Annotated in this window: 174 protein-coding genes and 2 pseudogenes (2 of these 176 only partly in view); 96 read left to right on the forward strand and 80 right to left on the reverse strand. The window is 62.0% G+C overall.

Translation table 11 applies throughout. The annotated features are described in order from the left end of the window. The 4 genes and pseudogenes from H8F01_RS19840 to H8F01_RS19850 form a co-directional block, all read right to left on the reverse strand. A protein-coding gene (locus H8F01_RS19840) for a YDG domain-containing protein (protein WP_238481067.1) crosses the window boundary here: on the reverse strand, window positions 1-1,259 show its 5' end (the start). 9,010 nt of this gene lie to the left of the window's left edge; 1,259 of the gene's 10,269 nt are visible here — the first part of the coding sequence; the start codon lies at window positions 1,257-1,259; the stop codon falls past the left edge of the window. A gap of 15 nt (window positions 1,260-1,274) precedes the next feature. Continuing rightward, window positions 1,275-1,397: pseudogene (locus H8F01_RS22020) on the reverse strand (ESPR domain-containing protein); the annotation flags it as partial. A gap of 253 nt (window positions 1,398-1,650) precedes the next feature. Beyond that, window positions 1,651-2,205 (reverse strand): hypothetical protein, encoded by a 555-nt coding sequence (locus H8F01_RS19845; protein WP_187056735.1) that lies wholly within the window; start codon window positions 2,203-2,205, stop codon window positions 1,651-1,653. Next, entirely contained in the window at window positions 2,202-3,002 is an 801-nt protein-coding gene (locus tag H8F01_RS19850) for a DUF2092 domain-containing protein (protein ID WP_187056736.1), read from the reverse strand. Before H8F01_RS19850 ends, H8F01_RS19845 begins: the two co-directional genes overlap by 4 nt. 606 nt (window positions 3,003-3,608) lie before the next feature. Here H8F01_RS19850 and H8F01_RS19855 point away from each other — a divergent pair. The 5 genes from H8F01_RS19855 to glsA all read left to right on the forward strand — a co-directional run bounded on the left by H8F01_RS19855 (window position 3,609) and on the right by glsA (window position 12,951). Next, entirely contained in the window at window positions 3,609-5,153 is a 1,545-nt protein-coding gene (locus tag H8F01_RS19855; protein WP_187056737.1) for an autotransporter family protein, read from the forward strand. 678 nt (window positions 5,154-5,831) lie between these two features. Beyond that, on the forward strand, window positions 5,832-8,609 hold the full coding sequence (locus tag H8F01_RS19860; protein ID WP_187056738.1) for an aminotransferase class I/II-fold pyridoxal phosphate-dependent enzyme: 2,778 nt from the start codon (window positions 5,832-5,834) through the stop codon (window positions 8,607-8,609). A gap of 79 nt (window positions 8,610-8,688) precedes the next feature. Continuing rightward, the gene (locus H8F01_RS19865; protein ID WP_187056739.1) at window positions 8,689-10,389 is read left to right on the forward strand and encodes an aspartate:alanine exchanger family transporter; all 1,701 of its coding nucleotides are present in this window, start codon (window positions 8,689-8,691) and stop codon (window positions 10,387-10,389) included. A 74-nt stretch (window positions 10,390-10,463) separates the two neighbouring features. Then, window positions 10,464-11,867 carry a DcaP family trimeric outer membrane transporter gene (locus H8F01_RS19870; RefSeq protein ID WP_222615689.1) on the forward strand — a complete coding sequence of 468 codons (1,404 nt, stop codon included), beginning with the start codon at window positions 10,464-10,466 and terminating at the stop codon, window positions 11,865-11,867. Between the two features lie 25 nt (window positions 11,868-11,892). After that, window positions 11,893-12,951, forward strand: coding sequence for a glutaminase A (glsA, locus tag H8F01_RS19875; protein WP_222615690.1), 1,059 nt, complete (start codon window positions 11,893-11,895; stop codon window positions 12,949-12,951). Window positions 12,952-13,122: 171 nt separating this feature from the next. On the opposite strand, the gene pyrC is transcribed toward glsA, so the two are convergent. The 9 genes from pyrC to H8F01_RS19920 all read right to left on the reverse strand — a co-directional run bounded on the left by pyrC (window position 13,123) and on the right by H8F01_RS19920 (window position 21,270). Further along, entirely contained in the window at window positions 13,123-14,193 is a 1,071-nt protein-coding gene (pyrC, locus tag H8F01_RS19880) for a dihydroorotase (protein ID WP_187056740.1), read from the reverse strand. Window positions 14,194-14,348: 155 nt separating this feature from the next. Next, window positions 14,349-15,302, reverse strand: a complete 954-nt coding sequence (folE2, locus tag H8F01_RS19885) for a GTP cyclohydrolase FolE2 (RefSeq protein ID WP_238481068.1) — start codon at window positions 15,300-15,302, stop codon at window positions 14,349-14,351. 21 nt (window positions 15,303-15,323) lie between these two features. Further along, on the reverse strand, window positions 15,324-16,616 hold the full coding sequence (locus H8F01_RS19890) for a S8 family serine peptidase (RefSeq protein WP_187056741.1): 1,293 nt from the start codon (window positions 16,614-16,616) through the stop codon (window positions 15,324-15,326). Continuing rightward, entirely contained in the window at window positions 16,613-17,251 is a 639-nt protein-coding gene (locus tag H8F01_RS19895) for an anti-sigma factor (protein WP_187056742.1), read from the reverse strand. The genes H8F01_RS19890 and H8F01_RS19895 overlap by 4 nt, the downstream gene beginning before the upstream one ends. Next, entirely contained in the window at window positions 17,248-17,835 is a 588-nt protein-coding gene (locus tag H8F01_RS19900) for an RNA polymerase sigma factor (protein ID WP_187056743.1), read from the reverse strand. Before H8F01_RS19900 ends, H8F01_RS19895 begins: the two co-directional genes overlap by 4 nt. Before the next feature lie 66 nt (window positions 17,836-17,901). Beyond that, a complete protein-coding gene (locus tag H8F01_RS19905) occupies window positions 17,902-18,612 on the reverse strand; it encodes a TorF family putative porin (RefSeq protein WP_187056744.1) in 711 nt (236 codons plus the stop codon). 247 nt (window positions 18,613-18,859) lie between these two features. Next, on the reverse strand, window positions 18,860-19,216 hold the full coding sequence (locus tag H8F01_RS19910) for a c-type cytochrome (protein ID WP_187059397.1): 357 nt from the start codon (window positions 19,214-19,216) through the stop codon (window positions 18,860-18,862). Window positions 19,217-19,277: 61 nt separating this feature from the next. Next, on the reverse strand, window positions 19,278-20,606 hold the full coding sequence (locus H8F01_RS19915; protein ID WP_187056745.1) for a cytochrome C: 1,329 nt from the start codon (window positions 20,604-20,606) through the stop codon (window positions 19,278-19,280). 49 nt (window positions 20,607-20,655) lie between these two features. Then, the gene (locus tag H8F01_RS19920; protein ID WP_187056746.1) at window positions 20,656-21,270 is read right to left on the reverse strand and encodes a cytochrome b; all 615 of its coding nucleotides are present in this window, start codon (window positions 21,268-21,270) and stop codon (window positions 20,656-20,658) included. Window positions 21,271-21,510: 240 nt separating this feature from the next. Between H8F01_RS19920 and H8F01_RS19925 the strand changes: the two genes are divergently transcribed. Genes H8F01_RS19925 through H8F01_RS19995 form a run of 15 tightly spaced genes read left to right on the forward strand, consistent with a single transcriptional unit; the run spans window position 21,511 to window position 36,454 of the window. Then, window positions 21,511-21,948, forward strand: a complete 438-nt coding sequence (locus H8F01_RS19925; RefSeq protein WP_187056747.1) for a sugar 3,4-ketoisomerase — start codon at window positions 21,511-21,513, stop codon at window positions 21,946-21,948. After that, on the forward strand, window positions 21,933-22,598 hold the full coding sequence (locus H8F01_RS19930) for an acetyltransferase (RefSeq protein ID WP_187056748.1): 666 nt from the start codon (window positions 21,933-21,935) through the stop codon (window positions 22,596-22,598). Before H8F01_RS19925 ends, H8F01_RS19930 begins: the two co-directional genes overlap by 16 nt. Window positions 22,599-22,604: 6 nt before the next feature. Next, window positions 22,605-23,552, forward strand: coding sequence for a glycoside hydrolase family protein (locus H8F01_RS19935; RefSeq protein WP_187059398.1), 948 nt, complete (start codon window positions 22,605-22,607; stop codon window positions 23,550-23,552). Then, complete coding sequence (locus H8F01_RS19940; RefSeq protein ID WP_187056749.1) at window positions 23,545-24,477, forward strand: GNAT family N-acetyltransferase; 933 nt, start codon at window positions 23,545-23,547, stop codon at window positions 24,475-24,477. Before H8F01_RS19935 ends, H8F01_RS19940 begins: the two co-directional genes overlap by 8 nt. Then, window positions 24,477-25,589: a DegT/DnrJ/EryC1/StrS family aminotransferase gene (locus tag H8F01_RS19945; RefSeq protein WP_187056750.1), complete on the forward strand. Its 1,113-nt coding sequence runs from the start codon at window positions 24,477-24,479 to the stop codon at window positions 25,587-25,589. The genes H8F01_RS19940 and H8F01_RS19945 overlap by 1 nt, the downstream gene beginning before the upstream one ends. Continuing rightward, entirely contained in the window at window positions 25,586-26,836 is a 1,251-nt protein-coding gene (locus H8F01_RS19950; protein ID WP_187056751.1) for an O-antigen translocase, read from the forward strand. Before H8F01_RS19945 ends, H8F01_RS19950 begins: the two co-directional genes overlap by 4 nt. A gap of 2 nt (window positions 26,837-26,838) precedes the next feature. Then, the gene (locus H8F01_RS19955; protein ID WP_187056752.1) at window positions 26,839-27,786 is read left to right on the forward strand and encodes a glycosyltransferase family 2 protein; all 948 of its coding nucleotides are present in this window, start codon (window positions 26,839-26,841) and stop codon (window positions 27,784-27,786) included. Continuing rightward, window positions 27,783-28,964 (forward strand): hypothetical protein, encoded by a 1,182-nt coding sequence (locus H8F01_RS19960; protein ID WP_187056753.1) that lies wholly within the window; start codon window positions 27,783-27,785, stop codon window positions 28,962-28,964. The genes H8F01_RS19955 and H8F01_RS19960 overlap by 4 nt, the downstream gene beginning before the upstream one ends. 11 nt (window positions 28,965-28,975) lie before the next feature. Beyond that, the gene (locus H8F01_RS19965) at window positions 28,976-29,905 is read left to right on the forward strand and encodes a GumC domain-containing protein (RefSeq protein WP_187056754.1); all 930 of its coding nucleotides are present in this window, start codon (window positions 28,976-28,978) and stop codon (window positions 29,903-29,905) included. Next, window positions 29,905-30,744, forward strand: coding sequence for a class I SAM-dependent methyltransferase (locus H8F01_RS19970; protein ID WP_187056755.1), 840 nt, complete (start codon window positions 29,905-29,907; stop codon window positions 30,742-30,744). Before H8F01_RS19965 ends, H8F01_RS19970 begins: the two co-directional genes overlap by 1 nt. Window positions 30,745-30,778: 34 nt before the next feature. After that, window positions 30,779-31,975 carry an amidohydrolase family protein gene (locus H8F01_RS19975; RefSeq protein WP_187056756.1) on the forward strand — a complete coding sequence of 399 codons (1,197 nt, stop codon included), beginning with the start codon at window positions 30,779-30,781 and terminating at the stop codon, window positions 31,973-31,975. A gap of 5 nt (window positions 31,976-31,980) precedes the next feature. Further along, on the forward strand, window positions 31,981-32,679 hold the full coding sequence (locus H8F01_RS19980) for a class I SAM-dependent methyltransferase (RefSeq protein ID WP_187056757.1): 699 nt from the start codon (window positions 31,981-31,983) through the stop codon (window positions 32,677-32,679). Further along, entirely contained in the window at window positions 32,676-34,214 is a 1,539-nt protein-coding gene (locus H8F01_RS19985; RefSeq protein ID WP_238481069.1) for a B12-binding domain-containing radical SAM protein, read from the forward strand. The genes H8F01_RS19980 and H8F01_RS19985 overlap by 4 nt, the downstream gene beginning before the upstream one ends. A 3-nt stretch (window positions 34,215-34,217) precedes the next feature. Next, a complete protein-coding gene (locus H8F01_RS19990; protein WP_187056758.1) occupies window positions 34,218-35,345 on the forward strand; it encodes a glycosyltransferase family 4 protein in 1,128 nt (375 codons plus the stop codon). Further along, a complete protein-coding gene (locus H8F01_RS19995) occupies window positions 35,342-36,454 on the forward strand; it encodes a glycosyltransferase family 4 protein (RefSeq protein ID WP_187056759.1) in 1,113 nt (370 codons plus the stop codon). Before H8F01_RS19990 ends, H8F01_RS19995 begins: the two co-directional genes overlap by 4 nt. Here the strand turns inward: H8F01_RS19995 and H8F01_RS20000 are convergent. Both H8F01_RS20000 and H8F01_RS20005 read right to left on the reverse strand, forming a co-directional pair. Continuing rightward, entirely contained in the window at window positions 36,418-37,698 is a 1,281-nt protein-coding gene (locus H8F01_RS20000; protein WP_187056760.1) for a nucleotidyltransferase family protein, read from the reverse strand. The genes H8F01_RS19995 and H8F01_RS20000 overlap by 37 nt on opposite strands. Beyond that, a complete protein-coding gene (locus tag H8F01_RS20005) occupies window positions 37,691-39,166 on the reverse strand; it encodes a B12-binding domain-containing radical SAM protein (RefSeq protein ID WP_187059400.1) in 1,476 nt (491 codons plus the stop codon). Before H8F01_RS20005 ends, H8F01_RS20000 begins: the two co-directional genes overlap by 8 nt. Window positions 39,167-39,371: 205 nt before the next feature. Here H8F01_RS20005 and H8F01_RS20010 point away from each other — a divergent pair, with 205 nt between their 5' ends. Together H8F01_RS20010 and H8F01_RS20015 are read left to right on the forward strand one after the other, a co-directional pair. Then, on the forward strand, window positions 39,372-40,394 hold the full coding sequence (locus H8F01_RS20010) for a phosphoenolpyruvate carboxykinase (ATP) (protein ID WP_187056761.1): 1,023 nt from the start codon (window positions 39,372-39,374) through the stop codon (window positions 40,392-40,394). A gap of 149 nt (window positions 40,395-40,543) precedes the next feature. Next, window positions 40,544-42,319 (forward strand): ATP-binding cassette domain-containing protein, encoded by a 1,776-nt coding sequence (locus H8F01_RS20015; protein ID WP_187056762.1) that lies wholly within the window; start codon window positions 40,544-40,546, stop codon window positions 42,317-42,319. Here the strand turns inward: H8F01_RS20015 and H8F01_RS20020 are convergent. Both H8F01_RS20020 and H8F01_RS20025 read right to left on the reverse strand, forming a co-directional pair. After that, window positions 42,316-43,146: a flavin reductase gene (locus H8F01_RS20020; protein WP_238481070.1), complete on the reverse strand. Its 831-nt coding sequence runs from the start codon at window positions 43,144-43,146 to the stop codon at window positions 42,316-42,318. The two genes, H8F01_RS20015 and H8F01_RS20020, sit on opposite strands and share 4 nt — an antisense overlap. A 94-nt stretch (window positions 43,147-43,240) precedes the next feature. Further along, a complete protein-coding gene (locus H8F01_RS20025; protein ID WP_238481071.1) occupies window positions 43,241-44,020 on the reverse strand; it encodes a class I SAM-dependent methyltransferase in 780 nt (259 codons plus the stop codon). Between the two features lie 189 nt (window positions 44,021-44,209). Here H8F01_RS20025 and H8F01_RS20030 point away from each other — a divergent pair, with 189 nt between their 5' ends. After that, window positions 44,210-44,698: a hypothetical protein gene (locus tag H8F01_RS20030; protein WP_187056763.1), complete on the forward strand. Its 489-nt coding sequence runs from the start codon at window positions 44,210-44,212 to the stop codon at window positions 44,696-44,698. 58 nt (window positions 44,699-44,756) lie between these two features. Here the strand turns inward: H8F01_RS20030 and H8F01_RS20035 are convergent, their stop codons facing one another. Further along, complete coding sequence (locus H8F01_RS20035; RefSeq protein WP_238481072.1) at window positions 44,757-45,113, reverse strand: hypothetical protein; 357 nt, start codon at window positions 45,111-45,113, stop codon at window positions 44,757-44,759. A 119-nt stretch (window positions 45,114-45,232) separates the two neighbouring features. Here H8F01_RS20035 and H8F01_RS20040 point away from each other — a divergent pair, with 119 nt between their 5' ends. Next, window positions 45,233-45,550, forward strand: a complete 318-nt coding sequence (locus tag H8F01_RS20040) for a helix-turn-helix domain-containing protein (protein ID WP_187056764.1) — start codon at window positions 45,233-45,235, stop codon at window positions 45,548-45,550. A gap of 902 nt (window positions 45,551-46,452) precedes the next feature. On the opposite strand, the gene H8F01_RS20045 is transcribed toward H8F01_RS20040, so the two are convergent. From H8F01_RS20045 to H8F01_RS20060, 4 genes are read right to left on the reverse strand one after another with little or no spacing between them, the layout of a single operon-like run. After that, window positions 46,453-48,441: a preprotein translocase subunit SecA gene (locus H8F01_RS20045; RefSeq protein ID WP_187056765.1), complete on the reverse strand. Its 1,989-nt coding sequence runs from the start codon at window positions 48,439-48,441 to the stop codon at window positions 46,453-46,455. Then, window positions 48,434-50,578, reverse strand: coding sequence for a peptidase M50 (locus tag H8F01_RS20050; RefSeq protein WP_187056766.1), 2,145 nt, complete (start codon window positions 50,576-50,578; stop codon window positions 48,434-48,436). The genes H8F01_RS20045 and H8F01_RS20050 overlap by 8 nt, the downstream gene beginning before the upstream one ends. A gap of 10 nt (window positions 50,579-50,588) precedes the next feature. Continuing rightward, window positions 50,589-52,433 (reverse strand): GAF domain-containing protein, encoded by a 1,845-nt coding sequence (locus tag H8F01_RS20055; RefSeq protein ID WP_187056767.1) that lies wholly within the window; start codon window positions 52,431-52,433, stop codon window positions 50,589-50,591. Beyond that, window positions 52,430-53,920: a TolC family outer membrane protein gene (locus H8F01_RS20060; RefSeq protein WP_187056768.1), complete on the reverse strand. Its 1,491-nt coding sequence runs from the start codon at window positions 53,918-53,920 to the stop codon at window positions 52,430-52,432. Before H8F01_RS20060 ends, H8F01_RS20055 begins: the two co-directional genes overlap by 4 nt. Window positions 53,921-54,201: 281 nt before the next feature. On the opposite strand from H8F01_RS20060, the gene bamE reads away from it, so the two are divergent. Beyond that, window positions 54,202-54,516 carry an outer membrane protein assembly factor BamE domain-containing protein gene (bamE, locus tag H8F01_RS20065; protein WP_187056769.1) on the forward strand — a complete coding sequence of 105 codons (315 nt, stop codon included), beginning with the start codon at window positions 54,202-54,204 and terminating at the stop codon, window positions 54,514-54,516. A gap of 90 nt (window positions 54,517-54,606) precedes the next feature. Here bamE and H8F01_RS20070 read toward each other — a convergent pair whose 3' ends face one another. From H8F01_RS20070 to H8F01_RS21915, 4 genes and pseudogenes are all read right to left on the reverse strand, one after another. Next, window positions 54,607-55,899, reverse strand: a complete 1,293-nt coding sequence (locus H8F01_RS20070) for an RCC1 domain-containing protein (RefSeq protein ID WP_187056770.1) — start codon at window positions 55,897-55,899, stop codon at window positions 54,607-54,609. Window positions 55,900-56,033: 134 nt separating this feature from the next. Next, window positions 56,034-94,307, reverse strand: a complete 38,274-nt coding sequence (locus tag H8F01_RS20075) for a tandem-95 repeat protein (protein ID WP_187056771.1) — start codon at window positions 94,305-94,307, stop codon at window positions 56,034-56,036. Window positions 94,308-94,441: 134 nt separating this feature from the next. Further along, window positions 94,442-95,311 (reverse strand): efflux RND transporter periplasmic adaptor subunit, encoded by an 870-nt coding sequence (locus H8F01_RS20080; RefSeq protein WP_187056772.1) that lies wholly within the window; start codon window positions 95,309-95,311, stop codon window positions 94,442-94,444. A 240-nt stretch (window positions 95,312-95,551) separates the two neighbouring features. Next, a pseudogene (locus H8F01_RS21915) lies at window positions 95,552-95,847 on the reverse strand (integrase core domain-containing protein); the annotation flags it as partial. A gap of 1,028 nt (window positions 95,848-96,875) precedes the next feature. Between H8F01_RS21915 and H8F01_RS20085 the strand changes: the two are divergent. Further along, window positions 96,876-97,793, forward strand: coding sequence for a helix-turn-helix domain-containing protein (locus H8F01_RS20085; protein WP_187056773.1), 918 nt, complete (start codon window positions 96,876-96,878; stop codon window positions 97,791-97,793). An 8-nt stretch (window positions 97,794-97,801) separates the two neighbouring features. Here H8F01_RS20085 and H8F01_RS20090 read toward each other — a convergent pair whose 3' ends face one another. Both H8F01_RS20090 and H8F01_RS20095 read right to left on the reverse strand, forming a co-directional pair. Then, complete coding sequence (locus tag H8F01_RS20090) at window positions 97,802-98,431, reverse strand: response regulator transcription factor (protein ID WP_187056774.1); 630 nt, start codon at window positions 98,429-98,431, stop codon at window positions 97,802-97,804. A gap of 476 nt (window positions 98,432-98,907) precedes the next feature. Beyond that, window positions 98,908-99,345 (reverse strand): carboxymuconolactone decarboxylase family protein, encoded by a 438-nt coding sequence (locus H8F01_RS20095; protein ID WP_187056775.1) that lies wholly within the window; start codon window positions 99,343-99,345, stop codon window positions 98,908-98,910. 351 nt (window positions 99,346-99,696) lie between these two features. On the opposite strand from H8F01_RS20095, the gene H8F01_RS22025 reads away from it, so the two are divergent. The 10 genes from H8F01_RS22025 (at window position 99,697) to H8F01_RS20145 (ending at window position 112,069) form a co-directional block, all read left to right on the forward strand. Further along, window positions 99,697-99,852 (forward strand): antitoxin Xre/MbcA/ParS toxin-binding domain-containing protein, encoded by a 156-nt coding sequence (locus H8F01_RS22025; RefSeq protein WP_425490122.1) that lies wholly within the window; start codon window positions 99,697-99,699, stop codon window positions 99,850-99,852. 139 nt (window positions 99,853-99,991) lie between these two features. Further along, window positions 99,992-100,732 carry a Crp/Fnr family transcriptional regulator gene (locus H8F01_RS20105; RefSeq protein WP_274380599.1) on the forward strand — a complete coding sequence of 247 codons (741 nt, stop codon included), beginning with the start codon at window positions 99,992-99,994 and terminating at the stop codon, window positions 100,730-100,732. Between the two features lie 605 nt (window positions 100,733-101,337). Next, the gene (locus tag H8F01_RS20110) at window positions 101,338-102,246 is read left to right on the forward strand and encodes a helix-turn-helix domain-containing protein (protein ID WP_187056778.1); all 909 of its coding nucleotides are present in this window, start codon (window positions 101,338-101,340) and stop codon (window positions 102,244-102,246) included. Window positions 102,247-102,439: 193 nt separating this feature from the next. Then, the gene (locus H8F01_RS20115) at window positions 102,440-103,003 is read left to right on the forward strand and encodes an RrF2 family transcriptional regulator (protein ID WP_187056779.1); all 564 of its coding nucleotides are present in this window, start codon (window positions 102,440-102,442) and stop codon (window positions 103,001-103,003) included. Between the two features lie 102 nt (window positions 103,004-103,105). Beyond that, window positions 103,106-104,317: an NAD(P)/FAD-dependent oxidoreductase gene (locus tag H8F01_RS20120; protein ID WP_187056780.1), complete on the forward strand. Its 1,212-nt coding sequence runs from the start codon at window positions 103,106-103,108 to the stop codon at window positions 104,315-104,317. A gap of 213 nt (window positions 104,318-104,530) precedes the next feature. Next, a complete protein-coding gene (locus tag H8F01_RS20125) occupies window positions 104,531-104,944 on the forward strand; it encodes a cupin domain-containing protein (RefSeq protein ID WP_238481074.1) in 414 nt (137 codons plus the stop codon). A gap of 13 nt (window positions 104,945-104,957) precedes the next feature. Continuing rightward, a complete protein-coding gene (aceE, locus tag H8F01_RS20130) occupies window positions 104,958-107,651 on the forward strand; it encodes a pyruvate dehydrogenase (acetyl-transferring), homodimeric type (protein ID WP_187056782.1) in 2,694 nt (897 codons plus the stop codon). A gap of 185 nt (window positions 107,652-107,836) precedes the next feature. Next, a complete protein-coding gene (locus tag H8F01_RS20135; protein WP_187056783.1) occupies window positions 107,837-109,303 on the forward strand; it encodes an efflux transporter outer membrane subunit in 1,467 nt (488 codons plus the stop codon). Next, on the forward strand, window positions 109,300-110,505 hold the full coding sequence (locus H8F01_RS20140; RefSeq protein ID WP_187056784.1) for an HlyD/EmrA/EmrK family protein: 1,206 nt from the start codon (window positions 109,300-109,302) through the stop codon (window positions 110,503-110,505). The genes H8F01_RS20135 and H8F01_RS20140 overlap by 4 nt, the downstream gene beginning before the upstream one ends. Before the next feature lie 40 nt (window positions 110,506-110,545). Then, window positions 110,546-112,069 carry a DHA2 family efflux MFS transporter permease subunit gene (locus H8F01_RS20145; RefSeq protein WP_187056785.1) on the forward strand — a complete coding sequence of 508 codons (1,524 nt, stop codon included), beginning with the start codon at window positions 110,546-110,548 and terminating at the stop codon, window positions 112,067-112,069. Window positions 112,070-112,143: 74 nt separating this feature from the next. Here the strand turns inward: H8F01_RS20145 and H8F01_RS20150 are convergent, their stop codons facing one another. The 3 genes from H8F01_RS20150 to H8F01_RS22030 all read right to left on the reverse strand — a co-directional run bounded on the left by H8F01_RS20150 (window position 112,144) and on the right by H8F01_RS22030 (window position 114,359). Then, the gene (locus tag H8F01_RS20150) at window positions 112,144-112,980 is read right to left on the reverse strand and encodes a helix-turn-helix transcriptional regulator (protein WP_187056786.1); all 837 of its coding nucleotides are present in this window, start codon (window positions 112,978-112,980) and stop codon (window positions 112,144-112,146) included. A 10-nt stretch (window positions 112,981-112,990) separates the two neighbouring features. Then, a complete protein-coding gene (locus H8F01_RS20155) occupies window positions 112,991-113,956 on the reverse strand; it encodes a helix-turn-helix transcriptional regulator (protein WP_187056787.1) in 966 nt (321 codons plus the stop codon). A gap of 88 nt (window positions 113,957-114,044) precedes the next feature. Continuing rightward, window positions 114,045-114,359, reverse strand: coding sequence for a helix-turn-helix domain-containing protein (locus tag H8F01_RS22030; RefSeq protein ID WP_425490123.1), 315 nt, complete (start codon window positions 114,357-114,359; stop codon window positions 114,045-114,047). Between the two features lie 270 nt (window positions 114,360-114,629). On the opposite strand from H8F01_RS22030, the gene H8F01_RS21920 reads away from it, so the two are divergent. Then, window positions 114,630-114,881 (forward strand): hypothetical protein, encoded by a 252-nt coding sequence (locus tag H8F01_RS21920; RefSeq protein ID WP_238481075.1) that lies wholly within the window; start codon window positions 114,630-114,632, stop codon window positions 114,879-114,881. Window positions 114,882-115,480: 599 nt separating this feature from the next. Beyond that, entirely contained in the window at window positions 115,481-115,672 is a 192-nt protein-coding gene (locus H8F01_RS20165; RefSeq protein WP_187056789.1) for a hypothetical protein, read from the forward strand. A 301-nt stretch (window positions 115,673-115,973) separates the two neighbouring features. Here the strand turns inward: H8F01_RS20165 and H8F01_RS20170 are convergent, their stop codons facing one another. The 9 genes from H8F01_RS20170 to H8F01_RS20210 form a co-directional block, all read right to left on the reverse strand. Next, complete coding sequence (locus H8F01_RS20170; RefSeq protein WP_187056790.1) at window positions 115,974-116,891, reverse strand: alpha/beta fold hydrolase; 918 nt, start codon at window positions 116,889-116,891, stop codon at window positions 115,974-115,976. 62 nt (window positions 116,892-116,953) lie between these two features. After that, complete coding sequence (locus H8F01_RS20175) at window positions 116,954-117,703, reverse strand: SDR family oxidoreductase (RefSeq protein WP_187056791.1); 750 nt, start codon at window positions 117,701-117,703, stop codon at window positions 116,954-116,956. A gap of 238 nt (window positions 117,704-117,941) precedes the next feature. Next, window positions 117,942-118,664 (reverse strand): SDR family oxidoreductase, encoded by a 723-nt coding sequence (locus H8F01_RS20180; protein WP_187056792.1) that lies wholly within the window; start codon window positions 118,662-118,664, stop codon window positions 117,942-117,944. A gap of 107 nt (window positions 118,665-118,771) precedes the next feature. After that, entirely contained in the window at window positions 118,772-119,011 is a 240-nt protein-coding gene (locus tag H8F01_RS20185) for a YgaP family membrane protein (RefSeq protein ID WP_187056793.1), read from the reverse strand. A 231-nt stretch (window positions 119,012-119,242) separates the two neighbouring features. After that, on the reverse strand, window positions 119,243-120,175 hold the full coding sequence (locus H8F01_RS20190) for an AEC family transporter (RefSeq protein ID WP_222615691.1): 933 nt from the start codon (window positions 120,173-120,175) through the stop codon (window positions 119,243-119,245). A 73-nt stretch (window positions 120,176-120,248) separates the two neighbouring features. Then, complete coding sequence (locus H8F01_RS20195; RefSeq protein ID WP_187056794.1) at window positions 120,249-121,112, reverse strand: alpha/beta fold hydrolase; 864 nt, start codon at window positions 121,110-121,112, stop codon at window positions 120,249-120,251. Between the two features lie 71 nt (window positions 121,113-121,183). Further along, window positions 121,184-121,780, reverse strand: a complete 597-nt coding sequence (locus tag H8F01_RS20200) for a TetR/AcrR family transcriptional regulator (RefSeq protein WP_187056795.1) — start codon at window positions 121,778-121,780, stop codon at window positions 121,184-121,186. Window positions 121,781-121,982: 202 nt separating this feature from the next. Next, window positions 121,983-124,256 (reverse strand): nitric-oxide reductase large subunit, encoded by a 2,274-nt coding sequence (locus H8F01_RS20205; RefSeq protein WP_187056796.1) that lies wholly within the window; start codon window positions 124,254-124,256, stop codon window positions 121,983-121,985. A 135-nt stretch (window positions 124,257-124,391) separates the two neighbouring features. After that, a complete protein-coding gene (locus tag H8F01_RS20210; RefSeq protein WP_187056797.1) occupies window positions 124,392-124,826 on the reverse strand; it encodes an Rrf2 family transcriptional regulator in 435 nt (144 codons plus the stop codon). Window positions 124,827-125,162: 336 nt separating this feature from the next. Between H8F01_RS20210 and fdxA the strand changes: the two genes are divergently transcribed. Next, window positions 125,163-125,486: a ferredoxin FdxA gene (gene fdxA, locus H8F01_RS20215; protein ID WP_187056798.1), complete on the forward strand. Its 324-nt coding sequence runs from the start codon at window positions 125,163-125,165 to the stop codon at window positions 125,484-125,486. 216 nt (window positions 125,487-125,702) lie between these two features. Here the strand turns inward: fdxA and H8F01_RS20220 are convergent, their stop codons facing one another. Then, window positions 125,703-126,497, reverse strand: a complete 795-nt coding sequence (locus H8F01_RS20220; RefSeq protein WP_187056799.1) for an SDR family NAD(P)-dependent oxidoreductase — start codon at window positions 126,495-126,497, stop codon at window positions 125,703-125,705. A gap of 376 nt (window positions 126,498-126,873) precedes the next feature. Continuing rightward, window positions 126,874-127,422, reverse strand: coding sequence for an acyloxyacyl hydrolase (locus tag H8F01_RS20225; protein ID WP_238481076.1), 549 nt, complete (start codon window positions 127,420-127,422; stop codon window positions 126,874-126,876). 595 nt (window positions 127,423-128,017) lie between these two features. Here H8F01_RS20225 and H8F01_RS20230 point away from each other — a divergent pair. After that, window positions 128,018-131,038 (forward strand): sensor histidine kinase, encoded by a 3,021-nt coding sequence (locus tag H8F01_RS20230; RefSeq protein ID WP_238481274.1) that lies wholly within the window; start codon window positions 128,018-128,020, stop codon window positions 131,036-131,038. A 588-nt stretch (window positions 131,039-131,626) separates the two neighbouring features. Here H8F01_RS20230 and H8F01_RS20235 read toward each other — a convergent pair. Then, window positions 131,627-132,172, reverse strand: coding sequence for a hypothetical protein (locus H8F01_RS20235; protein WP_187056801.1), 546 nt, complete (start codon window positions 132,170-132,172; stop codon window positions 131,627-131,629). Window positions 132,173-132,964: 792 nt separating this feature from the next. Then, window positions 132,965-133,624 (reverse strand): MipA/OmpV family protein, encoded by a 660-nt coding sequence (locus H8F01_RS20245; RefSeq protein WP_187056803.1) that lies wholly within the window; start codon window positions 133,622-133,624, stop codon window positions 132,965-132,967. Window positions 133,625-133,878: 254 nt separating this feature from the next. Here H8F01_RS20245 and H8F01_RS20250 point away from each other — a divergent pair, with 254 nt between their 5' ends. Beyond that, the gene (locus H8F01_RS20250) at window positions 133,879-134,559 is read left to right on the forward strand and encodes a response regulator (RefSeq protein ID WP_187056804.1); all 681 of its coding nucleotides are present in this window, start codon (window positions 133,879-133,881) and stop codon (window positions 134,557-134,559) included. Continuing rightward, window positions 134,552-135,916 (forward strand): sensor histidine kinase, encoded by a 1,365-nt coding sequence (locus tag H8F01_RS20255; RefSeq protein WP_187056805.1) that lies wholly within the window; start codon window positions 134,552-134,554, stop codon window positions 135,914-135,916. The genes H8F01_RS20250 and H8F01_RS20255 overlap by 8 nt, the downstream gene beginning before the upstream one ends. Window positions 135,917-136,076: 160 nt before the next feature. On the opposite strand, the gene H8F01_RS20260 is transcribed toward H8F01_RS20255, so the two are convergent. The 4 genes from H8F01_RS20260 to H8F01_RS20275 form a co-directional block, all read right to left on the reverse strand. Continuing rightward, a complete protein-coding gene (locus H8F01_RS20260) occupies window positions 136,077-136,307 on the reverse strand; it encodes a hypothetical protein (protein ID WP_187056806.1) in 231 nt (76 codons plus the stop codon). Window positions 136,308-136,555: 248 nt separating this feature from the next. Continuing rightward, a complete protein-coding gene (locus H8F01_RS20265; RefSeq protein ID WP_187056807.1) occupies window positions 136,556-137,674 on the reverse strand; it encodes an NADH:flavin oxidoreductase/NADH oxidase in 1,119 nt (372 codons plus the stop codon). A gap of 83 nt (window positions 137,675-137,757) precedes the next feature. Then, window positions 137,758-138,453: a type 1 glutamine amidotransferase domain-containing protein gene (locus tag H8F01_RS20270; protein WP_187056808.1), complete on the reverse strand. Its 696-nt coding sequence runs from the start codon at window positions 138,451-138,453 to the stop codon at window positions 137,758-137,760. A 26-nt stretch (window positions 138,454-138,479) separates the two neighbouring features. After that, window positions 138,480-138,989 (reverse strand): SRPBCC family protein, encoded by a 510-nt coding sequence (locus H8F01_RS20275; protein WP_187056809.1) that lies wholly within the window; start codon window positions 138,987-138,989, stop codon window positions 138,480-138,482. Between the two features lie 97 nt (window positions 138,990-139,086). On the opposite strand from H8F01_RS20275, the gene H8F01_RS20280 reads away from it, so the two are divergent. Next, entirely contained in the window at window positions 139,087-139,995 is a 909-nt protein-coding gene (locus tag H8F01_RS20280) for a LysR family transcriptional regulator (RefSeq protein ID WP_187056810.1), read from the forward strand. Window positions 139,996-140,161: 166 nt separating this feature from the next. Here the strand turns inward: H8F01_RS20280 and H8F01_RS20285 are convergent, their stop codons facing one another. Beyond that, window positions 140,162-142,342, reverse strand: a complete 2,181-nt coding sequence (locus H8F01_RS20285; protein ID WP_238481077.1) for a TonB-dependent siderophore receptor — start codon at window positions 142,340-142,342, stop codon at window positions 140,162-140,164. Between the two features lie 379 nt (window positions 142,343-142,721). Between H8F01_RS20285 and H8F01_RS20290 the strand changes: the two genes are divergently transcribed. The 10 genes from H8F01_RS20290 (at window position 142,722) to H8F01_RS20335 (ending at window position 148,359) form a co-directional block, all read left to right on the forward strand. Then, window positions 142,722-143,246 carry a hypothetical protein gene (locus H8F01_RS20290; RefSeq protein WP_187056811.1) on the forward strand — a complete coding sequence of 175 codons (525 nt, stop codon included), beginning with the start codon at window positions 142,722-142,724 and terminating at the stop codon, window positions 143,244-143,246. 224 nt (window positions 143,247-143,470) lie between these two features. Further along, window positions 143,471-143,902, forward strand: a complete 432-nt coding sequence (locus H8F01_RS20295) for a hypothetical protein (RefSeq protein ID WP_187056812.1) — start codon at window positions 143,471-143,473, stop codon at window positions 143,900-143,902. A gap of 87 nt (window positions 143,903-143,989) precedes the next feature. Then, window positions 143,990-144,274 (forward strand): hypothetical protein, encoded by a 285-nt coding sequence (locus H8F01_RS20300; RefSeq protein ID WP_187056813.1) that lies wholly within the window; start codon window positions 143,990-143,992, stop codon window positions 144,272-144,274. A gap of 93 nt (window positions 144,275-144,367) precedes the next feature. Beyond that, on the forward strand, window positions 144,368-144,727 hold the full coding sequence (locus tag H8F01_RS20305) for a hypothetical protein (protein WP_187056814.1): 360 nt from the start codon (window positions 144,368-144,370) through the stop codon (window positions 144,725-144,727). Window positions 144,728-144,822: 95 nt separating this feature from the next. Beyond that, window positions 144,823-145,170, forward strand: coding sequence for a hypothetical protein (locus H8F01_RS20310; RefSeq protein WP_187056815.1), 348 nt, complete (start codon window positions 144,823-144,825; stop codon window positions 145,168-145,170). 511 nt (window positions 145,171-145,681) lie between these two features. Continuing rightward, on the forward strand, window positions 145,682-145,966 hold the full coding sequence (locus H8F01_RS20315; protein WP_187056816.1) for a hypothetical protein: 285 nt from the start codon (window positions 145,682-145,684) through the stop codon (window positions 145,964-145,966). 53 nt (window positions 145,967-146,019) lie between these two features. After that, on the forward strand, window positions 146,020-146,325 hold the full coding sequence (locus tag H8F01_RS20320) for a hypothetical protein (RefSeq protein ID WP_187056817.1): 306 nt from the start codon (window positions 146,020-146,022) through the stop codon (window positions 146,323-146,325). Between the two features lie 220 nt (window positions 146,326-146,545). Next, complete coding sequence (locus H8F01_RS20325; protein WP_222615692.1) at window positions 146,546-147,445, forward strand: type 1 glutamine amidotransferase domain-containing protein; 900 nt, start codon at window positions 146,546-146,548, stop codon at window positions 147,443-147,445. 138 nt (window positions 147,446-147,583) lie between these two features. Beyond that, window positions 147,584-148,000 carry a GFA family protein gene (locus tag H8F01_RS20330; protein WP_222615693.1) on the forward strand — a complete coding sequence of 139 codons (417 nt, stop codon included), beginning with the start codon at window positions 147,584-147,586 and terminating at the stop codon, window positions 147,998-148,000. A gap of 29 nt (window positions 148,001-148,029) precedes the next feature. Further along, a complete protein-coding gene (locus H8F01_RS20335; protein ID WP_187056818.1) occupies window positions 148,030-148,359 on the forward strand; it encodes a putative quinol monooxygenase in 330 nt (109 codons plus the stop codon). A gap of 97 nt (window positions 148,360-148,456) precedes the next feature. Here H8F01_RS20335 and H8F01_RS20340 read toward each other — a convergent pair whose 3' ends face one another. After that, a complete protein-coding gene (locus H8F01_RS20340) occupies window positions 148,457-149,215 on the reverse strand; it encodes an alpha/beta hydrolase (RefSeq protein ID WP_187056819.1) in 759 nt (252 codons plus the stop codon). Between the two features lie 600 nt (window positions 149,216-149,815). Here H8F01_RS20340 and H8F01_RS20345 point away from each other — a divergent pair. From H8F01_RS20345 to H8F01_RS20375, 7 genes are all read left to right on the forward strand, one after another. Beyond that, the gene (locus H8F01_RS20345) at window positions 149,816-150,748 is read left to right on the forward strand and encodes a helix-turn-helix domain-containing protein (protein WP_187056820.1); all 933 of its coding nucleotides are present in this window, start codon (window positions 149,816-149,818) and stop codon (window positions 150,746-150,748) included. A gap of 61 nt (window positions 150,749-150,809) precedes the next feature. Beyond that, complete coding sequence (locus H8F01_RS20350; protein ID WP_187056821.1) at window positions 150,810-151,859, forward strand: AraC family transcriptional regulator; 1,050 nt, start codon at window positions 150,810-150,812, stop codon at window positions 151,857-151,859. Window positions 151,860-151,911: 52 nt separating this feature from the next. Continuing rightward, complete coding sequence (locus tag H8F01_RS20355) at window positions 151,912-152,925, forward strand: aldo/keto reductase (RefSeq protein ID WP_187056822.1); 1,014 nt, start codon at window positions 151,912-151,914, stop codon at window positions 152,923-152,925. A 12-nt stretch (window positions 152,926-152,937) separates the two neighbouring features. Continuing rightward, on the forward strand, window positions 152,938-154,536 hold the full coding sequence (locus H8F01_RS20360; protein WP_187056823.1) for an ATP-binding protein: 1,599 nt from the start codon (window positions 152,938-152,940) through the stop codon (window positions 154,534-154,536). Between the two features lie 24 nt (window positions 154,537-154,560). Beyond that, window positions 154,561-154,845 carry a putative quinol monooxygenase gene (locus tag H8F01_RS20365; protein WP_187056824.1) on the forward strand — a complete coding sequence of 95 codons (285 nt, stop codon included), beginning with the start codon at window positions 154,561-154,563 and terminating at the stop codon, window positions 154,843-154,845. A 104-nt stretch (window positions 154,846-154,949) separates the two neighbouring features. After that, window positions 154,950-156,038, forward strand: coding sequence for an alkene reductase (locus H8F01_RS20370; protein ID WP_187056825.1), 1,089 nt, complete (start codon window positions 154,950-154,952; stop codon window positions 156,036-156,038). Between the two features lie 347 nt (window positions 156,039-156,385). After that, entirely contained in the window at window positions 156,386-157,615 is a 1,230-nt protein-coding gene (locus tag H8F01_RS20375) for an MFS transporter (RefSeq protein ID WP_187056826.1), read from the forward strand. A 317-nt stretch (window positions 157,616-157,932) separates the two neighbouring features. On the opposite strand, the gene H8F01_RS20380 is transcribed toward H8F01_RS20375, so the two are convergent. Beyond that, complete coding sequence (locus tag H8F01_RS20380; RefSeq protein ID WP_187056827.1) at window positions 157,933-158,940, reverse strand: helix-turn-helix domain-containing protein; 1,008 nt, start codon at window positions 158,938-158,940, stop codon at window positions 157,933-157,935. A gap of 565 nt (window positions 158,941-159,505) precedes the next feature. Here H8F01_RS20380 and H8F01_RS20385 point away from each other — a divergent pair. Then, entirely contained in the window at window positions 159,506-160,108 is a 603-nt protein-coding gene (locus H8F01_RS20385; protein ID WP_274380571.1) for a response regulator, read from the forward strand. A gap of 708 nt (window positions 160,109-160,816) precedes the next feature. After that, the gene (locus H8F01_RS20390) at window positions 160,817-163,843 is read left to right on the forward strand and encodes a sensor histidine kinase (RefSeq protein ID WP_187056828.1); all 3,027 of its coding nucleotides are present in this window, start codon (window positions 160,817-160,819) and stop codon (window positions 163,841-163,843) included. A 32-nt stretch (window positions 163,844-163,875) separates the two neighbouring features. Here H8F01_RS20390 and H8F01_RS20395 read toward each other — a convergent pair whose 3' ends face one another. Next, on the reverse strand, window positions 163,876-164,289 hold the full coding sequence (locus H8F01_RS20395; RefSeq protein ID WP_187056829.1) for a 4-oxalocrotonate tautomerase: 414 nt from the start codon (window positions 164,287-164,289) through the stop codon (window positions 163,876-163,878). A 789-nt stretch (window positions 164,290-165,078) separates the two neighbouring features. Here H8F01_RS20395 and H8F01_RS20400 point away from each other — a divergent pair. Together H8F01_RS20400 and H8F01_RS22035 are read left to right on the forward strand one after the other, a co-directional pair. After that, complete coding sequence (locus H8F01_RS20400; RefSeq protein ID WP_187056830.1) at window positions 165,079-165,924, forward strand: PD-(D/E)XK nuclease domain-containing protein; 846 nt, start codon at window positions 165,079-165,081, stop codon at window positions 165,922-165,924. A 294-nt stretch (window positions 165,925-166,218) separates the two neighbouring features. Next, window positions 166,219-166,551: a DUF2441 domain-containing protein gene (locus H8F01_RS22035; RefSeq protein WP_425490125.1), complete on the forward strand. Its 333-nt coding sequence runs from the start codon at window positions 166,219-166,221 to the stop codon at window positions 166,549-166,551. A 255-nt stretch (window positions 166,552-166,806) separates the two neighbouring features. Here H8F01_RS22035 and H8F01_RS20410 read toward each other — a convergent pair whose 3' ends face one another. The 5 genes from H8F01_RS20410 to H8F01_RS20430 all read right to left on the reverse strand — a co-directional run bounded on the left by H8F01_RS20410 (window position 166,807) and on the right by H8F01_RS20430 (window position 173,054). Further along, window positions 166,807-168,051 (reverse strand): hypothetical protein, encoded by a 1,245-nt coding sequence (locus tag H8F01_RS20410; RefSeq protein WP_187056832.1) that lies wholly within the window; start codon window positions 168,049-168,051, stop codon window positions 166,807-166,809. A gap of 84 nt (window positions 168,052-168,135) precedes the next feature. Then, a complete protein-coding gene (locus H8F01_RS20415; RefSeq protein WP_187056833.1) occupies window positions 168,136-168,657 on the reverse strand; it encodes a GNAT family N-acetyltransferase in 522 nt (173 codons plus the stop codon). A 136-nt stretch (window positions 168,658-168,793) separates the two neighbouring features. Continuing rightward, on the reverse strand, window positions 168,794-170,404 hold the full coding sequence (locus tag H8F01_RS20420) for a helicase HerA-like domain-containing protein (RefSeq protein WP_222615694.1): 1,611 nt from the start codon (window positions 170,402-170,404) through the stop codon (window positions 168,794-168,796). Between the two features lie 104 nt (window positions 170,405-170,508). Next, a complete protein-coding gene (locus H8F01_RS20425) occupies window positions 170,509-171,759 on the reverse strand; it encodes an SIR2 family protein (RefSeq protein WP_187056835.1) in 1,251 nt (416 codons plus the stop codon). A gap of 206 nt (window positions 171,760-171,965) precedes the next feature. Then, entirely contained in the window at window positions 171,966-173,054 is a 1,089-nt protein-coding gene (locus H8F01_RS20430) for a site-specific integrase (RefSeq protein WP_187056836.1), read from the reverse strand. A gap of 104 nt (window positions 173,055-173,158) precedes the next feature. Between H8F01_RS20430 and H8F01_RS20435 the strand changes: the two genes are divergently transcribed. Beyond that, window positions 173,159-174,088, forward strand: a complete 930-nt coding sequence (locus H8F01_RS20435; RefSeq protein WP_187056837.1) for a DNA-binding protein — start codon at window positions 173,159-173,161, stop codon at window positions 174,086-174,088. A gap of 14 nt (window positions 174,089-174,102) precedes the next feature. Here the strand turns inward: H8F01_RS20435 and H8F01_RS20440 are convergent, their stop codons facing one another. Beyond that, window positions 174,103-174,303, reverse strand: coding sequence for a hypothetical protein (locus H8F01_RS20440; protein ID WP_187056838.1), 201 nt, complete (start codon window positions 174,301-174,303; stop codon window positions 174,103-174,105). 412 nt (window positions 174,304-174,715) lie between these two features. On the opposite strand from H8F01_RS20440, the gene H8F01_RS20445 reads away from it, so the two are divergent. The 3 genes from H8F01_RS20445 to H8F01_RS22040 all read left to right on the forward strand — a co-directional run bounded on the left by H8F01_RS20445 (window position 174,716) and on the right by H8F01_RS22040 (window position 176,289). Further along, window positions 174,716-175,168, forward strand: coding sequence for an aminoacyl-tRNA hydrolase (locus H8F01_RS20445; protein ID WP_187056839.1), 453 nt, complete (start codon window positions 174,716-174,718; stop codon window positions 175,166-175,168). A 54-nt stretch (window positions 175,169-175,222) separates the two neighbouring features. After that, window positions 175,223-175,723 carry a hypothetical protein gene (locus H8F01_RS20450; protein ID WP_187056840.1) on the forward strand — a complete coding sequence of 167 codons (501 nt, stop codon included), beginning with the start codon at window positions 175,223-175,225 and terminating at the stop codon, window positions 175,721-175,723. A 113-nt stretch (window positions 175,724-175,836) separates the two neighbouring features. Further along, window positions 175,837-176,289 (forward strand): HAD domain-containing protein, encoded by a 453-nt coding sequence (locus H8F01_RS22040; protein WP_187056841.1) that lies wholly within the window; start codon window positions 175,837-175,839, stop codon window positions 176,287-176,289. 357 nt (window positions 176,290-176,646) lie between these two features. Here H8F01_RS22040 and H8F01_RS20460 read toward each other — a convergent pair whose 3' ends face one another. The 4 genes from H8F01_RS20460 to H8F01_RS20475 form a co-directional block, all read right to left on the reverse strand. Further along, window positions 176,647-179,124 (reverse strand): efflux RND transporter permease subunit, encoded by a 2,478-nt coding sequence (locus tag H8F01_RS20460; RefSeq protein ID WP_187056842.1) that lies wholly within the window; start codon window positions 179,122-179,124, stop codon window positions 176,647-176,649. A gap of 18 nt (window positions 179,125-179,142) precedes the next feature. Continuing rightward, window positions 179,143-180,210, reverse strand: coding sequence for a WD40/YVTN/BNR-like repeat-containing protein (locus tag H8F01_RS20465; RefSeq protein ID WP_187056843.1), 1,068 nt, complete (start codon window positions 180,208-180,210; stop codon window positions 179,143-179,145). 303 nt (window positions 180,211-180,513) lie between these two features. Continuing rightward, a complete protein-coding gene (locus H8F01_RS20470; RefSeq protein ID WP_187056844.1) occupies window positions 180,514-181,863 on the reverse strand; it encodes a DUF1329 domain-containing protein in 1,350 nt (449 codons plus the stop codon). A gap of 277 nt (window positions 181,864-182,140) precedes the next feature. Further along, window positions 182,141-184,828, reverse strand: coding sequence for a LuxR C-terminal-related transcriptional regulator (locus tag H8F01_RS20475; RefSeq protein WP_187056845.1), 2,688 nt, complete (start codon window positions 184,826-184,828; stop codon window positions 182,141-182,143). Window positions 184,829-185,295: 467 nt separating this feature from the next. On the opposite strand from H8F01_RS20475, the gene H8F01_RS20480 reads away from it, so the two are divergent. The 9 genes from H8F01_RS20480 (at window position 185,296) to H8F01_RS20520 (ending at window position 196,034) form a co-directional block, all read left to right on the forward strand. Beyond that, window positions 185,296-186,288, forward strand: a complete 993-nt coding sequence (locus H8F01_RS20480) for a universal stress protein (RefSeq protein WP_187056846.1) — start codon at window positions 185,296-185,298, stop codon at window positions 186,286-186,288. Between the two features lie 68 nt (window positions 186,289-186,356). Next, complete coding sequence (locus H8F01_RS20485; RefSeq protein WP_187056847.1) at window positions 186,357-187,337, forward strand: quinone oxidoreductase family protein; 981 nt, start codon at window positions 186,357-186,359, stop codon at window positions 187,335-187,337. An 8-nt stretch (window positions 187,338-187,345) separates the two neighbouring features. Next, a complete protein-coding gene (locus tag H8F01_RS20490; protein ID WP_187056848.1) occupies window positions 187,346-188,194 on the forward strand; it encodes a TauD/TfdA dioxygenase family protein in 849 nt (282 codons plus the stop codon). A gap of 37 nt (window positions 188,195-188,231) precedes the next feature. After that, the gene (locus H8F01_RS20495; RefSeq protein ID WP_187056849.1) at window positions 188,232-189,290 is read left to right on the forward strand and encodes a beta-keto acid cleavage family enzyme; all 1,059 of its coding nucleotides are present in this window, start codon (window positions 188,232-188,234) and stop codon (window positions 189,288-189,290) included. Between the two features lie 112 nt (window positions 189,291-189,402). Beyond that, entirely contained in the window at window positions 189,403-190,722 is a 1,320-nt protein-coding gene (locus H8F01_RS20500) for an MFS transporter (protein ID WP_187059410.1), read from the forward strand. A gap of 34 nt (window positions 190,723-190,756) precedes the next feature. After that, window positions 190,757-191,308, forward strand: a complete 552-nt coding sequence (locus H8F01_RS20505) for an RBBP9/YdeN family alpha/beta hydrolase (RefSeq protein ID WP_187056850.1) — start codon at window positions 190,757-190,759, stop codon at window positions 191,306-191,308. A gap of 8 nt (window positions 191,309-191,316) precedes the next feature. Further along, window positions 191,317-191,997 carry a DsbA family oxidoreductase gene (locus H8F01_RS20510; RefSeq protein WP_187056851.1) on the forward strand — a complete coding sequence of 227 codons (681 nt, stop codon included), beginning with the start codon at window positions 191,317-191,319 and terminating at the stop codon, window positions 191,995-191,997. 400 nt (window positions 191,998-192,397) lie between these two features. Next, window positions 192,398-194,209, forward strand: coding sequence for a DUF1302 domain-containing protein (locus tag H8F01_RS20515; RefSeq protein WP_187056852.1), 1,812 nt, complete (start codon window positions 192,398-192,400; stop codon window positions 194,207-194,209). A 187-nt stretch (window positions 194,210-194,396) separates the two neighbouring features. Beyond that, window positions 194,397-196,034 carry a 3-(methylthio)propionyl-CoA ligase gene (locus H8F01_RS20520; RefSeq protein ID WP_187056853.1) on the forward strand — a complete coding sequence of 546 codons (1,638 nt, stop codon included), beginning with the start codon at window positions 194,397-194,399 and terminating at the stop codon, window positions 196,032-196,034. 45 nt (window positions 196,035-196,079) lie between these two features. Here H8F01_RS20520 and H8F01_RS20525 read toward each other — a convergent pair whose 3' ends face one another. Beyond that, complete coding sequence (locus H8F01_RS20525; RefSeq protein ID WP_187056854.1) at window positions 196,080-196,538, reverse strand: hypothetical protein; 459 nt, start codon at window positions 196,536-196,538, stop codon at window positions 196,080-196,082. Window positions 196,539-196,868: 330 nt separating this feature from the next. Between H8F01_RS20525 and H8F01_RS20530 the strand changes: the two genes are divergently transcribed. From H8F01_RS20530 to H8F01_RS20540, 3 genes are read left to right on the forward strand one after another with little or no spacing between them, the layout of a single operon-like run. Next, complete coding sequence (locus H8F01_RS20530; protein ID WP_222615696.1) at window positions 196,869-198,338, forward strand: efflux transporter outer membrane subunit; 1,470 nt, start codon at window positions 196,869-196,871, stop codon at window positions 198,336-198,338. Window positions 198,339-198,398: 60 nt separating this feature from the next. Further along, the gene (locus tag H8F01_RS20535) at window positions 198,399-199,544 is read left to right on the forward strand and encodes an HlyD family secretion protein (protein ID WP_187056856.1); all 1,146 of its coding nucleotides are present in this window, start codon (window positions 198,399-198,401) and stop codon (window positions 199,542-199,544) included. Window positions 199,545-199,579: 35 nt separating this feature from the next. Then, window positions 199,580-200,581: a DUF2955 domain-containing protein gene (locus H8F01_RS20540; protein WP_187056857.1), complete on the forward strand. Its 1,002-nt coding sequence runs from the start codon at window positions 199,580-199,582 to the stop codon at window positions 200,579-200,581. Between the two features lie 73 nt (window positions 200,582-200,654). Here the strand turns inward: H8F01_RS20540 and H8F01_RS20545 are convergent, their stop codons facing one another. Both H8F01_RS20545 and H8F01_RS20550 read right to left on the reverse strand, forming a co-directional pair. Continuing rightward, window positions 200,655-201,485, reverse strand: coding sequence for an alpha/beta fold hydrolase (locus H8F01_RS20545; protein ID WP_187056858.1), 831 nt, complete (start codon window positions 201,483-201,485; stop codon window positions 200,655-200,657). A gap of 380 nt (window positions 201,486-201,865) precedes the next feature. Beyond that, window positions 201,866-202,393 carry an SRPBCC family protein gene (locus tag H8F01_RS20550; protein WP_187056859.1) on the reverse strand — a complete coding sequence of 176 codons (528 nt, stop codon included), beginning with the start codon at window positions 202,391-202,393 and terminating at the stop codon, window positions 201,866-201,868. Between the two features lie 90 nt (window positions 202,394-202,483). Between H8F01_RS20550 and H8F01_RS20555 the strand changes: the two genes are divergently transcribed. Next, entirely contained in the window at window positions 202,484-202,759 is a 276-nt protein-coding gene (locus H8F01_RS20555; RefSeq protein WP_187056860.1) for a hypothetical protein, read from the forward strand. 373 nt (window positions 202,760-203,132) lie between these two features. On the opposite strand, the gene H8F01_RS20560 is transcribed toward H8F01_RS20555, so the two are convergent. The 12 genes from H8F01_RS20560 to H8F01_RS20610 form a co-directional block, all read right to left on the reverse strand. Then, on the reverse strand, window positions 203,133-203,705 hold the full coding sequence (locus H8F01_RS20560; RefSeq protein ID WP_187056861.1) for a hypothetical protein: 573 nt from the start codon (window positions 203,703-203,705) through the stop codon (window positions 203,133-203,135). Window positions 203,706-203,852: 147 nt separating this feature from the next. Then, a complete protein-coding gene (locus H8F01_RS20565; RefSeq protein ID WP_187056862.1) occupies window positions 203,853-205,595 on the reverse strand; it encodes a CocE/NonD family hydrolase in 1,743 nt (580 codons plus the stop codon). 80 nt (window positions 205,596-205,675) lie between these two features. Then, window positions 205,676-206,029 carry a VOC family protein gene (locus H8F01_RS20570; RefSeq protein WP_187056863.1) on the reverse strand — a complete coding sequence of 118 codons (354 nt, stop codon included), beginning with the start codon at window positions 206,027-206,029 and terminating at the stop codon, window positions 205,676-205,678. Between the two features lie 100 nt (window positions 206,030-206,129). After that, a complete protein-coding gene (locus tag H8F01_RS20575; RefSeq protein WP_187056864.1) occupies window positions 206,130-206,588 on the reverse strand; it encodes a VOC family protein in 459 nt (152 codons plus the stop codon). A 348-nt stretch (window positions 206,589-206,936) separates the two neighbouring features. Further along, window positions 206,937-209,279, reverse strand: coding sequence for a glycoside hydrolase family 31 protein (locus tag H8F01_RS20580; protein WP_238481079.1), 2,343 nt, complete (start codon window positions 209,277-209,279; stop codon window positions 206,937-206,939). A gap of 196 nt (window positions 209,280-209,475) precedes the next feature. Then, window positions 209,476-209,928 (reverse strand): thioesterase family protein, encoded by a 453-nt coding sequence (locus tag H8F01_RS20585; RefSeq protein WP_187056866.1) that lies wholly within the window; start codon window positions 209,926-209,928, stop codon window positions 209,476-209,478. Between the two features lie 173 nt (window positions 209,929-210,101). Further along, entirely contained in the window at window positions 210,102-210,752 is a 651-nt protein-coding gene (locus H8F01_RS20590; RefSeq protein ID WP_187056867.1) for a glutathione S-transferase family protein, read from the reverse strand. 173 nt (window positions 210,753-210,925) lie between these two features. Further along, window positions 210,926-211,447 (reverse strand): hypothetical protein, encoded by a 522-nt coding sequence (locus tag H8F01_RS20595; protein ID WP_187056868.1) that lies wholly within the window; start codon window positions 211,445-211,447, stop codon window positions 210,926-210,928. Between the two features lie 286 nt (window positions 211,448-211,733). Next, window positions 211,734-213,020, reverse strand: coding sequence for a M24 family metallopeptidase (locus tag H8F01_RS20600; RefSeq protein ID WP_187056869.1), 1,287 nt, complete (start codon window positions 213,018-213,020; stop codon window positions 211,734-211,736). 175 nt (window positions 213,021-213,195) lie between these two features. After that, the gene (locus H8F01_RS20605; protein WP_222615697.1) at window positions 213,196-213,507 is read right to left on the reverse strand and encodes a hypothetical protein; all 312 of its coding nucleotides are present in this window, start codon (window positions 213,505-213,507) and stop codon (window positions 213,196-213,198) included. Between the two features lie 12 nt (window positions 213,508-213,519). Beyond that, window positions 213,520-213,657: a GFA family protein gene (locus H8F01_RS22050; RefSeq protein WP_484489040.1), complete on the reverse strand. Its 138-nt coding sequence runs from the start codon at window positions 213,655-213,657 to the stop codon at window positions 213,520-213,522. A gap of 85 nt (window positions 213,658-213,742) precedes the next feature. Beyond that, on the reverse strand, window positions 213,743-214,441 hold the full coding sequence (locus tag H8F01_RS20610; RefSeq protein WP_187056870.1) for a CerR family C-terminal domain-containing protein: 699 nt from the start codon (window positions 214,439-214,441) through the stop codon (window positions 213,743-213,745). Between the two features lie 95 nt (window positions 214,442-214,536). Here H8F01_RS20610 and H8F01_RS20615 point away from each other — a divergent pair, with 95 nt between their 5' ends. The 5 genes from H8F01_RS20615 (at window position 214,537) to H8F01_RS20635 (ending at window position 220,690) form a co-directional block, all read left to right on the forward strand. Next, complete coding sequence (locus tag H8F01_RS20615; protein ID WP_187056871.1) at window positions 214,537-215,673, forward strand: HlyD family secretion protein; 1,137 nt, start codon at window positions 214,537-214,539, stop codon at window positions 215,671-215,673. Further along, the gene (locus H8F01_RS20620) at window positions 215,633-217,246 is read left to right on the forward strand and encodes an MDR family MFS transporter (protein ID WP_187056872.1); all 1,614 of its coding nucleotides are present in this window, start codon (window positions 215,633-215,635) and stop codon (window positions 217,244-217,246) included. Before H8F01_RS20615 ends, H8F01_RS20620 begins: the two co-directional genes overlap by 41 nt. A gap of 11 nt (window positions 217,247-217,257) precedes the next feature. Then, window positions 217,258-218,742: an efflux transporter outer membrane subunit gene (locus tag H8F01_RS20625; RefSeq protein ID WP_187056873.1), complete on the forward strand. Its 1,485-nt coding sequence runs from the start codon at window positions 217,258-217,260 to the stop codon at window positions 218,740-218,742. Window positions 218,743-218,810: 68 nt separating this feature from the next. Further along, window positions 218,811-220,253, forward strand: a complete 1,443-nt coding sequence (locus H8F01_RS20630) for an MFS transporter (RefSeq protein ID WP_187056874.1) — start codon at window positions 218,811-218,813, stop codon at window positions 220,251-220,253. Continuing rightward, window positions 220,250-220,690, forward strand: a complete 441-nt coding sequence (locus H8F01_RS20635; protein WP_187056875.1) for a MarR family winged helix-turn-helix transcriptional regulator — start codon at window positions 220,250-220,252, stop codon at window positions 220,688-220,690. Before H8F01_RS20630 ends, H8F01_RS20635 begins: the two co-directional genes overlap by 4 nt. A gap of 37 nt (window positions 220,691-220,727) precedes the next feature. Here the strand turns inward: H8F01_RS20635 and H8F01_RS20640 are convergent, their stop codons facing one another. The 3 genes from H8F01_RS20640 to H8F01_RS20650 all read right to left on the reverse strand — a co-directional run bounded on the left by H8F01_RS20640 (window position 220,728) and on the right by H8F01_RS20650 (window position 224,821). Continuing rightward, window positions 220,728-221,468, reverse strand: a complete 741-nt coding sequence (locus H8F01_RS20640) for an SDR family NAD(P)-dependent oxidoreductase (RefSeq protein WP_187056876.1) — start codon at window positions 221,466-221,468, stop codon at window positions 220,728-220,730. Between the two features lie 82 nt (window positions 221,469-221,550). Continuing rightward, window positions 221,551-222,132 (reverse strand): TetR/AcrR family transcriptional regulator, encoded by a 582-nt coding sequence (locus H8F01_RS20645; protein WP_187056877.1) that lies wholly within the window; start codon window positions 222,130-222,132, stop codon window positions 221,551-221,553. 55 nt (window positions 222,133-222,187) lie between these two features. Beyond that, the gene (locus H8F01_RS20650) at window positions 222,188-224,821 is read right to left on the reverse strand and encodes a M1 family metallopeptidase (RefSeq protein WP_187056878.1); all 2,634 of its coding nucleotides are present in this window, start codon (window positions 224,819-224,821) and stop codon (window positions 222,188-222,190) included. A 436-nt stretch (window positions 224,822-225,257) separates the two neighbouring features. Between H8F01_RS20650 and H8F01_RS20655 the strand changes: the two genes are divergently transcribed. The 10 genes from H8F01_RS20655 to H8F01_RS20700 all read left to right on the forward strand — a co-directional run. Further along, window positions 225,258-225,773: a sigma-70 family RNA polymerase sigma factor gene (locus tag H8F01_RS20655; RefSeq protein WP_187056879.1), complete on the forward strand. Its 516-nt coding sequence runs from the start codon at window positions 225,258-225,260 to the stop codon at window positions 225,771-225,773. Between the two features lie 84 nt (window positions 225,774-225,857). Then, window positions 225,858-226,274: an organic hydroperoxide resistance protein gene (locus H8F01_RS20660; protein WP_187056880.1), complete on the forward strand. Its 417-nt coding sequence runs from the start codon at window positions 225,858-225,860 to the stop codon at window positions 226,272-226,274. A 41-nt stretch (window positions 226,275-226,315) separates the two neighbouring features. After that, window positions 226,316-226,591, forward strand: a complete 276-nt coding sequence (locus tag H8F01_RS20665) for a BufA1 family periplasmic bufferin-type metallophore (RefSeq protein ID WP_187056881.1) — start codon at window positions 226,316-226,318, stop codon at window positions 226,589-226,591. Continuing rightward, entirely contained in the window at window positions 226,588-227,055 is a 468-nt protein-coding gene (locus H8F01_RS20670) for a DoxX family protein (protein WP_187056882.1), read from the forward strand. Before H8F01_RS20665 ends, H8F01_RS20670 begins: the two co-directional genes overlap by 4 nt. Window positions 227,056-227,119: 64 nt before the next feature. Beyond that, complete coding sequence (locus H8F01_RS20675) at window positions 227,120-227,881, forward strand: alpha/beta fold hydrolase (protein ID WP_187056883.1); 762 nt, start codon at window positions 227,120-227,122, stop codon at window positions 227,879-227,881. Window positions 227,882-227,939: 58 nt separating this feature from the next. Continuing rightward, window positions 227,940-228,206 carry a BufA2 family periplasmic bufferin-type metallophore gene (gene bufA2, locus H8F01_RS20680; protein WP_187056884.1) on the forward strand — a complete coding sequence of 89 codons (267 nt, stop codon included), beginning with the start codon at window positions 227,940-227,942 and terminating at the stop codon, window positions 228,204-228,206. A gap of 56 nt (window positions 228,207-228,262) precedes the next feature. Then, window positions 228,263-229,114, forward strand: coding sequence for an MNIO family bufferin maturase (bufB, locus tag H8F01_RS20685; protein ID WP_187056885.1), 852 nt, complete (start codon window positions 228,263-228,265; stop codon window positions 229,112-229,114). Continuing rightward, entirely contained in the window at window positions 229,111-229,851 is a 741-nt protein-coding gene (locus H8F01_RS20690; protein ID WP_187056886.1) for an HvfC/BufC N-terminal domain-containing protein, read from the forward strand. Before bufB ends, H8F01_RS20690 begins: the two co-directional genes overlap by 4 nt. Before the next feature lie 103 nt (window positions 229,852-229,954). Then, complete coding sequence (locus H8F01_RS20695; protein ID WP_222615698.1) at window positions 229,955-230,482, forward strand: cytochrome P460 family protein; 528 nt, start codon at window positions 229,955-229,957, stop codon at window positions 230,480-230,482. 106 nt (window positions 230,483-230,588) lie between these two features. Continuing rightward, window positions 230,589-230,686, forward strand: the 5' end (the start) of a protein-coding gene (locus H8F01_RS20700; protein WP_187056887.1) for a class I SAM-dependent methyltransferase. Its footprint extends 583 nt past the window's final position; only the first 98 of its 681 coding nucleotides appear in the window; the start codon lies at window positions 230,589-230,591; its stop codon lies off the right edge, out of view.

Here is a 230,686-nt window from a genome sequence, read left to right on the forward strand (position 1 = left end):
GTCGAGAGGGTTACGCCTGTACCGCCGACGATGGATGCGCCGGCGCCAATCGTCAGGGTGCCTGCAGGTGCGAGCATGGTGACCCCGCCCGCACCATTGATTGCCGCATTCACGTTGATGGCGTTGTACGCGTCCAGCGTCAGGCTGGCGGCCGAGTTGGTCCAGGTGATCGGTGCGGTGACCGTGATGTCACCGTTGCCGGGGGTCTGCGTACCCGCGCCCGAGGCACCCGTGGCCGTGGTTTGTTCGACCACGTTGGTGCCGCCGTTGAGCGTGGTAGAGATGGTGCTGGCTGCGGCGGTATCGATGGTCAGGTCGGTGGGGTCGACCAGCCAGGTGCCGGCACGCCCATGCGGTGCTGCGGCCGTGATCTGCGCGTCGGGCGCCAGCGCGAAATGCGCCGCCGACGTTTCGATGGCGCCGCCGTTGCCGCCGTTGGGTGCGCTCGCATCGAGCTGACCGCCGACATTGACCTGGCCTGCCGTCATGCCGCCGACCAGGGTGATGACGCCATCGTGATTCTCAACTGATTGCGCGCGCACCTTGCCGGTGTTGTTCACCACACTCGCCAGCAGCGAGTCCTTGGCGCCGGCAGTCATCAGTACCTGGCCACCGTCGGCCACGATCAGCTCACGGTTCTCGGCGAGGTTGTTCAGCGTGCTCTGATCCACCTGCACGCGCACGAGTTTCGTGTCGTTGAAGGTGAGGGTGACGGCGCTCCCGCCGGCCAGCGCCACCGTGCCCAGTCGTGCACTGATCACGCCCTGGTTGGATACCTGGTTGCCGAGCAGGGCGACATAGCCACCGTTGGCCGCGTTGATCACGCCCTGGTTGACCACTCGCCCGGCTCCCGGGCCACTGAACGAATGCTGGTTGCCGGTGACGCCATCGGACGTGGTGTCCAGCGTGGAAGCCACGATGCCGCCCACGTTGACTTGCGCGCTCTTGCCGAACAGCACGCCGTTGGGGTTGATCAGCCACACCTGGCCGTTGGCATTGAGGTGACCATAGATCTCGCTGGGGTTGTTGCTGTAGACGCGGTTGACGGCTACGGCGCTGCGGCCGGGCTGCACGAAGTTCACCGTCTGGTCGGCGCCCACGTTGAAGCTCTGCCAGTTGAGCTGAAGGCTCGGGCTGTTCTGCTGGATGGTGGTGGTCAGTCCGGACTGCTGGATGCTTCCGCTGCCGGCGATGATCTGGCCGCCGATGGGGCCATTGGCCGCCTGGGCCATGCCGGTCATGGCCAGCGCACACGCCATCAGGGAAAACGCCAGTCCTCGTCGACTTCCCGGTTGAGGCGATCTGGAAGGGGATCCGGACCGGTCACGGGCCAGTTCCGATGCAACCACCCACTGACGAAGGGCACGATTCCAGCACAGGCGGTAGATCTGATTCATGGCGTTGGCACCTCAGGGAAACCGGGGCAACAAGTAACGGGTTGCCGTATGACCGGTGAGGAAAGTCCATCGAAAGAGACGGACACTTCGAGCTCGAGCCATGGCCCGCGCGTCGAAAGTCGTTGTGATGAAGCAATGTGTCGAACAGGTTTTGGGCGGTTGGGCGTGCGCTGTCGTGGGGGAAGCGCGGCGGGGCGACCAGCGAGGCGTTCGTCGGCGCGCCCAACCGTTGTTCCGGTTGGGCGCGTCTGGATCAGTAGGGTGGATTGACGACCACGTACTGCACCTGGCTGCCCGCGTAACTGGGCTGGTACCAGGTACTGCCGCATTGCGAATAGGTGACGCCGTTGGACACGACGGTCTGGCAGCTGGGTGGAACGGAGTTGACGACCGAACCCACGACCGCTGCGGTCATCGCCACCGTGGCTGTTACGGCAGCGGCCGTTGCCACCGGGTGGTCATTCCAGCCGTGATGGTCCCAGTCGTTGTCCACGTCGACGTTCACGTTGCGATTGACGTTGACGTTCTGGTTGACGTTGGTGTTGCGATTGACGTTGCGGTTGGTGTTGTTGTTGACGTTGCGGTTGGCGTTGACGTCGCGGTTGTTGGCGACATTGCGATTGCCGGCGTTGTTGTGCGCGCCACTGTTGATGTTGGCGCGGGAGGAGGCGCGTGCCTGATGGGCGCCACCGCCACCACCGCCCCTGCCTTCGCGGGCAAACGCAGATGTTGAAAGGGTCAGGGCCATGACGCCAAGCAGGAGGGCGCAGGGCAGGGCACGTGCCAGGGTAGTGACTCGGTTCTTCATGGCGATGCCTCCGAGGCGGGCTTGCCCTGTCCGATCTTGATCGGGTGATCGTCCTGCGATGGAGTGAAGTTGAAGACGCTGTCGGCGAGCGGCGTGGTGGTATCCCAGTCGAACGTGGCGCGGTACTCGGGTTGCGTCGGGTCGTCGAGATTGGCGATGACCAGCCTGATCGGCAGCAGCGTCTGCCGGGAGATCCACACCTGCCAGTCCACGCCGGCCTGGCGCATCAGCAGGTGGTCGCATTCCATCTTGCCGATGCGCGAGGGGCCAATCACGGTGGCCGCCTGGATGTTCGACAGTGGCGCCTTGTCGGTACCCCAGTAGAAGAGGTCACCCAGCGGCAGGTCGATGTCGTACTTCTCCTGCGCCGCTTGCACCAGTTGTGCGACGGTACCCGTCACGGGCTTGCTTGCGTAGTAATGCATGCGCGGCGCGTAGATCGTGAACTGGCTGCCGTTGTAGTAGAAGCTGCGTTCCTTGCGATCGCTGTCGACGGCGGCGAAGAGCCGGTCCGGCGCACGAATCTTGTAGGTCACGGTGCCGCCGTAGGTCACCTTTTGGCCTGTCTCCAGCACCTCTTCGTCACTGATGTCTGCGGTGACCGAGAAGGTCTTGAGTGAGCGGAGCTTCTGCGCCATCGCTTCGATGGCGTGAATGGCCGAAGGCTCTACCGCCGGCGCCTGGTCTGCGGACTGTTGTGCCTCGGGCGGCTTTTTCGTCTCCGCCGCCCAGGCAGGCGCTGCGGTGCTGGTGGCTGCGATCGCCATCAGAAAGGCCCATTGCCATGATCGTTTCACGGTGCAACCTCCTGGACGCCAATCGATCCTGATGTCATCTCGCCAGATCTGCCTGGACGAGAAAGCCGGCCGCGGATCGCGTGGCCGGCTATTGATGGATTCGGGTTGAGACGGATGGTGGGTGGTTGTTTCTCGCCACCGATGAAACGTCGCTTTTTCGTGAAGCTCCATGCGCGGCAATTTCATCCGGCGCACCGGCTTGGGCGCAGGCCTGTCTGTCATGGAGGCATGCGCCCGCATGACCACGCAACGAAGTAGCTGCCAGGACATTCGGCGGCGTGGCAACGGTGCTTGAAAAGGGCCCCTCTTGCCGGTGGCGAGCGGATTTTCTTGTGACGAAGCGATGCGGCTTGGCCAGCCATGGCGGCGTGCAGGGCGCATTCGCGCGATGCAAGGGAGCATTTTCCATGCGTAAATTTCCATATTTCATCTCGTGATAGCTTGCGCTTTCGAGACGTATTTTCGAATCCGTAAAACTCCATCAATCCGTTGCGTAGTACTACGGAAAAATCTGACTGATCGCCTGGGCAATCCAGAGGCGACTCGCTCATGGCCAGATGAAAATGGCGTGTAGAACAGGCGGGTCACCGCCATGCCGCGTTCGATGTGCAGAGCGGCGCGACGCTGGATCTTGGTGGCTATTCGCAGCGCGTGGCCTCGCTGACCCATGCCGGCACGATCAACTTCGGCAGCACGCCGGGCACCACGCTGACCGTGCAGGGCGACTATGTCGGCCAGGGCGGCACGCTGAACTTCAACACGGCCTTGGGTGGCGACGATTCGGCCACCGACATGCTGGTGGTGGCGGGCAACACCTCGGGCGATGCGCTGGTGCACGTCACCAACGTCGGTGGCGCGGGTGCGGCCACCACGCAGGGCATCAAGCTGATCGACGTGCAGGGCACCTCCAACGCCACGTTCTCGCTCAAGGGCGACTACGTGTTCCAGGGCCAGCAGGCCGTGATTGCCGGCGCGTATGCGTATCGCCTCTACCAAGGCAGCGCGGATACGGCGGACGGCAACTGGTATCTGCGTTCGGCGCTTACCGATCCACCGACCTCGCCGGGCGGTGGCACCGATACGGGCGGCGACTCCAACGCCGGCGGCGGCTCGAACACGGGTGGTGGTTCCGATACGGGCAATGGCGGTGGCGATCCTTCCGGCAACAACACGGCGCCGCTGTATCAGCCGGGCGTGCCGCTGTATGAGGCGTACGCCGGCATCCTGCAGCAGGCCAATACGCTCGATACGCTGTTCCAGCGCACCGGCAATCGCCAGTGGGCGGGTGGCCAGTCCGGCGACGGCATGACACCGGGCGAGGGCGCGTGGGTGCGCGTGCGGGGCGGTGACCAGACCTTCAGGCCGGAAACGAGCACCAGTGGCACCAACTACGACATGTCGAACTGGAAGTCGGAAGTGGGCCTGGATGCGATGCTCTCCGACAGCGCCGCAGGCAAACTGGTGGCGAGCGGGTCGCTGCAGTACAACCACATCAACTCCGACGTGAGCTCGGCCTATGGCGACGGTCGCATCAACACCAGCGCCTATGGCGTAGGCGGCGCGCTGACCTGGTACGCCGACAACGGCTTCTACGCCGATGGCCAGGTGCGCTGGCTGCGCTTCAGTTCCGACCTGCACTCCAACTCGCTGGGCCAGGTGCTGCGCGACGACAACAAGGCCGATGGCTACGCCGCCGGCGTGGAAGTGGGTCAACGCTTCGCGCTGAATGACCGCTGGTCGCTGGTGCCGCAGGCGCAGGTCAGCTGGGGCAGGGCGGCGTTTGACAGCTTCGACGATACCTACGGTACGCATGTGTCCCAGCAGAAGGGCACCGCGGGCACGGCGCGCGTCGGCTCCACCTTCGACTACCTCACTGCACGACAGGGTGCGTCCGGGGCGGTGCTTACGCATCTGTACGCCATCGTCAACGTCTACGACAACTTCCAGCGCGGCACGCAGGTGGATGTGTCGGGTACCGATTTCAGCACCCGCAATGAACGCTGGTGGGGCGGATTCGGCCTGGGTGGTTCGCTGGACTGGGCGGGCGGCCGTTACTCGGTGTACGGCGAACTGCAGGCACAGACCGGCTTGTCGAACTTCGGCAACTCGCATGCGTTCAACGGCACCGTCGGGTTCCGCATGCGCTGGTAACGGGCAGGGCGCCAGTTCCATGCAATCCGCGTGGGGCTGGCGCCTTTCAGGTGCTCACTGAAGCTCAGTGCGTTGCTGTTTGCGGGGCTTGGAGCATGTACGACATTTGCCGGTGAGCGGCGATTATGCGGCCGGCCATCCTTGTCCCCAAAGCCACGGCAGCCGTTCCGTTGCATGTGGACCGGACTCCTTGCGCCATCCTTACGCGAGCGCGAATCAAGCCATTGAGGCCGGGTAATAAGCGGGTGGGCGAAACATGGCGTGCATGGGTCATGCGGCCCGACGCAAACCTGATGTTCAACGGGTAATGCCACCCGCGCAGCCGCAATTTTACGTGTGGATACGGGCGCGTCTTCCGCGCCGTTTGCTCTCGACATCCTCGGGTGCCGGAGGCCTTGGTAAGAGTGCCGTCCCATCGGAAATGGACGTCCATCGCGAGGTCGGACAATTCCGTAGATGTACGAGAAAGCGCCTAAGCATTTCCTCTCTTGTGGGTCATGGGGCGCCCTCGCATACTTTTTTGAAAGGGGCACACCAACGTTGAATACCCCTCGGGTAGAGGGAAAAACCCATGGCGGTCGGGTTACCGGCTAAACCGTGGGTTTCGCTGCGGGTGAGGTTACCCCTGAGCGGTCTGTTGCACTTCTGAAACATGTCACTTTCCACGGAGAAAGTCGTATGTCGCTCGGAGATATCACGGATCGGGAAGCCCGCCATATTTTCAACCCGCCGTCATTACGCGCGGATCTATGGATGGAACTGCTCGCGGCGGCAAGGCGCTGGAAGACAGGCAAGGGCAGCGGCAACCTTCGTGCCGAGCTCGCCCAGGCCATCGCCAGCATGGAGCCGGTCGAGTCACTCTTCGCCTATCCCGGCGCGAAGCTCCTGGAGGCCTTGAAGGCGCGCCTGCAGGAAGATGATCCAAAGGCTTTCTATTTCCTGGCGCGGCGCATCTCCACGGCGATCATTTCCGGAAGCTACCGGCACGATAGTGCCGAGTGGGATGTACACGAGGATGTGCTGGATCCGCCCACCGATCGACTTTCCAGCGTGCTGGGTGGACAGTCGTCGCAACGTCCGTATTTTGAAACGCTGGTCGTCACACCGTTCGAGGCATCCCGCTGGGGCTATCTGACCAGCCAGATGCGCCGCATACGCCGGCCTGAGGACGAGTTTGTCTACGAGCCCGTCGTCGTGGGCAGCTTTGAGGATGCTCTTTGCGCCATTTTCCTGAATCCTCAAATTCTCTCGGTCGTCCTGTACGAGGGCTTCGCGTTCCGATCTGCCACGGATGTCCCGCAACTTCGTGGCTTGCTGAATGCCTTTGGCCTGGACAAAGACGAATCAAATGAAGAAGCCATTTCGCTGCGCCTGGCCGAGCTGATAAAGCGCGTTCGCCCGGAAGTCGATGTATTCCTGCTGACGGACCGCTTCGTGGAGCGACTGGCAGGCGATCCGGTCGCGTCGTGCGTGCGGCGCATCTTTTACCAGGTCGAAGAGCCGCTCGAACTCCACCTGTCCATTCTCGAGGGCATCCGGGATCGCTACCAGACGCCTTTCTTCGACAATCTCAAGGAATACGCGCGAAAGCCCGTGGCTACCTTCCACGCGCTTCCGATTGCGCGAGGGAAGGCGGTTTTCAAGTCGGCATGGATCAGCGACATGGGCGAGTTCTATGGCCCAAATCTCTTTCTGGCCGAAAGCTCGGCAACGACGGGCGGCCTGGACAGCCTTCTGGAACCCACCGGCAACATCAAGAAGGCACAGGATCTGGCGGCAAGAGCCTTTGGCGCCGACAAGGTGTTCTTCGTTACCAATGGAACGTCCACCAGCAACAAGATGGTGATTCAGGCGCTCCTGGCGCCGGGCGATATTGCGGTGATCGATCGCAATTGCCACAAATCGCATCATTACGGCTGCGTTCTATCCGGTGCACAGCCTTATTACGTCGAAGCGTACCCGCTGGCCGAGTACTCGATGTACGGTGCCGTTCCCATCGCAACGATCAAGAAGGCGCTGCTGGACCTGAAGGCGGCCGGTCGACTTGACCGCGTGCGCATCGTGGATCTGACCAATTGCACCTTTGACGGCCATATCTACAACACGCGTCGCGTCATGGAAGAGTGCCTGGCGATAAAGCCCGACCTGATCTTCCTGTGGGATGAGGCGTGGTTTGGTTTTGCCCATTGGTCCCCCTTTCTGCGCCCGCGCACTGCCATGGGCGCGGCCGATGCGTTGGAGCGGTACCTTCAGAGCCCGGAGGCGATCAAAGCCTACGAAGCCCAGCAGGCCAAGCTTGGCGATAACCCTTCAGACGAGACCCTGCTTTCCACGCGTCTTGTTCCCGACCCGAGAAAGGTTCGCCTGCGCGTCTACCAGACCAACTCCACGCACAAGTCCATGTCGGCGATTCGCCAGGGCTCGATGATTCTGGTGCACGACGTGGATTTCCATTCGGTAGAGGAACAGTTCCACGAGGCCGTATTCACGCATGCATCGACCAGTCCCAATCAGCAGCTGATTGCCAGCCTGGATGTCGCACGGCGCCAGATGGAGCTGGAAGGCTACGGGCTGGTGATGAACGCCATCGAGATCGCGCTGGAGATTCGCCGGCAGATCAACACCCATCCCATCATCTCCAAATACTTCCGCGCCCTCGATCCGGGTGACCTCATTCCCGCTTCATTCCGGGAGTCGGGCTTCGCGCGTTACCTCGAGCCCGGCGCGTCGTGGTCTCACCAGATGCAGGGCATATCCAACGACGAGTTCTGCCTTGACCCCACCCGCATGACCGTGGTGTGTGGCACCGCGGGGTTCGACGGCACGAGCTTCAAGATGCTTCTGGCCGACAAGTACGGCATTCAGCTCAACAAGACCTCCCGAAACAGCGTGCTGCTGCAATCGAACATCAACAACACACGCAGTGACGTAGCCCTGCTGGTCCGCGTGCTTCTGGAGATCTGCGCGGGCCTGGAGAGCAAATTCAAGGATGGCTCCGGCGCTGAGCGCGCGTCATTCGATCGTCACGTCAACTCGTTGATGCATGACGTGCCGGACCTGCCTGACTTCAGTTGCTTCCATCCTCGCTATCGGAAGCAATCCGGCGAAGGCACGCTGGAAGGGGATATGCGTACGGCCTTTTTCGATGCCTATGACGCGGCCAAGTGTGAACACTTGCCCCTGTTCGACTGCCAGGTCGAAAAGCGGCTGGCTTCCGGCCCCGAAATGGTGTCGGCGAACTTCGTCATCCCTTATCCCCCGGGCTTTCCCATCATGGTGCCGGGGCAGGTGATCACGCAGGGGATCATCGACTTCATGCGCAAGCTCGATGTGAAAGAGATCCACGGATACAACCACGAGCAGGGCCTGAAGTTGATCAAGGTCGATGGCGAGCATCGGGAAGCGAGCAAGACGCCTCCCGTCTCCACCAAGCCGGCCGCAAAGAAGAAGCGTTGAAGGCGACGACATCCTGTGCGTCGGCACGCCTGCGTGGCATGCCGACGCTGTGGCTCATGCTCTGGAAAAGGATCGCGCAATGGCATCATTCTTCGAATTTCTTGCAAGAAATCCTTACCTCCTCCTGTTTCTTACCGTAGGGCTGTCCGTCGCTGTCGGACGCATCTCCGTGAAGGGCTACGGCCTGGGCATGGTGGCGGCGGCCATTGTGATCGGCACCGCGCTGGCCGTTTGGGCTTCTCTGTATCAGGTTACCCTGCAGCTGAATGATTTCACCAAGCTGCTCTTCTATTACTTGTTCATGTACGGCGTCGGGCTGCGGGTGGGGCCTTCATTCGTCAACAGTCTCGGCAAGGATGGTCTCCGCTTCACCGTTCTTTCGCTGATCAGCTGCGCGGTTGGCCTGCTTATCGTGGTGGCCGGTTGCCGGTGGCTTTCGCTGCCGCTTGGCGCCGCGGGTGGCATGCTTGCGGGGTCGCAGACGATGTCTGCCGCCATCGGAACGGCACAGCAGGCGGTTACGGCAGGCGCCGTGACACTGCCCGACGGGACATCCGTCGAGAAGGTTTCCGCGATGATCGCGCTGTCCTATGGCATCACCTACGTGTGGGGAACCATAGGTATCGTCCTGATCACCAAATACCTGCCCAAATGGTGGGGTATCGATGCCAGGGTGGCGGCGGCCGAGTACGAGAAGGAGCACGGGGTTACCAGCACCGACACGCAAACCTTGACGGGTTGGCGCATGGGTTCCTTGCGCGCTTACCGGCTGGAAAACACAGCCGTGATTGGAAAATCGATCCGCGAGTTTCTTGCGGACAATGACGAATACAAGATCATCAATGTGGTCCGACAGGGGCAATCGATAGGCGCGGACGACGATCTTCGCCTGATGGCCGGCGATTACATTGCACTGGGCGGAAAGCAGGAAGCCTTGACCCAGAAGATGGGTCTGCTGGGGCCGGAGATCTCCGATCGCATGACCCTTGATGTTCCGTTGGACCAGGGCGAGATCCTGGTGACCAACAAGGCGATCGTCGGCAAGACCCTGGGCGAACTACGCGCCGAGGTCGCCGCCAATCACCTGGGCCTGGTGAAACTGGAGCGCGGCTCGGCGCCACTGCCCATCGTGCCGGATATCAAATTGCAGCGGATGGATATCCTGACCGTGGTGGGCATGCCGTTCGCCGTCCAGCGCGCCGGCGAGCTGATTGGCCGAGTCGTTCGCGCCAGTGTCGCCACCGACCTGTTGACCCTTTCGCTAGGCATGATCCTCGGTCTCTTGATCGGCATGATCGAATTCCCCGCGTTCGGGGCGAAGGTTGGCCTTGGCGCGGCCGGGGGACTGCTGGTGTCAGGCGTGATCGTCTCTTCGCTGTCGTCCCGGTTGCGCTTTTTCGGTAACACGCCTAGCGCGGCCCGCAATGTACTGGAAGATCTTGGCCTGGTCGTCTTCGTGGCCATTGTTGGCATCAATGCGGGCTCGTCGCTTCTGTCGCAGCTGACGGGAATGCTCGCACTGAAGATTTTCCTCGTCGGTTTTGTCGCGTGCTCCGTCCCGCCGTTCGTTGTCTGGGCGATTGGCCTGCACCTGTTCAAGATCAATCCGGCCGTTCTGATGGGTGGCGTCGCCGGTGCGAGGAGCCATTCGGGACCCTGCCGCGAGGCAGCAGTGGAGATTGGCAGCAATGTGCCCTGGATTGGCTTTCCGGTCGGCTATGCAGTGTCCGGCGTTCTGCTGACGGTGATGGGCTATTTCGCCATGTTGCTATCGGGCTGAGTACTGATCGTCGGCCAGTTGCAGCGGAAGAGGTGATTTGAATCGTCGGGTGCTACTACTTCCCGGAGGAAGCCATGAATCGAACTGCCAGTGGTTGTGTGCCAGCGCTTGTGATGGGTGCTCTGCTCCTGACCACGCCTGAGCGTGGTCACGCGACGGATGCCCAGACACAGGCGCAATTGGATTCCATGAAGCGAACCATCGAAGCTCAACAGAGAGAGATCGACGAGCTCAAGGGCATGCTTCAGCAGAAAGCGACGCCTTCCGCGCCCGCCCAGGGAACGGTGGCGACGACACAACCGAAGAACGAAGCCGTTGCCACGCAGGCGGCTCCACCCGAATCCAAGGGTGGCGTTGCCGAGGCGGTCGAAAAGAGCAAGTTTGAAGTCTACGGCTTTGCCCAGCTTGACTACATCCAGGACTTCAAGCGGGTGGACCAGGCCTGGGACGCAACCCTGAGGCCGTCGAAGATCCCGACTGTCTCCGGCGCGGCCGGCGCCAACGGGCAATCGGTGCTCAGCGTTCGCCAGAGTCGCTTCGGCGTGAAGTCGAGCACTCCCCTGGGCGACGACGTGCTGCAGACACAGTTTGAATTCGACATGTTCGGCACGGGCGACAATGCGGGGCAGACCACCTTCAGGCTGCGCAAGGCCTATGGATCGTGGGGCGACTGGCTTGCCGGTCAAACCAACAGCGTCTTCATGGATGGCGACTCGTTCCCCAACGTGATCGACTACTGGGGCCCCAATGGCATGGTGTTCATCCGCAATCCCCAGTTGCGTTGGGGACATGCATGGGGCGGGCACAGCTTTGCCGTGGCCATCGAGCAGCCCGGGAACGATATCGACCCTGGCCAGATTCGACAGATCGATCCGGAACTCGCCAGCCAGATCACCTCAAGGGAAAAGGTTCCCGATCTGACTGCCCACTATCGATACGACGGCAACTGGGGGCACGTGCAGGTGGCGACCGTACTCCGGGATGTCGGCTATCAAGGGCTGGGTACGCCCGATAATCGGCCCAAAGGCGACGAAACAGGTTGGGGCGTCAACCTGACGGGCAACATCAAGTTTGGCAGTGCCAGCCAGCTGATCCTTGCGGGCGTTCACGGCAAAGGCATCGCCAGCTACATGAATGACGGCGGGACGGATCTGGCGCCCGGTGGCGTCCAGGACGCACCGATTGCCAAGACCGTCCCACTGACAGGCCTGGTTGCGTATTTCGACCACGGCTGGAACGACCAGTGGACCAGTTCCATCGGGTATAGCCAGACCAGCGTCACCAATACGCCTTTCCAGGAGGGAACTGCCTTCCGCAAGGGCCAGTACGCATCGGTCAACCTTTTGTACTCACCTTTCAAGGCCCTGTTGGTGGGTGGCGAATTCCTCTGGGGTTCGCTGGTCACGAAGAACGGCCAGTCCGGCAATGACAGTCGTTTGCAGATTTCCGTCAAGTACAGTTTCTCGAGCAATCCGTAACTCACGCTGACACGCGAGGTGGATTATGAAGAAAGTATCTTCGACGCTTGGCATGGCTTTGACGCTATTGCTCAGCGGTTCCTGGGTGACGGTCGACAATGTCGCTTTCGCCGACACATCGGCCAATCTACAAACCGAGAAATTCAGCCCGCAGCAGATCCAGGCGGCACTCAATGAGGCATACGCCAAGTTCAAGGATGATCGTACAGGCGCCAACGCCACCTACATTCCGATCCTGGGCAAGATGCCATCGGAATTGTTCGGCATCTCCCTGGTTACCGTGGACGGACATGTCTACACCGCTGGCGACGTGGATCAGAAGTTTTCGATGCAATCCATCTCCAAGGTGTTCACGCTCGCCCAGGTCATCAAGGAGTCCGGCCTGAAGGCGGTGGAGGACAACATCGGTGTCGATGCAACCGGCGACGTGTTCAATTCCATCGAGGCGATTGAAACGCACAAGGGCAAGGAGATGAATCCCTTCGTGAACCCCGGGGCCATTGCAACCACCTCGATGGTGCAAGGGAAAAATCGCGAAGAGATCTGGTCGAAGATCATCGGCATCTATAATGACTTCGCTGGCACCAAGTTGACGGTGCTGGATGAAGTCTATAAATCCGAGGCAGCCACGAACCAGCGCAACCAGGCCATCGGCAAGCTGATGTTTGCTTACGGCCGCATCAAGGAAGATCCCGATCGCGCAACCGATATCTATACGGAACAGTGTTCCGTGGGTGTCGATGCCAAGAACCTGGCAGCCATGGCCGCGACGCTGGCCAACGGTGGCACCAACCCGGTGACGCACAAGGCAGTGATCACCGCGGAGCAGGCAGAGAACGTCATGGCGGTCATGGCAACGGCCGGGCTGTACGACGACTCCGGCAAATGGCTGGTCAAGACGGGCTTGCCGGCGAAGAGTGGTGTAGGCGGTGGTGTCATCGCCATTTCACCTGGACGATTCGGCATTGGTGCGTTCTCGCCGCGGCTGGATGAGGCCGGGAACAGCGTTCGCGCGCAGCTTGCCATCGAGTACGTCACGAATGCACTGCATGCCAACCCTTACGACGTCACCCCCGTCAAGTAACGGGAATCAGGGCAGCCCCATGGCCAGGGATGGCTTTGCGGTAATCCAGAAGGTGCGTCCTGACGTTGCCCGCAGTGCAGATGTCCCTTGAGTTCAGGGTGCAGGGCAGGGGCGCTCATGGCGTGCGCAGTCTGCACCTATCGGTCAGTCGCCAGATGGCGCAAGAACGACTTAACGCTGCGAGACTTCAGGCGAGTGGTGAACCTGATTCGTGTCCAGGCGCCACGCCAGAGTTTCTCCAGCGAGGAAGGGCACCACGGGCTGTCCGCCGACTTCAATGACATCGGGAACCTGCCACGGACTGCGCGTCAACGTGACCCGGCCGGCATTGAGGGGAAGGCCATAGAATCGGGGCCCATGCTCCGAAGCAAAGGCTTCAAGGCGGTTAAGTGCGCCTTCCTCTTCGAATACCTGTGCGTAGACTTCCAGGGCAACGGGTGCATTGAATATCCCCGCGCAACCGCAGGCCGCTTCCTTCATGGCGCGCGGATGGGGCGCGGAGTCCGTGCCGAGGAAAAAACGCGGTGAGCCAGAGGTCGCCGCCTGGCGCAGCGCGACGCGGTGTTTTTCGCGCTTGGCCACTGGCAGACAGTAAGCGTGCGGGCGAAATCCGCCTTGAAACATCGCATTGCGATTGATCAGCAGGTGGTGCGGCGTAATGGTTGCGGCGACCTGGTCGCGAGACTCTCGGATAAAGTCAGCTGCCTCGGCGGTGGTGATGTGCTCCAGCACCACTTTAAGTCCCGGGAAGTCCCGCACGATAGGTGAGAGCACGCGTTCAATGAAGATCGCTTCGCGATCGAACACATCCACGGCGGCGTCGGTCACTTCGCCGTGAATAAGCAGCGGCATCCCGATACGTTCCATGGTGGCCAGTACGGGGTGGATCCGCCGGACGTCCGTCACGCCGTGGCTTGAGTTGGTCGTGGCATGCGCCGGGTAGAGCTTGCATGCGGCAAAGACACCGGAAGCGTAACCCGTCGCTACTTCGTCAGGATCGGTATCGTTCGTGAGATAGCAGGTCATGAGGGGCTCAAACGAGGCTCCCACCGGGGTCGCGGCACGAATTCGGTTCCGGTATTCGCGAGCAGCCTCCACCGTACAAACGGGAGGAACCAGGTTCGGCATCACGATGGCCCGCGCAAAGCTGCGGGCCGTAGCGGCGACGGTCTGCTCGAGCTGCGCGCCGTCGCGTAGATGGACATGCCAGTCATCAGGCGTTCGGATCGACATTGTCGTCATAAATCGCGACCTCCTACCGGGTCTGGAGCATCAAACGCTGTTTTCGTCATCCTAACGTAAACGGACATGCCGGCCATGGGCGACGCCCAGGCATCCAGTCAATAACGCGTTTTCGCGGACAGGAGCACAGCCGTCGTCAGGCCCCGCGCATGTCCTCAGGGCCCGGTTCGATCCCATGGGGCGTCTTCCGAGTCGATCCCCTTCCTGGCGTACGCCACCGCATTGTGCGGGTGCAGGCTTTCCTGGTGTTCGACGCGCACCCGATAGTCGGCGATCCCGCCTTCCGTATCCAGAACGCGCTGGATCCGGCGCGCGGCGTCTTCGCAGAACATCAGGTTGCGACCATTGGCCAGCGCGAATGCCTGTTCGTCTTCCCGCTTGACGATGGACTGCACAGGCGTGCCGAGCGCCGTTTCAATCCGGTCGACCAGATGGATGGCATCGAAGGCGGCACACCGGGCTAGCTGCGCCCAGATGTTGGCCACGCTGCGCTGGGCGTGTGGTGTGGCCGCCACGCCTTGCTCGCTGTTGAGCCAGGCGAGCGCGGTGTCGCGCGGCACGGGCGTGGGTGACGGAAAGCGACGGGCAAAGTGTTCGGTGATGACCTGTCGTGACAGCGCGGCTGAGGCAGGGCAAGTGGAGGAGTAGGTAACCTGGGTTTCCAGTGACATGTCCAGGCCGTCATGGCAGAGCGTTGCCTCGATGGCCATGGGGTAAACACGCCAGCCCTCATGCTGGCTACGCAACGCCCTGCGTCGCACGGGCTGGTCGAACTGAAGGCGCAGCCGCGCGCGGTCCGCCAGTTCGTGCTGCGAATCAAGGAATTCCTGCAGCAGTCGCTGCAGGGCCGTGGTTCCCAGCGTCTCCGCGCCTAGTCGCTCGTCGATCAGCCGATAGAGGCGAGACATGTGGATGCCACGCCGGTCTGTCCGGACCAGGTTGACGAAGGCGTCCACGCGGGCCATGACCTGCAAGGTGGATCCGCGCCCGGCATCGATACGTAGGGGCGTGATGATCCCCTCCATGCCGACCCATTCGAGCGGGCCGCCACGTTCGGGGTCGGCCGCGACATCGGGCATCAGGGTGAGTGGCTCGGCGATCTGCTTCACGTCGGTGTCGATGAAGGGATGTCAGCGATGAGAGGCGCTGCGGGCGTCGCGCAGCTCACGGATGGCCGCGGCCGCGTCGACCTGGGGCGCGCCGCCCACCATCTTGCTGCTGTCCAGCAGAAGATCATGAACGCTGCGCGCATCGAGGTCCGGTGCAAGCGACAGCAGCAGAGCAATGATGCCGCTCACGTGTGCGGCAGCCATGGAGGAACCGGACGTGAAGTCGTATCCGCCGCCGGGTTGCGTCGTGAGTATGTCTTTGCCGGGCGCGCTCAATACCCCGGCTGGCGCCGGCGCGGCGTTGCTGACCCGCACCACGATGACGCCGGGAACACTGTCGGGAAAGCCGGCACGACTTCCGTCGGGCGGCATGGCTGCAACGACGATCCGCTGTTGTTCCAGCAGTTGCCTGAGAAGCTTGTCCAGCAGGGGATCCGCTGGCCCGCCAAGGCTGAGATTGATGATGCGCGCGTCGGTGTCGAGGATGCCCGCCATGGCCTTGGCGAGCGTGAACGAATTGCAGCGCGCGCCATCCGGGCTGTTGGCCGGATACCAGCAGGCCTTGTAGAGGCTGATGCGGGAGCGGGGCGCCATGCCGACGATGCCCACGTGGTTGTCACCGATGGCGCCGATGATGCCGGCGACTTCCGTGCCGTGGGGGTCGCGGCTGAAGGCCGGCGCATTGTCGTCGACCTCATTGGTGGTGTCGTGGATGCGGCCTTGCAGGTCAGGGTGCGAGAGATCCGCGCCGGTATCGACAATGGCGATGTGTACGTGGTCGCCCTGGCTGATGGTGTGTGCCGCCGGCGCTTCGGTTTCCACGAAGCCGCGCTGCAGGTTGGCATAGGGGTCGTTGTACTCGTGGGCCTGTGGCGCGGGCGCCGAGTACACGTTGTAGTCCTGCAGTGGTTGCGCCAGTGCTACCCGGTCATCCTTGGACAAGGCGGCGAGCAGGTCGTCACGGGACATGCCCGGCGGCGGTTCCAGAACGATGCAGTACACGCTCAGCGCCTTGATGGGCCAGCCCGTCACTTCGCGCCAGCCGTAATGCTCGCGCATGGCCTTGAGCTCGGAGATGGCCCGCTGCCCGGCACCATAGTTGGCGCTGCTCACATAGCCGAGCATGGTGGAGCCGGCGTGGGAGGGCGGTGGATCCTGCGGGTTGGTAACGGCGAGCACGATGTCGCGTCCGCTGTCCATGGCGGCGACGGAGCGCTGGCTGGCTACGGTCTGCGTGGGCTGATCCTTGCGCAATGGCGTGCATGCGCCCAACAGGGCCACGCTCAGCAGTGCGAGCAGCACGGCGTGCTTCATGAGCCGGGCGCGACCTGTTCAGCCAGGCGGATGCCATGCGTGGCGCGCAGCTGCCGCAAGGCGTCCCCGGTCGTGGAGCCGTGTGTCGGCACCACGGTATACGCGCCCACGTCGTTGGGGCCGTTGACTACGTCGAGCTGCAATGAGTGCAGCAAGGCATTCCAGTCGGCGAGTTTCATGCTTGCGTCGGGCACGACGCGGATCGCGCCGGTCAAGGCAGCGGCTGGTGCGGGGTCGCTCAGTGTGCGGTAGGAGGCTCGCTCGCCGTGTTCCGACCACAGCTCCATGCCGAGGATGCCGATGCCCACGGCCTGTGCGAGCACGGCGGCCACCAGGGCGCGCGTCACCCAGCTGCCTGCGCGTACCGGAGCTGCCGGTGTTTCAGCCTCGATGGTGTCCAGCCGTGACAAGAGCCGCTTCAGGCCCGCGTCGGGGTTGAGCTGGATCGCGGTTGGCAACGCCAGTGCAAGCCGCAGCCGGCTCTGCTGCGCAAATTCCTCGCGACAGGCTTCGCAGCAGGCCAGGTGTTCGGTCAGCCACAGGCTCTGCTCTTCGGGCGCGGTGTCCTGCAGTACCCAGGGCATGGCTTCCCAGGCCTTGGCGCAGTCCTTGTCGGTGTCTTTGGTCAACTTCATGGCACGCGGTTCTCTTTCTGCGTGAGTTGGTCGCCAGCCAGGGCTGGCAGTACGTTGCGCAGCTTCACCCTTGCATGGAACAGTCGCGCCTTCACCGTGCCCACCGGGCACTGCATGATGGCGGCGACGTCTTCCAGCGTGTGGCCCACGCCATACACAAGTTCCACCACGATGCGCTGGTCCGCCGACAGGCGTTCCATGGCCTTGCCCAGCCAGTCGCGCAGTTCGCGGTCTTCGCTGGGGTCGAAAGCCGGGACGCGGTCTTCGGGCAGGCTTTCCTCATTCACTGGCTCATCGCCCCGCTGGCGCAAGGCCTTCAGGCCACACCGGTACGCAATGCCGATGATCCAGGTGGAGACGCGAGAGTCGCCATGGAACGAACCGGCCTTCTGCCAGACGATCCAGAAGCAGTCATTGATGACCTCCTCGATGATGTCCCCGCGGCGCGTCAGCCTCGAGAGGAACCGGCACAGCCGGCTGTGGTACGCGCGGTAGAGCGTTGCCAGCGCGGCGCGATCCTCCGCCGCCATGCGCTGAAGCAGCAGGCGGTCCGTTTCGTCAGCATCGATGTCGGCATCTTTCATGGCGGTGACGAAGGCAGGGTGTTATGCCGTTGGTGCCCGATCCGGGTCATAAGGTTGCGGCGGGGCTCAAAAGGACCAGGACATGGTCGCCACCCAGGGCGACGCAGCCAGGTTGGCCTGGCGGATGGCGGCATCGACAAAGACGCGATCCACCTCGATTCGCCACGCCCCTTGCCCCCAGATCAGGCCCAGGTGCCCGTATCCATAGGAGTTTATGCGGTCGCCGTGGCGGTAGCGGTGGCTGCCGTATTCGTCGGCATAGGTCCGGTAATAAGGCACCTGGGCCTGGGCATAGCCCGCGCCCGCGGAGAGGGCGAACTGCCCGGGCAGGGGCCAGTGGAAGTTCATGTCGGCTGCGCCCCGCACGCCGTGCTGGTCCCCTCCCGTGGGCGCGAGCGCAGCAACGGCCAGGGTCAGTACGTCGCGGTAGATCCAGCTTGCGCTGCCTTCGGCACGGTTGAAGGCGCCATTCCCGCGGCCCGGGTAGTCGTAATAGGCAAGGCCGGCCGCGAACCGCCAGTCGGGAGTGATCCGCCAGGTGCGGGAGGCCTCGGCGAAGGCCTCGGCCAGGGGCGCGGCGTCCCGAATCTCGGTACTGGCGGCGACACCGAAAGCCCACCCCGACGGAAGCGTCCAGGCAGCCGCGCCCTGGAGAATGGCGGTGTCGGGTGTGATCGCCAGGCCGCGGTCGACGAGTTGCGAGCTCAGCGCGACCGTGCCGCTGACATTTGCCGCCTGCGCATGCACCGTGGCCACCAGGCAGGTGCTGGTGAGCAACGTAACGAAGCCCGTGCTGCACCAGGATGCGCCAGTGCGACCGCTTCGAAGGAGGCCGCAACTCACCGGCATTGCCTCCTGAGCGCAAGCTCGCTGCGCTGGCCTGAAAGCGCAGCGGGCGGATGGGTCTTGCCGTCGCGAGCGGAGGTGTCGCCGTGCAATGTGAGTCCCCGCACTGGGTTGCGTCTGCGTAGCCTTAGGTTAATTGGCGCGGCAGACGCTGTACATGTAGCGCACAAGCCGGGCATCAATGATTCGATTGCAGGTAGGCAATGAGATCGTCCAGCTGCCTGGCGTCATCCAGTCCGGAGTACTTCATGCGGGTGCCCGGGTTCGCCTGCCTGGCTGGTTGTGAGAGGTACCAATGAAGCTTTTCGTCGGTCCATACCCAGTCGGCATTCTTGAGCGCGTCGGTGTACTTGTAATCAGTGAGGCTGCCCGCGTGGCGCCCCACGATGCCGAACAGGCTGGGTCCCTTCTTGTTGTGGCCCTCCCGCGTGGTATGGCACTCGGCGCACTCCTGGCGAAACACATCCGCCCCGGCGGCCGGGTCGCCTGCGCGTGCAAGAGGCGCGTGCAAGGCGCCGAAGGTCAGCATGGTCATCAGGGCGCAGCGCGCCGCTCTCTCCAGCAGGGGATGTGTCACGTCCAGGCTCCAGGGGGTGTCAGAACGCAACGCTTGCGCTCAAGGTGAAGGCATCGAGGTCGCTGGCGCGAAGCATCGGTGCACCCGGTGGCGCGCCGAAAATGTTGTTGCTTGTGCCATTGAAGCGCGTGAACCGGAACCAGGTGGCGGCAATCTTCAGGTTCGCCTTGGAGGTGAACGAGCCATCCTTGCCGAACGGTGTCCAGTACAGGCTGATCAGGTTGGCGGTGCTGTCCGGTTTGCCATAGGGCGGATAGCGCGCGGGGTCCTCGGTGCCGGTGCTTACCAGGTGGGCAAGCTGCAGGGCATAACTCTGCAGGAACGTGTAGGTCAGGCTGAGCGTGCGATCGCGTGCGCTGCCGTGCGGCTTGGCCACCACGCCATTGATGGTCGGCGTGCTGCCGTAGTCGCGTTGCTCAAGAATATTCACGTAACTGACCTGCACGATGTGATCGCGGTTGCCCAGGAACTGATAGGTCAGGTCATAACCGAGGTCGAAAATATCGTCGCCGGGCGCGTTGCGGGGCAGGCGACGCGTTGTGCTGAGCGCCACGACGCCCAGCGAGAAGAACTGCCGCTTCATGTCCTTCATGTAGGCAAAGCGGGCGTAGCCGGTGTCGCTCAGGTGTCCCGGGTCGCCGGCCTCGTTATAGCCAAGGTGGTCCTGCACGGAGGTCGGCATGCTGTTATAGGTGCCGAGCTCGCCGTACCAGTTGTCTGCATACAGCGCATAGACCCCGCCGCCGATCACACGGTTGTAGAGCGAGTTGGGGCTGGAGAGGTTCAGCAACGTGCCGGAGATCGCCGGAGGGCCGAGGGTCGATGCATTCGGCAACACGCCAATAGGGTCGTCGAACCCGGGGCTGTTGTTGATGCTCACCCCGACGATGGTGTCCTTGCCGGCGATCTTCAGGTCCTTGGCGACAAAACGCAGGTCAAGGTTGCTGAGCCGGGTGCTGAACTGGTCCTTGCCATTGTTGTCGGTCTCGACCTTTACGAAGCCGCCGAGATGATCATTGATGCGACCGGCGAGGTAGATGTCCGCCTCGGTCAGCTGGGTCGTGTTGTCGCCACGCTCCGGTACGGTATGGGTTCCGACCAGTTGGGCGGCCAGCGGGATCTTGACACCCTGGCCATCCGTATCGGTGTAGCCATTGAGCTTGAAGCGTATGCCGTAGGGGGTCAGCGCAGGCCCATAGGCGCCGGCGTGACAGTCCGCACAGGCGGAGCCGGTCTGCCGGGCATAGGCCGGCACCGCGCGTGCGCCTCCACTTGCAAGCACAAGCAACATCGCCATCACGGCATAAGGCGTGACGACGAGCCAATGGCGGTTCAGCGAAGCAAGCATGATGTCTCCTTGTTTTCCCGGGGCAGCCGAGCGGGAGTCGGCGTGCACATCACCGGCGGCGCCTGGCCAGCATCATGCGAAGCGTGCGGTCGCGCAGAATGAAGTGATGCCAAAGTGCCGCGCCCACATGCAGTGCAATCAGGGCAAGTAGCAGCCAGGCGACGCCCTCGTGCCACTCGGTGAGCCGGTCGGCGAGGTCCTCGTCACTGCCGACCAGCGCCGGCAAAGTGAGGCCAAAGAAATGCACAGGTTTGCCCTCGGCGCTGCTGAGCGTCCAGCCGAGCAGCGGTTGCACCAGCAGTAGGGCGTACAGGGCGAAGTGGGTGCTGCCCGCCGCAAACCTGACCAAGGCCGAGGTGTCCCCGGCCGGGGGCCACTTGCCCAGCCGGTAGCGCAGTCCTGCGCGTATGAAAAACAACAGCAGGATCAGCAACCCCAGGTGGCGATGACCCTCCAGCAGCCACAGCCGCCATGCGCGTCCATCCACCTGGTCGCGAATCAGGATGACGGCAACGGCCAGCGCAAGAAGCAATGCGGTCAGCCAATGCGTGATCACCAGCGCCCGCGGGCGCATCGGCAGGTTGTCGGCGGCGACATCGGCGGCCGTCCCACCCTTGGATGTATCGGTCGTGTTCGCTGGCGGGTTCTTGTTCTGCCAATCCATGTAAGCGCCTCTGCACCATGCCTGGAGATTCGTCCGGTCCGCATGCATCCGGCGGCAGTTCGCCGCGGGAAAGAGATCTGCAGAAGCCGGCCTGACCTATGCGCGTGAGTACCGGGGTCACGAAGAAAGGTTGCGCGGCGAGTGGCGGGCGCTGTGCGGACGTCATGCAACCTTCGGCGCGGCTGCCGGCACTCAGTGCAAAAGGTCCTTTGCGACCACTCCACATGCCGGGCCAAGAGCATGGAAATCGAACGCGTTCAACTGCAGATGCACGGCGACCACGGCGGAATGCTCATTGCGCTGGAACAAGACATCAATGTCCCTTTCGTGATCCGGCGGGTGTACTACATCTTCGCCACGGAGCGCGACGTGCACCGTGGCAAGCACGCGCACCGGCACCTGAGGCAGCTCGCCGTGGCGGTGCGCGGATCAGTGACCATCCTGCTGGACGACGGCTCCGGGCCGGTCCGGGTGGTGCTCGATGATCCATCCCAGGGCCTGTTGCTCGGCGACATGGTGTGGCGCGAGCTGTATGACTTCAGCGACGACTGCGTGCTCATGGTGCTCGCGGATCATCTGTACGACCCGGCGGACTACATCACCGATTACGACACCTTCTTGCGCGAGGTGAAGGGCGTCACCTATCCGACGGAGCTGGTGGCATGCCAAAGCGTCTAGTCCTGATCGGGGCAGGGGAGCTGGCGCAGATCGCCTGCGAGTATTTCGAGCATGACAGCGACTACGAGGTGGTCGCTTTCAGCGTCGAAAGCCAGTACCTGAGCCAGGCGGAGCTGGCCGGCAGGCCGGTGGTGTCCTACGAAACGCTGGAGTCGGCCTATCCACCGTCGGAGGTCGAGCTGTTCGTCGCCATTCCGGCGAGCGATCTCAACCGGCTGCGCACGCGCTTCTACCTGGACGCCAAGGCGCGCGGCTACCGGTTCGCGACCTACGTCAGCTCGCGGGCGTTCGTGTGGCGCAACGCCGAGATAGGTGAAAACAGCTTCATCTTCGAGAACAACGTGATCCAGCCCTTCGTTCGCATCGGCAACAACTGCATCCTGTGGAGCGGCAACCATGTCGGCCACCGCACGGTGATCTGCGACCACGTCTTTGTCGCCTCCCATGCCGTCATATCGGGTTACTGCGTCGTGGGCGAAAGCAGCTTCATCGGTGTCAATACCACGTTCAATGATCACGTGACCGTTGCTGCGGACAACGTGATCGGCTCCGGCGCGCTGGTCCATCGCGACACGGAGCCGGGGAAGGTCTATGTCGGTTCGCCCGCCAAAGCGGTGCCTGGCCGCTCCAGTTTCGACGTGAGGCTTTGAATGCCGGTGACTGCATGGCGCAAGCAGGGACTGGTTTTCGAGACCACGCGGCAAGGCGTGGGCGGATGGATGCGTCATTCGGCGCTGACGCCCACGCCGTGGCGGATCAGCGATGAGGTGATTCGTGTCTATGCCGGCTTCCGCGACGATGAGGGCATCAGCCGCATCGGCTACGTCGACGTGCTCGCGGATGATCCCTCCGTGGTGGTAAAGGTCAGTGCCCGGCCCGTGCTGGACGTGGGGCGCGGCGGCTGCTTCGACGACAACGGCGTGATCCTGGGCGATGTGGTGGAAGCGCACGGCCGCATCCACCTGTTCTACGTCGGCTTCCAGCGTGTGGCGCGCGCCAAGTTCCTCGCCTTTACCGGGCTGGCCGTCTCGACCGATGGCGGCGAGCGCTACGAACGGGTGCAGGAGACGCCGATTCTGGATCGTGCCCCGGGCCGGAGCACCATCGGCGCCGTGCATTCGGCGATGTTTGATGGTGACCGGTGGCACCTGTGGTATGCCGTCGGTGATGACTGGGAATTCATCGGCGGGCAGCCTTTTCCCAGGTATCACATCCGCCATGTCACCACTCGTGATCTGGCGGACATACCCCGCCATGATCGTGTCTGCCTGATGCCGCAGGGCAGCGAATATCGCATCGGTCGCCCGCGCGTTTACCGGATGAACGGGCGATACACCATGCTGTTCACGCGCGGCAACGTGACCGGCGAGTACTTCCCGGGAATGGCTTTCAGCGATGACGGCATGGACTGGGAGCGCCGCGACGACGCGCTGGGCCTGGCGCTCTCCGATTCGGGGTGGGATTCACGCACGCTCTGTTATCCCGCTCTGATACGTCGCGGCAGTGACGTGCTGATGTTCTACAACGGCAACGACATGGGCCGGGACGGCTTTGGCGTGGCAGTCGGGCAGATGCCACTCCCGGATGGTGACGGCTATGCTTGAGGTGCGCGGCTACCAAGCATCGGATGCCACGGCGTGGGATGCCGTGGTGGAGCAGTCCAGGAACGGGAACTTCCTGCATCGGCGCGCCTATATGGAGTATCACGCCGACCGCTTCACCGACTGTTCGGTGGTGGTGGAGCAGGGCGGAAAACTCGTCGCCGTGCTGCCTGCCAACCTGCTCGACGGGGTGGTCACCAGCCATGGTGGTCTCACCTATGGCGGTCTTATCGCTACGCACGACCTTCGCTCCGAATCCACCCTGGCGGCCTTTGCGCAGATAGGCAATCACTATCGGCGCGCGGGAGCCAGGCAGGTGGTGTACAAACCCGTACCGCACGTCTTTCATGCCTACCCCAGTGAGGAAGACCTGTACGCCTTGCAATGCGTGGGCGCCCGGCTGACACGGCGCGACATCTCTTCCGTATTGCCGTTGCGACACGGCGCCGGATTCTCGGAAGCGCGCCGCCGGGCCATCCGCAAGGCGACCCGCGCCGGGGTAGAAGTCAGCCCCGGCGATGACCTCGCTGTGTTTCATGCGCTGCTTTGCGAAGTGCTGCGCGGGCATGGCGCCGTGCCGGTGCACAGCGTGGCCGAGCTGAACCTGCTTCGCTCCCGGTTTCCCGGGCACATCGTGCTTCACGAGGCGCGCAAGGACGGGGTGCTTGTAGCTGGCGTGCTCGTATACGACTTCGGCCACACGGTGCACACGCAGTACATCGGCGCTTCGGAAGAGGGAAAACGCCTCGACGCACTGAGCCTGTTGTTGGGGACGCTGATTGGCTCCGTCTACGCCGATCGTACCTACTTCAGTTTCGGCGTATCCACGGAGCAGGAGGGCAGGGTACTCAATGGCGGGTTGATCGCGCAGAAGGAGTCGTTCGGCGCACGGGGCGTCGTCCACGATTTCTATGAGTGGACACTGTGATGAACGTGCCCTTTCTCTCGCTGCGGGACGTCAATGCCCCCTATTCCGATGAACTCAAGGCGGCGGCGGCGCGCGTGATCGACTCCGGCTGGTACGTGATGGGTGAGGAACTCGCGTCTTTCGAGCAGGAGTTTGCCGCGTACTGCGGCGTCACCCATGCCGTGGGTGTCGGCAACGGCCTGGACGCGCTCTCGCTCATCCTGCGCGGTTACAAGGAGATGGGCCGGCTGCGGGATGGCGATGAGATCATCGTTCCCGCCAACACGTTCATCGCCACCTTCCTGGCCATCACCTCCAACCGGCTGGTGCCGGTGCCGGTCGAGCCGGATCCATCGACTTACAACATCGACCCGGCCCGCGTGGCTGCGGCGCTCAGTGCGAAAACGCGGGCGATCATGCCGGTGCACCTTTACGGGCAACTGGCGGATATGGACGCGCTGGCGGAGATCGCGGTCCGGCATCGCCTGCTGCTGATCGAGGATGCCGCGCAGGCACATGGCGCGAGCCGTGGCGGCCTGCGCGCGGGCGCCCTGGGCGATGCCGCCGGCTTCAGCTTCTTCCCGGCCAAGAATCTCGGCGCACTCGGGGATGCCGGCGCTGTCGTGACGCGTGACAGGGAGCTGGCGCTGTTCGTCACCGCGCTGCGCAACTACGGGTCCGGGGTGAAGTACCAGCACATCTATCAAGGCTTCAATTCGCGCCTGGATGAGATGCAGGCGGCCATGCTGAGGGTCAAGCTGGCGCATCTTGATGACGACGTGACCCGCCGCCGGGAAGTGGCGCTCAGGTATCGCCAGGAGATCCGGCAGCCTTGCCTGAGGTTGCCCGCCGCACGTACCGAAGAAGGTCATGCCTGGCATCTGTTCGTGGTTCGCTCCGCGCAACGCGATGTGTTGAAGGAACATCTCGGCAAGCGTGGAGTGCAATGCCAGGTGCACTACCCGGTGCCCGTGCATCGGCAACCCGCTTACGCCGCATTGCGCGGCGCCCACCTGCCATTGACCGAGCAGATGCATCAGGAGGTGTTGAGCCTGCCCTTGAGCCCTGTCATGGATGAGGACGCCATCGCCCATGTCATCGACGCCTGCAACTCCTTCGGGGCCGCCGCATGAATATCGCGCGCGCCAGCATCTACGCCTCCGTCGCTACCGCCGCCAGGCTGCTGGCCGGCCTGGTGATCATCAAGCTGGTGGCCTGGGTGGCCGGCCCCGAGGGTGTGGGGCGGCTGGGCCAGTTCATGAGCCTGATGTCGGTGCTGGCCGTGCTTGCGGGCGGGGGGATCAGCGCGGGGGTGGTGAAGTACGTGGCCGAGTATCGGGACGATCCGGAACGGCTCTCTCGCCTGTTGGCCGCTGCGCTCTGGTACGCGTTCTTTGCGTCGTGCCTGATTGGCCTGGCTGGCTTGCTGTTCCGCCGGCAGCTCGCCGACTGGCTGCTGGGTGATGCCGGTTTTCAGGGCCTGATCGGCCTGCTTTCGGCGGTGCAGCTGGGTATCGCACTGGCCAACTACATGCTTGCCGTCATCAACGGCTTCATGGATGTGAAACGGCTTGCCTGCATCCAGGTGCTTGGTTCGCTGCTGAGCATCGTGACGGCGCTGGCCCTGGCACGCTGGCTGGGCCTCTACGGTGCCCTGCTTGCGCTGGTGATCGGGCAGCTGCTGGTGCTCGCCGTCGGGCTTCCCGTATGGCGGCTTAGCCCCTATTTCAACTGGCGGATGCTGCGCATGCGCTTCGACCGGGAGATGACGCGGCGGCTGGCCACCTTCTCGCTGATGACCGTGACATCGGCGCTGCTTCCGCCGTTCGTCAACGTGGCCGTGCGCGACCACCTCGCCGGGCACTTCGGCTGGGAGCAGGTGGGCTACTGGCAGGCCGTGAGCAAGGTGTCAGATGCCTACCTTTTGTTCCTGACCACGGCAATCAACGTCTACTACTTGCCCAAGCTCGCGTCGACGCACGCGCGTGACCTGCTGGTATCCGAGCTTCGGCTGGCGTACCGCCACGTGCTTCCCGCGGTGGTGCTTCTGGCCGCCGGTGTTTACCTGTGCCGCCACTGGGTGACCTCCTTGTTGTTCAGCGATGGCTTCGCGGCAGCCAATGCCTTGTACGCGCCGCAGCTGCTCGGTGACGTGCTGAAGATCGCCTCCTTCGTGCTGTCGTACGTGATGCTGGCCAAGGCCATGACGGGCCTGTTCGTGGCCTCCGAGGTGGTGTTCGCCGTGACCTATGTAGCGCTGGTGTTCCTGTTCACCGCGCGCTATGGCGTCGTGGGTGCGATGTATGCGTTTGCCGCGAATTATCTGCTTTACCTGGCCTTCAATGTCGTGGTCGTACGCCGCTATCTGGGAGGGCTGTGACGATGGACGGCGTCAATTCCGTCGCAGGTGCACCCATGCCGCTGGTATCCGTGCTGGTGCCTGCGTACAACCACGAGGCCTACGTGGAGCGCTGCCTGGACAGCGTGCTGGAAGAGCCTTACCCGTCCAAGGAGATCGTCATTATCGACGATGGCTCCACCGACGCCACCGGCCAGCGGATTGCCGACTGGATCGCACGCCACGGCGATGAGGTGCCGGTGGAGTATGTGCGGCGCGGCAACAAGGGCATCGCCGCCACACTCAATGAACTGGCGGCACGGGCGCGTGGCGATTTTCTGCGGCTGGGCGCCAGCGACGATTACCTGCTGCCCGGCGGGCTGCATGCGCAGGTCGACTACCTGATGACGCACCCGGGCAAATGGGCGGCCATCGGTGATACGGAAGTCGTGGACCGGCATGGTTGCCGCCTGCATGAGAGCGGCATGCGCGACCTGCACCACGCGGACAAGGGGCTCTATCGCACGGACGACGGTATCCGCCGGGCTGTGATCACCCAGTGGGCCATCGGCGGCCCGGTGACGCTCGTGCGCCGTCGCGCGCTTGAAACCGTGGCGGGATGGACCGAGGGCCTGCGGTTTGACGACTGGGATTTCTTCCTGCGCCTGGCCGCCCATGACGCCATCGGTTTCATTGATCGCAACGTGTGTGCCTACCGCATCCATGGTGCCAACGTCAGCCGCACCAGGGACGCACGCGCTCGCATTCACAACCTTGTGGAAGCCCGCGACGTAGCGATCCGGCGCCTGGGGATGTTCGACGAGCCGTATCGCACACTGCTGCTTGCCCAATCCCATTACCTCGGCGCCAAGGTTGCGTTCCTCCAGCGGTGCCTGTGGTCCGTGACCATGCACATGTCGGCCTATGGAGCGCTCAAGCTGGTTGCGCGGCTGCGGCGCGGACAATCCCAGCGACTGGCCGCGCAGGCATGAAACAGATGCTTCGCCTGCCTTCGTTCTATCTCGCCATGCCGTTGCTGGTGACCTGCGGCCTGACGTGGCTGACCTACGATTTGCCCGTTGATTACCTGGAGGGCTTGTTCCTGCTCGCAGCGTCCGCCATGGCGATACTGGCGCTGGACATCGTGGTCGGTATCCGGCTTCCGCCGGGGGATGCATTCGTCCAGCGCGACTATACCGGTACACGAGACGGCCTCGTCGCCCTGGTGTTTGCCGCGCTGATCGTGGTGTTCTGCGTGCTCGACCTGGTGCTGTTTCCCATTCCGCTGTTCGATGCCCCGTCGTCCTACGCCAACATGGAGGGCGGGCGCGACCATATTCGGCATATCTCGGACATGTGCTGGGTGCTGCCGCCCATCGGGCTGCTTTGCGCGCGCGATCGACGCCTGCGTGCCGCGCTGATCCTGATCGGCTTTGTCTTCCCCGTGCTGGTGATCGACCGCAACCGCATCTTTGCCGCACTGTTCTCCGTGGTGATGGTGCTGCTCCTGCGCCGGCGGGAAAGCAGGCCGCTGCCGTGGAAGCGCGTGCTGGTGCTGACGGTTGCCGGCACGACGGTGTTTTCGGTACTGGGTATCCTGCGCTCGGGTACGCTCGATTACGTGACGCTGCCCTTCAGTGATCTCTACCGTCACGCGCCCCAGGGGGTGAAGTGGCTGCTGCTGTATGCGAGTGCCGGCCCGTACAACTTCTCTTCCATCCTGGCCAAGCAGTACTCCGATAGCCATTTCCTGATCAACCAGGTCGTGCCCATGGCCGGCTCGATTGCCACCGCGGGCACCGGCATCCCGCTGGATGCGGGCAACATCAACGTGGGCACGGAATTCTTTCCCTTCCTGATGGCACTCGGTCCCATTGGTGCGGTGGCGTCCGTGGCTGCCCTTTACCTGATGCTGCTGTGGAGCGTGCGACGCGTGCAGCCCACGGTTCCGCTGTTCGGCCTGCTGATTTTCCTGCGGGTGTCGTACACGGCAGTCATGGCGCCATTTGCGCCGCAAGCCTTTACCTGGACGAGTTTCGGCTTTATCGCCCTTTGCCTGCTGCTGCAGTGGGTGGCGGCATGGCTGCCGGATCGTCGTGACATGGCAGTCCCATTGGCTGATCCATCTGCCCGCCACGGCGATGGCGCGTCCCAACCCTCCCTTTCATGAGCCAGACGACCATGCAACGAGATGAAGTCTACGTAGTCGATATCGGTCGGATCCTTGTCCGCGAGTGGCGCTGGTTCGCCGCAGGGCTGCTGAGCGTCATCGCGCTGGCGTTCCTGTTCCTGCATGAGGCACGCCCGCAGTGGGAGGCCACCGCTTACATCCAGATCGGGCAGGTGGCAGGCGTGCCACCCGGGCAGGATCCGAAAGTGGAACCACTGGCGCGCGTACTGGAGCGACTGAAGTGGGTTCCCTTCGAAAACGATGTGATGGCGAGCCTTGGCATCGCTCCCGATGCACCCGAAGCATCGCTCTACCGCAAGAGCCTGAAGCTGGAGCCGTTGCCGTATGCGGGGCCGCTGGTGAAGTTCACCGTGCGTGGCTGGTCGCCGCGGCAGGCACGGCAGTTCGCCGAGGCAACCGTGACGCAGTTGCAGGCGCTGCACCAGAAGCTGCTGGCCGCCCCCCTGGCCATGACGCAGGCACGGCTGAGCGAAGTGCAGGCCGACCTCGACAGCGCACAGAACCGGCGCAGCGAGCTGAGGCGCGGTGCGGGTTCGGCCGGTGGCGAGAATACCCAGGCCGCTGGCGTGGCATCCCTGTTGCTGACCACCACGGACACCGAAATTCTCAATCTTCGGCAGGCCAAGGGTGATCTCTCGGTGCGGCTCAGCCCCAACTACACCTATGAGACGTCGTTGATGTGGCCGGTCTTCGTGCCGCGCGGGCCTGCGTTTCCCAACCCTGCGTTGATCGGAGGCATTGCCGTGCTGTTCGGTCTGTCGCTGGGCGCGTTCGCCGCCATCGCACGACACGCGTTGCGCAGGGCGCGCGCGACGCCGTTGTCGTTCAACCAAACCGACGGCCTGGGGCACCTACCGTTGAACGACGCACAGCGAGGCAGGGTTGCGTCGACTCCTCAGACCAGCGTGGGAAGTCAGTGATGGCACAGGCAAGTCGACGCCCGCGCGAGGCGACCTTGAACGACGCGCAGTTGCTGGATACGCAACGCGCCTTTGACAGCGTTGCCGGCGACTACGACGGCCCGCGTGGCAATAACGAGCTGATCCAGCGCATGCGCGTCACGCTGTGGGACACCGTTTGTCGCGAAGTGCCGGCTGGCGCTCAGCTGCTGGACATCGGGTGCGGCACCGGGCTGGACGCCGTCGAGTTCGCGCGACGCGGCTATCAGGTGGTGGCGACGGATTGGTCGCCGGCGATGATCGGCCGCACGCGCTCGCGCGCCGCACGGGAAGGCCTGGAGTCCAGCGTGGTGGCCATGCATCTGGGCGTGCAGGAACTGGATGGCCTGCAGGAGGAGTTCGAAGGCATCTATTCCAACTTCGGGCCGCTGAACTGTGCGCCCGATCTGCATCAGGTGGCGGAGGAGTGTTCCCGCCTGCTCAAGCCGGGCGGCAAGCTGGTGTTCTCGGTCATCGGTCGCATCTGTCCGTGGGAGCTGGGGCATTACGCGCTGCGCGGACGCTTTCGCCGGGCGCTGGTGCGCGGCACGCACGGCCCGGCAGCGGTGGGCATGAACAAGCACACGATCTGGACTTATTACTACCTGCCGCGCGAGTTCTATCAGGCGTTCGCGCCATGGTTCTCGCTCAAGCACTTCCGGGCCCTCAGCCTGTTCATGCCGCCGCCGTATCTGGTGCAGTACTACCGCCGGCGCCGGCACTGGTATGAGCGGCTGGGTCGCCTTGATGACCGCCTCGGGGGCCTCCCGCTACTGCGCAGCATGGGCGATCACTTTCTTATCGTCATGCAAAGGCGGTAATGGCGTGAGCGCCCGGTCCGCCAGAACTCACGTCATGCTTTCCGGTGGCGCAACCGTGCAGCCGGAGGGCGCAGCGCGACGCAACCTCTGCGTGCGCCGGGGAAGGCTGGATACGTCCGTACCGGCGCGGGCCTATCGAGTCGAGCTGGACGGGCACCTGATCTTTCCCGGGCTGATCAACGCGCACGAACACCTGCAGGTGAATGCGGTACCCCCGTTGGAGAGTGCAGAGGTTTTTTCCAACAGTTACGCATGGATCCAGGCATTCCAGACGCATTTCAACGATGCGGCCGTGATCGAGGCGCTGCTTGTACCCAAGCCGGTGCGCCTGCGTCATGGTGGGCTGAAGAACCTGTTGGCCGGCACTACGGTCGTGGCCCATCACGATCCCTGGCACGCCGCACTGGATGCCGAGGACTTCCCGGTGTCGCTGCTGCGCGACTACGGCTGGAGCTATGCACTGGACTGGACGTCGTACGGACCGCCCGTGCAGCAGAGTTTTGCCCAGACAGCCCCCGGCAAGCCGTGGCTGATTCATCTGGCCGAGGGCACCGATGCATCGGCCCGGGCTGAGCTCTCGCGACTGGACGAACTTGGCTGCCTGGCGTCGCAGAGTGTGCTGGTGCATGGCGTGGGGCTGAGCGAACACGACATCGACCGGATCATTGCGGTGGGCGCCGGGGTGGTGTGGTGTCCCACCAGTAACGAGCGCCTGCTGGGTCGCACGTTGCGTCCACGTCGGCTGGCCGATGCCGGACGACTCGCGCTGGGAACCGACTCGCGGCTGAGCGGTTCGCGCGACCTGCTCGACGAACTGCGTCGAGTGGCGCAAGGCGACGAGCTGCCGCCGCAGCAGTGGCTTGGACTGGTGACACGCGATGCGGCACGCCTGCTGCGCCTGCCGTGGAGCGGCCACCTGGAGACCGGGGCGGCGGCGGACCTGGTGATCGTCGAGGACCGCGGTGGCGATCCACAGCGGAGCCTGATCGGCATCGCCCGCCATGAACTGCGCGCCGTGGTGCGCGATGGCTTGCCGCGTATGGCCGATCCGGATTTCGCGGACTGGTTTGACGCCGCCGGCGTGGAGGCCGTGCCGGTCATGCTGGATGGGCGTCCCAAGCTGCTGGCCCGGGCCTTGGCAGACCCTGCCGTGATGGCGCTTGAGCCTGGCCTGGAGTTGATGAGGGCGCAGGGAAATTCATCGGTGCGCACGATTTCCATCGAGGCATGAGGCAAATGTTGCACACACCCATACTTGACCCTGTCGAAGCCTACGCACTATGGGCGCCCAGCTATCCTGCGCATGCACACAACCCGGTGATGCAGGCGGAAGAGCGCGCCATGTTGAGCCTTTTGCCTCATGACCTGGGCGGGCGCAACGTGCTGGATGCCGGATGTGGCACCGGGCGCTACATGCGCCATGCCCTGAGGCGCGGCGCGGCGCGCGTGGCTGGCGTGGACCTGTCCCGCGACATGCTGCAACGCGCGGGGGGCGAGCTTCACGAAGAACACAGGCGTGCGCCGGTGGAACTGCTGCAGGGGAGCCTGGATGCACTGCCGGTGGCCGATGCCTGGGCGGATCTTGCGGTGTGCGGGCTGGCCGTTGGCCACGTTGAACAACTGGAGCCCGTGCTGGCCGAGTTGTGCCGGGTCACCCAGCCCGGCGGCATGGTGTTGTGCAGCGACGTACATCCCACCGGGCACGCGCTTGGCTGGCTGCGCGACTTCACGTCGGGCGGCCGGCGCTACGCCGTGCGGCATACCGCGCACCTCTACAGCCACTGGCACGCCGCGTGCGCCGCCATCGGGCTGGAGATCGGCTGTGTGCTGGAACCCATGCTGGATCTCGCCGATATTCCCGCCGGCGCGCATTTCGATCCAACGGCGCTGGAAGTACCCGTGGCCATCGTTTATCAGTTGTGGCGCAGGCCATGAGTGCACCCATGATCAATGTCACGGGCAACGCCCCGCATACGTTGCTGGTCAACCCGACCATGACGTCACGGGCCAGTGCACGGTTCCCGTTGTCGCTGCTGCACCTGGCTGCGTCGCTCGATCGCGAGGGAAACAGTCGGATCATCGATGGCAATCTGGATCGCGACGTAGTTGCGCGCACGTTGCAAGCGCTGGATGAGCGCGACTATACCGCCGTCGGCATCAGTGTCATGGGTGGTCCGCAGCTGGAGCCGGCCATTGCCGTCTCGCGCGCCGTGCGGGAACGGCGGCCCGGCCTGCCTATCGTATGGGGCGGCTATTTCCCGACGCTCTACACCGAAACGGCGCTCTCCGCACCCTACGTGGACTTTGCCATCCGCGGGCAGGGTGAAGAGAGCTTCCCCGAACTGGTGGCTGCATTACACCAGGGTGATGCAGCGCGTCTGCCGGCCATCCATGGGCTCTCGCGGAAACATGAAGAGGGCGTGGTGCATAACGCGAGCCGTCCGTTCTCGCGCCAGGGGCCGGTTGCGGTCTTGCCATACGAGAAGCTGGGTGATCCGCGCCGTTACCTGGCGCGTACGTTTCTCGGCCGGCGCACGGTCGCCCATCAGGCATCGGTGGGATGTCGTTTTCGCTGCACCTTCTGCGGCGTCGCGGCCATGTTCGGCGGTGCGACGGCCTTGCCGCCCCTGGCCCGCCTGGAACGGGATCTGCGTTACCTGAAGTACGAACTCGGCGCCGACTCCATCCAATACGTCGACCACAATTTCTTCGATCGCGAGCAGGACATGATTCCCCTGCTCGAGATCATGGCGCGCTACGAATTGCCCTGGTGGTGCTACGCACGCGCGGATGCGCTGCTCAACCTGTCCGAAAGCACATGGAAACTGGTGCGCAAGAGTCGATTGCGCATGGCGTACATCGGCGCGGAGTCGCCCAGCCCCGCCATGCTGAGGGACATCCGCAAGGGCACGCGCCCCGACCAGACCCTGGCCGTCGCCGAGCTGTGTCGGCGCCACGGCGTGATCCCCGAACTGTCCTTCATGGTGGCGCCCCCCGAGAACACCGAGGAGGAGACCGAGCACACCTTCGAGTTCATCCGGGAGATAAAGCGCATCAATCCCCAGAGTGAAATCATCGTCTACATCTACACACCGTTGCCTGAGAGCAGCCGGCACGAGAAAGACCGCCACCGTCGTTCGACCATGCCATTGCGTGACCTGCAGGGCGAGCCCGTGGTGTTTCCGGCCACGCCCGAGGAGTGGACGCAGAAGCGCTGGGTGGATTACGCCTGCCACGCTGACGCGCCATGGGTAAGCGAACGGCTGCGCCGACGCATCGACGATTTCGTGACGGTGCTGCGTTGCCGCTATCCCACCGTGCAGGATCTGCGCTCGCCCACGTGGGCCAAGCGCACGCTGGCCGCTGCCGCGTCGTGGCGTTATGGCCTGCGCCGTTACGACCGCCCCTGGGAGCTGAACCTTGCCAACCGACTGGTGCGCCTGCGGATGCCGCAGGTCTCGGGGCTTTGAGTGATGCGGCCACTTCGTGTCGCGCAGATCAGCTTTCATCCCGCGCCGAAAGACATGGGGCTGGCCGATACCCTGGCGCAATGGCCATCGCTGGCCGATATCGCCGAGGCGGCGGCAAGCGCGGGTGCACGGGTCACCGTGGTGCAGCGGGCCGGACATGCGGAGCGCCTGCAACGAAACGGTGTGGAATACCGCTTTGTGGCCGATCGCCGCGCCCGTGCGAATCCGGCGGGTGGCGAGGTGGCGCGCACGCTCGCGGAACTTCGCGTCGACGTGGCCCACGTCCATAGCCTTGCCGCTGCCGCCGAAGTCCACGCCCTGGCGCGCGTGTTGCCCGACGTGCCGATCCTGATGCAGGACCACGCCGACCCGTTGCCCGCCTGGTGGGGCCGCGCGCGCTGGCGGCGCTGGTACGCGTCCGCACGGGGTGCCGTATTCACCGCGCCGGAGCTCGCAAGTCCATACGTGTCCACGCGGCTGTTCGACTCCTCGATGCGCTTGTTTGCCATCCCCGAATCCTCCAGTCGCTTCACGCCAGGAGCGCGCTCGCAAGCGTGGTCCGAGACGGGCTTGTATGGCGACCCTTGTGTCGTGTGGGTCGGGCATTTCTCGTCGAACAAGGATCCGTTGACCGTGCTGAAGGGCATCGCGCTGGCTACGGAAAGCCTGCCCGGACTTCAGTTGTGGTGCGCCTTCGGCAGCGCGCCCTTGCTTGCCCGGGTGCATCAGTGCATTCAAGGCGAGCCGAGCCTTCAGGGTCGGGTGCACCTGCTGGGCAAGGTGCCGCACGCGAAGATTCAGTCGCTGATGCGCGCGGCCGACCTGTATGTTTCGGGCAGTCATGCGGAAAGCTGCGGCTACGCCTTGCTGGAGGCGATGGCCTGCGGCGTGACGCCGGTGGTCACCAACATACCGTCGTTCCGCGCGATTGCCGGCGAGCTCGGCTATCTGTGGGTACCGGGCGATGCCGCCTCGCTGGCGAAGGCGCTGGTGAATGCCGCGACACGTCGTGCGCCGCCAGGGGTGGTGCGCGACTACTTCGAGCGCCACCTGTCCCCGCAGGCGGTGGGGCGTCGCTGGATGGATGCCTATCTGCAGCTGGCTCGGGGCAACAGGGGTGCCGACGCATGAAGCTCGCCATGGTGGTACCCGGAGGGGTGGATCGCACCGGCGAATTCCGGGTGATTCCCGTATTGCTCGCCTTGATCCGCCGGCTTGCCTGCGAGCACGAGGTGCACGTGTATGCCCTGCGCCAGGAGGCCGCCGCCGACTGCTGGCAACTCGCCGGTGCCAGCGTTCACAACATTGGCGACGGCTGGTCGCGCCTGCGCGCCATCCGGGCCATACGCGACGAACATCGTCGCGCGCCGTTCGACCTGGTGCATGCCATCTTTTCCGGCTCGTGCAGCTTCGTGGGCGTTTGCGCTGCGATGTCGCTGGGCCTGCCAAGCCTGGTACATATCGCCGGCGGCGAACTGGTATCCATGCATGACATCGGCTACGGGGGACGACGCTTCCTCAAGGGGAGGTTACGTGAGGCGCTGGTGTTGCGCAGCGCCCATGCGGTGACGGCGGCGAGCGTACCCATCATCCAATCCCTGGAGGCGCTTGGCCTGCAGGCGCGCCGCGTGCCGCTTGGCGTGGATCTGCGCAGCTGGCCCGCCGCGCCGCCACGGTGCCGCCAGCACGGTCCGGCGCGACTAATCCATGTTGCCAGCCTCAATCGCGTGAAGGATCAAACCACCTTGCTTCGCGCACTGGCAGCACTCGTTGAGTCCGGCGTGGACTTTCGCATGGACGTGGTCGGGCAGGACACGCTCAACGGCGAAATACAGCGGATGGCCAGTGAGCTGGGTCTCAACGGGCGCGTGTGCTTCCATGGCTTCAAGACCCAGCGCGAGCTTCGTCCCATGATGGAGGAAGCCGATCTGCTGGTGATGTCTTCCCGCCATGAGGCCGGCCCGCTCGTGCTGCTGGAAGCGGCCGTAGCGGGTGTACCTGCGGTAGGTACGGCGGTAGGGCACATTGCGGAATGGTCGCCAACGGCGTCACTGGCGGTGCCGGTCGGGAACTGGGCGGCACTGGCCGAGGCCATCGCGCGCGTGTTGTCCGACGATACGCTGCGACTGCGCATGGCGGTCGCCGCGCAGCGTCGTGCGGTGACCGAAAATGCGGACCGTACCGCGCGAGACTTCCAGGCGCTCTATCTGCAACTGGTCGCCGAAGGCTCGGGCAGCTGAGCCTCGGCCATGGCCGCCTGACCCAGCGCCGCACGGACCACGTACATCGTGTCCGTTCGCGGTACCGGCTTGGTCAGCCAGGCGATGGCGCGCCTGAATTGGCCGGAACTTACCCAGCGTGAGTTCTGCAGCCAGAGCTGGGTCTTCAACATATCGGCACGCTGTTGCCTGGCCTCGGGCGACGGGCGTACGCGACTCAGCACGTATTGCCCGATCTCGCGCGACGAGCGCGCCCATTCGATACCCGACCACGCATGCAACCACAGTTCGGAACAGGACACCTGTGTGAGCGAAAGGCGCCTGGACGCGTATCGCAAGGTGGCGTGGCATTCTTGCTCCAGCTCATAGAGCAGGCTGGGTGGTACGGCACCGGTGTAGTAGCGCGACACCAGCAGCAGGGGAGGGATGGCCCACCAGGCCGGTTCCCTTGTGCCTTCTCCCCAGAGCACCAGCCATTCACTCCGCATCATGCGGGAGGCAAGCAGGGAGATATCGTGGAGATGGATCAGCCGCATCGAGCGGTTGCAGATGTTTCCCGCAGCATGCAGCAAGAGGTGACTCATCAGTGCGCCGAGTGAAGGGTAGGGGTTGAGGCCGGGCACGGGGTGGCGCGGATAGACCCAGTGCGTAATGTCCACCGTGGCAACTGGCAGGCGTTCCTGGATGCGGGTGTGCAGCTCGATGTTGACCGGTGTGTCGCGGTGCTCGCCAAAGCTCGGGACATCCGTGCTTCCCGCCGGTTTGTAGACCCGGTGTTTCCAGCTGGTGAATATCGCCTCGTAATGCATGCTTTGGAGCATCGCGTGGGCTTGCTCGCGATCATCGTCGCTCACGAGCAAGTCGATATCTGCCATCGGTCGCTCACCCGGTTCGTACAGGCCAAGCGCGTGCAGCGCCGCCCCCTTCATCGCCACGAGACTGATATTGAGCTCTTTCGCCCGCGCATCGATCTGGCGAAGCAAGTCATCGATGCGCGCATGGCGCTGCGCCACGTGCTCGTGCTGGCTTGCCAGGAAGTCGCTCCAATGGGGATTCTTCCAGAGCGAGTAAGCGTGCTGCAGTCCGGCGACGCCGTGCGCGACGGCCGCCGCTGCAGCCAGACGCCATTCCAGTTCGGTCCAGTCTGGCGTGTCACCCTCCGGCTGGGCCAGCTCCCTGGCCAGCGCCTCCGTGGTTCGCCGTAAACCTGTCTTGATCGTTCGCAGCGGGGGAAGTTGATCGGGTGGGGCGTGGCGATCAGACATGCGAGGTCCTTGCCAGCATGGGCGTTTCCACCACCGCGGTGCGGTGCTCCGCCTCGGTTTCCATCAGGGCGCGCCAGCGCGCATCGAGGGCACGGGAGGCTTGCCGCTGACTATCTACGCCATCGACCACTTTCCATTGCTGCACGAGGACCTGTTCGTGCAGAAGGTCCCGGACAGACCGGTAAAACTCCGAGTCATAAGCACCCTGGAACATCATGGCGAGGTCGCCGCTGTCCTGCCAATGCGTCTTGTCACCGAGCTGGGCTTTCACCTGCTCGTAGAACCGTGTGCCGGGAAGCGGATAGGAAACGCTGACGCCGATGTCATCCGGCGAGGCCTGCGCAATAAGCTCCCGGGTGGCAAGCAGGTCGTCGAGCTGCTCGCCAAGGTAACCCAGCTGGATGAAGAAGCCCACGCGGATACCGTGGGCACCCAGGCGTTCACGCGCGGTGATCAGGTCAGCCACCCGGGTGCCCTTGTTCATATGGTCGAGCACGTGCTGGCTGCCGCTTTCCGCGCCGATCCAGGCCTCGGCGCAACCGGCCAGGCTCAACGCGGTTGCCATGCGTTCACTCACCAGATCCGCGCGCGTCTGGATCGTGAAAGGGATGGCTCCGTTCATCTGACTTACATGCGCCGCGAAGGCTTCCACCCAGTCCACATGGAAGCCGAAAATGTCGTCCGCCAGCCAGATATGGTCGGCCTGGAACCTGTGCTTCAGATGCGCCATCTCGGTAGCCACATCTTCGGCGGAGCGACGGTTGTAGTGATTTCCCCAGATGGGTTTGGCGCACCAGTTGCAGCGGAAAGGACAACCTCGCGAGGCCGCCATATTGAGGCTGAAGTACCCGTGCCGCTCCATCCACAGCGCACGGTAGCGCTCGATATCGACAAGATCCCAGGCCGGGTGGCCGACGATGCGTGTGTCGGGCGGCGTCGCGCCAATGCGCGTGACCTGCAGCTCGCCCTGGTCCATCGCGGCTACGCCGGTGAGCCCGGCAACCCAGTCGCGTTTCGATATCGCGGGATCCTCGTCCAGGCGACGGATCAGCTCGACCAACGGGGCAATGCCTTCGCCGATCAATACCGCATCGGCGCCGGCAGCAAGAAAGGCATCCGGCTGGTCCGAGGCATCGGAACCGGCCACGATGACGCGGGCGCCCGACACGCGCGCCATGGCAATCATCTCGCAGGCCGCTTCGCGCATGCGGCCAAGACACATCTTGGTCAGGTAATTGAAGTTGTCTTCGTAGATGACCACGACGCCTGGCCGTGATGCCGACAGGCTTTGCGCATACTCGTCGACGCCGTCGGCGAGCATCGCGTCAAACAGCGAGACCTGGTGGCCCATTCGACGAAGCAACGCCGCCACGTGGATGGTCGCGAGCGGCGGATAGGGCTTGCCACGCTCCCATTGCTTGCGGTCAAACTTCAGGAAGTAGGAGTGACCGACCTGAATGGTTAGCATCTTGGACAGGCCTCTATGGCTGCGGGTGGGCGAGTAGCTCCGGCGCATCCGCGGTAGGTCGGCACGGAGCCAACAACCTTCTGCACTGGTTAGTGCGTGAGTGCCGGCGCGTGGCCGGCGGGTTGCTTGGGATGGTTGAAATATTTGGATGTCCATCCGCTTCGCCGTGTGCTATCACGGGGCCGCGTAAACCGGGCGCCGCGCCATGACCTCTGCATTACCAATCGACACAGGTGACATCCTGGCCGATCCCTTCGGGGAGAGGTCGGCGCGAGGGCGGTCCATCGAACGCTGGATTCTCGGGGCCCGATTTCGCTTTCACAGCGCGAGCGACGCGCTGCTGGCCCTGGTGGATGCCGCATACGCCGGGCTGCCGGACCACGTGCTGGGCATCACCTCATCCACGCTGGCGATCGAGCTTCGCCTTTCGCCGCATCGCAGCGGATGGGACGGGGCCGAACCGCCGCCCGTGCGCATGCAATCGGGCGCAGGCCTGCTTGGTGGCGTCGTGGACGCGTCGAACTACGTGGTGATGTCGCCTGACGATGGACGTGCGCTTATCGTGGTGTCGGAAGACATGCTCGCCTTCCCGTATAACCTGCGTTACGAGCTGATCGAGTTCGCCGTGTTCACGCTTGCCACGCGCGTGCAGCAGCTGATTCCACTGCATGGTGCCGGGTTGGGTCGGCATGGCCGCGGCGTTCTGATCATGGGTAACAGCGGCGCGGGAAAGTCCACGCTGGCCCTGCGGGGCGTGCTGGAGGGCCTGGAGTTCCTTGCTGAGGATGCGGTATTCGTCGACCCCCGAAGCCTTCGTGCCTCAGGCGTTGCCAATTATCTGCACGTTTGCGCCGACGGCCTGGCGTGGGTGGATGAAGAGCGGCATCGTCGCTGGCTCGGCGAATCGCCCACCATCCGGCGGCGCAGCGGCGTGGAAAAGCACGAGGTGGATGTTCGTCATGGCATGGCGTGCCTCGCGCCGGCCCCCGTTGAACTGGCCGGACTGGTGTTTCTTTCGGCGCCACCGGCCGGGGAGAATGGCGCGCGCCTGCGGATGCTGGACACCAGCGAGGCGGTGGCACGGCTGACAGTAGAGCAACCCTATGCCGCGGGCCAGGCGCAATGGGGGCATTTCACCGAGGGCGTGGCCAGCCTGAGGGCTTACGAACTGGTGCGTGGACACCACCCTGCGGAATCCATCAAGGCCCTCTTGTCGCTGCTCGGTTAATCCGCCTTCGGCCCTCCGGGACGCAACCCTTTCGCACTGGTTGCGCACTCATCAACGGTGAGGATTGATCCGGGTAGGGTCTTGCATAGTCATCAGGTGCCAACTCAACCGCGACAGGCGCGGCCACGCAGCATGAAGGAGTCCTGAGCATGCCGGGGACATGGTCCTGGTTGCAGCGTGGCTGCTCGGATGGCCTGTCGCGGTCCTTTTTTCTCACCTTGAAAGCGCTGGGTCTGTCGAAGATCGCGACCTATGTCGTCTTGTCGCTAGCCAGTGCTCTCGCGGGCGGCATGGCAGCCCTGTTCGCGGTTCCCCTGATCCAGCCAGGCGACGTGGCCTGGTTGGGCCGCCATGGGACGGCCGGTGCCGCGAGCCTGGAAATGTGCGTACTTCTTTTTCTCTGCGCGTCGGTGGCGTTTGCATTGGCGCGTTGGCAGGCCGCCAGGCTGGCTGCGTGGCTGGCAAGCCGCTATGGCATGCAGTTGCGCGCGCGGGTGCATGAAAGCCTGGTGGATGCACGCCTGTCCACGCTGGCCGATGCCACGTCGGCGGAGCTGGCCAACGTGCTTACCCATAATGTGGAAATCGTGACACAGGGCTTCAGCGCCTTGCTGCAGCTGCTGGTGGCGGGCATGACGACCGTGGTGAGCCTTGCGCTTGCCCTGTGGATTTCGCCGCCCCTGGTGATGGCCGTGCCAGTGATCGTTGTGTGCTCGTTGATATCTGCGCGCTTCCGCAGCCGGGAGCACGCGGCTGTCAGTCGTCAGTACATCACCGATATGACGCGGCTGTTCTGGATGAGCGAGGACTTTCCACGGCGCTGGCGGCATATCAAGTCGTTCGGCCAGGAAGACGCGGAGAAGCGAAGCCACGCGGATTCGTCGGCGCGACTGGGTCATGGCTACCGCCGGCAACTGGAGCTGATTGCGTCGGGCCGCCTGGTGCTGGAGTTGCTTGCAGCCATCGGGATCGCGGCCATTTTTCTGGTCGCGCATCACTGGAAGGGCGTCGACCAGGCATCGCTGATCGCCGTATGCCTGCTGCTGGGCCGGCTGCTTCCGTACATGGTTTCCACCCGGCAGAGCTTCCATCAGCTGGCGTCGGCCGTCCCTGCATTCGAGCTGTGGTACCGCTACGCCGATGCGGCCCCACAGGCGTCGCCGCGCGCTGCTTTCCATCGACCGGCGAATGGCATGCCACCGGTATGGATTGAAGAGCTGACGCTGTCCGAGCCGGTGCGTCTTCGCATCACCGACCTGTGGCTCCATCCGGGCGAACTGCTGCTGGTGTCCGGTGATTCGGGCATCGGCAAGACCAGCCTGGCCGATGTGCTGGCCGGCATGATTCGCCCGTCGACGTTTACCGCCTGGCTGGAAGGGCGCCGGCTGGATTTCGATGCATACGCTGCGTGGGTGCGTCATGGCGCCTACCTCAGCCAGAACGTACGACCTTGGCAGCAAACCGTGCGGGCGTGCCTGCGCTGGGCCGCGGAGGGTGTCTCCGACGAGACCATGCAGGAGGCACTGGCCGATGTCGGCCTCGACAAGCGTCTTGGGGCTGCCAAGTGCGGACTGGAGGCAACACTGGATGGCTCCTCGGGCCGTTTGTCCGGCGGCGAGCTTCAGCGCCTCTTGTTGGCGCAGGTACTGCTGCGCCAGCCCATGCTGGCCATCCTCGACGAAGCGACCAGCGCGCTTGATGCCGGAGCCGAGAGCAGGGTGCTTGCAAGGTTGAAGCAGAAGTTGCCGGGCTCCATCCTGATCGTGATCTCACATCGCAGCAGTGTCGCTGATCTTGCCGACCAGAATCTGGTGATCGGGGGTGACATGGTCGCCACGGTACGGAGGCAAGGTGCGTTAGACCTTGTCCGGCGGGACGCGGCACGCATGACTGAGTCCGGTCATTCGCGCACAACGTCGGGCTAGGCTTCGGCGAACGGCATGCGACGCTGGCGACGATACGCCTGATAGAAGCCCGGCGTGTGATGAAGCTGGCAACCTTCGGCAAGGCGCTCGTCGTTGGCAATGCGTCCGATAAAGAAGATATGCGACCCGATGTCCTGGCTGTGCAGTATCGTCAATTCCTGGACGCCTAACGCCTCGGCCACGATGGGGATGCCGCGCTCCTGTGATGGGCGGACAGGGAAGGGAAGGGCGTGCCAGTCGGGCAGTGGCTGCCTGTGGTGTTCGCTGAGCTTGTAAGCCTCCGGCTTCATGGCTGCCGGGATACAGGACAGGGCGACATGGCCAGTGTGGCGGATGACCTCCGCGGAAACATTGGTATTTCTTAGTGCCAGTGAATAGAAGCCACTGCGCTCCAGCGGGCCAATCAAGTCCATGGGGAACATATTTCGGTGTTCCGGCGTGCTGATGGATACGAGCACCACCGGACGAGGGCAGAGGTAAGCAACCATCAGCTGCTGGACTGCGCTCGGTGCCATCAAGGCATGCTGCGAAGAGGGCTGCTTGCGCATCAGTCGATTTTGCAGCCATCGATTCCAGTGGCGATGCGGCCAGCGAAGACAGTGGTGTCCTCCTGCCGTTACGCGATAGAGCGTAACGGGTGCGCCGTCGATGGACAGGGACGCCAGGCGACCCAGTCGAAGCGCGCCGACAAGCTCTCCTGTCATTCGGTCGCGATAGTCGATGACCGGATCCTGGCCCGCATCCAGGCTGGTCGCAATCACCAACGGCTTGAGAGAGGCAACCGTGTGATCCGCGGTGACATCGGCCTCGCCTCCTTCCCAATGCATGCACGCCGAGGTGGCGTGTTGCGGGGGAGCTACCGCCACTGGCGACCACTGCGGCAGCGGGCGAACGATAGGGCGGATCCAGTTCGTCAACATGTCAGATGCGCCGGAACAGCAGGAACATATAGAGCTGAGTGGCCATTCTGAATCCACCGGGAGACCGTTGCTCCAGTCGGAAGTAGGGCGCCGCTGCACGACTCAGGATGCGCGGTGCGAATCGATGGATGTTGCTCTCGCTTGGAATGGAGTACCGGCCTTCGCGAAGCAGTTTGAACACATTGCCACGCCACCAGCCGTAACGCGCATCACCGAGATAGAACGGATTGAGAAGGCTCGCCAGAACAAAGCCACCATCGGCAACAATGTGTGCCAGGTCGGCAAACAATTTGGCGTGGTCGGCGAAGTGATTGAGCACGGCGAAATTTGCGGTAACGGCAGTGACCTTGCAGGACTGCGGAGAATCGACCGCGACAATGGTGTTCTTTTCCAGTTCGTCACGGCAATGCACGAAGAGGTACTCCTGCATGCTCGCCGCCGGCTCGTATACAAACGTCCGATGCCCGTGAGCCGCGTATGTCCTTGCATCGATGCCCGTGCCCGCGCCGAAGTCGAGCACATCGCCGCCCGGCGGAAGCAGGCTCAGGGCCAATCTCTGAAACCTGCTTCGCGTCAGCAGATCGCGCCTCGATGCCTGGATCACCTCGTGGTAGGCCTCGCCCGTGTGCATGTCGCCTTCAACCTCGCTGATACCTTCCAGGCCAAGCCTCAGCCAGCAACAAGGGGCGAACGTGCCCAGTGGCCGGGTTTTGATTGCCCTTGCGGTGAGTGCCGGGAAGGGGACGGATGGTTGAATATGGTCGACGCATCGTCGAACCATCGATCGCACCCGGGGACCTGCATGGAGCCAGGCCGAATGGGTGATACCGACGTTGGAGCCTGTCTCGGCGCACCCATGCCGACCACCTGTCGTAGCACCTGCCCGCATAGCCATTGAAGTCGCAACCCAACGCGGGCATTTCGCGCATAGAATCGCCGGTGGTCCGGCCAATGGATCTAAGGAGGATTGGTGGGCCAATTGATGCGATTTGCTGTATTCGGCCTTGGGCTGGTCGTGACCACGATATCGTCGGTTTGCAACGCAACGTGCTGGGAGTCCGGTGAGGGATCGACTGCCGTCTATCGAAGCCCGTCGGTTCCCGCCGAGTTCAATGCCGCGGCTTTTGTGGTCACAGGGCGCGTCCTGAGTCAGCGCAATATCTCCACGCCGGATGACCCGGAGGGCTTCGAGTGGACGGTTTATACCGTCGAGGTGTTGGAGGCCTTCAAAGGGAGGCCGCAGCGGACGATCCGCCTGGCGTCCGAAAACAGTTCCGCCCGGTTTTACATGGATACCGGCGAGACCTATCTCGTGTTTGTCAGCCGGCTCCCGAAGGTCGTCATGGCCGGGAAAGAACGCCTCCCGGTCTATTTTGTGGACAACTGCGGGAACTCAGCTTCGGCCAGGGATGCTGGGGTTACGGTCAAGGCGGTAAGGGCGTTATCGAAAGTCCGGTAGTGTCCGCTTTCGACTGTGACTTCAGCCGGTCAACGCAACACCCCTAACGCTTGGGCGTCTACGGGGAGTCGCTCTTCAAATAGCTGCGGCGTCGTTGGCGCATCGCGTCAGCAAATCGATCGATGAATTCGGCCATTGGGCCGCGATAGCGCAGGGCCTCGGAGGGGAGGGATATACCCAGCTCCCGGGCTATGGCGGTGGCGTACTTGAGCTGGGCTTCTGTCGGGGGCTTGAGATCGGGATCGAGACATTCGATCAAGCTTATGGCAAAGCACTGGGCAAGCCTTTCTCTGAATCCATCTGCGGCGCCCGCATGAGTGGCCCGTTCCCGCTGAAGCAGCCAAGCTTCCTGGGTAATGCCATCCAGGGGCAGTGAGATGCCGCCGTCGTCGTCAAGAATGAGCTGCACTGGCATTCGGGGGAGCTCCTTGTGAGCCCATTGGGCCTGCTTGCCTTGGATACTACGAAACTCGTAGTATCCAAGGCAAGCGGAAGTTACGAGTCTCGTAGGCCTGTCCTGCACGGATTCGCGACATGCCCCGCCGTACCGACATTCGACTTGTGTTTCAGGGGCGGCTCAAGGAGACGCGCGTGCGCCACGAGTTGTCCCAAAGAGAGTTGGGCATCCAGGCAGGGTTGGATCTTTTCGTGGCCAGCACTCGCATCAACCGCTACGAGCAGGGCGTGCATGAACCGGACATGGCGACGGTGGCTCGCCTTGCCGCTGCGTTGCAGGTGCCGGTGGCCTATCTTTTTGCTGACGACGAGCGCCTGGCCCGCATGATCTTGGCGTTTGACCAGCTGCCTGCGGCTGAGAAGGACCGATTATTGAAGGTCGTTGAGTCGCCGTAACGACTGCAGCTGCGCGGGTTGGTTGTCAAAGAAGTACTTTCGAGCGATTACCTGCTTGCGTGCAGTGGGATGGCAGGTCCATGCCTTCGCCTCCCCCCCCCTGACGACGGCCACTCACATCTCTCCTGTGGGCGGACATCCCCTGAACCTTGGATCCGGCAACCGATCTCGCGGTCACGCAGATTTGCCGCTAGAAAAGGCGCCCAGAAGTTGGGCGGATGCCTTCTGGTCATCGTTGTAGATTAGCGGCTTACGCGGCCAGGAGGATGGAAGCGACCGAAGGCGGCCCGACGAGTGGCCTGATCGGAAACCGGTGTGTGACGATTAGGACGCGTTATCGCGGGTAGGGCGTTGGCCTCGACGCAATGGCACCGACTGGACTGACGGCGCTATCGACCGTCAAAGGCAATGGACCCAGCTCGGAATACGCAGCGCGACTTCGCCAAGGCGGTGGTTCCAGACCTCAAAGGGCGCCGGTATCCGCACGGTGCGCCGGGGCCGACGTCGGCTTAAAGCAGATTGACCGCACCACCGGTGATGGTGTATTTCGATCAAGGCACAGAATGCGGTAGTGATGACTGGCGACGGCTTTGCCGCTCGCTTGACTTGCATGCCTAGTAAGTGTCGGTGGCAACTGCTGGCATCATGCGGGGACCGATTCGTTCTTCCGTAGCCCGAGGATGAAGCGCATCCGCGAACGCATGTACAAAACCCAAGATATGGCCCGTACCGATTGTCTTTGGCTACATCGAAATTTTCCGCAATTGAACTCATCGCCACGGCGACCTTTGCGGCATCAGTCCCGAGGCCGTTGAGAAATCCTCACGGTGAGGCTGGTGAGCGTCGTGAATTTCTGGGCAGCCCAGATATGGGCACCTCAGGCGTACTTATGGTTCGAAACGCTACTTGCGCGTTTTACCCACAAAACCCAACGCCTTCACCCATTGGCTGTCTCTCTGCGTGGTATCGATACGCTGTCGACGGTAATGGCGTTCGGCGCGGCCTTGCACATGCGTCACCCAGCGTCTAAACCATCGGCTGCTTTGGTGTCCGCCCCGCACGATCGCCGCGACAATCCTGCGTTCGAATGACGGCACGAAGCGGCGAAACAGTTCGTCGTCGAGACAGACGATGGCCTCGGTCGTGCCGGGGTTGCCCTGGCGCGCGCACCGACCGAACAGCTGGCGATCCACGCGGGCGGATTCGTGGAATTCGGTGAGGATCACATGCAAGCCGCCTAGGGCTTCCACCTCTGCGGCGAGCTTGATGTCCGTGCCGCGCCCGGCCATGTTGGTGGCGACGGTGATGCGTCCCGGTTGTCCGGCCAGCGCAACCGTGTCGGCTTCGCCCTGGTCCTGACGAGCGTTGAGCACGGTATGTTCCACGCCATGCTGTTCGAACAGGCGGCTTAGTTGCTCGGACGCCTCGACCGAGCGCGTACCGACAAGCACGGAGCGCCCGGTGGTCGCCATCGTCGCCGCCCTGGTGGCGACAGACTCCCATCGGCGATCACTGTGGGCATAAACTTGATCGGCCATGCGGCGGCGCCGCGAGGGCTTGTGCGTCGGAATGCGCGTGACCGGCAGGTCGTAGGCGCGCTTCACCTCGGTAGCCACTTCCTGCGCGGTGCCGGTCATGCCGCACAACAGGAGGTAGCGTCCAAAGAATCGCTGATAGGTGATCTGTGCGAGCGTTCGGCGCTGCCCGGATATCTCGCAGCCTTCCTTGCATTCGATCATCTGGTGCAGGCCGCGCTCCCAGGTGCGATCGGGCATGACGCGACCGGTGGATTCGTCGACGATCTGCACCTTGCCGTCGGCAAGGATGTAGTGCTGATCGCGAACAAAGCCATGGACGGCGGAAAGCGCCTTCTGGACGAATTCCTCGCGCCACAACGTGGACTGCCACAATCCGCCAAGCGGGCGCATGGTTTCGCGCACGTGGCGTTTGCCTTGCGGGGTGAGCCAGATGTCGCGATGCGCACCGTGAGCGTAGTGAAGACCCGGTTGCAGCGCCTGCGCCAGATCGATCGATTGCCGATAGATCTGTGGATCGAGATCGTCCGGCAAGGTCTCGGAAATGATGAGCGGCGTGCTCGCTTCGTCGATCAGTACGCTGTCGGCTTCGTCGATGATGGCAATGTGCAGGCCGCGCAGGATGGGCGGCTCGCTGGTGCGACCGCCGCCCAGCGCGCGTACGCGTTGCTGCATCAGCGACATCTCGCCGATGGCGATGCAATCCTTGAGGTAATCGAACGTGAGTTCCTTGTTGCTGACATAAGTGATGTTGGCGCGATAGGCATCACGACGCTGCGCGGCCTGCATGTCCTGCAATACCACGCCCACATCGAGGCCGAGGAACTCGAACAGCTTCTGGTTGTGTTCGGCGTCGCGCTGGGCGAGGTAGTCGTTGACGGTCACTACATGTACCGCGGCGCCCGTCAGGGCGGCAGTACACGCCGCCAGTGTCGCCGCCAGCGTCTTGCCTTCGCCCGTGGACATTTCCGCCAGGCGACCCTGCAGCAGCGTGCGTCCGGCCAGAAGCTGCACGTCGTGATGGCGCATGCCCAGCGTGCGGCGCGAAGCTTCGCGAATGAGCGCGAAGGCGGTGGCAAGCATTGGATCGGTGAAGCCGGTAAGCCGCATGGCGCGCGTACTTTCGTGCAGCGCGGCGCGCAGGCCTTCGTCGTCCAGGGCGCGCGCAGCACCTTCCCGGGCGGCGGTGGCGGCGAGGAAGTGGCGTACTTTGCGCCGATCGAGGCGCGGCAGTTTTCCCAGCCAGCCGCGCAAGCGTTGTTCCCAGGGGGAGTGGCGCGCGTCGAGGCGTTCCAGGTAAGGACCGTCGCCCAGCAGCAGGCGCTTGCCGGCCAGCAGGGCGCGCACGTCAGACATTGAAGTGACTCAGGAACACCTGGCGAAGACGCCGCAAGCACTGCTGCGCCAACGATTCATAGCCGTGATCGAAGCGCACCTGCACGCGCTCGCCGAATACCGGCGTGGCACCCGGCGGCAAGCTGACGTCCACGATGAACACGCGTTGCAGCGTCTTGAGCCCGTTGGCGTCACTGGGTTGGGTGGGAATCTCGCCGCCGGCGTTCATACCCAGCGCCGCGGTGGGCAACTCTTCGACGGCGGCCGGAAAACTGCGGACGAGCGTGGCGTCGTGTGGCACGCCCGGCGAATCGGACAATCGTAGGCTGATGCCGCGCATCCTCGCATGGACGAGGTCGATGTCGTCCTGGCGCACGATCACCCTCACTATCCATTGGCCGTCGCCGAGTACGTAGCCGACCAGTTCGCCTTTCTTGTAGTAGCGCCCCGGCATGTCCTGCGATGTGGGCGCAACGAGGCGTCCGCTGGTGCGCGCCTCGCCGATCAATCGCGCCTGCTTCAACTCCGCGCGATGCACGACATCCTGGGCTTCCTGCAACTGCCGGCCGGAGACGCGTGCCTTAACGGGGTCGGTGAACTGTTCGGCGTCGTAACGCGCCTGCGCCTGGTCGCGCTTGGCGCGATCCACTTCCAGTTCGGAGCGAAGCTGTGGATTGTCCAGCAGGTAAAGCGGTTGACCCTGATGGACCATGCTGTCCGGTGCATGGATCCATTGATTGAAGAACCCGTTCTCGCCCGCGTGCAACATGGCCGTATCCGGCAACCACACCACACCTTGCGCGTGCGTATGCAAGGGCAGTGGAACAAGCACGGCGACGGCACATACCAACGCCAGCGTGGTGCCGGCACGGCGCATGGCGCTGCTGCGCACGCGGTGCAGGGCAGCGGACGTGCGCAGGTGCTTCCACGCCTTGCGCCAGGGTGTTACGAGCAGCGAGAACGCGCTCCAGCAGGCCATGATCACGCCCGCAATGAAGTACTTGGTCGCCACCAGAAAGATCACCGACACCGTGACAAACGTGCGATAGGCCCAGGCCAGCGGTGTATAGAAAAACAGCCAGCGTTGTTCCGCGGGCGTCTCGTCGGGTCGCGCGGCATCGTGGGAGCCGAAGGCTTGGCGATCGAGCAGATAGGCCCACCACGCCTGCCCACGTTGCGCCAGGTTGGGCATTTCGATGAGGTCGGCAAGGATGTAGTAACCGTCGTAGCGCAGCAACGGATTGCCGTTCACCAGCAGGGTGGACACGCCGCCAATCACCATGACGTTGAACGCCACCGCGCGCAGCACGCCGGGTTCGGCCAGCAGCCACACCTGCAACGCCATGGCGGCGAGAAACAGCTCGATCAGCATGCCTGCCGCTGCCACAAGCGCACGTCGGTACTTGGAAGGAAAGGCTGCCGATGCGGACGCTTCCACGTAGGGCACGGGAGCGAAGATGAGAAACATCAAGCCCAGTTCGCGCACCGCGCCACCCCAGCGCCTCACCGCAAACCCGTGTCCCAGTTCGTGCAGCAGCTTCACCACGGGATAGACGGCGAACATCACCATCAAGTTGCTGGACGACAACACGCGATCGGACAGATTGAGCGTCAATTCATGCCAGTGCTCGGCGGCCAGCACGGCGCCCGGAACGACCGCGAGCAGCCACAGAAGCAGGCCCCAACGACTGAAGCACCAACCAACCCATGGCATCAGACGGGTGAGCATGGCGTCCGGATTGAACAGCGGCACCTTGATGCTCATGGGATTGAGCAGCCATTGGCGAAGCGTTTCGTAGCGCTTGCGCCGGTGCCGTTCCATAGCGTCGCCCGAGTCAGGCGGTACATCGGTTTGCAGCAGGTCGGCCGCATGCAATTGCACCAGCAGATCGACCACTTCCGGTTGTGTGCAGGCGTCGCGCGCGTCGGAGGCGTTGGCGCGCTCCCACAGGGTCTGCACCGTATGCGTGCCGTCCATGCCGGCGATGAGGGCGTAGGCGGCGGTGGAAAGTCGATAGACGCGGCCGCCGGTCTGGTCCTGCACCACGTACCAGGGACGACCACGGAACACCACGCGCTGCACGACGGCATACGGCATCAGCCGCGGGCGCAGGGCGGCGACGCTATGCCAGGAAGGGCTGAAGGGTTGGCGCGACATGGCGGCTACCTCACAGGCCCCAGGTCCACAGAGTCATGCGTATCCAGTCGAACGTGGTATGCAGCAGCACCCAGCCAAGTTTGCGTTTGCCGATCTCGACCTTGCCCACGCCTTCCATGCCCGGCAGCAGCACGTTTGCGTCTTGCGCAAGGCGTGCTTCTACCCGATAGAAATTCCGGCCGTCCTGCGCAGTGGCTACGGGCATGATGCGACCCACCGTGAACGGCATGGACCGGCCCGACAGTCCATTCATTACCAGTCGGCCGTGCTGCCCCCGTTCCATTTGCGCGATGTCCCGCTCGTCCACCTGTAGGATGACGCGATAACTGTGCAGCGGCGCGACCTCGAACAGCTTCTTGCCCGCCTCCAGCGGTGTGCCGACCTGCTGGCTCAGATCGCCACTCACCACGACACCGTCGTATGGCGCCAGCACCTTGGCGCGCGCGAGTTTGTCGTCGAGCAGATCGAGCTGCGCCTGCGCCTCGCGCAGCTGCGCACTGACGACCTGGATGGCGGTGAGGTCATGGCCCGCCATGGCCTCACGCAGCTTGTTGTCGTATTGGTCGCGCTCGCTCGACCAGCGTGCCTGCTCGACACGCAGGTCGTGATCGTCCAACTGGGCCATGGTCTGGCCCTTGCTGACCGTATCGCCAGCGCGGACGTATCCCGCGGCGAGAAAGCCCTCGTAGGGCGCCGCCACCACGCGCTGAATCTCGCCCTCGGTGACCGTCTTGGCGGATACGCGATAGTCGACCGGAACCAGGATGAGCAACGCCAGGAGCAGGGCGACGGCGGCCGAAGCTGCTTTCCATACCAGATGGCGCGGCCCGACGATGGCGGCCAGCATGCGCTCGCCCTCGTCACGAAAGCGCTGCAACGAGCTGCGCTCGGCGTGCGTGCGTTGCGCAACGATGGGCGAAAGAAGGCCGCAAAAGGTATCCAGCCACTGGCGATCTTCCGCAGTGAAAGCCTCCGGCTGCGTTCGCTCGATGGTGAGCACGGCGATGCAGCGCGCCTGCGCCGTGACGGGAATGGAAACGACGCGTGCCGCGCCTGTGCGTTCGAGCAGAGCCGCATGAGCACGGAAATGCGCGGCGTCTTCCGTGTCGGTGCCGGTCTCCACCGTCTGTGCAAGATCGCATGCCTCGGCCATCGCCGCGGCATAGGCCTGCACCAAAGGCGAGGCCTTCTCGAACGTGGCTGCTTCTGACAATGCTGCCAGGTTCAACTCTCCGCGATCGACCAGCGCCAAGGCCGCGCGGGAGCCGTCGAAGCGCTGCCGCAGGTCGTTGCATGCGTCGAACAGCGCTTGTTGAAAATGCTCATGACGCAGGGCGACGGCGACGGCTTCCAGCACGCCGAGGCTGCGGCGATGCGCGCTCACCGCCATGTCGTGATCGCGCTTGCCCAAGAGGTTGCTGAGCCACGCACTCGACCAGTGCAACTCGCGCAGCAGCAGCGCCAGCGGCGCGCCAGAGGCGGGCATGGCCAGCACGACTGCTCCGCGAATCTGATCGTGTGCGGTGATGGGCGTGGCAACGTGCAGTGTTTCCTCGTCATCGGGGGATGGCTGCGCCACTACGCGGCGCTCCGTCAATGCACGCTGCACTGCCGTTCCGAGACTTGCCATCTGCGCATCCGCGGATGGCCACACGGCGATCGGAACGTAGTTCTGGCCGTCGTTGGATTCCACCAGCACCGCAGCCTGCTGCACGGACGGAAATTTTTCGCACAACAAGATCAGCCACGCTTCGGAGAACTCGCCCGCATGACGTGCGGTGATGAAGCGTGTCCACGCATCGGCGATGGGCAGGGGCGTCGAGGTGGATTCGGGAAGGGAAGGCAGGGCGCTCATGGCTTTGCCACTCCTGGCGAGTCGACGTGGGCCACCGCCGCGTCGCGCGTCGCCACGAAACAGTGATCAAGTTCGTCGATGTCGGTGATGCTGAGGTCGCCGAGCGTCGACTTGAGCTTGATGTACGAGGTCAGCTGCTGGTATCGCGCGTGGCGCAGGTCGCGTCGCGAGGCGGCCATTTCCTGTTTCGCCGCCAATACATCGGCTTCGGTCTTGAGGCCACGCGAGGTGCCGTGCTCGGCGACGGATAGCGCGCGCCTTGCCGAGGCCAGCGCTGTGCGCGAAGCCTTGGCCTTGGCGAGTCCGGCGCGCCACGCAAGAAAAGCGGTCTTCACATTGAGGAAGGCCTGTCGTCGCGCGGCCTCCAGATCTTCGTTCGCCTTGTCGCGCAGCGCGATGGCTTCGGCCACCTTGGCGGACTGCGTGCCGCCGGAATAGATCGGCACGTTCAATTGCAGTCCCAACGTGAGCGTGCGAATGCGATAGCCGGACTGCCCCGGAAAGTTGCCCACGTTCTGGTCGTTGTTGCCATAGGAGGCCACGACATCCAGCGTGGGCTTGTGGCCGGCACGCTGCTTGTCCACTTCATCGTTCGCCGCGGCGACCGCACGCACGGCGGCGCTCAAGGCGGGGCTGTGGGAGTCGACGAGATTCAGCCAGGCATCCATGTCGTTACCGACCAGATCGGGCAACTCGATGCCATCGTCCAGATAGGGCTGCTGCAGGTCGTCGGCGGTGCCGATCCATTGCTCCAGCGCTGCGAGCTTGGAAGCATGTTCAAGTTCGGCAGATGCGGCGTCTGCCGCCGCCTGCTCGTATTTGGCGCGCGCATCATCGGCCTGTGGCTCGCCATGCGAACCCAACTCAACACCGCGGCGCGCGATGTCCCATTGCGCCTGCAGCGCATCGCGCTGCGCAGCGGTGAACTCCATGCCGTCGCGCGATTCCATCAGGTCGAACCAGGCTTGCGACAGCTTTTGATAGAGCTGCTGTTCGGTGTCCTTGAGCTGGTATTCCGCCTGACCGGTCGACTCTTCGGCCTGGTGGAGCGCGGCGACATTCGCGGCACGCCACAGCGGTTGGGTGAGGCTGATCTGGTCGGTGTTGGCGTGATAGCGGTCGTGCATCGTGCGCGTGAGATTGTCCAGCGTGTCGTAGCGACGCCGGTTGCCGTTGGTGTTCGCGGTCAGGCTGATCTGCGGAAGCATGGCGCCATAGGCCTGGCGCGTGCGTGCGCGCGACGCATCGAGATTGGCCTTGGCGGCGCGGAAGCCCGGTTCGCTGTCGTGAGCGATGTCGAACAGTTCGCCAAGCGACGTGACCGGCTCGGTGGCGCGCGCGGGCACAAGAACCAGCAGCAGAAGAAACGCCAGCCACACGCGCAACGCGCCGACCTGACGCCACTTGGAATAGCCGTCCAAATGCAATAGCCGGAACGGCCCGCCGAGCGACCTATCGGCATTGACGTAATAACCTTCGCGCAGCACCTCAAATCCCTTCGCTGTGCCCGGAGGGAGAGGTGGGTCCATCATGGACCCAAGGCGAACCGCACCGCGATTTGTCGCGATGCCAGCACTCGTCTAATCCGGCTTTTCCCCCTGTAGCAAAGCCATTCTGGCACCGTCTTGGGCATGCGCCAAGGGGGTGCGGCGTTCATTTTCCGCAAGAAATTGCGCGCTAGCGAGATTGCCGCAACCGGCCGATCCGCCTACCATGAACCTACGAAAGGCCAGCGCATGGCGAGCAGTCGCCAGATTCAGGGGGAGTCATGAAGCGCATACTTGGAACGGCCGCCTTGGTGGTCGCGTTAGCCGGTTGCCACGCCACCGGACAGAAGATCACCCGCCTCGATCCCGGCAGCAGCAGGGACACCGTATTGGCGACGCTGGGGCGTCCCGACGCGGTGCGCACGTTCGGCGATTTCGAGGTCTACACATACCTCGCGCGCCATCGCAAACGTACCTCGCTCTCGCACACCGACTACACCGTGGTGCTGAAGGAGGGGCAGGTGGTGCAGTTCGGGCCTGGGCTGGCGCAGCGTGAAGGCTTGCACGGCGTCACGATTGTGCCGCCGCAGGGTTGATGGCTGCGCGAGCGCAGCAAGCACCTTTGAAAGCAAGCTTCGTGTCGGTCGGCGAATGATGTGTCGACGAGTGCGCTGAGCGGTGCACGCTCAGTGCCTTCCCCACACCCACACCTTTCCTTGATCGTCGATGGCGGCGCTGCTGTTGTGTCCGGCGGCGATGCGCGTGATGTGCCCGATGCCCGGCACCTGGCGCGGCCAGGGCGTATAGCCTGCGTACTCGCCTCCCGGGCCTTCGGCCGTGCACGTCGCCTGCAGTCCGTCTAGCGCGCGGAAGCGCGGGCCGATTTCCGTATCCTGGTTTTCACCCCATGCCCAGACTTGGCCTTCGGCATCAAGCGCCAGCACATGGCGCCTGCCTGCAGCGATCTGCCTGATGGAAGGAAGCCCTTGGACGCGTAACGGCTTTTCACTGTAGGTCATCTGCACAGGGCTCAGTTGCGGTGGCACACCGAGCTGCCCGCAGCTGTTGTAACCCCAGCCCCATACGACACCGTGGATGTCGAGTGCGAAGTCGCTGGCGTAGTTGGCGGACACCTGCGTGATGGCCGGAAGCCCCTCGACTTTGCGCGGCATGCCATCTACCTTGCCGGAAAGATGCTGCGCCTCGTCATCGTGGTCGGGGAAGGGGCAGTAGCTCCAACCGGGTACAGGCTGCGTGCCCCAGGTGGAATCGAAATTGGGGTGGGACAGATTGCCCCATGTCCACACCTGCCCGTTTTTGTCCAGCGCCATGCTGCCGCGCATTCCCGCGGCGACGGATGCTACGGGCCTGAAATCGGGTACTCGCTTGGCATAGGGTGTATTCGTCTGCGTCGTTTGGCGTGCCAGCTGCCCGCAGTCGTTGAGGCCTTGCGACCACAGCAAGCCCTCGGTGCCCACCAACAGCAAGTGCTGATCGCCCGCGGCCAGGCTAGCGGTCTCGGGCACGTCCACGCTCTCCAGACTGGGGCATGGACGTGGGCCGGTGCTGCAGGAGATCGGAACGCTCCAGCCGGTGGCGAGGAAAGTGCGGCCATGTTCGGTCAGTACCGCCCTTCCGGTGACCTGGACGATCTTTCCGGCATCGGGAAACGCCTTGGCAAACACGGTTGCATCCACGAGGCGGACAGGGGCAGGGTCATCGCACTGGGTATCGGCGCGGGTATAGGTCCATACGTTGCCGTCTTCGTCCACGATCAGCACGCCACTGCCGAGGAATCCCACCGATGTCGCTCGCCCAGGCAGTGGCAGCGCTTTCGGCGGATTTTCGCCAAAGCGAGGGCAGAATGCCGGGGTTTTGGCTGTCTGCGGTCCAACAAGCGTGGGTGCCTTCAGCAGACCAAGGCCCACTGTGCACAGCAGTGCAAGCAGTAGGGTCATGAACAACGCTTTGCGGACCATGGAATCCATGCCTTGGAAAGTCAGGGAATAAGGTACGTCACGGGGCCGGCAAGATTGCACCGGCCCATCACACAACGGCTATCGGACGATCGAAAGGGCAGGCTCCGCATGCATCGGAGCCTGCCTTCGTCACGTCAGTTTAGCAGGCGCACGCTCAGCCCGGTCTTGGTCGCCAGATCGTCGTCGCTTCCGTTGGCCGGGGACACCAGCGTGTTCCACCAGACGCCTCCCACATTGGACGAGTTGCCGATAGATGCCGTGTCAGTACCGTCCCAGTCGACGCTTGCCTGCGTGCCGCTTTCGGCGCCGGCGCGCATCACCACGATGTACTGCGCGTAATCCGCCACAGCGTTGCTGGCGGCACCCGCCACCACGGACAAGCTCGTCAAGCCGTAGCACCCCGCACCACTGCGCACCACATTCAACGTCACCGTGCCCGCGGCGCTCAACTTGCCGTCGCTGACGGTGTAGGTGAACGCATCGGTGCCCAGGAAACCGGACTTGGGACGATAGGTATAGGTTCCGTCCCAATTGCGGCTCAAGGTGCCCTGGCCTGGTTTGCCGACGGAGATCGTCAGGCAGTCGTCGTCGATGTCGTCCACCAGGCAGCCGAAGTCGATGCATACGCTGCCGTCCTTCTGCACCTGGAAGCTCGCGTTGCGTGCTGTGGGTGCGTGGTTCACCGGCGCCACCGTGATACACACCGTGGCAACGCCCGAGTCCACGGTGCCGTCGTTCACGCGGTAGCTGAAGGCATCCGTGCCATACCAGCCCTTGGCGGGCGTGTAGGTGAAGGTGCCATCGGCGTTGAGCTTCAGCGTGCCGTGCGAGGTGCCGCACACCAGCTTGGGCGAGAGTGCATCGCCGTCTGCATCGGTGTCGTTGACCAGCACGTTGATGTTCACGGCGGTGTTCACCGTGGTGGTGGCCTGGTCATCGCGGGCGATCGGTGCGTGGTTGGGTGCGAGCACCGTCACCGTTACCGTGGCCGGTGCGGAATTCAACCTGCCGTCGTTGGCGACGTAGGTGAACGTGTCCGTGCCTACGAAGCCTGCGCGCGGCGTGTAGCTGAAGGTGCCGTCCCAGTTGCGCACCAGCGTGCCGTTGGTCGGGTTTGCGGTGATCTTTGCGCTCAGCGAATCGCCGTCGACGTCGATGTCATTGGCGAGCACGTCGATGCGCACCGACTGTCCCGTGTGCGTCGTGGCTGCATCGCTGTTCGCCACTGGCGCCTGGTTCACGTGGGCCACGTTGATCCACACCACGGCCGGGTTCGAGTGGAACTGTCCGTCGAACGCCGCGTAGGTGAACGCGTCCACGCCGTACCAGTTGGTATCGGGCGTATAGGTGAAGGTGCCGTCCGCATTCATCGCCAGCGTGCCGTGGGCCGGGCCGCACAGTACGTCCGCGGAAAGCTTGTCGCCATCCAGGTCCCAATCGTTGGAGGCCGGATTGATCTTCACCGCGCCGTTCTCGTTGGCATAGGCCACATCATCGAACGCGATTGGCGGCAGGTTCGGCCCAAGCACCGAGATGGTCACCGTCGCCACATTCGAATCGCTGTGACCATCGTTGGCGACATAGGTGAACGTGTCGGTGCCGGTGTAGCCGCCGTTGGCGGTGTAACTGAAGCTGCCGTCCGCGTTGCGCGTCACCGTGCCGTGCTTCGCTCCTGTCACCAGGCGCGAGGTAAGTGCATCGCCATCGGCATCGGTGTCGTTGGCAAGTACGTTGATGGTGGCGGTCTGATTGTTGTGAATCGACGCGCGATCGTCCTTCGCCACCGGTGCCTGGTTGGTGGGCGTGATCACCAGGCGCACCGTGGCGACGTTCGACACCGTCTTGCCATCGCTGGCTTCGTAGGTGATCTCGTCGGTGCCACTCCAGCCGTTGGTGGGCGTGTAGGTGAGGCTGCCATCGGCATTGCGCGTAAGCACGCCGTGCTGCGGGCCGTTGACGATCACGGTCGACAAGGCATCGCCGTCCGCATCGCTGTCGTTGAACAGCGGGTTGAAGCGGATGGCCTGGCCCTGTGCGCCCGTGAACACATCGTCGTTGGCCACCGGTGCGTGGTTGGTGGCGCGAACGGTGATGGTCACCGAGGCCAGTGCGGAATCGACCTGGCCATCGTTGGCGACGTAGCTGAAGCTGTCCACGCCGCTGAACGCCGCATCCGGGATGTAGGTCAGCGTGCCATCGGCATTGATGCTCACCGACCCGTGCGCCGGCTGCGACACCACGCGTGCGGTGAGTCCAGCGTTCGGTGCGCGACCCGAACCGGCGTTGAGACCGGTGCTGTTGTCGATGTCCGAATCGTTGGCGAGCACGTTGATGATCACCGGCTGACCCTGGTCGGTGGCAGCGGTATCGTTCACGGCAGTCGCGGCATGGTTCACCGGTGTAACGGTGAGCACCATGGTCGCCACCGTCGAATCCGCCACGCCATCGTTCACCTTGTACGAGAAGCTGTCGCCGCCGGCGTACAGGGCAGATGGCGTGTACGTGAAGCTGCCATCTGCGTTGCGCACCAGGGTGCCGTGTGCCGGGCCGCTGACGATCACGACCGAGAGCGGATCGCCATCCACATCGCTGGCTAGCGAGCGCGGATCGATGGCAGCACTGCCATCTTCCGATACCGTGGCCGTGCCGTCGTGCGCCACTGGCGCATGGTTCACCGGCGTCACCGTCAGGGTGATGGTGGCTACACCCGATTCGGCCGTGCCATCGCTCACCTTGTAGCTGAAGCTATCGCTGCCGCGGTAGAGCGCATCCGGCACGTAGGTGAAGCTGCCGTCCGCGTTCTGCTGCAACTGGCCATGGGCCGGACCGCTCACGATGACCGTGGTGAGTGCATCGCCGTCCACATCGTCCGCATCGGTGCGCGGATCGATGACGAGCGAGCCGTCCTCCGCCACGCTGGCCGAGGCATTGGCCGCCGTCGGCGCATGATTCACCGGCGTTACCGTCAGCGTGAAGGTGGCGGCGTTCGATTCCAGCGTGCCGTCGCTCACCTTGTAGGTGAAGCTGTCCGTGCCGTGGAAGAGGGCATCGGGCACGTAGCGGAAGCTGCCATCGGCGTTGCGCGTGAGTACGCCATGCTGCGGGCCGCTGACGATCACCGTTTCCAATGCATCGCCATCGATGTCGCTGGTCTGCGTGCGCGGATCGAGCAACAGCGTGGTTTCCTCGGCCAGCATCGCGCTGGCGTCGCTTGCGGTCGGCGCATGATTTACCGCCGCCACATGGATGGTGACCGTTGCGATGCCCGACAGTGTCTGCCCGTCGGTTACCTGATAGCTGAAGCTGTCGTCGCCGTGGAACAGGGCACTTGGCGTGTAAGTGAAGCTGCCGTCGGCGTTGAACACCAGCGTGCCGTGCTGCGGCGATGCCACCAAGGCGGATTGCAACGCATCGCCATCCACGTCCGTGCTGAACTGGTCGAGCCTGCCCGTGACGGACTGGTCTTCCTGTGTCTGCAGCGTGGCGTCGTGTGCTTCCGGCGCATGATTGACGTGGATGACCACCAGGCTGACGGTGGCGACCGGCGAATCGGCGGTGCCATCGTTGGCGACATAGGTGAACGTGTCGTCGCCATAGAACAGCGGGCCCGGCACATAGGTGTAGGTGCCATCGCCGTTGTCGGTCAGCGTGCCGTGTTGCGGCTGGTCCACGATGCGGAAGGCGAGGGCATCGCCGTCCACGTCGGACGCCAGTGGACGCAGATCCACCAGCGCAGTGCCGTCTTCCTGCAATTGCACGGTCAGGTTCTGCGCATCCGGTGCGTGATTCACGTGCGTCACCGCCAGGTGCACCGTGGCCACGTTCGACTGCGCCTTGCCGTTGTCGAGCGCGTAACTGAACACGTCGTCGCCGTAGAACAACGCGTCCGGCACATAGGTGAAGCTGCCGTCCGCATTGAGCGTAAGCGTGCCGTGCGCCGGGCCCTGCACCACGGTGGGCGTCGAGCCGATGGCGTTCACGTCGTTGCCCAACACATTGACGTTGAGCGTGCTGTCTTCCTTGCCGATGGCGATGTCGTCGTTGGCCTGCGGCAAGCCCATCATGGCGACGTCACTGATCGTGACGTGGCTGCCCGCAGGACCAAAGCCGATCAGATCGAACGACAGGTTCACCGCCGTACCGGCCGCAATGCCGCGCAGGTCCACCAGATACGTGCGACTGCCGTCGGCGTTGGTCACGAAGCTGACGCCTTGCGCGATGTACGAACGGCCATCGCCCTGCAGGTTGAGCAGCGAATCGGTGTGGCTCAGATTGATCGCGCCGCCCAGCGATGCACCCGTGACAGCGTCGAGCAGGGCTGCCTCGAAAGCGTCTTCCGGCATGTCGCCGGGGTTTTGCAGGCTCGCACTATGGATGGTGAAGCGCAGGAAGCGATCGTTCGCGCCGACCATGAAGGCCTGGCTCAAGCGGGTTTGCGTATTGGCGGACTCGTCCAGTTCGGCAGTGCCCTGGCCGATGAGGACCGTGCCCGTGGTGGACCATCCACTGCCATCCTGCAGAGAGCCGGACTCCAGCGTGGAATGAGGTGCTGCCACGCCGTTGCTGGCGCCACCGGGCGCGTTGCCGGCTTCCATGATCGGCGTGGTGACCACAGTCTGGCCATCGGCGATGGCCTGCGCCACCTGGGCCAGGCGCGCTGCGATGACCTGACGCACGGCCTGGAGCAGTTCGGGCGACGGCAGCCGGCGCACGCCAGGTGCCAGGTCGAGCGCCATCAGGTTATCGGTGCCGCTGTCTTTCAGGCCAAGCAGATGGCCGTATTCGTGCAGTACCACGGTAAGCAGGTCGATCTTTCCGTCAGCGGCGCTCCCTGGTTTAGCCGTCCAGACGTTCGGATCGGACGTGGGCAGGAAGTCGTCGTTGGAGAGCGGGTCGGCATTGGTATACCAGCCGTATCCCGCGCCGTCGTCGTCGAGCGAAATCGAGCCATCCTGGGTCAGGCCCAGCGAGTTGCCCGTCATGGCCGAGATCGTTGCGGACGGCGTTCCGGTGATGCCGAGGGTGGCGAGATCGGCGGCTGTCAGGCCCCATTCCGTGGCGGCCTGCGCGAGTACGGTCGCTGCCTGCGTTGCGCTGGCGGTGCTGGCGGCCGTGCCCGGTGCGGGCGTACCGCCCGTCACCAGTGCGTCCTGGTGTTCCGGCAGGGTTTTGGGCTTGAGCTTGATATGAATCATGCCCGCGTAGCCGGCCATCGGATTGATGTCATGGATGCCGTAGGCGGCGCTGTGTGGATCACTGTCGGCAACGCCGGCGATGTTCAGGCGAATCATGCCCAGCACGGCGACGACATAGCTGTTGCGATAGCCCGGCCTGTTGTCGCCGAGATAGGCACCGTTCCACTGCGTCCCGGCCGCCAGTCGCAGACAAATGACGTCGACGATGGCGACCTTTTCCGCCTGGCTGAGATTCGAGATGCCCATGATGTAGTTGATCTGCGGCGCCAGGTCGTTGCCGGTGGCAAGCTGGATGGCGCGAAGGCCATTGCCCACTGCATTCATGTCTGGCGCACCCAGCCAGTTATAGGTGCGATAGTCGTAACTCTGCAGGGAGCTGTCGAACAGGATGTCGAACTCTCTGCCGTCCGTGTATTCCAGCGTGTGGTCGGTAATGGTGGTTGGCAACGTGCCCTGCGGCTGCGCCGGCTTCGTGTAGCTCCAGCCATCGTCCGATGCCTGCAGGACGGACATCTTTGAGCTGTTGCCGAGATAGGACTGCGCAGCCTTGGCAGCGTTCTCGATGGTGTCGGCGACCCAGCCACTGGCAAAGCGCGAATCGTTGCCCGAGCCGCCAACCACCGTGTAGTAGTCATCGTTGGTCAGCTCGCGCCAACGCGATACCAGGCCGCTGTTGAGCCATTGCAGTGTCGGATCGTTCGGTTTGGCACTGATGTAACCGGTACGGTCGCTCGCCTTGGATGGATCGAGGGTGGGCTCCACCTTGTTGGTGTAAATGGGATCGCTTCCCGGAGTCCGCGCATCTGTGGCGAGCTGGTGATCGGCACCAACGAATTGGTCAATCATCGCGCGCGCCCACAGGATGATGTTGGGCGCCTGCGGTGCCTCGGGATGAACAGCCGAAGCATATGCCGCTGCCCACGCCGCGTACGTGTCTTCGTAGCTCCGTCCGGTAAGCCCCTTGACCAGTATCTTGAGGTCATCCATGTAGCTCCCCTCGATGATGGTCGGATTGGTGTCGGGGCCGTCCTTGAGCATCACGGAATACTCGTGATCCTCAGACACGTCATTGGTCAACTCGTCCTTGATCTGGGCGACGGGCGTGAGAGGCGCTTCGTTCATGGCGCCATTGGGAACATAGGCGGGCAAGTCGGGCCTGTTGTCGAAGAACAACACGATCTTGCCGGTGTCTTTCTGGACCACCGTAACGAAACGGGAGGGCTTGCCCGATGCATCAGTGTCGTAGACGGCGTAACGCGGATCGTTACGGTATTCAGCAGGTCGATGGCCGAGCAGCACGTAGGCAAAATTGACGCCCACCTGGAACGAATCGAAAGCGCCCGTCGACAACCATGCACTGAACAGATTGGTCCAGCCCGGGACATCACTGAAGTTCAGCGTAGGCATGCCGCTGGCGAAGGTGGCAAACAATGCGTTGCCAGGGAAGTACTGGCCCAGCCCCTTGTCCTCCCAGACGCCGCGATCTGCGTCGAGCAACTGGCCATCGGTGAGGCGGCCGTTGCCGCCGTTGCGCAGATTCTCTCGGATCGCGCGCAGGTTGCCTGCGTCGATGTCCATGGAGAACTGGTCCAGGTTGAGGTTGTACGCGCCCGCACCCACGGCAGCCTTGCCCAGAGCGTTGCCGATCAGGCCGCCTGCGCCAAAGAAGCCGGAATACGTGGTGATCTGTGCCTGCACCAGCAACAACGGTGCGCCAACGCAACTGTATAGAACCATGTAGGCGCCGGCACGGTTGCCGGCGGCAAGCATGGCCTCGGCGCGTTGCAGCAGTTCTTCGGTGACTGGCTTTAGTTCGCTTTCGCTGAGCGGCCTGAAAATCATGTCATCAGGCTCGGTGCGCACATCGTAGTTCGTGGTCGGCGGTGGCGTGGCGCCGGTGACGGTCTGGAACAGGTCCAGTGCCGCCTCGGTGCGGCCCACTGTCGGGTTGTTGTTGCCAGTCGGCATGGCTTGCCCGTCCCAGCGGCCATCCACGTAAACCATATTCACCGACTGGCCGTCCGCTGGCGTACCCGCGGCCGTGTTGTAGGACGGATAACCCAGATACTTCAACCGCTGCTGCACGCGTGCCACGTCCAGCGGGTTGTTGGTCTGGCCGTTGCCCACGCCGTTGCCCGCGGAGAACGTGATGTCGGTGAAACCAGGATCGGACGTGTTCTTGAAGTCGTTGGGCTTGTAGTGGATGAGCAGCTTGAACGTGCGGTACTCGTCCACCGTTTGCCCGTTCACGCTCTTCACCTTGACGGTGAAATAGCCCATCGAGGTTTGCGCGGGCAGGTTGCCCTGCTGCAGGTCGGTGAAATCGAAGTCGGAGGCGAAATAGAACACACCCGAATCGCCGAAGCTGCTGGAGCCGATCGAATTCTGTGTCGAGTCGGACTGTACGATCTGCCAGCCGTTGGCGTATTGGTAGGCAAGCACGTGGCCGTCGTTGAACCAACCGTAGGTCATCGTGTCTTCGGTGGCGGCATTGGCGCCGGTGCCGCCGGAGAGTTGGCCCTGCACGCCGTCCATCGAGAACGCCGGATTGCCATCGACGACGATGCCCTGTGCCTGCAGCAGCGACTTCAGATCCACCTTGGTGATGTCGCCGTAGAGCTGGTTGTCCATCTCCACGGTCTGGAACGCGGGTTGCTGCGTTGGCGCCGCGCCGATGCCGTAGATCCAGCCGAACATCGATGCCGCGGTCGGGCCGTCGTAACGCGATGGCTGGATCGCTGCATTGCCCAGGTCGATGGGCGTGCTAAGGCCTGCGCCCGCGCGGTAATTGGACACGGCCGCGTTGATCAGGTCGTCCACGTTGTTCCAGACCAGCAGCGCCTTGAAGTCGCGCGAGTAGACGCCGGGCTCCGGATTCAGTTCGTCGACGAACACATCAGCGTACAGCGTGCCGTCGTCACCCAGTACCAGATGGTCGAAGGCGCCGCCGACGAACGGCGTGGTGGCGCCCAGGTAGCGTGGGCCACCCTGTTTACCGAACGGATCCTGGATGATGCCGATCTTGCCGCCGATCTGCTTGCCCAGGATGTCGTCGTTGCCGTAGTGCGCGTCGTTGAAGATGAAGTTGTAGTCGGCAACCAGGGCGTAATCCACTCCCAGGTAGGTCACGATGACCACGCCGTCGGCGCGCTGGATGTTCTGCTGGAATTGCTTGTTAAGCCAGTTCGGATCGCCCGCCGCCGGCGTGAGGCTCGGTTGCGTGACCGTTGGTGTCTGGCCCAGCTTGCCATTGGCGTCCACTGGCCAGTTGATCATGATCAAGCCGTTGCTGTGGTCGAACGAATCGGCCACCACGAACTCACCGGGACGATCGCCTGCCGCAATGTACTGCGGCCCCTTGCCGGCGAACGACGACGGCATGGAACTCAGCGGCAGCATGCGGACGGCGCCATCGGCCAGCTTGCCGTTGGCGTCGATCATGCTCAGGTCGAGCACATAGACGCTGCCGGGAGAGGCGGCGGTATTCTGGCTCACGCCGATCGGGTTAAGCGGCACGGTGATACCCAGATAGCGGCCCGCGTTCACCGCCATGCCCAGATAGCCATCTGGCGCTTGCGCGATGTCGAGGTTGAGCACCTGCTGCGTGCGCAAGAAGCCGCTGGACGAAGGGTCGATGTCGATGCGCGACAGGCGGCCCGTGCCACCGAAGCGATTGCCCTCCGCCACGTACAGCCAGTTACCGTTGACGATGAGACTGGCGATGTTGCCGGTCGGATTGGCCAGCTGGAAGGTGTATCCGATGGTCAGCGTGGTCGTATCGATCACGTAGATGCGGCCGCTGCCACCGGCCACGAATGCGAGCGACTGGTTCGCGTTGTAGACGATCTGGTTGACCTGGCTGCCCAGTAGCTGAAGTGCGCGACCTTGCTCATCCACGGTGGTCTGACGGATCAGCTCCAGCTGCGATTCGTTCTGGAAGTAGTTGATGCTGGTGGCGTTGGTTACCATCGCAGCATTGACCACCTGGGTCGGATCGAAGGGATTGACCGCATCGCTGCGCAGGCCGGTGGCCGGAATCACGAGTTGGCCTTGGTTATCGACCGTTTTGACAATGCGCTCTACGTAAAGCTGGAGTTGCGAAAGCAGGATGCCGCTCGGCAAAGTCACGGTGAGCGTGCCATCGGACGCCACCGTCGCGGTGAGCGCCATCCACACGAGGCCGTGATCCGGCGTGCTGGTGGGTGCAGCCAGCTCGCTGCCGCGCGGAGCCAGCCACACCTTCACCACGACATTGCCGATCGGCGTGTCATCGGAAGGCAGGAAGTTCTGGCCCTGGATGGTCATCGTGCCGGTCTTGGTGTCGAGCGTATAACCCGTCACCGCTGGCTTGTCCCATGTAATGGACGGCGGGTCGGGGAACTGCACGCTCATCACGCCGGTGCTGTCGGTGGTAATGGCCGTCGCGCGCTGATAAGAACCCGCCAGCGTGTAGTGCATGACGGTGAGCGGGCCCGCTTGCGCAAAGATATCGAGCGCCGCATTCGCCATCGTCGTGCCCGGTGCCATGGCAATCGATGCCGATGGCGCCCACAGGGCATCCCAGTTCACCGAGACCGCAGTGACCGTGGTCTGGCCCGTGCTCAGGTCGGTCTTGCTGGTAGTGACGAGGATGTCGCCACCGGCGGTGAAGCCGGAGTACGGTGGGCTGGACGTGTGCGCGAGGCCGTCTGCGCCAATCACACCGTTGTCCACCAGCCACCAGGTGTCATGCGCGACGCCGTCCGCGTCGAGCACGATGCCCTTGCGCCAGAAATACACCTGCGTGCCGGCATTCAGCTGGGTCGGCAGGCCGGTCTGCGGATCGGTCGGGCCGGTGACGTGCAGCGCCATCTGCAAGGGCAGGGCGCTTCCATCCGGGCCGACGTCCACATGGAACGCGCCAACCACGTTGAGCAGGTCGGGCACCGGCATCGGCATGTTCAGCGACTGCGGGTCGATCGCGTTGATGGACACCGAAGTGTCCTTCGCCAGGGCACCTGGCGGCACCATCAGCAGGTTGCCCTGCGTGTCCTGCACGGAAGCTCCCGTGGCTGCGCTCACCACGGTCGGTCCGGTCGTGGGGGCTTGCACGTAGAGCAGGATGTTGCGCTGCTGGCCGCCGTGAATCACGGTGACTGTGGCGTAACCCGATGCCTTGGCGATGATCAGGCCGTCTGGCGTGATGCTGGCGATGTTGGGGTTGCTAATGAAATAGAGCGTGCCGCTGGTGGCGCTGCTGATGGCGTTGCCGCTGCTGTCGGTGACCTTGAGCTGACGCTCCCCCACCATTTCGGGCAAGTCGATAGCCTGCGGATAGACGTCCACTTCAAAGCCGTTGCCCAGGCCCGGAGGCGTGTCGTAGGTGCTGTTGCCCACCGTCACCGCGTCGACGGCACTGATGCCGTGCGAGGACACCTCGATCACCGCGGTACCAGCCGTGTTGCCATGGATGGTGCCGTCGCCCAGCACGCTGGCCACCGTCGAATTGCTCGATACGATCCGCACGTAGTCGGCGTCGAGTTCCACGTTGGCCTGATCGGCGAACGTGCCGATGATGTTCAGGCCCTGCGTGTCGCCATAGGCGAGGCCCGCCAGGCGCTGGATGTCGATCGCCAGCAGTTGCGCGTCGCTGACCGTCACGGTGAGCTGCACGGTCTGTCCTGCGTTGAAGCCGTCGTCGGCCTTCACGAAGATCGCCGCCGTACCGCTGAAACCCGGCTCCGGGTGGAAGACGAGCGTCTTGCCGTCCGGGCTCAGCGTGGCCGTGCCATGCGTTGCGCCAATGACGCGCCAGAACAACTCGTCGCCCTCCAGATCTTGCGCAACCGAAGACAGGCCCAGCTTCGCCGAGAGATCCTCGTGAGTGAACACGCCCGGCAGCGTCTGGGCTTGTACAGGCGCAAGGTTGGCGTGCCAGCCATAATTGGCATAGAGCAACTGTCGATCGGCGGCATCGATCTGCCCGTCGCCATCGATGTCGCCCGCGAGGCTACCCGTCGCCTGGTCCTGAGCCCACAGCGCACTGTCGGCGCCGTCGATCACGCCGTCGCGGTTGAGATCGCCGGCGATGGACGCCGTGATGGTCGCCGTTCCGGTACCACGCACGCGCAGCAGCTTGAGGCCTGCCTCGGTGATACGGACCAGGACGGTGTGTACGCCGTTGTGCACGGTTTCGCCGAGTACTTCTCCGCCCACGATGTCCAGGCGGGACGCGGCATCGCTGAAGCTGGCCTGGATGGCGACGATGATGGCGCCGTCGGCTCCCGCCGCATGCACGGTGGAGGCAAGCTCGCTGTCGCGCACGAGGAAGCCCAGCGACACCGGTTGGTCGCCCGTCAGTGCACCGGTCCACTGATTCGATGTGCTGTTGCCGAGCCAGCCGGCGGCGGTGCCGAGGTTTGTGGTCAGCGTGTCGGCATAGGGCTGGCCGTCCTCGCCGTAGCCGTAGGGCGTGCCGAGGTCGGATCCGTCGAGAGCGCGGACAAGCAGCAGGCGGCCTTGAGCGTCGTAGCGATAGGCCATCGTGCGCGCGGTACCGCTGGCATCGACGCCGCCGCTGATGCTGCTGATACGTCCCTGCGTGTCGCGCAGGAAGTCGATGCGTTCGGACGGGGTGCCGCCAACCAGCGCAATGCCCGCATCGGATACCAGCCAGCGCACGCCGTCGCCGAAGGTCACGCCGGTCAGCTTGCCGCTCACGTCCATTGCGTATTGCGTGCCATCGGGACCGGTCAACACATAGCCGGTCGGCTGCCAGGGCAGGCCGCTGACCTGGTCAAACAGGCGGCCACCGAGCAACTGCAGATGGTCGCCGCCCAATGCCTGCAACTGCCAGCCCTGTTCGCTGGCGAACGTCGGGCTGTAGATGGTCGGTGCGCCGTTGCCCCCGGCCAGCGTCGTGGCCTGCACGCCCAGTGTGAAGCGCAGGTTCGCGACATCCGCAGCCACAGCCAGATTGGAAGGCATGCTCAACCAGACGCGTGCGCCCACTGTCCAGGCGACGGTACCGCCGGTGGCGGTCGTGGTGAGTTGATCCGAGGTCAGGCCAGTATCGAAACCGCGCAACGTCCAGTTGCCGAAATCGCCGCTTCCAGAGGCGTCGAAGTCGCGATTCACCGCAAAGGCGTGGCCGCCCAATTGATACGTTGCATCGGTGGCGTGTGCGTCGGTGTTGGATTTCTGCGCACTATCGATGATTACGCGCGTGTCGATCTCGCTGGTGCGACCGCTGAGATCCCACGCCGTGAGCCGCAGCTGATAGACGCCGTTGGCGAACAGTGTCGGATCGAGCACGCCCAGCGCGAGCGCGCCATCGACCGGCGTGGCATCCAGCGCCGTGTCTGTCAGTGTCTGCCAGGCGTCGGTGCCTGCGGCGGCGATCTCAAGGCGATAGCCCATCGTTTGCGCCTCGGTGAGCAAGGCGCTGAGCGAGGCAGGTGTGCTGATGGTGGGTGGTGCGGTGTTGGTCGTGCTGTTGGCCAGCGATCCGGCCCATTGCAATTGCGGCGCGCTGGCATCAGCCGGGTCGCGTACGCGGAGAATCGCATCCTTGGTGCTGGTGAACCCGTCTGCATCCGTGGCGACGACGCGCACGTCAATGAGGCCTGGCTGCGTGGGCAGCAGGCGGAAACGCCCGCTGCTGTCCATCGCCACGGTCTGCCAGTCGTCCGCGCCGATGCCGATGCCGCGCACCTGCACCACCGTGGAGCCGATCGGACTGAAACTGCTGGCGCGCACAGTGACCAGAACGCTTTGTCCGGGCACGACCGGCGTGCCGGGCACGGCATCGATCACCACGGACGGCGCGTTACCTTGTGCATCGGCAGCAACGCGCAGTGTGAAGGTTGCCTGCGTGGAGGCCAGTCCGTCGCTGACGATGGCGGTCACGACGTAGTCGCCGGTCTGGCCAGGGCCTGGTACCCAGTTCAATCGACCGTGTTGCGCATCGTAGGTCGCCCCTTCGGGCAAGCCCAGGAAACTGACCGCGAGCGACTGTGTCTGGCTTGCGCCATCCGGATCAAAGGCCGAGATCTCGCCTTGCGCGGCATTGGCCGCCAACACCACCGGCAGGCTGAAGTCCTGGCCCACCGTGAGGGCGTGGCTGCTCACCATCAGCTGTGGTGCGCGATTGGTGTCAAATACGCGCACCTGCACGGTCTGCGTTGTCGTCAGCACTCCATCGGTGGCTTTGAACGTAAACGTAAAGTTGCGCGACGAACTGACGGCGTTGTCTACCGTGCCGTATCCGGGCGTCCACTCGAAGTAGCCAGTGGCGCTGTTGAAGGAAATTCCCGTGGGCGTGTTGTCGTCATAGACCAGACTCACATGGACCGGATCGCCATCGCCGTCCAGCGTGCGCATGGTGAAGCCCAGCGTGCCGCCCTCGTTCACCAGTTGCAGCGGCATGGGAAGGATCACCGGCGCCTGGTCGACGTTGGCAACGTGCACTTCGATCACGCGCGTGAAGCTGTCCGAGCCGTCGCTGCCGGTGACCTGCACGCGATAGGTGCCCGGTGCAGTCGCGCCCAGGTTGCCGCCTTGAGCCGCGAACAGGCCCGGCGTCCAGCGCAGCGTCGCATGGCCGCCACCGCTGGGTACGTCCAGCACCATGCCGGTGGGCAGGCCGGTAGCGCTCCAGCTGATGAGGTCGGCGTCCGCATCGCGGGCAAACAGGTCCACGTTCAGCGCCTGACCTTCCGCGGTGCTGACCACTACTGGCGTGGTCGCGCTGCCGGGATCGGCGACATCTGCGCCGTTCACTTGCAAGCCCAGCAATTGCGGGGCGCTGTTGGCCGCGCGTACGATGACGCGCAAGGTGTGGCTGGTGTGGTTCGGAACAGGGTTGGCGGGATCGCTGTAACCCTGGTCGCGCGGCGGCAGGCCGCTGTCCGTCGCCGTGATGATGATGTCGTGCGGTCCTATGTCGTCCGCACCGGGTGTCCAGGTGAGGATCGCCTGCCCGTATTGCGCGAGCATGGTGAGTTGCGCACCGAGCGGCAGGTTCGACGCGAGGATCTGCAGCGCGTCCTGGTCGGCATCGGTGATATTGATCGGCAGGCTGATCGGCTGACCGGCAACGGCCACGATCTGGTCCGGCAGGCTGAACACGGGTGGCTCGGTCACGCTGCGTGCGGTGACGACAAAACTCACGGAAGTGGCGAGCACGCGCGAAGGGTCGCCATCGCCGTTGTCTCGCGCGGTGAGCGTGATGGTGTAGTCGCCGCGATCGTTATCGCCAGGTGCAAAGTGGATCGTGCCGGTCACATGGCCGCTGGCGTCCGGCGGGTTCTGCGTGAACGTTGCAAAGCGCGGCAGGCCGTCGATGGTCAGCGCGATGGGGTTGCCATCGACATCGCTGATGTCCACCGGAATATCCAGGGTCGCCCCCTTGTCGACGAAGGCATTGGTGATCGGAGCGACGACGGGCGCCCGGTTCGTGTCCGCCACGACGATCGGAATGATGACCTGCGTGCTGGCGGGTACACCCGTGCCGTCACCGTCATCGGTGGCGATGACGGTGACGTGGTACGTGCCGGCCTGCACGTAGGTCGGCGTCCAGATGATCTCCAGCGTTTCCGGATCGAACACGGCGCCGTCCGGCAAGCCCAGCACCTGATACGTGACGCTGGGTGCGGCGGCGCTGCCCTGGTTGGTTGCCGCGCCAGCGGGATCGAGGCGTACGCTGGGTGCGAAGTTGGGATTGTCGGGATCGAAGGCAAACACGCTGATGCGCAGCGGCTGGCCTTCCATCGTGCTCCACTGGTTGCCGAGATTGGCATCGAAGTGCGGCGCGCCATTGGCGTTCAATACGTTGAGACGCACGATCTGCTGCGTGCTCATCACGGACTGTTTGCCGCCCGGCAACGTGTAGGTTGCGGTCAGCGTGATGGGTAGTTCATAGAGGCCGTGCTGATCGAAGCCGGGCGTCCAGCTGATCCAGCCGGTTTCGCTGTTGAGCTGCATGCCAGGAGGTAGCAGGGTAGTGGAATAAGCCAGCGTTACCGAGGTGCCGTCCGCTTGCTGCGATCCGCCAGGCACGCTTCCGCCGAGCTGGAAGCCAAAGGCATCGCCTTCGCGCAGTGTCTGCTCCGGCGTCGGCGTCAGTACTGGCGCCGCACACACTTGCCGCACCACCAGATCGAAGCGTTCGCTGACCACGGTCTTGCCGTCGCTCACCGTTATGGTGACGTCACGGTAGATGCCTGCCTGGTCATAGCCCGGTGCCCAGTTGAGCACGCCGGTGCGCGCATCGAAGGATGCGCCGGCAGGCAGATTGGACATCGTCACGGTAAGCAGGTCGCCGTCGGCGTCCACCGCGCGCAGCGGCAGCGACAGCGACTCGCCCTCGCCCAGAGTGATGGTGCCCGGGCTCGCCACCGTTGGCGCGTGATTGCCGTTGGCGACGCTGATGTGCAGGGTATGAAGCATCGATCCGCCCCGGCCATCCTGAATGCGAACGACCACAACGGTGTCCGCCATGGCGTCGCTGCCAGGCGTCCAGTTCAGCGTCGCTACGGCGTGGTAGCGGCCAAACGGGTCAAGCGTGTAAGTGTCGGGCGGAGTGATGCTGAGGCCGGCCGGGCCCTGCACGATCTGCCAATAGAACACGGTGCCATCAACATCGGTCGCATCCAGCTGGCCTGACCACGATTGGCCGACGGTGGCGGCGTTCGGGAACGTGTCAGGCACATTGACATCGCGATCGACGACGGTGAAGTCAGGGATGAGGTTTGCCTGCGGCGCGGCATAGACGCCGTGGCCCAGGTCCGCCTTGGCCAGATCGGCCAGGCCACCTGAGCCGCCGCCCGCCGGAAGAATGGTGACGGTCTGGTCGGCGATGGTGGCGCCCACCACGAGCTTGCCACCCATGGATTGCAGCACGGATGTGAGATCGATGATCCACAGACCGGCCTGGTTTCCGCTGCCCTGAAGCGCAGCCGCAATGGCGCCGCCAAAGTACTGGCCCGGATCGAGCACGAGCATCAGCGGGCCATTGAGATCGTCGGAACCCACGTTGGTGATGCTTACGTCGTAGCTGATTGCACCGGTGGTGTGATCGGCGCGCGTGTTGCTGAAGGTGATCTTCAGCTGACTGCTCATGTTGAGCAGCGCAGTGAAGCTGGTGACAGCGTCCTGGCCCATGCGCAATTGCGTGGCGCTGCGCAGGTTGCCGCTGATCACCAACTGGTAATACGCCGCACCCAGCCCACTTACGTCCAGGTAGGCCGTGTGCGTGGCGGCATCCCAGCGCACGCTCCTGGGCGTGAAGCCAGTGGCCCCGCCCAACAGTTTGTAGTTGTTCGGGTTGAGTACGCTCGACGGATCGCTCAGGGCCGCGGCAGCATTGACTCCCAGCCACATGTCCTGGTCGAACTGCACGGCGATCTCGCCCAGCGGCAGCGGCACCAGTGCACCATCGGGCACGCTGGTTGCCAGCACCTTCGGCGCACGCGCCGGTGACAACTCGTCCACATGCTGGCTGCCGGCCACAAGGATGCGACCGTCGCTGGTGGCGAGGATGGCTTCGCCTTGCGTGCCGCCTCCTGCCACCTGCAACACGCGGCGCGAGGCCAGTTCGATCATCCACACCGAGGAGCTGTGCGACACCGTGGTGTTGCCGGCAACGTGCACCTGCTGATTGAGGCCGCCGGATGCCACGAGCAAGCCATCGAGCGGCGTACCCGCTGCACCGAAGGCGATGCTGTTGACCACGCCCTTGATGCGGTATTCGAGTTCTGCACGACCCACCGTGATGCCGCTCATCGGGAAGCTGATGATGTCGGTGGTGCCGTTGGGGTCGGCGGCGGTGATGTTGCTGCCGGTCCAGCGGATGCCCCACAGGCGGCCGTCGGGACCGAAGGCGAGGTCGCCAACGCGCGTGTTGCTGAAGTGCGTCCAGGCCTTGTTGGGGTTGGTTTCGTTCGGATGGAAAATCTCGACACCGTCGCCGTCGGAGACATAGATGTCGCCGGTGCCGGGCTGGATGGCGAGCGCGTGCGTCAGCGGTTGCTGGCCCGGGCCCTGCATGCGGCGCAGCACGGTGCCGCTGTCGATGTCGACCTGCATCAATTCGTTGCCGGTCATCACCCACAGCTGGCCGTACGCATCGACAGCCATGTCGAGCACGGGCTGGTCGAGTGTGAACAGCGGCGTGGTGCTGTGGCCGCCGTCCTTGCCGTAGCGATACACCTCGTTGCGCGATGCGCCCGCGCTCACCAGTACGCTGCCGTCGGCCAGTTGCACCATGGCCATGGCGCCGATGTCGGCGTTGCCCGTGGCAAATCCGTCGGCGAAGCCGCGCGCGGCGAACGGCGCGAGCACGTTCTGCAGGTCGCCCGCGCCGACGCTGGATACCGCACCCGGCAGCATCTGCGTGGCTTGCTGGAACAGATCGTTGCTGTCGTACGAACGGTCCTCGGGTGCCTGTGGCACTTCGGCCGTGGTGTCGACGCCCGGCGTCACGCCCAGACCATCGAGCACCTGCTGCCGTCCGCCGTCGTCGGGCAGCACGGCATTGGCAATCACCGCGGCTTCGCGGTTGCCGGCGTTGTCGGTGGCTGCAGCGAGGAACTCGTAGGTGTGGCCGGCTTCGCCGGTGAACACCGCCTCGTTGGTGGAGGGATCCACCTGACGCTGCCAGATCTTGAAGTCGCCGCCGTCGGTGGCGACATAAACCGTGACGAAGCGGATACCGCTTGCATCGTCCTGGGCATTCCACTTCACATCGAACGTCGGCGCGCCCTGGGCGTTGTTGCCCAGCGAGGTGACGGTGAGCGTGGTGGTCGGCGCCTTCGCGTCCAGCGTCACCTTGACCGTTTCGCTGTCGATCGGCGGCGTCTGGTCGAAGAAGATGCGTGCCTGCGCACTGATGGACGCGCCCGATGCTGCACCTGCGGCAGCGGCCACGGTGAAGCTGACGAAGCCGCCTTGCGGTGTGTTCTGCCCGGTCACCGGCGCAAGCAGGGCGCGTGTGACGTCCTGCATCACTTCGCCGGTGGCCGGATCGATCGCCTGGATCAGCCAGATGGCCGTGCGCGTTTCCACGTCGATACCCGCGCTCACGCGCAGGATGTAACCCTTGCTGCCCGTGAAGTCGAAATCGCCTTGGAAGCTGGCGCGATCGGCCGGCACATGGATGTTGATGTCGCCGATCTTGAGATCGCCCAGACGCAGCGAGCGCGGATCGAGGTTGCTATCCAGTTGCGACACGATGCGGATCTGGCCCACGCCCTGGCCGGTCGGGTTGCTGAAGGCGAATGTGTAGGGCAGGGGTGTGGCGGCCGGCACGTAGACACTGCCATCAGCGGCAGCGCTGGTGCCTTGCGGCCCCTGCACGCTGATGGCGGCGTTTTCCACGCCAGCCTGCTGCGCGACCAGTTGCAGATACTGCGTGAGGTTCAGGGCCTTGCCCGGCAGCGGGTTGAACTTGTCGTCCAGCAGACCCTGCGCACGCAGGTATTCCAGTTCCGACTGACTGCCGACGAAAATCTGGAAGTTCTCGAACTGCAGCGTGCGGCCCACATGCTGGTCGTAGTCGGCAGGATTGGCCAGCGCAGGCACCGGCACTTCCACGTAGTCGCCCTGATCGTCCTGGCGCGTCTCGTAGTGGTCGATGGCACCGGTGGCAGCCTTCGGATCGCCCGCATAGGTGGCGGTGTCGCCGTACCACTGCTGCACCTTGGCGAAGAAGCTGAGGATGTCCGCCTGCGTGCGATAGCTGTCGCCCGCTTTGGACATCAGGATGCCTGCGGCGAGTGTCGCGTTGAGGCTCACCACTTGCGGATTGGTGCTGATCGGCGGCGCCTGGTCGGCCGGCAGCAGCAGGCTCGCACTTTCCAGTGCAGCCAGCCAGCCGTTCACCCACTGCGAGGCATCGGCGGCGAGTGCAATGAGGTTGCTCGGCGCGCTGGCATCGGCCAGCACGGCGTCGCGCAGGCGTAGCGCATAGGCAGTCTGCTCGGCGACGAATTCATCGCGCGTCAGTGCCGTGGCCGCGGCCACCACGTTCATCTGGAACGATTCGGACAACGACTCCAGCTTGGTGAGGATGTCGTCCGGCTCGGTGGAGCGGAAGCGCGCGGCCAGGCCTTGCTGAATCTTGTCCAGGTCGGACACGCCATTGGCCAGCAGGCCCTCGGCCTGCCAATCCGGATGGACCATGTACAGCGCGTCACGCAGACCTTCGAAGTCGCGGTTGATCCACGCGGTCAGGCCGGGATACGTCTGCAGACGGAACGTCATGCCCACGAAGCCGTGCGCTGCCACGTCGAACGCGTAGCCCGGCGCCAGGTTGTAGCCATTGGTGTTGAGCGTGCCGTCCAGCGATGCCCACGGAATATCCGTGCGCGACAGCGACGCGTCGGTCTGGCCGTACGCCTGGTTATTCGCCGGCGAACCGGTGATGTCGCCGAACGGCGAACCGCCGACGTTGCTGCCGAACAGGGCGTAGGGCAGGTTGAGGCCGTCGAGGAGGTACTGGTTGTAGCCCATCTCTACGGCGCCGATGTCGAAGCGCACATACGGCGTGTCGACATTGGTAAGGCTTTGCAGCGAGACGCTGTACGTGGCCGAATCGCCCGGCTCCAGATTGCGCGGGCCGCCGATGCCGATGGTCACGTCATCTTCGATGCCGCGTTCGACCAGATAGCGATCCGCTTCGGTCACGCTCTGGCCGTTGGGATTGATGACGGTGATGTCGTACAGGCCCAGCGGGAAATTGCGCGTGTCGAAAATGGCGCGAATATGCGTGGCGTCCAGCACCTGCCAGCGATCCGGTTCCGCCTCGAACACGCCAGGACGACTCAGCTTGACCAGCGCGCCGGCCTGGAAGGCCGAACCGTAGATGTCAATCGTGACCCAGCGATGATCGTCGTCGCTCACGCCACCGTTGTCCGGCGTGACCTGCGTGATCGACAGCGGCAACAGGTCGGCGCGAATCGTGGCCGGCACGTTCTTGCCGCTGCGCGAACGCACGAGGATGTAGTAATCGCCTGCCTGCGTGCTGGGGATCACTACCTGTTGGTCGGCAGACGACGCATCGCTGTACGAAGCGTCATAGGCATACGTGGTCGGGATGTCACCGTAGCGGATGTACAGCTCGTTGTCGCCGCTGGCGGCGAGTGCATCGAGCATCACGCGCAGCGTCTGGCCAGCCGCAACGCTTATCTTGTACAGCTGCACGTCGCCACTGGAGAGCGTGGTCTGCAACGGACTCGCCATGGCAAGCGTGGGCACCTGCGTCTGGATGGTGGCGGCCGACGCGGTGAGGTTGTTCGCCTCGCCCGGCGCCATCACCAAGCCGGTGGGTCCGTAGCTGATGGTGCCTTCGAACACTTCGTTGTAAAGGTCCGGACGCACGATGATGCGCCAGTTGCCGTCCTTCAGTGGCGGCAGGTTGGCGGTGAGCGTACCGTTATAGCTCGCGCCACCGGCAATGTCGCCGTTGTGCGTGACCTTGCCGAGCAGAATGTCGTCCACGCCCCAGACGTTGTCCATCGACAGGTAGATGGCGTCGGTCCACTGGCCATAGGCGGGGTTGGTGGAGTCGTTGACAACGGAGTACGTCACCGTGACCGACTGGCCGACCGTGGCCTGCGGCGGCACCGTGACGTCGGTGACCTTCAGGTCGGCCGGCGGCGGCGTCTGCACCAGCATGGGCTGCGTCGATGCCAGCGAATTGTTCTGGTCGTTGCCGAACTCCATCACTTTGCCATAGGCGCCCGTGCCGAACGCGCGCGCCGGATCGGTGATGACGAAGACGTAGTACGGGCCATCGAGATCGCGCGGCGCGGTAACCGTAAAGCTGCCGTCGTAGCTGCCGTCCGCGGCGAGGCCGCCGCTGTGTGCGACGTAGCCCAGGTAGCGATCCTGGTTGACGTCGAGGAAACGATCGCGCGAGAGATAGATCAGGTCGTTCCACTGACCCTGGTCGCTCGGCGTGCCGCCACCGGCGTTGGTGACGCTGTAGCCGACGGTGAAGCTCTGTCCGGCGAGCACCGAATCGGGTGCATTCACCTGGCTCACCTGCAGATCCGGCGGCGTCGCCAGGGTAATCGGCAGGGCGATCGAGGCAACGTTGTTGCCTTCGTTCTGGAACTCGAGCACGGCGCCGGGGCCGTCGCCCGTGACCACGTCCAGGCCGTCGCGGATGGAGCTGGGTTCGCTGTACTGCCAATCCTTGACGGTGGAAGTATCGGCCTTGACGATGATGTTGTAGTTGCCGCTGATGGATTGCGGCAGATGGAACGTCGCCGTCATGGTGTACGACTCGCCCGGCTGCAGGAAGTGCGGCTTGCCGTTGGCATCCACCAGCGATACCGACGCCACGCGACCGGGGTTGTTGTACAGCGAGCCTTCGATCAGCGGATCGTCCGTCACGTCGAGCGAGCTATCGTTGGACAGGTACACGCCGTCGTTCCACGACGACACGCGCGTGGCTCGATCGCCACGATTGGTCACCGTCCACGTCACCGTGATCAGGTCGCCCGACTTGGGCGCCGGATTGGAGACTGACACGCTGTCGATCTGCAGGTCCGCTTCGCGATAGGTGATGTCCAGCGGGCCGCCACCCACGTTATTGGTATTGAGCGTGCCTTCGTAGACGGACGTGCCATAGAAACCGAGCGCGGAGTCGTTGAAGCCGCCGCTGTTGATCTCGTCGGCGGCCGCGGCCGGGCGCTGGTCGCTGCGCGTGGCGTCGGTGATCACGTAGATGTAGTACCGCCCATTGGTGCCTGGCGGCAGCTGGACGTTGGCCGTGGTGCTGTAGCTTGCGCCGGCAGCCAGGCCATTGGTGTTCTGATGCTCGAAGCGGCCCAGCAAGGTGGCGCGACTGGCGATGAAGGTGGGGTCGGTGCTGATGAACACCGAATCCAGCCAGCTGGTGGTGGACGGCCATACGGCCGAACCATTGTTCACCACGGTCCAGGTAATGGGCGTAAGTTCGCCCGAATAGTTCTGCGGCTGCGTCACCACCGAACTGACCTGCAGGTCAGCAGGGTGTGCGACGACGGCGGACGCACTGCTGCCGACGTTGTTGGCCTCGTTGACCTCGTTCACCTGGTTGTTGGCGTCGCTCTTGACGATGAGGTACATGCCGGCGACGGACGGCGCCAGCGTCACCGTCTGGTTCACCGTGTACTTCTCGCCGTTGTTGAGCGTGTGGTTCTGCGTGTAGCTGCCGATGGTCCAGATGTGCGTGGCCTTGCTCAGGTCCGCGTTGTCGGCCACGTACACCGTGTCGGTCCACGTGCCGGTGAACAGGTCACCCTGGTTCTGCACCGTATAGCTGAAGCTGACCGGGCCGCCTGCATCCACTGTCACCGGCGCGTTCACCTGCGTCACCGCCAGATCCGGCGGCGTGATGCCGAGGATGGCGATGGGGCGGCCCTGGTAGTTGTTGTTGTCGAACTGGTTCGTATCGCCACCGGCATTGGAGGCGAGCGTGTCCTCGAGAATGGTGCCGTAGGTGTTGGTCCAGACGGTGATGTAGTACTGGCCGCTGAGCATGCTGTCCGGAATGGTGACGTGCGTTTCGCCGAGATAGCTGTCGCCCACGTCGAGGTTGCCGGTGTGCACCACGGTGCCCAGTAGCACGTCGCCCTTGTTGGTGCCGGGGCGCTTGGGATCCTTGGCAAGCCACACGCTGTCGGTCCAGCTGTTGACGTCGGCAGTGGCGCCGCGCGTGGTGGCGCTGCCAAGGTTGGTCACCTGATAGCGCACGTCGATGCTGCTGCCGTGCACAGCCTGGTCGGGCGCGGTCACGTTGCTGGTGACCAGGTCGGCGAACGGCACCGAGTCCACATAGAAGTGGACGGCCTTGGTGTTGTTGGTGTCGTTGGGGTATTCGTCGACGGCGTTGTCCGCATCGGCGACCACGATCAGGTAGGCGTTGCCGCGGAACTGGATCGGGATGTTGATCGTGCCGGTGATGTTGGAGTAGCTCTCCGTGGGCGCCAGCGCGCTGCCGTTGTCGAAGATGCCGAGCAACTGGTCATCGCCGCTCAGCGTGCCGTCCAGCGACAAATACACCTTGTCGCGCCAGTGGCCGCTGGCCGGCACCGAGCCCATATTGGTCACGGTGTACTGGATGCCCACGCTGGTGCCGGCCGTGACGTGGTCGGGCACGGTCACTGCGCCCACCTGGAGGTCCGGGCGACTCTGCAGGCTGATCTGCGTGGCGTCGCTGGCGATCAGGATATTGTTGCTGCCCGCTGCGCCGAACTCGTATACCTGTGCTGCGCCGGCGCTGCCGAGGTTGGCGTTGGTGATTACTTCCAGGCGATACAGGCCCTCGATCTTCGAGGGCAGGCGGAGCTGCTCCGTGCGGGTGTAGCTGATGCCAGGCGGCAGCGTGCGGTCATAGGTGAAGCTGCCCAGCACGATCGCATCGCCCGTGCCGCTCACCGGCACCAGCTTGACCGTGTCGACCCACGGGCCGACCGCATCGGCCTGGCCCTGATTGCTCACCGTCCATGCCACGTCGACCACGCTGCCTTCGACGGCGGCGGCCGGCATGCTAACCGATTGCACCACCAGGTCGGGCGACTTCGCGAGCGTCACGGGAATGGACGCGCTGTGGCCGGTGTCGTCGTTGCCGTAGAGGAATTCGAACGGGCCGCCCGTGCGCACGTTGACGTAGTAGTTGCCCTGGATGCCGTTGGGCAAGGTCACGTCGATGCTGCGCGTATAGGTGTCGCCCACCGCCAGCTGCCCGATGTGGTTGGCCGAGCCGAACTGCGCGATGACGCCGCTGCCGTCCGGGTTGGCGCTCAGCCACACCTGGTCGGACCACTCCGAAGTGTCGGTGATGCCGATGCCGTTGTTGGCGACCGTCCAGCTGATGTGCAAGGGCTGGCCGCTTACAGCGGCGCCCTGAGTGGAGACGGATTGAACCTGCAGATCGGCGTACGGCTTGGGCATCACATCGATGCTGTGATCCAGCTCGACGGTGTCGTTGGCCGTGCTGCCGTTCTGGAATACCTGCTTGGCGGCATCGCTCACCACGAACAGCTTGTATCGGCCGGTGGTACCCGGCGGCAGCATCACGCTCAGTTGGCCGTTGTAGCTCGCACCGGCGCCGAGCGCGCCGTTGTGCAGCACGTCGCCAAGCACGCGGTCGTCGCTGTTGCCGATGATGTCATCGGTGGAAAGGATCACGCGATCCGTCCACTGCGATGTCGTGCCTGCGCCGGTGCCGTTATTGGTGACCGTCCAGCTCACGTTGAGGGTGGCCGGGTCGGCGATCAGCGTGGCGGGCGCCTGCACGGCGCTCACCGCAAGATCGGCATAGGGCGACAGTTGCACCGCAAAGTCCTGCTGCGCGGTGTTGTTGGTGCGCGAGTGATCGTCGATCACGTGGGCGCCGTCGGTGACGACCACGAACTCGTAGTCGCCCTGGGCCGCCAGCGGAATCAATACGTCGGCCGATGCCACATAGCTTCCTCCCGTAGCCAGCGGGCCGTTGTGCGTTATCTCCGCCACCTTCTGCAGCGTGCCGTTGTGCGACAGGAACAGCTGATCGACCCAGCTGCCAGTGGCGACGCCACCGGTGTTGTTCACCGTCCACTGCACGTGCACGGTATTGCCCGACTGCACGAGCGTGGGGCCGGTGACCTGGCTCACCGAGAGATCCGGCTTGGCGACGATCACCGGGGCCGCGCTGCGCGTGTCGTTGTCGGTCTCGCCGTTGCGCTCATACACCGTGTCGTCGGCGTCGGTGCGCACCACCCACGTATACGTGCCCTCGGCAAAGCCGGCCGGCAGGGTGACATTGATCGTGCGGTTGATGCTGCCGCCGGCAATCAGGCCGTCGGTGAAGAACTGGCTCGCGACCTCGATCAGGTTGCCGTTGCCCGCGTCCAGATAGACGCGGTCGCGCCACGCGGATGTCACGTCCGCGTTGCCGGTGTTGTGGGCCACGTAGCTGATGCTGACCGTGTCGCCCGGACGCACGGCCGTCGGTGCGTTGATGTCGGACACGCCGAGATTCGCCGAAGGTGCCAGCGTAATGTGCAGCGGCGCCGCGGTAGCACCCGCGTTGTTGGCGATGTGGCCGTTCTCGTAGACCGTGTTGTTGAGGTTGCTGACGACCAGGATGTAGTAATCGCCCACCAGGTCGCGCGGCAGTGTGAGCGTGGCGCTGGCGGTGTAGGAGTCGCCGTTGGCCAGGATGCCGGCGTGCGTCACCGAACCGGCGAGCACGATGTCATCGGCGGAAGGCACGCCAGTGCGCGACAGCACCACGCGATCGTTCCACAGCGCAAGGTTGGTCGGTGCGTTGCCGGTGTTGTTCACCGTCCAGGTGACAAGCACGTTCTCGCCGCTTTGCGCGGATTGCGGCGCGGTGACGGACACCACGCCAAGATCGGCATAAGCCGCCGCCACGTCGATGGCCTTGCCTGCGCTGGCGTTGTTGCCGCGCGTATCGGGCTCAAGCACTTCGCCATCGGCATCGCTGCGCACGGCGATGTAGTAACGACCGTCGGGCAGGGTGGGCAGGTTCACTGTGGCGGTCTGGCTGTAACTGCCATTGACAGCCAATGCGCCGGAGTGACGAACCATGCCGATCACGATGTCATCGCCGTTGCCGATGATGTTGTCGGTGCTGAGGATGATGTCGTCGTTCCAGGCGTCGCCGGTAGCCGCCTGGCCGTGATTGGCGACGGTCCACGTCACGGTCACCGGCTGGCCGCCGATACCGGTGGCGGGCACGGTGGTGCTGTCCACGCGCAAGTCGGCATACGGCACGGCCGCGGACACCGTGGTGGTGTTGGCGGTGTTGTTGGTTTCCGCGTCGTGCGTAAGGTTGGTTTCGAACAGCACGCCCATGCCGGCCGCGTTCTGGTCGGCGGCGACGGTAATGACCAGGTTGCCCGCGCCGGCCAAGCCGTCGGGCAGGCGGAACGTGATGGTGCGCGAGCGATGATCGCCCGCACCGATGGCGCCGTTCAGTGCACCGTTGGTGATGGCTGCCGGATCGTAGAGCAGCGTGGTGTCGACCAGCGTCTGGCCGTTGTCGGCACGCTTGACCGTGATGCGATCGCTGAAGGCGGCGCCCGTGGCGCTGGCACCGAGGTTCCAGTCTTCCCAGGTGATGGTGACGAGACCGCCGGCCTGCACATTGCTGCTGGCCACCTGCAGGTTCTGCACGAGCAGGTCAGGGCCCACGGCGACGTCGATTTCCGCCGTGTTGTTGCTTTCGCCGGTGCCTTGGCTGTTTGCCTCGGGAATTTCGCCGAGGCTGTCGGCAATCACGCGTATGGCGAAGTTGCCCGAGGCGTCGATGCCCGTGGGCCAGGTGAAGCTCGCCGTGCGCTGGCGCGTGCCACCGGCGGCAAAGGCGCCGCTCTCGAGCAGGTCGCGCAGCGCAACCGTGGCGACCACCTTGCCAGTGGACAGGTTGCGGATTTCCAGCGTTTCGGTCCACGGCGTGTCGAGGTCGATGTTGCCCTCGTTGGCAACGGTCCAGCTGGCCTGCACGGTCTGGCCCGGCTGATACGAGCCGGCCGGTTGCAACGCGAAGTTGGAGACGACCAGATCGGCATAGGGCGACAGCGTCACCGTCGCGTTGATGCTTCCGCTGTTGTTGCTTTCGCCATTGCCGGCGGTATTGCTTTCCTTGATGACGTTGTCCGAATCGGTGAGCACCGTGATGGTGATGTCACCCGCGGCATAGGCACCATCCGGCAGACGGATCTGCACGTGACGCGTGCGCGAATCGCCCACGGCGATGCTGCCATTGGCTGCGTCGGCAGCGTTGTAGGGCACGGTGACATCGGCCAGGATCACGCCGGTGGCACTGTTGCGGATGACGATGCGGTCGTTCCAGTTGCCGCTGGTGGGCAGCAGGCCCTGGTTGGCTACCGTCCACTGCACATCGACGGTCTGGCCCGTCTGCAGGGTGCCTGCGGGCGACACCGCCACGCCGCTGACGGTGAGGTCCGGCGAGGGATTCACCACCAGCGTGTCGAGCACCACCGTCGGCGGCTGCGGCACCTTGGTGACGTTGAAGGTGACGTTGGCCGGCGTGTTGCTGCTGGCGTAGGCATCGGGAAAGCCGAAGATCAGCGTGTAGCGACCGCCTACCAGCAGCGTGCCGAGGTCAAGCCCGGTGCCGTTGTACGTGTAGTCATACGACGAGCCGTTCCAGTTGGCGTTCACGCCACCCACGGACGTGTTGTAGATCATTCGTCCTGACGGATCGAGCACCATCCACAGCGGCGTGGTCGTGGCGCCATTCGGTTCGGGCGTGGACAGGGCGTCGATGTAGTAATGACTGCCTGCCTGCACGTCGAAGGTGAACACCTGCTCGGTGCGCATCGAATCCAGTGCGGTGGTGACGGGCGTGCCTACCGTGACGGGCGTGGCCGCTCCCGGCGATATGACGCGGAAGCTGTACGGCGGCGCCGTGGTGCCGTTGGTGTAGACGGTGAGTCGATAGTCGCCGGCCGCGAGAAATACCGCACCGTCATAGGTGTAATTGCCGGTGTTCATGGCCCGGTCGAACACCGTGCCGTTGCTGCCTACCAGGCGCCAGCTCGCGCCATTGGCGGCCCCCAGATTGTCGAACGCATACATGCCGTCACTGTCGACGTGCAGCCAGTAGTTCACTGGGATCAGCGACGTCGGAAGCGCGCCGTTCACCGTGCTGTTGATCGGCAACGCGGCGGGGTTGGTGTCCACCGCGAAATTGCAGGTGACCACATTGGTCGGCACGTAGCCTCGGTCAGTCACTACCAGATGGTAAATGCCGGCATCGAGCGTCAGTGAGCCCGACGGGCTGCTCATTAAACCGGAGCCCAGCACGCGCCCGTAGGCGTCCACCAGATTCCAGTTGAGATACGAGGAGTAGCTCGTGTTGGTAACCGGTGAGAACGTGAAGTGGCCCGGCTGCGCCAGCGTGAACGTATAGGCTTGCGCGCCGCGCTGTACGTTGTAGGCAAGCGTGGTGGGTGTATCCGCCTGCAGCGTCTGCGCGCTCGAGAGATCCAGCAGACTGAAGGAGAGCGTGCGGCCATCCGAGCCGTACAGGTCCACCAACTTCAAGCGATAGCTGCCCGGTTGCGACAGCGTCATGCCGAATGACGAATTGCCCGGCGTCATGCTGTAGACCAGCGCGCCCTGTGCGTCGTAGAGCTCCACGCGGGCGTACGGGTTGCTGTTGGCGATGGCGTCGAACCACAGCGTGGTCGGTGCGCTCACATCCACCAGATAGCTCGCGCTGCCGCTATGGAACGTGGCGACGGTGGGCGTGTTGAGAGCCAGCGACGGCAGTTCGCTGCTTACCGTTACGCTGAAACGGTAGTTGAGCGTGCTGCCCTGGGCATCGCCATTGGTGTCGCGGACAAGGTAGTACACGCCGGTGCGCGGCAGGTTCGCGATCGTGTTGGCGCCCTGGAACTGGTTCAACAGGTGTCCGAACTGATCGTAGAGCGCCCAGCCGAAACTCGCGTCGGTGCTGTTGAGCGAGAGGTTGTCACCCGCGGCGGCGACGAAGCGGTAGACCTCGTTCGTTCCCGATGTATCGGTACCCGAAACCACTGAGCCGTCCAGCGGCAGTTCCGGTGCATCGTCCAAGGTGAGCAGGCGCAGGCGAGCATCGGCGAATCCATACGGGATGGAGTCGATGCGCAGTTCGTAGTCACCGGCGGCCAGTGCGATCGCATCGTTGAATTGATTGCCGCTGGCCGAGCCGCTGGCCACGACTTGCCCGTTCTGCACGATGCTCCAGTTGGCCCAGGTGCTATACGCGATGTAGCCGGCGTCCAGCATCACGTGCGTGTTCTGGTCCAGATGGAAGGCGTAGCTCGTCGGCTGGTTGGGATTGATCCAGTCGCCCAGCTCAATGGATGGGCTGCGCAGTTCGAGCTGGAATGGCACCGGCTCGTTGGAGTCGTTTCCGGTGACTTCCAGCACCAGCAGATAAGGACCGCCTTCGGCGCTGGTCGACGTCGTCGTCCGGTCAGCCAGTGAGCCAAAAGCGATGCGGTTGCCGTTGTTGTCGTACAGGCTCCACTGGCCGACGAGGCCGGTGGAACTGCTTGTTCCAAATACAATCTGCTGACCGGTTTCGCCACTGAACTGGTAGACCCTAGTGTCGCCCGGCACCAGCGTGTCCTCAAGCGGCTGGTTGAGCACCAGGGTGGAGGACGCGGTCGCGTCCCTTACGGTCAGCGAGATTTCACCGGTGTCGTCCGTCTCGGGACGCAGGCTGAAGGTGTACGTTCCCGGATCAAGCCAGATCATCGTTGGCGTGTTGTCGCCCGGGTACACCGTACCCCAGCCCATGTACACGTCGTCCTGGTTGATCTGCCACACATAGCTGGTGCCGTTGACCGACTGCGCGTCGATCAGCACGGCGGTGCGTTCGGTCACGGTGAGGCTGTACAGGTGAGACGTCGACGGGCCGGACGTATCCAGTGTCATCGTCTGGTTGAGCTGCACCGCGCCGTCGAGCGGCTGTGGTGTGGTGCGCAACCTGAGGCCGAAGCTTTGCGTGTCATGCGCATCGCCCGTGCGGACCATCACCAGGTAATAGTCGCCATCGGCCGGGAACGCCGGCAGGTATTCGCTCACCGGTTCCCAGTCGCTGTAGAGCGAATTGCCGTTGGCGTCGTAGACGTTCCACCACGCGTCTTCGCCGGTGCCGTCCTGACCCACGTAATACAGGCGATCGCCCGCTTGCCCGTGGAAGTGGTAGGCCACCATGCCATCGGGCGCCAGCTGTGCGGACACCGGCGTGTCGGGTGCCAGTTCCGTTGCGTTCTCCATGCTCATGGTTTGCAGCGAGTACGCCGCACCGGGCGCCGTGCCATCATCGACTTCGCCACTCTCCACGTTGTCGCCGGTGATGACGATGCGATACGCACCGGTGCCCAGGTACTCCACGAAGCTGTTGCTGTCGTCCAGCGAGATGCTGTTGTTGGCATCGAGCCACAGCACGGCGTGCGCATGCTGGTCCAGCGAACGGAAATTCAGCGTCACCAGCTGATCGTGGTCAACGCTGAGCACGTAGGTGCGCGTGCCGCCCGCGGAAAGGAAACTATCGCTGACGTACTGGCCCACGGGCAGTGGTGTCGGCGCGGCGAGATGCAGCGCCGGCTGGCCGTCGGGCGTGTTGCCGCTCTGGCGGATGGCGATGTACCAGATGCCATCGCTATCGACGTGCAGCGCATCGTTCCAGTCGTTGCTGCCGATCCAGGTGCTTTCTAGTTGCTGGAAGCTGGCGTCGTAGATGGCGAAGTTGACGCCCGCCCAGCCGCTGAGCAGGTAATCCTGCCCGGCCTTGACGTGGATGGCGTAAACACCAGGATTTGCGGGAATGTCGTTCTGTGCCTGCGCCGTATCGTCAAGCGACACCGGGCCACCCGCCGTGAAATTCAGTGTGACCGGCGACGCGTAGGACGTTTCGAAATCCAGCGTGTAGTCGCCCGGCGTGAGGAAGATGTAATCACCCTCGACGTCGCTGTAGACATAACCGTTGCCCAATTCGCCACTCGCGTCGCGCAGCGTCCAGTTCACGCCGTTGTCCGCGCTTGCCGCCACGCTGAAGAGCGTTGGCTGATCCAGGTGGAATGTGTAGCGCAGCGGCGTATCTGAGGAGAGCGTCACCGTCGTGGACGGCCCCACGGGCAGTGGCGCCACGGTGGGCTGCGCACTGGCGTTGTGGTTCACCAGGGTCGTGCCGAATGTGAAGGTCGCCGCCGTGCTGGCTTCAGTCAGCACCAGGGTGTAATTGCCCGCCAGGGACAGGGAGATCTGCACCGAGCCCTGGCCGCTGTAAATGCTGCCGCTGTAAGCGCGGTAGCCATCCGGATCGACGATGTACCACCATGCGTTGGCGACCGACGGATTCGTATACGTCAGCGTAAGTACGTCGCCGGGCTGCGCGTCGATGTGACGAACCTGGTGGTCGTCGTAGTCGGTGAGTGACAGGTCCACATCGGTGCCGTAGCTGATGGCCGCGGCTTGGTTAAGGTCGATCAGTCGCAGGCTGCCGGTGAGTGCGTCGCTGCTCGCCGCCACCATCGCCGCTGCTACGGATTCGCCACCGGAGGAGACAGGGTTGCTGGTCAGGCGCAGCGTGTAATGCCCAGCCTGCAGGCGCAGCACGTTGTCGCCAAGGTTGTTCAGCCACGCGTTGTTGATCACCGCATTGCCGTAATCATCCACCATGGTGGCGTAGATGTTCTCGCCATCGATGCCCGCGGAGGTCAGCAGGAACTGGCCTGCCGAGGCAAGGTTGATGTCGTAGTCCGTGCAATACGCGGTGGACGCGTCCAGGTTGAAGGCGGTGTCCTGGTCGGCACTGAGCGTCTGGCGCGGCACGGCCACCGGCGAGGCGTGCAAAGTAAAGCTGGCGTCCGCGCTGTTGCTGCTCGTGCGGTAGACGATCAACACGTAGTTGTCGTTCTGGAGCAACAAGGGATCGATGTCGCCGTCGGCGGACGACGCCACCATGCCACCCCACTGCGAGTAGAGCGCCCAGCCCAGGCTTTCGCTGGCGTCGCTGATGCCCAGGTTAAGCGGCGTGTTGCCATCGGGATAGAACGACCACGCCATCGAGCTCTGGCCGGCCGGCAGCGTTATGGGGCCATCCGCGTTGGGCAGTTCATTGGACGCGTCCGCCACGGCATAGCTGTATGCCACGTCCGTGTCGTTGCTGTAGATGCGGATCTCGTAATTGCCCGGTGGCACGCTGAGCGCGCGGCCGTCGTTGCCCGAGCTGTACTGGCTGCCATCCCGGTAGATCTCGAACCAGGTATTGCGATTCGTCCCCAGGTCGGCGATGGCGAACGTGCCGCCCTGCGGAAGGTTAAGCGCGTATACCTGCGGTCGAGACGTGTCCTCGCCGCTGTTACCTTGGATGACGTCGCCCAGCTGCACCGTAGGCCACTGGTAGGGCGTGACCGTGACGTGGACATTCGCCGCCACATCGTCCGGGAACTGGCCCGTCAACAGCAGGGTGTAAGTGCCGGCGGGCACCGTGTCGACGTCGTAGTCGTCCGCGCTCTCATTGCTGTAGACCGTATCGCCATTGCTGTCCATCAAGGCCCAGCGAAGGTTCGAGGTGTCGTCGATGCCGAACGTTACGTGCAACGGGCCGCCCTGGTTAAGTTGCACCTGATACGCCGCCATGCCATTGCCGACCGGGAGCGTGACATCGGCGCCACCGGCAGAAAGCACCGATGCCTGGTTCAATGCGAGCCACTGCAGTGCAAATTGACTGCCCTCATCGCCGTTGAACCACACGACGTAGGAGCCCGCATGCAGCAGTTCGCGGAACGGCGAACCGCTTTCGTAGTTCTCCTGCGAAATTTCACTCGGCGTCACGCGCGAGAAATCGGGTGTTTCGCCCACCGGGGCAATGCCCCAATTCACCCAGTTGTCGCTGCCGATGTCATGGAACTGGACGTACGTATCCTGTGTAAGGTCGATACGCCAGGCGATCAGGTCATCGGTGCTGTCGAACGTGCCGCTCAGCGTGTCGCCGGGCTGCGTGTTCGGCATGGCCTGCGGAATCAGCGTCATGGTGGCGTTGGCCGCTGCGCTCGCGTTCGTGCGCGAGATCAGCAGGAAGTTGCCCGAGGGCCACAGCGTGTGCGTCACCCGCGGATCGTCATGCGAGGTGCCTGCATCGATCACGTTGCCGTTGGCGTCGTACAACGTCCAGGACAAGTCGTCGCCGCTCAGTTGCGCTTGGAGTGCCGTCGGCTGGCCGGGATCGACCCGGAACAGCTCCGCATACTGGCCGATGGCCATGGGTATGCCGTAGCTGCCGTTGGTGGAAAGGGGCGTGGCGGTGGTGGTGTCGATCGTCTGGTAGGCGTAGGTGGCGTCGTCCTGCGTTGCCTCGATAGTGAGAACGTAGTCGCCCGCCGAAGGCAGATATCCGTATGGCGCGCCACCTTCCGTGACGTCGTTCCACGGGGCGCTGCCATCGCTATTGGCGGGGCTCAAGCTCCAGTGCACGCCGTGCGATCCGAGATCGGTCAGCAAGGTCGCCACGCTCAGCGCCTGGTCGAAGCCGATGGTGAGCTGATAGCTCACGCTGTCGCCCGCATGAGCGAGGCTGCCGCTGAACGCAGCGCCCCAGGCCAGCGGCGCCGTCGCCGAGGCGTACGACTGCGTGGCGACCAGCGTGTAGGTCTCGGCGGAGCCGCCATCGATCACCACGAAGCAGGCGTTGCCGCTGCGCAGCCCTTGTTCCAGTGTGGTCTGTGCAAGGCTGCCGTTGCTGCTGGCGAGCAAGTTGCCATTGGCATCGTAGACGCGGATGGCAGCACCACCGGCACCGGCGGCAGACACCTGCAGCGCCAGCGCCGCGTTGTCCTGCGTTGCCGAAATGGCCCACGTTTGCGCGTGTGCGTCGTTGATCTGCGAAGTCGTCGCCTGACCCAGCGGCATCGAAGCGGATTGAGCAAGGTCGATCACGCGCAAGCCATAGCCGCCCAGCGCAGCCGCCGAGCCGGCGCTGATTTCCAGCGTGTAGATGCCCGCGCCCACTCGCACGGGCGAAAGCGCATCGAGCGAACCGGTCTTCACGACCGTCCCGTCTGCGGCACGCAGGGTCCAGTTGAGGCCGCTGCCGGCCAGCTGATCGAACATCAGCAACGCAGGGCCGTTGCACACCACTTGGTACTGGTCCGGCACGCCGGTCGTGGTGAGTTGACCGCTGATGTCAGTGCCCAGGGAAACCGTGCTGTGCACGGGCGTGATCACCGCGGTGTCGCAACCGATGGACATCGTGCTGGTGTTCGCCTGGTCGCCATCGATCACCACGCGGTAGCTGCCCGCATGCGGCAAGGCCAGTGCGATATCGTCACCCGCGTGCAGCGGAGTCGATGCCAGCACTTGCACGCCATGGGCGTCGTAGACGCGAATGCGCGCCAGGCCACCATCGACGGTGGAAGCATGCAAGCGCAGATAGTCGCCTGCCTGTGCGTCCACGGCGTAGGCGGCGCTGCTGCCGCCCGGGCTCAGGCTGATGGATTGCGCGTTGCCCAGGGGCAGGGCGGGTACGCTCGCGAAATCGATCAACTGGAACGCGAAGTCACCCAGTGCGCCAGCGTCCGGGCTGATGGTGAGGTGGTACTTCCCGATGGCGGCCAGCGCGATCGGCTCGCCTTGCGGGCGGCCGAATGTACTAGCCAGCGTGCGGCGGGAGATGATGCTGCCGTTGGGGCCGGTCAGTTCCCACTCGATGTCGCTGCGCGAGGTGATGGCGTCGAACAGCACCTGCGTGGATGCGCCGATATCGAAATCGTAGGTGTAGCGCTGCCCCGGCGACGCAATGGTGTCGGTAGTCACCGCTCCGGCGACCAGCGTGCGCGACACAGTGACGATGTGGCGCAAGGTGTAGGTCAGCGTGCCATCGGGATAGCCCGAGTATGTCGGCGTCCACACCACCGCGTAGTCGCCCGCGACCAGGTGAAGTGAGGGTGCTGGGTTGAAGGTGTTGCCTTGCGCAATCAACTTGCCTTGCGCACTGACGATGCGCCAGGTGCCGTAGACGCTGCCGGAGGGAACGTCGAGGGTGTAGTCGCCGTCGGCGGGTACGCTGAAATGATTCGTGGATGCGCTGAAGTCCTGATGGATCACGACTTGCGTCGGCTGATCCACCGCCAGCGGCGCCATGTTCGCAAGACTCTGCAGCGCGAAAGAGAACGCGCCGGTCTGCAGGTCGGTGCGCGACACCGTCAGCACGTAGTTTCCGGCCGGCAGCGCCAGCATGTTGGCGTTGTTGCCGAAGCCCGACTGGGTGACTTCCGCACCGCGCGGACCGACCAGTGTCCAATAAAGGCCGCTCACCGTCGGGCTGTTCATCATCACGGACGTGGGCGCATCCAGTGTGAAGCTGTAACTGACGGTCTGGCCTGGCTGGCTGATATTGCCGCTGATGGCACTATCCAGCGCGAGAGCCGAGGCGGTAGTGCCACGCTTGCCCAGCGTGAAATGCACCGACTCCGTGATGGCTGGCGTGATGGAATTGCCGGCCGGCGAGAGAATCAGCAGGTATTCGCCGGTCAGGTTGGCCGGGATGTCGATGGTGTCGTAGTAGTAGGCGTAGCCGGAGGACACCGACGTGCCGTGCGGATCCACGATTTGCCAGTAAGCGTTGAAGCTGGGGTTGCTCTTGTCACCCGAGAAATAGAAGTGATCGCCGGCCGTGGCATTGAAACGGAAGATGGTGGTCTGGTCGGAGGTCAACGTGGCCTGCGTGGTCGTGCCGAGCACCACGTCCTGCGCTGCATTGCGATCGAGCAGGCGAAACTGCACGTTCGCCGGCGTGTCGTTGGTATTGCGCAGGATCAGCGTGTACTGGCCAGCCGCCAGGTACTGATTTTCGCCTTGATCGTTGCCGAACGAATTCCAGCCGTAGCTGACGCCATTGCTGTTGCGGAACTGCCACTGCAGGTTGCTGTTGACGCCGTTGGCGCTGATCAGCGAATCGAAACTGACGACCTGCGCCGCATCCAGCGTAAAGGTGTATTGAGCGATGCTCTGGCGGCCCACAAGGCTTGCCGAAGCCAGATCGTTGATGGCGATGGATGCCTTGCTGACGCTCACCTGGCTGAGCGTGAAAGTATCCGTACCCGAGGCGTAGCTGGAGTACGCGTAGCCCATGTCGAGCAGGGTGTAGACGCCATCGACGGGTAGCGTGAATACCGTACCTGGCGTATCGCCGGACACGCCATTGATCACCTGGCCCTGCGGGCCGACCAGCTGCCAGGTGGGCGAATAGCCGCCCGACGTGCGATCCACGTTGAGCACCAGTTGCGTGCCGGCGCTGCCTTGCACGCGATAACCCACGGTGGATCGATCGGGCGTGCGCGTGGCGACCGTGGACTGGCTAAGCTGCAAAGTGGGAAGCGTGGTGGCATCGGTGACGCGGAAAGCGTACGCGCCGTTGCCGTTGTAATTGCCTGAGGAACTTGCACCCTGCAGCGTCAGCGCGTACGTGCCAGGCGGCAACGAGAGCAGGCTGTGCGTGATGTACATGGTGCTCGCGCTGAACTCGGTGCCACGAGGGCCGACGAGCGTCCAGACGACGTTGCTCGAATTCTCGCCATCGAACAGCAACTGCGTCGTGCTGTTCAACGTGAAGTTGTAGGTCTTGGTGGCGTTCCACGCGGCCAGCGTGCCCGCGGTAACGCTGCCCAGTGCGAGCGTATCGCCGGAGGGCACGGCGGTTGGTGGCGTATTGCCCAGGTTGTCCATGCGACCCTGATAGGTCACGGGTGTGCCGTTGCTGATCGCGCCTTCAACAATCAGCGTGTAGTTGCCGGTGATCGACAAGGTCACTGCGCCACTGTCGCTGGACAACGACGAAGGACCGGCCACGCTGCGACCGTACATGTCCACCAAACGCCACGTGCCCGAGCCGCCAGTGACGCCCAGCGCCTTGAACTTCACGCTGTCGCCCGCGTTTGCGCTGAACTGGTAAACCGCGCTGCTGTTGCCGGGCGTCAACGTGCCGCCGAAGGCGGTGCCCTGCGTGGTGGTGGAGGCGGTAGACAAATCAACGATATTGAAACCGAACGCGCCCGTGGCCGCGCCCGAACCTTGCACGACGATCGTGTAGTCGCCAGCGGGCAATGCTTGCACGCTATACGTGCTGCCATCGGAATTGCTGAAGCTGCGACGATTCACTTCGACGCCGCGCGGACCCGTCAACGTCCACAGCATGTCGCTGCGGTTGCTCAGCGAATCGAACGCCAGCTGCGTACTGGCGGCCAGATGGAAGGTGTAAACGAGCGACTGGCCGGCCTGGTTGATCGAACCGTTGACGGGTGCGCCCAGCGTCAGTGCACTGGTGATGTCAGGCACGGCGTTGAGCTGGAATTTGTAGCTCACGGTAGCGGTGGACGTGTTGGAGTCCGAGCCGTCCATCACCAGCCAGTAATCACCGGTGACCGGAGCGGTAAATGGATCGCTGCTGGAACCCAGCGTGTTGCCGGTGATGCGATTGCCATACGGATCCAGCAACCGCCAGCTTACCGAGCCGCCCGTGGCGGTCTGGCCACTCATGTACAGCTTCTGGCCCTGCGTGAGCGATACCTTGTACAAGCGCGAGCCGTTGGCGGCATCGAGCGTGTCCGATATGGCGCTGCCTGTTTGCAGCGGCGTTGACGAGGCATCGGTGAGCAGGCGGAAGGCATAGTTGCCGGTGACGCCGCTATCGACGTTCACCGCCAACGTATAGTCGCCAGCCACCAGCGCCATCGCGTTGGTGTAGTCGGACGAGTTGGTCTGATGCTGGCTCACCACCTGCCCAAGCGGGCCGGTGAGCGACCAATTGAAGTTGCCGCCAGTGAGCTTGTCGAACAACACCGACGTGTTGTCGTCCAGGCTGAAATGGTAGTAAGCCGTCTGGCCCGACTGCGTGATGCCAACATTGGTCGTCTGGTCCAGCGTCAACGACTGTTGGGAGTTGTTCACCGGCTGCAAGGTGAAGTTGTAAGTCACCGGTGCGGTGTTGCTCTGCGCGCCTTCCACCAGCAGCAGATATTGGCCGCTGTATTTCAGCGCGAACGTGTTCGCGTCGTAATTGAGGTTGCTCGCGCTGGTTTCCTGGCGACCGTACGGATCGATCAGGCGCCAGTACACGGAGTTTCCGGCGGTGGACTGCGTGCCTCCCGCCTTGAAGTAGAACTGCTGTCCGGCCGTGCCATCGAAGCGATAGACGCTGGTCTCGTTGCCCTGCACCAGCGTGTCGGTGACCTTGGTGTCCGGCGTGAGATCGGCCGCCGTGCTGGCATCGACAATGCGCATGCCATAGCTGCCGGTGGAGTCGTTGCTGCCGCTCACCGTCAGCGTATAGGTGCCGGCGGTCAAGTCGTAGGCAGAGCTGTTGTAGCCGCCGGCATCGTCGGAAAAGCTGCGATTGACCACCGTGCCGTTGGGGCCGCTGAGCTGCCAGCTCAGGTCGCTGCGATTGGTCAGGCTGTCGAAGACAACGCGCTTGTCGTCCTGCACCGTGAATTGATAGTGGTTCTGTTGCCCAGGCGCGTCGAGGCTGCCATTGATGGAAATGGCAGCGGGATTGACGTCGCCCGAAAGCAGCACGCGCGGTTCCAGCGCCTCGAAGCGGATGGCAGGCAACTCGTGCGATGACGATTCCGCTGCCTGGGCGTCCAGCTGTTCGTCGCGATCCGTCGCGTGCTGGGCGGGGGAGACCTTGCCGTTGGCGTTGCCGTGCGACTGTTCCATGGTGTCCTCGATTTTGGGTTGGCGCGCGTGCGGGACGCGGTATCGCCATCAGTGAAAATGGTGGTGGCCTGCGAATGGGTGTGACGCGTCGGACAGGGTGCGGCGCGAACGCCGATGCAGCCCTTGGCCGGGTATTACTTGTTCAATGCGGCTTTGCACTTCACGCCCGACGGAATGTCGAGCTTGGGATTGGGAAGATCCATGAACACAACGAAGGTGCCGCTCGCCGCATCGATGATGCGGTCCACGCTGGTGATCTTTGCGGTGTAGGCCTTGCTGGAGAGAATTTCCGGCGTCACCGTGGCGGACATGCCATTCACCGGTTCGCCGAATGCGCGCATGGGCATCACGACGCGTACGCGCAATGGATCGAGCTGGGCAAGCTTCAACACGGCGTGTCGCGTGGCGCCTGGCTCGAAAATCTCGCCGGCCCACATCATCTGGTCGACGACGACGCCGTCAAAGGGACTGCGGATCGTGCGCAAGCTCAGCTGGCTCGATTGCTGGACGTATTCCAGCCGCGCCACCTCGCGGTTTTCCTTCGCCTCTACCAATTCGGCCTGCGCCTGCTTGAGTTCGGCTTCGGCATCGTCGCTGTCCTGGCGCGACATCAATTTCTCGTCGGCCATATCGCGACGACGGCCGAATTTGCGTTGGGAGAATTCGATCTTGCTTTGCGCGAGTTGAGCGGGGCCTGCGAGTTGCGACTTGTAGTGGGCCAGATCGGTCGCCGCCTGTTCAGCATGGGAGTCCAGGGACGCCAGCACCTGGTTGCGGGCAATGCGATCGCCGCGCTTGACCATCACTTTGTCGATCAGTCCGCTCGCCGGCATGCCCAACTCGACGGTCTGCATAGGCTCGATCAGGCAGTCGTAACTCTCAGCCGCTGCAAGCGCGGTTGATGAGGATGTGAGCAGGCCGAAGATGGCAACCCCAAACAGGTGTCGCCTGGCGCCCTTCCGTGCGCGTGCCGTGCCCAGAACATTTCTGGGTAAGAGAGTCATTCCTTTGCCCCCCGAGTCACCATCGCTTGAGCGGCCCCCTGGCGCGTCTTAATGCGATGGCAGCGCAGAAACTAGCGAGTCCCGTGAGGACTCACAAGAGTGCCTTGATCGCAAGTGATTGCGACAGTAGAAAAAACAATCATTTACTGATGGAAATTCACGCGCCTTGAGCAAAAAACCTTGCGCTTTGCATCGAGACAAATCGAAGGTTTCTGCTGAAAGTATCGCCCCCCCCGCAGATCAATGACAGGAATAACTAGAGGTAGCGGGGTCACTCTGGACACGAATCTCGGCAGGCGTTAGCCCGCAGAGGCTGTTATGGGGCATCTCGCAGTTGTATGCGGCTGGTCGTTGCTTCGCGTGCTCGCGCACCTGGTGAAGCGTGGGGAATATGGGCACGTCCAGGACACTACGTCGATAGCCGCCGTTTGCAGCGTTCGATGAAGTCGTTCCGCATCGGGCGACCTGAGTTAGATGAAGTCGAGGGCAATGCTCTTGCGCTCGGCTAATTCGGCCAGCGCCAAGGCGACGAAATCGGATGTGCAAGATGGCTGTTGCAGTCGAGTCGGAAGTTGGGGCAAGAAAATGTCCCGCAAAAGAGCACGTCCAGGCATAGCTCGAATCCGCACAGCTCACCGTGTGGTTCGCGACATGGCAGAGTGATTAGGGTCGGTTATCGGGGGTATGCATTGGTGCACCCCATGAGATCACCAGCTGGTCTCCGTGGATCAGTCCACTTTCGATTGGTGTCGATATCATCTGCTGAGACTCGATATCCCTAGACTGGCCTTATGGACGACGCCCGCCCAATCCTTCTCGCCGTAGCCTCTAGTCTTGGCCGCTTGCAGGTCAGGATGCTCCGCCTGTCGAGCCAACAACTTGTTGTATCCCAGGGCCGCCTTGCACGCGTTACAGGAAGCCATTGGACAGTTGGAGACTTGTCGCCAGCATCCGAGTGGCTGGAAGCGACACCCCCGAGAACCGCCCTGAGCGGAGCCATTGCTGCGGTCGCTCTGGTACAAGTTCATTTGCTATCGATGATTGAAGCTGAGGGTCCGATCGATCGGAGGCAAGCTTGCCTGGTTGTGTGGCATATCAGCTGCGGAGGAGGGTGGAGCGCCATCCTGCTGCGCCTGGCTGCCCACCTGGGTGTGTCGTTGGCAGAATCGCCTTTGGAAGAGACGCATGGGGCAACACTGCATCAAGCGCCGATCCTTCGCCGGTTAACGCCTCTGGAAGCTTAAGTGCAGTCGTCTTTGAGCGGGGAAGGGCGTATCCCGCATTCCTCGGGACGACCATCGCAGCCACTGGTGGCTCATGACTCGACATCACTAGGGGGCCGGCTTCCGACCCATGGTAGGCGTTGCCATCCCTAAGTCGCTGCCTCCCCTCTGCGCCCATCACACATACGGAGGGAAGCGTGCTTGGTGCATCAATGCCGACGTAAATGTCCTTCGTCTCAGGACCTTCGGAAAATTGTACCCATAAGGGTGCCGCGCATTTCAACGGCCGTCCATACAGTGTCGCTTCGAGCAAGGCTCATCCACTCGCGACGAGAGCTGCCATGTGTAGTGCCTACGGTACACGTCTTGGTCAATCATTTGGGGTTTCAAGCCTGGCGACGCTGCTGGCCACCCCAGTTCGCAAGGCCGTTTTCGCCATGACGGACGTGCGGCTGAATACTCCCATGGAACGTCCGACCGCTCCGTTGCCTCGTGATCGCGCTTACGTGATTGCCGTTAATTTGCTGCCGCTGCAAGATCATGAAATGTGGATTGAGGGCCGTAGTGTAAGTCGAGGCCCCTTGCAGGAGGGCGCAGTAATGGTCGCGGACTTGCAGCAGAACCCTACGTTCTACGCCGTCGGCCCATTTCATTCGATCTGGCTTCAGGTGCCAATGGATGGCTTGGCGATAAACGATGGCGCAATGGACGGTGTGCTTAGCTGCGCCACGGGTGAGGCAATCGCTGACCCATTTGTTGTGGTGCTGGCCCGTACGATGCTGGCCATGGTCAATTGCGGTCATCGACCTAGTCAGACGCTAGTAGATCACCTATTCCTAGCCTTGCGCGGGCATCTGCTGGATACCTACGGGGCGATGCCGGCGAGCCAGCCACGGAACGCCAATCGCGGACTTCTACCCTGGCAGCATCGGCGCGCCACTGCGTTGATCACAGAGCATCTTGCCAGCGGCATTTCACTACAGTCGATGGCGGATGCCTGCCAGCTGGCCCCGAGTACGTTCCTGCGCGCCTTTCGCAATACATTTGGTGAAACGCCGCATCAGTGGCTGATTGGCAAGCGCATCGATAAGGCACTGGACCTGATGGTGGACCGTTGCATTTCACTTGCAGATATTGCGCTGTCCGTTGGCTTTGCGGACCAAAGTCATTTCACTCGCGTGTTCGTGGGGCGGATGGGAGTCAGTCCCGGAGCCTGGCGCAGCGCGAGTCGCGGCAAGGCTCTTGCTGCGGCGGAGTAGCTTTTCACTTAGTCCATGAAGCCTCGCCGCAGTGCGATGGTGACGGCGTGCGTACGATCCTCAGCATCGAGTTTATCCAGAATGGTCTTCATTCTGGCCTTCACGGTGTCTTCGGAAATACACAGCTTCTGCGCAATATCGCGATTGCCGTTTCCTTCTGCAACCAAGCGAAGGACACTGAGCTCCCGAGGGGTGAGCAGCTCGTAGCCTTCATGGGCATGAAGGTCGTCGGCCGCCTCTTTAGCCAAGACTCGGCGCCCAGCCGCTGCTGCACGTATGGCCGCGAGCATGTCCTGCCGGTCTGCCGTTTTGAGCAAATAGGCGATCGCGCCGGACTCGAGTGCACGTCGAACACGCGCGTCACCAGGGTAGGTGGTCAATACAACTAAGCACGCATCCGGATACAAGGCGCGGATGGCCTGGATGGCCTGCAAACCGTCAGCATTAGGCATTTGGAGGTCAATCAATGCCACATCGGGGAGCAACTCCCTGTACCGATCCAGAGCTTCCTGGCCATCCGATGCCTCGCCAACCACTGACATGTCCGGTTCGAAGTCAATAGATGAGCGCAAACCGTCCCGCATAATCGGATGATCGTCTGCGAGTAGTACGCGGATGGTCTTTTGTGACGTGTCCAAGCGAGGTCTCACCCAACATGCGTTGACAGTTTGCCGTGGCGATGATCAGCCCAGTCGATTATGGGCGCAACGCTCAAAAGGGTATCAATCGGCCTGAAGGCGGGCGAGCCAGGAGCGCATCACAGGGCCAATGCTATGCAGACTGGGGGCGGGCTGCGGCCACGGCCCGCCGATCCCTGGAAGCAGTTCATGTTCACGGGTGCGCCAGCGGGCTTCGCCGTTTGCCGAAGAGCGTTTCGGAGCGGCTGAGTTGGTGGGCAAGGTCCACGGAGGCGCGACTTCGGCGGGCTAGGGGTGGCAACCGAGGCCTTCGTTTGAGCTCATTCGAGTTGTCGAGGCGTCACTTGAAGGGCGCATCGCCCGACCCGGGACTGACTTAGAGCGCCAAAGGAGCTTGCCTGCGCAAGCCCTTTGGTAGATAGGTCATGCAGTGGCCGGAATGGGCAACGCCGGGACCGCCTGTGGCTTTTTTCCTCTCAAGCCGGCAGCTTGCGGAAAGAGATCGCAAAACGATTCCATCCGTTAATGGCCACGATGAGAAGAGTCAGGTCAGCAAGCTCCTCGTCCGAAAAGTGGGGGCGCACCATCTCCCAGACTTCGTCGGTCACGTGGTCACGACTGACCAGGGTAAGCGACTCAGTCCAGGCTAGCGCCGCCCGCTCACGCTCGTTGAAGAACGGGGTTTCTCGCCAACCCGAAAGCGTCGCAAGCCGACGAGCATCTTCGCCAGCCTTAAGCGCATCAGCGGCGTGCGTGTCCATGCAGTAAGCGCAGCCATTGATCTGTGATGCGCGAAGGCGCACCAGCTCGACCAAGGGCTTTTCGAGAGAGCTTTGCCCGATGCGTTGCTCCAGGCCAACCATGGCCTTAATCGCGCCGGGGCTGGCCTTGTAGAAATCAAGACGTTGGCTCATGGATGGTCCTCCGGATGGCTGGGTGAGCCGGTGTGGGTATTCTGGCTGCAGAGATGCTCGATGAATTGCATGTTATCGCTCCGCTTGGAGCTTTCCTTTACGGGATCGTCACAAGCAGGTTCCTTGGCGAGAAAGAAAAGACAACGCCCAGTAAGAACCAACAAGCCAGGCCAGAAGCGCAAGGCTAGGCTGCGAATCTCTGGCCATCACTGAGATGTCGTCACTATGCGCACGGCTCAATGCAGATTCGAAGATATTGCCAATGAGATGTCCCAAGTTGAGGCGTTGCGCGATCAGGCCCGGATGAAGGCATTCGGGCAGTTGGAGAGGCGAGCGTCCACCATTGCCGGCATGCTTCTACAGCTTCTTGGATCAAGAGATCGCGCGGCGCGTTGGATGTGCATGCGACAGCGCTCTTTGGGTGGACGAACCGCGTATGAGGCTTTAGCCGAGGGTGACTTCGATCTCGTCTGGGACCAGATGCTCGGTGTTCCCGGCGTCGACTAGCAGTCGATCGATCGGTGGGACAAGAAATCACATAATGAATCTGAGAGCTGTTATGCACGCATCATCGAGTAGGCGGGAGCGTCCGAAAGAAGTCACGCTGGAGGGTTCACCAAACAATGCCATGAAGGCATTGGCTCCAATGAGTCACGGGATACGTGACCGGAGGAGGTGGCCACGGACCATAGGGCCAGTACGCTGTGAAGAGTGTCCGTTTTCGCACTCATGTGTGGGGCGCGGCGGCATACGCAGTCAGCTCAGCGAACATTGTGTAGATGGGCGGCCGAGTGCGTGCGGTGCTGGAAACTATCTGGTTTCACGAGGCGATCGCTTAACTGATGTATTCATGATCCGCAAGGGCGTGGTGAAGTCACGGTCAATTACCAGTGACGGACGCGAGAGAATCAATGGCTTTCATTTTCCTGGTGAACTTGCTGGCCTCGAAGCCATTCACTCCGGTCGACACTCGAGCGATATTGTTGCGCTTGAGTATTCGGAGTGCTGTCGTCTTTCATTTGAACAGGTTCAATTTCTCGGTGATCGCGTTCCGGCGGTCCAGCGCCAGTTGCTCGCATTGATGAGCGAGCAACTGAGCAGGTCTATCTCGATAATGGGCGACCTCACGGCAGAAGAGCGTGTTGCGATATTTCTTCTGGATATCAGGCGGCGCCTGCCAGCAAGTCGATCTCATGAAGATGGCTTTCATTTGGTAATGTCCCGTACGGACATGGCGAGCTATCTGCGCCTTGCAGCGGAAACCGTCAGTCGCATCCTGGGGCGCTTTCGAGAGCGAGGGTGGGTTGATATCGCTGGACGGAATTTACGCTCCATCAATACTCAGTCACTGGAGCGATTGAGTCGGGATGCCTCAGTCGGCGATTGACTCAATAACGGGATCTCGGCAAGCGGCGGAGGAAGGCGACGACAGCTTCTCCGCGCCCCATGCCTACCAGTTGTTCCGCAGTAAAACTTCCCAGTTCGGCAATGGCATCGTTCTGATACCAATCTAGTAGGCGCGAAGGGACGGGCTCAATCTCTGCTGCCGTTCGGAGCACGGCGAGAGCCGTGGGTATGATGCCAAAGATCGTGCTATAGGCATCGCAACCTACGGCGCAGATGATCTGATCGTGAGGATCGGTTGAATACGCCCTGGGAAGCAGGGATGCAGCCAGTGAGTCGTGTTGGTTCCGTTTTGACCGGATCATGGACGATCCCCACATCTCGTGTGGGAAAAGCTTATTGATAATGTCGCGACGGCGATTGCCTATAGTTGCCGAGCGTTGCATCTTCTTGACCCGACGTGGGGCGCCCGCCGGACAGGAGGCCGGGATCAAGGGTGGTTGCAACTGTAATCTTCCAAAACCCTGTGATCGTTCTGTCCGGCGTCGTGTGCGGTCGGCACAAAGACATATAGCGTCAGGCTGGATAATGGCCGAGGATATTGACGCTGTCGCACCGGAAGTTTGCGCGGGCGTGGAGGAGGCTGTCATGGCTCATGAGGCTTACGGAAGTCGATTGGGGCGGTCGTTCCAAATGGACGATCCGCCAACCCTGGTCTCGCTGACTGCCAATGATCACCGACTCGCGGTGACCGAGCTTCGGTGTGAAGAGTACGACTATGGGTTCACCGCACCGATCGTGCGCGAGGAAGCTTTCCTCATCGGCTTACAGTTGCGCGGCCTTTCTCAGCACGAGCTCTGGGTGGACGGGAAATCAGTTCCCGTGCAGCCGATCGTGGCCGGACACTCCAGTTTTTTTGACCTCACTCGCGATCCCATCGCCTACATCGCCGAGCCCTATCACCCACTGTTCTTCTACCTGACCCAGGCGGCGCTGGACGAGGTCACCACGGAGTTAGGTATCAGGGCGGGAGCACTAGTTTGCCGGCATGGCCAGCTAGTAGCCGATGGTGTTATTGAGGCTTTGGGTCACGCGTTGCTACCCGCCTTGCATGCCGCCAAAAACAGCAATGCCCTGTTCGTCGACCATGCGCTACTGGCACTTCGTAGTCACCTGGTACAGAACTACATTGGAGTTCGCCAACACGTCGCGCCCCTGATCCGTGGCCTTGCACCGTGGCAGGAGCGAACAGCCAAGGAAATTATGCGGGAGCATCTAGCCGATGGCATCGCTCTTGCCACCGTTGCTACCGCGTGCGGATTGTCGGTTTGCGCTTTCATCAACGCCTTCAAGCGAAGCACGGGAATGTCGCCGCACCAGTGGCTCATCCAGCGCAGGATCGAGCTCGCGATGGACCTCATGCGTAATGGGGAGAGCCCGCTTTCTGATATCGCGCTGGCGGCCGGGTTCGCAGATCAAAGTCACTTCACCAGGGCGTTTTCGGCCCGACTGGGCGTCACCCCGGGCATTTGGCGTCGCAACATCGACAAGCGCTAAGCGGGCAGCCGCCGCTTTCGTTGACCGGGCTCCAGGAGAGGACAGATCGTTTCCCCGGCCGGAACAATTCTGCCGTACGCCAACTATTTACCTTTGATTCAATGGTTTGCCGCTGTCTTTGCTCGCCGCGCTCTTTTGTGCGCCAGCCTAGGGCACTTGCCGATATAAACGCCGACCAATAGAGTCCGTGTTTATGGCACACCTTGGAAATGGGGTCGAATACGGGCTGCATTGCCTCCTCTGGCTAACCGGCTCGCATGCCGAGCCGGCAAGCAGCCGCGACCTTGCGGACCTTCAAGGGATTTCTGCGTCGTTTGTCGCGAAACTGTTTCCCAGGCTGGAGAAGGCCGGCCTTGTCGAAGCCACCGGTGGCGTACGGGGTGGCTATCGACTCGCGCGTCCGGCTGACTGCATTTCGGTACTCGATGTAGTCGATGCAATCGAAGGTTCCAAACCTTTATTTGAGTGCCAAGAGATTCGAGGCCGCTGTGCCGTGTTCGGCGGCAAGCCACCTGCGTGGTCGATCGACGGCGTTTGCGGTGTACACGCGGTAATGCTTCGCGCCGAACAGGCTATGCGTCGGGAGTTGGCACGAACCACGATTGCTGATCTTGCGGCATCGACAGGCAAGAAGGCCCCCGACGGTTTTACACAGGACATCAGGTCTTGGTTCAACGCGCGCTGGAGCGCTCGCACGGATACGAAGGCGCCTACGGACAGCGATAGGACGGCAGGGCGCCGCCGACGTAAGACGTAACCTTTCTAACTCAATTCCTACCTTTGTTCGGGCTACCTCGGGGTGTGCCTGCTAGGCACCCGTATGCCCGGATTTCCCATGAGACTGACGAGTAGTGACGTGATGAAGAATCGAATTTTGATTGTCGGATCCGGCTTTGCTGGAATGTGGAGTGCTCTCTCGGCGGCGCGTGCTGTCGACGCGGCCGGCAGTGCCGGCCAGGCGCTAGAGGTCGTAGTGCTCGCGCCGGAGCCTCGCTTGCATGTTCGGCCGCGACTCTACGAGCACGACCTTTCGGACGTAGCGCCATCGTTGGAGCGTCTCTTCAAGATTGTCGGCGTCCGCTTCGTTCAAGGGCACGTCGAGCGTATTCGAGATGCAGATCACGCGGTCGACTACATTGATGAGACTGGCTCACCTGCGATCATGCCGTTTGATCGCCTGGTCCTTGCAACTGGAAGCAGACTGCACTTGCCCCCTGTACCAGGCTTGCGGGAGCACGCATTCAATGTCGACCAACTGGCAGGAGCCGTGCGGCTTGACTCCCACATGCGTGGCCTAGTGAATCGACCGTTTTCGGCTGCGCGTAACACAGTTATCGTGGTTGGTGGTGGCTTCACTGGTATCGAGACAGCGGCGGAAATGCCCGCACGTCTCCGCTCGATTCTCGGCCCCCAGACTGCGGTAAACGTGATTGTCATCGAGCAAGCGGACGCCATCGGACCGGATTTAGGGCCTGGGCCGCGTCCCGTCATCGAGCAGGCGTTCCGTGAGATGGGCATTGCCATGCGCTTGGGAACCACGGTGGCGTCCATTGATTCGGATGGCGTCATCACATCGGGCGGGGAGCACATTCCCAGTGAGACGGTCATCTGGACTGCCGGCGTACGTGCAAGTGGGCTTACGGATCACATTTCCTCAGATCGCGATCGCTTCGGCCGGCTCCATGTGACGCCCGAATTGCGAGTACGTGGATCCGATGTCGTCTATGCGACGGGCGATGTTGCAATGGCCGCGACGGACCATCTAGGCAACGTGACCATGATGTCGTGTCAGCATGCGATGAACATGGGGCGCTCTGCCGGCCACAATGCCGCCGCCGAGCTACTGAACCTGCCTTCCATGCCGTATAGCCAGCCAAAGTATGTGACGTGCCTGGACCTTGGCCCATGGGGCGCGGTCTACACGGAAGGCTGGGAGCGCGAGGTGGTACTCGTGGGCCCGGAAGCTAAGGCGCTCAAGCAGAAGATTAATACTGAATGGATCTACCCTCCGAGCGACGATCGGGCCGGAGCCCTTGCAGCGGCCGATCCGGCCCGCATCGTCGTGGCCTGAGCGATCTGGCACCCCGGCGAGCCAGATCGCTGGGGTGCCAGGGCCAGCTATAGAAATTTTCGTCAATCTCGTCGCCAAACGTTCAATGAAGGCGGCCATAAGTTACTTATGCTCATAACTCAGGCGCGGCGGGTCACCCGGCCGGTCTGCTGAACTGGCGCCACCATTCGTCCGACTTACACTTTGCTGGAGTCGATTATGAGTATCAGAGCTATGCTGCTGGCCCTTTTTTGGGTCGCACCACTCGTTGGCCACGCCGATGGAATCTCCGGACTAAACGTTGGCACGCCACACGAATCGGTCCAGCCGGCCTTTTCGCACCCACTGCCAAATGCCCCGGGGAAGAAGATGGTAGGCCTCCTCGTGACGTACGCACCCGGCATGACATCAGCCTCCCATCGCCACGGCGATGCTTTCGTCGTGGGCTATGTACTAAGCGGAGAGATACGTAGCCAGCTTGAGGATGGCAGCTCTCGTGTGTATCAGGCCGGCGAGAGCTGGAGCGAGCCGCCTGGTGCGCACCACGTGGTCAGCGAGAACGCAAGCAAGACTCAGCCAGCAAGTCTGCTCGCAATTTTTGTGGTGGATGAAAATCAGAAAGACCTGGTGACGTACGACAAGCCTTGAAAGTGGTGAGACCATGGACAACTCCAGCGAGAAGCCGTCAAACGATATTGATCCTTCAGAAACCGATGAATGGATCGAGTCACTCGACGCGGTTATCCAGAATGACGGTGCGGGCCGAGCGCGCTTTCTGCTCGACAGGATGATCAACTCGGCACGGCGAACAGGGACTCTGTTGCCACTTCAGACGGTGAGCGACTACGTCAATACCATTCCGGCGCGACGCGAAGCGCACAATCCCGGTGATCCTGCCATGGAGTGGCGGATACGTTCCATTATTCGCTGGAACGCGATGGCCATGGTGGTGCGAGCCAATCGGAAGCCTGGCGACTTGGGTGGCCATATCTCAAGCTTTGCCTCCTCCGCAACGCTCTACGACGTTGGGTTCAACCATTTCTTTCGGGCCCCGTCCCTCGATCATCCGGGTGATCTCATCTTCACCCAAGGCCACTCCAGCCCCGGGATGTACGCGCGGTCCTTCCTTGAGGGACGCTTTAGTGCTGAGCAGTTGGATCTCTTCCGCATGGAGGTCGAGGGTGCAGGGCAGGGGCTATCCTCGTACCCCCACCCGTGGCTGATGCCGGACTATTGGCAAGTTGCCACGGTATCGATGGGACTTGGGCCGATACAAGCGATCTATCAAGCACACTTCTGGCGGTACCTGGAGCACCGCGGTTTGATTGCGCCGAGCGATCGAAAAGTGTGGTGTTTCCTTGGCGATGGCGAACTGGATGAACCCGAATCACTGGGCGCAATTTCGCTTGCAGGTCGTGAAAAGCTCGACAATCTGATCTTTGTCGTCAATTGCAATTTGCAGCGACTCGACGGTCCCGTTCGTGGCAACGGCAAGATTATCCAGGAGGCCGAAGGCGCCTTCGTCGGGGCTGGTTGGAACGCCATCAAAGTGATCTGGGGTGGTCGATGGGACGCCCTGCTTGAACGCGATAGTAGCGGTCGACTGCGTCAGCTGATGATGGAAACCGTGGATGGTGACTATCAGACGTTCAAGGCTCTTGGAGGCGCATACGCGCGCGAGCACTTCTTTGGGCGGTACCCCGAGACCGCGGCACTGGTCGCTGATTTTTCGGATGAGGACATAGAGCATCTCAATCGCGGGGGGCATGACCCACAAAAGGTCTATGCGGCCTATCACGATGCCTTTCATGCCGTGGGACAGCCAACGGTTGTCCTTGCAAAGACCGTGAAGGGCTATGGCATGGGTGAGGCCCTGCAGGCACAGAATCCTACCCATAACAAGAAGAAGATGGACGACGAGGCTATCCGCGCATTGCGGGACCGCCTGCGAATTCCTATCCAGGATAGCGAGCTACCCGATATCCCGTATTTCCATCCGGGTCAAGACTCGCCTGAAGTGCGCTACTTGAAGGAAAGGAGGCAGGCACTGGGTGGCTTCCTTCCTCAACGGCGTAGGCGAGCAGACGAACTGTTCCAAGCGCCTGATCTGGCGGTGTTCGAGCAAGTCACAAAGGGTACTGGGGACCGAGAGATCTCTACTACGATGGCCTTTGTGCGCGGCCTGAATCTACTGCTTCGCGACCAGGAAATCGGTCCTCGGGTCGTACCGGTGATAGCCGATGAAGCGCGTACTTTTGGGATGGAGGGCTTGTTCCGCCAGATAGGCATCTATGCGCCTTTCGGCCAGCAGTATCAGCCACAGGACGCTGGTCAACTCATGTATTACCGTGAGGACCGGCAAGGGCAAGTCCTGCAGGAGGGAATATCCGAAGCGGGTGGCATGTCCGCCTGGATTGCTGCGGGTATCAGCTACAGCGTCAGCAACGTTGCGATGCTTCCATTCTTCTTCTACTACGCCATGTTCGGGTTCCAGCGCGTGGGGGATCTTTGTTGGGCGGCGGCGGACATGCGGGCTCGCGGTTTTCTTGTCGGTGGCACCTCCGGTCGAACAACCATTAATGGCGAAGGTCTACAGCATGAGGATGGGCATTCCCATCTCATGTCGGGATCTATTCCCAATGTGGTTTCCTATGATCCGACGTTCTCTTATGAGGTAGCGGTGATCATGCAAGACGGCGTCCGCCGAATGCTGCAAGAGCAGGAGGACGTCTATTACTACGTCACGGTACTTAATGAGAACTACGCGCACCCTGATATGCCAGAAGGGACTGCCGAAGGCATTCGCAAAGGCATGTACCTCTTCAAGGATGCCGGCGTGTCGCAAGCCGACGAGAAGCGAGTTCAGCTCCTGGGTTCGGGCGCCATACTCCGCGAGGTCATTGCAGCCGCGCAACTTCTTGAGGATGACTTCAACGTACGTGCCGATATCTGGTCGGTTCCGAGTTACAGCGAGGTTAGGCGTAACGGTTACGAGGTTGAGCGCTGGAATCGCCTCCACCGGAGCCAGTCGCCGAGAGTGGCGTATGTCACGGAGCTTCTGCAGAACAGAGTCGGCCCACTTATCGCGGCGTCCGATTACGTACGCGCGTTGCCTGAGCAAATTCGACCATTTCTTCCGACGGGCAGGGACTACACCGTGCTTGGCACAGATGGATTTGGCCGAAGCGACACTCGAGCAAACCTGCGAGCCTTCTTTGAAGTGGATAGGTTTTGGATAGCTCATGCCGCCATTGATGCGCTTGTCGCCAACGGAAAAATGGATGCCAGCGACTTGCAACTAGCCGCCGAGCGATATGCAATCGATCCTGAAAAGGCGGAGCCGTGGCGGCACTGAATGCTGCCGCGATTGTCTATCCAGGTTCGCTTTGGAAGCGCACTACGCTAACGACGGAAGGACAACGTGCTAAGCGGAATCAGAACGTACAAGTCGGCTAGGTCGTGACTCGATAATGTTGTTACTAAGACGGAGTGAAGCCGAAATCCGGCGACCCTGGTCACCCGTAACAATGGCGACGACGCATGTTCAAGTACAAGCCCCTTGTCGCAATGGTGTTGGTTGTCCCTCTGCTTGCCTGTGTCAACAGTCGTGGACTTCATCCGCAGCTGACCCCTACGCAACCATCCGACCTTGGCCTCGCGCGGCAACTTGACGAACTGCACGCCGCGCCTGGCCCTTGGCCAGCACAGGATTGGTGGACTGGCTTGGGCGATCCCCAGCTTGATGACCTAATCCATCGAGCGCTGGTGACTAATCCGGATATCGCGCTCGCCGAGGCGCGCCTGCGAGAAGCGCAGGCCCGGGTTCAGGAAGCCAATGCCGCGCGCGGTCCGGATATCTCGACGACCGCGCAAGCAGCAGGCATGTACCTTCCGACGACCCTGCCACCACCGGTCGGGGTGGGTCACTACGTATTGGAAAAACATGTGGACGCCGGCCTCCACTGGGACCTTGATCTGTGGGGCGGCCGGCGAGCTGCGTGGCAAGCCGAACTCGGACGAGTGCAAGTGGCGTCAGCGGAGCGGCAAGCGACACGAATCGCCCTTTCAGTCAACGTGACGCGCCTCTACGCTCAGCTCGGGCACGCGTTCGTTACACGCGACATCGCAGGGATCGAGCTTGAACGCGCGCAACAAAGCCAGACTCTGACGCGGCAGCGTGTTGAGGCCGGCATCGACAGCAATACGCAGTTGCGCCAGATTGACGCCGAAGTAGCTAGCGATCGGGAGCGGGTGACAGCGGCTGACCGGGATATTGTCGCCAAACGGTTGGCATTGGGCGCGTTGATCGGCGAGGGACCAGATCATAGTCTGGAAATGGTGCGTCCTCGAAAGATAGCTCCCCTTGATGTTGCCATTCCGGCCTCCCTCACACTCGAGATCATCAGCCACCGGGCGGATCTTACAGCGGCCCGCTGGAGCGTTGAGGCGTCGCGTCAAGGTATCGAAGAGAGTCGCGCTTCATTCATGCCCAACGTGAGCCTCGGCGTTCTCGCTGGCTTTGTGAGCGTGGGCGGTAGCAACGTGCTGCAACTACCCGCAAGGTTCTACCAGGTTGCCCCTTCCATCAGCCTGCCGATCTACGATGGCGGGCGTCGGCGTGCGGAGCTTTCGGGCCGAAACGCGCAGTACGATGCAGCGGTCGCGCAGTACGACGCCACCCTAGTCCGCTCAATCAGCGAGGTGGCAGATCAGCTGTCCGCCCTACGGTCCCTTGGGAGCCAGGCCGATGACCAGCAACAGGCTTATCTAGCGGCTAGTGACGCTTGGCAACTTGCGGAACAACGCTATCGATCTGGTGTCGGTAGCTTTCTCGAAACCCTTGTGGTCCGTCAGCAACTTCTGGTTGCCGAACGGCATCGTGCTGACCTTCGTTTTGAAGAAGTGGACAGTTCAATCCTTCTTATCCAGGCTCTGGGCGGTGGGTATCGACCCGTGTCCGACGCAGCGCCACCGACCGCCACCGCGGACCTTCGAGAACACCCATGAGCAGCAAAGCAGAATCCCTGGACGCCCCCGGCGCGTCGACACCAACTTCGCCACGCCGCCGCTGGCTTTTGCGCACGTTGGCATTGACCTTGATGATCGGCGCAATCAGCGTGGTTGTCTGGTACCTGATGTTCGGTCGATGGTCCGAGGGCACAGACGATGCCTACGTGGGCGGCAATGTTGTCCAGATAACATCGCAAGTCAGCGGCACCGTAATGCTGATCGGGGCGGATGACGGCGATCTTGTGCATAAGGGTGACATACTCGTCCGACTGGATAAATCTGAGCTTGACGTCGCGCTTGACAGGGCAAAGGCCGATCTGGCGAGCACGGTGCGTCGCGTACGCGGCCTGTATACAAGCGCCTCAGGTGCGGCCTCCGAAGTTGCACTAAGCAACGTCGCACTTGATCGGGCCAAGAAGGATTACGAACGTCGGCGCGATCTTGCCCGATCAGGCGCCATCTCGAGTGAGGAGCTTGCTCATGCGCTCGACGGACTACTGTCGGCGCAGAGCGCCCAGACCAATGCAGCCCAGCGCTATAACACGAGCCAGGTGCTCGTGGACGACACCGTCGTTTCCTCCCATCCAGATGTGCTGGCCTCAGTCGCTCGTCTTCGGGCGGCCTATCTGGATGACGTCCGTACAGACATTCTCGCACCGGTGACCGGCTACGTGGCCAAACGTAGTGTGCAGCTCGGGCAGCGTGCGCAGCCGGGCTACGCCTTGATGGCCGTCGTCCCGCTCCGGGAAGTATGGGTAGACGCAAACTTCAAGGAAACGCAGCTACTCCACATGCGCATCGGGCAGCCGGTTGCGGTTGAGGCGGATGTATATGGTGGTGACGTGCGATACAAGGCCGTGATTGAAAGCCTGGGGGTCGGCACGGGAAGCGCGTTCTCGCTCCTTCCTGCCCAGAATGCTACGGGCAACTGGATCAAGATTGTGCAGCGCATTCCGGTTCGATTGCGCTTCACTGAGCCTGCGGAGCTAGATGCGCATCCGTTGCGGATTGGTATGTCGACTGTAGTTGACGTCAACCTTCATGACCAATCAGGCCCATTGCTCCCTCCGCAGAGCCCGAAGTTGCCAATCCTTGCAACGGATGTCTATGCGCACCAACTAGCGGACGCCCAAGCTCTGATTGATCGCATCGTGCATGCCAACAACCCCACTGCCTTTGCCACGGCTGGCAAGCGTTGAGGCGCAGTACCACCATGACCCACGTACTGCGAGAAACGCCATGAGTGAAACCTTTCGTCCCCCTAATCTTGCGTTGGCTACGCTTAGCTTGTCGTTGGCAACCTTCATGCAAGTTCTCGACACAACCATCGCGAATGTGTCGCTGCCGACCATTGCCGGCAATCTCGGTGTCAGCGCCAACCAGAGCACTTGGGTTATCACCTCGTTTGCGGTGAGCAATGCCATTGCACTCCCGCTGACAGGATTTATGACGCGACGTTTTGGTGAAACTCGCCTGTTCGTATGGTCAACCCTGCTGTTCTCGTTGGCATCGTTTCTCTGCGGAACGGCGCAAACGATGAGCATGCTCATTCTCTTTCGTGCGTTGCAGGGCGCCGTCGCGGGTCCGATGTACCCGATTACCCAAAGTCTCTTGATATCGATCTATCCACCGCATAAACGTGGCATGGCCCTGGCCCTTTTTGCGATGGTCACGGTGGTCGCCCCCATCGCGGGACCCATCCTCGGGGGATGGATAACTGACGACTACACTTGGCCGTGGATCTTCTTCATTAACGTGCCTATCGGAATTTTCGCGAGCTTGACGGTGGCTGCGCAGATGAAGGGGAGGACGGAACCCACAAGTCGTCCCAAGGTGGATTACGTTGGCCTCGTGACTCTTGTTATTGGCGTGGGTACTTTGCAGGTGGTTCTGGATAAGGGGAACGACGAGGATTGGTTCAACTCGACGTTCATCGTTGCCATGGCGGTGGTTTCGGCCATTGCCATAGCAGTCTTTCTAATTTGGGAGCTGACCGACAAGGAGCCTATCGTCAACTTGAAGCTGTTTAGGCACCGCAATTTCAGCATGGGCACTCTCGCCCTAGTACTGGGCTATGCGGCTTTTTTTGCCATTAACGTGCTTGTCCCGCAGTGGTTACAGCGTAACCTTGGATACACCGCGACGTGGGCTGGATTTGCGACAGCGCCGCTGGGCGTGCTTCCAGTCATCCTTACGCCGGTAGTGGGGCGCTATGCGCCGCGATTCGACCTCCGTGTGTTGGCCGGATTCGCCTTTCTTGTGCTCGGCGCCACATGCCTGATGCGGTCATATTTCTATATCGGCATTGACTTCCGGCACGTGGCGATGGTGCAGCTACTCCAGGGTCTTGGGGTCGCATTCTTCTTCGCCCCTGTGCTGACGATTTTGTTGTCGGATCTGGCGCCCCATGAGATTGCCGATGGTGCCGGTCTAGCCACGTTTCTGCGTACGTTGGGGGCGAGTTTTGCGGCGTCGCTCACCAACTTCCTATGGGACCATAGAGCTATCGTCCATCACGAACGACTTGGGGAGCACGTCACTATTTACGACCCCACGACAACCGCTGCTCTCGGAGAGCTTGGGGGACAGCAGGATGCCGTTGCCATGATCAACCAGACCTTGACACAACAAGCGTATCAGCTGTCCTTCAACGACGTCTTCCACGTTCTAGGGTGGATATTCCTCACACTCATCGCGGTGGTGTGGCTAGCGAAGCCCCCCTTCGAGCCTAAAGCAGGCATGGCATCGGGTGGTGGCCACTAGAAAACCGCCTGCCACCTCTTGGCGAGTAGCGCTGGTGACTGGCCGTCTTCTCTGAGGGAGCGGGACCGCTCGGTTCAACCGCTGCCCTCTCCGGCCAGGCGCTGCGCCTCGGCCGGCGACACGCTGCGTAGGCGTCGGAAGACTTTGGTGAAATGCGAAGGATCCTTGAAGCCTGCGCGCTTTCCAATCTCCGCGACGGAAACATGTCGGAAATTTGGAGATCCGAGCATACGCTCGGCAAGATGGATTCGCGACTCCATCAAGAGGCCGCCGAAAGTATCTTCGCTTTTTGCAAGCGCTCGATGCATCGTTCTCGCCGAAATGCCCAGCGAGCTGGCAATAGCGGGGGCCGTGATCCCCGGGTCAGAGCATCGCTCGAGAATGCTGGCTTTGACTCGGTCACCTAGGTCGGCGGCCAATGGAGTCGGTGATACGTCACGGTGGTTGGCTTCGGCCACCAGCGCCAATAGGGTTCCGATCTGAGCAGCCAAAATAGCGGGAGCCACTGGGCCGGAGTGAATCACCTCGCCGGACAGCTGCGCTAGGAAGGCATTCAGGGCGGCCGCCCATCTGGATTGATCGCGCATGGGTTCGCCGAGCAGCTGACGCGGAGACGCCACTCGTTCGTGAAGCCACTCGTTGGGAAGAAGCCAATGCATGATTCCTGCCGACTGGCCTAATGCAAAGTGAGCGAACATCTGCTCATCAAGTACCACTGCCTCGCCCGTATTGAGCGTGCGCTGAGCCGGACCAGGAAGCAGTCTCGGGATGCCGTGATTGAATAGCAGGTGATAGACGTCACCGCTTAGCCTGTCGGCCGTATCCCCTATGCCACCCCAAAAGGCTGTGTCGCACTCGAGCGTGAGTGGTCCCAGGGCGATAGAGGCAAGGTGCGCGTCCGTCGTGCTCATAATCCGATGTCTATGGGGCAGGAGAAGGGCGAAGCTCAGAGGGTAGATGACCCGTGCGCTTACGGATCGCTCGGGCAAAATACGCTGGGTCAGAGAATCCGCAACGATGGCCAATCTCGGCTACGGAAATGCGGCGTAGCAAGGGCGAGGTCAGCAATTGTCGGGCTTGCTCGACTCTCGCATCCATGAGGACCTGAGCGAATGTTGTTCCGCACGCCCCGAGGGCACCGTGCATGGCACGTTCCGACACATCCAGGGCCCCGGCGACCGCATCGGAGGCCAAGCCATGTTCCGTGCAACGCTGAAAAATCATTGACTGGGCTTTGATTCTAAGTGCACGCTGGGCAAGGCTTGGCCGAGCGGCGCGCCCGTTAAGCTCGTGCGCGACCTGCGCTAACAATCCACCGACTTGGTCAACGAACAAGCGGCCAGGCAACGTCGAGTTGCAAACCATTTCCGGTGACAACCCACTGACAAACGTAGATAGCGCACGCCCCCATCCCAAGTCCCGCGGGATGACCCGTCCAACCAAGAGGTTCGGACTGGGAATCCATTGCCGCAGCCAGGATTCAGAGATCTGCAAATTGACGATGTCGTAGGCGTCGTGATCCAGCTCAAAGGGCAGCAGAGTGTCGGCAAGGACCGCATCGCCTGTCCTAAGAAGCATTCGATTGCGTTGGATGAAGCGCCATCCCGAGGCCAAGTTGATAACTAGATGAATGCTTCTCGCAGTGCTTTGGGCGAGCTGACGCTTTCTGCGCAGGCTGCGATGTTTCGTTCCCTGCATGCGAAACATGGTGATGGGACCAAGATTGGTCGATATGAATCCGGCATTGAGCGGTCCGGGTTCGTCGCAGACGACTTCCATAGGCGTCAGGTTGTTCGACAGCGTGGCGGCATAGTAATCCCGCCGTTCGTTCTCCGGCACATCCAGGGTGGACCATCGTTGAATTTGCCCGGAGACATCGACGGACATGTGTAATTCCCAAGCTATGGTGTCAGAGGGTGTTGAAGCACGCAGAATTGACGAAGCTCTTTCGGATTTCGATCAACCGCGTGTAATGTCACCGAAAGATTCGGCGATAGTTCCCCGGGGTCATCCGCAATACCTGGGCGAAGCTTCGGCACAGGTGGCTTTGGTCGGAGAATCCAGTTTCCTGGGCGATCTGGGTCAGCGTACGGTTGGTCTCCCGGATAAGAACGGCGGCAGCGGCCACACGACGCTGCACAAGATAACGGTAAGGTGGGGTGCCGGTGCTACACCGGAACGCACTGATGAATCGGCTCACGGAGAGCTTGGTGATCGCTGCGAGGTCGGCCAGTTGGAGGCGTTCCGCCAGGTGCTGCTCGATGTAACCCTTTACCCTAGCCAGGGTCATTGGGGGTAGCGCACCGGGCGCGGGGCGATCGAACACTGAGAGCTGTGACTCCTGTGGCGAGTCCTGATCCGCCGTCAGGTGCTGGAGGGCATCCAGGAGGGCATCAGTTACGGCGCTTCGGCAGGCCTGTCCGTTCGGCGAAATAGTTAGACCCGGGTCGCCGTCAGGTATCCGCACGGTGATGAGGAGGCGGACCAGCGTTGAGGCGCTCGTGGGTAGGTCATGATGAGGACTTGGCGCGTCGCCATCGCCGACAGCGATGACGCTCGCATGATCGATATCAATATCCAGATTGTGCTCGGCTGGCCACTTCCCCGGTGGATACGCTCCATAGATGGCCAGCCGCCCGAGATGGGCCAGGACATCAGCAACATGTTGATTCCGCTGGCGAGCCTGGTCCATTGGTCCAGTCTGGAAGGGCCGGCGGGCGGGCGAATCGCAAGCACGCCGGCCAAGGGGGCGTGCCATATGGGCCAATCGTGCTGGATCGGTCATGGCGATGTGCGCTACGAGTTGGGGTGACTGTAGCTTCGATGAAGGAGACCCGTGCGAATGGACTGAAATCGGCATGATCTCGAGGAAATCTGGTCTCTGCGTGCCACTGGACTGATAACCCAACGTTACCTCGCCGTGGAGAGGGAGCGCTGGGTCGTTGCCTCCTGAAACCAGGCTAGCCTTGATGGAACCAGATGCCGATCCAGCATTTCTTGAACATTTTTATATGAAACGTGCCCTGCCGCGGACGAGGAACAGTAGGCTCGGCCAGCCGTGACCCGTCCGGGGACGCACTAGGAGGGGAGGGGCGCCATTGGCGCCGTTGTGGTCGAGATGGGGAGGCCAATCCTTCCCATTCCTGGCGAATCAGGGGCGTCGCTTTCGAGCGTTACCACGGTCGTCACTACGTCGATGCCATTGGATACTTTTGCGTAGAACCTCCAACGGTTCGTGCTATTGGACAAGCCATAGGCCCATTGCTGGGCCTATGGTTGAGGTGCCAGCTCTGAGCCAATTCGCCAATGCGCCCCACGTCCATTCAGACCGACCAGATTTACGACACCCGTCTTGCAGAGGTCCAGGAGGGCGATACGTCCACCATGCCTTGCATGAGGCGTCCTCCATCGATGGCCGCAATGCTCGCTGTGCTCGAGTCCGCGCGAAAGGTCGAGACATCGTTCCTCGCCGTGATTGCCTGGTATCGCGACGTTGCCATCGCCGAGCTCGATGGATGCACCGCGCGCGAACTGGTAGCCAACGGGCGCGCGGCCGACGTCATCGACTTTCTAAGCGACATCCAGCAGGGGGGGAGGGACTAGTTTTCGCCTGGCTGTGATGTTGCGGACAAAGACCGATCGCATTGTCGTCGGTGTCGCGCGTGGCCAGCTGTATCGTGGCATAACATCGGCGCACTTGGCTTGACTGGTAGCAAGCGGTTGATCCCTAGCCATCCGCGAGGGATCAGTTGCCTCGGGCCGCGGTATCGCGCTTTTGCGCGATCCGCCGTTCAAGCCTCAACCTGGCCCAAATAACCCTAGTGCTGGCTGCGCGGGGGCCAATGGGTGCCCTCTGCCCGATTGCTTTGGGCACCACGGGTGAGAGGATCGTTGCCCTCTCCGATCAAGGCTCGCGCACAAATTGGTCGATCAGCGCCGTGGTTCTCGCGGGTTGCTCCTCCATGACCCAGTGGCCGGAGCCAGCAATGACCCCTGCCGTAACGTCAGTCGCAACGTTGCGAAGGTTCTCAGCCATGCGCGTGCCATACGACTTCTCGGCGCCAAGGGCGAGCACTGGTATAGCCAGCTTACCGTGGCTCGAAAGTAGCGCTTGATTGTCGATGGCGTCTTGCGGAAATGCCGCGAACTGCGCAAAAGCATCATGGATGGCATGAGGTCGGGCGTAGAGCGTCGCGTAGTGCTTGCGAGTTGCTTCGTCGATATTTGCAGGGTTGGCTGACAACTCGTTCCAGAAGCGGTCGAGATAGATACGTTCGCGGCCGGCGACTAAACGCTCTTCGTCCGGTCCGTGAAAATTGAAATGCCAAGTGCGAGGGGAGCGCAATTGCGCGTCCCAATCCCCAATGCCAGGCAGAGGGGCGTCAATAGCTACCCAGCGCGTTACTCGGCTGGGGTGCTGAACAACGAATGCGTAGGCAACCATGTTGCCGATGTCGTGGCTGACCAACGCCACTTGGTCGACGTGCAGCTGGTCAAGCAAGTCGGCGATGTCTTGACCCTGATTCTTCTTCGTGTAGCCATCAGGAGCAGGGTCGGACAGCCCCAGACCGCGAAGGTCGGGAACGATAACGGTGTGATCTTTCATCAGGGCGACAGCTGCTGGCTGCCACATGTCGCCGGTATCGCCGAAGCCGTGAAGCATTAGTACTGCCGGGCCATGGCCACCCACGCGAACATAAAGATGTGTGCCATTGGTTTGGATCAGCTGATCGTGAAAAGCCTTGGGGTAGGAGGGCACGCCGGCGTGTACCAACCCACTGATGCCAAGCAGCCCAGCTGCGAGAATAAGGTAACGACGCATAGCGGTTCTCTCTTTGCGCATATAAGTTTGCCTGGAGAGTGTGGACTCTCCAGGCAAACAGGTCAGAGCTGGCTCATACCGCCGTCGACGACGATTTCGGTGCCGACAATGAACGCGGACTCCGGCGCGGTGAGGTGCAGCACGGTGGCTGCAATCTCCTCCGGACTCCCGAATCGGCCAAGTGGGATCTGGGACTGAATCTGGGCTGCCACGGTTTCCAGCGTTGCTGCATCCACGCCAAGCTTGCCGTAGATGGGGGTGCTAACCGGCCCGGGACTCAGCACGTTCACGCGTGCGCCGCGCGGCAGCAGTTCGGCCGACAGCGTGCGTGCCAGGCTGATCAGTGCCGCCTTGCTGGCCGCATAGATTGACGTGTCTGGCATGCCGATGCGGGCATTGATCGATCCATTGATGACTACCGCCGCCCCTTTGTTAAGGAGGGATTGCAGAGCTTGCAGCTGAAAGTACGGCCCTTTGGCGTTGGTATCGAAAATCTGATCCCACAGCGACTCGGTGGCATTGTCGAGCGAGGCGAACTTTGCGACCCCGGCGTTGACGAAGATTGCATCGAGACGAAGGCCACGACCCGACAGATCGTCGGCCAGCGTCTTGGCAGCAGGGAGCGATCCTGCGTCGTTGACGATTCCAATAGCACTTGTGCCAATGGATTTCGAGGCCTGATCAAGGGCCGCTTTGTCACGGCCTGTGATGACGACGCGGGCGCCTTCTTCGGCGTATGCCTTGGCCGCAGCCAGGCCGATACCGCTGCTGCCGCCGGTGACGAGTACGGTCTTGTCGGAGAAACGTTTCATTTGATGATCCTTGTTGGGGGAGGGAAGGGACAAGGAGATGGTGCGCTCGGGAACATCCATAGTCGTTCCACTAGAACGATGCACATGTTCGAAGATATCGAACATGTCTTCAGGCCGACAGCCCTGCCGCCAAGACTCAATTCGTTATTGGCTGGCGACGCACACGGGGTGATCAAATGGCCTGTCGCTCTGCGGTTTGCCTAGCCACGATGGGGGTAGGCAAACCACGCCGACGTCTTCACGTGGCGGCGCGCCCAACCGAGGCACCGCCATCGACATACAGCGTCTGCCCGGTAATGAACGAAGCATCGTCCGAAAGCAGGAACTCAACCGCGGCGGCGAGTTCGTCAGGTTTTCCTAGCCGCCGCATCGGGACAAACGAGAGGAAACGCTGCTCAGCCTCGCTTCCCCGAGGCGTGTTGGAGCGAAAGAGCTCAGTTTCAACCGGTCCAGGTGCCACGGCATTGACCGTGATCCCAGACTCCGCCAACTCCAAGCCCCAGGTGCGAGTAAAGCTGTTTACTGCAGCTTTGGCCGCGCCGTACGCGGTTCGCTGTGCGAATCCTAGCGCGACAAGACTCGTAATATTCACAACGCGTCCCCAGCCCTTGGCACGCATCTGTGGCAAAAGAGCTTGCACAGTTTGTAAGGTTGGGACGAGATTGACCCGGAGAATGTCATCGAGATCATCGAGGTCGACGTCACCGACTGGCGCCAGCTTCACGTAGCCGACGTTGTTGACAACCCCATCAAACGAGTACATGCCCAGAAGGCGCGTCAGGGCCTCGTCGGTGGCACGGCGATCGCCGAGGTCGGCGGATACCAGCGTTCCAGGAAAGCTGGGGTCATCCGCGTTACGGGCAAGGCCGATGATTTGATGCCCCGCATCGGCCAGCCGGGAAGAGATTGCTCTTCCAATGCCCTTAGTTGCGCCTGTTACGAGGAATGTGCGACGAGACATGGTTTCTACTCCGGATTCACTTCACTAGGTTGGGTCGGGCTCTCGAGCCGCAGGCCCCTCTGGATGGCGATCCGATTCGTATCGGATGCCATAATTTCAGCGGCACGTCACAGATCGTTGGCATGCACATTTCGAGCGAGCTTCCTGCCCGCCAGCGCGCAAGCGGGGCAAAAGCCGAGAATTCCGGTTATGCCGAAGCCTGCGCCGGCAATCGCCACAAGCCAGCTCCATGGCGATGCGAGGAATGCCAATCCCGAAATGATGATCAACGCCGCGATGAGCATGCGGACCATTCGCTCCCACGCCGGGAGATTCTTGACGAAGAAGGCTGTTCTGACGAATGACATAAACTGACTCCCGTGTGGTGTGGCGATACCTGAAAGGGAAGGCGCCGGGCAGCTTCCCATCACGTTGATGCTTTGACGCCGTCAGGCGCTCGAATCTCGGGCACCTCGTGAGAAAGCATGGTCCGTGGCACGTAGTGCGGATTGAACAAAAGTCGCATCACTTTTCGATTCAAACGAGTTAGCGCGGAAATTTTTGATGGCTCATAGCAAGCAGCAACGCGCATCAATCCATTAGCCTGAACCCAGGAGGGCAATAAGGCCTGTAATGGTGATCAGTGAGAGCAGAGTGGACATTAAGATGCTTCCCGCGACCGCCTGTGCATCCCTTCCGTACATGTTTGCGAGCATGTATGGACCTGTGCCTGTTGGTAGTGCGGCGATGACCACAGCCACTCCGGTCAATGCCGGTGAAAGGTGAAACACCATGTGAGCGAAAACCCAAGTCACGGACGGCTGACCGAAGAGCTTGAGAGCCACTAGCGGTGACACCTTCGACCATCGGGTAGGTTGGCGCTCCTCACCGATGAAGGCGCCCAGCGACACGAGTGCACAGGGGCTGGCTGCATCGGAAAGGTACTTGAGAAAATGATCCGCCCCCGTGGGGACAGTCGAAACAGTTGCGCCATAGATCACCCCGACAACCGGGGCCATCACCATAGGATTACGCACGACGGACACCAACGATTTTCGAAGGATATGCAAGCCGCTCCCTTGGTTCTGACTCCATTCCATCAACGCGACCGATACCCCAAACAGTGCGCACACCGTCACGATCGCGCTGATGGTGACTGAGGTCAGGCTGGATGGACCAAATGCAGCGAGGCACAAGGGGAATCCAATGAAACCCACATTGGCGTAGGACGCGTTGAGTCCGCCTAGACTTGCGTCTGCCAAATCGTGACCCCGCCGTCGCCCCTGAGCGATGGCCGCCACAAAGATGACGCCGCAGCCGATCCCAAAAGCAGCAGTGAAACCTGGTTGCGCTAGATCGGACCAACTAGCCGTCGCCATGATGCGAAAGAGCAGTGCGGGCATGGCGACGTACACGACAAACCGGTTGAGCTCTGCGGCCGCCGTTGGGCCCAGCCACTGCTTGCGCCGAGCGAGCCAGCCCGCACCAATCAGAGCAAAGACGGGCAAAACGATATTGAGAAGGACGTTCATGATGAGTTGGTCAGCCGGGACTGCCGCGATGCCTGGTCGGCGCTACGCGCCTTCGAAGCTTTGGATCAGACGATCAGCCGTTCCAGCCCTTCAAGAAGTCCAGCAGCAGCTCGTTTACGATCTCAGGCTGCTCTTCCTGGACAAGGTGACCCGCACCCGGGACAGCGTAGGTGCGCAGGTCGTCCGCCATCTCCGCCCACACTGCCGGCATATCAAACATCTTGCCGACGCCATCGAACTCCGCCCCCCACAATGAAAGCGTAGGGACGCGGATCTTTGTATCTGCATCCGCCATGTCCTGGGTGACGTCCACGCTATTGGCGCGGTAGTCGGCTAGCGCCCCACGGACCGCTCCTGGCTGGCGATAGGCATCAACGTAGGTGGCGATGTCTTCCTTAGTAAAGGCAGCCTTGTTGTGGCTCCACGCTGAGAAGAAGTAGCGAAGCCATGCCTCTTCCCGGCCCTCGATAAGCGCCTCGGGCAGATCCGGGACGAGATGAAACATGAAGAACCAGTACACCTTGGCCATCTTGGCGTTGAATTCACGCGCCACAATGCGGGTGGGCACATTGTCCATGACCACCAGTCGATCCAGTGCCTCAGGGTGGTCCTTGGCAAAACGAGTGGCGACGCGAGCGCCCCGGTCATGACCCACAAGGGCGACCTTCTCAAGGCTGAGTGCACGCATAAGCTCGCGCAGATCCAGTGCCATGTTTCGCTTGTCGTAGCCATCCACCGGCTTGTCCGTTTTGCCATATCCGCGCAAGTCTGGGGCGATCACGCGGTATTGACGCGACAGCGCTGCGATCTGGTGTCGCCAGCCATAGTTGGTTTCAGGAAAGCCATGCAGAAGCACGACGGGCGCGCCTTCTCCTGCCTCAATGAAGTACTGATTGATGCCGTTGGCCTGTATGTTTTTCGACTGGATCTTTGACATGATTTTTCTCCGCAGAACACCGCGCCCGTATCCACGATACGTGCCAACAATGATCTGAGCTTGAGAGAGGTTTAGTTGGGCGACGTGGTGCCCAGCATGGTGATGGCGGGTCCGACCAGGCCTTCAATGAGGCCCTTTTCAGGCCGCACGCGAGCGAGCACGCGCATGCCCATTAGGATGGCGAGGAAAGCACGCGCCAGATCTTTGGGTTCTTTGGTGCGGTCGATTGCCCCAGACGCCTGGCCGGCCTGCAGGCAACGAAGGAAAAAGGTTTCGATGAGCCTCATTTCTTCGGCGACAAGTTCCTGAAGATCCGCGTCTTCGGCGGTGGCCTCGATGGCGCTGTTCACCAGCATGCAGCCGCGATGTTCCGCGTCGCCGAGGGATACTCGGGCCATTTCTTTCAGGAAAGCCACGATCGCCTCCCGAGGCGGATGCCGGGCCTCGATGCGGGTGATGCGTTCGTGTAGCGTTCGAGCCAAGTAGCGGTTGAGCACCGTGAGGAACATCGTTCGCTTGTCGCCAAACGCGTGATACATGCTGGTCGCTGTGATACCAGCCTCACGGGACAAGTCTCGCGTGGACGTGGCACCGTAGCCTTTAGCCCAGAAGAGTCCTTCTGCGATATCCAGCACGTCGTCTTCGCTGAATTGTTTGTGCCGGCCCATGTGTTGCGCGTCCAGGATCTGTTCTGGGAATACTGTATCAGTCGGTACATTAATATAGTGTATCGATCGATATAATATTTTTTCATAAGCGAGGGCAACGGACGACGGAAGAGGCGCCAGCTTCGTCGGCCGGGCACTGGCATGGAACAAAAAAACCTCCAGCCGGTGACGCGCTGGAGGTTTTTGGGTGAGGATTTCCTTGTCAGGTTATCCGCTCAGTCACCGAAGACAGCGATCTGCGAGTCGCCGCGGGCGATAGCAGTCGCACAGCAAACGCCGCAAGGCATAGAACGCCGAGGGTGAAGACAATGTCGCCCGGCACGCGCAACCAGACCAGCGTCTGCATCAGCGACGAGTGCACGATGGCCGGGGAACGGGCATACCAAAGGCCATGTTCCACGCTCGCCCATGCCTGGTAAATGCCGGACGGTAGCAGTGACATGAAGACCATCATGCCGAGACCAATGTTCAGCAACCAGAACATCGGCTTCAGCCACTCGTCGGGCCAATGCCCCTTGGGGGCCAGACCACGCAAACAGAACAACGTCAGGCCAATGCCGAGCATGCCGTACACCCCAAACAGCGCCGCGTGGCCATGCGCGGGGGTGAGGTTGAGACCTTGCACGTAGTAAAGCGAGATAGGCGGGTTGATGGTGAAGCCAAGGAGGCCCGCGCCCACGGTATTCCAGAAGCCCACTGCGACAAAGCACAGGATGGTCCACCGATAGGAAGCGACCCATGGTGCAGCCTTACTACGTTGATAGTTACGCCACCCCTCAAAGCCGATCAGGGCCAGCGGCACCACCTCCAGCGCAGAGAACATCGCGCCAAAAGCAATCACCGCGGTGGGTGTTCCTGTGAAGTAGAGGTGGTGAAGCGTGCCCAGAATGCCGCCGAACAGGAACACGATGGTTTCCAACACGATCGCGGTGTTAGCCGTGGTGGCGCGGATCAGGCCGAGGCGAGAGAAGATCAGAGCGATCACCGCCGTGGCAAAGACCTCGAAGAAGCCTTCGACCCACAGATGCACCAGCCACCAGCGCCAGTACTCGATCATGGAGTAATGAGTGCGTTCCCCCCAGGCCAACGAAGTGGCATAGAACAAGCCGATGCATGTCGCCGCCACGAACACCATGGCGATGAGTCCACGACTTTCGGAGGGTCGCTTCAGCGCTGGCCAGAGGCCACGAGCCATAAGTAACAACCAGAACATGAGCCCGATGAACAGCAGGATCTGCCACACGCGTCCCATGCTGGTGTAAGCCAGGCCCTGGTTGCCTAGCCAGAACGCGTAATGGAAGCCCAGCTTTTCGAGGGTTCCCACCCATCCGCACAGTAACGAACCAACAACAACGAACACCAGGGCGCCGAACAGGGCATTCACCCCCAAGCGTTGATGCCTCGGTTCATGGCCAGAGAGCGCTGGTGCAATATACAGGCCAGTAGCCAACCACGCCGTTGCTATCCACAGCACGGCGAGCTGGGTGTGGATGGTTCGACTGGCGACAAAGGGAAGTATCGACGCGAGTGGCAAGCCGAAGAAACTACGCCCCTCCACGGCATAGTGCGCTGTGATCACCCCCATGGATATCTGAAGCAGCATCAGGGCGATCACCACGTAGAAATATTTCTTGGTGGCGCGCATGGATGGCGTCGGCTTGAGGTCAAAGAGCGGATCGGACTTGGGCGGTGAAGGGTCGCCTTCTTCATGTTGGGAGACGTGATACCAGACCATGCCAGCGATACAGGCAATCAGTCCGATGATGCTGGCAATGGACCACATGCCATTGGCGGTGGTTGGCACGTTGTCGACCAAGGGTTCATGGGGCCAGTTGCTGGTGTAGGACAGATGCGTTTCACCCGGCCGGTTCGTTGACGCCGCCCAGGCGGACCAGAAAAAGAAGGCGGGGAGCGCCTTCAGGTCCTCCGCTGACGTCAGCGACGCTGGCATCATGGCGTACTGTTTTCGCAACTCATCGAGTGTTGGGTCGTTACCAAATAGTCCTGAGTAGTGCTCAGCAACCGCGGCTATGGCAGCCGCCCGGTCCGTTGAGACGGTCAAGGTACCGGTTGCGGGGTTGTATGTATTCGTGCGCAGGGCTTCTTTGAGTCGCGCAGCAAGTGCGCCTTGAGCGTCGGCCGGGAGTGTGTCGAATGATCCGTGGTAGTCCCGCTTAGCCCAGGCATCACGCAGGGTTAGCGCTTCCCGATGCAGCCAGTCGGCGGACCAGTCAGGTGCGATGTAACTGCCGTGGCCCCATACGGTGCCCATCTGCTGGCCGCCAGCCAGAAGCCAGGCTTGTTGCCCGCGCTGAATCTGTTCCGCGGTGAAAAGTGTCCGACCATCGCTTGTAGCCACGCGCTGTGGGATAGGGGGGGCTGCGAGATAGATCTCGCGGCCTAGCCAGCCCAGCACCGCAAATGAAGCGAAGAACATTATGGCGAGCCATCGCCATAGCTTTCGCGTTGATTGCATGAAACGTCTCCTACCAAAAATTAGGATGTCTACAAAGATATATTTAGAATGCAACTTATAAGGTAGTGATACTCGATATCCATGAGGATTCCTGGGGTGGGGGGGGGCAGGGCCCGCGAGCGCGGGCCGGGAGGGTCAGGCGATCTGTAGCAGTGCGGCTAATGGACGGGGTTTGCTGAGGAGATCAGCTAAGGTGTACTTGTCGAGGACCTGGTACATGGCCTCGACCGCTTCGCCGAAAATTCCCTTGAGCCGGCAAGCCGGCGCGATGCGACAGCACGATGTCGCTGGATCGAAGCACTCGACTAAGGCGCTCGATGACTCGGAGGCGCGTACCAACTCGCCAATGGAAATCGCTGCGGGATCCCGGGCAAGCTGCATGCCGCCGCCCTTGCCGCGGACAGTAGTCAAGTACCCCTGGTGAGAAAGCCAGTTAATGACCTTCATGAGGTGGCTGTCTGAGATGCCGTAAGCGGCCGCGATGTTGCCGCGCGTGGTCAGCGTTCTATCGTTGAGCCCGACGTACATCAACGTCCGCAAGCAATAGTCGGTAAACGTGTTGAGTCGCATGACATTCACTAAAGTAGCATTTAAGATGCATCTTAATCTTGTCGAAGCGGAAAGAAAAGGATGCCTCTCGTCGCAACCAGCTTATGGGTCTACGGAGACGTCTTGCCCAGGATCAAATTACTGTGGACGTTACCCTCGGTGCCGTGTCCTGCGGCGACGCAAGTAGGCGCTTCGATCGGACCGCCGGTGGAGGTTCGATGGTGGCCGAGGACGAAGCCTCGATGGCGCGTAAAGCGCAATGAGAACCTGTTGTGGCAGCCCCGATTCTGATGTGAATCAATGCCCCCAGTGACTCGATAAAGAAAGCTGGCCAGAGAACTTCACGAGAGCGACAACATGACTCACGTTGTGACCGATAACTGCATAAACTGTAAGCACACGGATTGCGTTGAGGTATGCCCTGTTGACTGTTTCCATGAAGGTGCGAACTTCCTCGTGATCGACCCCGACGAGTGCATCGATTGCACGCTCTGTGTGGATGAGTGTCCCGTCGATGCAATCTATGCTGATCACGAAGTTCCAGCTGGGCAAGAGCACTATCTTTCGATCAACGGTGAGTTAGCAAAGCAGTGGCCCGTCATCAGCGCAAAGATTCCGGAGCTGCCTGAGGCGGCTGAGTGGGATGGTCGCCCCAACAAATTGGTGCTGTTGATCCGTTGACGCATCTAGAGCCGGGTTGGTTGCGACTGATCCACTCCGGTCAAGTAATTGGCCATGGATTCGTCAAGGACCATGGAATTCGTGTGGCAAAGAACCGGCAAACCAGCGCCCTTCGTCGGCATAAAGCGTGCTCGCAAAGTCTCGCCACCGACTAGGTCGCTGACGGTCGCTCCTGTGCTCGAGGTCGCCTGATCTGTACCGGTTCGACACGAACCTTTAAGCAATTGAGCGAACCACGCCACCATCGACGCGAATGGATGCACCCGTTGTAGCTGAGGCCTGCGTGGATGCGAGGTAGACGCACATATTCGCCACCTCCTCCGGAGTTGCTAGTCGCTGGATCAGCGAGGTCGGGCGGTGCGTTAGGATGAAGTCGCGCTCCACATCGTGCACGGAAGCGCCCTCAGTGGCTGCAATCTTTTCAAAAAACTGGCTAACTCCCTCGGAACGCGTTGGGCCAGGAAGCACTGCATTCACAGTAACGCCGGTGCCGGCAAGTGTTTCGGCAAGACCGCGAGCCACTGCCAATTGAGCGGTCTTCGTCGTTCCATAGTGGACCATTTCAGAAGGGATCTGCAGAGCGGATTCACTGGAAATGAACTGGATTCGTCCCCATCCCTTTTGAATCATCCCTTGCGCATAGTGACGTGATAGGCGTACGCCCGATAGAACATTGACCTCAAAGAAGTGCACCCAGTCATCATCGGGGATATCGAAGAACGGCTTAGGCTCGAAGATGCCGAGGTTATTCACAAGAATGTCCGCTGCTGGCTCACGTTCGATGAGGTTCCGGATACCGTCTGCTGTACCCAGGTCGCCGGCGACCCCCGCAACGTCCGCATGAGGTGACTGGTCGAGAATCGTCTTGATGGCCTGGTCCACGCGACTTTGGGTTCGCCCCGTAATGATCACGCGCGACCCGGCATTCGAAAGTCCAACGGCTATGGCCAAGCCGATACCTCCCGTTGAGCCAGTGATCAAGGCATTACAGCCGGTCAGGTCGATGTCCATGTTTGGCTCCAAAGGGAGATTCGGTTTGGCATGTCTCGCCAAGTGACTGACTATTAAGCTTGTATAGCAGGCTGAGATATGTGAGTCCGTGATGATCAGGTGAGATGGAGTGGCTGGATGGCTCCGCAGGTGTGGTAACTAGCGTGTGCGGACAGGAACAATCGACTCGAGCGACTTTGGCGTTATCGCTGACCATGTGGTGTGCATCCGTTTAGGATCCCCAGAGCACGCGGCGGTTGCTAGAACAAAAGTAGCGCGACTGACATCTTATTTCCCATGCGTCAGCTACAGAACCGAAACAGAAGTGTCCAGAGGTTACGCCGGACGGCGCCCGACTCTGTCGCGCCGAGCACAGCGATGCTCGCCGACCCACCCGTTAGAGTGTGAAGCCGAGACCGGCTAACGCCATCGTTTCTCCGCGATTGGGATCGTGAAGGCCTCCGTTGGAGATATGGCGAAGCTGGAAGCTGAAACGCCGCCCCTGCCATCCGAGCGTGCTTACAAACTCGTAAGGGCTGCTTAACGCTTGAGTCGGCTGGTGGTTGTAGGCCAGCTCAAAGCCAAAGAACAGCGGCTGATACCACGTTTGCTGGCTTCCTATGTGTAAGCGCCCCCCTCCGGCGAGCAGCTCCGCATTGTGTGAGGTCCGATAGCAGCTTGGCTCGTACCGGGGAATGTTCCGACGTTCAATCCAACCCAGCGATAGCACAGGCTGCCAGGTGATTGCTGCGGTGCCGATGGCACGTTGCATTCCCATGATTTCAGTGAAGATGGCGGTAGCATTACGGCCATCCATGTAGCTTGGTCCTGCCTGCAATTCAATGCGAGGTTCGTAGGCGGTGGCGATCATGGTTGGCATGGCCAGAAAACAAGCGGACAAAGCACGCGAGGCTATGGACCAGCCCTTGGAAAAGGTATCCGACATAGTTTCCTACAATTATTGTAGATAAGTTCGTGGCATATTCATTCCGCCGTTGACGATGATCATCGGTGTCAGATTTGCATTCGTCGTCGAGCGTTGCCGAATACTGATGCGCCTTGAATTCCACGGCTTGGATGTTCTGCCTTGGTGTTGGACTTTTCGGACGTGATGTGAATTATCACCGGGCGATCGCCATTCGCCGGTTCGCGCCGGGGCCGGTGCGTTCGGCACCTGCATCTAAGTCGATCGGTCTGCTTTTCGCTGGACGCTGGCGTATTGCGGGACCAACGCGGGGCGTCGTCAGTCTTGTGTCAGGGGTGCGATGCACGTCCGAAATCGCCCTCACCGAACGCCAGTGTCCGAAGTGCGCATCGGATCAACGTGCGCCGTGCTGCCAGCGAGAAGGACAGGACCTGCGCCGGATTCTGTTTGTGAAGCGTTCCGATTACGATTGCGCGCGCCTTGTCAGCAGTGCGCCGTCTGCTTTTACATGTAGCTACTGCTGGGAGGCGGTATGGGGTTGGTCGGTACTCAATCTCGTTGGGAACGGATATCACGGACGGTTCTCAGAGCGAAGCGGGGCGCTGTATTGACTGCAGTGCTGCTGCGCCAAATCAATCCGGTGGCGCGACCGGCGCGCTATGTTGCCTCGTTTGGCCGGACAGCCCTCGGGACAATCTGGGCGGCAGCGATGTTATTGGGTGGGTCGCTCACAGCCTGTGCCCAGGAGGCGTCGCCTCCAATCTGGCGAATCGACCACTTCAAGCACACTGGATTCTCGGAGGACCAGGGTGCGCCCACGGATGTCTCTTCAATGGCCCAGACGAGAGATGGCTATCTCTGGGTGGGTAGCGCGGGCCAAGGTTTGGTCCGATTCGATGGGCTGAGATTTGTTCCATTTAGCCCAGCGCATGGGGAACACCTGCTATCCCCTCAGGTGGCGGCCCTCTTCGCAGCCGCGGACGGCGGCCTCTGGATGGGATATGAGTTCCAAGGGGCGAGCCTTCTGAAGGGAGGGCATCTGACGCATTACACCGTTTCCGACGGTTACACAGTGACAATCACGAGCAATATTTTTGAAGGCTATCGCGGTCGGATCTACGCAATAGGTAATGATCGATTCATCGCCATGAGCCAAGGAAGATGGTCTCCAGTCGTACGCGACGAGCCTCAGAGGCGTGTGCATGCCGCTGTTGTCGATGGCAAAGGGGGAATATGGCTGGCTGGGGAGGATCGTCTTTACTGGTGTAGTGAGGACGATTGCCATATCGAAGATGTTCACGTTGAAACACCGCATCGCATCATCAGCATGGCAATATCACCCGAGCATGTGCTCTATGCGAGCGAAGCACTGGGTGTTATCCGCCGCTTCCGGATCGAAGGCGTTCACCTAACCGAACTTGCGGCGGTCCCCGTGTTCTCTGTATCACCGTCATTCGACCGACACGGAGGAGTGTGGCTGCCTTCACTCGGGCACGGAGTGTTACGGCTTGCCGGCCAAGCTATAACCCATGATGACATTCAAAAGTCGCCGCCGGCGGACACGTACGGAAAAGCGGATGGGCTTACTGGCGACTATGTTTGGCCATCACTCGTGGATTCTGAGGGGGACATCTGGGTTGGTACGCAGTATGGGGTTGATCGATTTCGACAGGTCTCGCTCGTTAAAGTCGTCGCGCCATCTGGGCTTCAATCACCGAAAGTTGTGCCCGGAGCGCGGAGTGAGGCCTGGGTGGGCAGTGGCCTACCGCTTATGCGATGGGATGGCTCCACGCTGAAGCCCACGACTGTGGGTGCGTACGCTTTCGGCATGTGCACCGACGCCACTACTGGCAAGAGTTGGTTGGCATATTCGGACGGGTTGTGGGAGTTGACGGATCTAGGCCCCAAGCATGTTGCGCCGGCACCGTCCTCCCTTAAGGTAACCGCCACACAAATGGCTTGCGGGAATAATGGCCAGATCTTCGCCTTCTATCAGCTGCCTGTCGGTAGTTTTGAGTGGTCGGATGGACGATGGAAGCGACGCCCTGAACTTGATATTCCCAGCATGATTGTTGCAGCGCCCGATGGCCGATTCTTTGTGGGACGCAAGCCGGGCCGCCTTGTAGTCATCAATGGAGCCGAACGACGCGAGTACGGTCGAGCCGATGGCTTGAACATCGGGAATCCCAAGGCAATGGCGACGTTCCAAGGCGCGTTGGTTCTGGGCGGCGACGAAGGGCTGGCCTTCTTCAAAGACGACCACTTCCACGCACTCGTGCTGGCTGGACCAAGACCACTCAAAGACGTTACCGGACTGGCGTTCGACGATTCGGGGGCACTTTGGGTTCATATGCCCGATGGCGTTGCGCAGATAGCAGGCCGGGATATTACCGCTGCGGTGAGCGACCCCAGTCACAAATTAAGCTTTCGCTGGCTCTCATCCATCGACGGCATGCCTGGTGTGCCGGCTCAGGATGTTCCCATGCCTTCCCTGTCCCAAGGGGGCGATGGCCGCCTTTGGTTTACGTCGCAATCCGGTATCGCGTGGCTGGACCCTAGAGATCTGGTCACAAATACGGTGCCACCAAGACCGCGAATTGAGGCGCTCGTTGTCGATGGCGTCCGGTATCCCGTGGAACAGACCGTGAAGGTCCTGCCTCCGCGCCCTCGATCCGTCGAGATTGATTTCAACGCACCACTGTTGAGAGCCGCCGAAAGTGGGCGATTTCTCTATCGCCTCGAGGGTGTGGATAGGGATTGGCAGGAGGCCGGCAGCAGACGCGAGGCGTTCTACTCAAATCTCGGCCCGGGCGATCACCGGTTCCATCTTCGGGTGGCAAATGAGAACGGCGTCTGGAATGACGCTGACTCGAGTCTAACGTTTCATATTCAACCCGCTTTCTATGAAACCTGGTGGTTTCGAGTCTTCTGCGGCCTAATGCTGGTCGGCGCAGCATGCATTGGCTACGTGCTGCACATTCGACAAGTCACGGCCAGGCTGCGGATCCGAGAAGACGAACGTATGCGCATTGCGCGCGATCTCCATGACACCTTGCTTCAGAGCGTTCAGGCCATGCTCGTCAGGGTCGAAACGATTAAAGATCGAACAAGTGACCTTTGGGCGAGGACGGAAGCTGAGCGAGTTGCGGACTGGGGGCGGCAAGCGGTCTCGGATGGCCGAACAAAGGTGGCCCGACTGCGATCCGATGATGACGAGGCCTATTCACCGATTGCCGAGGTGCTTGAGATTGTCCGCGACCTGAGTGAGTCCGCGGGGATCGTTCTACACACCCACCTTACGGGTGGCGAGCCGTCGTTGAACTCCTTGGCTGCGCATGAGGTTGCCAATGTGATTCGGGAGATATCGAACAATGCGCTGCGTCACTCCGGCGGCAAGAATTTGTGGATTTCGATCAACCATGGAAACCGCGATTTCGTAGTCTCAATCAAAGATGACGGCCACGGAATCGACGAATCGATTCGTGCAAGCGGCGAGAAGAGCGGGCACTGGGGGTTAAAGGGCGCCCGTGAGCGCATTTGCAGCTTAGGTGGCACGCTGTCCATCCAGACCACCGGTTCATTGGGCACGGAAATCACCGTTCGCGTGCCGACCCGTCGACTGCATCAGCGGGCCTAGGGAGCTCGTGGCGTCGCGTGAAATGGCAGTGAGGGATCGTGTGACCCCTCGTGTATGACGCTCGCCCGATCCCTCGTGCCATAGCCTCCAAAGTTGAATGCCGGCGATCTGCCGCCGAATGGCCATTACTGTTGACAGCGACTTCCCATGGCTCGGGCATCCCGTCTGCTTGTGTCGGAAGTAACTCCGCATCAAGCGCCGGCCCGGCGTCGGTTGACGACTCCGGCGGCGTAAGTACGATCTTTCTGGGAGGCTCCATCTGGCGCCCCGGCCACGGGTCGACGTGCGCATTTTCGACCCAAAACTACCCCGGGGCCTGACTAGGGAAGGGTGCCTGCCGCGCCCATGGCCGCTAACCGACAATCCTGCTTTCGACCCAAGGCAGGCATTGGTGTCGCTACGGCCTCGACGGCTACGCCCCTTGCGCTGATCGTGGCTCGGCCGGACCATGCATGCAAGGCAGTTGGAGGGTTGATCCGTGTCTCTAGCAGCACCAGAAGAGTTCGTCTTTGGGGCGTGCATGGTCCAGGTTTACACCTCGCCCATGGCTCCGCCTGGTTCCGTAGGGTGGGTGGGGGCGTGGGAGGTTTACACTCTCCCGTGGTACAGGGCGAAGAAACCTATCCATCTTGGACAGACAGATGTCGAGTCCAGCTCTGAACTGGCCCTAGCGTCCGCTTCCAGCCCGGAGCCGGCAATTGGTTTACTCTGGGCAAGTGAAGCTCGGTACATCTTCCCCTCGGTTTGGTTCCGGGCACGGTTGATGGGCCGAGCTTCCATCGCCTCGGGGTGCAGTCTGCTTTTGACCCACGACGGACATACTGAAAGCTGAAGGCGTGGTGACAAGGCGTAGGGGCGAGTCGTGCGAGCAGGGATAAACGTTTCATGTGCCTGGTGCGAGCGAAAGACCTTGATGTCGATCTGGAACCTTATGCCTTCACCTTCGACGGCGCGTGTTTCAGTGAGATGCGAGCATTGCCGGCTCAGTTCGACAATACCTTGGCCAGTGTCCGTGACGCTGTCCTTGTCAGCACTGTTCTTCAGTCTTGTCGCGCTCGTTTGTGCTTCGAAGTGGCTGAGTGATCTGCCGGCATTGGCTTTCATCATTCTGCTGGTATCGCCTTCGGTAACCATCCCGGCTCTGGTAGGTGCATACGTTTTTTTGGTCAGGAGCCATATGGGTCGGTATCGCCTATGACGGTAATGTCCGCTTCCGACCCAAAGCGGACCTTGCGGTGGTGGGCTATCGTAGGTGGGAGCCAGGCGAACAGGGGGGAGGGTGATGCGCCAATACAGGACGTGGTTTGCTCTGTCTTTCTTTTGGGTTCCTCTGATCGTGGCGCTGCTTTTGAATCCCGGGCGCAACGGAAGTCATCTCCCGTCCCTCGGTAGTCCTCAATTAGCACTGCTCGGGTTTTGCGGCCTTTTGATGGTGGTCTATTTTCTGGCCAATGTCAGCGCGGAGAGATTTCGGGCGGTCTGCTGCAAGCGTGACGTAGCCTCCTGGTCCACCGTGGGACAAGCATGGTTCTCGTTGGCCCTCGGGCTAATGGCCGTGTGGTGGTCAGCAACTAGTCTGCTGAACCGCTAAGGTCCGCTTTCGACCCAAAGCGGACCTTGCGAACTGGGCACGGGAAGGCCAGTCGCCATGAAAACCCGGAACTAAAGCGACAGCCACGAGGATTGGTTCCCATCAAATCGGAAGAGTATCGGCCCTGGGAAGGCGGCGTCTTCTTCGGATAGCAAAACCGTCTCGAGCCAAGCTTCAACTCGCCAACCCTCACCCGCGGTCATTAGTTCGAGCGCTGTCTGGCCATCGAACACTCGAATTGGCGTGCAATGAAACCACTGCCAGACCGCCGCGCGGTCTGGCTCAAGGCGATCAGCGAGCAAAAAAATTCGACGGGTTAGGCTATTGGCCACGACTTAGAACGTATAGCCCAAGGCAACAAAGTAGCTCTCAGCACGCTTACCGTTGACCATCGGGCTGTCCTGCACCGCGCTGGGCAGTGCTGTGTAGCGTGCACCACCCGAGACGCTCCACTTCGACGTGAATTTGTAGGACGCCACAATACCTACGTAGGGAAGTGTGCCGCCGCCTGGCCGGTAAGAAGGTAGCCCGCTGCGCAGCGCCTCGCTATCACTTACGCCGTAGTAGTAGTTGTTGAGCTCGCCCGTCATGTACGTGGCGCCTACGGTGGGTACAAAACGCCAGTTGCCATGCACCCACGGATAGCTGTAGTTAGCATCGAAGGAGTCGCCACCACCATGGCCGGTGATTTCCTTCTGGGCAGTGACTTGCACTATGCCCCAGCTATCGTGATGCCGCCATGCAACACCACCCAATCCCGATAGCTTACGGTCGGAAAGCAATCGCAGCTGAGGGTTGGTGGTATCCGTGTGGTCGAACTGATTTCCGAGAAGAGAAACGACGGCCGACAGTTCATCATGATCGCTATTGAGAAACTTGTAGCCGAAGCTGATGCCGCGAAAGTAGATCGACTTTCCTTCGTAGCTGACAAGCGGGAGCGGCCACGGAGTCTTGTCGTAATTGCGGTAGGGGCTCGGGCTCCATGCCGCGCCCATGCCGACCGTCCAGCTAGGTTCGCCGTCAGGCTTGGTCTGGGCTAGGACCGGAAAGCAAAGAAGTAGTGCGGAGACTGCTGCCACATAGGGGGCTGAACGACGGACGCAATTGAGCATGACGAATGAGGACCACGAGTGGGGGGGGCGGCGCTAGATCCTGCAAACGCTACATTGCCTGAACATTACCGCTTGATTTTCAATGCGGTGGTAAAGTTTTTGCTGCCACCGATGGCAGGTTAAATTTCTGAAAATCCATGCGAATTCTTCTGGTCGAAGACGACCCGGACATGGCCCAGGCATTGTGCTTGGCCTTGCAAAAGCACGGCATGCTTGCCGACTCGGTTGCGACCTTGGCGCTTGCCACCGCAGCGCTGCGCCAAGACGTACACGATCTGGTACTTCTCGATCGGCAGTTGCCCGATGGCGATGGCGTGCAGCTCATCAGCACGGCTCGCAAGATTCGTAGCGATATGCCCGTGATTCTGCTGACCGCCCGCAGTGCATTGGCTGACCGTGTGGGTGGGCTCGACCTCGGTGCCGACGACTACCTGGTCAAGCCTTTCGCTATCGAGGAGCTGCTTGCCCGCTTGCGGGCCGTGTCGCGTCGGCCGGCCCGATCATCGTTGCCGGCCGCTGTCGTGGCAAACGTCCAGTTCGACTTCCAAACACACGAAGCCTTCGTTGACGGAGAAGTACTGCCGCTGCCCCGCCGGCAACTGCTACTGCTTGAGGCGTTGTTCCTTCGTCATGGTCGTACCGTGCGCCGCGAGGTCATACAGGAGGCGATCTACGACTTTAATGACGAGATTCAGTCCAATGCTTTGGATGCGCACGTTTCCAAGTTGCGTCGTTCGCTTGCAGAAGCAGGCGGCCGTGTGGACATCCACGCCATTCGTGGCATTGGCTACATGCTAAAGGAGCGCCTAAATGGCTAAGAAAGGACGGTCGCTCGCCACTCAGCTCGTTTGGCGGGTGATCCTTGTGCAGATCGCCATCGTGGCTAGCGCGATCGTGACATTTACTTACCTGATGTACCGAGACGACGTTTCGTACATGGACGATCAGATCACGTCCATTATCGCGGATTCGCTGCATACCGGTGATCATGGGCAGCTGAAACTCGTACCGACAAACAAATTTGAAGAAACCGCGAAGTCGTTCCCCGCGCTTTGGTTTGTTGTCGAAGACGAAAAAGGCCAGCGTTTGGTCTACGGAGATATGCCGGACGCCTATCGGTCGCTGGTGGCCGCTCTTCCCCACCTGCAGCATGCTGATATTCACGACAGATCGGCACCCTATGCGTTGACCATGCGAACGGAGCGAGTTAGAGCGACGGTGGGTCCCGTTCTCGTTATGGCCGGTGGCGCAGCGACGGGAAGCCTGGGCGCGATGCTTCTCTTTATCGCGCACTACATACTTTGGCCGATCCTACTGCCGCTGGTCGTCGTCACGTTTGTCGTGTTGCCGTGGCTTGTAAGGCGAGCTATTTCGGGCGTGCAGGATGTAGCGAACCAATCGCAGATGATCGACATCGACGAACGTGGCATGCGGTTGGAGGACAAGGCGGTTCCTTTGGAGCTTCGGCCACTAGTTCAGTCTTTCAATGCTGCGCTAGAGCGCCTGCAAGAGGGCTACGATGCCCGGGATCGGTTCCTAGCTAGCGCAGCGCACGAGCTTCGCATGCCCATCGCTGTACTCGACGCCAGGATCGAGACACTGACTACGGGTGTTACTCGCCTTCGCTTGCGGGGTGATGTTGCTCGCTTGGCTAATCTCGGTGAACAGTTGCTCGATCTCCAGCGGCTAGGTAAACAGCACAGCGCTTTCATCGCTATCGATCTCGCCGCGTTGGCCCGCGAAGTAACGAGTGATGTAGCACCGTTGGTGGTTGATGCTGGTTATGAGATCGCATTGAATGCGCCAGAGAAGCCGGTGATGATTGCCGGCGACAGCTTGGCCCTCAGTCGCGTTCTAACTAACTTGATTCAGAATGCTGTCGCCCATGGTGGCGGAAAGGGCTTGATATCGGTCGACGTCGAAACGTCCGGAACTCTCGGTGTTCGCGACGAAGGCCCTGGGATCCCTCCAGAGGATCGGTCGCGAATTTTTGAGCCATTCCATCGGTTGCGCCAAAGCGCAATTGGCGCGGGTCTAGGCCTGCATCTGGTGCGCGAGATTGTGACTCTTCATGGCGGACGCATCGATGTGACCGAAGCTGCGGGCGGCGGTGCATGGTTTCGCGTTCGATTTCGACAAAGTCCTTTGCCACTGGTTGGAAGCGGAACCCGTTAAGTTTTCCGTCGAGGGGCAGGTCAGCGCGTCGCTACTCAGCCATAACGTTAGTCAGCCAGCGAGCGCGTATTTTTGCGATCGCAACTATGGTGCGTGGCGTTGGCGATACGCCATCGGGCCGGCGCCGCCTGGCGACGATACGGTTAAGGGTCGATTCTTATCAAGGTGAGACGCCGCGTCGAACAAGTACCAGGTCACCGTCGTCCTCCGGATAGTGCACGAGGCCGCCGAAATCCGTTTTGATCATCGCTCCCCTCCCTAGGTACTCCCAATCCTCGCCGCCCGGCAGATAGCTCTTGTCATCGATGGCTGCGATCACCGTACCTCGGTACTTTCCGGCAATCTGAACCACGTCCCCTGCCAGAACGAGTTGCTCGTCGCTGTACTTCATGGCCCCTCCCAGATTCAGCGATCATCGCCTGCCGCGACGTCCGCTATCGGTCGAGAGCGGGCGTCACAGTAGCGACCCCAATGCCTTCACCCTTGATTCCACAAAGTTCTTTGCTGCCGGTTGGAAAAGCACCCGCTGACTTCGTCTTGGACAATCTGGCTGGAGCGTCCTTGCTCAGCCAAAAGATAGGCGACCTAAGGGGCGCCTCCTCTTCGAATGCGACATTTGCGCCTGGCGCCGGCCGTGCGTCACTGGGCCGATGCGGTGCCCGGGCCTTTGTAACGGGATAGCCAGTACGCGTACGGAGTAGGCAGTACCTTGACGGGCTCTGCCTGAGCGAGCGCTTGAGCGATTTGATAGGGGTAGTGAGGATCGGCCAGGTGGGCACGTCCCATCATCACCACATCCATCTGCTGATTGGAGATGACGCGCTCGGCGACGTGCGGACCGTCAATGCACCAGCCCGAGGCCACCGGCAACTTTGCTTCGCGTCGGACACGTTCGGCAATGGGCGCAAGGAAGGCTTCGGTACCCCAGGGCACTTTTACGCCCGGAATGACAAAGTTCATGCTGACGTTGAGTAAGTCGATTCCCAAGGCGTGCATACGTCGCACTAACGCAATCGACTCGGTGAGCGTCGCCTCGTCGTTGCCGTCGTATTCGATCACCCCAAAACGAGCGGTGAGCGGCAGATTTTCTGGCCACACCTCGCGGACGGCGGCCAGCGTTTCGAGCAGGAACCTTCCACGATTGTCGAAGCTACCGCCGTACTCGTCGGTGCGCTGGTTGCTGTACGGCGAGAAGAAGCTTTGCGCCAGGTAGCCATGCGCGAAGTGGAGCTCCAGCCACTGGAAGCCAGCGTCGCGGGCACGGCGCGCGGCGGCGACGAAGTCGGTCTTGACCTTGGCGATATCGTCGAGCGTCATCGCCTTGGGCACGCGACCGAGGCCGCCACCAAAGGCAATAGCGGAAGGCGCCAACGGCTGCCATGCGCGCGGGTCGCCCTCGGGAATATGATCATCCCCTTCCCATGGGAGATTGGCGCTTGCCTTGCGGCCGGCATGGCCGATCTGGATACCGGGCACGGCACCGGCAGCAGCAATTCCGGCAGCGATGCGCGCCATGCCTTCGGCTTGGGTGTCATTCCATAGACCGGTGCAGCCCGGGGTGATGCGACCCTCGGGGGACACGCCGGTGGCTTCCACGATCACCAGACCGGCGCCGCCGCGTGCAATAGAGGGGTAGTGCACTTGGTGCCAGTTCGTCGTGACGCCATCCTCGGCGCTGTATTGGCACATAGGCGGCACCGCGATGCGATTGCGCAGGGTGACGTCTTTGAGTTTGAACGGTGTGAACAAAGCCGACATCGGGATTCTCTTGACTGAAGTAACACGTACGGCCCCGGCGCCGCACGTGGCGGCACCGGGGCGCGAAAGGATGGTTTCGGTTGCTATTCGGCGGCCGCCTGCAGCACCAGACGAGCTACTTCCTCGGACGAGGCAGGGTTCTGGCCGGAGACCAACTTGCCGTCGCGCACGGCGAACGGCTGGAAATCGTCGCCGCGCTCGTAGTGGGCCCCGAGTTGCCGCAGGCGGGTTTCCAGCAAGAAAGGCACCGTGGCACTGAGGCCCGCAGCATCTTCTTCGGTGTTGGTGAAGGCGCTGACGCGGCGACCGGCCACCAATGGCTGACCGTTGATGTCGCGCACGTTGATGAGGCCTGCCGGTCCGTGGCACACCGCCGATACCACCTTGCCCTTGGCCCAAGCGCTGGAAAGGAGGCTGGCCAGGGTAGTGCTCTGCGGGAGGTCCCACATGGTGCCGTGCCCGCCAGGCAGGAAGATCGCCGTATAGCCATCTGCACTCACGTGGTCGATCTTCAGCGAGCTTTGCAGCTTGGCCATGGCCGCCGGGTCCTTGAGAAAGCGCTCCACGCTGGCCGGGTTCTTGCCCTCCGCCTGCTGCGAGTGCGGATCCACCGGGATCTGACCACCAGTGATGGAGGCGATGTCTACGTGGGCGCCGGCATCGATAAAGGCGTAATACGGCGTGGAGACTTCCTCGAACCACACGCCAGTTGGACGCGGGTCGGCGCCCCTGGTGGCCTGCGAGGTAAGGATCATCAGGATCTTGATGGCATGCGTCATGGTTGCGCTCTGTCTCTTGGGGGCAGTTACGATGTGGCCTTGCGGGCGGCGTCGACGAGGCCGTCCAGCCAGTCCTGATGACCGTTGATCATGGGGTTGGGGACGGTGCGCGCCAGCTCCTGCGCGGGGCGACCGTTCTGCGTCTCCTGGGTAAGGATGCGCACGCGACCACCGTCGAGGTTCTCCACCAGCCAGGCGTGGTGCACGTCCAGACGGGTGTCGCCTTCGCCGGCCCAGCCATGCCACGCGACGCGACCCGGCTGACCATTCGTAGGCGGGACGAATTCGGTGCACTGCGATTCCACCGGAAAGCCAAAGGTTTCGAAGTAGAAGCGCACCCCGTCGGCGAGTTCGGGGCCGGCCTGATCGTAAAAGCGCACGTTGGCGGAGTTGCCGTAATAGGTGGACCAGGCCGACGGAACGCTCAGTAGCGGCCACACGTCAGACGCGGTCAGCCCGGCCACAATCACTTCGTTGGAGCAGAAGTTGTCGGTGAAGCCCGGCACGTAACCCTCGGGCCAGCGAATCTCATTCATGAAAGCACCTGCTTAAGAGGCCTGTCGGCCCTGGAAGACAGTCACTTTCAGCGTTAGGATGAAATAAGTCCAATCGTATTAGGCAATTCTTGTCATCATGTCTTCTGATATCAGAACGATTGATCTGAATTTACTGAAAGCACTCGATGCGTTGCTGGACGAACGCAATGTCACGCGTGCGGCGGAACGCCTGTCGCTCACGCAGCCTGCCGTCAGCGGCATGCTGACGCGATTGCGTGAAAGTCTCGACGACCCGCTATTTATACGAACGCAACGAGGGATAGCACCGACCCTCCGAGCGCTCGAGTTGGCCGGCCCAGTCAAGCAAATTCTTGGCGACATCGAGACGCTTCTCCGGCCGGCCGCCTTCGATCCGGCACGCGCCGACATGGTCTTGAACATCGCAGCGACCGACTATGCACTACAGGTGGTGGTGACGCCGTTTCTTGCAGAACTTCGCCGGAGGGCGCCAGGTATCCGCGTCGCCGTGGTGCCGGTCCAGGATCCACGGCTCCACACCCAACTAGAGCGCGGCGATATTCATTTGGCGCTCGTTACGCCTGAAAGTACGCCGCCGGATTTGCATGCGAGGCACCTCTTTGACGAACGCTACGTGTGCGTGATGCGCCAGAACCATCCTGGCGCAACAAGCAAGCGGCTCTCGATAAAGAAATTCTGCGCGCTCGATCATGCGTTGGTGTCTTACGCCGGTGGAAGTTTTCGAGGCGTCACGGACGAAGCGCTTGCAGCCATAGGGCTCAAACGGCGGGTCACAGTGTCCGTGACCAGCTTTCTTGTACTTCCAAAGATTTTGAGAGAAAGCGATCTAATGGCGGTCGTCCCTGAGCGCCTGGTCAAAGGCAGAAAAGGACTGGCGGTGTTCGATCCGCCACTGGAGATACCTGGTTTCACCAAGACAGTGGCTTGGCACGAACGAACACATCGCGATCAGGGGCATCGCTGGGTGCGCGAATTGCTATTCGAGGTTTGCCGAGACCTTGCATGATCGGCTGGCCGCCGATAAGCAGGCGGCTCATCGCGCGACTGCATCGCTGACACCAGCCTGGCAAGGCGATGTGCTGCCTGCAAGCGCTGCCGGCTCGCGGAGTTCATATTTCACTCCGCGAGCCGTCGTGAGCCATCAGAAAGCCTGTTTGCTCATTGTTGAACGCTCAGAACTTCCAGTTGAGGCTCACCGAGGCGTTGCGCGGCGCGCCGTAGTATCCGATCTCGTAGAGGCTGCCGATGTATTTCTTGTCGGCGACGTTGTTAATGTTTGCGCGCAGGGTGACGTTCTTGACCACGTCCCACGCGGCAAAGACGTTGTATACCGCGTAGGCGCCCTGGCGAACCGCAAAACCCGTATAGCTGTCCAGATTGGCGGTCTTGTCGCGCCAGTTGCCGCCGGCACCGAATGAGAGTGCTTCGTAGCCAGGCATGTGGGCGCTCAACAGGAAGTTGGCGGTGTTGCGCGGAATCCACGGATTGACGCGGCCATCGACGGTGGTCAGCAGGGTCTTGTCGCCGTCCAGCGTCAGATGCGTGTAGCCCAGCACGAGGTCGACGTAATCGTTGATCTTGCCAGTGGCCTCAAATTCCCAACCCTTCGATTCCACATCTTCGCCGACGTAGTAGTACTGGAACGTGTCCAGGTCCATGCCGGCATAGGTGCCCAGGTTCTTCTGCTTGGCGTCGAACACAGCCAGCGTGGTCAACAGGCGCTTGTCAAACCAGTCGGCTTTCACGCCGGCTTCGTAGTTCTCGCCCTTGGTCGGCTTGAGATAGACGTGATTGACGTCGTAGTAATCCTGCGGCTGGAAAATATCCGAATAGCTGACGTAGCCGAGCACATGGTCGGTGAAGTCGTAGGTCAAGCCTCCGTAAGGGCTGAGCTTGGTCTGGCTCTGCGAGCCCGAGGTGGTGTCGTTACGACTGAAATCGGCGTAGTTGAAACCGATAACGGCTTTCAACTTATCGGTGAAGGTCAGACGCGTCGCGCCGAAGACGCGCTGGAGATGCTGGCTGAGCGTGTCGTCCAAGGTCCGGTCGCCCCACGTCGGCTTGGGAATGGCGTCACCGGCATAGGGAAAGCCCGGCAGTTCACCGAATGCCGGCTCGCTGGAATCGATCGGGTACTCGTATTGAGGATAGTTGCTATAGGCGCTGCTGACGCCAAACATCACTTCCTGATCGTGGCCGAGCCAATCGAAATGGCCGTTGACGCTGACGTTACCCATCTGCTCGGTGGTGGTGTCGTAACCGCGGTACGCCCAACCGACGAGACCCTGGTGGGTCCGCGGATCAAGGCCCGTCGTGGTGTACGCGTCAAGCAGCAGATCGTCTTCTTCGACGCGCTGGTAGTTGTACGTGGCCTTTACTTGCCAGTTGTCGGAGAGCGCGTAGCTGTATTCGATGAAGGCGTCGTTGTTCTGCGTGTTCCAGAACGTCCAGTCCTGCCCCGTCGACGCGCTGCGGTTCCAGCCGATCTGGCTGCCGTCGACCAGGTTGTAGGTCAACGCGCCCCACATGTTGCCGTTGGTCTTGGCCTTCTGATAGCTGTAGCCGAGGGTCAGCGTACCTTTGTCGCCAACCTGGCCATCGACGACGCCGTAGAGGTAGTCGCGCTTGTTGTCGAGGCCGCGCAGGTATGAACCATCGTCCTCGTGCACCGCGATGATTCGCCCGGCCCAGCTGCCGCTGGCGGTGAACGGCGTGGAGTAGTCCAGCTGTTCGCGCGTGCTGCCCCACGAACCGTAGGTGATCCCTACTTCGCCCTGCGCCTCATTGGTCGGACGCTTGCGTACGTAGTTGATCGTGCCCGACGCATTGCCGACGCCGGTCAGCAGGCCGTTCGCGCCACGGATGACTTCGATCTTGTCGTAGCCGTAGGAATCGAGCGCGCCGGTCACGATGCCCCAGCCGTTCGGCATGCCGACGCCGTCGATCTGGGTGTTCTCGATGTCGAAACCACGCGCCGTGTAGTTGCTGCGGTCGGTTTCCCACTGCTCGACGTTGATGCCAGTGGTCAGACGCAACGCATCATTGACGTTGTTGGCACCGAAATCGCGCATCTGCACGCTGTCCACCACGCTGATCGACTGCGGCGTGTCCTTGATGTCCAGATCAAGGTTGGTGGCGCCATTGCTGACGCGGTCGGCGCGCTGGGCGACGACCCGCACCACACCAAGATCGGCGACCTTAGCTTTGGTCTTGTCGGCCGTCGCGGTCGTGCTCTTGGTAGAAGCGTCGTCCGTGGACTGAGCATAGACCTGCATTGCAAGCATCAAGCTGATGGCGAGCACAGACAGACGCGAGGCACGCATGGCTTGCGCGCGACGGAAAGCTTGGGACATGAGGAGATTTTCCAAGAAAGACGAGTAGGGGCCTGCGCTGGGCAAGCTCTTAGTGCGGCGCATCATAAATGCGAATAGATCTCATTTGCAATGCTTTCGTTAAATGTGTGCCGCGGACCGCCGGGCGGCGGCCAGCCCTAGATTTCTTGTAACCGGGCCATTGGGGGAAACGAGCTCAAGTGGGCGAGGTGCTCTCTGGAGGGGCATTCGCAGGGTTCACCCGTGGCCGGCAGGCACTTGGAGGTGGCCCCCAGGCCTTCATTTGTCTTGCACAAAACTGACGATAACCTGCCGCAGCACCTATTGCCACGTCTATTGGATTGGCGAAGTGGCGACCCGGTGTGCGTGTTTGACCCACCCAACTTGTAAAGGGAATTGCATGAAACCGACACACAACGTTTTGGCTGTCGCCGTTCTGGCCACGCTCGTTCCCATGGCCGCCTTGGCGGGAACCGCGATCCGCGACCAAGTCCTCAATAGCTCCTCAGTAAGTACGGTGCAGCTCACGCCTGGCTCGACCTCCTACAACGGTTGGGCCGCGTGGATCCAACAGCAGCAGACTAGACCGGACATTGCCCAGGTAGTGCATGGCATTGGCACCATCACCGTGACGACGTCCTCGGGCAGCTCGAGCGCACAGGCCGCGCCCACTATGTCCGGTATCACCGCCCTATCTGCCCCGGCCGCGACGACCGATCCATCGCCAGTGGTGTTGCCGCAGACGGGTACACCGGGGCAGACGATCACCATTACCAACAAGATTCCCAATGGGGGCGAGCAGGTCTGGACCTACACATGGACGATAACGACTACCAGCGGTGAGAGCAGCGGTGGCTGGGTGCTGACGAGCTCCGGAGGCTGTGGCAACCCGAACTGCGGCATTGTGATCACCAATCCCGGCTGACCCCTGGCTCTCTGTGGTCGTAATGGAGCCCCGCTGCGGCGGGGCCTTCTACTGGTTTCCACGTTTGTTTGATCTGGGCTAGAGGATGTCCGCTTTCGACCCGAAGCGGACAGTTGACGTGCGACAAATATTGGCAATTTGGCGAACCAACGAGGTGGCAAGTGCGGACACCCAAATACGCAATTGGGCTTAACAACTCAGCCCTGCTCTCGCTGGGCGTAGCTATGTTCCTGGCCCTGTCTTTTTCCGGCATCGCTCAGTCAACCGAGTTGTCATGCGAGGGAAGTGCGAAAGGGCCGAATTACGCGCTTCACCTGTACCTGGTTGGCCCAACGGTCACGGGATTTCGGTTCGAGAGCGCTGACCAAACCGGCTCCGGGGACTGCCAGTTGCAGGCCTTTCGGGACGGGCGTGATGCTTCGCGGTTCTTGAAGGCGGAATGGGCTTCAAGCCTTGCGGTCACGACGATTTCCATCAAGGATGCCGACGGCTTTCATGACCCCAAGGACTACGCTACGGTCGCGATTCGAAGGGGTCGAGACGGCTACTCCTTGGCATATCACATGGATGGCGCCGCGAGCGCATGCGGCGTCCGTGGCTACCTGCCAAATGAGGTGGCGGTCGCAGCAGGGCATAAGCGTTGCGTCGAAAGTTGAGCTAGTCGGAGATATACGGCGGTAATGGAATGTCCGCTTTCGACCCATAGCAGACACTTCGGATCCGAGGTCTAAAAGGTCATTTCTATGCAGAAGCTGCTCGATATCGGATATGCCATTGAGATCCCCGGGCAAGGCGCTGTGCTCGTCGGTCGCACCGAGCAAACAGATGCGGTTCTTTGTAAGGGTGACGTGTTTGACCTCATTCTGACGACGGGCGAGCGGCGCACGTTAACCGCCCTAGGCGTGTCGCCGTTCACTAAGTGCTTCACGGAAGCGACGACGTTGGGCGTCCTGGTTGGTGACCAACTGGACACGTTGGATGCAGTGGATGGTTCCGAGCTATGGATCAATTGGCCGCCGGGGCAATAATCGAGTCGCTTCGAAACGTCCGCTTTCGACCCAAAGCGGACATGGCGAATCGGATGTCTATATCTCTTCATCAGGGGCCGGGGCGTCGTCATCATGAGTGCAAAATTTCCATTTGCCGTTCGCCGCCGTTTCATGGAACTTCCCGAAGCGAAAGCAGACGAGATGATCGAGGCTTCGCAACGGAGCTGGAAGCCTTGCGTATACGTCTTGCTCGCTTCTCTATACGTGACGCCTGTCTTGCTATTTTTGGTTGGCGTCGCAGTGGGCTGGATGCTGGCACCATTACCTTGGCTTTCGGCTGGTCTCTATCTGGCTGGACTGATGCTCTTGATCTGGCTCACGCCAAAAGTTGTGTCCAGGGTCGTCAAGCCCAAGGCCTTCAAGCGCATCAGGGCAGCAGGGTTCAACTATTTCTGCGGAATAACCGGTTATTCCATCAATAGGAAGCGCTGAAGAGCACATCTCAGTGAAGTGATGAATGTCCGCTTCCGACCCGAAGCGGACATAACCCTGGCTAGTAGTTTTTTGCTTCTTTGACCGGAATGGCCGTGACTCGACCTATATCAAGCATTGAAGCAACGGTTCTGGAAAATGCCGTCCGGATTGGGGCCGTCGGCAACTTGTCGCCAGAAACGGTCGCCTCGATAAGGCAACTCAGCGTGACCGCAACATGCAAATGTGGCTGCGCGACGGTCTGGTTCGGTCCAAAGGGCGATGCCGCCAAAGGGAGCATTGCCGCCGAGGCATGTGGCACATGGAATGGCGTGACCATCGATATCATCGTCTGGTGTACTGATGGGCAAATCGTTGGGCTTGAAGTGGTCGGAGCAGGCAAGGTTGGCCTGCCCGATCCCACGTCGGTGCGATCCATGGAGCAGTGGTTTCAGGCACCGTGAGTCTGGCTATAAGGTCCGCTTTCGACCCGAAGCGGACAGTTCCATGTGAGGAGAAATGGCGAATCGATTGCCGGCCAGACGGATTGCATACGAAAGGCCCCTGACCGGGTCGGCCATACACCGCACCATGTCGGACCTGTTTCCCCGTAGGAACGACTACGGGAGCGGCTCATTCGATGAATTGGTCCCAGAACTGAGGGCGCTCGGAATTAGCTGCGCTGGGGATTTCAAGCGCCTGATGACCCGCTATAGGCGTGCGCTGCTCAGGTTTGATCGAGCCCCGTTGTCAGAGTTCGAACGCCGACTTGCTATCGACGATTACGGTGCGGATTTCGTGTCGGATGCCACGAGACGCCAATATTGGTTCGCCTACCCTGGCCTGGTACGCACAGCTATAGAGATGCATTTCGGCGAAGATGCGGTGCCATCTAAGCGTGAGGAATAGGTGGCCACCGGAAGGTCCGCTTCCGACCCATAGCGGACCTAATGGGTGACTGGAAAAGGGGGCGATATGGATAGCGATGAGATGCTGACTGCGGTGCATGCCATAGTCGATAGGAATCGAACGGACAACGTTCGCGAGGCGGCATTCCGCTGGGCGGCTTCAGAGTGTCGGCTTGATCTCGGCTACTACACACAGTCTGCACCTACGCCGGATGACGCGGAGCTATGTGAGCTTTCCTTGGCAGAGATCCTTGGGGAATTCCCAGGAATCAAGGCTGCCAGTACCGAGCAGAAGGAGGGGTTGGCGCCTGCGGACATGCAAGTCGTCTATCGGAAGAAAGAGGTCCGCTAAGGTCCGCTTTCGACCCATAGTGGGCACAGAGCAGAACAAGGGGAAGGGGAAGGATGGAAGTCTATTACCGCGGCCACGCCTTCATTTTTGAACCATCTACTGAGTCTCCGTGGAAAGGACGTCTCCGCCTAGATGATCAGTCGCACGCACTCCTCGCGAGGCTCATCGATTCGGAAGACGACGATTGGTGCTTGGATGGCGACGGCGAGCGGCTTCCGGCCGAAAAGCTCTTTCTGAGCACGCCTTGGAGCGTGAAATCGCCGCAGGGTCGGGTGGGCCTCATCTGCCGGTTCATTGACCACAGAGATGGCTCTGTTGTGTTCAGCACGCCGGATACATACCTTGGCGATTCGATTTGAATCGTAGAGCTCTAAGGTCCGCTTTCGACCCAAAGCGGACGTTAGCAAGGCCGGGCGTTTCCTACCCGACGGCGGCTTAGGGCAGGGCGATTAGGTCAAGTTATCGCGGCTAGATCATCAATCGATGCAATCTGGTGGCCGTTTGGGCATATCACCCATTTTTCTGCGGAATGACGTGCGAATCCCATCTGGTGATGCGTCCAGCAGGATCAGGCTATGGTTGCGCAAGATCCGCCAATACGATGCGAGGCATCGCTTTCTAGCCTGTGCGGTGCAGGGACATGTGATCCATTCACCGCATCAGAGCCGGGAGGCAAATATGTCAAAGGGAAAAGTGCTTGTAGTCGGCTCCAACGCTACGCGCATCGAAATTCAAGGCGGTAAAACGGGGCCGACAGGACAATATCTCAACGAAACCGTGGTGCCTGTCATGGCGCTGATCGACGGCGGCTATGAAGTAATCTTGGCGACACCCGACGGAACCAAGCCGCATATCGACGAAGCATCACTGTCCGCCCAGCACTTTGGCGGAGATGCGAAAGCCTTCGAACGCGCCAAGGCTTTTTATGCGGGCGACCCGTCAATGAATCGCGTGCGCACTATACGCCAGGTCATAGATGATGGCCTGGATTCGTATGCGGCAGTGTTCGTGCCCGGCGGCCAAGCTCCGGTCGTTGACCTCATGCAAGACCCGGAGCTGGGCGAGGTGCTTCGGCACTTCCACACTCAGAAGAAGCCGACCGCGCTGTTATGCCATGGCCCCGTCGCGGTGGTTGCCGCGCTCCCCATGGCTCGTGAGTTTCGTGCCGCCCTGGTGGCCGGTGACCACGCAAAGGCGGAGGCATTGGCCAAGGGGTGGCAGTACGCCGGCTACAAGATGACAGTTTTCAACGCGTCTGAAGAGAAGTACGTCGAAGACCAGATCCTGCATGGAAAGATGTATTTCACCATGCCGGAAGCATTGACGGCAGCGGGCGGAATGGTTGTCAGCGGCACAGTCGATTTCGCACCGCATGTCATTGAGGACCGCGAGCTCATCACAGGCCAGAACCCACGTTCGGATCAACTGCTTGGCGCAACATTGCTGAAGGCGTTGGAACGGGAGGTGGTGGCGATTTGATTTGCTCCATCGTCACCTGCAAGAACCCGCAAGTGGGCTGGTGGCGCCATATCTGTCTGGTTGCGGGTGATGGTGGCGACTGATTCTTTTCAGTCGCAGCATGGCCAACGACAAACTATCCATAAGACAGGAAACACGATGATGGAAAAGAAACATACGGGACAGTGCGCGTGCGGAAACGTGCAATTTGGGTTTGACGGCGATCCCGATTTTATCGCCGACTGCTATTGCAAGGATTGCCAGAAGGCCGGTGGCGGCGCCATGGCCACGTTCTTTGCCATACCTGCCGACGATTTCACGGTTACCAGCGGCAAGCCACGGGCTTTCCACTATACGGCCAATTCCGGCAATGGTCTTGATCGAAACTTTTGTCCAGAGTGCGGAGCTCGACTGTTCACGAGCAACCTGGAAGGGTTTCCGGGCATGGTATTCGTGACGATCGGAAGCCTCGACAACGCCGCAGGTATCGCCCCGAAGCTGGAAATGTTCACGTCGCGGCGCTTGCCTTGGTTGCATGCACTGGATCTTCCGCAATTTCCCCAGATGCCATCCTGAGCTTCCCGAACATATCAAGGAGATGCGTCATGGCTGCCAGCGTAAAGGCGATCGCAGTGCTCACGGCCAAGGCAGGGTGCGAAGACGAACTCAAGGCGCTGTTGCATGGCATGGTTCAGCCTTCGCGGGCTGAGCCAGGCAACCTGCAATATGAACTATGGCGGGATGCTGAACACCCGGGCCGCTATGTGCTCGAAGAAAGCTATCGCGATTCTGACGCTGTTATCGAACACCGAGCGAGCGACCACTACAAGGCATATCTATCCCGGATCGGGGGCATGGCCGATCGATCGGTTATCGTGCTTGCTCCCGAGGATGTAGTGAATAACCAGGTGCAAAGCGGCCGGCCTGGCCGATAAATACTTCGCGAGTAGATCGAAGCGCCAGAAAGGAATCCGCCCTCCTGCAGGAGGGCGGTGAGCTAAGCATCAGCGATGGCTGCCTTCGTGTTCGGTATTACTGATGGGGGCCCTTCGCCGCCCGCTCGATGACCTGCACCACGACGTCCGGGTGAGACATATAGACCGCGTGGCTACTGCCTTTGACCTCCGTTACCTGGCTGTTGGCGCGCTTGTACATCCAGCGCTCCAGATCGGGATTGATCGCACGGTCACTGCCGGAGACGATGCCCCAGCTCGGTTTGCTCCGCCATGCAGGCGTTGAAATGGCCGCGCCGAACGCCGTGGCCGCAGTCAGTACTTGCGACTGCGACATGAATTTCGCCTTGTCTTTGGGAAGGTCGGCGCAGAAGTCGGCGGCAAATACGGCCGGATCCAGGTAGAGGTAGCCATCCGGGGTCTGCTTGATACCCTTGGATGCCGGCGGCATCTTGTTGATCAGGCTAAGCGTCGTCTCGCCCTTGTCGGGAAGGAACGCAGAAACATAGACCAGCGCAACCACCTTCGGGTCGTTGCCTGCCTCGGTGATGATTGAGCCTCCGTAGCTGTGGCCAACGAGCACGATGGGGCCGTCAAGGCTGGCCAGCGTGCGCTGCGTGGCCTTTACATCGTCCTCGAATGAAGTCTCAGGCTGCTGCACCACGGCGACCGTAAAGCCATCCTTTTCCAGTAGCTTGGTTACAGCTTCCCAGCCCGAACCGTCCGCAAACGCACCATGCACAAGCACAACGTTCTTGACTGGAGCGGGCGGGTTGGCCGAAGCACCGCCAGCGGATGCGGCGAGTGCAAGCGAAAGCAACGTCATGGGCAACTTCATGATCAGGTCCTTTATCCACGTGGTTGGAAGGTAGTGACTACAATTCGCCCGACCATGGCACGATGTGCGGCGGCCACAGGGGAGGCAAGTGTGGGCATCACACCGCCATGGGGCGAGTGCTCTTGGCGCTAGCCACATCACGTCGACGCAGGCGCCTGCCAGCTCGGTCATGTGCCAGTATTGATCGTGGCGTGGCGATACTGCGGGAGCCTTGATAAGGCATTGGCAGTCCGTCCGTTGCGATCAACACGCGGCCCACACAGAGGTATTGTCTCGGGTCGCATTCAAGATCTATTGCATGGGCAGTGCGTTTTTGCAGGATTCGCACGCGCCCAATCGTCGCCGATTGGAAAAAAATCGTCTCTGGCGTCGCGCGCCATTGCAGTTTCCGCGTGGGAACGTGCGTGAATAACGGAAGCGCGCTTGCGCAATATTGAGCAGCCATCAAGCAAGATTTGCGCACGATGGGGCGGCACCAGGCCTTTAAGATCAAGACCTGGCCGTCGCATCACGCTGGATGTTCCCGTAAACCATTGCGGGCAACTTGCGCTTAACGTGACGAAAATCCGTTCCATGACGGAGTGTTAACTGTGAGGTGCCATGCAGTCGGCGTATTACACCAAGCAGATCGCGAAGCGCTTTCATTTGCCCGATGCAACCACGCTGGTATCGGGCGTGGCGGGCGTGTCTCCCATTCTGGCGTCGAGATTGTGTTGCGGGTCGATCGATCACGGTACCGTCGAATCACCGCCTTGCATTGATGCCTACACCATCCAGGTTGCGATGAAACCCGTTGCATCCCTCGAACTTCGACTACAGGGAAGGAAGGTGTCAATGGATGGATTGCCGGAGGGCGGCATCGTTCTCTTGAGCCTTGAATGCAGCCCGGTCAAGACGTTTTACTCAGCATTCGACCTGGTACGTTTCGAAATGTCAAAAAGCGCCATCGACTCGCTTTCCTTGGCATCGGGTGAAAAGGTAATCGAAGGCCTGAGGCGCCCGCCGCCGGGCCATAAGGACCTCATTCTTTTTCGTTTGGCGCGGATGCTCTTGCCAAGCTTTTGCAGGACGGACGAGGTCGATTCACTTTTCATGGACCAGGTTTCACTTGCGTTGCACTCGCACGTGGTGCGCACCTACGCTGGACCGCGTGACGATCCTCGTCCGCTCAAAAGCGGTCTGACATCCTTGCAGATACGACGGGCATCCGAGTTCATCGAGGCCCATATGGCGAGCCGCCTTTTCATTACGGATCTGGCGCGCGAGTGCTGTGTTTCCACGAAGTATTTCGCGCGCGCGTTTCGGCGTACCTTCGGTATGCCTCCTTACCAGTGGCTTCAGGAGAGGCGAGTCGATCGAGCGCAACATTTTCTGCGAGTTCGCACCATGGATCTGCAGCAGATTGCTGTCGCGTGTGGATTCACAAGTCAGAGTCACTTTACGCGTGTCTTTGCGTCGATTACCGGATCGTCACCGGGCGCATGGCGACGATACATGCATCATCATTCTCCTTTGCCACTGCGATGGCAGTAGCGGGCGTTCCGCAACGACGCGACGCGATCGCGAATCAGATGCGCTGATGGATGATTGCCAAATGCCCTACTGGTCGCACCAGATATATGACGTGCCGAGCCACCGTGGCGACCGTGTGATCGACAGCGGGGTGGGCCTTCAACTTGTAAGGATGTCCGGGAGTGATCTCGCGCGGCATCCTCTGCGCTATCGCGGGGATATGGCCATATTGGTGGTCATTCCCTACGACGGGTGCTTGACGCTTAGGCTGGGTGCCGAAAAAACGGTCTGCATCGATGGTGACCGATCCGTGTGGCTGCTCGGTCTCGAGCGGGGCGTCGTGATTGATGGCAGTCACGATGCAGCGTTCATTGCCATGAAGGTCACCTTGATTGCCCTGGAACGCCTGACTTTGAAGCGCGGCGTTAGGTTCGGCGGCTCTTCGGCGCCGACACGGTACCCTGCCGATTGTGCTCTTGAAAGCGCGATCGATGCACTGTGTGAGTACGCCTTCAGCGGTAACGAGGATGGCAAGGATAATCCCGTATTTTCCAGCGCTGTCGGAACAGCCATTCAGTATCACCTGTTACGTGGGTACGGGGGAATGGCATCGCAACATAACGACGCCGGAGGCGCGCTCGCGCCCTGGCAACTGAAGCTCGTCAAGGAGTGGGTCCTTGGCCATCTCGGGGTCAAGCCCAATGCGGCGACCCTGGCCCGAATGTGCGGAATATCCGTTTCGCATTTTCGCCGGGCGTTCCTGGTGAGCACAGGTACGACCTTGCAGCGGTGGATTGTCCAGCAGCGTGTGAAGCAGGTTTGTCGAGATCTGGTGGGGACGTGCCTGACAACGGCAGACGTTGCCCAGCGCTGGGGTTTCTCGGACCAGAGCCATTTGACACGCAGTTTCGCGGCTGTGCTTGGTACGACACCCGCGCGTTGGCGTCGCGCACATCTTGCCGATGCCACGCGATTGACGACCGGCAGTTTGATTTCCGAGCCTTTGGCTCCGCATGAGAGCGCCTCATTCACCAAAGTACCCATGCCCTTCGCCTGGCTCCATGGCAGGGGGCCTTCACCATCGCGCATGGCTGAAGCACATGAACTCCCGTTTCAATTGCCGGGCGAATGATTGCACCAGGCAGCCATCCATTCATCCACATACTTGACGACAGGAGATCGTGATGAAGCTACGCAATGCACTGGTCAGCGGCCCACTTGGATTTGGCGCTGCTCCGCTTGGAAATATGTTCCGGAACATTTCCGATGAGGAAGCTCAGGCCACCCTTGACGCCGCATGGGATGCCGGCACCCGTTTCTACGATACGGCGCCTTTCTACGGCGCAGGCCTTTCGGAGGTCCGCCTTGGCGCTATGCTTTCGCAGCATCGGCGGGACGACTACATACTGAGCACCAAGGTCGGTCGATTGGTGCTGGATGAACTAGAGAGCAGCCCTCCCGAATTTGGTGAAAAGGGAGACATCTTCCGGTACGGTCGTCGAAACCGAGTGGTGCACGATTACAGTGGGGATGGCACGTTACGGTCCATTGAGGACAGCTTGGAGCGGCTGCGGCTCGATCGCATCGATTTTGTGTGGGTGCACGATATCGCGCAGGACTTCTACGGGGACGATTGGCTGGCCCGCTTCGAGGAGGCGCGCAAAGGCGCCTTCGTGGTATTGAGTAGGCTGCGTGACGAGGGCGTAATCAAGGGCTGGGGATTGGGCGTCAACAAGGTCCAGCCTGTCGAGATTCTGCTCGATCTTTCCGAAGCACGACCGGATGCGACGCTGCTGGCGGGCCGGTATTCGTTACTGGATCACGAGCTGGCACTGCAACGCCTGATGCCTGCCGCTGCTGCACAAGGCGTGGATATCGTGGTGGGCGGACCTTATAGCTCGGGTGTGTTGGTGGGCGGCGAGCATTTTGAATATGGTGCCGTGCCGCCGCACGTCGCCGCGAAAGTGGAAACGATCCGCACCTTATGTGCCAGCTTTGGCGTGCCCGTTAAAGCGGCAGCACTCCAGTTTTCGCTTGCGCATCCGGCGTCCGCAGCAGTGATTCCAGGCGCCAGCAAACCTGAGCGCATCCGGGAAGACCACGCGGCGCTTAGAACCCTCATTCCAGCGGACTTCTGGCATGAGCTTCGCCGTCAGGGCGTCGTTTCTCCCGACGCACCGTTACCCGTCGATCGATAGTAGAGGACAGCCATGGCTAGCTCGGCATCCCGCATTCAACAGGGCGTTGCGGACGTTCGCGATGAGGGCGCCGGGGCCGTAAACAACGTCACTCCCCTCGTTAACCCGCACGTGTCGATGCCTCGTCCGCCATCCACTGGACGGAAATTTGAATTTGGTCCGTTCGTCTATCTTCCCGAGCAACAAAGGTTGCTGCGTGGCGAAGCGACGGTGGCGCTGGGCAATCGCGCCATGGACGTGCTGAGCGCCCTGGTGGAGCGACCCGGGGAAGTACTGTCCAAGGACGAGCTCATGGCGCGCGTCTGGCCAACCACCATCGTTGAGGAAGGCAATCTCAAGGTGCATGTCGCTGCCTTGAGGCGCGCGTTGCACGATGGACTACAAGACCAGAACTATATCGCGACGGTGGTAGGGCGCGGCTACCGATTCGTGGCGCCAGTGCTGTGTAGTCGCGCCAGCCACGATGCCGGCACGACTACGACACCTACGGATGCCTCAAGCACTGCGCAATCGTTGCGTCCAGCGTCCGCCTCCGTCATCGGTCGTGCGGATTTGATTGAAGATGTCATTGGCCAGCTGCCATCCAAAAGACTGATTTCGCTGGTCGGCCCGGGCGGCGTCGGCAAAACGGTGGTGGCGCGCGCGATATCCGAGGAGTTGACGAGCCGGCAGCGCATGGACGCGGCATTTGTCGATCTGTCTTCCATCACCGACGAGCGACTTGCCATAAGTGCCATTGTGCAGTCGGCCGGACTTCTGCTGCACCCTGTCCACGCCCGATTGTCGCTCTTGAACCAGATTCGCGACCGGTCCATGCTGCTGGTGCTGGATGGGTGCGAGGGGCTACTGCACACAGTCGCCTCGTTCGTGGAAAAAGTCGTCGCTCTGGCTGCCGGCGTCATGGTGCTGGTCACCAGTCGCGAGCCGTTGTTGGTTCGTGGCGAGCACGTGCTACGCATGCGACCGTTGTCGCTACCCAGCGCTGGCGGGGATTTCACGCTGGCGGATATCTTGCGTCATCCTGCTGCAGAGCTTTTTGTGGTGCGGGCGCGGGCTGCGCGTCTGGACCTTCCTCTGCGCGACAGCGAAGCACAAGCCATTTCGCGTATCTGCCGACGCCTGGATGGTTTGCCGCTGGCCATTGAACTGGCAGCCGGTCGAGTTGATGCCTTCGGTATCCATGAACTGGAGCGGATTCTTGATGACGGCTTGGAGCTGCTGAACCAGGGGTGGCGCACGGCACCGGGGCGTCACCAGACCCTTGAGGCCATCACAGACTGGAGCTACCAATTCCTCAGCCCGCCGGAGCAGGCGTTGTTAGGTCGCCTGTCGGTGTTTCCATGGACATTCACGCTTGCCGCAGCAGAGAGTATCGCGGGCGGGCAGGGTGTGGATGCCGTAGCCACTGCGGGCTTGTTGGCCAACCTGGTTGCAAAGTCACTTGTGATGGCTGAAACAAGTTCTCGCCCCGCGGTCTATCGCCTGCTGGAGACCACGCGTTGCTACGCGCTCAAGCGGCTCGAGGACGAGCATGAAAGTGGCCTCTATCAGGCGCGCTACGCCGACTATTGCCGGCAGGACCGGGTTGGCGTTGCCAGCGACGAGAGTTGAAACATGAGGCCTGAGGACACCAGCGTGAAGATCATTAGCATCCTGGCGGCCAAACCAGGCAAGCGGAAAGAGTTGGAGAGGCTATTGCGCTGCGTGGCGAAGATGGGACGCTCTGAGCCGGGGAATTTCCACTACAACGTCTGGCAGGACCCTGCAGACCCCAACGTGTTCCTGCTCGACGAGCTGTACCTGGACGACGAAGCCAAGGCGGCGCACCAGTGCTCGGCGCACGCGGCATCGCTGATGTCGCGTATCGCCGACGTGTCCGCCTTTACTACGATGGTGGTTCAGGCAGTCGATGTCACCTAGACCACATCGCGGTCTTCTGGGGCCGGCGGTTGCTGGCAGCCCACCTGTAAAAACTTGCTAACACATGGTTCGTCCATGCCCCATCATCCTTCGGAGTTGTGATCATGAGCAAGACAACCTTGTTTTCCAAAGGAAAAGTCGGTGCCATCGACGTTGCCAACCGCATCGCCATGGCTCCGCTCACGCGCTCAAGGTCGGGCATGGATGGCGTGCAGTCTCCGCTGGCCATCGAGTACTACCGGCAGCGCGCCTCCGCCGGACTGATTGTCACCGAGGCCACGAATATCTCGCAGCAGGCACGCGGGTACGCTTACACGCCTGGTATCTACACCGGCGCCCAGGTCGAGGCATGGGCGCCCGTGACCAGGGCGGTGCATGACGCTGGCGGACGCATCGTGGTGCAGCTTTGGCACGTCGGGCGCATGTCCCACACCAGTCTGCAAGCAGGTGGCGGCAGTCCGGTGGCGCCTTCGGCGATTCAGGGTGGTGACGAAATTTTCACCGAATCGGGGCCCGCGAGGCCTTCCATGCCAAGGGCACTGCGTATCGACGAAATCCCGGGCATCATCCAGGATTACCGGCATGCGGGCCAGCTCGCCAAGGACGCCGGCTTTGACGGCGTCGAAATCCACTCTGCCAATTGTTACCTGCTTGAGCAATTCATCCGCGACAGCACCAACCAGCGTACCGATGCCTATGGTGGTTCGGTGCAGAACCGCACACGACTGGTTGTGGAGGTTGCCAACGCCATCTGCGAAGCCTGGGAAAGTGATCGCGTCGGTATTCGACTTTCGCCGATCACTCATGCCGTGGGTGATACGCCGCTCGACAGCGACCCGCAGTCAACCTACGGCTACCTGGCGGAACAGCTCGGCAAAATGAAGCTAGCCTACCTTCATTGCGTCGAAGGGCAGACACGCGGGGAGAACGCCTCCGATGCGTTCGATTTCAAGGCGTTGCATGCGGCTTTTGGTGGAACTTACATGGCCAACAACAGCTACAACCGCGAACTGGCGTCGCGGGCCATCGAGAGCGGACATGCGGATATCATTGCTTTTGGTCGTCCGTTTATCGGCAATCCGGATCTCGTATCGCGCCTGCAGCACGACTATCAATGCGTCGATGCCCCGACGGACACCTACTACGGCGGTGGCGCCAAGGGGTACGTCGATTTCCCACCCTACACCACCTAGTGCAACGGGCTGGTCTCGCGATCCGATGCAGCAGAAGCCGATCCAGTTGCGCCAAGACACCATCTCCTGGTGGCTATTCAGCAGATGATCGGTCTGCGCAAGGGCGACGACCGCCTGCAGCAGTTGCGTCAGATACGCCGCTTCAGCGCCTAGTTGGCGTGCGAGGCTGATGCCAGCGAGCAGGCGGGTAAAGAAGGAGCAAGGGTCGTCCACGCGCATGCCTGTGGGCATCACAGCCACATGTGATTTCACCACGTTTAACCTGTGTCGAAGCTCATGCGCAGCCAAAATCACATGACGGTCTGAGCTGATCGCCAGACAGGCAGGCAGCAAACGGAGCGATGCGCATGTATGAGAAGGCCTTTGAACATCAATGCGAATGTGTAACAGCCCACTGTTTCGAAGCTGATCGAGAGCGGGAACGCACGAAGGCTCTCTTTGCCTTGGCCCTCGGCAGTTTTTGCATTGGCACGTCCGAGTTTGCCAGCATGGGAATCCTCCAGCTGTTCGCAGCTGACATGCATCTCAGCATCAGCTCGGCCACGGAAGCCATTACGGCTTACGCCTTGGGCGTCGTCATCGGAGCGCCGGTCGTCACGCTGACCGCCGCGAGGCTCAATAGGCGCACGCTACTGCTGTGTCTCATGGCGCTGTTCATCGCGGGCAATGCGCTGTCATCTGTAGCTCGGAACCTGGAGATGCTCGCTGTCGCGCGCTTCATCAGTGGTTTGCCGCAGGGCGCGTACTTTGGCGCAGGCGCGGTGGTGGCGTCGAGCATGGTCGGGCAGGGTGCCGGCGGCAAGGCGTTTGCCCTGGTGATGACTGGCCTGACTGTCGCCACCATTGTGGGGTCGCCCCTGGCGACGTTTCTTGGGCAGAACCTGGGCTGGCGTAACACGTATGTTGCCGTGGCCCTGCTGGCCTTCGTGGCCTTTCTGGCACTTTGGGCATGGACGCCACGCTCCGATGCGCTCCGGGGTGGGCCGCTCATCCAGGAGTTGGCATCCCTGCGCAAGGGCAGCGTGTGGGGCATGATGCTGGTAGCGGCGCTGGGTATTGCGAGCATTTTTGCCGTGTATACGTTCATTGGTCCCTTCGTGACGGATGTTGCGCTACTCGATCGCCGCTGGATTCCCATTGCGCTTGCGTTGTTCGGCATTGGCATGACCGTGGGCAACCTGGTGGGTGGTCATCTCGCTGATATGCATGCCGCGCGCGGGTTGGTGTGGGGGTTTGCCGGTGCTCTGGCCGTGCTGGCCGTGCTGGCACTGTCTGGTGAGCATGCGCTTGTGCTCATGCTTACCCTCATTGGCGTCGGTGCCACCATGATGATGGCCATACCCACCATCCAGGTGCGGTTGACTCAGTTTGCGCCAGAGGCGCCTACGTTGATGGGGGCCATGAATCTGGCCTCGCTCAATGTGGCCAACGCCATTGGCGCGTGGTCCGGCGCGCGCGCCATCGAAGCCGGCCACGGGTTGCTATCGGCGGCGTGGGCGGGCCTCGCCCTTACCGCCGCCGGCTTGATGGCCTTTGCGCTCACCTTGAGAAAGAACCCGCAGCTGGCCACGGCTTAGGCGGGCGCATGACTGTATATCGCTCCCCAGGTGCGTCGAACATTGGTGTAAATGTGGTACTCCCAACGCACGGACGGCATTCATCGAAGTGTGTCAGCGCGCGGTAGCCCGATATCAGTAATCGACTTGTATGACTGCCGGGATCGCCGCCACTCATCGTCCTTGAAAAAACCAGGGCGCAGGGGTGTGCACTCATGACCGCGTCCGGGCGTCAGGTGGCTCGTACCGTCGCAACGGCGATCGGCTGGGAATGTCGGCGATGGGTGCCCGGCGTCGATGATTCGCACCCGGACGGGCACTACCGGATTGGCAGGGGTCTAGGACCCGGTTTTCACATCGCGTCGCTGCGCCCGGAACTGGCCGGGTGTCATGCCAGTCAGCTTGCGAAAGACCCGAATGAAATTGGCCTGCGAGCCAAAGCCTGTTTCCAGGGCAATCTCCAGCTGCGGAGCTTGCGTATTCGCAAGCAATTGCTCCGCTGCCTCCACGCGCCGGTGGGTTACATAGCGGTACGGCGACAGTCCGGTGGCGGCGCGAAATAGCCGCGAGAAGTGAAATTCGCTGAGGCATGCCTGCGCCGCGAGTTCACTAAGCGAAAGGGTTTCGGCAAAGCGTAACTCGATCAGGTCGAGAACGCGCTTGAGTCGTCGCGGATCCAGGTCCGGGGTGTTCGTTTGAGGGCGCCAGCGCTCCACTGTGTAATTGCCCAAGAGATGGCCGGCCAGTGCCGAGTGCATGCCATCGAGAAATAGGCGATGCGAAGGATCGGGACCCCGCTGCATCGCGCCCAGCATGGCCATGCCGATCCGGTGCAGCGTCGGGTCGGCCAGGCTGTTGATATGAGCCAGTTCGATACCGGACGGGTCCAACCCACAGTTGATCAGTACCTCTTCCTCGACCAGCTGTCGGGGCAGATAGATCAACAAGACATCGATGGCATTGGCGATAGCACCACCATCCTCCTTGAGGCCCAAGGGAGAGACGCTTGCGGTGCCCGGCTGGACATAGTCCGAATACGTCGCCCCGTTGGCACGCCTCGATACCCTGGACCGCCCGGAGGTGACCAGGGCCACGACGTTGCTGTCGAAGGTCGCTGATTCGAGATTCCCGGCCGCAATCGACCAGTGCTCTGCCCGGAAGTGGGGGAGGTTGGCATCGTTCAGCAATCGAGATCCCGCGGGATATCTGCCCGTCGTACCTACTGGTGCGTTCATGCTTACCCCAAAATCGGGGCCGCTCCGTCTGGCGTCGTCCCACAGCGCGAGGGCGCGGCCATCATTGACCACCGGCACGGGGCCGGGCGCCGCTTTGCCAACGCCGTTCATGCGGCGGTGCGATACGGCGCTTCGCGATAGTCATGCCAACGACGGTCAAGACTGAATCACCCGAAAGTGGCTTTTTGCCTTGAGAAGCGCCGGGGTAAGCGAATTTCACTCCAAAGGGTGATCTGCGCGACATCAGTCCGTTTGAAGCAGTGCCTCACAACGTCGGCCACATCAAGGCCGCGGGGCAGTCGGCCGTCGCCGCGGCTTTTGTCCGTTTGTGCAGATCGAGTGGGCTCGCTGCCTGCGAGCGCTCGCGGACGGTTCAGTCGAATGCATCCGGGCTCCGCTTGCCGGCATGGACGTCCATGGGGCCGCGCCGCGCAGTGCCATATAGGGCCGATCGCGTTACGGAAGGCGAACATTGACATGATGCGTGGGGCGGAACGATGGCCCATAAACAGGATGGAACGATAGACTCTCGGCAGGGCAATTCCACCCGAAAGGGTGATTGCCCTATGGGGTACGGAAATCGCCAAATACACCTTCGGCAAGCCGCGGTCACGAAGCGCATCGAACCAGTTCTTCAGGACGGATAATCTTGGACAGTGACTGCCCGGTCCGGGTCTTGATCGTCGACGACCATCCCATGATGCGGGACGGACTGCGTTCGACGATCGAGCTTGAGAATGACATGTGCGTGATCGGCGAAGCCATCGATGGCGCGCAGGCCATTGAGTTGTTTGCAACGCTGAGCCCGGATGTCACCCTGCTGGACCTGCAGATGCCCAATATTGACGGCCTTCAGGCGTTGACGGTTATCCGCAAACGGTGGCCCGGCGCGTCAGTCATCGTGTTTACCATATATCCCGGGGATGCCCGGGTGACGCAGGCGCTGACGCTAGGCGCCACGTCGTACCTGCTCAAGTCAGCGGGCCGAAACGAGATCATCGGAGCCATTCGCGAGGCAGCGGCCGGCAGGCAGGTGATAGCCACGGAAATCAGCAGCGAACTGGAGGCTTATCACGGTGCCGCCGTATTGACCGTGCGTGAACTGAGCGTGCTGCGGCTGGTCAAGGAGGGCATGTCCAACCGGCTCATCGCCGAGTCCCTCTTCATCTCCGAAGACACTGTCAAGAGCCATATGAAGAGCATCTTGATGAAGCTGGGGGCGTCCGACCGCACTCACGCGGTTACCATCGCTGCACGCCGCGGGTTCATCGACCCGTAGCGGGGGCGTCCTGTTGGAACACAGCTTGGCGGCATCGCTCGCGGCACGCTTCGGCGCGCCGGCATTTCGTCACGACGCGGCCGATGACATCGCCCCCGGGCGAAGGGGTTCGAGAAGAAATCGCGAGGAACTGCCGCGAGATTCTGCTCAAGGCCTTGCGTCACGCCAGCTCAATTCGCGTTCGCGTGAGCCTGATTTCAGCAAGCGGGCGATGCACGTTCCTATTGAAGGTGACAGTATTGGCATTCCTGCTGCCCATGTGACCACGGCAAGGAGCGTGTCAGGTGGGAACCTTCCAGCAGGCGCGAGCGGACCGAGCGCATGTAACCTTGATGGATTGCCTGGCCATTCAACGAAGGCCAACGCTCTATAGACATGTGGTAGCCGGGTGACGCAGAAATGGTCGTCGGCAGCACTTGGGCCTGCTCGAAACAGCCAAGTCGATCATAGGTCACGCGTGCCGACTCCCATGCAACGCTAGAACGACCGCCGAGGCCGGCCTGGCACTGGCGGACCAACGAATGCCAAGCGTTGGAAATATTCCAAGGGAATCGTCTGGGCATCTATGCTATTGCTTGCGCCACCGGGCGCGAGAGCAGCGTTGATCGCAGCCCTTGCGATGTCTTTCGGTCGCGCGCAGGCCCGATGTAGTTCATTCTTTTCAGGCACTGCCGTGAAGCGCCAGATGGCCGCTCGAAGGAGGTCCTAGTGAAACAGCGCTGGTCACGACCAAGCTCCCTGATCTTCGTCAGGCGCTTCGTAATGCTGGCTGCCTTTCTTTTCGTGGCGACTGCCTGTCGTGAGCTTCTCGCCCAGGATGGCGACGACCATCCTGCCAACTTTACCCGCACGGTCCTTTCCGACAGCAACGGTGCGCTATATCACATCTATGGGATGGCTCAGACGCCCGATGGCTGGATATGGCTTCCGGAGAAAGGCCATCTCTATCGCTTTGATGGCATGACGCCGGAAATCGTCGACGTTCCCGGCGCGGATTCCTCGGACCCGGAATGCGTTCTGGCAACCCGATCCGGGGACTTGTGGGTGGCGTACGGCTCCGGTCGAACCCTCGTACTCCCGACCGGAGATTTTAGGCATCCGCGCGTGATGAACAGCAGCGGCCTGACGATGCCCCAATCGTTGCTGGAGGATAAGCATGGTGACATATGGGCGTACGGCAATAACGGAGCCTACAAGGCCAACGGTGACCAATGGAGGCCAATCGGCAAGGAATCCGGGCTTACCTCGAATCGCATCTACGCCATGCAGATGGACACGGAAGGCACGCTGTGGATGCTGACGGACCAGGGTGTCTTTACACTGGCCAACGGGAAAGCGAGCTTCACCAAAAGTACATTCAGTGCCCCTTGGCTTGACCGGCACCTTGACCTTGGACACAACGACGGCACCTTGCGTTCCTATGGAAGTGTGGTGCTCAGCATAGTCATCGCATCCTATGGAAAAACAGAGGTGCCCGCCTATCAGACGTCGCGTTTTCGCGCGATGAGAGATTCAGCAGGCGGCTTCTGGCTGGCGATGCCGGGGGATGGCGTGCGCCGGTCGGCATTAGCGGACCGGAAGACATTGGATGCGCTTGGATCATCGATTGGCAACGGCACAAGTATCGATGCGGCCGCATGGCCGAAGGTGTCTCCCTCCCTTAGCGGCGAATTTCTAGAGGATCGTCAACACAATATCTGGATCCAGACGCGCTCCGGCCTGGAGCAATTTCGTCCGAATGTCGCCACCGCCTTGAAGCTGCCAAGCGGTGACTTTGCCTACACCATGCTGCCGGATCAGGACGGATCGATCTGGTTTGGCGTCGCCCAATCCAGAAACGTCTATCGCTGGTGGCATGCGGCGTCCACGATAACGCCGGCAGATGGCTACGCCTACGACACCACCGCCGCCTTGAGGGATATCGACGGCAGCGTACTGCTGGGCACGGGGGGCGGGCAGTTGCTTCGCTTCGCCGATGGCAAGTTCGAGCCCCTGACTCCATTGCCTCCCGCGGGAAACCAGGACGAGGACGTGGTCACCATTGCCAGGGACGGCCAGCACAAACTTTGGGTTTCCATTCACCACCATGCCATAGCGCGGCTGGATGGTGATCACTGGGTCATCAAGGGTGGCTTCGACCAGCTTCCGGACAAGGACAACAGGCGCGCTGTTACCGACGCGCACGGGCGCCTGTGGCTGGCCTACCCTCACGACGTGTTTGTGATTGATGGAAAGAAGCTCACGCGCTTTGACTCCAGTGTCGGGATGGACATCACCAATGTCACCGACATCATTCCCGACGGCCAGCCCATGGTGGGCGGGGCGGATGGTGTCGCCGTATTTGATGGCCATCGCTTCCATCGGCTCAGTTCGCTTGACCCCATGGCACTGACCAATATCAACGGCATGGTGCGCCTGAAGGATGGAGCGGTGTGGCTCAATGGAAAAAAGGGCCCCGTGCGGATTAACGCCGGCGAAGTAGCGCGCGTGTTGAAGGACCCGGGCCACGACGTGGCACTGCGTGTTCTTGGTTCCGAAAGTGGGCCGCCTGGGCCGGCCCAAAACACTTTTCCAGTTCCGGCCCTCATCGAGGGCACGGATGGGCGTTTGTGGTTTGCGGGTGATGCCGGTCTGGCATGGATTGACCCGACGAAGGTCTTGCCCAGTCACGAGCCGACGGTGGTGATTCGTTCACTGATCGCGGGTGACAAGGCCTACCAAGTAACTGCCATCCCTACGCTTCCGCCGGCAACGAGCAATATCGAGCTCGATTACACCGCCATCGGGCAAGGTGACGCCAGCCACTCCCGGTTCCGCTATCGCCTGTCCGGTGTGGACAGGCATTGGCAAGATGCTGGATACCGGAGGCAGGCGTTTTACACCAATCTCGGTCCAGGCACTTATCGCTTCATGGTCGAAGCGAGCAACGATGACAATGTCTGGAGCCTCTCCACAGCTCATGTCGACATCACGATCGCACCTGCGTTCTATCAAACGATGGGGTTTCGGATCGTTTGCTTCGTTGTGGGACTGGTGTTTTTGTTGCTTGCCTACCGCTATCACCTGCAGCGGCTTACACGGCGGCTTCGTTACGGACTGGAAGTACGCCATGCCGAACGCGACCGGATAGCCCGCGAACTGCACGACACCTATCTTCAGACCGTACATGGCTTGGTGCTCAAGGTGAGCGCGGTCAGCGAAAGAATGCCGGCAGGCGATTCCAAGGACCAGATTGTCAACGCCATTGGCCTTGCCGGAGCGGCCTTGGCTGAAGGTCGGAACCGAGTGTATGAGTTAAGGGCAAAGGCCACCAGCAAACAGGATCTTCCGGGCGCCTTCGATGAAGTGGCGCGGGAGTTCGAGACCGAGCAATCGCCTATTTTCAGCGTGACTTCAATCGGTCGCATGAAGGCATTCAATCCGACGGTGATCGACGAGCTTTACGCAAGCGGTCGCGAGGCGCTCATCAACGCTTTCCGCCACGCTTCTGCAAAACATATCCATGTGGACATACGTTCTGACAGGACGGGCATTCGTGTGCAGGTTGCCGATGACGGGAAGGGGATTGATCCACAAGTGCTCCAGAATGGCGGCATCCCAGGGCACTGGGGTCTTCGTGGCATGCAGGAGCGGCTGAGGGTTATCGGCGGCGAATGTAGCGTTGCCCGCAAGGCGCCGCGAGGGACGATCGTGACCCTCTTCGTGCCGGCGCGACGCGCTTACGTCCGCGGCTGAATACGTGTTCGGTCTGCGGCGGCTGGCAATGACTACTCTTTGATCTGCATGGCAGCGAGGTGAACTTGCTTGCCGTACATACCCCAGTTCTCTTCCGCGACCTCCAGAATGGCAACGTAAACGGGAACCTCTCCGCCATCGATGCGTGAATATTTGCCAAGGATGGCCGTGGCCTCGGTCACCATGCGTGTCTTGGTGGAAGCATTGAAACCGCCCTTGAGCGCGTACACCTTGAGACTGATGATGGGTTCGGCTGCTTGCTTTCCGGCCCGATACACCGTTTCCGGTGCGTGTTCCACGAAGTAGACCCAGATGCCGGCGCGGATTTGCGGCGTATCGATAAGGCGTTCGCACGCTATGCCAAGCTCGGTCAATTCAGCCGCGATTTTGGCACGGGCGTCGGCGGTGAACGTGTCCCTGGATGCGTGAAGGAACATCTTCGGCATGACATGCCCCTTTTGATTGTTCAACGGACATCTACCGTAACCGACCGTCGCCAGGATGCGCAGTTAATTCTGGTAAAAGCTAACTAGCTGTAGATCAGTTACCGCTGACTCGTGCTGCGAACGGTGTCGACGCATGATGATCCACGAAGTCGATGGGTGATGTGCCCGTGAACGCAGCTCCATCCGAACCTTGACCGTCAGGCAAGGGCGGCAGGGTCGATTTGTACTATTTCAGGACGATCCCGGGATAACAGAGGCTCTTCTGCGGAAAGGTGTCCGGGTGGCTCATATGGGTGATCCCCCGTATCGCGCGCCCCTTGTCGAGGGCTGCTGGCAGTGGGACTTCACAATGCAGTGCCGACCCGGTAGCCGAGATCACCGATCCTGTCCGCCATGGTGCTGTCGTTCCAGTCGGACAAGTCAATCTTGGTGATTTCGCATTGGCTGTCTATACCGGATAGCAGGACAGGGCGATTAGCCCGTGTTATCGGGGGTAGGGCAAGGGCATCAGATCGGCGCAATGAGACGAACCCATGCTGTATCTGCACCTAAGTGCCTAATGAAAATGCGCCTTATCCGTTCGATCCTTCATAAGACATGGGCGCTTGGATTGGCGATCGAACTGTGAGGCGCCTGCGGGGGCTTTACAGTGATCTGATTCCAGTCCGCAAATTTGCGCCATACCGCTGGCGAGGCTTGCATTGTGTGTACCCGTCCCGTTTGACCCCATGGTAAAACTTGGGAGCGTACTATTGGATAATCGCGACTCAAAGAAATGGAGCCTCACACGTGATTCTTCACCCGATCAAATTGCTCGATGCGATGGCAGAGGAGATTTCAGATACAAATCAGACCATTGGAAAACTTCAGCAACTCAGCTTTTACCTTGATGGCGAGAACAACTTCTACGACCAAGAGCATGAGATGACTGAGCATGAGCTCGAGTGGAGGCTTGAGCGCACGTACATCGGCCTTTCCTTGCTAATGGAACATCTCGCGCTACCGAACCTATTGTCCCAGTTCCAAGCGGGGTTCAAGAGATATCATGGCAAGCTCAGAGAGGTAGAGGTGGTGCCGTATGTCGGCGACTTCTACAGCGAGCCTCACTCATATTTGCGAAAGTACCTATTTTCCCTTTCGAGTCTTTGTGGTGCCGATCTGGAAAAGCAGCAAGACGAGCAGAGGAAGTCCACTCTGGAAGGGATTCTTGTAAATACGCCGAAGATCATCTTCGACAGGGGAATCGAACCGAAAAATGAGGCTGAGGTTAGGAAGAGCGTGTTCGACCTTCTCATCCATGTTTTTCCGGATACAGTTCGCGAAATGCCCATCATTCAGAACACGAAGACCTACAAGCCAGACATAGGCGTCAAATCACTCTCAACTGCCATTGAATACAAATTCGCCGACTCTGAAGAAGAGGTCAAGAAGGCAGTAGGCGGCCTTTATGAAGACATGCGTGGATACTCAGGCAGCAAGGACTGGACCACATTCTATGCAGTCATCTATATGACTGATGCCTTTTACACTCAGCAACAAATCATGTCCGAGTTCAAACACACGTCTGCTGACGAAAACTGGAAGCCACTGCTCGTCATCGGCAAGGGAGCTCGAGTAAAGCGCAGTAAAGCCTAGCAATTTACCTAAGGCGAGGTCGCTTCCAGATCGACCTCGCACCTTGTACGTCGTCTATTTCCAACTATCAATCAAGCCGATGGCTTCGTCGTCGCAAAGGTCCAGGCGCAGGACATGCAGCTGTTCCATGTTCACACCTCCGCAATGCACTGCAGGGATCGACCTCTCCTCTCTGAAGGTGGCATCGTCATCGCGGGAGCAAGTTTTAACCCCTACTACACCGCGATCAGGGCCTCAGCTACGAGGCCAGCTTTAGGCATAACGCCCACCGTCATCGCACGAAGTTACCGTGTAATGTTGCGTGAAGTAGTTTTCGAACAGGTTAGAAGTGTCTCATTTCCCAAAAGCCCTTCGAGGACCACTTGCCTGTGGGTGAGTCGCTCCATTGAAGATGCTCGTTACTGGCTGGAGCGAATTCCGCATTCTGGCGAGAAGCGAATCTACGAGCTGAAGCTCGAGGACGGGGTAATCCACGAAGCACACGAGGGCCATTTGAGCGAGGAGAGCGAAAATATCCAGGAACTCGAAGGACGGGCCTTCCAGTATTGGAGCGGAGCTCGAGCCGCGACGGGCGGTAGGGAATTATTGTGCGGCGGGAAATTGACGGTCCTAAAGCGCCACGTCTAGACCTTGCAAGTCAATCCCAGCATTGAATGTGCGCCGCAGAGCAAGGACACATGCCGGCAGGAGTGATTCGCCCGTGTTATAGGGGTAGGGCGTGATCGCTTTCGGTTTGACCCACTTGCGTTCAGTGCCTCAAATGCAACCTGAGTGGCGAGCGGTGGACGCACCTTCTCAAAGCCTCTGATTGCTCATCCTTAGCAGGCGCAGGAACCATCAGCGCTCGCGGTGTCTGATCCAGCGAATCGGGCGAGGCGATTACTATCCCGCTCCCAGTGTTGGGGCTTGGAGTGCGACGAGCATTTGATTTATTCGACTCCTGACTTCGTTGGCGAAAAGTCCGCGAGCATCAAATCCAGCCGCATCGAGCAGCGGCCACGTGTATTCACAAAACAGGCCAGGTCGCGGGTGTGCCTTTTGACGTTGACTCGCGGTGAACTCCCTGTCGAACGCTTCTTTACCCGATGTATCAAGGATGCAATCGGCCTCGAGCGTGTCCAGATACCCCGTCCATTCCGACCGGGACAGCTCGCGCGATTGCCCGATATTTTCCACCCAATACGTGCAATATTTCTCAACGCTGCACGGCGAGCTTGCCCACGCATATCCCCCGGCCATGAATCCCCAGTGGAAGTTGGGTTCGACTCGCCACCCTTTGGATCTGAGCGCAATCAGGTTTTGTACTGATGTCGGGTCCGAAAAAAGAGCTCGTGCCTGTCCGAGCGTGTCGGCCGGATACATACGAAGACTTACGGCACCCGCATCGCTCGGATAGCCAAGCCAAGCCATGAAAATTTTCGGCGTACAATCGAAGTCGCGCCAACCTAGGCCCTTGCCTTCCTCGCCACCGACCGCGATCCCTTGGATAGCATCCAGGCGCCTCTCCAGGCGGAAGCGATTGTTCCCACAGCGACTGATCGTTGAGTAGGGGCCGATGTTAGGAAAATGTTCCTCAACAAAGTCCAGAAAGTCGCAAATCACTGAGCGCTCAGCGCCGTGAACCAAGTTGCGATCCACAAGATCGGAGAGCATCGCCAGCACATCTTGCCATCGCACGGACCGAGGTTGATCCTGAAACTTCACCGGTGCGCCATGCAGGTTGATACGGTGGGGCTGCTCAGTCGGCTCACCCCAGTTGATCTTGTTTTCCACGACGACAACCAGTTCGCTGCCGTAGGTGATAATTGCGTCCAAAACCTGTTGCCGATCAGAAACCTCAAAGATGGCATTTACCTGCTTCGCATCGGGTGCTAACCAGACACTGATTCCTGGGATGGCGTCCCCATCAAGCGGGGGTTCCTGCTTCGTCACTACGCGCTGACGCTGCGTCGCAAACTCGGCCGGTGGCAAAGTTTGCAGCGCACGGCCGGGTGAAACAAAATTGAGCCAGGCCTGATGTGCCATAGGGCTGTAGCGGAGCACGACCAAAAGCGCTCGCGTGAGCTGATTCTCATGCCACGCCGCTGCTGACTGGAAAGGAACGAAGAAGTTTAGGTGGTTGGTCATGGTGTAAACGGATATCCATACGTCTCAGCGAGGGCGATGCAGTCGACGAATCAACCCCTAGCGCTCTAGCTCGCCGCAACGGGTTTAAGCATAGTCTTTGCCACAGCGACCTTCGTGACCAAGCACAAATAGTTGGATGGCGCGCGCGCCGTCTCGCGAAGCATAGGCCGTTCCCACCGGGACGAAATCAAAAAGTCTCAGCACACGGTGCATCCCTTGGTTTACGTCTGCGGACGTCGCATAAACCGCCCCTTGGGCATGCTCAAGGAGCTTTTTCACAAGGTCGCGGCTAATTCCCCGACGTCTTGCTTGCGGCTTGATATAAACCCAGCCGAGCTCGCGGGCGAACTTCTCCGCCATATCAGGCACGCCGGCCTTCTTAAAAGTCTGGTTTCGGTACCCAACATTTGGATTTTTGAGACCTGCGACGCCTTGAACTACCCCACCATCCTTAGCAAAAGCTACGCGATGTGCTCGGTCTAGCAGCTGCGTCAAAGTCGCTGGGTTGACTTCACCTCCTTCGAGAATGCACTCCACAAAGGAGCGCCTGTCATCACCCGAAAGTTCATCGGGACTGTGCACCGATACCACGATTTTCTCACCCATCTAGTTTCCCTCGATCTGGATCATTTATTGCGCAGGGCGCCCTTGTTGTCGGGAGCGGGGAATACAACGAGGAGCAGCCGAAGTTCGCACTGCGCTTGAAGCAGTTAGTGTGACCTGCTCTACAGCCTCTTGGAACTCAAGGCTGGGGCACGTCGCCTGGCTGCCAATGATCAGCATAATTTGCCCCGTGAGACTTTGGAGCAACTCGCGGCGGTAGTATCTGGACGGGAAGGGGCATCGGGCTATCCACACCGACAATAATCGCCTCGCCTTGACCCAGTGTTGGAAGAAAGGCAGCGGCTCCTGCATCCAGGTTTCCACAGGCCCTCTCAACTACGGCACGATCCCGCTCGTTAATGAGGCGATGAACGATGAACATGCCCATTTGACTAAGCACGTCTTCGGGAATATCGCGAGGACGTTGAGTGGCCAAAACGCATGTCAGCCCATACTTTCGCCCCTCCTTGGCGATTAGGCCGAACGCCTCCAACTCTGTACGGGAGAATTCGTCGCCGAGACTTTTGTCGAGAAACTGATGAGCTTCGTCCAGTAGGACGACAAGCGGTAGCTGTTGGAACCGCCCACAGCGTGCCAAGTTCAGGAGGTATCGCCCAACCGCGTTGGCGACGAGCTCGCGGGCATTGTGCTCGAATGACAAGAATTCCAAGCTAACACGAAGGATGCGTTGGCCAGGATTCTCCAGAAACCGCTCGAGGACTGTGGGAAGCGGCTCGAGGTCTTCAGTATCGAAAAGACACGCCAGACTGGGTGAGGCCAGATCACTCTCGATCCTCGACATCAGTGTCACGCAAGCACTGACCTCGTTTGGCGTAGGTCCGCCCCAGCAGTTCACATTAGCATTGAAGCCAGCCGGATAGACGCATTCTTCGTTGATCTGGCTGGAGAGGAGCCGGATGTCAAAACGAGCCCCTTGAGCGGACAGAGCATTGGCGCTCGCAATGACCGCGTCCTCGAAGGGCGCCCTAGGTCGACCTTGCTTCCTTATCAGCCCCCCGTTTGCCAGCTCAGGATGAAGATGTGCAACTTTCAAGCTGCGCACTGCTTCTCGAAATTTTGGAGCTTGGACGCCCGGACTTGGACGGAACAGAACGAATAGATCTGTGTCGGTCAGCTCTGTATACGGAAAGCCAACGAAACGGCGTGAATCTAGGGCACCCGTTCTAGATCCGCCCAGAAAAACATGAGTCACACCTGCAGCCTGATTTGCATACTCACCGGTGGCGTCGAACAAGATTGCCTTGCCACCTAGTCGAGAGATTTCCTCGACTAAGTGGGCAGTCGTCCAACTCTTTCCTCCACCAGTTGCGCCCAAAACTGCGCAGTGCCGGCCGAAAAGTTGCGCAGGATCGACGGCGATACTGGTATTCTGCGCATGGGGAAACACAGCTAGCTGCACTTTCTTGGCATTGGCGAGCGCGCTCGCTTCGATTGCTTGCTTCAGCAGGAGTGGGTGAGCTGAGTAGACGTATTGGCTAACCCGGGGGGAGATGGGGATGCCCTTTGACGACCTTCCAGTTTGGAGGTCCACAGCGGTTAGAAGTTGGACTACCCCGATAGGGTGCGGTGCCTGATGACTTTCAGCTTCGAACTCGACAGATAACCTGTCGCGCTCAGGCAGACGAACCTCGAAGATCCGACCGAGGACGGCGTGCTCCTCGCCTTCAATGACAACAAACTCACCGACTTGACCGCCCATAAGCGGAAACCCTGCTAAGTGCGCGCTCATGGGCGTGGACGCGTGAGGAAGATTGACCTCGACGAGACCGGGCCGAACTCGGCACACGGTGCCGACGTAGCGCGCATGATCGAACGGGTAGATTGCTAGGCTGCTCATTGCACTTGGCCCAAGCTGCGCATACGTGCCACGTGTTTTTCCATGTCAGACTGAGCGACGATGTCTGGCACATAGGCCAGCAAGCCGTTGAAGCTCTCATTAATCATTGACAGGCGTGCGTCTCCTGCCTTGGCCAGCTGGGCCAGCTTGCGAATGTGCGCATTGATCAATGCCTCGCCCGGCCTCGGAACTGGGTCTCCTCCAACGGTATGAGGGGCGAGGTAGGGGCCAGCCACAACAAGTTTTAGACTAAGGTTCGACCGGATCGCTGACATGATTGGCTCTGCCAGGTGGTTGTCATTAAAGCCAAAGCCGACGACCATCACCCCGACATTGGGTTGGCGAAGCGCAGCTTGGAAGGCAGCAATCATCTCCAGGTAAGGCTGCTCAAATGCAAGTTCATATTTTGAGTTTCGCGGATAGATGAGAACGGGCTGCGCCGCACCCGCCACCTTGTGAACTTCGTTGGAGACGGGATCTCGCTCCCAGTCAATAGACCCGTGGAGCTTGTAAAGATGGAATAGGTTCGGCACGAAGTCTTGGCGCTCGCCATCGTTACCGCGTGTGACAATGTCGTAGCTAAAATTAATTGCGTCGAATGTGGACGGGATGGAATAGGAGAACCCATCATTCACAATGAGTCGCGCTTGGCGAGCCGCCTCTTCGAAGCAACGATCGTAGTTTGTGGTGAAGAGCTTAGCCCGCTGCTTGCGATTGGAGCGACGCGCTATTCGGCGCAGGAACTGCTCATGAATGGGAAGTGCATGGTTGGCAACAACGAAGTTGGTTGCGTCAGCGATTTCGCGCTCAGCCAGTGCTACGAAAGCCGCGACCTTAGCTTTGTGCTCAGCGTTGAAAACTGCTTCGGCCATTCGGCATCGGGAGAGTAATGCTTCGATGTTGGTTTCGTCTTGCGGGTAGCCAATGACTTGAATCAACGCATTGAAGTCAAAGCCTAGGGTGTCGGCGACTGCGTTAGTCTTGTCGCGAACTCGCACCCAGAGGTCCCACATTGTGGGTGCCTTGGCGGCGCCAGGCTTCGATGGTTCAACACCGAGAGACGTTCCTAGCCCTGCCAAAATCACTAAATTTTCGCAGTAGAAGAGCTCGGAGATGACGCGCTTTGCTTCTGCGACGGCGGAATCTGGGGGAAAAATGGCGGGCCGCGCATTTCCCACCGCTCCGGCGGGTAGCGCCGGGAGTTCGGCGAGCCAGTTGCCTTGTGTCATGGCGCTCAAAACTTGCATGATGCCCCTGTCCCTTTGGTTGGTCGCCGCCATCCTAGCGCGCTCCGACACACCTCGTTATCTAGCGGCGTGCCCCAGGTGGCCACTTCAAGCTCAAATGCGCCCCCCCCGGCCACTCAGCACGGGGATGTTGTGCCAACACCGGCGGCGTGCGCTTTGCGCAACGAGAGCGAGAGGGGGCTTCTCACTTCAGTTCCACACGTCGCTCAGTGTTCCTCTAGAAGGCGCGCTGCCGGATTATCGGTTGCACTACCCGCCTGAAAGTATCCCATCACGCTGGACACCGCCCGATGCTCGGTCATCGCCATGATCGCCGGCAACGGCACGCCCTGTCGGCTCGCTTCGGTGACGAAACCTGACCGCAAACTATGCCCACCAAAGTCTCCCTGCAGACCCGCGAGTTTCGCGCGCCGCTGCACGATCTCGCCCACCGCGGCCGGGGAGAGGGCAGGTCCAACTCGTTGCTTCCACAGCCGCCGAAAAATCGCCCCCTCGGTAATGCTGGCTGCGGCCAGCCAGGCCTCGAGTGCCTGGGCGGCCCGATCTAAAACCGGTTTGTCGGGTGTCGAGGTCGCGCCCACGCCGGCCTGCTGGGTCTTGCTGTGCTCCAGTCGGTAGATAAAGCCCTGGGGACCGATGCGGCGCAAGTCGCGCAGATTTGCCGCGGCGACCTCGCTGCGACGCCGGCCGCCGCTGGCAAAGCCAAAGCAGAGCAGGGCGCGGTCACGCAGGCCTTCGAGGCTGTCGTCACAGGTGGCCAGCATGGTCTCGAGCTCGGCGAGGGTGATCGCGGTCTTCTTGCGCGGGCGCTCGCCTCGCTTGACCGCGGCGCGGGCGGCGCGGCTGAGCACCGTGCGAATGGCCGGCTGCTCGCACGGATTGGTCACGTGCTTGAGCCGATGCGCCGTGGACAGCACCGCGACCCGATGACGGACCGTCGCCAGCGTCCATGGGCCCAGGTTGGCTTTGAGGCCGGCGGCCACCAAGGCTTGGTCGATGGTCGGCGGCAGCTCCCAGGCCAACTCGCCATCGGCGGATCGGCGGACCACATGATCGACCACGAACTGCAGCACCGTGGCTTCGGACACCGGCAACGTTAGTTCGACGCCGTAGCGCGCCGTGTGCCAGCCGGCCCAGTAGCGCAGGGCACTGGCGTAGCTGCGAGTGGTGTTGGCGGCGGCCGCTTCGGCGAGCAATTCGCGCACGGCGTCGGCGGCCTGCTGCGCCAGCTGGATCGGCAACGCCAGGCTGGCGGCCGGCTGGGCAAGGGGCGAGATCGTGGAAATATCTTTCATAATATGTAATGTATACTACGAAATAGGGCGTCTACCCACGATAATCATCACTTATCGCGAGTAAGAATCCAAGCGGGCAGGGGGCCGATCGAGGAGACCGTTCCATGGCACGAGGCATTACCCAAGACCAGGTCAGCGCTGTCGCTGAGACCATCCTCTATGTCGGCGAGAATCCGACCGTAGAAAAAGTCCGAGCCGCTCTCGGCACCGGCTCGCCGAATACCATCACGCGCATGCTCGAGACGTGGCGCGGTCAACTAGGGGATCGGCTGCGCCAGCTCAGCACTTTGCCGGAGGTGCCTGTCCCGGTGGGGCAGGCGATGGTCGACCTGTGGCGTCTCGCGATCGAACACGCGAAGCATGCCCTGGATGAGCACTTCTCAGAAGAAAACGCCCTGCTGGAGACCGCCCAGGCTCAGCTCGCGCAGGAGCGTGGAAGCTGGGAGCAGCGCCTGCAGGTGGCCGAAACCAGCCTGGCGCAAGCCCGGGCGGCACGCGACCTCGCCGAGCACGCCTGCAACACCCTCGATGGCCAATTGGAAGACAGTCACGCTCTCCGCTCAGATCTGCAGCAACAGCGCGATCGACTGCAAGTCCAGTACGACCAGCAAGCAACGCTGCTCCAATCGCTTCGGTCGCAGCTGGACGAACACCAGGCCGCAATGGAGGCGGAGCGCGAGCGCCGAGACACGCACCTTCGCGCTGTCGAAGATCGTGCCCACCTCGAGGTCGATCGCGCTCGGCAAGAAGCGAAGCAATGGCAGCAACGATGGGAGAGCTCTGAACGAACCAGTCGCGAAGTGCACACCGAAATGCAGAGCCGGATCGAAATGATCAGCGATCGGGCTCGTCACCTGGAACAGGAGCTGGCGAGCAAAATGGGCCAAGTCACCGCCCTCGAAAAGGCACTAGCGGAAGCACGGTTCGCGGCCAAAACTAAACCGCAGCAATCGAAGGCTACGGCCAAGGTGCCCGCCAAGCGCGGTCAGCGACCGAAATCATCGGCTCGATCAGCCACTCTCAAATTACCCTGATCCTTGTCGGTCGCTCATCGAATCATGTCGTAGAGTTCGCTGAGCGAATTTACCGGGCCAATGGTTGGGCAATGCGTGGGAATTACGAACGCGTCGAAACGGCTGCCCGCTCCATCCATCGGGCGATCGCGTAGGGCGGCCTTAAGCGTTGAATTCGAGAAGCCCAGCGAAATGGCAGTCCCGCCGACCAGCGCTTGCAATTCATCGACGTACATACCAAATGCTGCTTCACATTTACAAGATCGCGGCTCCCGCGGGTACAGCCGAAAAACATCGTGGCACGTGGTGCAGTAGATGAGCTTCAAAGGGGTTCTCGCCGATAGTGATGTGGTGCCTATTTAAGCGCGCATCGCTACCCATTTTCATCCACCAAAGATGACTCGATTTCTTCGCATTCCTAGATGACCAGATGGAATCCGGATTCTGTAACCACCACCGTTGATTAACTTCAACCAAGACTCCTGTCGTAGTGGATTGCAAGGTGTGCGCTCAAGCTCCTGCATTGCTCAATTGCATGTCAATGGACAGCCGTGAGGAATGAGACCTTGCCGCCTGGCTAACTTCAATGTCATCTCATGAAGCTCTACGATGTCCCTCGGTTAAGTAAACCCACGCGATGGCACTCTCATGAAACACCTTCTCGATCCTGACATTGCCCTTATGCTGGACGAGCGAAAGCGCACGATGGCTGACTTCAGCGCTGACTATCGGCCGCTCAATATGTATGTCATCTATCGCGCCGATCTCGACATGAGTCCAGGCAAGCTAGCTGCTCAGTGCGGACACGCTCTTGTAAACGCGTTCGACAAAGCCAAGCACGACCGTCCCCTGATCACGTCCACATACAAGGGGACCGGGGAGGGGACAAAGATTGTGATGTATGCGAAGAGCCTTCAGGCCCTGATTCGAGCCTACCGGGATATGCAGAACGCTGGCCTGCCACATCACCTAGTCATCGACCGTGGGCATACGCTATTGCCGCATTTCACCGGTGAGCCAGTCGTCACGGCACTGGGGATCGGTCCCGTGTATCGAGACGAGGTCGAAGGGACTACGAAGCGCTACACGATGGCCAAATGAGGTAAATCTCGGCCTAAGCTTACGAAGAAGGCCTTACGATTCTGATGAGGCGCCATGAGAGAGGACGAGTTAGTACAAGCCGAGCAGTGGGTGAATGAGTGGCATATTCGCGCCAAGATCGAGGCGTGGCCCGACTCGGATACGATTATTCAGGCGCTCGGCCCGGGACCCGTCGACCTGAGGGCCTTGCGCGCGTCAGGCAAATTGCTCGGGGTGTGGTTTAAGCACGAGCGGCGCTTTCGTTATCCGCCGTGGCAACTATCCATGGGACGACTTCATCCGCAACTCAGTGATTTGCTCGATGCGCTGGCCGCGAATCCAGCCATGACACCGGAGGCAGACCCAAACGGCTGGCTCCGCCTTCAATGGCTGGTCACGCCACGGCCATCACTAAGCGAGCTTGCATTGGCTGACCAGGCCGCCAGCGATGGTGTAGCAGAAGACTCAGAAGACCTTAGTGATGATGGACGTTCACCAGCTGACGTGTTCAAGATCGATTCTTCTGCGGCTGTTGCGTTGGCTCGGTCAGATGCGGCCTGGATGAGCTCGAGCTGACGCGTCCACCAAAGAACGGCAAAGAATTGCCGTAGACAGGACGAAGGCTTATTACGCTAGATATTAGGCCCTGGACAGAGCTGATGTGCCAACGACGCGTTTGCTGTTACTTAATGCTTGACTTCGATGGTGTTTTACACGCCGCAGATGCCGGAGCGGACACCTACTTCACGTCTCTCTCCGAGCTCGAGTCGGTGTTACGCGACCTAAGGTGCGTGGACGTGGTCATTGTGTCGTCGTGGCGGCACATCCATTCACTGGACAAGCTCCGGACATTTTTCAGTCAAGATCTTCGCCATCGCATTGTTGGCGTCACTCCCGACATCGCCCCGGCAGCAGGGTCAGATGATCGCGGCTCCCGTCAGCGAGAAATAGAAGCCTGGCTGGCGCGGATAGAAGGGCCCGGCCTACCTTGGGTGGCGCTGGACGATGTTGCGTCTCTTTATGACCCCGGGGCCCCAGTCCTTGTGACGCCAAATGGATTCGGCCACTTCGAGGCTGCTGCCTTGCGAGCTGCCTTAAGTGACCCAGTCGCCTTCGGGAGACGGTGCGCCTCTGCTTGCTAGCTGCGGACCTCATGACGACTAAGGTGACCCGACTCGGGTCACGACTGTAGCCGGGTTAGTTCTGTTAGCGCGGGTCCTCTCGAAATCACTTTGGCCAGCTAGAGGTCCAGCTATTAGTGTTACCTGGACGGATTGGCCGTCAAATCGGCCAAGTAACGTTTATACCTAGTGTTGCGTAACGGAAATACTTGGCTCGGGTCGTGCCAAGGCGCAGCCGCCTCCGTCGCCCAATCAACAATTTCGCATAATGTATATTATGTAAAATTACGAATATTGCGTCATAGCCAGGGATCCCGTTCCAGGCTATGACGATCCCTTCTCTGACCCCAGCCACCTCTGGCCCAAATTCACACGGGGCTATGCGCGGCTGGCTCCGCCCGATGCCGAACCGAAGCGTTTGGTGCGCCCGCCTTCGGAGCTTGCAGCACGCAAGGTCGAATCGCGTAGCAGGAAATGCGACAGAGCCGGGATGAGCACGAGCGCTCCCACCATGTTCCACAAGAACATGAAAGTAAGCAGGATGCCCATGTCGCCCTGGAACTTGATCGGCGAGAAGGCCCAGGTCACCACGCCGGCGGCCAGCGTGACGCCCACCAGGGCGACGACCTTGCCGGTGAACTGCACGGCATGTCGATACGCCTGAGCCAGCGGCACCCCGGCCCGTTGCTGGGCGAGCTGGATGGAAAGCAGGTAGAGCGCGTAGTCCACGCCGATGCCCACGCCCAGAGCGATGACCGGCAAGGTGGCGACTTTCACGCCGATACCCAGGGCCACCATCAAAGCCTCGCAAAGGATGGACGTGAGCATGAGCGGCACCACGGCCACGATGACGGCTCGCCACGAACGGAACGTCACGAAGCACAGCACGATCACCGCACCGTAAACGTAGAACAGCATGGTGTGGTCAGCCTGGCGCACCACGATATTGGTGGCCGCATCAATGCCGGCGCTGCCGGCGGCAAGCAGGTATCGCCGGTCTTTTGCACCGTGCGCGGAGGCGAACGACGCGGCGGCAGCAGCGACGCGATCGAGCGTTTCGGCGCGATGATCGGAGAGATAGGCGATCACAGGCATGATGGAGCACGCGTTGTTGAACAGGTCCGGATTGTTCACTGATGCTTGCTGCGCACCGTAATTGAGCACGTCCTGGTTGCGTGCGAGCGTCAGCCACTTGGGGTTGCCTTCATAGGAACCGGCGGTGATCTGGCGCACGGCATCGCCAAGGAATGTGGTTGCCTGCACGCCGGGCACTTGTCGCAGCGCCCACGCCAGCCGGTCCGCCTCCACCAACGTCGAATACTTCAGGCATCCCTCGGGTGGTGTCTTGACGATAACCGCGAAGACGTCGCTCGATAGCGAATAGTTGCCGGTGATGTAGGCGTTGTCACGGTTGTAGCGCGAGTTGGCGCGCAGTTCCGGGGCGCCCGACTCCAGGTCGCCGATCTTCAGGTGAGTGCTTACCGCGAAACCCACGACGGCCAGCACCGCCGACGCGCCCAGCGCGACCAAGGCCCAGCGGCGCGTGGTGAAGCGGTCCAGCCAGTGCCAGTGCGAACTACCGCCCTTCCCTTCGACCTGGTCGTTCTCGGCGCGCAGAGTTCGCGCGGCCGCTGCCGGGTCGACGCCGGTAAAGGACAGCAGCACCGGCAACAACAAAAGGTTGGTAAAGATCAGCACGGCAACGCCAATGCTCGCGGTCAGCGCAAGATCCTTGATCACCGGAATGTCGATCATCATCAGTACGCCGAAACCCACGGCGTCGGCCAGCAAGGCGGTGACACCGGCCAGGAACAACCGGCGGAAGGTGTAGCGCGCGGCGACCAGTCGATGCGTGCCACGACCGATATCCTGCATGATGCCGTTCATTTTCTGCGCGCCGTGCGATACGCCAATCGCAAAGATCAGGAAAGGCACCAGAATCGAGAACGGGTCAAGCGAGAAGCCCAGCAGCGCCACCAGGCCCAGCTGCCAGACCACGGCGACGACGGAACACAGGATGACCAGCGCCGTGCTGCGCAGGCAGCGCGTGTAGCCATAGATCACCAGTGTCGCGATCAACGCGGCGATGCCAAAGAAGCTCATCACCTTCACCAGGCCATCGATGAGGTCGCCGACAAGTTTGGCGAAACCGATGACATGCAGGTGAACCTTGACGCCCGGCGTTGCTTCATAACGCGCGCGGATATCCTCCAGCGAACGCGACAAGGTGCGGTAGTCGATGGGTTTGCCGGTGTCCTGGTTTTTGTCCATCAGCGGCACGAAGATCATGCTGGACTTGAAGTCGTTGCCGACATAACGACCGACGATGCCAGAGCGCGCGATATTGAGCTTGAGTTGCGCGGTGCTCTGCGGCGAGCCGTCGTAGTTGTCCGGCATCACCGGACCGCCTCGAAAGCCCTCCTCCGTGACTTCCGTCCAGCGCACCGATGGGGTCCACAACGACTTGACCCAGGCGCGATCGACCCCGGGGGTCAGGAAGAGATCGTCGTTGATCTTTTTCAGCACTTCCTGGTACTTCGGGTCGAAGATGGTGCCGTCCTCGTTTTCCACGACCACACGCAACGAGTTGCCCAGGCCGCGCAGTTCGCCCGCGTTCTCCAGGTAGTTGCGGATGTAGGGGTGGTGGCTCGGTATCATCTTTTCGAAGCTGGCGTTGAAGCTCAGCTTCGTTGCCGCGAGCCAGCCAAGCACGAGGGTGGCAAGCACGCAGGCCATCACCATGATGAAGCGGTGATTGAACACCAGTCGCTCCAGCCAGTTGCCGGAGCGCTTGTCAAAGGCCTCGATGGACCGCACGACGGGCATGCGATCAAGAGATTCGGTAGAAGCAGTCATGAAAGTATCCTGGCCGGCTCAATGAAGCGGCTGGGCGTGTGCGCCCAGCGCGCCGACCGTCACGATGACGTCACCGGATACGGCCACCGCGGATGCGGGGGCCGGCTTGGCCGGTCGATGGGAAACGAAATGCTCGCCGCCGTCGCGGCTGAGCAGGACGGTGCCGGCCTGGCTCACCAGGGCGAGGCCCTGCGCGCCGAAGCTCGAACCGCCGGTGATGCCTTCCTGCAAGCCGGTATTCACTGGCAACCAGTGGACGCCGCCGTCGGTGCTGCGATAGGCGTTGCCGCGCAGCCCGTAGACCATCACGGCGTCAGTGGTTCCCGCCACGCCGAAATAGGTGCCTTTGTAGGGCGTCTCCAGTGCATGGAAGCGCCCTGTCTGGCGATCGAGCTTGAGCACAAGCCCTTGTTCGCCGGTGATGTAGACGTCCGTGCCGACGCCATGGACGGCGTACAGGTGCAGTCGATCCGGATTGTCGGTGCGATCAAACAGCGACACCCAATGCTGCCCGCCGTCCGTCGTCTCGAAGATCAGGTTGAACGCGCCAACGATGAAGCCATGCTGCGCGTCGGCGAACCACACGTCGAGAAACGGATTCTCGGCGCCCTGGGCTGCAATGTGACTTACCTCGTCCACCAGCTTGTCAGCCTGCTCCTTGCTGCCGAGCTCGCCCTTTGACCCACGTGCACGGATCTGCGCCAGCATCAGTGGCCCCGAGCCACGGCCATCCATCTGCACGGACCAGTTCGCGCCGGCATTGGTGGTGTGCAGCACGATGCCGTCGTGCCCGACAGCCCAGCCCAGCTGGGGCGTGGGAAAGCTGACGGCGACCAGGTCGGACGACACAGGCACCCTCGCCTGCTGCCAGCTCGCACCATGGTCATCGGAGTAGACGATATGACCTCGTTGCCCGACAGCAACCATCCTGTTTCCAGCGATCGCCACGCCATTGAGCAAACCCCTGGATGCGAGCGGGCTCATGTCTGCCGGCGCGTCCAGCACATCAGCGAAGCCGGCAACCGACACGGCGGGAAGTGCGAAGGCCAGCGCGACCAAGGCGCGACAGATGCGTTGCGTGAACATGTGATGCCCCGAAGATCTACAACCTGGGTCTTGAAACCCGTACCGCCTACCTTGGCGTGATGCCGGATGGCATCATGCTTCGCCGGTATGGACGGGTGATGCAACGTCGTGAGGTGCGTGGCAAATGGCGGTGGGGCGCTGCGCTTGTCGGGCGACGTTGGGCGCAAACCCTCCCCCGAGAATGTTGCTGGTCGCCGCGGTCATGCAGCACATGCCTCGCCACCGCCATTGCCATGCTTGGGAGTCGCGAAGCGAAGACGGCTTCGCTCCGCGACCATGCTCACGATGTTTTTTCCTGGACGATCAGCGCACGCCCGATCCGGCCAGCGATTCTGGCGCCCAGTCCCGCTCCGACATCGGCTTGGTGTAGCGCACGCCACCCGTTTCGCCGGAGAAACCCGTCAACGAGTACGAGCCTGCCATGACGTCGTAGATGCCATGCAGGTCGGCCACGGGGGCTGGCATGTCATAAGCCGGCGTGATGTACGCAAAACCCGTGCGGAACAGCTGCCCGTGTGCGTCATACGCCTCGGATGCCACCGCCGCCCAGCTGTCCTCGTCGAGATAGAACGTTCGCTTGCTGTAGATGTGGCGCTTTCCGGCGGCGAGCGTCGCCTCGACCACCCACACGCGATGCATCTCCCAGCGCACATCGGCGGGATTGAGGAAGTTCGGCGTAAGCAAGCCATCGGCCTTGGATTCGTAGGCCATCTTGTAATCGTTGTACGGAACGTAGATTTCCTTCTTGCCCACGAGCTTGAAGTCGTAGCGTTCCATCGAGCCGTTGAAGAGGAACACATCGTCGAACGTGGACGAACCGCCCGAGCCCGGATTGGGCGTATCGAAGGCGAGATCGGGGGCGACCTTCACGCGGCGCTGGCCCGGCAGGTACTGCCATGCCTTGCGACCCTTGTCGCTGTAGTTGAGCGGATCGACGATCTGCATGGCCTCGCCTGCGCGACGCGCCGGGCCGGTGTAGGTCAGGCGCTGCTCCCAGAACACGTCCGCGTCAGGCTTGCTGGTGTCCCAGTACGGATACTCCTCGACGGCGTTGCCTTCGGTCGACAGCGTTGCGTGCCCCGAGGCGTCCACGTTGTAGTTGCGGTACTTGGTGTCATAGGCCACGCCATTGAAGCGCACCAGGTGGTTCCACATCGCTTCGAAGCCGGTCTGCGGGATCGGGAACGGGAAGCCTGCGTGGCAACCGCTCATGGAACGACCGCCGGCATCGGTCTTCGCTTCCAGCGCGCACTTGGCCGTGTTGTCCACGACAAACTTCGGGAAGGCCGCCGTGCGGTGCGTCGGATAGACGTCGATGTGATAGCCCGGATACTTCTTCATCAGGGCCTTGGTGCCCTCGGTCAGGTTGGCCGAGTACTTGTCCATGTTCTTTGCATCGATCGTGACCACCGGCTTTTCGCCGGCAAACGGGTCGGGCCGGATGCCGCTGCCTGCCTTGAATCCGGAGGGTGCGCTGGTAAGGCCGCCGCTGTAGGCAGGAATGGCGCCATCGGCGCTGGCGGCCATGTCCGCGCCGACGCCGGTGAGTGTGGTGCCGAGCTTCTTCGCCTCGTCGGACGACACGCTGGCATGACCCACGCCGGAGATCAGAACGGCAATGGCCCCGGCCATCAAGGCTTTGCGAAATTGCATGCGCATACTCCTCACAATTGTGATTCCAGTGTCGGGGCGCGTGCTCTGGCACCACCCACGCTCTACGTTGCCTGGCTTTCGTCACCGGTTACCGCGCCCGGCCTTGCCGGCAGGGACACGCCAAGGCGGTCGATACCCATTGTTAGGAGCGCTCGAATCCATACCCCCCCCAAAACGTCGGGGGAGGGGCAAACAGGCAAGGAGGGGTGGCTATCCGCCCATGGGCCGAACCACGGGATTGACGGGGCGGCCATGGCGCGCCCGGCCGACGTTGCGGCTATTCCAGGCCCTGGATGAGACCGAGCAGCTGCGCGCGGTGAACGACATGCCGGCGCGTACCCACGCCCAGCTTGCCGAACAGATTCTTCAGATGCCATTTCACCGTGGCCTCACCCACGGCCATGGCCTGTGCAATCTCTTTGTTTGACAGGTTGCGCGCGAGGAATTCGAGCACCTCGCGCTCCTTGGGCGTCAACACCATGCTTGGCATGACGCGAGGGCCGCCTTGTCGCTGATCTGCGGGCGGGGGAACCACGCGCGAGGGTGAAGCAGCGCCCGGGGCCGGTTCGCCGCTGGTCTCCTCCATCACGCGATAGGCCCAGTCGGTGAGCACCGGATGCGTGTCGGTGAACAGCCGCACGAAGCCAAAGGTCCGGGCCAGGCTCATGGCCTCGATCATCAGCGTGCGGCCGTCTTCGCCATTGCGATCCAGCGCAAAGGCACGAAGCGCCATGCATTCGATGCGGAAGCGCCCCAGGCGGGCCTGTTCGGCCAAAGGCGCGGCCCTCGCCACGGATTCGAGCACGCCGGGCCAATCCTGCGCCGCCATGGCGCCGTAGGCGTGCGCCATGGCGCTCACCATCTCCACGTTCCGTCGCCACAGGGGGCCACGGCGAGGGATCTCGCTGGCGACCAGCTCGTCAATGCGGGTGATCAGTGCCGCGCACGTCTCGCGGCGAAAGCGGCTGGCGTGCAGGCGCACCTGTTCTCCCAGGCTGGCAATGCACAGGCGCGGCAGTCGCCGTGCCGCGCCAATGGCGAAACATGATTCCAGGATATCCAGCGCACGGTGCTCCTCGCCCTGCGCCGCCGCCACGCGCGTCACCGTGCGATAACCGAGCAGGATCGACTCGGGCGCCCCAACTCGTTCCAGGACATCCAGGCGATTGGCCAGCAAGGCCAGCGCTTCGTCCATCCGGTCGCGCTCGTAGGCAATCGAGGCGAGCAAGGCGGCGAACATGCACGACAGAGGGTGCCGCCGCCCGAACTTTGCATCGATGGAAACCAAGGCCGCGCGTAGACCCTCTTCGGCGAGAAGGATCTGTCCCTCCCACGCGAAACTCAGGCCGGTGATGAAATCGCGCCAGCGCACCGCGTAGTCGGGCTCTCTGGACAATTCCGCGCCTGGCGCAGCGCACAGGCGCCGGGCCTCCGCCGGGTCGCCCTGCAGCAAGGCCATCATGGCAAGGCGGTTGAGGTGCATCCGATGGAATTTCGGCTCGTTGCCCGGCGGGACTTCCTTCCACGGGGCCAGCATGCCGACGCAACGGTCCGGGTCATCGGCGTAGTAGGCCGCACCGCTGGCAATCAGCACGCACTCGTAACGCAAGGCGAGATTCACGTCAGGTCGCGACAGGATCAGGCCGACCATGCGTTCGGCTTCTTCGTGACGCTCGCTCACGGCAAGCGACCATGCCGCAGCCAGACGCAACTGAGGATGTTGATCAAGCACGGACTCGGGCAGTACATCGAGCCATTCGCGCATCGTGCCCATGTGGCCCTGGATCACGGCCTCGTAAAGGCCTTTCTGCGCCAGATCCACGGCCACGCCTTCCCTGCCCGCTTCTCGCGCATGACGGGCGGCCTGGGTGAGCATGCCATGGGCTGCCAGCCAGTCCTGCGCGTGGCCATGCAGGTCGGCCCGCTCCTGCGCAGGCAGTTCGGCCAGCCGCAGGCGCAGTGCATCGGAGGCGAGCAGGTGCAGGCGGCACCAGTCGGAGTCTTCGCCGACGACGAAGATCGGCGTTTCGCGGGCAAGCCGCGCCAGGCGCTGCGGCGCGCCCTGGTCGCCCGTGAGCGCGATGCAGAGATCCGGATGCAGCTGATCCACCACCGCCACCCGGGTGAGGAAAGCCACGTCCTCTGGCGCGAGCTTGGCCGTCAGCGCCTCGACCAGCTGGTTGCGTGAGTCGGGTGAGTGCGGCCCCACGATGCTGCGCAGGTCGCTGCCCCGCTCCATCGCTGCCAGCACCAGCTGCAGGCCCAGCGGCCAGCCTTCGGTCAATTCGTGCAAGCGGGCGCACGTGTCAGGATCCGCCTTGGCGCCGATGCGATTGCGCACCAGGCCAATGGTCTCCTCCAGCGTGAATCGCAGCGTCTCGATGCCCACGGAGGTGGACAATCCGTACGCGCGCAGGTCGGCCACCATCGAATCGAGATCGGCGCGCCCCGCCGCCACGACACGCAGGTTCGGTGGCGCATTGTGCAGCAGATAGTTGAGCGCAGCCTGGCTGCTCGGGTGCAGGCGCTCGGCCTCATCGATCATCAGCACCATCGACAACGAGGCCTGGGCTACTTCGCTAAGCCAAGCGGTGACACCTTCGTACTCGCCGAATGCCACCGAGGCGCTTTCCAGCAGCGTTGCGCCGAACTGCGGCCGACCACACCCCATGCGCACCGCAAGCACCAGGCTGTGCAGCATGCGCTGGGGGTCAGGGCTTCCGTCTGCGGAGATCCAGGCAACCGCCCATCCGCGCGCGAGATATTCATGTCGCCATTGCGCCAGTAGCGAGGTCTTGCCAAACCCCGCTGGCGCCTGCACCAGGATGAATGGCCGGTCGCGGAACTGTTCGTCGTCCAGGCCCAGTCGTGGGCGCACCAGCAGATAGCGCGGCGCACGCGGCGGCGTGGTTTTCAGGACAAGTTCGGCAATGGCGGGGGCTGCTCCGCCGGGTGTAAGGGCCATCAAGCTGATCCAGGTAGGCTGCCGCGAATTTCCCGAACGAATGTGGCTGGGACACCGCCGCCGCGCCTTGTGCAACCCACCACCGGCATGCGTCCCAAAAACATTGTAGCCACGCCGCAACGGGCGTCGCTACTCGTCACTCACCCTTCACGAGACTCCCCCTCCTAGCCGGGGGGGGCCTCTATGGCCACGCATACCTAGCCTTGGTTGCGTGACAGAACATGTCTGGCGTTCCAGCCGCCTGGCGGCTGAGGCCGGGTTGGCGTTCACGCCAGTCTGGCAGGGGTGGAGTCCCGCAGATGACCCTTCAACCAAAAGGGTTCCACGGTGCGGCCGGGCATGCGCCCGAGAGGAAACGACGGTGGTTTTCATCGCTACCCACGCAAGAGCACATGTTCCGGCAGCCATCGCAGGGTGCGGTGGGGTCGACGCCGGGGTCACGGGTAGTACACCTGTCTGGAGTCTGCATGTATCGCCATCTCCTAGTTCCGCTCGATGACAGCGATCTGACGATCGAAACGGTCAGCAAGGCCGTGAATCTCGCGCGTGCGCTTGGGGCCCGGGTGAGCTTTGTGCATGTGCATGACCGTCGTTCGGCGCCATCCGATGGCAGCGTCGACGAGACGGGCTACGCCCACACCTATCGTGACCGCGCCCGTGCGCTGCTGACCAAGGCCGAAGCGGCAGCGCGTGCGCTCGGCGTGCCTTGCGATTCGCTCATCCTTGATGGCGGCCTGCCGTACCAGGCGATCCTGGATACGGCGCGCAAGTCTGGTTGCGATCTCATCGTCATGGCACCCCACGGTCACCGCACGGTGCGCGGCACGGCGCTTGGCTCGCAGACGGCCAGTGTTCTCACCTCGGGCGAACTGCCCGTACTGGTGTCGTCGGCGCAGGAAGCCGGTCAGGTCCATCCGATGGTCGAGATCATCCGTGATGAGTACCGCGCCCTCTCCGCCGTGCTGCACGCCTGGCTGTACCTGCTCAACCGGGACGCCGCGTGCAGTGCCGAGGATGTCGATCTCATGCGCGCCATGGCCCGCTACGTCGTCGAGCTTCCGCTGTCCCAGCATCATCCGAGAGAGCGGGACTATCTGTTTTTCGTACTGCGTGGCCGCACGGCGGTCGTCCATGCCGAGCTGGATGAACTGGAGCGCCAGCACGAACGCGAGCGCGCGATGGCTGAAGCGCTGGTCGAAAGCGTGGAGCGCTACAGCCAGGGCCAGCTGGTCCTTGGGCAACTTCGTGATGCGGTCGAAAGCTATGCGCACTTCATGTGGGAACACATGGGGCGCGTGGAGGGCGTGATTCTTCCCGTCGCTCAGCGCTATCTGTCCGAAGCCGACTGGAACGGGATCCACACGGCGGCAACCCGCCCCGGCAGCCCTCGCGCCAACGGTGAATCGAAGGCCGCCTTCCGGCAGCTGTTCTCGCGCATGGCACACCTGGCACCGCCATGAAAACACGCCACCCCATGGTCAGCAGTACGCGGCGCCCCGCGCCGATGGCTTGAGTAAAGGAGTATCCCTTGGAACACGCTATCCGTTTTTACGAGTCCGGCAGCCCCGACGTGCTGCGCTACGAATCCGTCCAGGTCGGCGCGCCCGGCCCGGGTGAAGTCCGTTTGCGCCATCAGGCGGTGGGACTCAACTTTGCCGATACGTACTTCCGTAACGGCACCTACCCCATTCCCTTGCCCAACGGTATCGGTGTCGAGGCGGCGGGTATCGTCGAGGCGATCGGCGCGGACGTCGCCAACGTTGCCGTGGGCGATCGGGTGACCTATACCGGCTTCATCAACACGCTGGGCGCGTACAGCACGGCCCGGCTGGTGCCCGCGGCGCCGCTGATCCGCCTGCCGGAAGCCATCGCGTCGGACACGGCGGCGGCCATGACCATGCGTGGCCTCACGGCGGCTTACCTGATGCGTCGCATCTACCCGTTCCAGGCCGGTGAAACGTTGCTGCTGCATGCCGCGGCCGGCGGCGTGGGCCTGATCGTGTCGCAGTGGGCCAAGTTGCTCGGCCTGCGCGTGATTGGCACGGTGTCGACCGAAGAGAAGGCCGCTGTCGCCCGCGCGCACGGTTGCGACGAGGTCATCAACTACAGCTACGAAAACATTGCGGCTCGTGCGCGCGAACTGACCGACGGCAAGGGTGTGTCGGTGGTGTTCGACTCCGTGGGCAAGACCACCTTCACCGCCTCGCTGGATTCCCTGCGCCGGCGCGGACTCATGGTGTGCGTCGGCACGGCCTCCGGCACCATCCCGCCGTTCGATCCGCAGATCATCGCCATGAAGGGCTCGCTGTACCTGACGCGCCCGGCGCTGGCCGACTACATCGCCGACCCGGCGGACAAGGCCGCGCTTGCCGAGGAGCTCTTCGGTCACGTGTCTTCCGGCCGCATCAAGATCGAGATCAACCAGCGGTATGCACTGGAAGACGCGGCCCAGGCGCATCGCGACCTCGAATCGCGCAAGACCACCGGCTCGTCGATCTTCGTCATCTGAGGCACACCATGCGCATCGAGCAACTCACCTGCAACATTGGCGCGGAGCTCTTCGACGTCAACCTTGCGGACGCCGTCCACAACGATGACTTGTTCGGCGAGATCAAGGCCGCGCTGCTCAAGCATCGCGTGCTGTTCCTGCGCGACCAGGACATCAGCCGGCAGGATCACGCCGCGTTCGCGCGTCGATTCGGCGAACTGGAAGACCATCCGATCGTCCCCAGCCATCCGGATGCACCCGGGCTGGTGCAGATCTACAAGACACCCGACGCGCCGGTGGATCGCTACGAGAACGCCTGGCACACCGATGCGACGTGGCGCGACATACCGCCCATGGGCTGCGTGCTTCGCTGCGTCGAGTGCCCGCCGGTGGGCGGCGACACCATGTGGACCAACATGGTGGCGGCATACGACATGTTGCCCGCCCACATCAAGAAGCAGATCGCCCCGCTGTACGCGCGCCACAGCATTGAGGCGTCGTTTGGCGCGGCCATGCCCATCGAGCGTCGCCACGCGCTGAGGGAGAAGTATCCGGATGCCGAGCACCCGGTGGTGCGCACGCACCCGGAGACCGGCGAGAAGGTGTTGTTCGTCAACGCCTTCACCACCCACTTCACCAACTTCCATACGAAAGACAACGTGTGTTACGGCCAGGACGCGAATCCTGGCGCAAGCCTGCTGCTGAACTACCTGATCAGCCAGGCACACATTCCCGAATACCAGGTTCGCTGGCGCTGGAGCAAGAACAGCATCGCCATCTGGGACAACCGCTCCACGCAGCACTACGCGGTCATGGACTACCCGCCCTGCCATCGAAAGATGGAGCGCGCTGGCATCGTCGGCGACGCCACGTTCTGAACCCCTTCCCATCATCTGCAGAGCAACAGGACACGCCATGAACTTTCTCGACGGTTCGCTGATTCCCGAGTACCAGGACAAGCTGGTCATCACCGCTGCGCCTTATGGCCCGGAGTGGATCCCTTCGGATTTTCCCGAGGACATCCCCGTCACCATGGCCGAGCAGATCCAGAAGGCGGTGGATTGCTACAACGCCGGCGCCAGCGTGCTTCACCTGCACGTGCGCGAACTGGACGGCCGCGGCTCCAAGCGCCTGTCGATGTTCAATGAACTGATCGCGGGCGTGCGCAAGGCCGTGCCCGACATGGTCATCCAGGTCGGCGGCTCCATTTCCTTTGCGCCGGAAACCGACGGCGCCAGCGCCAAGTGGCTGAAGGACGACACGCGCCACATGCTGGCCGAGCTCGATCCCAAGCCCGATCAGGTGACGGTGACGGTCAACACGGTGCAGATGAATATCGTCGAGCAGATGGAGATGGCCGACCTGGCCGGCACCTCCATCGCCGAGCCGCAGACCTACCAGGCCTATCGCGAAATGATCGTGCCGTCCGGCCCGGGTTTCATCGAGGAACACATCAAGCGCCTCAGCGCGGCCGGCATCCAGAGCGCCTTCCAGTTCTACAACATCAACAGCTACGAGACCGTTGAGCGACTGATCCGTCGCGGCGTCTATAAGGGCCCGCTGGTGATGAACTGGGTGGCGATCGGCGGCGGCATGGATGCGCCCAACATCTACAACATGGCCAACTTCCTGCGCGCCATTCCCGACGGCTCCATGCTGACCGTCGAGAGCAGCATGCGCAACGTGCTTCCCATCAACATGATGGGCATCGCCATGGGCCTGCACGTGCGCTGCGGCATCGAGGACAACCTGTGGAACCAGTCGCGCACCGCCAAGATGACCACGGTGGAGCAGATCGAACAACTGGTGCGCATTTCGCGCGAGTTTGGCCGTGACATCGCCAATGGCAAGGAAGCGCGCGAGATCCTGAAGATCGGCGTGTTCTACGACACCATCGAGGAGACGTTGGCCGCCAATGGGTTTTCACCCAACCGCAAGCCGGCGAAGCCGGGACTGGCTGAACTTGCAGCCTGAGTCGTAACAGCCTGCGGATCCGGTCAACGCCGTTTCCGCAGGCCGCCGGCGTGACGCAAGCCGTCACGCCATCACATCCGGCAGCGTTGCCGGCGAGGAGACCACCTTGGGAATGCATTACGTCGAGGCATCCACACTGGGAACCCCGGTCACGTCCGTGGCCCGGCCGCGCTTGTATGCGTGGCTGGTGTTCGCACTCACGTTCGGCCTGCTCCTGTCGGACTACATGTCGCGCCAGGTGCTCAATGCCGTCTTTCCACTGCTGAAGGCCGAATGGGGCCTGTCAGACACACAACTGGGCTCATTGTCCGGCGTGGTCGCGCTGCTGGTGGGTGTGCTGACGTTCCCGCTCTCCGTGATGGCGGATCGATGGGGGCGCGTGCGCAGCATCCTCCTGATGGCGACGCTCTGGAGCCTGGCGACGCTCGGCTGTGCCATTTCCACCAACTACGGCCAGATGCTGACGGCGCGCTTTTTTGTCGGCCTGGGCGAAGCTGCCTATGGCAGCGTGGGCATTGCGCTGATCATCGGCATTTTTCCGTCACACCTGCGCTCCACGCTCACCGGTGCCTTCATGGCCGGCGGCGCGTTTGGCTCGGTGGTGGGCATGGCCCTCGGCGGTGTATTCGCCGCCCGATTTGGCTGGCGCTCGGCGTTTGTCGCCATGGCGATCTTTGGCGCCGCGCTGGTCGTGACATATGCATTGACGGTCAACGAGCGTCGCATGCGCGGAAGCGCGACCGGCACCACGGAGCCGCGAGAGATACGTCCCGGCTTCAGGCTGTCGCTGCGCAATCTTTTTGCCGGGCTGTTCTCCACCACGTCGGTGATCTGCGCGTACATCGGTAGCGGCCTGCAGCTGTTCATCATGGCGGCCGTCATCGCGTGGATGCCCAGCTATCTCAATCGCTATTACGCGATGCAACCGGACAAGGCCGGCGTTACTGCCGCGGTGTTCGTGCTCATTGGCGCGATCGGCATGGTGGTGTGCGGCGCCGTCACCGATCGTGTGTGTCGTCACTCGCCGCCACGAAAAATGGCCATGGCGATCGTGTACTGCCTGACCACGGCCGCCATCCTGGGTGTTGCATTCCAGATGACGCCGGGCGCCTCCCAGCTGATCGCCATCGGCCTGGGCATGTTCCTCGTTGCAGGCACATGCGGCCCGGCCGGAGCCATGGTCGCCAACCTCACGCCCACTCCCATTCACGCCACGGCTTTCGCCACGCTCACGCTTGCCAACAATCTCCTGGGCCTTGCCCCGGGACCCCTGCTGACGGGCGTGCTGGCAGATCACGTGGGCCTGCTGGACGCGTTCAAGCTCATTCCCCTGATGGCACTGTTTGCCGCCCTCGCCTTCTGGATTGGCCGCGCCCACTACGCAGATGACATCGATCGTGTGCGTGCGCCGACGCTGGCCACGGAAGCCTGACCGCTGTCGGGCAGATATCTGACGGAATTTCCACGTGACCAGTCCGACGATTCTTCTTGTACCTGGCCTGCGCGACCATGTCGCAGACCACTGGCAGACCCTGCTGGAAGCGAAACTCCCCAATGCGCGCTCCGTGCCGCCATTGGCGCATGACAAGCTGAGCCGGGCCGCCCGCGTGGCGGCGCTGGACGAAGCACTGGCAGGCATCGACGGACCGGTGATACTCGTCGCGCACAGCGCAGGCGTGATGATCACCGTGCACTGGGCACAGACGCATAAGCGCCCCATCCACGGTGCACTGCTTGCAACACCTGCTGATCTGGAGTCACCGATGCCAGCGGGTTATCCGGGCATGGACACGCTGAGCGAACACGGCTGGCTGCCGGTTCCTCACACGCCGTTGCCCTTCCCCTCGGTGGTCGCCTTCAGCGACAACGACCCTCTGTGCTCGGCGCCGCGTGCTGCCGAGTTGGCCAACCAGTGGGGCAGCATGCTGGTGGAACTGGGCGAGGTCGGGCATCTCAATCCGGCGGCTGGCTACGGGCCGTGGCCGATGGCCGAAACACTCATCCATACACTGCTGTGACCGGGCAGATGACGGTTACCGAGACCCCGGTACGCAAGCGGGTCCAGGCCGAGTTCTACTTCGACCTGATCTGCCCCTGGTGCATGATTGGCAAGCGTCAGCTGGAGCAAGCCATCGATCTGCTGGTGGCGGCCTATCCCGATACGGTTGTCGACGTGCAATGGAAGTCGCTACCGCTGATGCCCGATATGCCACCGGAAGGCAAACCTTTCCAGGCGTTCTACCGGCAGCGACTGGGCAGCGCCCAGGCCGTGGAATCCAGGCGCAGCCAGATCCGTGAGGTGGGTGACACCTATGGCATCCAGTTCCAGTTCGACCGCATCGAGTGGATGCCCAACACCATCGCCGCGCATCGCCTGGTCTGGCAGGCCGGAGAGATGGGCGGGCCGGCGCTGCAGTCGCACGTCATTGACGAGCTTTTCCACGCCTATTTTCTTCGTGGCGTACACATAGGCGAGCCAAGGGCGCTGGCGGACATCGCCGAGATCTATGGGATGTCACCCGCTGCAAGCATCTGTTCCAGCGTATTGCCTTCGTATGACGCCACGCTTGAGTACTGGCGAGGCGAAGCGAAGCGGAAGAGGCTTTCTGGCGTGCCTGCATTCGTGTTCGGTGATCGCTATTCGCAGGCTGGCGCGATGGATCCAGAAACGCTTGCCCGCGCCATGCTTGGATCCGTTTCTGCCTGATCCGCTTGTCACGTGCACGTTCATTGAACCGCCCTGCGCCCACGCATTGCGCACATGGGGCGATCACGCGTGCATGGCTGAAAGTGGGCCAGGACGGCTCCCCCACCGGACTGGGGGGGGTCTTGCACCCGGCCCGGCTGGAATCTGGGCATACCAGAAGCCACCACTGGCGGCTTCGCCGGAGAGGGAACGCGATTCCCTGCACGTCCACCGCGTGGCGTGCACCCGGCGAATGTGCAGCGCTGGCGGTAGCAACCACCCGAAAGCATTTCACCGCGCAGCTAGGGAAAACTTCATGGGCGGCCTGGCGCGATGGTTCCGGATGCGATGTTCCAGCCGGAAGAGCTGGAACACCGGCGAACTTACAGAGACGGCACAAGACATGGGGGAGGACAGTTGCATGAAAAAGTTTGAAGGGGGGATCGAGCGCCGCGGCGTTCCGGCCATTCGCCGGACGGCACTGGCTCTTGCCGTGGCACTCGGCTCGATGAGTTCCGTACACGCAGTCGAATTCAACACGGGCAATCCCGATCTTGATATCCGCTGGGACAACACCGTTCGCTACAACCTTGGCCAGCGCGCGCATTCGCAGGATCAGTCGATCCTCAACAGCCCCAACAATGACGATGGCGACCGCAATTTCGGCAACCACGCCATCGTCACCAATCGCGTGGACCTGATCAGCGAGTTCGATCTCGTCTACAAGAAGAACTACGGCTTTCGCGTCAGCGCCGATGGCTGGTACGACAACGCGTACAACTCGCTGGACAACAATCACGTCTCGTCGTCCAACCACATCGTCGACGGCAAGCCCGCGCTCGGCCTTCCCAACTACACGGAACGCTATTTCGAGGGCCCGTCTGGCCAGATTCTCGATGCCTTCGTGTTTGCCAATTTCGACATCGGCGGTGTGAACGTCAACACCAAGGCCGGTCGTTACGACCTGTTCTGGGGCGAGGCGCTGCTCAATCCGATCCACTCGCTGAGCTACGGCCAGTCGCCACTGGACATCGGCAAGCTGCTGACCGTTCCGGGCGCGACTGCCAAGGAGCTGTTCCGCCCGCGTCCGCAGCTTTCGGCGCAGGTCCAGGCCACGCCTACCCTCTCGTTTGAAGGCCAGTACTACCTCGGCTGGGAGCAGGTGTATTACCCCGAGTCGGGTTCCTACATGGACCCGAACGATGCGGTATTGAAGGGCGGCCAGTCGATCTACATCAACGCCACCCAACGCGCGCTACGCGGCCAGGATATCGAGCCGAACGGCACCGGCGACTGGGGCGTGTCGATGCACTGGAGCCCGGAGTCCATCAACTCCACCATCGGCCTCTACTATCGCAACACTTCCGACATCCAGCCCCAGTTCATGCTGACGCCGGCGGTTGCACCCAACGTGCCGGCCGCTGCATGCAAGGCGCTTGGCTACAAGTCGCTCACGCCGACCATCTGCTACATCAATCCGGCGATGGCCAGCGTGCAGCAGGTACTGGGCGGCAATATCGGCCAATACAATGCAACCTATGCCGATAACATCGACATCTATGGCGCAAGCTTCGCCAAGCAGATCCTGGGCGTCAGCTTCAGTGCCGAAGTGAACTACCGCCACAACATGCCGCTGGTGAGCATCCCGGTGCAGTTGCTGCCGACGCCGCTGGCCAACAAGGTGGTGGGTGCGATCAACACGGCGCCGACCGACGGCAACACGGCGGGTGCGCGCGGTGATACCTGGCATGCCGTCACCGACTTTGCCGGCGTGGTACCCAAGACCCCGGTGTTCGACACGGCCAACTACGTGGTCGAATTTGTGTGGAGCCGCTGGGACAAGGTCACGCAGAATCCCAACGCCTTTGAAGGCACCAGCCCCGGCTATGCCGGCATCGACAAGCCGACCCGCAACTACACCGGCACCCAGCTCAGCTTCACGCCGACCTGGTTCCAGGTGTATCCGGGTGTCGACCTGCTTGCCCCGATGACCTACACGATGGGCCTGTCCGGCAATTCCGCGGTTACCTTTGGCGGCAACAAGGGCATGGGCAACTTCTCCTTCGGTGTCGGCGCGGATGTGCAACAGCGCTATCGCTTCGACCTGAAATACATCGGCTATGTGGGTCGCCTTGCCGTCAACCAGGTCGGCGTGGTCACCTCCAGCGCTGGCCTGGCGTCGTTGCTGCGCGACCGCAACTACATCGATCTCACCTTCCAGACCACGTTCTGACGGAGTCCTCCCGATGCCGTCGCGTGACGCGCGGCGGCATCGGGCGAACCCGGCACGGATAGAAGCCCTTGGCAACTTCACGCAACAAACCGGTGAAGCAGTGTCATCACCCAAAGGGCCAACGTGTCATGCACGTGTGTCGCCATCGCTCCATGCACTTCCCCTGCCTCTTACGCGGAACCCGACAATGATTGGTTTGATGATGCAGCAGCCGCTCCTTGTCGCGTCCCTGTTGAACCACGCCACCCGTCATCACGCCGATCAAGAGATCGTGTCGCGTCGGGTCGAAGGCGATATCCATCGCTACCGGTTCGTTGATCTTGGCGTGCGATCGCGTCGCCTGGCGACGGCGCTCGCCGCGCTGGGTATCCAGCCCGGTGACCGTGTCGCCACCCTCGCCTGGAACGGCTATCGCCACCTGGAACTGAATTTCGCTGTTTCCGGGTCCGGCGCTGTTCTCCATACCATCAACCCGCGGCTGCATCTGGACCAGATCGCCTATATCGTCGAGCACGCGGACGATCGCGCCATCTTCTTCGACCTGACCTTCCTTCCCATCATCGATGCCCTGCAGGCGCGACTCTCCACGCCGCGGCTGTTTGTTGCCATGTGCGATGTGGCCTGCATGCCGCCGTTGCACGATTCGCTGCTGTGCTACGAGTGGTTGATCGACAGCCACCGAAGCGACTACGAATGGCCGTCGATGGACGAAAACACGGCATCGTCGCTGTGCTACACATCGGGGACCACGGGCAACCCCAAGGGCGTGCTCTACAGCCACCGATCCACGGTGTTGCATTCCTATGCGGGCGCGCTGCCGGATGCATTCAATTGCTCCACGCGCGACACCATCCTGCCCGTGGTGCCGATGTTCCACGTCAATGCCTGGGGCTTGCCGTTCATCGCCTGCATGGTCGGCGCGAAACTGGTGCTGCCGGGCCCGGCACTGGATGGAAGGTCGCTCTACGAACTGATCGAAGCCGAACAGGTGACCATGTCCGCCGGCGTACCCACGATCTGGCAGGGCCTGCTTGCCCATGTCGCCGAGCGTGAGGGCACGTTCTCGTCCATGAAGCGCACCGTGATCGGCGGCGCGCCCTGCCCCACCTCGATGGCGGCCCAATTCCAGAAAGTGCACAACGTAGATGTACTGCACGCCTGGGGCATGACTGAGCTGAGTCCGTTGGGTACGGTCTGCAGCCTGAAGCCGGCACAGCTCGCACTGTCCGAAGACGAGCGTTACGCCATCCAGGCCAAGCAGGGGCGCGCCGTGTTCGGGATCGACATGAAGATCGTCGACCCCAACGGCAAGGCGCTCTCGTGGGACGGCGAGTCAGTCGGCGACCTGCTAGTGCGCGGCCCCTGGGTGGCCAGCGCCTACTTTGGCGACACAGCCACTTCGCCGCTACGCGACGGCTGGTTCCCCACCGGGGACATGGCCCGCATCGACCGCGACGGCTTCATGCAGATCACCGACCGCAGCAAGGACGTGATCAAGTCCGGTGGCGAATGGATCAGCTCGATCGATATCGAGAACATCGCCTGCCTGCACCCCGGCGTGGCCAGCGCTACCTGCATCGGCGTGCGCCACCCGAAGTGGGACGAACGTCCTTTGCTGCTGGTCACGCGAACCAAGGGAAGCGCCGTGGAGAAGGACGAATTGCTGTCGTTCTTCGACGGCAAGCTCGCCCGCTGGTGGAAGCCCGACGACGTGGTCTTCCTTGATGGCTTTCCGCTTGGAGCCACCGGCAAGGTACTCAAGAACAGGCTACGGGAGCAGTACGGAGACCACTACACCGGCTTCGATGCCTCGAAACAGGCGTAGTTCTGACGCTGCCCCTGCGCCACCCTTGAACGGGCGACCCCAGGCTCAGCCGCCCAGCTTCCGGTACAACCGGACCACCAGCTCTTCGGCGACCAGCATGACCACGACCACGACGATGAGCGAGATGAGGCCGTGCCAAGGGCCGGTGAAATGGACGTCTTTGCCGAAGAGTTGCGCAATGGCCTCGAGTATCACGAACTTCGAGCCGAACAGCACCAGCCATGCGCAGAAGAAGCGCAGGAAGCGCATGAACCCGCCCTTCTTTTTCGCGAAGTACTCGCCAACCTTGTGCTCCACGGCCACGGTCGCCCGCAGCAACACCTGCAGCACGATGGCGGCGAGCAATGAGGTGGTGAACGTGTCGACATATACGTGCTGCCAGTACTCCGCAAAGAGGTTCAGCACCACCAGGTCGATCAGCACGCCAGTGAAGTAGCGGACAAACAGGCGCTGCCTGTTTGACGGTGCTTCGGCGGTTATTGGCAAAAGCGCGTCGCTGCTCATGACAGGGCCCCTTCGGTATCACGACAGAGCGCATGACATCGTGAAGCCCAAGGCTGCACGCTCCGCGCCGACGACTCAGAATACCGCGAAGCGCCGAGTTAGGAAGGGGGTGCGAACACCATAGCTCATGGCCTAAGTAAAACTACGGCTGGCTAACCGTATCGGATATGGCACCGTGTCAGTACACAGGCATTGATTGCGGTATCTTTGCACGGGACTTCCATGCGGCATCTTGACCGGTACTTTGCCAGGCGAGAGGAAGGTGGCGTGAGTTGGGGGACTCGAATCGGCAGGTTTTCATTGCCCGTCTCCGTGGCCTTGGTGGCAGCCGTGTGCGCGATTGGCGGCTGCACGCTTGGCCCCGACTACGTGCGCCCATCGGCAGTCACGCCGAACGCTTTTCGCTTCGCCGGCGACGTGCCCGCCACGCCAGCTTCTGAATCGACCCTCACACCATTGCCGGCGTGGTGGAAGTCTTTCGGTGATGCGGATCTCGATGCCTTGGTCGATGAGGGGCTGGCAGCCAACCATGACCTGCGCATCGCCACGGCCCGGGTAGAGGCATTTTCCGCACAGGTGGTGGTGACGGGTGCGCAAGGCCTGCCCCAGGTGGGTTACGGTGCCAGCGCGGCGCGGCAAAAGGTGAGTAGCAGCACCACGGCGTTGCCGCCGGGCTCCAGCGGTATTGGCGAGAACTACACCGCAATGGTGTCTGCGAGCTGGGAGCTGGATCTCTGGGGGCGCCTGCGGCGCGAGAACGAAGCGGCACGCGCCAACCTGCTGGCAACGGAGCAGGCGCGCCTGGGTGTTGCGCTCACCGTGGTGTCCAGCATCGTTACCGGTTACATCACCCTGCTGGACCTGGACCGGCAACTTGAGATCTCGCAGGCCACACTGGAAGGCCGCAAGAGCAGCGTCGATGTGTTCAAGATGCGACTGGAGGGTGGCGCTGTTTCCGAATTTGAAATGATGCAGGTCACCGCCGAATACGAAACCGCGGCAGCGGCCATTCCCACGCTGCAGCAGGCGATTGCCCAGCAGGAGCATGCGCTGTCCATTCTGGTGGGCCGCAACCCCGGGCCCATTGTGCGCAGGCACACGCTGGAGCAATTGACGCAGCCACCCGTGCCTGCCGGCCTTCCCTCCGACCTGATTGCCAGGCGACCGGATATCCTGCAGGCAGAGCAGCAACTGGTGGCGGCCAACGCCGCGATTGGCGTTGCACGCACGCTCTACTTCCCCTCGATATCGCTGACGGCGGCCGCCGGCACGGCCAGTCGCGAGCTCAATACCCTGTTCACCGGTCCCTCCCGCACGTGGTCGTTTGCCGGCCAGTTGGCCGGCCCCCTCTTCGCCGGGGGCAGCATTGCCGCCCTCAACCAGCAGGCCCGGGCTCAGCACGACCAGGCGGTGGAGGCTTATCAGCTGAGCATCCAGAACGCTTTTCGTGATGTGGACGATGCCTTGGCAACCATCAAGGCCAAGCGCGAGCTGGTCGTGGTGCTGGAACGACAAGTGACCGCATTGACCCGCGCCGTCGAGCTGACGCGCGAGCGCTATGACAACGGTTACACCGACTACCTCGAGGTGCTCGATACCGAGCGCAGCCTGTTCAATTCGCAACTCTCCTTGAGTTCGGCCCAGGGCGACAAGTACCAGGCGCTGGTGAGTCTCTATCGCGCACTGGGAGGCGACTGGATAGACCAGGTGGCGCCGCTGCCGGTGGCGCAGCAGCCGCCGGAACATGGGCACGTTTCCAACGCAGTGAACTCGCCTGTCGCCAAGGCAGGCTCGCAATGACCCTCTTGATGAAGCCTCTTGCCATCCACGCCTTCATCACCCGCCCCGGGGATCGCCTCCATGACTGAGGAAAGCGCCACCACCATGGAAGCCTCGCCGGAAAAGGCGCCGCCAGCGGCAGCGAAACCGGCTGGTGCCGGGAAGGTGCAGCGAATCATCAAGCTGACGCTGCTCCTGCTGCTGGCGATGTTTGTCTATCACGTCATCGCCGATCGCTTTACGCCGTACACCTCGCAGGCAACCTTGAGCGTGTTTCTGGTGGAGATTGCACCGGAGGTGACTGGCCCGGTGATGTCGGTGGATGTGCATGACAACCAGAAAGTGAAGAAAGGCCAGGTGCTCTTCCGCATTGATCCGGAGTCATTCCAGATCTCCCTTCAGGCCGCCCAGGCCAACCTGGCCGTGGCCAGGCAATCGGCGGATGCGTCGGCGGCCGATGTCCAGGTGGCGGATGCCACGGTGGGACGGCAACGCGTGGACTACGCGGCGTCACAGAAGCTGGGCAAGATCGTGCTGGACCTGTCAGCCAAGAAGGCACTGTCGGAAACCTCGGCCATTCGAGCGCAGGCAGACATCGACAAGACGCGCGCCGACATCACGCGCGGCGAAGCCGAGGCGGTGCGCGCTCGCATCAAGATGGGCGGCACCGGCAATGACAACCCCCAGGTGCGTCAGGCGCTTGTCGCGGTCGATCAGGCGCAGCTTGATCTGACCCGGACCACCGTGGGGGCGCCGGGTGACGGCGTCATTACCAACCTGCGCCTGTCCCCCGGGCAGTTCGCCAGCCGGGGCCAGGCCGTGCTCAGTTTCGTTTCCGACGGGCCGCGCTGGGTCAATGCAGCCATGCGTGAGAACCAGCTTGGCCATATCGCGCCGGGCGATCGCGCCTACGTGGTTTTCGACGACCAGCCAGGCGTGGTCCATGCCGCGCGCGTGGACAGCATCGGCTGGGGCGTTGCACAAGGCGGGGATACGCCCAGCGGACAGCTTCCCACGGTGAACGCACCCAGCGGCTGGTTGCGTGAGCCCCAGCGCTTCCCTGTGCGCATCGTGCTTGATCCTCCCGCGGATGGCTCATCCCCACTGCCACCCGGTCGCAGCGGTGCACAGGCCAACGTGGTGGTGCTTACGCGCGACACCTCGCTGATGAACCCGCTGGCACGCCTGTGGATATGGGTGATCGCCATGCTCAGCTACCTGCGATGAAAGCGCACGCGGCCCCTGCAGCCCCGGAAGATGTCGTGACGCTGCATGCGACGCTGCGCTTTGCCGTCGGCGTCACGGCTGCCTTCGTGGTGGGCGAGGCAATGGACTGGTTTCCCAGTTTTCTCGCGCCGGTGCTCGCGGCCGCGCTGCTGGCCAGCCTGCCCGCGCGGCCATCGCTCAGGATGGCGCTTGGACTTTTGATAGTCATGACGGTCGCGTCGCTGTTCGCTTTCGTCATCGCGTCGCAGCTGCGCGGCACGCCCTTCGTTCTGTTCGGGCTGATTGCCTTGTGCGTGTTTCTTGCATTCTTTGCCATGCTGAGCGGACGCCCCGCGTTTCCAGCGCTGCTTTTTCTGATCTGCCTTGCCACCATTCCGGTGATTGCCATGATCGCGCCGGCGCAGGCCGGTACGCTTCCCGTGGCCTTTGTCCGCGGCATGGCCGTCGCATTGGTGACTATCTGGCTGGTCTACGGGCTGTGGCCGCAAACAGCGGCACCGAAGCCCGCGCCGCCACCGCCTTCGCACATGCCCGATCCTGTCACCATGGCATTGGGTGGTGCTGCGGTCGTTGTCCCGCTGATGCTGGTCTACCTGCTGTACGGACTGGCGGACGCTTTGCCGGTGATGATCGCCACGGTCATGCTGGTGGCAAACTTTGATCTGAATCGCGGCCGATTGCATGCGTTGGCCATGATCGTCGGCAACTTCGCCGGCGGCTTTCTTGGGCTGGTGCTCCATACGATATTGACGACCACGCCATCGCTGGTCTTCCTTGCCGGCCTGCTTTTCTTCACCTTGCTCTTCTTCGGGCAGCGCATGGCGGCTGGTGGCCCCACGGCGCCGATTGCCCTGCTGGCGTGCAACGCCATGCTGATCATCCTGGGCTCGGCGATATCGTCAGACTCCCCTACCCTGTCCCTCTGGATGGTGCGTGTCTTCCAGTTTGCGGTCGCCGGCATGTTCGCCATCGGCACCATGAGCCTGCTCTGGCATCGTGCATCCCATGCGGGCCCCGGAAAGCCGCAGAACCCGTAGCGCGCGCACTTCGCTGATCCCTTCCTGCGAATTGCGCCGGGGTGGTAGCGACCACCCCGGGCGCCCTTGAACGCTAGCTCTTGATGAAGGCCAGAAGGTCGGCGTTGATGGTGTCCGCCTCGGTCGTGGGCATCCCGTGCGGGAAGCCCTTGTAGATCTTCAGCGTGCTGTTGCGGGCCAGCTTGGCCGAGAGTACGCCCGCGTCCTCGTAAGGGACGATCTGGTCGTCATCGCCATGCATCACGAGCACGGGGATCGTGGTGCCCTTCAGATCCTCGGTGAAGTCCGTCTGCGAGAAGGCCACGATACCGTCGTAATGGGCCTTGGCGCCGCCCATCATGCCCTGGCGCCACCAGTTCAGGACGACGGCCTGCTGGGGCTTCGCGTTGGGCCGGTTGTAGCCATAGAACGGGCCAGCGGCCAGGTCGTAGTAGAACTGCGAGCGGTTGGCTGCCAGCTGGGCCTGGAGATCGTCAAAGACCTTCTTGTCCAGGCCGCCGGGATTGGCCGGCGTCTTCACCATGATGGGCGGAACGGCACTGATGAGCACCGCCTTGGCCACCTTGTCTTCGCCATGCCGGGCCACGTAATGGATCACCTCGCCACCGCCGGTGGAATGACCCACGTGCACAGCTTTCCGCACACCCAGGTGCGTCACCACGGCAGCGGTGTCGTCGGCGTAGTGATCCATGTCGTGGCCATCCGATACCTGACTCGACCGCCCATGACCGCGACGATCATGCGCCACCACACGGAAACCCTTGGACAGGAAAAAGAGCATCTGGTTATCCCAGTCGTCCGCGCTCAATGGCCAACCATGGTGGAAGTAAACAACCGGAGCGTCCTTCGGACCCCAGTCCTTGTAGAAAATCTCGACACCGTCCTTTGTGGTCACGTATCCCATATCGCGTCTCCTCTGGTGAAGTTCGGCCATGAATCGGTGACACGCTCTCCGGCGGCAATCCGTTGCCAGGGCATGGGCGCTGGCAACGTCGGCGAAGGACGGTAGCGGCATGCACGGAGCCGGCCGCAGGGAGCGTTGAGTGGGTGGAGCATGGTGCAGCCTGGGTTGGCCGCTCGAAGAGCGTAGCCCCAAAGTGCGTCGCAAGGTCAACCATTTTCGTTTTGCGTGCACGAAGAATCGCGGCGGGGATCGGAATCGGCCACGAGGTCCCACCCATTCCTGACTTCCTGGCCAGGATTCTCTACGTGAGCTTCACGTGGGAGGCGATTTGCCCGTGGCCGTCAACAGGCTCTATACGACGCTGTCGCGCACCCACCGGCTCACGGCTTGCTCGACAGCGCGCTCACCAGTGCGCGTCGCCACTCGTCGATCATGGCCGTGTAGTGCGCGTCGGTAGTGAACTTGGTGGCGAATGCATCGCCCTTGGGAGTCAGGCCGGTCAGTGTGTAGGTCACGTCGATGGCGCTGCCACTGCCCTCCTCGGAGCAGCGCACGTCAACGAGCCCGATGTTGGAGTCCTCCGCCAGGCGTGCATAACTGACGCGACCGGCGACAGGGTCGTATTCCGTAACGATCCAGGTGGTGACCTGTCCATCCGGATGACGCGTGCGGAACGCGCTGCCGCGATGCTCGCTGCCACTGAGCTGCTCGGGATTCCAGCCCTCTGCCCACTGCTTTTCACCAGCGGCGGTGAACAGCGGGAACACGCGCTGGCACGGGGCGTCCAGATGAAAGCGCCGGGTGTTGGAGTGAGGTTCGGAGGCCATGACAGCGGGGGAGCCAGCCAGTGCCCACCCAAGGATCCATAGACTGCGCACGAAGTGCGCCCTTCCGGTGAGCTGCAGCATGGCGCCACATCCTCGTAGGTGGTATGTTGGTACCAAGGTACTCATATACCAGTAACGGTGCAAGCCCCGCCGCCACGGAGAAACAACCAGATGCCCCCTGCAAAGAAGACAGCCGCACGGCCGCCCGCGCCACCGGTGGAACGTATCCAGACCGGCGTACGGCTGGAAAAACGGCTGCTCAAGGTGCTCAAAGGCCTCGCCGAATCGCTGGATCTGTCGCTAGGTGACCTGCTGGAAGGCATTGCGCTCCACGCACTGGAGAACAAGCCGCCCTTCTCCACCGCAACGCTGAAGAAGATCAGCGACCTGAAGCGCATCTACGATCTCGACCTCACGGCAGCCGACAGTCATCAACTGCGCGAATGACGGGCGCTATGTCAATGCATTTCCAATGCGGGTAGCCAACAAGTAGCCCGGATGAAGCGCAGCGGGAATCCGGGGAGGCGCCTGGCAAAAGCGCAAAATCAATGAATCGCGGCATCGACTCGTGACGCGCCGTGCCACCCGGATTCTCGCGGCGCTTCATCCGGGCCACGGGATACCGCGCGACCCACTTCGAGCGTGAATTCCATGCGGGATACGCGATCGTCATGACGGGTGATGAACTCAATGCCACCTTCCGCTCCGGGCACGCATCGCCCGGCAATTCCATGCAGGCCCAGCCTTGAAAAACGAAGGGTCGCCTGAGCGACCCCTCGTCTGATTCATGTCTCAGTCGCACGCAACAGAACGACGTTTGTCACTCGCCGCTTTCAGTCGACTGCGTATCACCATGCACACCCAGCGTGCGTACCTGCAGCTGCTTGCCATCCGGCGTGGCCTCGGAAACCTGCAGGGAGCCACCACTGGCCGCAGCACCCTTCGCCATCACGATGGGTGAACCCTGGCCATCCTCCAGTATGAACATGGTGCCGCCCTTGCCGTCGACCATCATGCCCATGCGGTCGCGGGGTACGCCCTTTTCCGAATGCTGCGCGTCCAGCCCCAACGCAACACTGCCATTGGCCATGGTGGCCAAGCCGCCACGCTCGATGCCGGTGGTGTCGTAAACGACCAGGCCAGCCACGCGGCTCTTGCGGTTGCCGCCCGGCGGATCCTCGCCAACCCGCACTCGCACCGTGCCCGTATCGTCCACGGCATAGATGCGATGGGCGCGTATCTCGCGTTGGGTGATGCCACCCACGCCATACCAGGCCAGAAACATGGCGACCACCAACACAAGCAAACCGACCATACCCCAGCGCGTGCGTCGCAATGAACGCTCAAGCTGGGTCAGACGCACGTCAACGGCTTCCGGCGATACGGAGGTCATGCGCATTCCTTTTCGGGGTTGGGTGCGACGGACGGTAGCACCCATTCAGTTGTCACGACAATCAAGTTATAGGGACTGCTGACCAGGTAGCCAGCTACGCTCGGGCACACCTCCCAATCGAACGCATCGACGACGGCAGTGACTGAATCACCCCCTGGGCGGCGACGCCGGCCGGCACGGCAGGAATGCAAGGGAGCCACACGCAGGCTCCGGGCCTTTGACTTCCGCATCCGGCAACACCGGCACGACAATCCTCGACGGATAAGTCGGCGACGAGTACACGCTGTTGAATCCGGGCAGGCTCAGTGACTGAAGCCCCCAGTCCGGCTGCGGGATCGCCGATGGCGAGCTCACCATTACCTGCAACTTATGACCTTTTCGAAGAACGGCACCGATGGGCGGGAGCGAAAGATCGAATTCGTAGACCTTGCCTGGAACCAGTGGCGCCGGCTTGTCGAAGTCTCGATAGACGAACTGCGGCGTGCTCTGCGCGCCGTCGATTTCACGCATGGATGCACGGAGGAATCTTCGCTGGAGATACTGCACATCGCCATTGGGGTAGACGTCATGCAGCGACACGACAAAGTCGGTATCGGCGTTGTCGGATGACGCGAACAGATGCACCTGGATGGCGCCGAGAATGGTGAGGTCTTTTGCGAGCGGCGCACTGGTCCATGCCAGGGTACCGGTGGGGTCTGGCGCAAGCGAGAACTGGGCGTTGCTACCGATCAGTTCCGTGCCTGGGCCAAAGACGTAGCGCCGTGGCTTGTCGTCACCCTGCTTGGCGGCGTCGTCACGGGTGAGCGACCCGTCGCCGTTCAACTGGAATGTCTGTTCCTGCGCACCGGGAACTGGCCAGTCCGCGTAGTGCGTTTCCCAGGCAGCCACAGGCGGTACCTTGCCGCCCAGCTCCCAGTACACCGTCACCCTTGGCAGTTTTTCGGCCCCATTGTTCGCGCCCTTCACCCAGTGATCCATCCACTTGACCAGCATGCTCTGAAAGGCTGGTTGCATGTACGTCCAACCGTGGCCGCCGGGAGAGAGCGCCATCCACTTCGGCGCCTTGAGGCGCGCATACATCTGGGTAGCGCCATTCACCGACGTCTCGTGGTCCTGCCAGCTTTGCGAGATGAACGTGGGCACCTGCACCCGCTCCACATAGTCGGCAAGTGATCGCACTTTCCACCACGCGTCAAACCCGGCGTGGCTGCTGGTCTGCTCCACCAGGGTCGGTGCGGCGTGGGCTGCCATGTTGGCCCTGCACTCCTGGTCACCCCACGCCACCCGGGCCTGTGCACCGACCGCGGCAATTCCCGGCTGAAGCAGCAGGCTCCAGCGGGAAGCGAAGCCGACGTTGTAGATGCCACCCGGCCAGACAATGTCGTCGTACGTATTCATGGTGATCGCCGATGGCGATATGGCGCGCAGCGCCTTGGGGTGTTGCGCGGCGACCAGAAGCTGCGTGTGCCCGGGATACGAAACACCAATCATGCCGACCCGGCGATTGCTCCAGGGCTGGTGACTGATCCAGTCGATGATGTCGGCCCCATCAGGCCCTTCGTGCGGACCGAACAGGTCATGCTGCCCCTGCGAGCACCCGGTTCCCCGCACATTCGCTGTTACAACGGCGTAGCCCGCCTTCAGCCAGAGCTTGTCGGGTGCGCTGCCGCCACCCAGATACGGCTCGTACTGGAAAACCGTGGGGAACGTGCCATGTGCTGCGGGAAGATAAACCACATAGGCAAGGCGGGTGCCGTCTTGCGTCGTCACGTAGCCGAACTGCCGCGGGTAGTCAGTTCCTGCAGGTGGAGCATCGGCTGCTGTAACGCATGCTCCGGCCATCAGCGAGAACAACAGAAGCATCCCTTTACCGCCAGCGTGTGCGCTCATCCCGACTCCTTCCTGAAATCGACTTCAACCCATGGGTTTGGACGGCCGTTCGAACCTGGCCCCGATGGCCTGCCTCTTGTCTAACGGAGGCGGGTTGGCCAACCCACCCTGACCAGCGTGTCGTCAGGCGCATTCACGGCGAACTCGTACATGCCCCACGGCGTGTCACTGGGGCCGGCATCGATCTCTTCGCGAAATGCGGCGGCAAGCTCATCGACATCCCTGCGGTAGAGGTAAAGCCCGAAGGGGTTACTTCCTGGCACGAGCCATCCTTGCACCGCCTGATTCAGATGAATGTGGGCGCCGTAACCATCGGCGAGCATTCGATAGTCGCCGGAGCTTCCTTGCTCACGCTTGAAGCCGAGCCGCATGAAGAACGCCTCGGTACGGTCAAGATCGTTGCACGGAAGGATCGCAACCAGGTTCGATTCCATATCACCATCTCTCCTGCGGGCTTTTCTCACTCAAGAACGTGCATGTCAGCCGGATGCCGGGCCGCCCATGAAGTTCCATCCGGTACGGTTGTCGGCAGGCCTAGTGCTTCGGTTGCCAGAGCTCGACCTTGTTTCCTTCGGGGTCGAGAATCCAGGTAAAGCGGCCGTTCGGATCGCTGTCGTCACGCTTGAGTATCGTGACGCCTTTGGATTTCAACCGCGCAAGCAACGCATCCATGTCGTCCACGGCGTAGTCGATTATCAGTCCACTGGTGGATGGATCAAAGTACTTTGTCGTTGCCGGAAACGCGTTCCATGCCAGTGCGGGAGGATGATTCGGCGCGTCATAGCGAAGGGCCGCCCCTCCCCACACTTCCACCGGCATGCCCAGCACATCGCGATACCACGCTGCGAGAGCCTTGGGGTCCTTCGCCTTGAAGAAGATGCCACCGACGCCGGTGATGTGCCCGGGCGGAGGCGTCGGCGCGGGCGCGGCAGTCGCCACGCCGGCCATCAAAAGCACACTCAGACACTGAAGAAAAAGCCATCGCCCGTTCATTCGAGTCCTCCCGCTTCGGGTCACGCCTGCTTGACCGCGACTGGTTATCTCAACGCATGGGGAGCGATCGTGCCGCCGTGAAATGGAGGCGGTCAATAGGCTGACGGAGAACGCGCTGCGATCACGGACTGGTTCGCAGCCAGCGGGATGCGAAACAGTCGCTCTGTCGAAAGAACTTGCGTCAAGGCCGATACCGCGATCGGGGCGCGCCAGCGCAGACACGCGGCCGGTACTTCAACATCAGGGAGCAAGCCGTTGCGGCGTCGCTCCCCATCAATCCGGCGGAGGCTTACGAGGTGGCCTGGAAAAGATCCAGGCCACGCCCATCCGCGTTACTGATCATTCCTTTTACTTGCCCACGACCTTGGCAAGCTCCTTCACCTTCTGGTTGAAGGTCGCGTCACCACCGGTGGCGCTCAGTACGCCCGAGGCCTGATTCCAATGCAGCTGGGTGGTACTGCCCTTGCCGGCCTCGTAGCCATAGGAGGTGCCATCGTCGTCATACAACGCAAAGTCGGCGCTCTTGCCCGGATAGACACGGATTTCCGTGATCGCCTGTTTCGTCGCGGTCGACTGGATATCCGAACCCATGGGCACGATGGAGCCGGCGCGAACGAAGACCGGAATCTGGTCGATCGGCGCGGCCACCTTGACCCAGCGTCCGCCGCTCAGCTTTTCGTTGGTCCAGAAGTTGTACCAGTCGCTGCCGGCAGGCAGGTACACGTCCTTCTCCGTCTGGCCCTGCTCGGTAATCGGCGCCACCAGGAAGGCAGGGCCAAACATGTATTCGGTTCCGATATTGGCAACGTGGGCATCACCCGGGAAGTCCATCCACAGCGCACGCATGAAGGGAGCGCCGGTGTCGTAAGTCTTCTTGGCCTGGCTGTAGATGTACGGAATCAGGCGATAACGGAGCTTGTCGTACTTCGCCATGATCGCCTCGGCCTGATGGCCGAACGCCCAGATTTCCGTGTGCTTGCGATCGCCGTGCAGGCGCAGCGTCGGCAGGAAGGTGCCGTATTCGAACCAGCGCGTGAGCAGTTCCGGATAGTCGTTGTTCTGGCCCACCGTATCGCGTGCATCGGACGGATCGAGCAACGGTGCCTTGGTGGCGTTGGTGGTCTCCGGCAGATACTGCCAGCCGCCAATGTCGTTGCCCCAGTAGGCGATGCCGGAGGCGGTCATGTTGAGGCCGGTGGGAATCTGGCGCTGCAGCGCTTCCCAGGTCGGGTCGATATCCGATGACCAGAACAGCGCACCGGTGCGCTGCGAGCCCAGATAGGCCGCACGGGAAAGAATCAACACGCGCTGGTCCGGCTTCCATTGGCGCATGCCCTGCGCCACGCCCTCTACGTGCACCAGCGGAAACACGTTGTGATAGCGGTCGCCGGAACCGATGGAGAAAAAGTAGCCATCGGGCACCAGATCCGGCTCGGTTTCGTCGAGCCACGGATAGTCGAAGCCATGCGAAAGGATATTGTCGCGCGCATGCTCCCAGAACCACTGGCGCGCTGCCGGGTTGGTGGAGTCAATCAGTGCGCCGGTACGATCGGAGCGGAACGGAAGGCCGTCCACCGTTTTTCCGTTCCTGTCCTTCAGGAAGTAGCCCTTGGTGTCGAGCTCGCTGAAGTAGCGGCCGGCGCGCTCGAAGCGCGGCCAGATCGAGATGATCGATTTCAGGCCCGCGTCATGAAGCTCCTTGTTCATGGCATCGGGGTTGGGAAATTCCGCCGGATTGATATCCAGCTGACCCATGTGCGTCCAGTAGAACCAGTCGAGCACCATCACGTCGAGCGGATAGTTCTTTTCCCGATACGTGCGCGCCACGCGCAGTATCTCGGCCTGGCTGTCGTAACGCGCCTTGGACTGGATCAGGCCGAAGGCCGCCTTGGGCGGAATTGGCGTCTTGCCGGTGACCCGGGCATAAGCCGAATAAATTGCCTCGGGCGTATCACCGGTGACGACAAAGAAGCTGACGCGCTCACCCACTTTCGACGTGAAGCTGGTGTGGCCGCGGATGCCCGCGACAATACGCGTATCGGAGGGATTGTCCCAGATGATGCCGTACCCCTTGGACGACACCATGAACGGCACGCAGACCGTTTCGCCTGCCGGGGCGTCGTACCAGTGCTGGCAGTCGATGGTGCGGCCGCGCAGGTCCAGCGGGCCAAGGCTCTCCTGATTCTGGCCCATGCCGTAGTAGTGCTCATCGGTCGGTGCGGCGAAGGTCGCGCCCACCTGATACGTGGGCTCGCCGGCCACTTCGTAGGGCGCCATCTGCCAGCCGGTCATGTTGACCACGCTGACGCCCTTGGCGTTCTTCACCTGCAGGCTTACCGGCGCAAGGTCGGGCGCGAAGTAGTGCTCCATGGTGCCCGGCGTGTGCGGCGGCGGTGCGGCATCCACATGCAGGCTCAGCGCAGAAGAGGCGAACGTGTCGCCACTCTGATCGTGAGTTTCACGGAAGCCCGATGCATCGGCATGGTCAGCCAGGATCCCGTAACCGGGTGCTTTCTGTGCCTGCGCCTTGTCGGTGGCAATGGTGACGTGCACCACGTTCGGGCCATAGGCTTCCACGTTTACCCATGCACCGTGCCGGTCAAGCGTGGCAAGGGGCGCCGCATGCGCGGCACCAAATACGGTAGCCAGGGACAAGGACAGGCTGAGCAAGGCAAATTTGGAGGTCCGCACGATATTCCCGCTGCGTTGGCACATACACCCGCGTCGCCTGGCGCGCGGTCGAATGTCCCGGTTTTTAGCATACAAAACCAACAGGGCCGCCGCCCTGCCCGGCTCGCCGGGCAAATTCGCTATACCCTCTGTGAGATTTAGCAAAAGCCCGGGCAACCCGGCGTGCCCCACCGGCTTGCTGCATCCTGCGCCTGCTTCAGTCCCGTGGCTTGACGCTGGAGGGCAGCACGATGAAGTCCTGCGTCCGCTCCAGCGACTCCATCGCTGCCAGCAATGCCGGAGGCGGAGCAATAAGCTTGCGCTCATTGAGATCCAGCCATCCGCCGGCACTCGTTACGCGCGCGCTCAACTTGCCATCGGGTCGGAATATTTCGTGTCGAAGCAGGAACCGGCTGCCGTCATCGGAATGTCCGGCGAGTGCATAGGTCACGGTGATCTGCTGCTGCAGGCCGATCTCCTTGAAGTACTCAACCTCGTCCTTCATCACCACCGGTCCAAACCTCAGGCGCCGGAACTCTTCCATGGGAAAGCCGTGTTCCAGCAGGAACATCTGTCGCACATCGGCCGTCTTGTCCAGATAGGCCGTATTGCGCATGTGGGAGTTGAAGTCCATGTCAGCCCAGCCTGCATAGAGCGTCTTCGTGTACATGCACGTGCTCTCCCGGGTGTGGATTACCGACAGGAGATCCTACCGTCCGAAACGTGTGGTTCCGGCGAAGGGCCGCCCGCAGAGGGATGGCGACAAGCCGTCACCGTCAGCCTGCCGCATGGATGGGCACGCCAGTCCTTTACCGCCAGACAGCAAAAAGGGGCGGCACGCACTCAACCCGTGGGTCGGGCGGTATTGAACGCCAGCTGGGCGGCGAAGGCCCGTTGATAGGCCGGGCGTGCTTCGCCGCGGGCGACGTACGCAGCCAGGCCGGGGAACTCATCAAGCATGCCCGAGGGCTTCAATCTGAGCAGGACTGACACCATCAACAGATCACCCGCGCTGAAGTCGCCATCCAGCCACTCGACACTACCAAGGCGAGCAGCAAGCTGTCTCAGCCGGTGACGGATACGGTCCACGACCAGTGGCATCCGGTCTTTTGACCACGGCCGGTCAGCTTCCACGAACTTCACGGTGACCAGATCGAGTATCGGAGGCTCCACCGTGTTGAGCGCGGCAAACATCCAGGTGATCGCCCGAGCTCTGGCGTTGGCTTCATCCGGCAAGAGACCCGCGTGGTGCGAGGCGATATGGAAAATGATCGCCCCTGATTCGAACAGCACCAGATCGCCTTCCTCGTAGGTGGGAATTTGCCCGAACGGATGGACAGCGAGATGCGCGGGCTCCTTCATGGCGGCGAACGACACGGGGCGAACTTCGTACGCAAGGCCGGCCTCTTCAAGCGCCCATCGGACGCGCGTATCGCGGGCCAGGCCCTTGCCGCCGTCCGGTGACCTTTCAAAGGCGGTGATGATGGGTGTCATGGAGGTCTTCCGGTGGCGTCGATGGCGTAGCGTCGGTGACGGGAGGCGGAGCGCCCCGCCCTGTTTGTCAGAACGACGAACGGCACCCCGTCAAATCGACAACCCGGGCGCTGACCTCCCGGACCGGGCGACACTCACGCAGCTTTGCTTTTGAGGAGCGATGGCGCACCGCCCTAGCGGGTGCGCGTGAAGTAATTCGTACGCAGGACTGGCTGGCCGTCCTTGCCCGGGTAAACCGCCGTCTCGACGAGTGTGTGGTCATCCGGCATCACGGAATAGACCCGCGTTGAAACCAGGGTGCCCTCTTTCTGCAGGGCCAGCACCAGCACATTGGGCGCGGGCTGTTTCATGGCTCCCGTATCCGCCTCGGGACTGTCCTTGATGACGAACACCGATCCGTCGAGTACCGCCGTACCAACGGAATGAACCTCTTCGCCGTTCGCATGGACAATATCGACGTGAAGCGTCAGCGCATGATCGCTCGCCCGGCTGAAGGAGAATCCGACGCTACGGGGACGCTGTCCCGCCGGCACGGGCATGCGCGAGGTGTCCAGCGACCAGTTGCCCAGAAGGCGAGAGCCTGCCGGACGTGGCACTCCCGAACCTGGCAAAGGAGTGGTGACATCCGCCAGCGTGGCTGCCGATGCCAATGCAAGAACGGATACGCATATCAAGGCTCTAGGGAAAAGCTTCATATCCTGTCCTTCCATGCCAGGGTTGACGGGAACCGGGCAACGGGCAAGCGCCGAGGAGTATGTCTCGCGCTGCCCGCGAAGCCTGGCGCACAGGTGCCGCTTATTGAATATCCTCGCCCACTCCCCTCAACGAGTTCCCCATAACCGGCCGCATTTCCCCCGCACTTGCCTTCATGCCGAAGAAAAAGCGAAGCAACTAAAAATCCGCCTCTGCGGCTTGAAGCCTCTCTTCGCCTCCATGGCCATCAACTGACGATGACTGGCCACGCGATGACGCCATGCTCGATCAGATCGGGTCGTCGATGGACTTGGCGAGGCCGGTGAACAGCTTCGGGCCGGTCTCGGTCATGTGCCAGCAGTCTTCCAGGCGGATGCCGAACTCGCCGGGAATATAGAGGCCCGGCTCATCGGAAAAGCACATGCCGGCCGCCAGCGGCGTGGCGTCGCCATGCACGAGATACGGCGACTCGTGGCCATCCAGGCCGATGCCATGACCGGTACGATGCGGCAGACCCGGCAGGTGGTAGCCAGGGCCCCAGCCTTCCTTTTCGTAGTAGGCACGCACGGCGTCATCGATGGTGCCTACCGGCGTGCCCAACTTGGCGGTAGCCAGCGCAATTTCCTGGCCGCGCTTCACGGTGTCCCACACCTTGCGCTGCTTCGCCGTCGGCGTGCCCAGTACCCAGGTACGCGAGATGTCCGACTGATAGCCGTGCACGGCGCAGCCCACGTCCATCAGGATTACCGAGCCCTCGTGCAGGGTCTCGGGCTTGTGCGAGCCATGCGGATACGCACTGGCCTCGTTGATCAGCACCAGCGCGAACTCCGGCGCGCCACCCAGCGCCACCGTGGCGGCGTTCATCATGTTGGCGATCTCGTCCGGGCGCATGCCGGCATGGACGTTGCCGTGCACGTAGCGCAAGGCCGCCAGGGTGACGTCGTTGGCGGTCTGCATCAACGCGAGTTCCGCCGGGGATTTGATCAGGCGCACCGCCTTGACCAAGGCATCACCGGAAACCACGGTATAAGCCCCGCCGCTGGCTTCGCGCACGCCATCGACAATGAACAGTCGCGTGGTCGCTTCGAAGGCGATCGGGCCCGAGTTGACGCCGCGATCGCGAAGCCCGCCGACCAGTCGGGCAAACGGACTTTCATGCTCATTCCATGTACGCACGTCGCCACCCACCGCCAGGGTTTCGCGGATGGACGGCTCTTCGAACGCCGGCGTCACCACCACGATGTCGCCATGGGCGGGAATCACCGCTGCCGTCGTTCGCTCCGAGCGATGCCATTGGATGCCGGTGAAGTAGTCCAGGCTCGAACCCGATTCCAGAATCAGGGCGCCGATCTTCTGCTCGACCATCAGCTTCTGCAGTCGGGCAATGCGCGCGAGGCGCTCCTCCACGGAAATCGGCTTGGCACCGGTGGTCATGGACGACAGCCCGGCCAGTCCCGTGGGCGCGGCCGGCGCACCGGCGGTGGCTGCCCATGCGGATCGACCGGTCAGCATGAAACCAGTGGACGCGGCAGCAGTAGCAGCTACTGCCCTCGTGAGAAAGTCGCGACGACGCATGAAGACTCCGGGCCAATTCCAAGGGTGTTCCGCAGTATGCGGCCGAAGTCGACACCACGACTACTGCGTAGACGCCCATCGACCCGCGCCTGTGCCATTAGTACTACCCGGACAGGCCCGCGGCAGTCACGGCGGAAGCATTCGCGCCCATCGCGCCTGCAGCGGCGGCGACCGCCTAGAGAATCCCCATGAGCAACCGGCAGAACGCCCACTCGCTACGCAGATAGCCGCTGTGTGTGGGCACGCCATCCGAAGCATCGGCGAGCCTGCGGTGGTAGAACATGTGCATCGCCACGGGAGGAAGTCCATCCGTGCGGACAAAGTTGGGCGTCGGAATGAAGGTGATCTTCAGCGGCCCGAACTCTCCGTGCTCAATGGCAGGCTTGCCGCAGCGAAGGCAATGGCCCCGGCGGATGTTCGGCGGGAGCCGGTATCGGCGGAATGCCACGTTCTCGCCACCCTTGACCACGACATGGCGGGTGCGCACCAGGGTCGCATCCTAGTACGGCCTCCCCGTATAGGCCTGGCAGATCGTGCAATGGCAGACGAAGCGCGCCACCGGCCCTGCAATGACTTCGAACTGGCAGGCACCGCACTCACACGCCGCCTTCAGTACCGGAAACTCGATCGGAGCCATGGGTCGACATCCTCCGCGAACGGGACTTCAGGGTTCTTCCCCGGGTGTTGCTAACGCAGGCGCAGCAGTTCAGGCACGCCCGCCGTCACTTCGATCGCCAGCTTTCCAGCAAGGTGCGCGTCTGCTCGATGACGGTGGCCTTGAGCAGGGTCGCCTTGGCCGCATCCATCTCCTTCCAGCCCATGGCCTCGAGGCAGGCGCCGGGCGGATGGAAGAACGGCATCATCTGGCCCTTGAGGGTAAGCAGGCGTATGCGGGTCACCGGATCGCGCGTACTGGTGCCGGTGATGCGTGCCAGCAGGGTCAGGCGCAATTTGTTGAGCGGCTCCTTCAGTCGCTGCTCCAGCAGCTTGGACGTGGCCAGCGGTTCCTCGCCGGCCATGTCGCGTGCCACGAAAAGGCGCCGGTCCGCGGCCTGGGAGTCCGTCAGCACCATATCCAGGCCCACTTCGTAGATGTGCAGGAACACGTCGATCAGTGGCTGCACGCTGTCGTGGTTCTTCAATGCAGCGGCAGCCAGTCGCATCGCCGGCTCGAAGCGGCCCAGCAGGTCATCGGTGATGAACTGGGCGCAGGCGAGGTAAACCCCCTCCTTGTTCTCGAAGTAGTACTGCAGCGCGGGCGGATTGACGCCCGCCGCGGCGGCAATGTCACGGGTAGATGCGCCGGCAAAACCGTGCTCGCCGAACAGCTTGATGGCCGCGTCGATGATCCGCTGCCGCGTTTCGTCGCCGCGCGCATAGCCCGCGGCAGGGGCGCGACGGGGGCGCTTGGGTTGGCTCATGCACCTGTCTCCTGCTTGCTGCCGCAAATATATCATTTGACAAAAGTATTCCAATCGGAATAAATCTTCCGGCTGGAATACATTGGACACCCCTCATGCCCTCCCCCTCCGGCTCCACGCCCGGTGATGTAACGAAAGACTCTCCCGCCACGCCATCCCGCCGCTCGAAGGCTGGCAGGATCCTGCTGCCTGTTGGCCTGGTACTGGCCGTTGTTGCCGTGCTGGCACTGGGCTACTGGTGGACAGTGGGCCGCTTCATGCAGAGCACCGACGATGCCTACCTGCGCGCGGACAGCATGACCGTGGCACCCAAGGTCAACGGCTACGTGACGGACGTGTACGTGGGCGACAACGCCGCCGTCAAAGCGGGCGATCCGCTGGTGCGGCTGGACGGTCGCCAGTACCAGGCCGCACTGGACCAGGCCACGGCCACCGTGGATGCGCGCCAGGCGGATATCCAGCGCGCGCAGGCCGGCATACTGCAACAGCACGCCGCCATCGAGCAGGCCAGGGCCCAGCTCATGGCGGCACGGATCAGCAGCCGCCACGCTGAAGACGAAGTGCGTCGCTACGGCCCCCTGGCCAGCTCCGGCGCGGAAAGCGGCGATCAGCTGTCGGTACTGGTCAGCAACCGCGACCAGGCCCAGGCCACCCTGGCTGCCGATACGGCTGCGCTTGATCAGGCGCAGGCCAAGGTCGCCGACCTCAACGCGCAGATTGCGCAGGCCCGGGCCCAGCTGGAAGCAGCGCAGGCATCGGCGCGCCAGTCCAAGCTGGATCTGGAGGACACCCTGATCCGCAGCTCGCTGCCCGGCCGCGTGGGTGATCGCACGGTACGCGTGGGCCAGTATGCGCAGCCAGGCACCCGCATGATGACCGTGGTGCCGATCGAGGGCGTGTATCTGGTCGCCAACTTCAAGGAAACCCAGATCGGCCAGATGCGTGCCGGACAGCACGCCAACATCCACGTCGATGCCCTGCCCGATGTCGAGCTGCACGGCGTGGTGGACAGTTTCGCCCCCGGCACAGGCGCGGAGTTCGCGCTGCTGCCGCCAGAGAATGCCACCGGCAACTTCACCAAGATCGTGCAGCGCGTGCCCGTGCGCATCCGACTGGATGCCGACGAATCGACGCGCAAGCTGCTGGTGCCGGGCCTCTCGGTGATGGTGAAGGTGGATACCCGCCAGTCGCATGAAGACAGCACCACCCCCGCCGGGAGCGGTCGTGGCTGAGGCAGCAGCCCCTTCCGCCAGTCATCCTGAGCGCGCAAGTGTTGCGGACTGGATCGCGGTGGCGGCCGGTTCACTCGGCGCGCTGATGGCCACACTGGACATCTCCATCACCAACTCCGCCCTGCCGCAGATCCAGGGCGAGATCGGCGCCACCGGTACCGAGGGCACGTGGATCTCCACGGGCTACCTGATGTCGGAGATCGTGATCATTCCGCTCGCGGCATGGTTGACGCGCGTGTTCGGCCTGCGCAATTTCCTGCTTGGCTGCGCGGTGCTGTTCATCCTGTTTTCGATGATGTGCGGCGTATCCACCACGCTGATGATGATGATCGCGGGGCGCATCGGCCAGGGCCTGACCGGTGGCGCGATGATTCCCACCGCGCAGACCATCATCCGCAGCCGGCTGCCCATGTCGCAGCTGCCCATCGGCATGACCGCCTTCGGCCTGATCGTGCTGCTGGGTCCGCTGCTGGGCCCGGTGCTCGGTGGCTGGCTCACGGAAAACATCAGCTGGAGCTGGTGCTTCTTCATCAACCTGCCGGTGTGCATTGGCCTGATCACCCTGCTCGTCGCCGGCCTGCCTTCGGACAAGCCGCACTGGGAGGCGCTGCGAAAGGCCGACTGGCTGGGCGTGTTCGGTCTCACCATCGGCCTGAGCACGCTCACCGTGGTGCTGGAAGAAGGCCAGCGGGAACGCTGGTTCGAATCCAGCATGATCATCTGGCTCAGCCTGCTTTCGTTCGCCGGCATGGTGATGATCGCCATCTCGCAGTTCACGGCGCCCAAGCCGGTGATGCGCCTGAGCCTGCTGAAGAATCCACGCTACGCCAGCGTGATCTTCATCGTGCTGGTGGTGGGCGCGGCGCTCTATGGCGTGATCTATGTGATTCCGCAGTTCCTCGGCATCATCGCCGGTTACAACGCGGAGCAGTCGGGCTGGGTCATGCTGGTATCGGGCGTGCCCGCCTTCATGATGATGCCGATCCTGCCGCGCCTGCTTGGCAAGGTGGATTTCCGCATCATGGTGATCACCGGCCTGCTGTGTTTCGTGGCCAGCTGCATGTTGGACATCCACCTGACCGCGCAGTCCGTGGGCGACGACTTCTTCTGGTCGCAGCTGGTGCGTGGCGCTGGCCAGATGCTCGCCATGATGCCGTTGAACCAGGCCTCGATGGCGGCGGTGTCGCGCGAAGAGTCCGGCGACGCTGCCGGCATCTACAACATGGCGCGAAACCTGGGTGGATCGATCGGACTGGCCATCATCGGCACGGTCATCGATCGTCGCAACACGTTCCACGTGGCCACCATCCGCGAGTCGCTCTCCGCCAATTCCACGCTGGGACAGGAGCGCATGGCGGCCAACGCGGCCGGCTGGTTCGCGCGCACCGGCGACCTTGCCTACTCCCATATGCGTGCACTGGGCCAGCTGGCGGAGCAGATCCAGCAGCAAGCCCTGGTGATGACGTACTCGGAAATTTTCTACGTGCTTGGCATTGCCCTGCTCTGCTGCATACCGCTCGCCCTGCTGCTGAAGACCCCGCGCCACCATGCGCCGGCCTCGGCGGGCCACTGAGGATGTTTTCCATGAACACGCCCGATTCCCGCGCACGCCGCGGTTCGCTGCTGGCGCTGACCGTTTCGCTCATCCTGCTTTCTGGTTGCACCGTGGGCCCTGATTACCGCGGTGCGCCGCAGGTTTCCGCCGGGCACGACAACGCCTTCGTCCGTGCACCGTCCGCTGGCCTCAGCACCACCCCGGCGCCCAGCCAATGGTGGAAGACGCTGAACGATCCGCAGCTTGATGCCCTGATCGACGCCGCCCTGGCCAACAACCAGAACCTGAAGGCCGCGCAGGCCCGGCTGCGGCAGTCGCGCGAGCAACTGCAGCAGCAACGCACCAAAGCCTTGCCCAGTCTTTCCGTCGATGCGGCAGCAGTGCGCGTACGCGAGCCGGATACGTCGCTGCTGTCGTCGTCTTCGGGCAATGACTCCACGCAGAACGGCCAGAGCTCCGGCTCGTCTGGCGGGCACGGGCGCGGCCCGTTGCAGCTTTACACGGCGGGCTTCGACGCCTCCTGGGAGCTTGACCTGTTCGGCGGCACGCGTCGCGCCACCGAGTCCGCTTCTGCGCAGGCCGAAGCGGTGGAGGCGGATCTTGCCGACACGCAGGTGCAGCTCGCGGCTGAAGTCGCGCAGGCTTACATCGACCTGCGCGACCAGCAGCAGCGGCTGGTACTGGCCCATCAGTCCACCGAGCTGGCGCAGAAGACACTGGCACTGGTGCAGCAGCGACGCGAGCGCGGCACGGCTTCCGATGCGGACGTCGAGCGACAGAACACCCAGGTGGAGAACACGCGCGCCACCTTGATCCCGCTGGACGAGCAGATCACCGAATCGATGGACCAGCTGGCCGTGCTGACCGGCCAGGCACCGGGCGCGCTCGACCGGGAACTCTCGGCGCCCGCCTCCTTGCCGGCCATGCCGGCCACGGTGGCAGTGGATGACCCTGCAACCATGCTGCGGCAACGACCCGACATCCGCGCCGCCGAACGCCGGCTTGCCTCGGGCAATGCACAGATCGGCCAGCACACCGCCGACCTGTTTCCCAAGGTGACCTTGATGGGCTACCTGGGCAGCACCGGCATCAACCCGCGGGACCTTGCCAAAAAGAGCGCCGTCACCTGGCTGGGCGTGCCTTACCTGCAGTGGAACGTCTTTGATTTCGGACGCGTGCGCAGCAGCATCCGTCAGGCCGAGGCCGGCCGCGATGAACTGGCCGCGCAGTACACGCAGACCGTGCTCGCCGCCCTGCAGGACGCCAACAATGCACTGTCCCGCTACGGCCACCAGCGCGAGAGCGTGACGCGCCTCACGCAGATCGAGACGTCGGCCAACCGCTCAGAGAACCTGATGCACCAGCGCTATAGCGCGGGCGCCTCCTCGCTGATCGACCTGATGGACGCGCAGCGCACGCAGTTCAGCGCCCAGCAGAACCGCATCGAGGGCCAGGCCAGCCTGCTGAAGGATTTCGTCTCGCTGCAGAAGAGCCTGGGACTGGGCTGGCAGTGAAGGACCGCCCGGCCCCGGCCGGGCATCCGGTGGTTGACGGCGAATGCTTGTAGATCAACAATAGTTGCATGAATACAACTATTGCCCGTTCCCGGCAGGCCGGGACCCATCCGAACCTGATCCTCGCCATCTGCTGCCTGAGTCTGCTGATGGTGGCGATGGACGCCACCATCGTGAACGTTGCCCTGCCCTCGATCCGCCGCGATCTGGGCGCATCGATCTCCGGCCTGCAGTGGGTGATCGATGCCTACACCATGGTGGTGGCCAGCCTGCTAATGCTGGCCGGCTCGATGGCGGATCGTTTCGGGCGCCGCCGCGTATTCCAGACGGGCATGGGCCTGTTCATGCTGGGCTCGCTGCTGTGCAGCGTGGCGCCGAACACCGAAGGCCTGGTCGCCTTTCGCATTGTGCAGGCGCTGGGCGCCACGATGCTTAACCCGGTCGCCATGTCGATCATCGCCAACACTTTCCACGAGCCCAAGGCACGCGCACGCGCCATCGGCATCTGGGGCGCTGTGGCTGGCGTGGCCATGGCGCTGGGCCCCGTGATTGGCGGTGCGCTGACGCAGAGCATAGGCTGGCGTTCGATCTTCTGGGTGAACCTGCCGGTGGGTGCTGCAGCCATGTTGCTGGCCGCGCGCTATATCCCGGAATCGAAGGCGCCGCATCCGCGACGCGTCGATCCGGTCGGTCAGCTGCTGGTGTTCGGCATCCTGGCTACGGTGACCTATGCCGTCATCGAAGGCCCCCGCGAAGGCTGGGCATCGACCACGATCATCGGCCTGTTCGGCGCCGCTGCGCTTTCACTGGTGGCCTTGCTGATCTACGAGCCCCGTAGACGCGAGCCCCTGATCGACGTGCGCTTCTTCCGCAGCGCGCCGTTCAGCAGCGCCACCCTGATCGCCGTTTGCAGCTTCTCGGCCTTCTCCGGCTTCCTGTTCCTCAATACGCTCTACCTGCAGGAAGTGCGCGGGCTGTCGGCGTTCCAGACCGGCTTGTGCACCCTGCCGCTGGCGTTGGCCACCATCCTCTGCTCGCCGCTTTCCGGCCGGCTGGTCGGCAACTACGGCACGCGGCCCTCCCTGCTCGCCTCCGGCGCAGCCACCGTCATCAGTGCACTGCTGATGACGCAGCTCACCGCCACCACGCCGCTCATCGTGCTGCTGCTGACCTACGTCATCTTCGGCATCGGTTTCGGCATGGTGAATGCGCCCATCACCAACACCGCCGTATCCGGCATGCCGAAGGCGCAGGCCGGCCTTGCCGCCGCGGTGGCGTCCACCAGTCGCCAGATCGGCGCATCGCTGGGCGTGGCACTGGCCGGCACCATCCTGGGCATGCATGTTCACCATGGCTTTGCCGAGGCATCGCATCCGTTCTGGTGGCTTATCGTGGGTGGCGGCGCAGTAGTGCTTGTACTCGGCTGGCTGTCCAATACGCGCTGGGCAAAGGAAACCACGCGCCATGCGGCACACCTGCTGGAAGAAGCGCCGGCCGGAGCCACCGCATGATCAAGCACGCCAACAGCGGCAGCGAGGCCGACCTCCTGTGGCAGCGCATGGTCGGACTGGTGTGGGAGACGCGTCGCGAATGGCGCCGCAAGGTCAGCGAGGTCACCGGCCTGCCTTTCAGCCGGGTACGCATCCTGTGGCGACTAGAAGACGCGCCGATGACGCTGCGGCAGATTGCCGATGACACGGGTAGCGACGCCCCCGCCACCACCGTGGCCGTGAACGATCTGGAAGAACGTGGCCTGGTCGAGCGACAGCCGCATCCGGAGAATCGCCGCGCCAAGCTGGTGTCGCTGACCCGCACGGGCCGGCAGGTGGTGGAACAGGTGCACCGCACCGTGCGCGACGATGCACCGGCCGGCCTGCAGGCGCTCTCCAAAACCGATCTCGCGCACCTGCGTCGCATTCTGGAACGGATCGAAACCAGCGAGGAATGAGCCTGTACGGCAGACTCATTCCCGGAACGCCGCCCATTCAAAGCGCCATGCCACCGTCGATCGTCAGGCTGGACCCGGTCATGTAGCCGGACGCGGCACCCGACAGATAGGACACCAGCTCCGCCACATCGTCCGGACGCCCGACCTGCCCCAGCGGAACCATGGGCTTGATGTGCTCGATCTGGTCGATCGTCATATCCGTTTCAATGGGACCGGGCTGGATGTTGTTGACGCGGATGCCGCGCGGCGCGAGATCCAGCGCCAGGCCCTTCACCAGCGCCGCCACGGCAGCCTTGCTCATGCCGTAGACGCTGCCGATGGGTGTCAGTGGACGCACGGCCGAGTTGCTGCCGATGGTGATCACACGACCGCCTTCCGCCATGTGCGGCACCGCCGCCTGTATCGCGACGTACACGCCACGGACATTCACGTTCAGCACTTCGTCCAGGGCCTCCAGCGTGAACGCATCCACGCGCCCCAGACGCAGCACGCCCGCGTTGACCACCACTACATCCAGCCGGCCAAAGTGCGCCACCACGCTGTCCACCGCGGCGCGTATCGCGTCGGCATCGGCGCTATCCGCGCGCACGGCGAAGGCCTGTCCGCCGCCGGCGATGATCTGGCTGACCACCTCCTGCGCGCTGTCCGGGCGGGACACATAGGTCAGGCCCACCGAAAAGCCATCCTTGCCAAGGCGTCGTGCCGCAGCCGCGCCGATACCGCGCGAACCACCGAAGACCAGCGCCACTTTCGTATGCTGCGTTGCTTGATTGTTCATGACACTCCCATTTATTGACTGATCGTTCCACAATGAGATAAACAAAAGCGCCACCTTGATCGGTGACGCCCATCCGTAACACTCAGGCTTTCAGGCGATCGACGGTGAACCGGGCCAGGCGACGCAGCTCCGCCACGCCGGCGCCACTGCGCGCGGCAAGCTGGATGCCGGTCATGCTCATCAGCAGGTGATTGGCGACATCGCCTGCATCAAGCGCGCTGTCAATCTCGCCGGCCACCTGCCCTTCGCGGACACGCTTGAGCAGCTTGCCGCGCAGGTAGGTGGCACTCTTGTTGCGCAGCGCCGACAGCACTGGCTCATTCGCGCCGAACTCGCTGGCAGAAACCACACCCATGCAGCCCAGCGCACGTTCCGCGTCATCCTCGGCAACCAGCCCCTCCAGCATCTGCTGGATGCCCTTGATGGCGGATGCCGGGGCCTGCAGGCGATGGACGTGACCGGAGGTCGAGCGCTGCTGGTAATCCGTCAATGCCTCCACGTAGAGCTGCCACTTGTCGCCAAAGGCGTTGTAGAGGCTCTGGCGGCCAATATCCATGGCCTTCACCAGGTCGTCGGTGGACGTGCTGGCATAGCCTTTCGCCCAGAAAACCTGGCGTGCCTGCTCCAGTGCGGCGTCTCTATCGAATTCGCGGGGTCTGGCCATGAACGCATGGTGCCAGTTATGGACTGAATGATCCATAACTCATGCCCTGCCCGCCTCAGTGTGTAACGGCGCGGATGCCCTCAGCCAGGTTCCTGCCTTGCGCCTGGCGCAGTGCGTCGCACTGTTGTGCCAGTGCCATGCCCCGCTGGATGTCCAGCGTCCCCAGCTTCGCCGCAGCGGCCAGTTTCAGCATGTTCGTGCCGAAGTTGCGTGCAGCGTTCGCGTCACAAGACACTTTCGGTGCACCCAGCAATACTTCCCCGTAGTGCCCGGTGCGGTCTTCGAGCTGGCTGAAGCGGCTCAGCGCCTGTTGCTCACCCCGTGAGCGTGTGGCGGGCTGGGCAAGCAGGCCGAGCACTATCGCCACCCGCTCAACCGGGCGCAGCCGGGGGGCGTCGAGTTGGGAGGTTATCCATTGAGCGACGTCCACCTGGTCGCTCTGCGCGATGGCGCTCCATGCAGAGCGCCGGACACGTTCGTCCGAGGAGGACGAGGCCAGCGTCCACAACCTCTTGGCACCGTCCAGGCCGCGACGCACCACCAGCGCATGGAATGCGTCGTCCAGGTATTCGGTGGCGAGTGCGGCCGCGTCGCCGTGAAGGCGGGCTTCGGCGGCAACTGCCAATGCCTGAATCGTTGAATCATCACCGGCGCGCCTGAGCACGCCAACCAGATCGTGTCGCCTCTGGCGGCGATCCACTGTGTCGCGGTCGTACGCATGAGCCCGCGGATCGAAACCCAGCTCCGCAAGGCGTGGCCGGTAGATGCCGCTGACAAACCGGTCGAGCAAGGACGCGGTCGACGCATCGACGAACCCCTGGCGCTTCATGGCAAGCAGGCGGTTGGCGCTGTCCACCGATACCGGCTCGTACGCATGGCCGGCCATCGCAGCAGTCAGTTCAAGCAGCACGCCGAACTTCAGTCGCCCCGCATGGAATGCGGCCCATGCACTGTCCACCAGGGTCAGTGCTTCGGCTGGGTGCAGCGCATGGGCCTGCGCAATGAGCGCCATCCAGTCCGCCTCGCCCATGTCGTAACGGTAATAGCCCGATCCACCGGCATTGGGGAGCACGACCGTCCCGGTGGCCTCCGGCAACGTCATGGACGGCTTGTCGAGCAACACGCAATGCTTGCTGCCGACTGGCACCTCACGCCAGCACACCGGAACCAGCCATGTTCGCGCGCTGGTTGTCGCACCCCGTGCGACGTACGGTGTCTGACTGATCCACACGCGGCCCGCTTCGCGATGCACGGTAATCAGCGGTACGCCCTGCTGGTCGACGAAACCCTGCATCGCAGCAGCCAGCCGGGGATCGTGTGCGGCATCGGCAAGCGCCTGAAAGAAGTCGACCGCGCTGGCATTGCCATAGCGATGACGGTTCAGATGCAAGCGCACGGCATCACGGAATGTGGCGTCACCCATATACGCCGCCATCATGGCGATCACCTGCCCGCCCTTGGCGTAGGTAATGTCGTCGAAGGCGCCGGCCGCCTCTTCGCTGCGCTCGATGGGCTGGTGTATGGCGCGGCCAACATCCAGTGCGTCGATATCCATGGCCTCCAGCGCATCCGCCACGGCCTTCGTGCCGAAGGCCAGATCGGGACGCCATTGGCTGCTGATGCGATATCCCATCCAGTTGGCAAAACTTTCGTTGAGCCAGAGATCGTCCCACCACTGCGGCGTCACCAGGTCACCAAACCACTGGTGCGCCAGTTCGTGCGCTACCAGTTCGCCGAAATAACCCTGTTCTGCCGGCGCACTGGTCTTGTCGACAAAGAGCACGCTGGCACCGTACAGATCGGCACCGGCGTTCTCCATGCCGCCGTTGAGCAGCGGGGTTCCCACCTGATCCAGTTTCGGAAACGGGAACGGCTGGCCGAAATAGTCCTCAAGCAGCAACAGGATGGCCTTGCTGTTCTCAAGTACGTAAGGCAGCTGTGCGCGATATCGCTGCTCCCCGACCACGCGGACAGGCAAAGCGGCTGCATGGCCACTCCCTCCCTGCAACGTGCCCGAAAGGGTGGCGAACGGCCCCACGTAGAACGCCGTCAGGTAAGTCGGCAGCGGAAGGGTTGGCGCGAAATGATGACGCACCAACTTCCCCACAGGCTCCGTACCGGTTTCCGGTGCATTGGATACCGCAATCAAACCCGGTGACGTGGTGATGCTGATATCGAACGGGGTCTTGTAACCGGGCTGATCGAAACCCGGGAACGCCCGCCGTGCATCCAGCGGCTCGAAATGCGACCAGGCATACCACTGGCCATCCGTATGGACCCGGAAGATCCCTGCCGTGGTGTCACCCACCGGGGCGTCAAAGTCGAACACCAGGCGGAGGTCGGCAGGCGGCAGCGCCTGTGGAAGATCAATCCTGACCACGCCGAGTGGATCGACCTGGATGTAACTCGCTTCATGGCGCACACCGCCGACCAGGACGTACGCCTTGTGCATGCCAAGGCCCAGCCCATGCATGAAGAAGTGGTCGGTGGCGCGATTGAGGTGTGCCTCGATTTCCACATGCCCGGTGAAACGCGGCTGGTCGGGAAGCACGGTCAGGTCGATGTGATAGCGCGTGGGCGTCACATCATCGGGAAGCCGCCCCTGCGGCACGGCATCCGCTGGTGAAGCTTCGGCAGCTCCGGCCAACCCGAGCATCAGGCACCCGGCCAGTGCCAGCGCGTGTTTCATGAAGGCGTCCCCGCCACCTCGTGGTGGCCCTGTCGTGCCCGCAGCAGGCCTTGGCAACGGCCGGCCCGGAGGCTGTTGTTGGGGACGAACACCATCGTCTGCCCCATCGTGCGGCACACCATGACACGGCCTCAGTGGCGCCGCTGTTATTTCCTGTTAGCCGGACACGGCTGCACGGGACATGCCTGAATCTGCTCCGCGTGAAGTCGCCCGCGGGCATGCGTGGCTCGCTGCGTGAAACGGCACTAGCAAGGCCTAACAGACCATAACTGGCTTCCCTGCCGGCGGCCTCCCAACCTGTATCGGCGCTCCTCGATGAGCGACCGGGCCTGGCGCCATTCGGCGAGCGAGGCGCGAAACCCCTACTCAGGGAACCCCCCCCATGTCACGTTCCAGTCACCTGTACGCGACGAACGAAATGACGTCTTCAGCGGTCATGCCGCCGCGCCGGGCCGACGCCGCACCTGATGGCGAGGACGTTTCCTGTGAAACCCTGCTGCGCACCTCGGCGCCACTGCTTGCGGCGTACTTCGCACGGCGGGTCGGCCACGGACAGGCAGATCTTGACGACCTGGTGCAGGAGGCCCTGATAGCCGTCTATCTGCATCGCGCGCATTACGACCGGACACGCCCGTTTCGCGGATGGCTGTTCGGCATCGCCAGGCACAAGATGGTGGATTACTTCCGCAGCCGACGCGCGCACCTCCAGCTCTCCCTGATCGACGACACCTGCGCCGTCGACGGCTTCGAGGCGCAGGCGTCCGCCCGGATGGATATCGAACGCCTGCTGCGCGCGCTGCCACACAAGCAGGCCCGCGTGATCCGCGACACCCAGATCGACGGACTGACCTCGTCCGAGGCCGCCTCGCGGCGTGGCATCGGGGAATCCGATGTGCGTGTGTCCGTGCATCGCGGCGTCAAGGCGATGCGCCGATCCATCGGCATCACCTGAATGCAACGTCCTTCCCGCCCGGCTCCCGGAACCATTACCCGCCATTTCAGGCGCCAACACCCACTACACGGAACCACCGCACACATGTCTGCCATCGACAAGACGCTCTACAGGGGTCGCACCTACACCACCGGCGGGCGCGACGGCGTCGCGCGCAGCAGCGACGGCAAGCTGGATATCAGGCTCTCGCCGCCAGGCTCGCTGGAGCCGGGCACCAATCCCGAACAGTTGTTCGCGGCGGGCTGGTCGGCGTGCTTCATCGGCGCCATGCGTCATGCCGCGCAAGGGCTGGGCATCCATGTCCCGGAGGATGTGGGCGTGATTGCCGAAGTCGACCTGTGCCAGGGCAGCGACGGCTATTTCCTGAAGGCACGCCTGACGGTCTCGCTGCAGGGCCTTGAACGTGCGCTGGCGCAAAGCCTGATCGATGCGGCGCACCGCACCTGTCCGTATTCCAAGGCCACGCGCGGAAACATCGAGGTGACGATCGCACTGGCCTGACCTGCTCCCTGTTTCTCCCACAACGCCCAAGGAGGGCTCCCATGAAACTCTCGCACGCCACCATCGCCGCCGCGCTCGCCGTCACCCTGGCCTCTACCGCACACCCGGCCCACGCCGAAGAAGCCAGGAAACCCATGGAAAAGTGCTACGGCGTCGCCCTTGCCGGCAAGAACGATTGTGCGGCCGGCCCCGGCACCACCTGCGCCGGCACGGCCAAGGCCGATTACCAGGGCAACGCCTGGGTGCTGGTGGAAAAAGGCACCTGCACCAAAACCAAGACGCCCAAGGGCTACGGCTCGCTTGAGGCCAAATCATGAGCGGGAACGACTCGTTCGTGCTGACCCAGGCGTCGCAGGAAGCAGCGTTTCCGGCGACCACCACCCGCTGGACCGACTTCATTCCGGACGCCCTGCTGTTGCTGGTCGCGCGCCTCGGCATTGCGGCCGTGTTCTTCCAGTCGGGGCGCACCAAGGTGGAGGGTTTCCTGACCATCAAGCCTTCAACGTACGACCTGTTCGCTTCGGAATATGCGCTGCCGCTCATTCCGTCCGACTGGGCCGCGCGCCTGGCCACCGGTGCGGAGTCGCTGTTTCCCATCCTGCTGGTGCTTGGCCTGTTCACCCGCGTCTCCGCGCTGGCCTTGCTGGGCATGACGACGGTGATCGAAATCTTCGTCTACCCGGATGCGTGGCCGACGCACCTCAGCTGGGCCGGGCTGCTGGTGCCGCTGGTGGCACGCGGTGGTGGCAAGTGGTCACTCGACCAGCTCTTGCGCCGCTGACCGGCAGCTTCCCTGACCTTCCGACCCTTTTGCTTTATTCGCCGATCACGACAAGGACTCAACCATGCGTACATTACTCAGCATCGCCATCGCGCTGATGGTCTCCACTGGCGCCGCCGTGGCCAGCGATGCGCCGCCGTCACCCAAGGGCGTAAAGAACATCGTCATCGTGCCCGGTGCCTTCGTCGATGCGTCGGGCTGGCGCGTCATCCACGACATCCTCGTGCACAAGGGCTACAGCGTCACCGTGGAACAGCCGCGCGTGGAAACACTGGCCGATGACATCGACCTCACGCGTGAACTCATTCGTCGCCAGGACGGCCCGGTACTGCTGGTGGGGCACAGCTACGGCGGCGCGGTGATCACCGTGGCGGGCAACCGCGACAAGGTGAAGGGCCTGGTCTATGTGTCTGCGCTGGAGCCCAGCGAAGGTGAAAGCGTGAGCCAGTTGCTGGGCTCCATGCCGGCACCGAGCAACGACGTGGTGGCTACGCGTGACGATCACCTGTATGTCGAACCGTCGAAGTTCGCCGCCGACTTTGCCGGTGACCTCACCCGCAACCGCACCGACTTCATGGCGGTGTCGCAGCCCTTCGCCACCAAGGCCGCGTTCGACGCCATGGTCTCCGCCGCGGCGTGGCGCACCAAGCCCACCTGGGCGGTGGTGACCACCGAGGATCACGTGCTCAATCCCGACCTGCAGCGCTGGATGTACAAGCGCGCCGGCTCGAAAGTCACCGAGGTCAAGGCCAGCCATCTCGGCTACATCTCGCAGCCCGAGCTGATCGCCAAGGTGATCGAAGACGCCGCCACCAGCGTGCACTGAGCTTTCCCTACCGAGTTTTCCCCACTGTCCCTGGTGGACACCTGCAAGGAGTATTTCCATGAAAACGCACGCCAGTTTTGCTTCCGCCGCAGCGCTCGTCGCGCTGGCCATCGCCGCCGTCGCGCCGGCCCACGCGGACGACAAGGCTTCCGCCAAGGACGAGCCGGTCCGCTGCTACGGCATCAACACCTGCAAGGGCACCAGCCTCTGCGCCACGGCCAAGAACGACTGCAAGGGCCTGAACACCTGCAAGGGCCAGGGTGTGCTCGTGAAGCCCAAGAGCGAGTGCCTCAAGCAAGGCGGCTCGCTGACCGAACCGCAGTAACTGCCCCGCGGGCCCTGTACTACAGGGCCCGCACATTTCCCCACCGGAGCACCGCCATGTTCCCAGCACCTTCCCGCTTTGCCGGTTTTGGCCTTGGCCTGCGCAAGGAGCACTACCGGGACTTCCTCGAAAGCCGCGTGCCGGTCGATTTCGTGGAAGTGATCTCGGAGAACTTCATGGTCGACGGCGGCCAGCCGCGCCACATCCTGCGCCAGATGCGCGAGCGCTACCCGGTGGTGCTGCACGGCGTGTCGCTGTCGGTCGGCTCGGTGGACGATCCGGACCCCGATTATCTCCAGCGCCTGCGCACGCTCGCCGACGAGATCGAGCCGATCTTCGTATCCGATCATCTCTGCTGGTCGCGTATCGGGCATTTCAACTCGCATGACCTGTTGCCTGTGCCCAACACCATCGAGGCGCTCGACATCGTGTGCCGTCACGTCGACCAGGCACAGGAAGCACTGGGGCGAGCCATGCTGTTCGAAAACCCCTCGGCCTATCTGCGCTACGAGGAGGAGGACATGACCGAATGGGAATTCCTGGCGGCGATGGCGCAGCGCACTGGCTGCGGGCTGCTGCTGGACGTGAACAACCTTTACGTGAGTTCGTGCAATCTTGGACTGGATGCCGATGCCTTCCTTCGCGGCATTCCCGCGGATCGTGTGCGGCAGATCCACCTGGCGGGCCATGCGAAGTCCGATGACCTGCTGATCGACACGCATGCCAGCCCCGTGTGCGGCGACGTGTGGGCGTTGTATCGCGACGCCATGTCATTGCTGGGCCCCGTGGCGACCATGATCGAACGGGATGACGACATGCCTCCGTTGCCGGTATTGCTCAAGGAACTGGCAGTGGCCCGGGGCATGAGTCGCCCGCTGTCCGGGCATCGCCGGCCGGAGGCCGCATGAGCCTGCTCGCCATCCAGGAGGACATGCGCGCCTGGCTGACCCGTGGCGGTTACGACGCGGCCAGCGAGTCGACGCGGTCCGCGGGCTACCAGGTCTATCGCAACAACTACCGCAGCCAGCTCGTCCGCTGCCTTGAGGCGAGCTATCCGATGCTGCTTGACCGGCTGGGTGCGGAAGACTTCCTGCAGGCGGTGATCCAGCATGTCGACCAGCATCCCCCGCATGCCTGGACGCTGGACGCTTACGGCGCCGATTTCCGCAACACCCTGCAGGTGCGCTACCCGCATAACCCCGACCTGCACGAACTGGCATGGATCGAATGGTCGCTGGCCGAGTCGTTCGTGGCGGCCGATACACCGGCTTCGCCAGCCAGCGCGCTTGCGGAGTTCGACTGGGAAACGGCACACCTTCATCCCGTGCCCAGTCTTCGCCAATGCGTGGCCACCACCAATGCCACCGCACAGTGGCAAGCGTGGCGCGCGGGTGAGGCGTCGTGCGAAAGCGAGATGCTTCCCGAAGCCGCCGGCATGATCACGTGGCGTCACGGCTTTACCTGCCGAGTGCGACAGATCGACGCCGTGGAACGCGCTGCGCTGTTGTTGCTGCACGACGACAGCCGCTTCGCTGGTTTGTGCGCCGCCCTGGTGGAGCACCTGGGCGAGGACATGGGCATACGCCGTGCCGGTGAGTGGCTGGTCGACTGGCTCCATGCCGGCATCGTGCATGGAAAGGCCTGAGCTCCACCGCCATGTAACAGATCAACGTCCGGGTACGAACATCGTCGGCGCTGGCGGAGATAGCCGCGCCCAACCCGTCAGCGCTTTCCGTGAGGTCGTAAACATGTCGAACCCCAACAGCAAGCTGCACCGGAAGTACTCCGCTGCGGTTGCCCTTGCCGCATGCGCGTCCCTCGCGATGGCCGCGTGGGCCGGCGAATCGACGGTTACCACTGCGGTTTCACCCATCTATGGTGTCTCGCTACCCCAGGGTTACCGTCAGTGGGAACTGATTGCACCCGCACTGGAAGACGCACCGCTCGACGAGTTGCGCACCGTGCTGGGCAACAAGCTGGCCGTGGATGCCTTGCGGGCTGGCACATTGCCCTTACCCGATGGCGCGATCCTGGTGAAGCTTGCCTGGAAGCGACAACGCTCCGCCGCCTTCCCCTCCGCCACCGTGCCCGGCGAGCCGACGACCGTGCAGGTGATGGTCAAGGATTCGCATCGATACGCCGCGTCGGGCGGCTGGGGCTATGGGCGCTTCATCCATGGCCAGCCGGCGGACGAAGCCCAGCACAAGACCTGCTACGCCTGCCACCAGGCGCGTGCCAGCGAGCATGACGACGTGTTCACGCACTACGCGCCGTGACGCGACCGACAGCATGATGCAGGGCTGCTGCGCGATCATGCGCAGCAGCCCGCACCCCGGAACGACGGCGCTTTCAGTTGCCATTACCCACCCAGGACGACGACACATGGACCCCCTATCCCCTGCCCCGCATACCGAGGACGGCGCCGCCGTCTACTCCCCGCGCGTACTGAAGATCTATGACCGCTGGGTGCTTGGATTTTC

The organism is Dyella telluris, from assembly GCF_014297575.1.
Taxonomy (GTDB): Bacteria; Pseudomonadota; Gammaproteobacteria; order Xanthomonadales; family Rhodanobacteraceae; genus Dyella; species Dyella telluris.

What these genes read in the sequence shown, in the direction of transcription:
- H8F01_RS19845 (WP_187056735.1), bottom strand. Translation starts at nt 2,205, where the DNA reads ATGAAGAACCGAGTCACTACCCTGGCACGTGCCCTGCCCTGCGCCCTC.
- H8F01_RS19860 (WP_187056738.1), top strand. Translation starts at nt 5,832, where the DNA reads ATGTCGCTCGGAGATATCACGGATCGGGAAGCCCGCCATATTTTCAAC.
- H8F01_RS19865 (WP_187056739.1), top strand. Translation starts at nt 8,689, where the DNA reads ATGGCATCATTCTTCGAATTTCTTGCAAGAAATCCTTACCTCCTCCTG.
- H8F01_RS19870 (WP_222615689.1), top strand. Translation starts at nt 10,464, where the DNA reads ATGAATCGAACTGCCAGTGGTTGTGTGCCAGCGCTTGTGATGGGTGCT.
- glsA (WP_222615690.1), top strand. Translation starts at nt 11,893, where the DNA reads ATGAAGAAAGTATCTTCGACGCTTGGCATGGCTTTGACGCTATTGCTC.
- pyrC (WP_187056740.1), bottom strand. Translation starts at nt 14,193, where the DNA reads ATGACGACAATGTCGATCCGAACGCCTGATGACTGGCATGTCCATCTA.
- H8F01_RS19890 (WP_187056741.1), bottom strand. Translation starts at nt 16,616, where the DNA reads ATGAAGCACGCCGTGCTGCTCGCACTGCTGAGCGTGGCCCTGTTGGGC.
- H8F01_RS19895 (WP_187056742.1), bottom strand. Translation starts at nt 17,251, where the DNA reads ATGAAGTTGACCAAAGACACCGACAAGGACTGCGCCAAGGCCTGGGAA.
- H8F01_RS19900 (WP_187056743.1), bottom strand. Translation starts at nt 17,835, where the DNA reads ATGAAAGATGCCGACATCGATGCTGACGAAACGGACCGCCTGCTGCTT.
- H8F01_RS19910 (WP_187059397.1), bottom strand. Translation starts at nt 19,216, where the DNA reads ATGACCATGCTGACCTTCGGCGCCTTGCACGCGCCTCTTGCACGCGCA.
- H8F01_RS19915 (WP_187056745.1), bottom strand. Translation starts at nt 20,606, where the DNA reads ATGCTTGCTTCGCTGAACCGCCATTGGCTCGTCGTCACGCCTTATGCC.
- H8F01_RS19920 (WP_187056746.1), bottom strand. Translation starts at nt 21,270, where the DNA reads ATGGATTGGCAGAACAAGAACCCGCCAGCGAACACGACCGATACATCC.
- H8F01_RS19925 (WP_187056747.1), top strand. Translation starts at nt 21,511, where the DNA reads ATGGAAATCGAACGCGTTCAACTGCAGATGCACGGCGACCACGGCGGA.
- H8F01_RS19930 (WP_187056748.1), top strand. Translation starts at nt 21,933, where the DNA reads ATGCCAAAGCGTCTAGTCCTGATCGGGGCAGGGGAGCTGGCGCAGATC.
- H8F01_RS19940 (WP_187056749.1), top strand. Translation starts at nt 23,545, where the DNA reads ATGCTTGAGGTGCGCGGCTACCAAGCATCGGATGCCACGGCGTGGGAT.
- H8F01_RS19945 (WP_187056750.1), top strand. Translation starts at nt 24,477, where the DNA reads ATGAACGTGCCCTTTCTCTCGCTGCGGGACGTCAATGCCCCCTATTCC.
- H8F01_RS19950 (WP_187056751.1), top strand. Translation starts at nt 25,586, where the DNA reads ATGAATATCGCGCGCGCCAGCATCTACGCCTCCGTCGCTACCGCCGCC.
- H8F01_RS19955 (WP_187056752.1), top strand. Translation starts at nt 26,839, where the DNA reads ATGGACGGCGTCAATTCCGTCGCAGGTGCACCCATGCCGCTGGTATCC.
- H8F01_RS19960 (WP_187056753.1), top strand. Translation starts at nt 27,783, where the DNA reads ATGAAACAGATGCTTCGCCTGCCTTCGTTCTATCTCGCCATGCCGTTG.
- H8F01_RS19965 (WP_187056754.1), top strand. Translation starts at nt 28,976, where the DNA reads ATGCAACGAGATGAAGTCTACGTAGTCGATATCGGTCGGATCCTTGTC.
- H8F01_RS19970 (WP_187056755.1), top strand. Translation starts at nt 29,905, where the DNA reads ATGGCACAGGCAAGTCGACGCCCGCGCGAGGCGACCTTGAACGACGCG.
- H8F01_RS19975 (WP_187056756.1), top strand. Translation starts at nt 30,779, where the DNA reads ATGCTTTCCGGTGGCGCAACCGTGCAGCCGGAGGGCGCAGCGCGACGC.
- H8F01_RS19980 (WP_187056757.1), top strand. Translation starts at nt 31,981, where the DNA reads ATGTTGCACACACCCATACTTGACCCTGTCGAAGCCTACGCACTATGG.
- H8F01_RS19985 (WP_238481069.1), top strand. Translation starts at nt 32,676, where the DNA reads ATGAGTGCACCCATGATCAATGTCACGGGCAACGCCCCGCATACGTTG.
- H8F01_RS19990 (WP_187056758.1), top strand. Translation starts at nt 34,218, where the DNA reads ATGCGGCCACTTCGTGTCGCGCAGATCAGCTTTCATCCCGCGCCGAAA.
- H8F01_RS19995 (WP_187056759.1), top strand. Translation starts at nt 35,342, where the DNA reads ATGAAGCTCGCCATGGTGGTACCCGGAGGGGTGGATCGCACCGGCGAA.
- H8F01_RS20000 (WP_187056760.1), bottom strand. Translation starts at nt 37,698, where the DNA reads ATGTCTGATCGCCACGCCCCACCCGATCAACTTCCCCCGCTGCGAACG.
- H8F01_RS20005 (WP_187059400.1), bottom strand. Translation starts at nt 39,166, where the DNA reads ATGCTAACCATTCAGGTCGGTCACTCCTACTTCCTGAAGTTTGACCGC.
- H8F01_RS20010 (WP_187056761.1), top strand. Translation starts at nt 39,372, where the DNA reads ATGACCTCTGCATTACCAATCGACACAGGTGACATCCTGGCCGATCCC.
- H8F01_RS20015 (WP_187056762.1), top strand. Translation starts at nt 40,544, where the DNA reads ATGCCGGGGACATGGTCCTGGTTGCAGCGTGGCTGCTCGGATGGCCTG.
- H8F01_RS20020 (WP_238481070.1), bottom strand. Translation starts at nt 43,146, where the DNA reads ATGCATTGGGAAGGAGGCGAGGCCGATGTCACCGCGGATCACACGGTT.
- H8F01_RS20025 (WP_238481071.1), bottom strand. Translation starts at nt 44,020, where the DNA reads ATGGTTCGACGATGCGTCGACCATATTCAACCATCCGTCCCCTTCCCG.
- H8F01_RS20035 (WP_238481072.1), bottom strand. Translation starts at nt 45,113, where the DNA reads ATGCCAGTGCAGCTCATTCTTGACGACGACGGCGGCATCTCACTGCCC.
- H8F01_RS20040 (WP_187056764.1), top strand. Translation starts at nt 45,233, where the DNA reads ATGCCCCGCCGTACCGACATTCGACTTGTGTTTCAGGGGCGGCTCAAG.
- H8F01_RS20045 (WP_187056765.1), bottom strand. Translation starts at nt 48,441, where the DNA reads ATGTCTGACGTGCGCGCCCTGCTGGCCGGCAAGCGCCTGCTGCTGGGC.
- H8F01_RS20050 (WP_187056766.1), bottom strand. Translation starts at nt 50,578, where the DNA reads ATGTCGCGCCAACCCTTCAGCCCTTCCTGGCATAGCGTCGCCGCCCTG.
- H8F01_RS20055 (WP_187056767.1), bottom strand. Translation starts at nt 52,433, where the DNA reads ATGAGCGCCCTGCCTTCCCTTCCCGAATCCACCTCGACGCCCCTGCCC.
- bamE (WP_187056769.1), top strand. Translation starts at nt 54,202, where the DNA reads ATGAAGCGCATACTTGGAACGGCCGCCTTGGTGGTCGCGTTAGCCGGT.
- H8F01_RS20070 (WP_187056770.1), bottom strand. Translation starts at nt 55,899, where the DNA reads ATGGTCCGCAAAGCGTTGTTCATGACCCTACTGCTTGCACTGCTGTGC.
- H8F01_RS20075 (WP_187056771.1), bottom strand. Translation starts at nt 94,307, where the DNA reads ATGGAACAGTCGCACGGCAACGCCAACGGCAAGGTCTCCCCCGCCCAG.
- H8F01_RS20080 (WP_187056772.1), bottom strand. Translation starts at nt 95,311, where the DNA reads ATGACTCTCTTACCCAGAAATGTTCTGGGCACGGCACGCGCACGGAAG.
- H8F01_RS20085 (WP_187056773.1), top strand. Translation starts at nt 96,876, where the DNA reads ATGTGTAGTGCCTACGGTACACGTCTTGGTCAATCATTTGGGGTTTCA.
- H8F01_RS20095 (WP_187056775.1), bottom strand. Translation starts at nt 99,345, where the DNA reads ATGAGCCAACGTCTTGATTTCTACAAGGCCAGCCCCGGCGCGATTAAG.
- H8F01_RS22025 (WP_425490122.1), top strand. Translation starts at nt 99,697, where the DNA reads ATGCTTCTACAGCTTCTTGGATCAAGAGATCGCGCGGCGCGTTGGATG.
- H8F01_RS20105 (WP_274380599.1), top strand. Translation starts at nt 99,992, where the DNA reads ATGAGTCACGGGATACGTGACCGGAGGAGGTGGCCACGGACCATAGGG.
- H8F01_RS20110 (WP_187056778.1), top strand. Translation starts at nt 101,338, where the DNA reads ATGGCTCATGAGGCTTACGGAAGTCGATTGGGGCGGTCGTTCCAAATG.
- H8F01_RS20115 (WP_187056779.1), top strand. Translation starts at nt 102,440, where the DNA reads ATGGCACACCTTGGAAATGGGGTCGAATACGGGCTGCATTGCCTCCTC.
- H8F01_RS20120 (WP_187056780.1), top strand. Translation starts at nt 103,106, where the DNA reads ATGAAGAATCGAATTTTGATTGTCGGATCCGGCTTTGCTGGAATGTGG.
- H8F01_RS20125 (WP_238481074.1), top strand. Translation starts at nt 104,531, where the DNA reads ATGCTGCTGGCCCTTTTTTGGGTCGCACCACTCGTTGGCCACGCCGAT.
- aceE (WP_187056782.1), top strand. Translation starts at nt 104,958, where the DNA reads ATGGACAACTCCAGCGAGAAGCCGTCAAACGATATTGATCCTTCAGAA.
- H8F01_RS20135 (WP_187056783.1), top strand. Translation starts at nt 107,837, where the DNA reads ATGTTCAAGTACAAGCCCCTTGTCGCAATGGTGTTGGTTGTCCCTCTG.
- H8F01_RS20140 (WP_187056784.1), top strand. Translation starts at nt 109,300, where the DNA reads ATGAGCAGCAAAGCAGAATCCCTGGACGCCCCCGGCGCGTCGACACCA.
- H8F01_RS20145 (WP_187056785.1), top strand. Translation starts at nt 110,546, where the DNA reads ATGAGTGAAACCTTTCGTCCCCCTAATCTTGCGTTGGCTACGCTTAGC.
- H8F01_RS20150 (WP_187056786.1), bottom strand. Translation starts at nt 112,980, where the DNA reads ATGAGCACGACGGACGCGCACCTTGCCTCTATCGCCCTGGGACCACTC.
- H8F01_RS20155 (WP_187056787.1), bottom strand. Translation starts at nt 113,956, where the DNA reads ATGTCCGTCGATGTCTCCGGGCAAATTCAACGATGGTCCACCCTGGAT.
- H8F01_RS22030 (WP_425490123.1), bottom strand. Translation starts at nt 114,359, where the DNA reads ATGACCCTGGCTAGGGTAAAGGGTTACATCGAGCAGCACCTGGCGGAA.
- H8F01_RS21920 (WP_238481075.1), top strand. Translation starts at nt 114,630, where the DNA reads ATGATCGATATCAATATCCAGATTGTGCTCGGCTGGCCACTTCCCCGG.
- H8F01_RS20165 (WP_187056789.1), top strand. Translation starts at nt 115,481, where the DNA reads ATGGCCGCAATGCTCGCTGTGCTCGAGTCCGCGCGAAAGGTCGAGACA.
- H8F01_RS20170 (WP_187056790.1), bottom strand. Translation starts at nt 116,891, where the DNA reads ATGCGTCGTTACCTTATTCTCGCAGCTGGGCTGCTTGGCATCAGTGGG.
- H8F01_RS20175 (WP_187056791.1), bottom strand. Translation starts at nt 117,703, where the DNA reads ATGAAACGTTTCTCCGACAAGACCGTACTCGTCACCGGCGGCAGCAGC.
- H8F01_RS20180 (WP_187056792.1), bottom strand. Translation starts at nt 118,664, where the DNA reads ATGTCTCGTCGCACATTCCTCGTAACAGGCGCAACTAAGGGCATTGGA.
- H8F01_RS20185 (WP_187056793.1), bottom strand. Translation starts at nt 119,011, where the DNA reads ATGTCATTCGTCAGAACAGCCTTCTTCGTCAAGAATCTCCCGGCGTGG.
- H8F01_RS20190 (WP_222615691.1), bottom strand. Translation starts at nt 120,175, where the DNA reads ATGAACGTCCTTCTCAATATCGTTTTGCCCGTCTTTGCTCTGATTGGT.
- H8F01_RS20195 (WP_187056794.1), bottom strand. Translation starts at nt 121,112, where the DNA reads ATGTCAAAGATCCAGTCGAAAAACATACAGGCCAACGGCATCAATCAG.
- H8F01_RS20200 (WP_187056795.1), bottom strand. Translation starts at nt 121,780, where the DNA reads ATGGGCCGGCACAAACAATTCAGCGAAGACGACGTGCTGGATATCGCA.
- H8F01_RS20205 (WP_187056796.1), bottom strand. Translation starts at nt 124,256, where the DNA reads ATGCAATCAACGCGAAAGCTATGGCGATGGCTCGCCATAATGTTCTTC.
- H8F01_RS20210 (WP_187056797.1), bottom strand. Translation starts at nt 124,826, where the DNA reads ATGCGACTCAACACGTTTACCGACTATTGCTTGCGGACGTTGATGTAC.
- fdxA (WP_187056798.1), top strand. Translation starts at nt 125,163, where the DNA reads ATGACTCACGTTGTGACCGATAACTGCATAAACTGTAAGCACACGGAT.
- H8F01_RS20220 (WP_187056799.1), bottom strand. Translation starts at nt 126,497, where the DNA reads ATGGACATCGACCTGACCGGCTGTAATGCCTTGATCACTGGCTCAACG.
- H8F01_RS20225 (WP_238481076.1), bottom strand. Translation starts at nt 127,422, where the DNA reads ATGTCGGATACCTTTTCCAAGGGCTGGTCCATAGCCTCGCGTGCTTTG.
- H8F01_RS20235 (WP_187056801.1), bottom strand. Translation starts at nt 132,172, where the DNA reads ATGGTTACCGAAGGCGATACCAGCAGAATGATGAAAGCCAATGCCGGC.
- H8F01_RS20245 (WP_187056803.1), bottom strand. Translation starts at nt 133,624, where the DNA reads ATGGGCGCGGCATGGAGCCCGAGCCCCTACCGCAATTACGACAAGACT.
- H8F01_RS20250 (WP_187056804.1), top strand. Translation starts at nt 133,879, where the DNA reads ATGCGAATTCTTCTGGTCGAAGACGACCCGGACATGGCCCAGGCATTG.
- H8F01_RS20255 (WP_187056805.1), top strand. Translation starts at nt 134,552, where the DNA reads ATGGCTAAGAAAGGACGGTCGCTCGCCACTCAGCTCGTTTGGCGGGTG.
- H8F01_RS20260 (WP_187056806.1), bottom strand. Translation starts at nt 136,307, where the DNA reads ATGAAGTACAGCGACGAGCAACTCGTTCTGGCAGGGGACGTGGTTCAG.
- H8F01_RS20265 (WP_187056807.1), bottom strand. Translation starts at nt 137,674, where the DNA reads ATGTCGGCTTTGTTCACACCGTTCAAACTCAAAGACGTCACCCTGCGC.
- H8F01_RS20270 (WP_187056808.1), bottom strand. Translation starts at nt 138,453, where the DNA reads ATGACGCATGCCATCAAGATCCTGATGATCCTTACCTCGCAGGCCACC.
- H8F01_RS20275 (WP_187056809.1), bottom strand. Translation starts at nt 138,989, where the DNA reads ATGAATGAGATTCGCTGGCCCGAGGGTTACGTGCCGGGCTTCACCGAC.
- H8F01_RS20280 (WP_187056810.1), top strand. Translation starts at nt 139,087, where the DNA reads ATGTCTTCTGATATCAGAACGATTGATCTGAATTTACTGAAAGCACTC.
- H8F01_RS20285 (WP_238481077.1), bottom strand. Translation starts at nt 142,342, where the DNA reads ATGTCCCAAGCTTTCCGTCGCGCGCAAGCCATGCGTGCCTCGCGTCTG.
- H8F01_RS20290 (WP_187056811.1), top strand. Translation starts at nt 142,722, where the DNA reads ATGAAACCGACACACAACGTTTTGGCTGTCGCCGTTCTGGCCACGCTC.
- H8F01_RS20295 (WP_187056812.1), top strand. Translation starts at nt 143,471, where the DNA reads ATGTTCCTGGCCCTGTCTTTTTCCGGCATCGCTCAGTCAACCGAGTTG.
- H8F01_RS20300 (WP_187056813.1), top strand. Translation starts at nt 143,990, where the DNA reads ATGCAGAAGCTGCTCGATATCGGATATGCCATTGAGATCCCCGGGCAA.
- H8F01_RS20305 (WP_187056814.1), top strand. Translation starts at nt 144,368, where the DNA reads ATGAGTGCAAAATTTCCATTTGCCGTTCGCCGCCGTTTCATGGAACTT.
- H8F01_RS20315 (WP_187056816.1), top strand. Translation starts at nt 145,682, where the DNA reads ATGGATAGCGATGAGATGCTGACTGCGGTGCATGCCATAGTCGATAGG.
- H8F01_RS20320 (WP_187056817.1), top strand. Translation starts at nt 146,020, where the DNA reads ATGGAAGTCTATTACCGCGGCCACGCCTTCATTTTTGAACCATCTACT.
- H8F01_RS20330 (WP_222615693.1), top strand. Translation starts at nt 147,584, where the DNA reads ATGATGGAAAAGAAACATACGGGACAGTGCGCGTGCGGAAACGTGCAA.
- H8F01_RS20335 (WP_187056818.1), top strand. Translation starts at nt 148,030, where the DNA reads ATGGCTGCCAGCGTAAAGGCGATCGCAGTGCTCACGGCCAAGGCAGGG.
- H8F01_RS20340 (WP_187056819.1), bottom strand. Translation starts at nt 149,215, where the DNA reads ATGAAGTTGCCCATGACGTTGCTTTCGCTTGCACTCGCCGCATCCGCT.
- H8F01_RS20345 (WP_187056820.1), top strand. Translation starts at nt 149,816, where the DNA reads ATGCAGTCGGCGTATTACACCAAGCAGATCGCGAAGCGCTTTCATTTG.
- H8F01_RS20350 (WP_187056821.1), top strand. Translation starts at nt 150,810, where the DNA reads ATGCCCTACTGGTCGCACCAGATATATGACGTGCCGAGCCACCGTGGC.
- H8F01_RS20355 (WP_187056822.1), top strand. Translation starts at nt 151,912, where the DNA reads ATGAAGCTACGCAATGCACTGGTCAGCGGCCCACTTGGATTTGGCGCT.
- H8F01_RS20360 (WP_187056823.1), top strand. Translation starts at nt 152,938, where the DNA reads ATGGCTAGCTCGGCATCCCGCATTCAACAGGGCGTTGCGGACGTTCGC.
- H8F01_RS20370 (WP_187056825.1), top strand. Translation starts at nt 154,950, where the DNA reads ATGAGCAAGACAACCTTGTTTTCCAAAGGAAAAGTCGGTGCCATCGAC.
- H8F01_RS20375 (WP_187056826.1), top strand. Translation starts at nt 156,386, where the DNA reads ATGTATGAGAAGGCCTTTGAACATCAATGCGAATGTGTAACAGCCCAC.
- H8F01_RS20380 (WP_187056827.1), bottom strand. Translation starts at nt 158,940, where the DNA reads ATGAACGGCGTTGGCAAAGCGGCGCCCGGCCCCGTGCCGGTGGTCAAT.
- H8F01_RS20395 (WP_187056829.1), bottom strand. Translation starts at nt 164,289, where the DNA reads ATGCCGAAGATGTTCCTTCACGCATCCAGGGACACGTTCACCGCCGAC.
- H8F01_RS22035 (WP_425490125.1), top strand. Translation starts at nt 166,219, where the DNA reads ATGTTGCGTGAAGTAGTTTTCGAACAGGTTAGAAGTGTCTCATTTCCC.
- H8F01_RS20410 (WP_187056832.1), bottom strand. Translation starts at nt 168,051, where the DNA reads ATGACCAACCACCTAAACTTCTTCGTTCCTTTCCAGTCAGCAGCGGCG.
- H8F01_RS20415 (WP_187056833.1), bottom strand. Translation starts at nt 168,657, where the DNA reads ATGGGTGAGAAAATCGTGGTATCGGTGCACAGTCCCGATGAACTTTCG.
- H8F01_RS20420 (WP_222615694.1), bottom strand. Translation starts at nt 170,404, where the DNA reads ATGAGCGCGCACTTAGCAGGGTTTCCGCTTATGGGCGGTCAAGTCGGT.
- H8F01_RS20425 (WP_187056835.1), bottom strand. Translation starts at nt 171,759, where the DNA reads ATGCAAGTTTTGAGCGCCATGACACAAGGCAACTGGCTCGCCGAACTC.
- H8F01_RS20430 (WP_187056836.1), bottom strand. Translation starts at nt 173,054, where the DNA reads ATGAAAGATATTTCCACGATCTCGCCCCTTGCCCAGCCGGCCGCCAGC.
- H8F01_RS20435 (WP_187056837.1), top strand. Translation starts at nt 173,159, where the DNA reads ATGGCACGAGGCATTACCCAAGACCAGGTCAGCGCTGTCGCTGAGACC.
- H8F01_RS20440 (WP_187056838.1), bottom strand. Translation starts at nt 174,303, where the DNA reads ATGTACGTCGATGAATTGCAAGCGCTGGTCGGCGGGACTGCCATTTCG.
- H8F01_RS20445 (WP_187056839.1), top strand. Translation starts at nt 174,716, where the DNA reads ATGAAACACCTTCTCGATCCTGACATTGCCCTTATGCTGGACGAGCGA.
- H8F01_RS20450 (WP_187056840.1), top strand. Translation starts at nt 175,223, where the DNA reads ATGAGAGAGGACGAGTTAGTACAAGCCGAGCAGTGGGTGAATGAGTGG.
- H8F01_RS22040 (WP_187056841.1), top strand. Translation starts at nt 175,837, where the DNA reads ATGCTTGACTTCGATGGTGTTTTACACGCCGCAGATGCCGGAGCGGAC.
- H8F01_RS20460 (WP_187056842.1), bottom strand. Translation starts at nt 179,124, where the DNA reads ATGACTGCTTCTACCGAATCTCTTGATCGCATGCCCGTCGTGCGGTCC.
- H8F01_RS20465 (WP_187056843.1), bottom strand. Translation starts at nt 180,210, where the DNA reads ATGTTCACGCAACGCATCTGTCGCGCCTTGGTCGCGCTGGCCTTCGCA.
- H8F01_RS20470 (WP_187056844.1), bottom strand. Translation starts at nt 181,863, where the DNA reads ATGCAATTTCGCAAAGCCTTGATGGCCGGGGCCATTGCCGTTCTGATC.
- H8F01_RS20475 (WP_187056845.1), bottom strand. Translation starts at nt 184,828, where the DNA reads ATGGCCCTTACACCCGGCGGAGCAGCCCCCGCCATTGCCGAACTTGTC.
- H8F01_RS20480 (WP_187056846.1), top strand. Translation starts at nt 185,296, where the DNA reads ATGTATCGCCATCTCCTAGTTCCGCTCGATGACAGCGATCTGACGATC.
- H8F01_RS20490 (WP_187056848.1), top strand. Translation starts at nt 187,346, where the DNA reads ATGCGCATCGAGCAACTCACCTGCAACATTGGCGCGGAGCTCTTCGAC.
- H8F01_RS20495 (WP_187056849.1), top strand. Translation starts at nt 188,232, where the DNA reads ATGAACTTTCTCGACGGTTCGCTGATTCCCGAGTACCAGGACAAGCTG.
- H8F01_RS20500 (WP_187059410.1), top strand. Translation starts at nt 189,403, where the DNA reads ATGCATTACGTCGAGGCATCCACACTGGGAACCCCGGTCACGTCCGTG.
- H8F01_RS20510 (WP_187056851.1), top strand. Translation starts at nt 191,317, where the DNA reads ATGACGGTTACCGAGACCCCGGTACGCAAGCGGGTCCAGGCCGAGTTC.
- H8F01_RS20515 (WP_187056852.1), top strand. Translation starts at nt 192,398, where the DNA reads ATGAAAAAGTTTGAAGGGGGGATCGAGCGCCGCGGCGTTCCGGCCATT.
- H8F01_RS20520 (WP_187056853.1), top strand. Translation starts at nt 194,397, where the DNA reads ATGATTGGTTTGATGATGCAGCAGCCGCTCCTTGTCGCGTCCCTGTTG.
- H8F01_RS20525 (WP_187056854.1), bottom strand. Translation starts at nt 196,538, where the DNA reads ATGAGCAGCGACGCGCTTTTGCCAATAACCGCCGAAGCACCGTCAAAC.
- H8F01_RS20535 (WP_187056856.1), top strand. Translation starts at nt 198,399, where the DNA reads ATGACTGAGGAAAGCGCCACCACCATGGAAGCCTCGCCGGAAAAGGCG.
- H8F01_RS20545 (WP_187056858.1), bottom strand. Translation starts at nt 201,485, where the DNA reads ATGGGATACGTGACCACAAAGGACGGTGTCGAGATTTTCTACAAGGAC.
- H8F01_RS20550 (WP_187056859.1), bottom strand. Translation starts at nt 202,393, where the DNA reads ATGCTGCAGCTCACCGGAAGGGCGCACTTCGTGCGCAGTCTATGGATC.
- H8F01_RS20555 (WP_187056860.1), top strand. Translation starts at nt 202,484, where the DNA reads ATGCCCCCTGCAAAGAAGACAGCCGCACGGCCGCCCGCGCCACCGGTG.
- H8F01_RS20560 (WP_187056861.1), bottom strand. Translation starts at nt 203,705, where the DNA reads ATGACCTCCGTATCGCCGGAAGCCGTTGACGTGCGTCTGACCCAGCTT.
- H8F01_RS20565 (WP_187056862.1), bottom strand. Translation starts at nt 205,595, where the DNA reads ATGAGCGCACACGCTGGCGGTAAAGGGATGCTTCTGTTGTTCTCGCTG.
- H8F01_RS20570 (WP_187056863.1), bottom strand. Translation starts at nt 206,029, where the DNA reads ATGGAATCGAACCTGGTTGCGATCCTTCCGTGCAACGATCTTGACCGT.
- H8F01_RS20575 (WP_187056864.1), bottom strand. Translation starts at nt 206,588, where the DNA reads ATGAACGGGCGATGGCTTTTTCTTCAGTGTCTGAGTGTGCTTTTGATG.
- H8F01_RS20585 (WP_187056866.1), bottom strand. Translation starts at nt 209,928, where the DNA reads ATGTACACGAAGACGCTCTATGCAGGCTGGGCTGACATGGACTTCAAC.
- H8F01_RS20590 (WP_187056867.1), bottom strand. Translation starts at nt 210,752, where the DNA reads ATGACACCCATCATCACCGCCTTTGAAAGGTCACCGGACGGCGGCAAG.
- H8F01_RS20595 (WP_187056868.1), bottom strand. Translation starts at nt 211,447, where the DNA reads ATGAAGCTTTTCCCTAGAGCCTTGATATGCGTATCCGTTCTTGCATTG.
- H8F01_RS20600 (WP_187056869.1), bottom strand. Translation starts at nt 213,020, where the DNA reads ATGCGTCGTCGCGACTTTCTCACGAGGGCAGTAGCTGCTACTGCTGCC.
- H8F01_RS22050 (WP_484489040.1), bottom strand. Translation starts at nt 213,657, where the DNA reads ATGGCTCCGATCGAGTTTCCGGTACTGAAGGCGGCGTGTGAGTGCGGT.
- H8F01_RS20610 (WP_187056870.1), bottom strand. Translation starts at nt 214,441, where the DNA reads ATGAGCCAACCCAAGCGCCCCCGTCGCGCCCCTGCCGCGGGCTATGCG.
- H8F01_RS20615 (WP_187056871.1), top strand. Translation starts at nt 214,537, where the DNA reads ATGCCCTCCCCCTCCGGCTCCACGCCCGGTGATGTAACGAAAGACTCT.
- H8F01_RS20620 (WP_187056872.1), top strand. Translation starts at nt 215,633, where the DNA reads ATGAAGACAGCACCACCCCCGCCGGGAGCGGTCGTGGCTGAGGCAGCA.
- H8F01_RS20625 (WP_187056873.1), top strand. Translation starts at nt 217,258, where the DNA reads ATGAACACGCCCGATTCCCGCGCACGCCGCGGTTCGCTGCTGGCGCTG.
- H8F01_RS20630 (WP_187056874.1), top strand. Translation starts at nt 218,811, where the DNA reads ATGAATACAACTATTGCCCGTTCCCGGCAGGCCGGGACCCATCCGAAC.
- H8F01_RS20635 (WP_187056875.1), top strand. Translation starts at nt 220,250, where the DNA reads ATGATCAAGCACGCCAACAGCGGCAGCGAGGCCGACCTCCTGTGGCAG.
- H8F01_RS20640 (WP_187056876.1), bottom strand. Translation starts at nt 221,468, where the DNA reads ATGAACAATCAAGCAACGCAGCATACGAAAGTGGCGCTGGTCTTCGGT.
- H8F01_RS20645 (WP_187056877.1), bottom strand. Translation starts at nt 222,132, where the DNA reads ATGGCCAGACCCCGCGAATTCGATAGAGACGCCGCACTGGAGCAGGCA.
- H8F01_RS20650 (WP_187056878.1), bottom strand. Translation starts at nt 224,821, where the DNA reads ATGAAACACGCGCTGGCACTGGCCGGGTGCCTGATGCTCGGGTTGGCC.
- H8F01_RS20655 (WP_187056879.1), top strand. Translation starts at nt 225,258, where the DNA reads ATGCCGCCGCGCCGGGCCGACGCCGCACCTGATGGCGAGGACGTTTCC.
- H8F01_RS20660 (WP_187056880.1), top strand. Translation starts at nt 225,858, where the DNA reads ATGTCTGCCATCGACAAGACGCTCTACAGGGGTCGCACCTACACCACC.
- H8F01_RS20665 (WP_187056881.1), top strand. Translation starts at nt 226,316, where the DNA reads ATGAAACTCTCGCACGCCACCATCGCCGCCGCGCTCGCCGTCACCCTG.
- H8F01_RS20670 (WP_187056882.1), top strand. Translation starts at nt 226,588, where the DNA reads ATGAGCGGGAACGACTCGTTCGTGCTGACCCAGGCGTCGCAGGAAGCA.
- H8F01_RS20675 (WP_187056883.1), top strand. Translation starts at nt 227,120, where the DNA reads ATGCGTACATTACTCAGCATCGCCATCGCGCTGATGGTCTCCACTGGC.
- bufA2 (WP_187056884.1), top strand. Translation starts at nt 227,940, where the DNA reads ATGAAAACGCACGCCAGTTTTGCTTCCGCCGCAGCGCTCGTCGCGCTG.
- bufB (WP_187056885.1), top strand. Translation starts at nt 228,263, where the DNA reads ATGTTCCCAGCACCTTCCCGCTTTGCCGGTTTTGGCCTTGGCCTGCGC.
- H8F01_RS20690 (WP_187056886.1), top strand. Translation starts at nt 229,111, where the DNA reads ATGAGCCTGCTCGCCATCCAGGAGGACATGCGCGCCTGGCTGACCCGT.
- H8F01_RS20695 (WP_222615698.1), top strand. Translation starts at nt 229,955, where the DNA reads ATGTCGAACCCCAACAGCAAGCTGCACCGGAAGTACTCCGCTGCGGTT.